Origin of the sequence: Streptomyces sp. AC555_RSS877 (genome assembly GCF_019049245.1) — a bacterium.
Taxonomy (GTDB): domain Bacteria; phylum Actinomycetota; class Actinomycetes; order Streptomycetales; family Streptomycetaceae; genus Streptomyces.
In genome coordinates, this window is sequence record NZ_JAGMUK010000030.1 from 57,672 (window position 1) to 276,093 (window position 218,422).

The window sequence follows — 218,422 nt, forward strand, 5'->3', positions numbered from 1 at the left end:
CGTCCTCGTCGACCCGCACCCGCCCCGGCAGCAGCGACATCAACAACGAGGGGTGGTCGCAGAGTTCGGCCGAGGCGTCGACGGCGACCGGCCGCGCGGCGGGTATGCCCTCCTGCCCGGCGAGAAGCGTGAGGACGGACGCCTCGCGGGTCAGCAGCCCCGGGGCGTGTCGGCGGAAGAAGGGCTTCACGAAGGTCCGCAGCACCAGCCCGGTGCCGTCGTCGAGGGTGAGACGGCGCATCTGGGCACTCCAGCCGCCGGACAGCGGACGGCTGTCGCGAACCGTCCGCCCCTCCGGGAGCTGCTTGGCCACCCACGACCGGGTCGCCGTCCACCCCGGCGCGAGGACGGCCGACACGAACGCGCGCCGGTCCTCGGGATGATCGCGGAACCACATCCCCAACTGGTGGTCGGCTGAGGGCAGTTCGAAGCGCGTGTACTGCGCGCGGGTGCAGAGCGCGTCCTGCACGGCCTCCGTGACCTCCGGCGGGATCACCGCGTCCGTACCCGGTACCGCGAGCACCGCCCGCCCCTCGTACGCCCGCAGCACGTCGAGCGCGGGTGACGTCCGCCAGCTCCCGGGTGTGCGGATGAGCGTGCTGAACCGGCCGTCGCCCGTCCCGAACGGCACGTCCCAGGCCTCGGCCGCGTACACGGCGGGCGCGCACAATCCCAGTGCCGTGACCCGGTCGCCGTAGTGCGCGGCGAGGTCGGCGACCGTCTGGCCGCTCATGCTGAACCCGACCAGGACCAGCGGCCCGTCCGCCGGGACGAACGCGTCGACGACCGACACCGCCTGCTCGAAACGGCGGCGCAGACTCAACTCCGGCAGGGTGCCCGTGCTTTCGCCGTGCCCGGAGAAGTCGAACGCGAGGCCCCGGCAGCCGTGTGCGAGGAACTCCGACAGCCACGGCAGCAGCCGCTCCTTGCCGCCGTTGCCCGCTCCGTGCAGCAGAACGACGGTGGCCCGGTCCGGACCACCGTCGTCTCCGCCGTACACACCACTGAGCCGTTCACCGGCGTAGCCGTACGTGAAGGGGGAGAGCTCGCTCATTGCCCCATTCACTCACGGCCCACCGTCCTCAGGAAAAGGAGATGCACGCAAAGTGACCGCTTCCCTACGCTGGACACGCGTCGAGAGGTTGCCCACCACCGCGTTCCGCAGGACAGGTATCACCCCGCGGACTCGGGGCTACTCTCTACGCACCGACGGACGGCCGCCCACCCCGGCGCCCCGTCGGGGCACAGATCACCGCTCGTACCAACCCACGCCCACGGAGGCCCGTCATGGGCACCATCGTCATATCCGGGACCGTCGTCCTGGTCGTTCTGGGATTCGGAAACCCCATCTACTGGCTCGCCGCCGTCGCCGTGCTCTTCCTGTACGTGCAGTACGGACGAGGCACGTCCGCGCCCTCCTCGCCGTCGTCGCCGACGGGGGGAGCCCCGGCGGGGCCCACGCCCGCGAGCTACCGCGCGTACCGCGACCGCCGTGACAAGCAGGCCAGGTGGGAGCGCCGTTACCGCCGCGAGCGCCCCTTCGAGTCCCGCCGTCAGGAGCGCGGGAAGAGCACGTGAGACCAGTGGGACCGCTGGTGATCCCGGTGGCCCCCGGCCGTCGTCACAGACCGGGGGCGCCCCACACCGGGAACCAGCGGCTCAGGTCGGGCTCGATCCGCAGGTCGTCCGCCAGCGCCGCCTTCGCCCGCAGCTCCGTCGGGTTGTCGCGCCGCTGCCCCTCGCCGGGCAGCGGCGCGAACGGGTAGAAGGTGCCGCGCTTGTAGAGGTAGACCATCGCCAGCGACCGGCCCTCCGGATTGCGGAACCCGGCGAGCGAGCAGAGCAGTTGCGGCCCGAAGCCGTTGACCTCCATCGAACTGTTCACCGCGTGCAGGTCGTTGACCAGGAGCGGCAGCTGGTCGGGAGCGCGCTCCGACACCAGCCACGAGTACCCGTAGCCGTCCCGCCGCAGCTCCACCGGCGGTCCGTCGCGGTCGGTGTCCGCGTCGAGCAGGGCCTGCACCTCCCGGTGCGTCTGCTCGAAGGCCGCGCCCTCCACCGTGGCGAAGCACACCGCACCCCGCCCGGTCGGCGTGAAGGAGGCGGCCGCCTCCAGCGACACCGCCGCCGACGGCAGCGCGAAGAGCTGGTCGAGATCGGGTGCGACCGGCTTCGTGCGGCCGAGCAGGATGTCCAGCAGCCCCATCCTCAGTTCGCCCTCCCCGGAGTCGTCGCCTCGCCCAGCTCGACGGAGATCCGCCCCAGCTGCTCCAGCCGCTGCTCCAGGCTCGGGTGGGTGGAGAAGAGCCGGGCCGCACCCGGCTCGGCGCCCAGCGCGGGGGTGAAGTGGAAGGCGTTGAAGGCCTGGGCCGTGCGCAGGTCCTTGGAGGGGATCCGGGCGATGTCACCGGTGACCTTGGTGAGCGCGGACGCCAGCGCCGAGGGCCGGCCGGTGAGCTGTGCCGCCGCCCGGTCCGCCGCCAGCTCCCGGTACCGGGACAACGCCCTGATCAGCAGGAAGCTGACCGCGTACACGGCTGCCGACACGCCCATCACGGCGGCGAGGACGACGGCGGTGTTCTGGTCCCGGCGCCCGCCGCCGAACAGCTGCGAGTAGAAGGCGAACCGCACGATCAGGCCCGCGATCACCCCGAGGAAGGACGCGATGGTGATCACGGCGACGTCCTTGTGCGCCACGTGTGACAACTCGTGCGCGAGGACGCCCTCCAGCTCCGCCGGCTCCAGCCGGCGCAGCAGCCCGGTGGTCACGCAGACGACGGCGTTGTCGGGGTTCCGCCCGGTCGCGAACGCGTTCGGCATGTCCATCCGCGACACGGCGACCACCGGCTTGGGCATGTCCGCGAGGGCACACAGCCGGTCGACAACGGCGTGCAGCTCGGGATACTCCTCCCGCTCCACGACCCGCCCGCGCATCGCGAACAGCGCGATCTTGTCGGAGAACCAGTACTGCGCCCCGAGCATCCCCGCCGCGACCACCACGACCAGGACCCACGACTTCAGCAGCACGACCAGCGCTGCGACGAAGGCCACGTACAGCAGCCCGAGGAGAAACATCGTGACCGTCATCCGTACGGTCAACCGCCGGTCGTTTGGGAAGCGGCTCTGCATCACGCATCACACTCCGCAGTCAGGCACTCGCCCCGCAGCCCAGTGTGCACCGGCCCGGCCCACGAGGCGGTCGTGATCAGCCCTAGGACCAGCAAAGGTTCAGCCCTCGATGCCGGCCGCCCACTTCCGTCTCTTCAGCACGTACTCGCTGAACAGATGCCGCCCCCGGTCGAGCAGTTCGCCCACCTCCGCCGACCCGGGCGGCACGTCCGCCGTCACACGCCAGCTCTGCACCGACTGCCCGGCCCAGCGCCGCAGCCTGGCATCCGGGTCGTCGAGCACCGCGACCGCCGCCCGCAGCCGCACCAGGCCGCCGCACGCGTCCAGCAGCCGGAACGCGGCCACCCGCACATGCCGGGGCCGCCCCGCCGTCAGCCGCTCCGTCAGCCACCCGTCGTCCAGCGACCGGGCCGAGGGCAGCAGCGCCAGCGTCGCCTCCCGCACGACCCCGGGCTCCGGGTCGTCGAGCAACGCCCGCAGCCGCCGTACGTCCGTCACGTCCAGCGCCCGCAACCCGGCGACCGCCCGCGCCCGCACCCCCGGCGCCAGATGGCCGAGCAGCGGCCACAGCGACTCGGCGTCGGCCCGCTCCCCGCACTCCGCCAGTCCGGCGACCGCCCCGGGCGGCAGCGCGGGGTCGCCCGCGTCGGCACACCGGCGCCGGTACCAGACCAGCGGATCGCGCCCCGCCTGCCGTACGACATAGCGCGCGCAGGCCCGCACGAGTCCCGACCGGTCGGCGAGAAACGCCTCCGCCCGATCGGGCCGCCCGGCCCGCCGCAGCGCGGTCACCCCGGCGGACCGCACCCGCGGCCCGCGCGCGGTGAGCAGCGGTTCGAGCACGTCGTCGGACAGACCGTCCTCCGGTACGGCGGCCAGGGCGGCCTCTGCGCACAGGTCCTGGACGACCGGGTCGGTGTCGCGGGCGGCGGCCCGGGCCAGCTCGGCGGGGGAGAGGTGCCCCTCGTCGACGGCGAGGCGGTACGCGAAGCGGCGTACGGCTCGGTCGGCGTGGGTGAACAGGGGCGCGAGGTGTTCACGGGGCGCCCGGCGCAGGACCTCGTCCAGCAGGCCGACGCCGAAGGCCCCCCGGCCGCGCCGGCCGACGAGCAGGATCAGCGGCGCGAGCGGGAGGGCGGTGTCCGGATCGAGGGCGGCGCGCAGCACCTCCTGGGCCCGCTCGCGCACAGGGGCGGCCCAGTCGGCGGTGCGGACGACGACCAGCGGCAACAGGCCGGGGCAGCGCGCCGCCGGACCGAGAGCCGCCTCGCGCACCCGGCCGTCACGGTGGCACAGGGCCAGTGCGAGCCGGGGCTCGGCGAGCGCGTCGGGGCGGCGGAGTGCGGCGAGCCACCCGCGTCGGCCCTCGACCTCCGCCCGCGTCGGCAGCAGCCGGGGCGGCAGCCACGCGCGCGTCCCTGCGTCCAGCGCGAGCCACGCCGTCGGCTCGGCGGGAGCGAGCACGTCCCGCAGCGAGGCCCCCTCCGCGAGCCGGCGTGCCGCCTCTCCGCCGCCCCGGATGTCATCGCGCATGGCTAGTACGGCGACCGGAAGTTCGCGTAGCCCAACAGCAGGATGATCGCCGCCACGCTCCCGAGCACGACGACCGTCGACACCCACGACGAACGGCGCGGCCCCGCCGGATCGGGGTCAGCGCGGAACGGCTGCGGCTCGGGCGGGTTCTCCCGCCAGCGCGCGGCCAGCATCCGGGCCCGCGCGGAGGGCTCCTTGTGCTCGGCGTCGTCGGCCCACCTGAGGTCGAACTCCCGCTCCGCGTCGTCCTGTTCGGGCATCCCCGTAACCCCCGTCGTCTCCGTATCGAACAATTGTGCCGGACACCATACGACGACGCCCCCGCCCTGAGAAATCCAGGAGCGGGGGCGCGGTCGAAGGACCTACGGGCCGGTCACACGTCGAAGTAGAGCTCGAACTCGTGCGGGTGCGGACGCAGCTGCAGCGGCGCGATCTCGTTGGCGCGCTTGAAGTCGATCCACGTCTCGATCAGGTCCGGCGTGAAGACGTCGCCCTGGAGGAGGAACTCGTGGTCGGCCTCGAGGCGGTCGAGGACGGCCGGGAGGGAGGTCGGGACCTGCGCCACGCTCGCGTGCTCCTCGGGAGCCAGCTCGTACAGGTCCTTGTCGATCGGCTCGGCCGGCTCGATCTTGTTCTTGATGCCGTCCAGGCCCGCGAGGAGCAGGGCCGAGAAGGCCAGGTACGGGTTGCCGGAGGAGTCGGGCGCGCGGAACTCGACGCGCTTGGCCTTCGGGTTGGAACCCGTGATCGGGATACGCATCGCGGCGGAGCGGTTGCGCTGCGAGTACACCAGGTTGATCGGCGCCTCGAAGCCCGGCACCAGACGGTGGTACGAGTTCACCGTCGGGTTGGTGAAGGCGAGCAGCGAGGGGGCGTGCTTGAGGATGCCGCCGATGTAGAAGCGGGCGGTGTCCGACAGGCCCGCGTAACCGGCCTCGTCGTAGAAGAGCGGGGAACCGTTGGTCCACAGCGACTGGTGGACGTGCATGCCCGAGCCGTTGTCGCCGAAGATCGGCTTCGGCATGAAGGTCGCGGTCTTGCCGTTGCGCCAGGCCACGTTCTTCACGATGTACTTGAAGAGCTGGAGGTCGTCGGCCGCGGCGAGCAGCGTGTTGAACTTGTAGTTGATCTCGGCCTGGCCGGCGGTGCCCACCTCGTGGTGCTGGCGCTCGACCTGGAGGCCGGAAGCGGCCAGCTCCAGCGAGATCTCCGCACGCAGGTCGGCGAAGTGGTCGACCGGCGGGGTCGGGAAGTAACCGCCCTTGTAGCGGACCTTGTAACCACGGTTGTCCTCGAGGGCGCCGGTGTTCCAGGCGCCCGCCTCGGAGTCGATGTGGTAGAAGGACTCGTTCGCGCTGGTCGCGAAGCGCACGGAATCGAAGACGTAGAACTCGGCCTCGGGACCGAAGTACGCGGTGTCCGCGATACCGGTCGACGCCAGGTAGGCCTCGGCCTTCTTCGCCACGTTGCGCGGGTCACGGCTGTACTGCTCGCCGGTGATCGGGTCGTGGATGAAGAAGTTGATGTTCAGCGTCTTGTCGCGGCGGAAGGGGTCGAGCCGGGCGGTCGACAGGTCCGCGCGCAGCGCCATGTCGGACTCGTGAATGGCCTGGAAGCCACGGATCGACGAGCCGTCGAAGGCAAGCTCCTCGTCCGGGTCGAACGCCTCGACGGGCAGCGTGAAGTGCTGCATCACGCCCGGCAGGTCGCAGAAGCGGACGTCGACGAACTTGACGCCCTCGTCCGCGATGAACTTCTTGGCCTCGTCGGCGTTCTGGAACATCCAGCTCCTCCTACTCCCGACGGTCGAGCCGGGGTGGTAGTTCGTTCGTGCGGCCAGTGCGGTGGCACACGCTGTCGTCGACCCTAGGGACGGGTGATTTCTCAGGCGTGACCCATTTGTTTCGCACAAGTTAACCGGACATCGCGGCGCCCACCCCACCTGTCCGTATCGCGAAACGGGCACAGTACCGTGGACGGGTGGACAACAGGCATGCAATCGGATCGTGGCTTTCCGGACCGCGCGCGGCCGCGGAAGAAGCCGGTGTCGACTTCGGATACCGCGGCGAGCAGCTCGGTCTGCCGGAGGAGGGGCCGGGCTCGATCGCCCGCCCCGGCCGGCGCCTCGGTGCCATCGCCGTGGACTGGGGACTGTGCCTCTTGATCGCATACGGTCTCATCACGCAGGGCTACGACCAGGCCACCAGCAACTGGGCGCTCCTCCTCTTCTTCCTGCTCGGCGCCCTGACCGTCGGCACCGTCGGCTTCACTCCGGGTAAGCGCCTCTTCGGCCTGCGGGTGGTCGCCGCCGACACCGGCCGCGTCAGCCCCGTCCGCGCCCTGCTCCGCACGGCCCTGCTGTGCCTCGCCATCCCGGCCCTGATCTGGGACCGCGACGGCCGTGGCCTGCACGACCGGCTGGCCCGCACCGTGGAAGTGCGCATCTAGCGTCCGCGTCCGTGTGAGGAGTCCGTACGACGAAGGGGGCGCCCGGAGTGATCCGGGCGCCCCCTTCGTCGTACGGGGGAGTCAGCGGGCCTTCGGCCCGCCCTTCGGGAGCTTCATGCCCTTCGGCATCGGCCCCTTGGGCAGTGGCATGTTGCTCATCAGGTCGCCCATGGCCCGCAGCCGGTCGTTGGTGGCCGTCACCTGCGGACCGGTCAGCACGCGCGGCAGCTTCAGCATGGTCGTGCGCAGCTTCTTCAGCGGGACCTGGCCCTCGCCCGTGCCCACCATCAGGTCGTGCACCGGCACGTCCGCGACGATGCGGTTCATCTTCCGCTTCTCGGCGGCCAGCAGGCTCTTGACCCGATTCGGGTTGCCCTCGGCGACCAGGACGATGCCGGCCTTGCCGACCGCCCGGTGCACCACGTCCTGGCTGCGGTTCATCGCCACCGCCGGGGTGGTCGTCCAGCCCCGGCCGACATTGTCGAGTACCGCCGCTGCCGCGCCCGGCTGGCCCTCCATCTGCCCGAAGGCCGCTCGCTCGGCCCGGCGCCCGAACACGATCGCCGACGCGAGGAAGGCGAACAGGAGGCCGAGAATGCCGAGATAGATGGGATGACCGATCAAGAAACCGATCGCGAGGAAGACACCGATGGTGACGATTCCGACAGCCGCGAGTACAAGACCGATCTTCTTGTCGGCCTTGCGAGTCATCTTGTAGGTCAGGGCGATCTGCTTGAGTCGCCCGGGATTCGCAGCGTCCGCTGCCGTGTCCTTCCTCGCCATGGCACGAAGTCTACGTGCCCCGGCAAGCGCCGACGACGGCAGTGCCCGCGGGAGGGGCGGAGGTGCGTCAGGGACGCAAGGTGAACGTCTGCTCCAGGACGCGCTGCGCCTCGACCCGGTCCTTGGCGCGGCGGCGGTCCTCCAGGACGGACGTCCAGGCGTTGCGGCGGGCGGTGCGCTGGCCACTGCTCATGAGCAGGGACTCGACGGCGCGGAGTGCGTTGGTGACGGTCGGAATGGCGGTGGCGCGGACGGGCGCGGCCTGCATGATGGAGGTCCCCCCTCGATACCCGTGCGGGTATGGGTGTACGTGGTGTAAGTCCAGGGTCACTGATTGGTGTTACCAGGGCATGACCGACCGGTCAAACACCCATGAAGCCCTGATGTTGAGCTCCCGAACGCCGACACGGCCCTGACATACGCCCTCATCAGCGAGGACGGTCAGGACCGCGTCATATCGGTCACTACCGGCGGGTAGTTACTTGTGCGTGAATTCACACGCTTGCCTCGGTCTGTACGGGGCAAGGCGGGTGACGGCCTGTCAGGCGGGCGGCTGCTCAGACGGCCTGCGAGGCGACGTAGGAGCCCCGCTTCTCGATCGCCATCTGGTACAGCCGGCCGGCGCGGTACGAGGAACGCACCAGCGGACCGGACATCACTCCGGAGAAGCCGATCTGCTCGGCCTCGTCCTTCAGCTCCACGAACTCGTGCGGCTTCACCCAGCGCTCCACGGGGTGGTGGCGCACGGACGGGCGCAGGTACTGCGTGATGGTCACCAGCTCGCAGCCCGCCTCGTGCAGCTGCCGCAGCGCCTCGCTGACCTCCTCGCGGGTCTCGCCCATGCCGAGGATGAGGTTCGACTTGGTGACCAGGCCGTAGTCGCGGGCGTCGGTGATGACCTTCAGTGAGCGCTCGTAGCGGAAGCCGGGGCGGATGCGCTTGAAGATGCGCGGAACCGTCTCGACGTTGTGCGCGAAGACCTCGGGGCGGGAGGCGAAGACCTCCTCCAGCAGCTCCGGTACGGCGTTGAAGTCCGGGGCGAGGAGCTCCACCTTGGTGCGGCCGGCCTCGCGGGAGGCGGTCTGCTCGTGGATCTGGCGGACCGTCTCGGCGTACAGCCAGGCACCGCCGTCCTCCAGGTCGTCGCGGGCGACGCCGGTGATCGTGGCGTAGTTCAGGTCCATGGTGACCACGGACTCGCCCACGCGCCGGGGCTCGTCCCGGTCCAGCGCCTCGGGCTTGCCGGTGTCGATCTGGCAGAAGTCGCAGCGCCGCGTGCACTGGTCGCCGCCGATGAGGAAGGTGGCCTCACGGTCTTCCCAGCACTCGTAGATGTTGGGGCAGCCGGCTTCCTGGCAGACGGTGTGCAGGCCCTCGCTCTTCACGAGGTTCTGCATCTTGGTGTATTCGGGACCCATTTTCGCCCGGGTCTTGATCCACTCGGGCTTGCGCTCGATGGGGGTCTGGCTGTTGCGGACCTCCAGGCGCAGCATCTTGCGTCCGTCGGGTGCGACTGCGGACACGTCGGCTCCCTGCTGATTGCTTTGGGTAATCTTCGATTCTTCGGCGCACACCAGGGTACGCCCGTGTTTGTTGGGCCCATCCGTGGAGGGCAACCTCATGGCCCCGGGGTCAATTCCCACCTGGGGGCGCGGGGAACTGCGCGACCGGCACCCACCGGCCGGCAGGTGCATGATCGCGCTTCCGGCGGAGCGTCACGCGGTCGCCCGCTCGATCTCCCGCGGCTTGAGGTCCGCGTGCTCGAGCACGTCCTTCAGGTGCCGCTCCACGATCGGCAGCACCTCGTCGATCGTGACGTCCCGGCCCAGTTCGCCGGCGAGCGAGGCGACTCCCGCGTCCCGGATCCCGCACGGGATGATCCGGTCGAACCACCGGTTGTCCGGGTTCACGTTCAGTGCGAAGCCGTGCATCGTGACGCCCTTGGCCACGCGGATGCCGATCGCGGCGATCTTGCGGTCCTCGCGGCGCTGGCCGGCGTTGGAGGGGGCGTACTCCGGACCGTTCATGCGCGGGTCGAACTCCTCGTCGTGCAGACGGGGGTCGAAGTCAAGGGACAGCCCGCCGAGCGAGGGGCGCTGGTCGACCGGGTCGCCGAGCACCCACACCCCGCTGCGGCCCTCGACCCGGCTGGTCTCGAGGCCGAACTCCGCGCAGGTGCGGATCAGGGCCTCTTCCAGCCGCCGTACGTGCGCCACGACGTCCACCGGACGCGGAAGCTTCTGGATCGGGTAGCCGACCAGCTGGCCCGGGCCGTGCCAGGTGATCTTGCCGCCGCGGTCGACGTCCACGACGGGGGTGCCGTCGAGCGGTCGTTCGCTGTCCGCCGTGCGCCGGCCGGCCGTGTAGACCGGCGGATGCTCCAGGAGCAGCACGGTGTCGGGGACCTCGTCGGCGAACCGGGCCGCGTGCACCCGGCGCTGCTCGTCCCACGCCTCCCGGTACTCGACGGCGTCCGCACCGAATCCCATCCGGACGAACCGCAACTCACTCACGGCAAGCGCCTCCCTTGAAGCCCTGGCGGGGTCGTAAGGCACGAAGCGTGCCCACGCCACTGTACGACCGAGCGTCGCGCGTCAGCCGTGCGGCCAATCCTCACACGATCGGATGAACGAGCGTCGAAGTGTGCGATCACCTGCTCACTCTCCGCTACATTCACGCCGTTCGCAGAGGCCATAAGGGCTGCTCACAGGCAATCCGGGCACCACGCGGCCGATGAGGCCGCGCGACGGCCCGAAGGCAGGAGACCGCACCGCAGATGACGGAACGACCCGCGCAGCGCACTCCCAACCGACAGCTCGCCGCGCTCATCGCAGAAGCGGGGTTCTCCAACGCGGGTCTCGCCCGTCGCGTGGACCAGCTCGGACTCGAACACGGGCTGGACCTGAGATACGACAAGACCTCCGTGACCCGGTGGCTGCGCGGGCAGCAGCCCCGCGGCACCACCCCCGCCCTGATCGCCGAGGTCTTCACCCGCCGCCTCGGCCGTCGGCTCACCGCCCAGGACCTCGGACTCGACGCCTGCGCCCCGGTCTACGCCGGCCTCGAGTTCGCCGCCGGCCCCGAAGAGGCCGTCGACATCGTCAGCGGGCTGTGGCGCAAGGACTCCGGCAGCCACGCCGAACTCCGCAAGATCGCCTTCACCCCGGCCGGCCTGGTCGTTCCCAGCCGGGACTGGCTGATCGGCCGCCCCGACGACAAGGTGGCCCGCGGCGAACCGCCCCTGCGGGTCCCGGTCCAGGGCCGCCCGGCCGTGCCCCGGCAGCGCGGCACGGCCGAACGCGGCCCCGGCCAGAAGGTCACCGGCGGCGACATCGCCGCCCTCCGCTCGGTCGGCGAGCTGTTCCGCTCCCTCGACGACATGTACGGCGGCGGCCACGCCCGCCAGGCCCTCGTGCGTTACCTGGAGCACGAGTGCGAGCCGATGCTGCGCGGCACCTACGGCGAGCAGACCGGCCGCCGCCTGTTCGCAGCCGCCGCCGACCTCACCAGGCTCGCGGGCTGGACATCGTACGACATCGCGGCGCACGGCCTCGCCCAGCGCTACTTCGTGCAGGCCCTCAGGCTGGCGCAGGCGGCCGGGGACCGGGCGTACGGCTCCTACGTGCTGGTCACCATGAGCCGGCAGGCCGTCTACCTCGGGCACGGGCGCGAGGCCGTGCAGCTCGCGCGGGTGGCGCAGCAGGGGGTGGGGACCAACGCCCCGCCGGTCGTGCAGGCGCTGCTGCACGCGGTCGAGGCACGCGGGCACGGGGTGCTGGGCGAGGTGCGCCTGTGCACCGGTTCGCTGGTACGGGCCGAGCGCGCCCTGGAGGCGGCCCGGCCCGGTGACGAAGTCCCGTACTGGGCGCGGTTCTTCGACGAGGCGCAGCTCGCCGACGAGTTCGGCCACTGCCACCGGGACCTCCAGCAGTTCCGCTCGGCCGCCCAGCACGCCGAACGCTCCCTGCAACTGCGCGCCCCCTCCTACGCCCGCAGCCGCCTCTTCTGCCGTGTCGTTCTCGCCTCCGCCCGCCTCGGCCTCGGCGAACTCGACCAGGCCTGCGCGCTGGGCGCCGAGGCGGCCGGTCAGGCGGCGGAGATGCGGTCGGTACGGGCCGTCGAGTACGTACGGGACTTCGAGCGGAGGCTGGAGCCGTACAAGGACGCGACACCGGTGCGGGGGTATCGCGACAAGGTCGCGGCACTGGGATGAGGTGATCGCCGTAACTCCGAGGGTGATGGGGTCTGCGCGCCCGCGTCGTGGCTGGTCGCGCAGTTCCCCGCGCCCCAGGGCGTTTCAGGCGGCCCGCGGTGTGGACATCGGTTCCGCACGGTGTATCGACCCGGTCGCGCCCAGGTCCGCCAACAGGGCCGACGCAGCCCGGTGAGCCGAGTGCAACGCCCCCTGCACCGTGCTCGTGTCCCGGTGGTCGCCGCACACGTACAGGCCTGCCAGCAGCCGTACCGGGCGGCGCAGGTCGTGCGGCGGGCGCATCGCCGGGACCGCCTCGGCGGTGTGGTGGACGGCGAGGGTTTCCCAGCGGCGGGTGGAGGTGCCGTACAGGCGGGACAGGTGCATGCTGACGGCGGCCTCCAGGTCGGACGGCGGCGGGCCGAGGACCGTCGAGGAGACGAGGGTGCGGCCCGCGGGCGCGCGGGCCGGGTCGACGCGGCTGGTCACCGCCGTGTGCGCGACCGGGCCGCTGCGGTCCGCGTCGAGCAGCAGGGCCGCGCCCGTCGCCGGCGGCTCGTCCGTCGTGTGGTGGACGACCGTCACCGGATGGAAGTCCGGTACCCGCAGCCCGGGCAGCAGCTCGGCGGCGGCCCGGGCGTCGGTCGCGACGAGCACGGCCCGGCAGCGGATCTCGCCGTGCTCGGCGGTCGTCACCGAGGTCGTCGAGATCGAGGTGACCCGGACGCCGGTGTGCACGGTGCCCGGCGGCAGCGTCCGCGCGAGCAACTCGGGCAGGACCTCGGCCCCGCCCTCCGGCACGCACAGCCGCCCGCCCGCGAACGCCCGCAACGCGAGGTCCGCGCACCGGCTGGACGTGGTCAGCTCCGGGTCGCACAGCAGGGCGGCGAGCAGCGGACGCAGGAAGCCGTCGATCGTGCGGGCCGGCACACCGCGGGCGGCGAGGGCCTGCCCGGCGGGCAGTTCGGGGCGGGCCAGCAGGCGCCCGACGGGAGCGTTCGCGATCCGGGACAGCGAGGCACCGAGCCGCGCCTGGTCGACGGCGGTGCCCAGCGGGACGGTCGCCCCGGCCCTCGGCACGGATGTCGGCCGGGGGGCCGTCCGCCCCTTGGCGGGGGCGCTTGCCAGGGCGCGCACCGCGTGGAGTGCGCCCCGTGCGCCCCCCACGCTCAGGGGCGGGGCGGCGCGGTGATGGCGGCCGTCGCTGTGCAGCAGGACGCCCGGTGCGAAGGGCCGCAGCACGAGCCCGTCCAGCCCCGGTGTCAGCCGTAGTTCGGGATAGGCCGTGGACAGCAGCTGTCCGATGCGGTCGAGCCGGAAGCCGTCGACCTTCTCGGTCGTCATCCGGCCGCCCACCCCCGGGGCGGCCTCCAGCACGGCGGTCGTCACTCCTGCGCTGTTCAGCCGATGCGCCGCGGACAGCCCGGCGATCCCGGCTCCCACGATCACGACGTCCGCCTGGTACGCGGGCTCAAGCACGTGCCCCTCCTCGAGGTTGCGCGGCCGGTGGAGACGTCATGCCCCCAACTGCCTCCGGGAATACCCGAGTTCGGGTCGAGGGTAGGGCCGTGATCGGTCGGGGGCAGTCGCGCATCGGCAGGGCACGGTCGCACGACGGTCGCATGCGATCGCAGGCGTCACCTCGCCGCCCGGATCGCCTCCTCGATCTCCGGGAACGCGAAGGTGAACCCCGACTCCAACAGCCGCATCGGCAACACCCGCTGACTGCCCAGCACGTCCCCGGCCATCTCGCCGAGCGTGGCCCGCAGCACCGGCGCGGGCACCGTGAACAGCGTCGGCCGGCGCAGCACGCGCCCCATCGCGGCGGTGATCTCCCCGTTCGTCAGCGGGTGCGGGGCAGTCACGTTGAACGGCCCCGACAGGCCGTCGGTGTCGATGAGATGGCGGATCGCGGCCACCTCGTCGTGCAGCGAGACGAACGACCAGTACTGCCGCCCGTCGCCCATCCGCCCGCCGAGCCCCGCCAGGAACAGCGGGAACAGCCGCCCCCACGCCCCGCCCTCGCGGGACACCACCAGGCCCGTCCGGGTGAACACCGTCCGCACGCCCGCCGCCTGGGCCGGCGCCGCGGCCCCTTCCCACTCCACGCACAGTTCGGGCAGGAAGCCCTTCCCGGGCGGGGCGTCCTCGTCGACGGGCCGGTCGCCGGTCTCGCCGTAGATGCCCATCGCGCTGCCGTTGACGAAGACCCGCGGCGGCCGGTCCAGGGACGCGACGGCCTCGGCGAGGGCCGCCGTGCCCAGCACCCGGCTGGAGCGGATCCGCTCCTTGTAGGCGTCGGTCCAGCGGCGCGACCCCACGTTCGCCCCGGCCAGGTTGACCACGGCGTCGCATCCCTCGAGCCCGGCCGCATCGACGTCCTTCCGCTCGGGGTCCCAGCGCACCTCGTCCCGCGTTCTGGGCGGTCGGCGCACCAGACGCACCACCTCGTGTCCGTCGGCCGTCAGGGACCGGGCCAGGGCCCCGCCGATGAGACCGGACGCGCCGGCCACCGCGATTCGCGAACGTTCCATGAGAACCATCCTTGCTCAGTGGCCGCGGAAAACCCCGAGGGGGTCTCGCGAACGCCGTCGTAGGGTGACCGGCATGCCGGTTCCGTACATACGTCACGCCAGCCCCGACGACGAGGAGGCGCTGGGCCGCCTCGACCGCGACTCCTGGTCCCCGCTGCACGCCGTCCAGCCCCGCCCGCAGCCGCCGTACGAGCCCTTCTTCAACGAGCGGTTCGGCCCGCCGGACCATCTGGTCGCCGAGCTCGGCGGCAGGATCGTCGGCTACGTCCGGCTGGCCTACCCGACCTCGCTCGCCTGCAACGCCCACGTCCGCCAGATCCAGGGTCTCGCCGTCGCCGAGGAGGCGCGCGGTGCGGGAGTCGGCCGGGCGCTGCTGCGGGCCGTACAGGACGAGTCACGCCGGCAGGGGGCGCGCCGCATCACCCTGCGGGTGCTCGGCCACAACACGCCGGCCCGCAGGCTCTACGAGTCCGAGGGCTTCGTCGTGGAGGGTGTGCTGCCCGAGGAGTTCTACCTGGACGGCCGGTACGTGGACGACGTGCTCATGGGCCGCAGTCTCTGATCTGGTCCGCAGAGGCGGTCGTGCGGCGTCTGCGCGCCACCAGATACAGCGGCACCCCCGCCAGCGCCGCCGCCGTGGCGAAACCGGCGAGCACCCAGCCCTTGCCGCCGGAGTCCGGCGCCGGAGCGGCGGCAGTGAGGGCGAGCACGGGTCCCGGGGCGAGGGTGGCGAGGGTGGCGAGAGCGCGTGACATGGCTCAGGGTTACGCCCGGGACCGCTCCGGCACGGCGGATTGAGCCGTACGAGGGCGGCGCGAGCGGTGTCCCGCCCGCCTGGGGAGCGGGCCTACCCCGTGGGCCCGCTCACGACGTCACCAGCGCGCCCGTGTCCACCGGAGCCGTCGCGTCCGCCGCCCGTTCGGCGTCGGGGGCGACCTCGTCCGCCGTCAGGACGTATCCCGTCTCGGCGTCGGAGGTGGAGCGGGCGAAGACGACGCCGTAGACCTTGCCGTCGGTGGTGAGGAGGGGGCCGCCGGAGTTGCCGGGGCGGACCGTGGAGCGGATCGAGTAGATCTCGCGGGTGACGGTCGCGTCGTTGTAGATGTTCTGCCCGTTCGCGTTCACCCGGTTCGCGACGGTGGCCGCCTGCAGGTTGAGGTCGCCGTCCTGCGGATAGCCCGCGACCACGGCCGAGTCGCCGCGCGCGGCGCTGTCGTCGAAGCGCAGCACGGGGGCGTTCAGATCGGGCACGTACAGCACGGCCACGTCCTTGTCCGGGTCGAAGAGCACCACCCGTGCCTCGTACGACCGCCCGACCCCGCCGATCCGCACGCTCGGCTCGTCGATGCCGGCCACCACGTGGGCGTTGGTCATCACATGCTGCCGCGCGTACACGAACCCGCTGCCCTCGCGGCCCTGGGTGCCCGAGACGCCCTCGATCTTGACCGTGCTGAGTTTGGCGGCGTTGGTGGCGCTGGCGGTGACGCTGTCACCGGTGGGCTTGGCGACCTCGGCCGTCGACTCGTTCTCGAACGGGTTGAAGACCTGCGGGAAGCCCGCCTCGGTGAGCGCGGACGTGGCCCGCGAGAACCAGGCGGGGGTCGCGTCCGGCATGGTGTTCTGCACGGTGCCGAGCAGGGCCGAGTTCCGGATCGCGGTCGTGACCAGAGACGAGGAGGACGCGCCGAGCACGCTCGCGGCCACCCAGGCCACGATCAGCACCGCCACCGAGTTGGCCGCGGCCCCGCCGATCCCGTCGGCCACGCGCAGCGGCCCCTGGTCCAGTTCCCGGCGCAGCCGCAGGGCCAGCCGCCCCGCCAGCTCGTGTCCCACCACCGCCGGGACGAGCACCGTCAGCACCGCGGTCACTGTCGCCGCGGTCGTGCCCGGCGTGGCCAGGTCCATCACCCACGGCAGGATCCACACGCCGACGGCCGCACCGCCCACGAAGCCGGCGAGCGAGACGCACCCGGCGACCAGTCCGCGCCGGTAGCCGGATGCCGCGTAGGCGAGGATCACCAGCAACAACAGGATGTCGAGCAGGTCCACTGAGCCGCCTTTCTCCAGGACCCCTTAGTACGCACGGGATGCGCCCAGTGATCAGCCACGCGCGCGTGGCGTCCGGAACCCGCCACGCGTGCGTGTACCCCGGAAAACGTCGCGGACCAGCACGATGGTTCCACCGGGTGGCACAGCACACATCGCGGGCGGACCGGATCGGCCCGACAGTGGGAAGCATGCGTGTCCGAAGACCGACGGGCTCCCGGAGAACACGCGCGGTGCGGATACCGAAGGCCGCACTCGTGCTGCTGGGCTGTCTGCCCGGCCTCGCCGCCGTCGTCGCACTGGTGCTGTGCGCGCACGGGATCGGAAGCACCGGGTCCGCCGATGGTTCCCGGTCGGTCGGGGGCCGCCCCGCGGCGGCCCACACCGTGACCAGACCGCACATCGTGCCGAGGTCGGTCTGGGCGGCGCGGGACAACGCCCGCACCCGGCCGCCGCCGCGGTACGACGACAAGGTCGTGGCGGTGTTCATCCACCACACCGACTCGCCCAACGCCTACGACTGCGCCGAGGCCCCCCGCATCATCCGCTACCTCGCCCAGGGCATGACCGAAGCCCGCGACTGGGACGACATCGGCTACAACTTCCTCGTCGACCGCTGCGGCACCATCTACGAGGGCCGTGCGGGCGGTACCGACCGCCCCGTCACCGGCGCTCACACGCAGGGCTTCAACCACCGCACCACGGGCATCGCCGCCCTCGGCACGTTCACCGCCGGAGTGCCGGTCCCGAAGGTGATGACCGACGCGATCGCCCACCTCGCCGCCTGGAAGCTGGGCCTCGCCGACATCGACCCGCGCGGGACGGTCCGCCTGGTCTCCAGCAACGGCCGCAGCCGCTACGCCGACGGCACCACCGCCGCCCTGCCGGTCCTGGCCGGCCACAAGGACGGCTACCGGACGAGCTGTCCGGGCGCGGCCCTGAGCGCCCGCCTCCCGGAGATCAGGGACCTGGCGGCCCGCCTGCAGGGCAGGACGTAGCGGTGCGCGGTTCACAGGTTTCTCCCAGCCGGTTCACGAATCCGCCCAAGGCAGCCGCCATACCGTCAGGGACACGCACTGACCGGAGGTGGGGATCATGAACAGCAGTCACATCGACGCCGACACCAGGAACACCACGCGCGACGCGGGCCGTTGGGCCAGGGCCGCCCGCGGCCCCTGGGCGGTGGTCTGCGCGGTCGCGGCCGTCATCCTGGGCCCGGCCGCCGTCACCGCGTCCGCCCTGGAACAGGCCAACGCGGCACCCCTGCACCACGCCGTGCGGGCGGACCAGACGCACGCCTACCTGCCGACGGACACGACCCGCCGCCGCGCCACCGCGTAAGCACCGGCCCCGCAGACAGCGTCAGCGCCGCAGACAGCGTCGCCCTGAACACGCCCTTCAGCCCCGGAACCGCTCCCACAGCTTGGGATACCGCTCGGCCAGCACCGACTCGTCCTCGAAGTCGACCGGCCTGCCCTGTGGCTCCGACGGAGCGGGCGCGATGCCCAGGTCGGGGGCGACGGTCCCGGTGAGCTGCTCGTACGCCTCGTCCGCCGCGTAGCCGAGTTCCTCGCCGTCGCCGTCCATCTCCTCGTCGAAGTCGTCCAGGAGGTCGGCGAGCGAGTCGGGATCGTGCACCGCGCCCTCGTACACCTCGCGGCCCTGGCCGATCAGCCAGCACCGGAAGAAGTCGAACGCGTCGTCGCTCGCGCCGTCCAGCAGGACCCAGGCGGCGCCCCACAGGTCCCAGGTGTAGGCGCGGTTGTAGCGGGCCTCGAAGTGACGGGCGAAGTCGAGGACCATGTCCGGGTCCAGCCGCAGAAGCCGGTCCACGAGCAGGTCGGCCTGCTCCTCGGGGTCGCCCTCGGCGGCCTCGCGGGTGGCGTCCACCAGCTCCCAGAACTCCGTCTCGTCCATCACGGGTCCAGCATCGGCCCTGAAAGGGTGGGGCGCACGTGGAGTGCGGCGGATTGTTATGTCCCGTACAGCTCGGCCAGTCTGGCCGCGTCCTTGACGAAACGCGCCCGCAGACTCTCCGGCGCCAGCACCTCCACCTCCGGCCCGAGCGCCGCGAGCTGCGTGTGCGCGACCTCCTCAGACTCCACCGGCAGGGTCACCGTCACCCGCCCGTCGCCGGCGGCGGCACCGGCCGCGTCCAGCGCCTCCCGGGCCGACACGGGATCGACGGCGTACGGCAGCCTCCGCACCCCGTCCCCGGACAGCCGCACCACCACCTCCGTCCGCAGCAGCGAGCGCGCGAACTGCTCGGCCCGCTCGTCCCAGAAGCCCGGCAGATCGAACCCTTCGTCCCGTGCGAACCGCTCCTCGCCGGCCGTCACCTCGGTGAACCGGTCGATCCGGTACACCCGGTACGACGCGTGGCCGCCCGCCACCCGTGCGCACAGATACCAGACGCCCGCCTTGAGCACGAGCCCGTACGGCTCCAGCTCGCGCTCCACCTCGGCCTCCCGGCTCCGGTAGCGTGCGGTGATCCGCCGGTCGTCCCACACCGCGTCCGCGACGGCGGGCAGCAGTTCGGGGGTCTTCGGCTCCTTGAACCAGCTCGGCGCGTCCAGATGGAACCGCTGGGCAGCGGTGCGGGAGGCGTCGCTCAGGGACGGCAGCAGGGCCGCCGACACCTTCAGCCGGGCCGCCGACGCCGCGTCCTCCAGGCCCATCTCCCGCAGCGCCCCCGGCACCCCCGACAGGAACAGCGCCTCGGCCTCGCCGCGGGCCAGGCCGGTCAGCCGGGTGCGGTAGCCGCCGATCAGCCGGTAGCCGCCGGCCCGCCCCCGGTCCGCGTACACCGGCACCCCGGCCTCCGACAGCGCCTGCGCGTCCCGCGTGACGGTCCGCTCGGACACCTCCAGCTCCCGCGCCAGCTCGGCGGCGGTCATGGACGGCCGGGACTGGAGCAACAGCACCATTTTGATCAGACGGGCAGCACGCATACGGCCATGATGCCGGGCCCCACCGACAACGAAGGGGTACGGCAGCAGCCGTACCCCTTCGTCGATGTCATCGGACCTCAGGTCCTACAGGCCGTACTTCTCCCGCGCTTCCTTCACCGCGGTCGCCTTGACCTCGCCCCGCCTCGCGAGCTGGGCCAGGGCCGCGACGACGATCGACTCGGCGTCGACACCGAAGTGACGGCGGGCCGCCTCACGGGTGTCCGACAGGCCGAAGCCGTCGGCGCCCAGCGAGGAGTAGTCCTGCTCGACCCACTGCGCGATCTGGTCGGGGACCTGGCGCATGTAGTCGGAGACCGCGAGCACCGGCCCCTCGGCGCCGTGCAGCGCCTGACGGACGTACGGCACCCGCTCCTCGCCCTGCAGCAGGGCGGCGTCGGCCTCCAGCGCGTCGCGGCGCAGCTCGGTCCAGGAGGTCGCGGACCACACGTCGGCGGACACGCCCCAGTCCTCGGCGAGCAGTTTCTGCGCCTTGATCGCCCAGTGGATGGCCGTGCCGGAGCCCAGCAGCTGGATGCGCGGGGCGTTGGCGACGGGGGACAGGCCCGCCGACTCCGCCGTGCTGAACCGGTACAGGCCCTTGACGATGCCCTCGTCGATGCCGAGGCCCGACGGCTTCGCGGGCTGCGGCAGCGGCTCGTTGTAGACGGTCAGGTAGTAGAAGACGTTCGGGTCCTCACCCGGGGCCGCCTCGCCGTACATGCGGCGCAGACCGTCCTTGACGATCGCCGCGACCTCGTACGCGAACGCCGGGTCGTACGTCAGAGCCGCGGGGTTGGTCGCCGCGATCACCGGCGAGTGGCCGTCGGCGTGCTGCAGGCCCTCGCCCGTCAGGGTCGTCCGGCCTGCCGTGGCGCCGACGAGGAAGCCGCGGCCGAGCTGGTCGCCGAGCTGCCACATCTGGTCGGCCGTGCGCTGCCAGCCGAACATCGAGTAGAAGATGTAGAACGGGATCATCGCTTCGCCGTGCGTGGAGTACGCGGTGGACGCGGCGATGAAGTCGGCCATCGAACCGGCCTCGGTGATCCCCTCGTTGAGGATCTGGCCGTTCTCGGCCTCCTTGTAGTACATCAGCTGGTCGCGGTCGACCGGCTCGTACGTCTGGCCCTTGGGCGAGTAGATGCCCAGGGAGGGGAACAGGCTCTCCATGCCGAAGGTGCGCGCCTCGTCGGGGACGATCGGCACCCAGCGCTTGCCGGACTCCTTGTCGCGGACCAGGTCCTTGATGAGCCGGACGAAGGCCATCGTGGTGGCCACGTTCTGCGTGCCGGAGCCCTTGTCGAAGGAGGCGAACGCCTTCTCCGCCGGGGCCGGCAGCGGGGCCAGCGGCTGTGTGCGGCGGGCCGGGGCCGGGCCGCCGAGGGCGGCGCGGCGCTCCTGGAGGTAGCGGACCTCGGGGGAGTCGGCGCCGGGGTGGCCGTAGGGCACGACCCCGTCGACGAACTGGCTGTCCGAGATCGGCAGCTCCAGCAGGTCGCGCATCGTCTTGAACTCGTCCACCGAGAGCTTCTTCATCTGGTGGTTGGCGTTCTTCGACGCGAAGCCCTCGCCGAGGGTGTGGCCCTTGACCGTCTGGGCCAGGATGACAGTCGGAGCGCCCTTGAACTCCACGGCCGCCTTGTAGGCCGCGTACACCTTGCGCGCCTCGTGGCCACCGCGGGAGAGGTGGAAACACTCGAGGATCTTGTCGTCGCTCAGCAGCTTCGCCATCTCGGCGAGCGCCGGGTCCTTGCCGAAGAAGTCCTCGCGGATGTAGGCGGCGCCACGGGTCTGGTACGTCTGCACCTGGGCGTCGGGTACCTCGCGCAGGCGGCGTACCAGCGCGCCCGTGGTGTCGAGCTGGAACAGCTCGTCCCAGGCGGTGCCCCACAAAGTCTTGATGACGTTCCAGCCGGCCCCTCTGAACTGGGCCTCCAGCTCCTGCACGATCTTGAAGTTCGCGCGGACCGGGCCGTCGAGGCGCTGCAGGTTGCAGTTGATGACGAAGGTCAGGTTGTCCAGACCCTCGCGGGAGGCCAGCCCGAGGGCGGCCGTCGACTCCGGCTCGTCCATCTCGCCGTCGCCCAGGAAGGCCCAGACGTGGGACGAGGAGACGTCCTTGATGCCGCGGTTGGTCAGATAGCGGTTGAAGCGCGCCTGGTAGATCGCCGACAGCGGGCCGAGACCCATCGACACCGTCGGGAACTCCCACAGCCAGGGCAGACGGCGAGGGTGCGGGTATGACGGGAGGCCGCCGCCGGCGGACTCGCGGCGGAAGTTGTCGAGGTGGTCCTCGCCGATCCGGCCGTCGAGGAAGGCGCGGGCGTAGATGCCGGGGGAGGCGTGGCCCTGGATGTAGAGCTGGTCGCCGGAGCCGTCCGCCTCCTTGCCCTTGAAGAAGTGGTTGAAGCCGGTCTCGTACAGCCAGGCCGCGGAGGCGAAGGTGGCGATGTGGCCGCCGACGCCGTACTTGCTGCCCCGGCTGACCATCGCCGCCGCGTTCCAGCGGTTCCAGGCGGTGATCCGGGCTTCCATCGCCTCGTCACCGGGCGCGGACGGCTCGGCGGCGGTCGGGATGGTGTTGACGTAGTCGGTCTCGAGAAGCTTGGGCAGCGCGATGCCGGTGCCCTCGGCACGCTCCAGCGTGCGACGCATCAGGTACGCCGCGCGGTGCGGCCCGGCCGCCTTGGCGACCGCGTCCAGTGAGGCCTGCCATTCGGCCGTCTCCTCGGGGTCACGGTCCGGGAGCTGGTCGAGCGCGCTCGGCTGGATGGCTTTGGGGTCGGTCATGTCGCCGCCTTCCTCAGTCGAAGGGGGGTTCCCAATGAGGGTGTCAGGGGTGCCCTTGGTCTTTGGCAGGACAGGGCTGGGGCCTCGGTGGAAGCCCGTCGGCGACTCTAACTCCCTGATCGATGATCGATCAAAGGGTTGAGGGGCAAAACCTCTTGATCACGAGAAAATAGGCACGCGGTGCCTCCGGCGGCGGCACAGGGTGTCGTATCCGGCCGCGATTTACGCAGGTCGGGCGGCGTTTGAGCGAGGGTTCGCTCCGGTGTACGGGGTGGCTTCCGAGGGTTTCGCCCAGCGCACCCGCCCCTGTCAGGGTCGCGGCGCGCACCCCAGCACATGGGCCTTCACGATGTCGGCGATGCGCGGGTCGCGGCGGCGGAACGCGGCCACCAGCTCCTCGTGCTCCTCCGCGTACGACTGCTGGACCGTCCCCAGCCAGCGGATGGACAGCGCGGTGAAGACCTCGATGCCCAGGCCCTCCCAGGTGTGCAGCAGCACCGAGTTGCCCGCCGCCCGGACCAGCTCCCGGTGGAAACCCACCGTGTGCCGAACCTGCCCCGTCCCGTCCGACTCGCGGTCGGCCTCGTACAGCGCGGCGACATGCGGCTCCAGGGCCGAGCAGTCCTCCGCCAGCCGCGCCGCCGCCAGCTCCGCCGCGATCGCCTCCAGACCGGCCCGGACCGGGTAGCTCTCCTCCAGATCGGCCGCGGTCAGGTTCCGCACCCGGACGCCCTTGTTCGGCGCCGACTCGATCAGCCGCAGCGACTCCAGCTCCCGCAGCGCCTCCCGCACCGGCGTCTGACTGACCTCCAGCTCGGTCGCGATCCGGCGCTCCACGATCCGCTCGCCCGGCTTCCAGCGCCCGCTGACGATCCCCTCCACGATGTGCTCGCGGATCTGCTCGCGCAGCGAGTGGACGACGGGCGCGGTCATGAGGGCTCCTTAAGGAGGGGCCGCCCATCGGCCCCGGGGGCGTTTGACGTTTAGACAATAAGGCCGCGGGCCCTTCGGGTAGGGGCGCACGGGGGAGCTTTCGCGCAGGTGAGACGAGGCTTACACGCTCGCAGTTCGGCGCCTTCTGTCAAGACACGGAACCCCGCGGGATCGTTCGGTGCCGCGCTCCGAAGGGCGTCCCCGACCGGGGCGCCCACGGCACGGCGGGGGACGGCATGGACACCGGGGGACGGCGGGGACCGCTGTACCGGACGGTCGCGGCAGCCGTGATCGGGCGCGCTGGTGGGCGGGACGGACGGTGGCCAGACACCCACCCGGACGGGGCTTCCTCGTGGGCTTCGGCCCGAGGACCGGGAAGCTCGACCTCCCGGGACGGCCTCGACGCCACGTACGACACGCTGAAGGCCTACGGCCTCCCGAGAGCCGACAAGTCGGTGAGACGCCGGTGCCCCCGTCCGGAAAGGTCCGGACGGGGGCACCGTACAAGCGGGAAACCGGGTTACAGGCCGAGCTCGACCTCGAACTCGCCCGCCTCCAGGATCGCCTTGACCGCGGTCAGGTAACGGGCCGCGTCGGCGCCGTCCACCAGACGGTGGTCGTAGGACAGGGTCAGGTACGTCATGTCGCGGATGCCGATGACCGTGCCCTCCTCCGTCTCGATGACGGCCGGACGCTTGACCGTGGCACCGATACCGAGGATCGCGACCTGGCCCGGCGGCACGATGATCGTGTCGAAGAGCGCGCCGCGCGACCCGGTGTTGCTGATGGTGAAGGTCGCGCCGGACAGCTCGTCCGGGGTGATCTTGTTGGCGCGGACCTTGCCCGCGAGCTCCGCCGTGGCCTTGGCGATACCGGCGAGGTTGAGGTCACCGGCGTGCTTGATGACCGGGGTCATCAGACCCTTCTCGGAGTCCACCGCGATACCGATGCTCTCGGTGTCGAAGTAGGTGATCGTGCCCTCGGCCTCGTTGATCTTGGCGTTGACGGGCGCGTGGGCCTTCAGCGCCTGGGCAGCCGCCTTGACGAAGAACGGCATCGGGGAGAGCTTGACGCCCTCACGGGCCGCGAACGCGTCCTTGGCCCGGGCGCGCAGCTTCATCAGGCGGGTGACGTCGACCTCGACGACCGAGGACAGCTGGGCCTGCTCGTGCAGGGCCTTGACCATGTTGTCGCCGATGACCTTGCGGATGCGCGGCATCTTGACGGTCTGGCCACGCAGCGGGGAGGCCTCCAGGACGGGGGCCTTCTTCGCGGCGGCCGGAGCTGCGGCGGCAGGAGCCGCGGCCGGAGCTGCGGCGGCGGCCTTCGCGGCCTCGGCGGCGGCGGTGACGTCCTGCTTGCGGATACGACCGCCCACGCCGGTGCCCTTGACGGAGGCCAGGTCGACGCCGTTCTCGGCGGCGAGCTTGCGCACCAGCGGGGTCACGTAGGCGCCGTCGTCACCGGAGGTGGCGGCGGGCGCGGCGGCCGGGGTGACCGGAGCCGGGGCGGGCGCCGGAGCGGCCGGGGCCGGCTCGGGAGCCGGGGTGGTCTGCTGCTGCGGGGCCGGAGCCGTGGGCGCCTGCGGAGCCGGAGCCGGAGCCGGAGCCGGAGCGGCCGGAGCCGCGGGGGCGGGCGCCGGAGCAGGAGCCGGGGCCTCGGCGGCCGGGGCCGGGGCGGCGGGGGCCGGAGCAGCGGCCGGAGCCGCGCCCGGGGCGCCGATGACGGCCAGCTTGGCGCCGACCTCGGCGGTCTCGTCCTCGCCGACCGTGATCTCGAGCAGCACACCGGAGGTGGGCGCCGGGATCTCGGTGTCGACCTTGTCCGTGGAGACCTCGAGCAGCGGCTCGTCGGCCTCGACGGAGTCGCCGACCGACTTCAGCCAGCGGGTGACGGTGCCCTCGGTGACGGACTCGCCGAGCGCGGGCAGGACGACGTCCGTGCCCTCGGCGCTGCCGCCGCCGGAGGCGGCCTCGGCGGTCGGAGCAGGGGCCGGGGCGGCCTGCTCGGTGGACGGGGTGGCCTGCGGGGCCGGTTCGGGAGCGGGCTCGGGAGCCGGCTCCGCGGCCGGGGCCGGGGCGGCAGCGGGCGCGCCCGTGCCGTCGTCGATGACGGCCAGCTCGGCGCCGACCTCAACGGTCTCGTCCTCGGCGACCTTGATGGACGCCAGGACACCGGCTGCGGGCGAGGGGATCTCGGTGTCGACCTTGTCGGTCGACACCTCGAGCAGCGGCTCGTCGGCCTCGACGCGCTCTCCCTCGGCCTTCAGCCAGCGAGTGACAGTGCCCTCGGTGACGCTCTCGCCGAGCGCCGGAAGGGTTACGGAAACCGCCATGGTTTCGGTTGCTCCTTACAAGTGCGGAAGTCTGTGTCGTCGCGTTCGTCGACCGAGGGTCAGTCGTGCGAGTGGAGGGGCTTGCCGGCCAGGGCCAGGTGGGCCTCGCCGAGCGCTTCGCTCTGCGTCGGGTGGGCGTGGATGAGCTGCGCGACCTCGGCGGGCAGCGCCTCCCAGTTGTAGATCAGCTGGGCTTCGCCGACCTGCTCGCCCATGCGGTCGCCGACCATGTGGACGCCGACCACGGCACCGTCCTTGACCTGGACGAGCTTGATCTCGCCCGCGGTGTTCAGGATCTTGCTCTTGCCGTTGCCGGCGAGGTTGTACTTCAGGGCGACGACCTTGTCCGCACCGTAGATCTCCTTGGCCTTGGCCTCGGTGATGCCCACGGAGGCGACCTCGGGGTGGCAGTACGTCACCCGGGGGACACCGTCGTAGTCGATCGGAACGGTCTTCAGACCGGCCAGACGCTCCGCCACCAGGATGCCTTCGGCGAAGCCGACGTGCGCGAGCTGGAGCGTCGGGACCAGGTCACCGACGGCGGAGATGGTCGGGACGTTGGTGCGCATGTACTCGTCGACCAGGACGTAGCCGCGGTCCATGGCGACGCCCTGCTCCTCGTAGCCGAGGCCGGCGGAGACGGGCCCGCGGCCCACCGCGACCAGCAGCAGCTCGGCCTCGAACTCCTTGCCGTCGGCGAGGGTGACCTTGACACCGTCGGCCGTGTACTCGGCCTTGGAGAAGAAGGTGCCCAGGTTGAACTTGATGCCGCGCTTGCGGAACGCGCGCTCAAGAAGCTTGGAGGAGTTCTCGTCCTCGAGGGGCGCCAGGTGCTTGAGGCCCTCGATGATCGTGATGTCCGTACCGAAGGACTTCCACGCCGAGGCGAACTCGACGCCGATGACGCCGCCGCCCAGGACGATCGCCGACTTCGGCACGCGGTCCAGGACCAGGGCGTGGTCGGAGGAGATGATGCGGTTGCCGTCGATCTCCAGGCCCGGCAGCGACTTGGGCACGGAGCCGGTCGCGAGGAGCACGTGGCGGCCCTGGATGCGCTGGCCGTTCACGTCGACGGAGGTGGGGGAGGAAAGGCGGCCCTCGCCCTCGATGTACGTCACCTTCCGGGAGGCGACAAGTCCCTGCAGGCCCTTGTACAGACCGGCGATGACGCCGTCCTTGTACTTGTGGACCCCGGCGATGTCGATGCCCTCGAAGGTGGTCTTCACACCGAACTGCTCGCTCTCGCGAGCCTGGTCGGCGATCTCGCCCGCGTGCAGCAGGGCCTTGGTGGGGATGCACCCCCGGTGCAGGCAGGTACCGCCGACCTTGTCCTTCTCGATCAGGGCGACGTCCAGGCCCAGCTGAGCCCCGCGCAGGGCCGCGGCGTAACCACCGCTACCACCGCCGAGGATCACTAGGTCGAAAACGGTGCTGGCGTCGTTCGCCACGTCACGTCCTCCATGCATGTGCGCCACGCCGGTCTGCGGTGACCGGTCGGCGGCTGGTGTCCGGCCGCTCGTTCTTCGGCCCTTCGGTGGGGCCCTGTCCTGCCGAGCCCCATCTTCGCACTTGTCGTGGCAGGAAGAGACGCCGGGCCGGTGTGTGAGACGTCGCACTCATACGAGCAGCGACGAGTCGACCGCCCCGGGGGCGCGGGGAACTGCGCGAGCAGCCCCCACGCCCCCGCGGCCGCCGGACAACCGAGGGGACCGTGCTCCTAGGCGGACACGGACGTCATCCCAGATCACCCGCGGCGGTCAGCTCCGCCAGCCGCACCAGCGTCCGCACGGCCGTCCCCGTGCCGCCCTTGGGTGTGTACCCGAAGGGCCCGCCCTCGTTGAAGGCCGGTCCGGCGATGTCCAGGTGCGCCCAGGTGATCCCCTCGCCCACGAACTCGCGCAGGAAGAGCCCGGCGACCAGGCCGCCGCCCATCCGCTCGCCCATGTTCGCGATGTCGGCCGTGGAGGAGTCCATGCCCTTGCGCAGGTGCTCCGGCAGCGGCATCGGCCATGCCGGCTCACCGACCTCCTCGGCGGCCTCGTGCAGCGCGGAGCGGAACGCGTCGTCGTTCGCCATGATCCCGAACGTCCGGTTGCCGAGCGCCAGCATCATCGCGCCGGTCAGCGTCGCCACGTCCACGATCGCGTCCGGCTTCTCCTCGGAGGCCGCCCACAGCGCGTCGGCGAGGACCAGCCGGCCCTCGGCGTCGGTGTTGAGCACCTCCACGGTCTTGCCGCTGTACATGCGCAGCACGTCACCGGGCCGGGTCGCGGAACCCGACGGCATGTTCTCGGCCAGCGCCAGCCAGCCGGTGACGTTGACCTCGAGCCCCAGACGCGCGGCGGCGACCACGGCGGCGAAGACCGCCGCCGCACCGCTCATGTCGCACTTCATCGTCTCGTTGTGGCCGGCCGGCTTGAGCGAGATGCCGCCCGAGTCGTAGGTGATGCCCTTGCCGACGAAGGCGAGGTGCTTGTCGGCCTTCGAGGAGGTGTACGACAGCTTCACCAGCCGCGGGCCCGCCGCCGACCCGGCGCCGACGCCGAGGATGCCGCCGTAGCCGCCCTTGACGAGGGCCTTCTCGTCCAGCACCTGCACCTTGATGCCGTGCTCCTTCGCCGCGGTCTGCGCGACGGCGGCGAACGCCTCGGGGTCGAGGTCGTTCGGCGGCATGTTGATCAGGTCGCGGGCACGGTTGAGCTCCTCGGCCACAGCGGTGGCACGCTCGATCGCCGCCTTGTACACGCGGTCGCGGGGCTTGCCGCCGAGCAGCGCGGCCTCGGCGAGCGGCGCCTTGCCGTTCTTGGCCTTGGGATTGCTCCGGCCGTTCTCCTTGTACGTGTCGAAGGAGTACGCCCCGAGCAGTACGCCCTCGGCGACCACGCCCGCGTCCGCGGCGTCCGCGAGCGGCAGCGCGAACGCGGCCTTCTTGGAGCCGGAGAGGGTGCGGGCGGCCACGCCGGCGGCCCGGCGCAGCGCCTCGGGGTCGAAGCCGGAGTCCTTCTCGGGCTCGGCGCCCAGGCCCACCGCCACCACGAGCGGCGCCTTGAAGCCGGCCGGTGCGGGCAGCTTCGTCACCTCGCCCTCGGCACCGGAGGCACCGAGGGTTTCCAGGACGCCGGCGAGCTTGCCGTCGTACGCCTTGTCCACGGCCTCGGCGCCCGGTGCGACGACCGGGCCCTCAGCGCCCTTGGCAACACCGATCACGATCGCGTCGACCCGCAGGCCGGGCGCCGCGGCGGTGCTGAGAGTGAGAGCAGTCACGGTGGTGAAATCTCGCTTCCATTGAAGTCTGGTGTGGCCGAACAGGGGTGGGTCGGCCGAGCCCGAAAACGACCCTAGAACCCTCGTGCGGTCTGGTCTCTACCAGGGCAGGTAAACACCCGACATGAGCCTACGCTCGGGCTCGGTGTCGATCATTCCTCCGCGCATTCACCTGTCGGTGACGTCCTGGCCACTTCTCGGTTCTCAACTCCGGTGAGCTGAGTCACACTTGCCTGGTTCCGGCGAGCGTACGCCTCGCGTGCCCCGCGTCCCGCACGCAGATACTCCTACGGCCGCGGTCCCCACCGGCTAACGCCCCAGGCTCAGCACCACGAGCGCCGCCGTGGCCGCCGTCTCCGCGAGCCCGCCGAACACGTCACCGGTCACCCCGCCGAACCGCCGGACGCAGTGCCGCAGGAGGAGTTCGGCGACGGCGAGGGCGGCGAGGACCGCGAGGGCCGTGCGGGCGGCGTCGTACGGCTCGGACATCCACCCGGCGGCAGCCGACGCCAGCGTGACCGCGACGACGGTTATCAATGCACCCCGCACCGGCACCACCCCCGCCACCGCGGCCCCCAGCCCCTCCGGCCGGGCGGCCGGCACCCCGGTGCGGGCGGCCAGGGTGAGGGCCAGGCGGGCGGCGGTCGCCGAGACGACGGCGGCGAGGGCACCCCGGGCCCACGAGTCGGCGTAGAGCTGCGCCAGCGCGGCCACCTGGGCGAACAGGACGAAGACGAGGGTGATGACGCCGAAGGGCCCGATGTCCGACTGCTTCATGATCCGCAGGGCGTCCTCGGCGGGCTTGCCGCTGCCCAGCCCGTCCGCGGTGTCCGCGAGCCCGTCCAGGTGGAGTCCGCGGGTGAGCACGGCGGGTACGGCGGCGGAGGCGACGGCGGCGAGCAGCGGACCCGCGCCCAGGACCAGCAGGAACAGGCCGAGCGCGGCCGCGCAGACGCCGACCGCCAGCCCGGCCGCGGGGGCGCACAGCATGCCGCCGCGGGCGGCCTCCCGGTCCCAGCGGGTCACCTTGACCGGGAGCACGGTGAGGGTGCCGAAGGCGAAGCGGACGCCGTCCGGCCAGGAGGGGGACGAGGAGGTCGTGGACACCGGCGCAGGTTACCCGGCGGTCGCGAGAGCACCCGGGGCACCCGTGGATAAAGTGCCCATATGGGACATTGGCTTGAGCGGAACATCATCGAACCGGGCAAGCTGCCGCTGCTCTGCGCCCTCACCGCGTTCGTGCTGACGTTCCTGATCACCCGCGTCGTCACCCGCATGATCCGGGCCGGCAAGGGGCCCTTCGGCAACGTCAGCGCCGGGGGAGTGCACGTCCACCACGTGGTCCCCGGCATCGTCCTCACCGTCCTCGGCGGCTTCGGCGCGGTCGCCAGCACCCGGCACGGCTTCGGCGCGGCCGCGTTCGCGGTCGTCTTCGGCATCGGCGCGGGCCTGGTCCTGGACGAGTTCGCGCTGATCCTGCACCTCGACGACGTCTACTGGACCGAGGCGGGACGCAAGAGCGTCGAGGTCGTGGTGCTCACGGCGGCCCTGGTCGGCCTGGTCCTGTGCGGATTCGTGCCCTTCGGGGTCAACGACCTGGACGAGGACGAACTCCAGAGCCGCGGCTCCGTCATCGTGAGCGTGACCGTGAACTTCCTCTTCTCCCTCCTCGCCCTGGCCAAGGGCAAGGCCCGCACCGCGATCTTCGGCGTGATCGTCCCCCTCATCGCCCTCGTCGGAACCATCCGGCTGGCCCGCCCCGGCTCCCCCTGGGCCAAGCGCTTCTACCGCCGGCGCCCGCGTGCCCGCGCCCGGTCCAGCCTGCGCGCCTACCGCCACGACCGCCGCTGGGCGGGCCCCCGGCGCAGGATTCAGGACCTGATCGGCGGCAAGCCCGACCCGGAGCCGGCCCGCGCCCTCGAACGCCGGTGACGCAGCGCCGACACCCCGCACAGCACCAGCACCGCCGCGATCGCCGCCAGGTGCTCCTTGCCGGCCAGGTTCTCCTTCAGCACCACCTCGACCACCATCGCCGCGATCACCGCACCCGCGGTGACGTACGCGCCGTAGCGCCATCCGACGAACACGGCGAGACCCACCACGGCCGCCGACGGCCCGGTGTCCACGACGTGCGCGTCCGAGCCGGGCAGGCCCAGCGGGCTGTCGGGGCCCAGCCAGATGCCCACGCGCGCATACAGCGTGCCGGCGAGTGTGGCCGTGTACGCGAGGGCGAGCGTCCGCCACCGGCCCAGGCAGATCTCGGCGATCCCGAACACCAGCAGGATCTGCACCAGGGCACCCCAGACGGGCAGATCCAGGGCCGGCACGAACAGGGACAGGGGGGTGCGCAGGAGGGCCGGCCAGAGCGGGTCCTGGGCGCGCACGCCCCCGACGTCCTGCACGAACCGATAGCCCCACGTCTGGCTGTGCACGAAGTGCAGGGCCGCCGTCAGGCAGACCGCCCCGAGCGCCATGGGAACCGCCCGCCACCCGCGCCGGAGCAGCGGCTCGCGCACGGAGTCGTACAGCGGCCCCCATTCGGCGCGGGCCCGGCGGGCGAGCGTGTGCATCGGGCGGTCCTCATCCCCGTGGGCTTCGGCGGCGCAGGCGCCTTGCGAGCACCACGGCCTCGGCACCGGCCCGGCGCCGAGGCGTGCACCACATCCAAAGACCGACCGGAACAGGGCGAAGTTGAGAGAGAACTGAGTGATCCCGGTCTCGCACCCCCGGCGCAGCAGGTCGACGACCATGAACAGCGCGCTTGCTTGCGCCGCCGCACGTCCTGCCCCGGGGAAACCCGCACCAGGACGCTCGCGAACGCGACGGCCGGCCGCACCTGGGCAGACGACAAACCCGGCGGCCCGTCCAGAGGCGGCGGTCGACCGTGGGACCGCCGCGAGGTGCGGGCGCTCAGCTCGCGTCGCAGTCCGGCCGCGCCGCGCCGACGCCTACACCTTCTCGGGCCCCTCGGAACCTGCCGGTCCTTCGGAACCTGCCGGTCCTTCGGAACCTGCCGGTCCTTCGGAACCTGCCGGTCCTTCGGAACCTGCCGGTCCTTCGGGGCTTGCCGGTCCTTCGGGGCTTGCCGGCCCCTCGGAGTCCGCCGACTTCTCAGAAACCAGCGGGTCCTCGGAAGCCGCCAGCTTCTCGGAAACCGCCGGTTCCTCGTGGTCCGCCGGCTTCTCAGAAAGCAGCGGTTCCTCGGAAACCGCCGGCTTCTCGGGCAGCTCGGCTGCCAGCGCCGCCGCGGCCTGCACCAGCGGCAGTGCCAGCAACGCCCCCGCCCCTTCCCCGACCGTCACTCCATGGTCGAGCAGCGGCTCCAGCGCCATCCGGTCCAGTGCCTTCGCCTGTCCCGGCTCCCCGCTGTTCTGTCCGGCGAGCCACCAGTCCGGTGCGCGGAACGCGATCCGCTGCCCCACCAGGGCACACGCGGCCACCACGACCCCGTCCAGAATCACCGGCATCTTCCGCACCGCGCTCTGCAACAGGAAGCCGGTGAGCGCGGCGAGGTCGGCCCCGCCCACCGTCGCCAGCAGCATCAACTGGTCGCCGAGCACCGGCCGGGCCCGCCTGAGCGCGTCCCGGATCGCCGCGCACTTGCGCATCCACGCGAGGTCGTCGATCGCCTGCCCGCCCCGACCGGTCACGACGGACGCGTCGGTACCGCACAGCGCGGCGATCAGCGCACCCGCCGCCGTGGTCCCGCCCACGCTCACATCGCCGAGCACGACCAGATCCGTACCGGAGTCGGCCTCCTCGTCGGCGACGGCGACCCCGGCCCGGAAGGCGGCCTCCGCCTCCTCCAGAGTCAGCGCGTCCTCGATGTCGATCCGCCCGCTGCCGCGCCGCACCCGGTGCCCTGTGACACCCGCGGGCAGCGTCTGCGGATCGCAGTCCAGCGCCATGTCGACCACCCGCACCGGCACGCCGAGCCGCCGGGCGAGCACGGACGCGGGCCGGCCGCCCTCCATGACCTCGCGCACCAAGTCGGCCGCACCGCCCGCGGGCCGTCCCGAGACGCCCAGTTCCGCGATGCCGTGGTCACCGGCGAACAGAACGACCCGCGGCCGTTCGATCGGCCGCACCGGCACGGCCGACTGTGCCGCGGCCAGCCACTCACCCAGTTCGTCCAGCCGTCCCAGCGCTCCGGGCGGCACGATCTGACGCTCCCGGCGCGCCTCGGCGTCGCGGCGCACCCCGCCGTCGGGGCGCTCGATCAGATCGGTGAAGTCGTCGAGATTAAGCGAGCTCATTCGCCGAACAGTACCGGCCCTGATCGAACACGGCGGCGCCACATCGCCACGACGACCGCGCGACGTCGTTGCACTCAAGATCGGCATCCCATACGTTCCGTTTTGCAGAGGAATGTCGTACGTCACCGGGAGCCGCCATGTCAGCATCCCCCGCGCCCTCCGTACGGCGCCTTCGCTCCACCGCCCGGGCCATGCTGCGGTTCCCCGAACCGGAGAGCTGGCTGGACGTGGGCACGGGCGAGGCCCTCTTCCCCGAGACGGCCAGGAACGTCTTCCCCTACACGTCCTTCGACGGTCTGGACGCCACGTCCCGAGTCGAGTGGGCGCGCTGGGCGGAACGCGTCGAGGAGGCCCACGTGGGCCAGTTGACGGACCCTCGGATCACCGCCCGCCTCCGCGCCCGCTACGACGTGGTCAGCCTGCTCCACCACCTGCCGCACACCCCCGACCCGCGCGCGGAACTCCGCGCCGCCCTCACCGTGCTCCGCCCCGGCGGTCACCTGCTCCTCGAACTGCCCGACCCGCACTGCGCGTTCGCGAGACTTCTGGGCAGGCGGTGGCACGCCCATCCCCGGCCAGGGGCCCCTCCCTTGACGGCCCTGGACGACCTCTGCGCACAACTGGAGGCCCATGGCTGCACGATCGTCACGACGGACCGCCGCGCCGCGCACGTCCCTCACGACCTGTCGTCCGCCCTGTCCCAGGTCCTGCCCAGGTCCCTGCCCCCGTGGGTGACCACGTCCCTGCTGGCCGCGGCCAGGGCGACGGACCACGCCCTGGCCCCCCTCCTCAGCCGCACCCGCTTCTCGAACACCTACCGCGTGATCGCCCGCAGCAACGAGCTCAGCCCCGTAGTACCAGCGCCTGTCCCGCCACCACCAGCAGAACCTGCTCGCACTCGGCCGCGAACGCCGCGTTGAGGCGTCCGAGCTCGTCCCGGTAGCGCCGTCCGGAGGCGGTGGCCGGGACGATGCCCGAGCCGACCTCGTTCGACACGGCGACGACGGTCCGGCGCGTGGTCCGCACAGCCTCCGTCACCTCCACCACGCGCGCCCGCAGCGCCCGCTCCCCGCCGTCGGCCCACTCCGCGTCGTCCCACGCCCCGACGGCATCCATGGCGTCCGTCAGCCACAGGGACAGGCAGTCGATGAGCAGCGGCGGCCCGTCGTCCTTCAGCAGGGGCACCAGGTCGCACGTCTCGGCCGTACGCCAAGAGACAGGACGCCGCTCCCGGTGCGTGGTGACCCGCGCGGCCCACTCGCCGTCCCCGTTGCGGGTCCCGCCGGTCGCGACGTACAGCACATCCGGAAAGGCCTCCAGGCGCCGTTCGGCCTCCACCGACTTCCCGGACCGCGCACCGCCCAGCACCAGCGTCCGCCGCGGCACATCCGGTACGTCCTCGTAGGCACCGACCGCCAGCGTGGTCCCGTCCGGCACCGCCCGCGCCCCGGCCGCGCCGAGCCGCCGCCCCAACTCGGCACCCGGCGGCACGTCGTGGTCGAGATGGACGGCGACGACGTCCGTCGTCGGCCCGAGCGCCCCCACGGCCCGCAGCCTGGCGAGCGCGTCCGGCCGCCCCCCGACGTCGGCGAGCACCATGTCGTACGCCTCGGCGGACCCGTTCTCCAGCCCGGCCGGCGCACCTGCGGGCGGCAGATACAGCAGCCGCTGCCCGTCAGGGCCGGTCACGGCGTATCCGGTCCCGGGCGCGTCCATCGCCACCGCCCGCACCCGATGCCCCGTCAGCAGGGTCAACTCCCGTCCGTCCGGCACTCGTGCGGGTTGCGGCAGCCCGGCCGGCACCTCGACCGCCGGCCCGTCGTGCGGATGCGACAGCAGCACCTGCCGTACGCCGCCCAGCGAATGCCCCGCCCGCGCCGCCGCGAACGCCGCCCCCGGGGTCAGGTCGAGCAGCAGCGTCCCGTCCACGAGCAGCGAGGTCGCCGCCCGCGCGTCCGCGCCGAGCGCGGTCGCGCAGGCAGCACAGGGACAGTCCGGGCGAGGGAGCCCCGCGGGGCCGCCGGTGCCGAGCAAAGTAACGTCCACAGCCCGATTCTCGCCGGTCACCGCTGGACCTGCGCGACCGGGACGTCCCTCAGGGGCGCGGGGCAGCGCGTGACCGGCCACAAAGTACGCGCACCGCGACCACGACCCGCACTCTGACAACAGCTCACCCAGCGGAGCGAATAGGCTGCGGGCAGGAGCCGGACCAAGATCCGGTTCCCGCTGTGCAATGTGCTCACATCAGGGAGGCGTACATGGCGGCATGGACGTGGCGGTTCGAGAAGTCCGACGGCAGCGAGGTACAGCCCGCGGTGGTGCCGGAGGAGTTCACCACACAGGGGGACGCCGAGTCCTGGATCGGGGAGTTCTGGAAGGAACTCCTCGAAGGCGGCGCGGACCAGGTGCACCTGTTCGAGGACGGTACGAAGATCTACGGTCCGATGAGCCTGCACGCCCAGGAGGCGTAGCCGGAAGGGGCGGCCGGATCCCGGCCGCCCCTTCTCGTCATCCGTCCGATGTGCGGGTCAGCCCCGTACCCCGCACAGGTGCAGCAGCGCCGCGACCCCCCGGTACGGGTCCGTCCGCCCGGCCCGCTCCTCGACCGTCAGCAGCGTCTCCACGTCGCCCGGCATCTCCGCCCCGTCCGCCGCGGTGTCGGTGAAGACCCGGACGCCGTACCAGGCATGCAGGGGTGCCCCGATGCCCGCGAGGGTCGCGGTCAGGGTCGCCAGGCGGTCGGCGCGTACGTCGAGGCCGAGACGGTTCGTGTACGCGGTGGTGTCGAAGGCGGCCAGCGCCCCCGCCCAGTCGCCCGCCAGCCCCGGCCGCATGGCCAGCGCGTCCGCGTTGCGCACGAGCAGCGAGAGCAACCCACCCTGGGCGAGCATCCGGGCCAGCCCCGCCAGCAGCGGATCCGGCTCCTCGACGTACATCAGGACGCCGTGACACAGCACGACGTCGAAGCTGCCCGGCAGGAAGTGCACCCCGGTGTCCCGGCCGTCGCTCTGGACGAGCCGCACCCGCTCCCTGATCCCCTCCGGCTCGGCGGCCAGCGCCTCCCGGGCGGCGGAGATCATGGTGCTGTCCTGCTCGACGCCGGTGACCTGATGCCCGGCCCGGGCCAGCCGCAGGGCCTGCGTGCCCTGGCCCATCCCCACGTCGAGCACCCGCAGGCGCTGCCCCACCGGGAACCGCCCGACTATCTGCTCGTCGAGCTGCCGGGCCACCAGCTCCTGTCGTACGACGTCCCGCAGTCCGCCCAGCTTGTCCAGCCAGGCTCCCGCGCCCCCGGTGAACGGCGTAGTGCTCAGGGCCGCTCTCCGCGCTTGACCTGCGGCTTCGGCAGCCGGAGCCGGCGCATCTGGAGGGAGCGCATCAGCGCGTAGGCGACGGCACCGCGCTTGTTGGCGTCCGGGAAGCGCTCGGCCAGCCGCTTCTTCAGGCGGACGCCGCTGAGGACCGAGTCGAGCACGATCAGCACGATCACGACCAGCCACAGCAGCAGCGCGATGCTCTGCAGCGCGCCCACCCGCACCATGCTCAGCACGAGGATGACCACGGCCATCGGCAGGAAGAACTCGGCGATGTTGAACCGCGAGTCGATGAAGTCGCGCGCGAACTTGCGCACCGGGCCCTTGTCACGCGCGGGGAGGTACCGCTCGTCACCGCCGGCGAGCGCCTGGCGCTGCTTCTCCATCTGCGCACGTCGCTCGTCGCGCTGACGCTTGGAGGCCTCCTTGCGCGACGTCGGCGTGGTGGCCACGCTGCGGCGCTGGGTCTGGGCCTCACTCCGCTTGGGAGTGGGGCGACCCTTCTTGGCCTGCGGGTCACGGGTCTGCTTGGAGTCGGTCAGCGGCGCCTTGTCGGCGGCCGGTGCCTTCTCATCCTTGGCGCGGCTACGGAACACAAAACCCAAGGGTACGGGGTGCGGGGGCATGGACCCCAGTCCGGTGGGGAACGATCCGGCAACACCGGTCGTCTCTAGGGGGACAGAAGGGGACGCGGACGCCGGGTGAACCTCTGCTCACCCTGAAGGTCACCTACTCCTTACGCCGGAGCAGCGCCTTGGTCAGTCGTCCTTGGGGATGAGCGCATCAGTCCCCGAACAGTGCGGTAATGGATGCAGGGCCCGTACTGTGGGTTCTGTCGCAGAGCTGGAGCTGGAAGTCGTCAGAAGGGGGCGCGCGAAGCCCATGAGCGGTGTCATGAAGCGTATGGGGATGATCTTCCGCGCGAAGGCGAACAAGGCCCTGGACAGGGCCGAGGACCCGCGCGAAACCCTCGATTACTCGTACCAGAAGCAGCTGGAGCTGCTGCAGAAGGTGCGCCGCGGTGTCGCCGACGTGGCGACCTCGCGCAAGCGCCTCGAACTCCAGCTGAACCAGCTGCAGTCGCAGTCCTCCAAGCTGGAGGACCAGGGCCGCAAGGCGCTCGCGCTGGGTCGTGAGGACCTCGCCCGCGAGGCGCTGTCCCGTCGCGCCGCCCTCCAGCAGCAGGTGACGGATCTGGAGACCCAGCACTCCACGCTCCAGGGCGAGGAGGAGAAACTCACCCTGGCGGCCCAGCGGCTCCAGGCCAAGGTCGACGCCTTCCGCACCAAGAAGGAGACGATCAAGGCCACGTACACCGCGGCGCAGGCCCAGACCCGCATCGGCGAGGCGTTCTCCGGCATCTCCGAGGAGATGGGCGACGTCGGACTGGCGATACAGCGTGCCGAGGACAAGACGGCCCAGCTCCAGGCGCGGGCCGGAGCCATCGACGAACTGCTCGCCTCCGGCGCTCTGGACGACCAGTCCGGCATGCACAAGGACGACATCCAGGCCGAGCTTGACCGGCTCTCCGGTGGTACGGATGTAGAGCTGGAACTGCAGCGCATGAAGGCGGAGCTGGCCGGCGGCACCTCGTCCCAGCAGGCCATCGAAGGTGGCACGAGCCAGCAGCAGTCCCAGCAGCAGCCGCAGGACACCCCGCGCTTCGACAAGCAGTAGACCCGGCCGGGGCCCACGCCTAGGAGGGCGACGTGATCGTACGGATCATGGGAGAGGGGCAGGTGAGGCTGGCCGACGGCCACCTCACCGAGCTGAACAGGCTGGACGACGAGCTCCTGACCGAGATGGAGAACGGCGACGGGTCCGGCTTCCGCCGCACCCTGCAGGCCCTGCTCTCCAAGGTCCGCGAACTGGGCGAGCCCCTGCCCGACGACTCCCTGGAACCGTCCGAACTCATCCTCCCGTCGCCGGACGCGACGCTGGAGGAGGTACGGAAGATGCTGCGCGACGACGGTCTGATCCCGGGGTGAGGTGACGGGGAACGTACAGGTGGCCCCCGTTCCGCCGCCCGCGGGCCCCCCGTACCGTGGGCAGACGTGAGCACCATCGAGCAGGCCCGGCGTCACCTCAGAGCGCACCCCTTGGCGCTGGACGCGGCCCTGGCGGCCGGCGTACTCGCGTGCATGGTGGCCGGCTCGTTCGTGGACCCGCACGGTGAGCGCGACGTCAGCTGGGGCTTCCGTACGCCCGACCCCCTCGGCCTGGTCCTCATCGCCCTCGGCGCCGCCGCGCTGGTGTTCCGCCGCCGCGCCCCCCTGACGGTCCTCGCCCTCACCGGCACCGTCTCCCTCGTCGCGGCCGTCGCCAGCGACCCCCGCGCCCCCGTCGCCATGTCCGCGGTCATCGCCCTCTACACCGTCGCCGCCTCCACCGACCGCCCCACGACCTGGCGGGTCGGCCTGCTCACCATGACCGTCCTCACCGGCGCCTCCATGCTCGCCGGCCCTCTGCCGTGGTACGCCCAGGAGAACCTCGCGATCTTCGCCTGGACCGGCATCGGCGCCACCGCGGGCGACGCCGTCCGCAGCCGCCGCGCCTTCATCCATGCCATCAGGGAGCGCGCCGAACGGGCCGAGCGCACGCGCGAGGAGGAGGCCCGCCGCCGGGTCGCCGAGGAACGCCTGCGCATCGCCCGCGACCTGCACGACGTGGTCGCCCACCACATCGCCCTGGTCAACGTCCAGGCCGGCGTCGCCGCCCATGTCATGGACAAGCGGCCCGACCAGGCCAAGGAGGCCCTGGGCCACGTACGGGAGGCAAGCCGCTCGGCGCTGAACGAACTGCGGGCCACCGTCGGTCTGCTGCGCCAGTCCGGCGACCCGGAGGCCCCGACCGAACCCGCCCCCGGCCTGGCCCGGCTCGACGAACTCGTCGGCACCTTCCGCAGCGCGGGACTGCACGTCGAGGTGGCCCGCGCGGACCAGGGCACCACCCTGCCCGCCGCCGTCGACCTGGCCGCCTACCGCGTCATCCAGGAAGCCCTCACCAACGTGCAGAAACACGCCGGAGCCGAGGTCAAGGCCGAGGTCAGCGTCGTGCGCGTCGGACCGAACGTCGAGATCACCGTCCTCGACAACGGCGCCGGCGAGGAACCGGACCCCGAGACCGGCGGCGGCCACGGCCTGCTCGGCATGCGGGAGCGCGTCACCGCCCTGCGCGGCACCCTCACCACCGGTCCCCGCTACGGAGGCGGTTTCCGCGTCCATGCGATCCTGCCGATCAAGACCCGCACAGCAGTCACCGGAAAGCCGGGGGAATCCGTATGACCATCCGTGTCCTGCTCGCCGACGACCAGGCACTGCTGCGCAGCGCCTTCCGCGTGCTCGTCGACTCCGAGCCCGACATGGAGGTCGTGGGCGAGGCGTCCGACGGCGCGGAGGCGGTGCGGCTGACCAAGGAGGAGCGGGCCGACGTCGTCCTGATGGACATCCGGATGCCGGGCACCGACGGCCTGGCGGCCACCCGCATGATCAGCGCCGACCCCTCGCTCACCCACGTCCGGGTGGTCATCCTGACGACGTTCGAGGTCGACGACTACGTCGTGCAGTCGCTGCGCGCGGGTGCGTCCGGTTTCCTCGGCAAGGGCTCCGAGCCCGAGGAACTGCTCAGTGCGATCCGGGTCGCGGCCGGCGGCGAGGCGCTGCTGTCCCCGGCCGCGACGAAGGGTCTCATCGCCCGATTCCTCGCGCAGGGCGACGCGGGGGACGAGGAGCGCGACCCCGCCCGTGCGGAGCGCCTCGCCGCGCTGACCGTGCGGGAGCGCGAGGTCCTGGTGCAGGTCGCGGGCGGCCACTCCAACGACGAGATCGCCGGGCGGCTCGAAGTCAGCCCACTCACGGTGAAGACGCACGTCAACCGGGCCATGGCCAAGCTGGGCGCCCGGGACCGGGCACAGCTCGTGGTGATCGCGTACGAGTCGGGACTGGTACGTCCAAGGGTGGAGTGACCTCAGCCCTCCGTACTGCGGCCGGAGTATGAGCCGCATAGGAAATGGACCTGGGGGCTACGGATCACCCGCGCCTGGGCGTCACCGGCGAGGGCGGGTTCATCGCCCAGCCGCTCGCGGTGGTGGTGATCGGCGGCCTGGTCACGTCGACCGCGTTGACCCTGCTGCTCGTTCCCACGCTGTACGCGATGCTGGAGCTCCGCAAGGAGCGCCGGGCGGACAAGCGTGAGGCGAAGCGGGCGAAGAAGGCCGGGCTGCCGTCCCGGCAGGCGTCCTCGGACGAGCCGGAGCACGCGTCCGTGTGACCGTCCGGGGAGGCCGGGCGGCGAGCCCCACGGTTCGCCGCCCGGACTCCGCCGTGTCCCGGTACGTATCCTGTGCCCCGAACAGCTTTACGGGGGAAGGGAATCCGGACGGTGCCACTGCACAGGGACGACCCGAAGTCGATCGGCGGGTACAAACTGGTCGACCGCCTCGGCGCCGGCGGCATGGGGGCCGTCTACCGGGGCAGATCGCGGTCGGGCCGCGAGGTCGCCGTCAAGGTGGTGCACGCCCAGTACGCCGAGGACAGCGTCTTCCGCACCCGGTTCCGGCAGGAGATCGAGGCCGTCCGCAAGGTGAGCGGCGTCTTCACCGCACCGGTCGTGGACGCCGACCCGGAGGCGGCCCGGCCCTGGATGGCGACCCAGTACGTGCCCGGGCGCTCGCTCGCCCAGCGGATCCGCGACGGGGGCGCGCTCAGAGGCGGCGAACTGCGGCGGCTGGCGCTGGGGTTGGTGGAGGCCCTGCGGGACATCCACCGGGCCGGCGTGGTGCACCGGGACCTGAAGCCGGCGAACGTGCTGATGGCCGAGGACGGCCCTCGCGTCATCGACTTCGGCATCTCCCGCGCGGTGGAGAACCACAACACGCTGACCGAGACCGGCCAGATGATCGGCACCCCGCCGTTCATGTCCCCGGAGCAGCTCACCGACGCCCGCACGGTCGGCCCGGCCTCCGACGTCTTCTCCCTCGGGGCGCTCCTGGTCTACGCGACGACCGGGCACGGGCCCTTCGACACCGACAGCCCCTATCTGACGGCCTACCGGGTGGTCCACGACGACCCCGTGCTGGACGGGGTCGGCCGGCCGCTGCGCGGGATCCTGGAGCGCTGCCTGGCCAAGGAGGCCGCGGACCGGCCCGGACTCGACGAGCTGGCCCGGGAGTTCGCCACCGCCCTGCCCGAGCCCGACGCGGGCGACCTCGCCACCGTGTCGCTGCGCCTGGGGGAGCTGCCGGCCACGCCGGACACCCGCCCCGGGACCCTCGCCGACCCGGCCGCACCCACCCGCCCCGGCCGCCGAAACCGCCGTCTTGGCCCGCTACTGGCAGCGACCGGCACGGTCGGCGCCGTCGTCCTCGGGCTCACGGCCTACCTGCTGCTCGACCCGGGCTGGGCGGACAGCGGCGACGGCGCGACCCCCAGGCCGTCCGCGACGTCGCGGTGGGCGGCACTGCCCAGCGGCTGGAAGCCGTGGGAGACGACGGTCTACGAGAGGGCCGCACGCGGTGTGAAGAAGGCGCCGGAGGCGGGCGGCGGCGGGATGCGGGGCGGGCCGGACTGCCAGATGTACGAGGGCGCCGCCTACTGCACCGGCGACGGCATCCTTCCCGTACGCCTGAACGGGCTGACCGGCGAGACCGATTGGCGGGCCGCCGCGGCGCCGTCCGGCGGCGTCGAAGGGACGTACACCTTCACGCTTCTCGGCATCCGGGACGACGCGGTGCTGGTCCAGCAGCTCTTCCAACCGGACGAAGCCGACGAGGACACGACCAGTGTCCTCGCCCTCGACGTCGAGACCGGTGACCGGCTGTGGCACCGCACGGTCAACGACGACTGGGTCGAAGTGATCGCCTCCGGCGACCTCGTCCTGACACCGGACGCCGACGGCCGCTCGGTGACCGCCCGCTCGCCGCGCACCGGTGCCGAGCGCTGGACGGCACCCCTGCCCCCCGAGCACATCTGCGGCTTCACGCAGGCCGAGGAGCGTCTGTACCTGCAGTGCGTCCTCGACTCGATGGAAACGCAGGACCTCGTGGTCACGGAACTGGACCGGGCCGACGGTTCGGCCCGCCGGCTGAAGGGAACGAGCGACGCCGCTCTCCTCGGGGTCTTCGACGGCCGGCTGCTCTTCCTGGAGTCGCCCCGGGACGGGGAGGGAAACATGCAGATCGGCGAGGACGCCCCGTACGCCCGGATCCGGTTGGTGGACCCGGACACCGGCGCGGGCAGCACCACGAAGCTGGCCGAGCAGTACGCGGGGGAAGTGACGCTGGCGGGCGGCACCCTCTGGTTCGCCACCTCCACCGGACAGGTGACCGCCGTGTCGGCCCGCACGGGCAAACCGCTGTGGCAGACCGCGACGAGCCTGGAACAACCGGGCCCGGCCTTGTACGACCCGCGGACCCGCACCCTCTACCTGGGCAGTTCCAGCGGCCGGGTGGGGGCGCTCGACGCGCGGAAGGGCACGGTGTTGTGGGAGACCCTGCCGCGGGCCGAGCGGTTCGACTCCGGCTGGACCGTCAAGGTGCGTCTCCACGAAGGGGCCCTGGTCGTCGCCACTCCCGACGGCACCGTCTTCAGCCTCGACCCCGCCCACCCCGAGCGGAAACCCGCCGCGGAGTGAACGGGGCCGGGGGCAGGGCTACGGCAGCGCCAGCATCCGCTCCAGCGCCAGCTTCGCGAACGCCTCGGTCTCCTTGTCGACCTCGATGCGGTTGACCAGGTTGCCCTCGGCGAGGGACTCCAGGGTCCACACCAGGTGGGGGAGGTCGATGCGGTTCATCGTCGAGCAGAAGCAGACCGTCTTGTCGAGGAAGACGATCTCCTTGCCCTCGGGAGCGAAACGGTTCGCCAGGCGTCGTACGAGGTTCAGCTCGGTCCCGATGGCCCACTTGGAACCCGCCGGGGCGGCCTCCAGCGCCTTGATGATGTACTCGGTCGAGCCGACGTAGTCCGCCGCCACCACGACCTCGTTCTTGCACTCGGGGTGGACGAGGACGTTGACGCCGGGGATGCGCTCGCGCACATCCCGCACCGACTCCAGGCTGAAGCGGCCGTGCACCGAGCAGTGGCCCCGCCACAGGATCATCTTCGCGTCGCGCAGCTGCTCGGCGGTCAGGCCGCCGTTCGGCTTGTGCGGGTTGTAGAGGACGCAGTCCTCCAGCGTCATGCCCATGTCCCGCACGGCGGTGTTGCGGCCGAGGTGCTGGTCGGGCAGGAAGAGGACCTTTGTTGAATTGGGCTCCCCCTGCTCGAAGGCCCACTCCAGGGCCCGCTGGGCGTTCGACGACGTGCAGATGGTGCCGCCGTGCTTGCCGGTGAACGCCTTGATGTCCGCGGAGGAGTTCATGTACGAGACGGGCACGACCTGCTCGGCTATGCCGGCCTCGGTCAGCACGTCCCAGCACTCCGCGACCTGCTCGGCCGTCGCCATGTCGGCCATCGAGCAGCCGGCGGCGAGGTCGGGCAGGACCACCTTCTGGTCGTCGGACGTCAGGATGTCGGCCGACTCCGCCATGAAGTGCACACCGCAGAACACGATGTACTCGGCCTCCGGGCGCGCGGCCGCGTCCCGGGCCAGCTTGAAGGAGTCACCCGTGACGTCGGCGAACTGGATGACCTCGTCGCGCTGGTAGTGGTGGCCGAGGACGAACACCTTGTCGCCGAGCTTCTCCTTGGCCGCGCGGGCGCGCTCGACCAGGTCGGGGTCGGAGGGCGAAGGCAGGTCGCCGGGACACTCGACGCCCCGCTCGCTCTTCGGGTCGGCCTCTCGGCCGAGCAGCAACAGGGCGAGCGGAGTCGGCTGTACGTCGAGCTCCGTGGTCTGGGCGGTGGTCACGACACGCACCCTTTCTACTTTTCGTCGAACTGACGTTATCTATCATAACCTGCTTCACGTCACTTTGACGATGGTCATAGCGTCGATGTGACATGAATCCCGCGGGCGGCCCGGCGGCCGCTGTTCGCTTCAGCGCGGGTGTGCGAGCATGAAGAGGGAAGAGACAAAACACGCCCTCGGCCCGGAATGAATCCGCGGCCCCGTCGGTTGCAACCGTCGGCAAGCAGTCTCCGTACAACCCGGGAGAGATGTAGATGTCCGTATCGGACGAGACCAGCACCGTCACCGACGGCATCATCCTGTCCGACGCCGCCGCGGCGAAGGTCAAGGCCCTGCTCGACCAGGAAGGCCGTGAGGACCTGGCCCTGCGCGTCGCCGTTCAGCCCGGCGGCTGCTCCGGCCTGCGCTACCAGCTCTTCTTCGACGAGCGTTCCCTCGACGGCGACGTGGTCAAGGACTTCGACGGCGTCAAGGTCGTCACCGACCGCATGAGCGCCCCGTACCTGGGCGGCGCGTCCATCGACTTCGTCGACACCATCGAGAAGCAGGGCTTCACGATCGACAACCCGAACGCGACGGGCTCCTGCGCCTGCGGCGACTCCTTCAGCTAAGTCCCACAGCTGGATTTCCGAGCGACGCGAAGGCGGCGGCCCCCTCCGACAGGGCCGCCGCCTTCGCGCATGTCCGAGGCCGTCCTACCGCGCCCCGGACGTCTCCGGGAGCCGTGCCCCCGCCTTCTCCAGCGGGATCTCCTTGCCGTCCGCGCCCACGACCTTGCGGTCGCCGAGCGGCTCGTCCAGGGGCACGGTCTGGTGGTACACCTTGGCGATCATGATGCAGATCTTGTCCGGCCAGGGCGTCTCGGTCACCGTGACCGTCACCTCGTCCGTGCCCTCGATCGCCGTCGCCTTGTAGTCGGCGCACACCCCGCCCGTGAAGCTCACGGTCAGTTCCGTCCCCTCGGCCGTGTAGCCCTCCACCTGGACGTCCTTGGTGGCCGGCGCGGCGGTCGGCTCGTCGCCCGGCGCGCTCGGCGGTGCTGAGGGCGCGCTCGGCCGCGCGGGGGGAGTGGCCGAGGTCAGGTACGTCGGGTCGACCGCCGGATGCGTCACCGTGTACGCGTCCCGCGCGCCCGCCGCCCGTACCTCGAACAGCCAGGACGGCACCAGCGTCTGCCGTCCCTCCACCAGGTGCGGCGCCAGCCCGAACACGGCCTTCTCGACCGTGATCGTCTCCCTCTTCCCCGCCTTCGGTACGTCGGTGGACTCCCCGCACGGAGCTTCCAGCCGGTCCTTCAGCGGTACGGGGCTCGCGCAGCCGCCGATGCCCATGCGGTGACCGGTCCCCGGCGCCGCGTTCATCAGGCCCAGCGTCTTCTCCGCGCTCAGCACGGGGTACGTGTCCCCCTTCACCGGCGCCTTCATCTGGCCGTTGGCGCCCACCACTTCGCCCTGTGCGCCGACGGTGACGCCGGTCGTCCAGCCGTAGGTGGGCATCCCGCCGACCTCGGGGTCGGCGTTCACGACCCGCTGGGCGCCCGCGACCAGGCTCGCGTCCAGCTTCGCGTCGTCCTGACCCACCGCCTTCAGGACCGGCGCGGCGGCCTTCTTCGCGGCCGCCTCGGTCACCGGGTCGGCGGACGGGTCGACCGGGTCGCTCGCACACACGGTCTCGCTCTGGCAGGCATCGGGGCCGGGCACGTACCGGTGGAACGTCCAGCTGCCCGGCGCCTGCCTGTTCACCTGCAGACTCGGCCCCGAACCGTCCTTCGCCCCGACCCGCCAGGCCTGCCCCAGGAGCGCCGGCTTCCCCTCGACGCCCAGCGCCTTCGCCAGCGCGGCCACCTGCTCCTCGGTGACGGTGCCGCCCGACCGGTACACGGGCGCGGTGCCGGGACCGTCGGGAAGCGTGCCGTCGGCGCGATAGGTGACGCCGTACGGGTTGGGCTCACCGGGCGCGATGCCGTTCGAACCGCCGCCCTCGGAGTAGCCGTCGAGGGCGAGCGGCGGGGGAGTACCGTCGCCGCCGGCCCCGGACGCCGTACGGTCCACGGAACCCCCGGAGGCGGACGTGGCGAGGTACGCCCCACCACCCCCCACCAGCAGTACGGCGGCGGCGACGGAAGCGGCGACCAGTGCGGGGCGGCGGCGGGGCCGGCTGCCACCGTCGGGGACGTCACTCGCGGACGCCTCGCCTCCAGCAGCGGGGGACACGTCGGTGTCGGGAGAGGGGGACGGGCCCGGGCCGGGGGCGGCGGCCGCGTCGGTCTCGGGGGAATCCGCCGAAGCCTCCTGCTCCGAGGCACGCTCATCGGCTTCCGGGACCTCCGGGGCCTCCGGGGCTTCCGCCTGCTCCGAGGCGGCTTCGGGCGCCTCCTCCTGCTCCGAGGCGGCCTCCGGGGCGGCCTCCGGGGCCGGCTCATCGGCTTCCGGAACATCCGTCGGCTCCGCGGCCGGCTCCCCGGCACCGGCCTCCGGGGCCTTGCTCTGCTCGGAGGCACCCTCCGCCGCAGCGGGCCCGGTGGTGTCATCGGCGTCCCGCGGCGTACCGGCCTTCTCGGCGCCGTCCTCCGGGCCGACGTCGTCGTTGTCGGGTCGCTCGCTGTTCACCGCATCGCTCCTTCGGCTGTGCTTCCGTCCCATGACCCCGACCCGACCTTGTCAAAGAGGTCGGCTCACGGGTCGTATCCCGCATCCCCTTTACGGGGGACGCCGATGGGACGCAGCGGGGGAGCGCGCGGTTCCCTGAAAGGCGCTGCCTCAGTCGCCGTACTCCGACATCGCGTCCAGCAGCCGCGCCGACGCCGGGGGCACGGTCACGCCGTGGATGAGTGACGGGGAGACCGGACGGGCGGTGATCCGGTCGGGAACCGCCCAGTGGGGAGCCATCCGGGCGCAGTCCCCGCGCAGCGACGCCAGGTCGCCGTCCAGGTCGGCCGCGACGGGAGCATGGAGCTCGATGTTCGTCATAGCCGCACCGTAGGCACGGCCGACCCTGCGAAGAAAGATCTACTATCGGGTAGTTTTGGCCGCTCCAGCGGCTCCAGCGTCTCCGCGCGCCTCGCAGAGCCCCGCGCCGACCAGATAGCGTGAACCGTCAATCTGTCTCCCCACAGGAGAGTCAACGCCGTGCGCATCGCAGTCACCGGCTCCATCGCCACCGACCACCTCATGACCTTCCCCGGCCGCTTCGCCGACCAGCTCGTCGCGGACCAACTGCACACGGTCTCGCTCTCCTTCCTGGTCGACAACCTCGACGTCCGCCGGGGCGGCGTCGGCGCCAACATCGCCTTCGGCATGGGCCAGCTGGGCACCAAGCCGATCCTGGTCGGAGCCGCGGGCTTCGACTTCGACGAGTACCGCGCCTGGCTGGACCGGCACGGCGTCGACACCGCCTCGGTGCGCATCTCCGAGACGCTGCACACCGCCCGCTTCGTGTGCACCACGGACGCCGACCACAACCAGATCGGCTCCTTCTACACCGGCGCCATGAGCGAGGCCCGCCAGATCGAGCTCAAGACGGTCGCCGACCGGGTCGACGGCCTCGACCTGGTGCTGATCGGCGCCGACGACCCGGAGGCGATGCTCCGCCACACCGAGGAGTGCCGCTCCCGGTCCATCCCCTTCGCCGCCGACTTCTCCCAGCAGATCGCCCGTATGGGGGGCGACGAGATCCGGATACTGCTGGACGGAGCGACGTACCTCTTCTCGAACGAGTACGAAAAGGGCCTCATCGAGTCCAAGACGGGCTGGACCGACGAGGAGATCCTGTCGAAGGTCGGCCACCGCGTCACCACGCTCGGCGCGCAGGGCGTCCGCATCGAGCGCGTCGGCGAGAAGCCGATCGTCGTCGGCTGCCCGGAGGAGGACCGCAAGGCCGATCCCACCGGCGTCGGCGACGCCTTCCGCGCCGGCTTCCTCTCCGGCCTCGCCTGGGGGGTGTCCCTGGAGCGCGCCGCCCAGGTCGGCTGCATGCTCGCCACGCTCGTCATCGAGACGGTCGGTACCCAGGAGTACCAGCTGCGCCGCGCCCACTTCATGGACCGCTTCACCAAGGCGTACGGCCATGAGGCTGCCGCCGAGGTCCAGGCGCACCTGGGCTGAGTCAGGAGAGCCGGCGGACCACGTAGGCCGAACCCCGGTCCGCCGGCTCCTCACCGACGTACTCCTGGCCCCGCATCTCGCACCACGCCGGAATGTCCAGCCGTGCGGCCTCGTCGTCCGAGAGCACCCGGACGACGCCGCCCAGCGGCACCTCGCCGATGACCTTCGCCAGCTCGATGACCGGGATCGGGCAGCGCTTGCCCAGGGAGTCGACGACCAGGACGTCGTCCCGCACGACCGCCTCGGCGACCGGCGCTCCCAGCTTCTCCCGTACCGCCGCCACCGCTCCCGGCAGCACGTCGAGGAACCGCTCGACGTCCTCCTCCGGCGTCCCGGGCGGCAGCGAGATCCGCACGTTTCCCTCACTCAGCACCCCCATCGCCCTCAGCACATGGCTGGGCGTCAGCGTGCTGCTCGTGCAGGAGGATCCGGACGAGACGGAGAAACCGGCACGATCCAGCTCGTGCAGCAGGGTCTCCCCGTCGACATAGAGACAGGAGAAGGTGACGACACCGGGCAGCCGCCGCTCCGGATCGCCGACCACCTCCACGTCCGGCACCAGCCGCGGCACCCGTGCCCGGATTCGCTCCGTCAGCTCCCGCAGCCGTAGCGCCTCCCGCGCCGCCTCGGCCCGCACCGCCCGCAGTGAGGCCGCCGCCGCCACGATCGCCGGAATGTTCTCGAACCCGGCCGCCCGCCCCGACTCCCGCTCGTCCACGGGCCCTTGAGGGGCATACCGCACGCCCTTCCGCACCACGAGCACGCCGACCCCCGAAGGCCCGCCCCACTTGTGTGCGCTGGCCGTCAGCAGCGACCAGTCACCCTCGACCCGCTCCCACCCCAACGACTGCGCCGCGTCCACCAGCAACGGCACCCCGGCCGCCCGGCACACCTCGGCGACCTCCGCCACCGGCTGCCCGGTCCCCACCTCGTGGTTGGCCGACTGCAGACACGCCAGCGCGGTGTCGGGCCGCAGAGCCTTCTCGTACGACTCCACGGTCACCGCCCCCGACCGCAGCACGGGCACCTCGGTCACCGATCCGCCGCCCGCCTCGAACACCCCCGCCGAATGCAGTACCGAAGAGTGTTCGACCGCCGACACGATCAGGTGGCGTCCCACGCGACGGCGCCCCGCCAGCGCCCCGGCGACCCCGGCATGCACCGCGCGCGTGCCGGAGGAGGTGAACACCAGCTCGTCCGGTCGGCACCCCACGGCCTCGGCCGTCGCCTCCCGCGCCGCGTCCAGCAGCATCCGGGCCCGCCGCCCCTCCCGGTACAGGCGCGCGGGATCCGCCCACCCCTCGTCGAGAGACGCCTGCAGCGCCTGACGGGCGACGGGATGCAAAGGAGCGGCGGAAGCGGCATCGAAGTAGGACACACCCCAACGCTAAGCGCCCTGAAGGGGCACGGGGAACTGCGCGAGAAACCACGACGCACCCGCAGCCGCCAACTGACGGAACCTCCCGAGCTACTGGGCGCCCCGCACAACCCGCGGCGCGTTGCGCCCCCCTCCCCGCGCACCCCCAAATCGCGTCGGCTAGGGTTTGGTCCGCATAAACATCCAAACCCCTGCCCGACGCAGGGCGGCGACCGACCAGCGAGAAGGCCGCAGCTCAACCGCGCGGGCGAGACTCTCGGGAAGGCGCTACGTGAGTCCCAACGGCTCCGACCGCTCGCCGCGGCGCCCGATGCGGCGGAAGCTGCTGCAGGCAATGACCGCCGGCCTGGTCCTGGCGACCGCGACCGGTTGCACATACAAGGACTTCCCACGCCTTGGTATGCCCACCCCGACCACGGAAGAGGCTCCGCGGATCCTCTCCCTGTGGCAGGGCTCCTGGGCTGCCGCGCTCGCCGTCGGCGTGCTGGTGTGGGGCCTGATCCTCTGGAGTGCGTTCTTCCATCGGCGCACCCGCACCAAGGTCGAGGTCCCTCCGCAGACCCGGTACAACATGCCCATCGAGGCGCTGTACACGGTGGTCCCGCTCATCATCGTCTCGGTCCTCTTCTACTTCACGGCCCGCGACGAGTCGAAGCTCCTCAGCCTCAAGAAGCAGCCCGACGTCACGATCAACGTCGTCGGCTTCCAGTGGAGCTGGGGCTTCAACTACGTCGTGCCCGTCGAAGGTTCCACGGGTGACGCGAAGACCGACAAGAACCTGGACGCGATTCCGGACCGGTTCAAGGAGGACTTCCCCGCCAACGCCGGCGGTGTCTACGACGTCGGCACGCCCAAGACGCGGAACCCGCAGACCGGCAACCCCGGCCCGACCCTCTGGCTCCCCAAGGGCAAGACGGTCCGCTTCGTCCTCACCTCGCGTGATGTCATCCACTCCTTCTGGGTGGTGCCGTTCCTCATGAAGCAGGACGTCATCCCGGGCCACACCAACGCCTTCGAGGTGACCCCCAACAAGGAGGGCACCTTCCTGGGCAAGTGCGCCGAGCTGTGCGGCGTCGACCACTCCCGGATGCTGTTCAACGTGAAGGTCGTCTCCCCCGAGCGCTACGAGCAGCACCTCAAGGACCTCGCCAAGAAGGGGCAGACCGGTTACATTCCCGCCGGCATCGCTCAGACGAGCCACGAGAAGAACCGGGAGACGAACAACCTGTGAGCATCCTCAACGAACCTCAGGGTGCCGCGGCAGCAGGCTCTCACTACGAGGACGAGCTGCCGGTCCGGCGCCAGCGCCGTGGCGAAGTCGTCATCAAGTGGCTCACCACCACTGACCACAAGACGATCGGCACGCTGTACCTGGTCACGTCGTTCGCGTTCTTCATGATCGGCGGCGTGATGGCGCTGTTCATGCGCGCCGAGCTGGCCCGTCCGGGCCTGCAGATCATGTCGAACGAGCAGTTCAACCAGGCGTTCACGATGCACGGCACGATCATGCTGCTGATGTTCGCGACGCCACTGTTCGCCGGTTTCACGAACTGGATCATGCCGCTGCAGATCGGCGCGCCCGACGTGGCGTTCCCGCGGCTGAACATGTTCGCCTACTGGCTGTACCTGTTCGGCTCGACGATCGCGGTCGGCGGCTTCCTCACCCCGCAGGGCGCGGCCGACTTCGGCTGGTTCGCCTACACCCCCCTGTCCGACGCGATCCGCTCGCCGGGCATCGGCGCCGACATGTGGATCATGGGTCTGGCCTTCTCCGGCTTCGGCACCATCCTCGGCGCGGTCAACTTCATCACCACCATCATCTGCATGCGCGCCCCCGGCATGACGATGTTCCGCATGCCGATCTTCACCTGGAACGTGCTGCTGACCGCCGTCCTGGTCCTGCTCGCCTTCCCCGTCCTCGCGGCCGCGCTGTTCGCGCTGGAGGCGGATCGGAAGTTCGGCGCACACATCTTCGATCCGGCCAACGGCGGCGCGTTGCTGTGGCAACACCTCTTCTGGTTCTTCGGCCATCCAGAGGTGTACATCATCGCCTTGCCGTTCTTCGGGATCATCTCTGAAGTGATCCCGGTGTTCTCCCGCAAGCCGATGTTCGGCTACATGGGCCTGATCGCGGCGACCATCTCCATCGCGGGCCTGTCCGTGACGGTGTGGGCGCACCACATGTACGTCACCGGCGGTGTGCTGCTGCCGTTCTTCTCCTTCATGACGTTCCTCATCGCCGTGCCGACGGGTGTGAAGTTCTTCAACTGGATCGGAACGATGTGGAAGGGGTCCCTGAGTTTCGAGACCCCGATGCTGTGGGCGACCGGCTTCCTGATCACCTTCACCTTCGGTGGTCTGACCGGTGTCATCCTGGCCTCGCCGCCGATGGACTTCCACGTCTCCGACTCGTACTTCGTGGTGGCGCACTTCCACTACGTCGTCTTCGGCACCGTCGTCTTCGCGATGTTCTCCGGCTTCCACTTCTGGTGGCCGAAGTTCACCGGCAAGATGCTCGACGAGCGCCTCGGCAAGATCACGTTCTGGACGCTGTTCATCGGCTTCCACGGAACCTTCCTGGTCCAGCACTGGCTGGGTGCCGAGGGCATGCCCCGTCGTTACGCGGACTACCTCGCGGCCGACGGTTTCACCGCCCTGAACACGATCTCGACGATCAGCTCCTTCCTGCTCGGCCTGTCGATCCTGCCGTTCCTCTACAACGTGTGGAAGACGGCCAAGTACGGCAAGCCGGTCGGCGTCGACGACCCGTGGGGCTACGGCCGCTCGCTGGAGTGGGCGACCTCGTGCCCGCCCCCGCGGCACAACTTCCTCACCCTGCCGCGGATCCGCAGCGAATCCCCGGCGTTCGACCTGCACCACCCCGAGGTCGCCGCTCTCGACCAGCTCGAGAACGCGCCTCACGGTGACAAGGCTCTGGCCGGCAACGGCGGCAAGGAGGCCGGCAAGTGAAGATCCAGGGCAGGATGTTCATCTGGCTGAGCGTCTTCATCCTCGCCATGGCGATCGTCTATGGCGTGTGGTCGAAGGAGCCGGCCGGCACCACGGCCCTCTTCCTGGCCTTCGGTCTGTCCATCATGATCGGCTTCTACCTGGGCTTCACGGCCCGGCGGGTCGACGCGGGCGCGCAGGACAACAAGGAAGCGGACGTCGCGGACGACGCCGGCGAGGTCGGGTTCTTCAGCCCGCACAGCTGGCAGCCGCTCTCCCTCGCGGTCGGAGGCGCCCTCGCCTTCCTGTCGGTCGCGATCGGCTGGTGGCTGCTGTACTTCTCGGCGCCGCTGATCATGATCGGTCTGTGGGGCTGGGTCTTCGAGTACTACCGCGGTGAGAACCGCACCCAGTAGCACGAGCTGAGCTCCCAGGAGCCCGGACACTCCGTCAGGAGCGTCCGGGCTCCTGCTTTTGCCGCAATGCGTGTCACTCGTACGAGTCACCCGGCGCGCCGCCCTTGACGGATCTCCCTAGCGTGAAGTCATGAGCCACGTACCCCGCACCCGTACCGTCGTCGGCTGCACCCTGCTGGTGATCGCCCTCGGCGCGGGCGTCACCGCCTGCGGCAGCGACGACAACCCGTTGTCCGCCACGCCGTACGACGCGGCGGACCTGATCTCCTTCAAGGGCCTCACCGCCAACGGCAAGAAGGTCGACCCGGACAAACCCCTGGAAGTCACCGCCGAGGACGACGACGGCCGTATCACCGACGTCACGGCCATAGACGCGGCGGGGCGGTACCTGGCCGGCGAACTCTCCGCCGACGGCGGACGCTGGCACAGCACCACCCCGCTGGCCGCCAACGCCCACTACACGGTCCGGGTGAGCACCGAGGACGAGGACGGGGCGCCCGGCCGCCGCGTCCTCAGCTTCGACACCGGCAAGCCCCACGGCAAGAAGCGCCTGAAGGTGACCTTCGGGCCCAAGGCGGGCACGTACGGCGTCGGCCAGCCCATCACCGCCGAACTGAGCATGCCCGTCAAGGACAAGGCCCAGCGGGCCGTCATCGAGAGCGCCCTCAGGGTCGACTCGATGCCCGCCGCGTCCGGGGCCTGGCACTGGGTGGACGACAAGGAGCTCCACTACCGCCCCCAGGAGTACTGGCCCGCCCACGCCACCATCCAGGTCCGCAGCAACCTGGACGGCATCAAGATCAGCGACCGGCTGTGGGGCGGCAAGGTCAAGCCGCTGAAGATCAGTACGGGCGACCGCGTCATCGCGGTGACCGACGCCTCCTCGCACTCGATGGCGGTCCACAAGAACGGCGAGGTCATCAAGCAGATCCCGGTCACCACCGGCAAGCCCGGCTTCGAGACCCGCAACGGAGTCAAGGTCGTCCTGGGCAAGGAGTACTTCGTACGCATGCGCGGCACCAGCATCGGCATCGCCGAGGGCTCCGCGGAGTCGTACGACCTCCCGGTCTACTACGCGACCCGCGTCACCTGGAGCGGCGAGTACGTGCACGCCGCCCCCTGGTCCGTCGGCTCCCAGGGCTCTGCCAACGTCAGCCACGGCTGCACCGGCATGAGCACCGACAACGCGGCCTGGTTCTTCAAGACCGTCCGCGAGGGCGACGTCGTCGAGGTCGTCAACTCACTCGGCCACACGATGGAGAGCTTCGGCAACGGCTTCGGCGACTGGAACCTCGGCTGGGACAAGTGGCGCATGGGCAGCGCCCTCGCCGCGGGCACGCCGAACGCCCCCCTTCCGGAGGAGCGGGCGCGACTGCGTCCCCAGTCGGTCTGAGCAGCCCTGTCAGGCGCTCAGGGCGCTCTGCCGCCGCAACAGCGAGGCAAGCGCCGCCGCGAACTCCACCGGGTCCACCGGCAGCGTCACAGCCGCCTCCGCACGGCTCCACGTGGCGAGCCACGCGTCCTGCGGCCGGCCGATCAGCAGCAGCACCGGCGGGCAGTTGAAGATCTCGTCCTTGATCTGACGGCACAGACCCATGCCACCCATGGGCGCGGCCTCACCGTCCAGGACGCAGACGTCGATGCCGCCCCTGTCCAGTTCCTTGATCACGGCCGCCGGGGTCGCGCACTCGATGAACTCCACCACCGGGACATCGGGAGCGGGCCTGCGCCCGGTGGCCAACCGCACCTGCTCGCGGGTGTTGGAGTCGTCGCTGTAGACCAGCACCGTGGCAGTCGGCTGCATGCTTCCTCCGGGACGTCAGCGTCGTACGGACAGGACCGATGCGGCGGATGCTACTCCCTTGACCACCTCGTCAACACCTGTAGGAACACCGCTGTCCTGGGCCATACGGGCAGTCCACGCGCTACGAACACTCCGAACGGCACCCCCGGGAGTGAGGGCGGGATAAGCGACCGACATAATGTCGGTCGTGGCGACAGCAACGACAGTAGAAACCGGGCACGCGCACCCGTCGGTCAACCGGCCGAACCTCACCAGCGTCGGAACCATCATCTGGCTGAGTTCCGAGCTGATGTTCTTCGCGGCCCTCTTCGCGATGTACTTCACCCTGCGATCGGTGACGGGTCCTGATCACTGGAAGGAGATGGCGCACAGTCTGAACTTCCCGTTCTCTGCGACCAACACCACGATCCTGGTGCTCTCCTCCCTCACCTGTCAGCTCGGCGTGTTCGCCGCCGAGCGCGGTGATGTGAAGAAGCTCCGGATGTGGTTCATCGTCACCTTCATCATGGGTGCGATCTTCATCGGCGGTCAGGTGTACGAGTACACCGAGCTGGTCAAGAAGGACGGGCTCTCGCTCTCCTCGGACCCGTACGGCTCGGTGTTCTACCTGACCACCGGCTTCCACGGCATGCACGTGACGGGCGGCCTCATCGCCTTCCTGTTCGTCCTCGGCCGCACCTACGCGGCGAAGAGGTTCACGCACGAGCAGGCGACCGCGGCCATTGTCGTGTCCTACTACTGGCACTTCGTCGATGTCGTCTGGATCGGCCTCTTCGCCACGATCTACATGATCAAGTAGTCGGGCCCGCTCCCGCACATTCCAGAAGCATCGACGCAGAAGATCCTGACACCGGAGTAATCCGTGAAAAAGCTCTCCGCACGACGACGCCATCCCTTGGCGGCGGTCGTCGTCCTACTCCTCGCGCTGGCATGCACCGGGGGGCTGTACGTCCTGCTCGCACCCACGAGCGAGGCGAAGGCAGACACAACCGCCCAGTCCCTGGCCATCGACGAGGGCAAGAAGCTCTACGCCGTCGGCTGCGCCAGCTGCCACGGCACCGGTGGTCAGGGCACCACTGACGGTCCGAGCCTCGTGGGCGTGGGCGCCGCGGCCGTCGACTTCCAGGTCGGCACCGGCCGTATGCCGGCCCAGCAGCCGGGCGCGCAGGTCCCGAAGAAGAGGAACATCTACTCGCAGGCCGAGATCGACCAGCTTGCGGCGTTCATCTCCTCGCTGGGTGCCGGTCCGAACGTCCCGACCGAGGCGCAGTACAACCCCGAGGGCGCCGACATCGCCAAGGGCGGCGAACTGTTCCGCACCAACTGCGCGCAGTGCCACAACTTCACCGGCAAGGGCGGCGCGCTGACGCACGGCAAGTTCGCACCCGACCTCGAGGGCGTCTCCCCGAAGCACATCTACGAGGCCATGCAGACCGGCCCGCAGAACATGCCCTCCTTCCCCGACACCACGCTGTCGGAGCAGAACAAGCAGGACATCATCGCGTACCTCGACGCGGTCAACGGTGACGACACCGAGAGCCCCGGCGGCCTTGAGCTGGGCGGACTCGGTCCGGTCAGCGAGGGCCTGTTCGCCTGGATCTTCGGACTCGGCGGGCTGATCGCGGTCGCCGTCTGGGTCGCCGCTCGGACCGCAAAGGCCAAGAAGTCATGAGTAGCCAAGACATTCCCGAAGAGAACCTGCCGGCTGAGCAGTCCGCAGGACACAAAGACCATGGGCACGGCGCGGTAGGCGTCGCGGACGAGAAGAACCCGTTCGCCGACCCCGGACTGCCGCCCCACGAGCACCGCATCCAGGACATCGACGAGCGGGCCGCCAAGCGGTCCGAGCGCACGGTCGCCATGATGTTCGTGCTGTCGATGCTGGCCACCGTCGGCTTCATCGTCTCGTACGTGACGATCCCGCACGACAAGTCGATCTACGTCTTCACGATCGGGCACATCAACGCGCTGAACTTCGCGCTGGGCCTGACCCTGGGCGCGGCGCTGTTCCTGATCGGCGCGGGTGCGGTCCACTGGGCCCGCACGCTGATGTCCGACGAGGAGATCGCCGACGAGCGCCACCCGATCGAGGCGGCGCCCGAAGTCAAGGCCAAGGTCATGGCCGACTTCAAGCAGGGCGCCAAGGAGTCCGCGCTCGGCCGTCGCAAGCTGATCCGCAACACGATGTTCGGCGCGCTGGCCCTGTTCCCGCTCTCCGGCGTGATGCTGCTGCGCGACCTCGGTCCGCTGCCCGGCACCAAGCTGCGCCACACCCTGTGGTCCAAGGGCAAGCTGCTCGTCAACATGAACACCAACGAGCCGCTGCGTCCCTCGGACGTCGCGGTGGGTTCGCTGACGTTCGCCAAGCCCGAGGGCCTGGAGGAGCACGACCACGAGTTCCAGACCGAGATCGCCAAGGCCGCCCTGATGATCGTCCGGATCCAGCCGGACAACATCAAGGACAAGCGCGAACTCGAGTGGTCGCACGAGGGCATCGTGGCGTACTCGAAGATCTGCACCCACGTCGGTTGCCCGATCTCCCTGTACGAGCAGCAGACGCACCACGTGCTGTGCCCCTGCCACCAGTCCACCTTCGACCTCTCCGACGGTGCCCGGGTGATCTTCGGCCCCGCCGGTCACGCCCTGCCGCAGCTGCGGATCGGCGTGAACGACGAGGGCTACCTCGAGGCGCTCGGCGACTTCGATGAGCCCGTCGGTCCTGCTTTCTGGGAGCGCGGATGAGCACTGAGACCACCACCAAGGACTCGCGCTCGCGCGAGAAGGCACCCGCCGGCGAGCGGGTCGCCGACTGGGCCGACGGCCGCCTGGGGATCTACTCCCTGGCCAAGGCCAACATGCGCAAGATCTTCCCCGACCACTGGTCGTTCATGCTGGGTGAGATCTGCCTCTACAGCTTCATCATCATCATCCTCACGGGTGTGTACCTGACGCTGTTCTTCCACCCGTCGATGAACGAGGTGGAGTACCACGGCAGCTACGTCCCGCTGCAGGGCCAGCTGATGTCCGAGGCGTTCAACTCGACCATGCACATCTCCTTCGAGGTGCGCGGTGGCCTGCTGATCCGGCAGATCCACCACTGGGCGGCGCTGATCTTCCTCGCCGGCATGTTCGTGCACATGATGCGCGTGTTCTTCACGGGTGCGTTCCGCAAGCCGCGTGAGGTCAACTGGCTGTTCGGCTTCCTGCTGTTCGTCCTGGGCATGTTCACCGGGTTCACCGGCTACTCGCTCCCGGACGACCTGCTCTCCGGCACCGGTGTCCGCTTCATGGAGGGCGCGGTCCTGTCCGTGCCGATCGTCGGCACGTACCTGTCGTTCTTCCTCTTCGGCGGGGAGTTCCCGGGCGGCGACTTCGTGGCCCGCTTCTACTCGGTCCACGTGCTGCTGCTGCCGGGCATCATGCTCGGCCTGGTGGTCGCCCACCTGATCCTGGTCTTCTACCACAAGCACACGCAGTTCGCGGGCCCCGGCAAGACGAACAAGAACGTCGTCGGCATGCCGCTGCTCCCGGTCTACATGGCCAAGGCCGGAGGCTTCTTCTTCCTGGTCTTCGGTGTCATCGCGGCCATCTCGGCGATCGCCTCGATCAACCCGATCTGGACCATGGGCCCCTACCGCCCGGACCAGGTGTCCACCGGCGCCCAGCCCGACTGGTACATGGGCTTCTCCGAGGGCCTGATCCGTGTCATGCCGGGCTGGGAGATCAACTTCTGGGGCCACACGCTCGTCCTGGGCGTGTTCATCCCGCTGGTGATCTTCCCGCTGGTCCTGGTCGCGATCGCGGTCTACCCGTTCATCGAGTCCTGGGTCACCGGCGACAAGCGCGAGCACCACATCCTGGACCGCCCGCGCAACGTGCCGACGCGCACGGCCTTCGGTGTCGCGTGGATCACCTGGTACATGGTGCTGCTGATCGGTGGTGGAAACGACCTCTGGGCGACCCACTTCCACCTGTCGATCAACGCCATCACCTGGTTCGTGCGGATCGCGTTCTTCGTCGCGCCGGTCATCGCGTTCGTCGTCACCAAGCGGATCTGCCTCGGCCTCCAGCGCCGCGACAAGGACAAGGTGCTGCACGGCCGCGAGTCGGGCATCATCAAGCGCCTGCCGCACGGTGAGTTCATCGAGGTGCACGAGCCGCTCAGCCAGGAGCAGCTGCACACGCTCACGGCGCACGAGCAGTACGTGCCGGCGCAGATCGGCCCGACGGTCGACGAGAACGGCGTCGAGCGCAAGGTGAAGGGCTCCGAGAGGCTGCGCGCCAAGCTGAGCGAGGCGTACTACGGCGAAGAGGCCCAGATCCCCAAGCCGACCGTCGAGGAGTACAAGGAGATCACGAGCGGCCACGGCCACCACTGATCGCTGCGCTCGCCACGCGCGGTAGAGCTGTAGAAGGGGCCCCGTCCGAAGACCGGACGGGGCCCTTTGCCGTGCCCCTCGGCTGGATAGGGTGGGACACCTCGAGACTCGCGTCCCGCTGTGCGGGACTGATCCAGGAGCGGCTTATGAGCGCTGTGACCCCCGCTGGAGGCGACACCGCGGCGGACCGTTCCTGGCCCGAGGTACTGAGCGCACTGCTCGGCGGGCAGGACCTGAGCGCCGCAGACACGGCGTGGGCGATGGACCGCTTCATGAGCGGCGAGGCCACGGACGCCCAGATCGCGGGCTTCATGGTGGCGCTGCGGGCCAAGGGCGAGACGGTCGAGGAGATCAACGGCCTCGTCGAGGCGATGTACGCGCACGCGCAGCCGCTGCACATCCCGGGTCCGGCCGTCGACATCGTCGGTACCGGTGGAGACCGGGCCAAGACGGTCAACATCTCGACGATGTCCGCCATCGTGATCGCGGGCACCGGGGCGAAGGTCGTCAAGCACGGCAACCGGGCGTCGTCCTCGGCGAGCGGGTCGTCCGACGTGCTGGAGAAGCTCGGCATCAACCTGGACCTGTCGCCCGAGGGGGTGGCACGCGTGGTGGAGGAGGCCGGGATCACCTTCTGCTTCGCGGCCAAGTTCCACCCCTCGATGCGGTTCGTCGGCGCGGTCCGGCGGGATCTGGGCATCCCGACCTCGTTCAACCTGCTCGGTCCGCTGACCAACCCCGCCAGGGTCACCGCCTCGGCGATCGGCTGCTTCGACACCCGGATGGCGGGGCTCATCGCCGGCGTACTGGCCGAGCGCGGCTCGTCCGCGCTGGTGTTCCGGGGTGACGACGGCCTCGACGAGCTGACGACCACGGCCACCTCCCGGGTGTGGATCGTCGGCGACGGCAAGGTCACCGAGGAGGCCTTCGACCCGCGGGACGTCGGCCTCGAACTGGTGCCGGTGCAGGCGCTGCGCGGCGCGGACTCCTCGTACAACGCGGAGGTCGCCCGACGGCTGCTGGACGGCGAGGCGGGCCCGGTGCGGGACGCGGTGCTCCTGAACTCGGCCGCGGCGCTGGTGGCCCTGGAGCCGACCGGAGCGCCGCTGGCCGTGCAGCTGCGCGCCGGGATGGACAAGGCGGCGGCGGCGATCGACTCCGGCGCGGCCAAGCGGACGCTGGAGCGCTGGGTGACGGCCAGCAACGCGTAGCACCCGATGCGGTGATGTCCCGCAATCCGGACCCGGGTTGCGGGACCACGATCGCTTCGCGTACGTTTCTGAACCAGGTCATGAGTGACAGTCATGAGGCCCCGGCCGACTGTCCGGCAACCCTCCGTCCGTGGCGGGGTGCCCCGGGTGAAGACCAGGTCGTAGGCAGCAAGGCCTGCGGCAAGCGCGGACCCCTCGTCGCTCTGCAACGAGCGCAGTACCAGGGGTCCTGGTCGTCGAGGGAGCCTTCCGTGAGCAAGCGAATGCGATAGGGCCGCAGAGCCCCACCTCCGCATCCCCCTTTCTCTCTTCACCCGCGCTTGAGCACTGTCCGCTCGCGCGGTGATGTCGCCTGCCTCTCACGGGAGTTCGCCATGTCTGTCCCCACCGCTGCCGCCGCCCGGTCCGTCTGCGCCCCGCTGCCCGTTCTCGGCCGGGATGTCACCGTCCCCCTCGTCACCGGCGGCGAGGTCACCTACGCCGCGCTCGACTACGCGGCGAGCGCGCCGGCGCTGCAGCGGGTCTGGGACGACGTGGCGGCGTACGCGCCCTACTACGGCAGCGTCCACCGCGGCGCAGGCTACCTCTCCCAGCTGTCCACCGACCTCTTCGAGAACGCCCGCGAGACGGTCGCCGAGTTCCTCGGCTGCCGTGCCGAGGACCAGGTGGTCTTCACCCGGTCCACCACCGACTCCCTGAACCTCCTGGCCGCCGCGCTCCCGGCCGACTGCCAGGTCTTCGTCTTCGAGACCGAGCACCACGCCTCGCTGCTGCCCTGGCAGGACGCCCGCGTCAGCTACCTCGACGCCCCGCGCACCCCGCGCCAGGCGGTGGCGACCCTGGAGCGCGCCCTCGCCGACCGTGACCCGGGCCCGGCCCTGGTCTGCGTGACCGGCGCCTCCAACGTCACCGGCGAACTGTGGCCGGTACGGGAGCTGGCCGCCGCCGCGCACGCGCACGGTGCCCGGATCGTCCTGGATGCCGCCCAGTTGGCCCCGCACCACCCGGTGTCGCTGCGGGACCTCGACGTCGACTGGGTCGCCTTCTCCGGGCACAAGCTGTACGCGCCCTTCGGCACCGGCGTGCTGGCCGGCCGTGCCGACTGGCTGCGCGCGGCCGAGCCGTACCTCGCGGGCGGCGGCGCCAGCCGCAAGGTCACGCGTCGCTCGGACGGGGGAGTGGACGTGGAGTGGCACGAGAGCGCCGCCCGCCACGAGGCCGGTTCCCCCAACGTCATCGGCGCCTACTCCATCGCCTCCGCCTGCAAGGCCCTCACCGAGGCCGGCTTCGACACGCTGGTCGCCCGGGAGCAGTACCTGATCGACACGGTCCGCGCGGGCCTCGCCGAGGTGCCCGAGGTCAGGGTCCTCTCCCTCTTCGGCGACGACGCCCCGCGGGTCGGCGTGATCTCCTTCGTCGTCGAGGGCTGGAACAGCTCCCACTTCGCCGCCGCGCTCTCCGCCGAGTACGGCATCGGCGTCCGCGACGGCCTGTTCTGCGCCCACCCGCTGGTCCGCACCCTCCTCGGCAGCGACCCGCAGACGCAGGGCGAGTGCGGCGCCCCCGAGGCCGCGCCCGGCGAGAAGTCCCTCAACGCGATCCGGGTGAGCTTCGGCGCGGGCACGCCCGACGAGCACGTCGAGCGGTTCGTGAACGCGGTGAAGGAACTCGTCCGGGACGGCGCGAAGTGGAACTACCGCACCGAGGACGGGCGCTGCGTCCCGGCGGTCTGAGGGACTGACGCCAAGCAGCACGTATACGCTCCCTCTCGGCAGCCGTACGACGTAGGGGGAGCACGGGGTGCAGGAGCTGCGCGAGACGGATCCGCGGGTCATCGGCCCGTACGAGGTGCTGGGCAGGCTGGGGTCCGGCGGCATGGGCGAGGTGTATCTCGCCGAGGCGCGGCGCGGGCCGCGACTGGCCGTGAAGGTGGTGCGGGCCGAACAAGCGGAGGACCGCACCTTCCGGGCACGGTTCCGGCACGAGGTGCGGGCCGCGCAGACCGTCGGCGGGGCGGGGACGTACACCGCGCGGGTCGTGGACGCGGACACCGAGGCCCCACGGCCGTGGATGGCCACCGAGTTCGTCGACGGGCCGAACCTGCGGGACGCGGTGCTCGACGGCGGCCCCCTGACGGGAGACGCGGTACGGCTGCTGGCGGCCGCGCTCGCCGAGGCGCTCGCCGCGATCCACGCCAAGGCGCTGGTGCACCGGGACCTCAAGCCGTCCAACATCCTGTTGGCTCAGGACGGCCCGCGCGTGATCGACTTCGGGATCGTCCGGGCCCTGGAAGGGACGGCACTGACCCGGACCGGGGTGGTCGTCGGTTCGGTCGGCTACGTCTCGCCCGAGCAGATCCGCAACGGTGCCCAGGTGGGGCCGGCCAGTGACGTCTTCTCGCTGGGCGCGGTGCTCGCCTACGCGTCCGGTGGTGAGGAGCCCTTCGGCGAGGGGCAGGATTCGGTCGTCCTGCTGCGGATCCTGACCGGGGACGTCGACCTGTCCGCCGTACCGAAGGACCATCTGCCGCTGGTGGAGGCGTGTCTGCGGGACGATCCGGGCGCCCGGCCGACGCCCGCGGACGTGGTCGCGGCCACGGGGCACACCGCGCGTTCGCTGCGCGAGGGCCTGCGGCCGGGGTGGTACGCGGCCGGTGCCCCCGGAGGGGCCGAGTCCGTCGGAGGCGGTGAGCGCTGGATCCCGGAGCACGGGTCGGGGGAGCGGGAGAGCCGGGTCGAGTACGTGGCGCCCGTGACGGTCAGGGACTTACCGGCGGTCGCCGAGGTCCCGCCGCGTCCGCCCTCGCGGCGATGGCTGCTGGGGGCGCTGACCGGTGGCGCGGGGGTGGTGGCGGCCGGGGGCCTCGGCGGATGGCTGCTGCTGCGGGACTCGTCGGACGGCAGGCAAGGGGCCGCGGGCGGGTCCTCCGCGACCGGAACGCCTCGGGTGGGCTGGCAGTACAAGGTCGCGGGACTGGGCGGAAGACACGGGCCCTGTGCCTCGCTGTCGCCCGACGGCAGGCGGGTGTACGTCGGCGGCTCGGACGGCTCCCTGCACGCGGTGGACCTGAACGGCCTGAGTGTCTGGCACACCGAATTGGGTGGCGAGGTCATGTCCCCGCTGGCCACTGCCCACGGCGTGTACTGCCTGCTCTTCGACGGGCAGGAGGGCGCCTCCAAGCTGTGCGCGCTCGGCAGGGACGGCAAGGTGCGCTGGACCAGGCCGGTCGCCTCGAACAGCCAGGTCCCGGTGGCCGCGGCCGGACTGGTTCTGGTTTCCTACGCCTCTTCGTCGGACGAGGGCGGGGTACGGGCGTACGCGCCCGACGGCAGCGTGCGCTGGAGCACACCGACAGGGGCCGCGCCCACCGGTGAACCCATGGTGGCGGACTCAGTGGTGTACGTCGGCACCTTCGGGGACGAGCTGCAGGCCCTGGACGCGAAGACCGGGAAGCGGCTGTGGGCGACGAGGGTGGGAGCGGACACCGGGCGACCCACGCTGGTCGGAGACACGCTGCTGGTCGGGTCGGGCGGGGAGCAGTCGCTGCACGGCGTCAGCCGGTCCGGAAAGCCCTTGTGGCACAAGGCCGACGAGATGCTGTACGGCAGCCGCTACCTCAGCTGTGTCGCCTTCGGCGGTCTCGGCGTCACCGCGACCGACTACGAACTCGTCGCGCTGGACCCGGCTGACGGGTCCAGGGCGTGGACCTTCCGGTTCACCGACGAGGGGATCCAGTACAGCGATCCGACGGTCGCGGGGGACACGCTCTACGCGCGCCAGGGCGCGACGCTCTACGGCTTCGACCGCCAGGGCAGGCGGACCTGGCGGAAGCGGGTGGAGGGGGGAGCATCCGTCGGCACCCAGAGCCCGGTCGTCCGTGACGGACGCGTCTACGCCGCGACCGCCGACGGAATCACCGTCCTCGCGCTGAAGTAGCCCTAGCTGTCCAGGCCGATCGCGAACGCCGCCTCCAGGTCGTGCTGGGAGTACGTCCGGAACGCCACGTGCGTGTCCGTTCCCTCCACGCCGGGGATCTTGCTGATCCGGCCGGGGATGACCTCCGCCAGGTCCTCGTGCCGCTTCACCCGGACCATGGCGATCAGGTCGTACGTCCCGGTCACGGAGAAGACCTCGCTGACGTTCTCCAGCGCCGCGATCGACTCGGCGATCTCGGGGATCCGGTCCACGCTGGTCTTGATCAGGACGATCGCGGTGATCACGGCTGGTTCTCTCCCTCGGGGGCCGGAGCTGGGGCGGGCTTCACTCTAGTCCCACGCCCGAATCGCACCCACGCGAAGGCGAGGCCCAGGCCGAAGCCCACCAGGTGGGCCAGGTAGGCCACGCCGGGGCCCTGGCCGGCCCGGCCCGCGGCCAGCCACTGGAGGGTCGCCCAGAAGGGGAGGACGACCCAGGAGGGGAAGCGCAGCGGGAGGAAGAAGAGGAACGGCAGGAGACTGGTGACGCGGGCTCGGGGGAACAGGTACAGGAACGCGCCGAGGACCGCCGAGATCGCCCCGGACGCGCCGACCAGGGACTGCTCGGAGTCCGCGTTCGCGGCCGCGTAGCCCAGCAGGGCCAGGTAGCCGCAGCCCAGGTAGAAGAGGGTGAACTGGACGCGGCCCATCCGTTCCTCGGTCAGCACGCCGAAGACGTAGAGGAAGAGCATGTTGCCCAGCAGGTGGACCCAGCTGCCGTGCACGAAGAGGGCGGTCGCGGGGGTGAGCGCGGCCCGCCCCGACCCCTCGAACAGTTCGGCGGGGATGACACCCCAGCGGTGGAAGTAGGTGCGCTGCGCGGCGAGCAGCGCGTCGCCCGAGCCGTACGTCGGATTGAACCCCGATGCCGGGCCGACCAGGAAGAGAAGACCGCACCCGGCGATCAGCCCGTACGTCACCGGTGCCGACGGCCACCGGATCGCCCCGACCGCTCTGCCGACCGTCCCGCTCCTGTTGCTGATCATGGACACAGAGCATGACGTAAGAGGACCGAACGACACAGACCGCCTCGCCGCCATGGACGGCGGAGCGGTGAGTACCCGCCAGGCCGTAGGGTAACGAGCCACACGCACCGGGGTGCCCGGCGCGTCACGGACACTAGAAGGAACAAGAAGGAAGGCGAACAGCCACGATGACGGTTCCCCTGCCGACTGCCTCGACGCGGTGGCGCTGCACCCTCTGCGGCAACCTCACCCGCTTCGACGTGACCCGCTCGTCGAAGGTGGTCGAGTACGTCCACCTCGACCTGGCCGGTGAGCCGAAGGTCGAGGAGCGCGACGTGGTCAGTGAGACCATCGAGTCGGTGCGCTGCCGCTGGTGCAACGCCGTGGATCAGGTGGAACTCGTGGACAGGCCGGGCGCCGGCTCCTGAGGGAGCGGGCCCCGCACAGGCGATGGGGTGAGGATGGTGGAGACCGCAGGCGGGGGGCCGGGCGACGGCGCCGCTGAGGTGCTCGACCGTCCGCTGCCCGACGGCGTGCGCCGCAGGGTCGTACAGATCGTCTCGGACGGGTTCGGCGGGCTGACCGTCGGTGAACTGCCCGCGCAGCTACGACAGTACGCCCGGTTCGCGCCGAACAGGCGGGCCAAGTTCGCCGGCAACGCCATGGCGGCCGCCCTGGAGACCGATCCACTGTTCCGGCAGCGCATCGGGGAGAAGTTCAGAGAGGCGCAGCCGGAGCTGTCCGGCGCCCTCGACTCCGGCTCCCCGCCCCCGGCCGCGGACCCGCTCGACGTGGCGGCCGCGGCCTACGTACTGCGGCCCACCGACTGGGTGAAGCTCGTGACCGCGGCCGGCGAGGAGGCCCAGCGGGCCGACGCCGAGCGCGCCGACGAGGAGAGCCGGGCCGAACTGGAGCGGCTGCGCGAGGAGCTCGACCGGGCCCGTGAGCACACGCGCACCGAGACGGAGCGGCTGCGCACCGAGCTGGACTCGGCCAAGAAGGAAGCGGAGTCCCTGCACCGCAAGCTGCGCGCCGCCCTCAGCGACGTCAAGCGCGGCGAGGCGGCCCTGCGCAAATTGAACGCCGAGATGGAGACCGTACGCACGGACGGGCACGCCCAGTTGTCCGCCGCCGAGAGCGAGTCCCGGCGGCTCAAGGCGCGGCTCGGCGAGGCGGAGGCGGCCCTGGAGGCCACCCGCAAGGCGGCCCGCGAGGGCCGCAGTGTCGAGGACATGCGGGTACGGCTGCTGCTCGACACCCTGCTCGACGCGACCCAAGGACTGCGCCGGGAGCTCGCGTTGCCGCCGGTCTCCGTGCGGCCGGCCGAGACCGTGGACGCGGTCGAACCGGGACGTATGACCCCCAAGGACATCGCGGCACGGGCGTTGTCCGAGAACGACCCCGCGATCCTCGACCAGCTCCTCGCCCTGCCGCAGGCCCATCTGGTGGTCGACGGCTACAATGTCACCAAGACCGGCTATCCCCAAATGCCCCTGGAGAAGCAGCGGTTGAGGCTCCTCGGCCAGCTCTCGCAGCTCGCCGCGCAGACCGGCGCCGAGGTGACGTGTGTCTTCGACGGGGCCGAACTGGCCGCGCCGGTGCTGCTGGCGCCGCCGCGCGGGGTGCGGGTGCTGTTCTCCAAAGCGGGCGTCACCGCCGACGAGTTGATCCGCCAGCTGGTGCGCGCCGAGCCGCCGGGCCGTCCGCTCATCGTCGCCTCGACCGACCGCGAGGTCGCCGACGGGGTGGCCCGGGCGGGGGCGCGCCCGATCGCTTCTGCGATGCTTCTCAAACGATTGTCCTGAAGGTCAACCTGCGGGCCCTATGCCCGAATTGACGGAACTGTTACGCAACGTAGCGTCAAGCAAACATCACTGCATGTGAGTAGAGTGTAAAGAATGCAGGGTGAGACGAGATTTTCCTCGTGAGGATTTGAACTGATCACAAGAAGGTCACTAGGGTCTGGCCTCGAACCTCCGAGCAGGTGATCACTCAAAAGAAGGAGTTCACCTCCGTGGCGTCCCACCGTCGACCCAAGCAGCCGAGCCGTGCACGCGTGACCGTGCTGACCACCGCAGCCGCCGCTGCCGTCGCCCTGAGCTCGCAGGCCGCGAATGCCGCGCCGAGCGAGAAGCCCAGCAAGGACGAGGTCAAGGCCAAGGTCGACAAGCTCTACGAAGAGGCCGAGCAGGCCACCGAGAAGCTCAACGGGGCCACGGAGAAGCAGGAGAAGCTCCAGAAGGAGATCTCCACCATCCAGGACAACGTCGCCCGCGGTCAGGAAGAGCTCAACGGGCTGCGCGACTCCATAGGCCTGGCGGCCGCCGCCCAGTACCGCACGGGCTCGATCGACTCCTCGGTCCAGCTGTTCCTCTCCTCGGACCCGGACGACTACCTGGACAAGGCGTCGACCATGGACCAGCTGAGCGGTCAGCAGGTCGAGGCGCTGAAGAAGATCCAGGAGAAGCAGCGCGAGCTCGCCCAGGACCGCTCCGAGGCCTCCGAGAAGCTCAAGGATCTCGCGAGCACCCGCACCGAACTGGGCAAGAAGAAGAAGGAAGTCCAGAGCAAGCTCGCCGCGGCGCAGAAGCTCCTCAACACCCTGACGGCCGCCGAGAAGGCCGCCCTGGCCGCCGAGGACGCCCGCGCCAGCCGCTCCGCCACCGAGCGCGTCGACCTCGGTGACGCCCCCGCCGGCTCCGGCCGGGCGATGGCAGCCTTCCAGGCCGCGCAGAGCCAGATCGGCAAGCCGTACGTCTACGGCGCCACCGGCACCGCCTCCTACGACTGCTCGGGCCTGACCTCCTGGGCCTACGCCCAGGCCGGCGTCGGCATCCCGCGCACCTCGCAGGCCCAGGCCAACGCCGGCACGCGCATCTACTCGCAGAGCCAGCTCAAGGTCGGCGACCTCGTCATCTTCTACGGCGACCTGCACCACGTCGGCCTCTACGCGGGCAACGGCCAGGTGCTGCACGCCCCGCGCACCGGCACCGTCGTGCGCTACGAGTCGATCAACAACATGCCGTTCCAGTTCGGCGTCCGGATCTGAGGACCGGCAGACGGATCTGATCGTCTTCGGGACGGATCCGGTCACCACCAAGATCGGGACACCGCACCGCCCGTTCGGGCGAATCACGGCAACATGAACTGACCTCGCGCCCCGCCCATGACCTGCGTCTTGGGCGGGGCGTCACTTTGTGCGCCCACGAAGGTCGTTGGTGGGACCCCCTGTCCGGGGCTACTGTCTGCCGCGTTTCCCTGTCCGCCAGCGGAAGGAGTGCGGCTTCCCGTGGGGTCCCATCGCCGCCATGCACCGTCCGGGTTCGACCGGGGCGCCAGTGCAGCGCTCTGTGTCATGTCAGCCGTCGCCGCGGCCATCGGCGTCCTGCCGGCCACGTCGGCCGTCGCCGCGCCGCACGACGACACCCGTGCGGAGGTGGACCGCCTCTACGAGGAGGCGGAGCAGGCGACCGAGGCCTACAACAAGGCCGACGAGCGCGCCGACGACCTCCGTGAGGAGGTCGGCACCGCACAGGACGGCATCGCCCGGCAGCAGGAGCGCATCAACCGCATGCGGGAGGCTTTGGGTTCGCTCGCCGGCGCCCAGTACCGCTCCGGCGGCCTCGATCCCTCCCTCGCGCTGCTGTTCTCCGACGACCCGGACGACTACCTCGACAAGGCCTCCGTCCTCGACCGGATCACCACACACCAAGCGGGCGAGCTCAAGGACCTCCAGGAGGCCATGCGCGTGCTCACCCAGGACCGCGCCGAGGCGGCGAGCAAGCTCGGCGAACTGGAGAAGAGCCGCAAGGCCGTCGCCTCCCACAAGCGGACCATCGAGAAGAAGCTCGCCAAGGCGCGCGCTCTCGTCAACGCCCTGCCGTCCGGCGAGCGCGACGCCTACGACCGGTCCTCCCGCTCCTCCCGCTCCGACATGCCCGACCTCGGCGGTGTCGTCCCGCCGTCCGCCCGTGCGGCGGCCGCGATCGCCGCCGCCCGCTCCGCGCTCGGCAAGCCGTACGTGTGGGGCGCCAACGGCCCCTCGGGCTTCGACTGTTCGGGCCTGATGCAGTGGTCGTACGGGCAGGCCGGTGTCTCCCTGCCGCGCACCTCGCAGGGCCAGCGCTACGCGGGCCGTCAGGTCCCGCTCTCCCAGGCCCAGCCGGGCGACCTGGTCACCTACCGGTCGGATGCCAGCCATGTGGCGATGTACATGGGCAACGGCCAGGTGATCCACGCGCCCTATCCCGGGGCGCCCGTGCGCTACGACCCGGTGGGCATGATCCCGGGTGCGACCGTCACCAGGGTCTGACCAAGGGCCCGCGGGTCACCGTACGATCGGGAACGTGGCTGGTCGAGGGCGGGCGTCGGGACGCGGAGTCGTCACGCTGTGTCTGTTGCTGCTCGTCGGCCTCGTGGGCTGCGGGGGGAAACCCGCCACCGACCGTGCGCAGGCCGACGTGCAGCGGGTCCTGGACCGGCGGGCGAGGGCGGTTCTGGACCGCGACCGGGCGGCGTTCGTGAGGACGGGCGCGCAGAGCTGGTTCACGAACCTCACCGCGGTGCCGCTCGCCGACTGGTCCTACCGCGTCACCGCCGTGCACCGCAGGGGCGGTTCCGCCACCGCAGACGCCGAACTGCGGTACCGCGTCCAGGGCTACGACCGGGCCCCCGTCACCGTCGGCCGCACCCTCACCCTGAGCCTGGACGCGGGCGGGCAGTGGTACGTGGACGCCGAGCAGCCCGCGAAGAAGTCCGCCCAGCAACTGTGGGACCAGGGCGAGGTCCTGGCCGTACGGGGTGAGCACAGCCTGGTCCTCGGGGTCGGGCAGTCCGGCGAGCAACTGCACTCCTACGCGGACCTGGCGGACCGCGCCGTGCCGGCCGTGTCGGACGCGTGGGGCACCGGCTGGCCCCGGCAGGTCGTCGTGCTCGTGCCGAAGTCGCTTCAGGGTATGGCGGGGCTGCTGGGCTCACCCGCCTCCTCCTACCGCGGGATCGCGGCGGTCACCACCGGCGAGACGGGCGCTCCGGCGCAGGCGCCCGCGGACCGGATCATCGTCAACCCCGACGCGTACGGCGTCCTCGGCGTCGTCGGCAAGCAGGTCGTGCTCACCCACGAGACGACCCATGTCGCCACCCGCTCCGACACCACTCCCGCTACGCCCCTGTGGCTGTCCGAGGGGTACGCCGACTGGGTCGGTTACCGCGGCAGCGGGCGGACGCCGGTCCAGGCCGCGCCCGAACTGTGGGACGCCGTGACCGAGGGCAGGCCGCCGGCCGCGCTGCCGACCGACCGGGACTTCGGCTTCAGCGGCGACGCGGCCGGGCTCGCACGGGCCTACGAGGGAGGCTGGATGGCCTGCCGGATGATCGCCGAGCGCTGGGGCGAGGCGCGGCTGAAGGAGTTCTACAAGGCCGTGGGCGGGCACGAGAAGCGGGCGGGGGCGGTCGAGGACGCGATGAAGGAAGTCCTCGACACGACACCGGGGGAGTTCACCGGGCAGTGGCGGCAGTATCTGCGGGATCAGCTGAGCTGATCGAGCTGTGCGACGGCTCCTTGAGCCAGGCAGGCTTGCCGCGCGCGTGGAGTCGTATGTCGACGGCACGCGCTCGGCCCGGCGGGTCGCCCCCGCCACCCGCAGCATGTCCACCCGGAACAGGTCGCCGGTGTCCCCGCCCGTACCGGCTTCCCGTACAGCATCGGGCGCGGGGCCGCGCTGATGCCCGGCTCGGTGCGCTGGTCGAGTCTGGGGTCAGGAGGAGGCGGACGTCTCCCTGGTGCGGGCGGTGTGATCGTCGGGGGCCTCGGCCGGGGCGGGCTTCGGCACCGTCGAGCGCCACAGCCGGCGGGCGGCGATGACGGCGGCGAGCACCAGCAGGCCGTTGCGGACGGCCAGCAGGGTGATACCGAGCGGGGTGCTCGTGACCACGTCCGCGAAGCGGTACGGGAACTCCAGGACCGTCACGAAGCACGCCACCAGCACCAGGCCGGCCGGCACGCCCATCCGGCCGGCGCGGAAGCACAGGCAGACGGCCGCGACGCCGACCAGCCACACCATGTACTGCGGGCTGATGACCCGGCTGGTCACGGTGAACATCAGCACCCCCACGAACGCCGCGTCGGCCGCCGTGTGTGCCTCGAACCGGGTCGCCACCAGCCGCCACAGCAGCAGCCAGCCGAAGGTCATGCCGGTCAGGGCCAGCGCGGCCGTGCTCACCACGTTCACCCACGGGCCGAGGAACTCGACCGAGCCGTAGTTGAGCAGCACCTGGCCGTCCCAGCCGTAGTGCCGGGCCACGTGGAAGACCAAGGCGCCCAGGGACTCGACCTCGGTGCCCCGGTCGCGCTGGAAGGTCAGGAAGGCGAAGGCGCCGGGCATCGTGACGGCGAACAGCGCGGCGAGCAGGGCGACGGCCGCCACCGCCGACGTCCAGGCGCTGCGCCCCCGGACGCCCAGGAGCAGCAGCGCCGGCCACACCTTCAGCATCGCCGCGAAGCCCGCGAGGGCGCCCATCAGCCGGGGGTGCCGGGCACCCGCGAGCAGGGCGGCGACCGCGACCGCGGTCACCATCACGTCGTAGCGGGCGTAGACGGTGGGGCCGAGCAGCGGTACGCCGATCACCCACACCCAGGCACCACGCAGCCACCGGCCCGGGCGCACGCCCGCGTACAGCAGCAGGGACAGGGCGACCAGGTCGGCGAGGAAGGCGAGGACGAAGAAGGCGGACGCGTAGTCGAGGAAGGGGAGCAGGCCGGGGGAGAGGATCGCGAGGGCCGCGGCGGGCGGGTACTGCCAGGTGACGTCGTCCAGCGGAAACGTTCCGGTGCGCAGCACCTCGAACCAGCCCTGGTAGATGACGGAGACGTCACTGGTGACGTCCGGGCCCGGGAAGACGTACACCTTGAAGACGAAGAGCAGCAGCAACAGCCTGGTCAGGCCCCAGGTCGCCAGCAGCCACGGCAGAGACCGCCTTGTGCCCGTCGTCTCCACGTGATCCCCTGCTCGTTCGATTTCCCGCCGTGAGGGGAACATGATGTCGTCCCCTCCTGTGAGCGTGCCACAAGGTGGCCGCGGACGGCTGTGAGCAGCCGGTTCGGTAGGGTCTGCGGCGATGCACAAGACCCTGATCGTCACGAACGACTTCCCGCCGCGGCTGGGCGGCATCCAGGCGTTCCTGCACAACATGGCGCTCCGGCTCGACCCCGAGCGGCTCGTCGTCTACGCCTCCACCTGGAAGCGCGGCCGGGAGGGCGCCGAGGCGAGTGCCGCCTTCGACGCCGAGCAGCCCTTCACCGTCGTACGGGACTCCACGACGATGCTGCTGCCGACGCCCGCGGCGACCCGGCGGGCCGTCGGTCTGCTGCGCGAGCACGGGTGCACCTCGGTGTGGTTCGGGGCGGCGGCGCCGCTCGCTCTGATGGCGCCGGCGCTGCGGAAGGCGGGCGCCGAGCGGCTGGTGGCCACGACCCACGGGCACGAGGCCGGGTGGGCCCAGCTGCCCGCCGCGCGGCAGCTCCTGCGCCGGATCGGGGAGTCCACGGACACCATCACCTACCTCGGCGAGTACACGCGCTCGCGGATCGCCGCCGCGCTGACGCCGGCCGCGGCCGGGCGGATGGTGCAGCTGCCGCCCGGGGTCGACGAGAAGACCTTCCACTCCGCCTCGGGCGGTGCCGAGGTCCGGGCCCGGCTCGGGCTGACCGAGCGGCCGGTGATCGTGTGCGTCTCGCGGCTCGTGCCGCGCAAGGGGCAGGACACGCTGATCCTCGCCATGCCCCGGATCCTGGCCGCCGAGCCGGACGCCGTGCTGCTGATCGTGGGCGGCGGGCCCTACGAGAAGGAGCTGCGCAGGCTCGCGCGGGAGACCCGGGTCGCCGGCTCGGTCCGCTTCACCGGCGCGGTGCCCTGGGCCGAGCTGCCCGCGCACTACGGCGCCGGTGACGTGTTCGCGATGCCGTGCCGGACCCGGCGGGGCGGACTCGACGTCGAAGGGCTCGGGATCGTCTACCTGGAGGCCTCCGCGACCGGCCTGCCCGTCGTCGCCGGTGACTCCGGCGGCGCCCCGGACGCCGTCCTCGACGGCGAGACCGGCTGGGTCGTGCGCGGCGGCTCCGCCGAGGAGGCCGCCGAGCGGATCCTCGTCCTCCTCCAGGACGCCGAGCTGCGCCGCCGGATGGGGGAACGGGGGCGGGCGTGGGTCGAGGAGAGGTGGCGGTGGGACCTGCTGGCGGAGAAGCTGAGGGCGTTGCTGTAGCGGGACTCCCGGTTGGTGGTGCGCGACGCCTAGGCGGAGGGCGATAATCCGCCGATGCTGCGCACATGACAGCAAAACTGATGCAGCGTCAGCTGACGAGACGTCAAATCTTGGGCATGGTGGCCCTGCAGACCGCCGCCGCGTCCGGTCTCACCCGCATCGGTCTCCAGACGGCCTCGGGCGCCGAGCCCGCCGCCGTCGACAACGCCCCCGCCGTCGTGGTCGGTTCGGGCTACGGCGGCGCCGTCGCCGCCCTCCGCCTCGGCCAGGCCGGCATCCGCACCCTCGTCCTCGAGATGGGCCGGGCCTGGAACACGCCCGGCGCCGACGGCAAGGTCTTCTGCTCCACCAGCGCCCCGGACCAGCGGTCCATGTGGTTCCGCACCCGCACCGAGGCACCCCTGGCCACCTTCCTGTGGCTCGACGTCGTCAACCGGGACATCGGCGCCTACCCGGGCGTCCTGGACCGGGTGCACTTCGACGCCATGTCCGTGTACGTCGGCCGGGGCGTCGGCGGCGGCTCCCTGGTCAACGGCGGGATGGCGGTGACGCCCTTGCGGGCGTACTTCGCCGAGCAGTTCCCCACCGTCGACTCCGACGAGATGTACGGCACCTACTTCCCGCGCGCCCGCTCCATGCTCGGCGTCAACTCCGTCGACCCCGCCTGGTTCGAGTCGACGGAGTGGTACCGCTTCACCCGCGTCTCCCGCGCCCACGCCCAGAAGACCGGCCTGAAGACCACCTTCGTGCCGAACGTCTACGACTTCGGGTACATGCAGCGCGAGGCGGCCGGCACGGCCACCAAGTCGGCGCTCGCCGGCGAGGTCATCTACGGCAACAACCACGGCAAGCGCAGCCTCGACAAGACGTACCTCGCCTCGGCGCTCGGCACCGGGAACGTCACCATCCACACCCTGGAGAAGGTCAGGGCCATCACCCGGGCGGCCGACGGCTCCTGGCTGCTCACCGTCGACCGCATCGACACCACGGGCACGGTCGTCGAGACCAAGCAGTACGGCTGCACGTACCTCTTCCTCGGCGGCGGCAGCCTCGGCACCACCGAACTCCTCGTCCGCGCCCGGGAGACGGGTGCGCTGCCCGGCCTGGACGCGAGTGTCGGCGGCGGCTGGGGCACCAACGGCAACGTGATGCTCGGCCGCGCCAACCACCTGTGGGACACCGTCGGGGCGAACCAGTCGACCATGCCGGTCATGGGCATCGACGACTGGGCCAACACCGCGAACCCCGTCTTCGCGGAGATCGCCCCGCTGCCGACGGGACTGGAGCACTGGGTCAGTCTGTATCTGGCGATCACCAAGAACCCGTCACGGGCGTCGTTCTCGTACGACGGGGGGACGGGTGGGGTGAAGCTCGGCTGGACCGCCGCCCACAGCGCGGTCTCCGTCGCCATGGCCAAGAAGCTGTTCGACCGGATCAACGCGGCGAACTCGACCATCTACCGCTACGACCTGTTCGGCTCGGCCGACAAGGTCTTCGCCGACGACTTCACCTACCACCCCCTGGGTGGCTGTGTGTTGGGCAGGGCGACCGACAACTACGGCCGGGTGAAGGGATATCCGAGGCTGTACGTCACCGACGGCTCGCTCGTTCCCGGGTCGATCGGGGTGAACCCGTTCGTGACGATCACCGCGCTCGCCGAACGGACGATGGCGCGGGTCCTCGCCGAGGACACCGCGCCATGACAGCCTGTCAGGGGCCTTGCTACTTCTGGTAGAGGGCCTCGATCTCGGACGCGTAGTCCTTCGCCACCACGTTGCGCTTGAGCTTCAGGGACGGCGTGAGGTGGCCCGACTCCTCCGTGAACTGGGAGGGCAGAATGCGGAACTTCCGCACCGATTCCGCCTTCGACACCGCGGCGTTGCCGTCGTCGATCGCCGACTGGATGGCGGCCAGCAGGTCCGCGTCCTCACGCAGCGACGCCGCGGTGCACGCCGCCGGTTTGCCGTGCTCGGCAGCCCAGCGGCCCAGGAACTCCTCGTCGACGGTCACCAGCGCGCCCACGAACGGCCGTCCGTCGCCGACCACCATGCACTCCGCGACCAGCGCGTGCGCGCGGATACGGTCCTCGATCACGGCCGGCGCGACGTTCTTGCCGCCCGCCGTGACGATGATCTCCTTCTTGCGGCCGGTGATCCGGAGGTAGCCGTCCTCGTCGAGGGTGCCGATGTCACCGGTGTGGAACCAGCCGTCGGCCAGCGCCTCGGCGGTCGCGCCGGGGTTGTTCCAGTACTCCTTGAACAGGTGCTCGCCGTGCAGCAGCACCTCCCCGTCGTCCGCGATCCTGACGACCGATCCGGGCAGCGGCTGGCCGACGGTGCCGATCTTCTGGCGGTCCCAGGGGTTGAACGCGGTCGCGGCACAGGACTCGGTCAGGCCGTAGCCCTCCAGGACCGTGAAGCCGATGCCGCGGAAGAAGTGCCCCAGGCGTTCGCCCAGCGGGGCGCCGCCGGAGATGGCGAACTCGCCCTTGCCGCCCAGCACCGCGCGCAGCTTGCTGTAGACGAGCTTGTCGAAGGTCCTGTGCTTGATCTTCAGACCCAGCGACGGGCCCGACGGGGTGTCCAGCGCCTTGCTGTACGCGATCGCGGTGTCCGCGGCCTTGTCGAAGATCTTGCCCTTGCCGTCCGCCTGCGCCTTGGCGCGGGCCGAGTTGTAGACCTTCTCGAAGACGCGCGGGACGCCGAGGATCAGGGTCGGCCGGAAGGACGCCAGCTCGTCGGTGAGGTTCTTGATGTCGGGCACCAGGCCCAGCTTGATCGGCGCCATCATCGGCGCGACCTGCACGAGCCGTCCGAAGACGTGCGCGAGCGGCAGGAACAGCAGGACGCTGCACTCACCGCTGCGGAAGAGAGGGCGCAGGCGCTCCACGATGTTCCCGCACTCGGCGAAGAAGCTGCGGTGCGTGAGCACACAGCCCTTGGGCCGGCCGGTCGTGCCCGACGTGTAGACGATGGTCGCCGGGTCGTCCGCCTTGGCCTGCGAACTGCGCTCCTCGACCGTCTCGTCGGAGACGTCCTGGCCCAGGCGCCCCAGCTCCTCCAGGGCACCGGCCTCGATCTGCCAGACGTGCTTGAGGGCGGGCAGGCTGTCGCGCACCGACTCGACGGCGGCCGTGTGGTTGTCGAGCTCGACGACGCAGGCGGTGGCCCCCGAGTCGCTGAGGATCCACTGGACCTGCTCGGCCGAGCTGGTCTCGTACACCGGCACGGTGACCGCGCCCGCGCACCAGATCGCGAAGTCGAGGAGGGTCCACTCGTACCGCGTGCGGGACATCAGGCCGACCCGGTCGCCGGGCTGGACGCCGGAGGCGATGAGCCCCTTGGCGGCCGCGTGCACCTCGGCGAGGAAGGCGGTGGCCGTCACGTCCTGCCAGGCACCGCCGACCTTGCGGGCGATCACGGCGGCGTCCGGATGCTGCGAGGCGTTTCTCCGGACGATGTCGGTGAGATTGCCGTCCGCAGGGACCTCGTACAAAGCCGGAAGGCTGAACTCGCGCAAGACTGCTGCTCCTCATAGGGCGCCGGCGCCACGACGTTGTGTGATGCGACGATGCGGTCCAAGGGTCGGGCAGGTGCTCACAGGTCCGTCCCGGGCCATGGGGCTCGGTGGTTGAAATCCTGAGCACGACTGGACTGCCCGGACGTTACCCGCCGGTATGGCTTCTTCGACAGGGGGTCCCGGCGAGATGTTCGCTGCGTCACACAGATTGGTTGTGTCCTTCGCGCACAGTAGTCCACCCACTAACTGACTGGCCAGTAACCCCTTGCCAGGCCGCCACTGTTCACGTATGCCGCACACCCTTACGCTTGATCGCCATGGCACCCACACCAGCCGGTAACCGGAGGACGCGCGTTCATGTGGTCAGTGACGTGCACGGCAACGCCCGTGACCTGGCCCGTGCCGGCGAGGGCGCCGACGCCCTGATCTGCCTGGGCGACCTCGTCCTCTTCCTGGACTACGCCGACCACTCGCGCGGGATCTTCCCGGACCTCTTCGGCGTCGAGAACGCCGACCGCATCGTCGAACTGCGCACCGCCCGCCGCTTCGAGGAGGCCCGCGAGCTCGGGACCCGGCTGTGGGCGGGGATCGGCGAGAGCCGCGCGGAGGTCATCGAGCGGGCCGTACGCAAGCAGTACGCCGAGATGTTCGCGGCGTTCCCGACGCCGACGTACGCGACCTACGGCAATGTCGACATGCCGACCTTGTGGTCGGAGTACGCCGGACCCGGCACCACCGTGCTCGACGGGGAGCGCGTCGAGATCGGCGGGTGGGTCTTCGGCTTCGTCGGCGGAGGACTGCGGACTCCCATGCGCACCCCCTACGAGATCAGCGACGAGGAGTACGCGGCGAAGATCGAGGCGGTGGGCGAGGTGGACGTGCTGTGCACCCACATCCCGCCCGAGGTGCCCGAGCTGGTCTACGACACGGTCGCGCGCCGCTTCGAACGGGGCAGCCGGGCGCTGCTCGACGCGATCCGCCGCACCCGGCCCCGGTACGCGCTCTTCGGTCACATCCACCAGCCGATGGTGCGACGGATGCGGATCGGCGCGACCGAGTGCGTCAACGTGGGGCACTTCGCGGGGTCCGGCAAGCCCTGGGCCCTCGAATGGTGAATGACCGCAGATGGGGGTGAAGTCGGCCGGTCGACCGCGCGGTAGCCTTCACGCTGCACACACGTGCGCAGGCTTGCGCACGGTGGACTTGCCTACCGGCCCGCATCTGGAGGAGCCACAGCGATGGCGGAACACACCAGCTCGAGCATCACGATCGAGGCGGCACCGGCCGATGTCATGGGGGTGATCGCGGACTTCGCCCGCTACCCGGACTGGACCGGAGAGGTGAAGGAGGCGGAGGTCCTGGCGACGGACGCCCAGGGTCGCGCCGAACAGGTCCGCCTGGTCATGGACGCCGGAGCGATCAAGGACGACCAGGTCCTCGGCTACACCTGGACCGGCGACCACGAGGTCTCCTGGACCCTGGTGAAGTCCCAGATGCTGCGCTCGCTCGACGGCACCTACCTCCTGAAGCCGGCGAGTGCCGGGGCGACGGAGGTGACGTACCGGCTCACCGTCGACGTCAAGATCCCGATGCTCGGCATGATCAAGCGCAAGGCGGAGAAGGTCATCATCGACCGGGCGCTGGCAGGACTGAAGAAGAGGGTGGAGTCGGGGGCGAAGTAGCCGTCCCCGTTGGGGCGGCACGCGGAGGTACCGTTCACCCCCATGCGCACCATCCTGATCACGGGCCCCGGCGGCAGCGGTCGTACGACGATCGCCGCCGCCACCGCTCTCGCCGCCGCCGGCGAGGGCACCCGCACCCTCCTGCTCAGTGCCGACCGCACCGACACCCTCGGCGCGATACTCGACACCCCGACGGGCCCCGCTCCGGTGCAGGCCGCCGCGAACCTCACCGCGTGGCGGCCCGACGCGACCTCGGGCTTCCGTGACGACCTGGCCGCCTTCCAGGACCGCGCGTCCTCCGTGCTCGACCTCCTCGGCGCCTCCCGCCTGGACCCCGAGGAGGTCACCCCCCTCCCCGGCGCCGAAGAACTCACCCTGCTGCGCGCACTGCGGGACGCGGCCCTCGCCGAGGCGCACGACCTGCTCGTGGTCGACCTGCCGCCCACCCCGCAGGCCCTGGCCCTGCTCGCCCTCCCCGAGGAACTGCGTCGCTACCTGCGCCGCCTGCTCCCGTCCGAGCGGCAGGCGGCCCGCGCCCTGCGCCCCCTCCTCGGCCGACTGGCCGGCGTGCCCATGCCCGCGGAGTGGCTGTACGAGACCGCCGCCCGCTGGGACGTCGAACTGGCCGCCGTCGAGGCGGTCGTCGCCGACCGGAACACCGTCGTACGGCTGGTCGCCGAGCCCTCCCCGGCCGGCGCCGACGCCATCCGCTCCGCCGGCCTCGGCCTCGCCCTGCGTGGGCTGCGCCCCGACCTGCTGGTGGCGAACCGTGTACTGCCGGAGGCGGCGGGAGACAGCTGGCTGGCCGGACCCGTCGCCCAGCAGCGCAAGATCCTGGCGGAATGGCAGGAGTCGTACGACCTCCGGGCGGTGGCCCATCTCGGCCGTGACCCGCGCGGCGCCGACGACCTGGCCGAGCTCGTCGTCCCCCACGTCAAGGCGGAGCCCTCCACTGTCGAGTGGCCCGTCACCGACCACCTGGCCGAGGACGGCGTCCTCGTCTGGCACCTCCCGATGCCCGGCGCGACACGAGACGACCTGGACCTGATCCGCCGCGGCGACGAACTCGTCGTCAGCGCGGGGCGGTTCCGCCGGATCGTCCCGCTGCCGTCGGCCCTGCGCCGCTGCACCGTGGGCGGCGCCGCCCTGCGGGAGGGCGAGCTGCGGATCCGGTTCGCGCCCGACCCGGACCTGTGGCCCGGGACACGGTGAACCGCATACGGCCGTTCGGGTAACGTCGTAGAGACGAACCGTAGTCAGGAGTCCGTCATGAGCGAAGAGCTCCCCCCGTCCGACTCCGCCGAGCGCGAGGCCGTCGACGAGGTGCGGGCCGGCGACGCCGACGCGTGGGCGACGGCGTGCGCCGAGGACCTCGCGTCCGAGAAAGCCCGTCGGCGTGCCGAACACGGCCCGCCCGCGGGCTCGGCCGCCGAGGAGCTGCGCAAGCTCGTCGACACCGTCGCGGAAAAGCTGTCCGGCCTCCAGTCCCCCCTGTTCGGCGCGGTCGCGGGACCCGCCGCGCAACAAGTGGTCAAGCAGGTCGTGCAGCAGGCCAAGGCGGCCGTCGAACCCGTCATCGAACGCAACCCGGACGTCTTCGACCACCTGGCCGCCGCGGGCAACGAACTGCTCGCCGCCTACCGCTCGGCCGTCCAGGCACAGGAACAGCGCTGGACGGCCGGTCATCCCGACCCGCGTGACCTGCACGAACGCCGAGGCGACGACGGCGAGGAGCCCGGCCCCGGGGAACGCATCGACTTGGACTGACGGCCCCCTCGGGTACGGTTGGCCGTAGCGGGGCTCGACCGAAACTGAGGGATTCATGGGACTCACCATCGGCGTCGATATCGGCGGCACGAAGATCGCGGCCGGCGTGGTCGATGAGGAAGGCAACATCCTCTCGACCTTCAAGGTGCCGACCCCGGGAACGTCCGAAGGCATCGTGGACGCCATCGCCTCCGCGGTGGAGGGCGCGCGCGCCGGCCACGAGATCGTCGGCGTGGGCATCGGTGCCGCCGGATACGTCGACCGTCAGCGCTCCACGGTCTACTTCGCGCCGAACATCGACTGGCGCCAGGAGCCGCTGAAGGAGAAGGTCGAGGCGCGCGTCCACCTGCCGGTCGTCGTGGAGAACGACGCCAACGCGGCCGCGTGGGGCGAGTACAAGTTCGGCGGCGGCAAGGGCCACCGCAACGTCATCTGCATCACCCTCGGCACCGGCCTCGGCGGCGGCATCATCATCGGCAACAAGCTGCGCCGCGGGCACTTCGGCGTGGCCGCCGAGTTCGGCCACATCCGCATGGTGCCGGACGGCCTGCTGTGCGGCTGCGGCTCGCAGGGCTGCTGGGAGCAGTACGCGTCGGGCCGCGCACTCGTCCGGTACGCCAAGCAGCGCGCCAACGCGACCCCCGAGAACGCGGACATCCTGCTCGGCCTCGGCGACGGCACCCCCGACGGCATCGAGGGCAAGCACATCTCCATGGCCGCCCGGCAGGGCGACCCGGTCGCCGTCGACTCCTACCGCGAGCTCGCCCGCTGGGCCGGCGCCGGCCTCGCCGACCTGGCCTCCCTCTTCGACCCCTCCGCCTTCATCGTCGGCGGCGGCCTCTCGGACGAGGGCGAGCTGGTCCTCGACCCGATCCGCAAGTCGTACAAGCGCTGGCTGGTCGGCGGCAACTGGCGTCCGGTGGCGGATGTCATCGCCGCCCGGCTGGGCAACAAGGCCGGCCTGGTGGGCGCGGCGGACCTGGCCCGCGAGCCCGACCCGATCATGTAGCGGTCACTTCTCGAGGTACGTGGGTTCCTCGCGCCCTGAGGGGCGCGGGGAACCGCACGAGCACGACGGATGCGCAGCCGAAGGCCCTCTGCGAGGCATGCTCACCACGTATCGTGACGGCATGGTGACGCCCCCACTGCTCCCCGACTCCCGCACCGAGTCCGACGGTTCCGCCGTCGTCCGCGTCCTCAGCTACAACATCCGCTCGATGCGCGACGACCCGGCCGCCCTCGCCCGCGTGATCACGGCCTGCGCCCCCGACCTGGTCCTCCTCCAGGAAGCCCCTCGCTTCTTCCGCTGGCGCAAGAAACTGGCACGACTGGCCGCGGCGTCCGGGCAGGTCGTCCTCTCCGGAGGCGGCACGGCCGCGGGCCCGGCGATCCTCTGCTCACTCCGGGCGACCGTCGAGCGCACGGAGGACGTCCTGCTCCCGCTCACCCCGGGCCGGCACCGGCGCGGCTTCGCGACCGCGGTCGTACGGTTCGGGGGCGTCCGTGTCGGCGTCCTGAGTTGCCACCTCTCGCTTCACCAGGACGAGCGGTACGAGCAGGCCGGCATGCTCCTCGACCGGCTGGCCGGAATGGGCGTGGAGCACGCCGTCGCGGGCGGCGATGTGAACGAGCGCCCCGGCGGGCGCGCCTTCGCCCGGCTCAGCGAGGGCCTCCAGGACTGCTGGGCCACCGCCCCCTGGGGCAGCGAACACACCTGGATCCGCGACGAACCACACCGCCGTATCGACGCGATCCTGGCCACCAAGGGCATCGAGGTCCTCGGCTGCGGGGTACCGCTGGGTCTGCCCGGCGTGACCGAGGCCGATCTCCGGACGGCGACGGACCACCTGCCCGTACTGGCCGCACTTCGCGTGCCCGCGGCCTGAACCACCTCCGCCGGACGGAGTCCGGCGCAGTCACTCGACGCCTGCCCCGAGGGCGGCCACGGACCACCGTCCGGCGCCGGGCCGCCTCCCGATTCTGCAAGCTAGTGCCCCAACAGACAACGTTCGCCCCGTCGCGACGCCCGGCACGCACTCTCGCCGCACCGGCCGAAAGCCCAAGTACGTCCGGTCCATCGACGGGGCCTTCCGGCCGGCACTCCCCCAGAGGGGGGACCCCCAGAGCACGCACCGGACGCCGCTCCTTGGCGGGCAAACGTTGCCTGCCGGGGCACTAGACGACGGCTCCCCGGCCAGGGTCGTCGTTGTCCTCGTCGTCCGGCTGCATGCGCATCACCAGGGTGGCGAAGCCGCCCAGGAAGCCGCCGATGGCGAGCGTGGCGAGCCACCAGGTCATGTCCCAGCCGAGCAGCACGGCCAGCAGGAGCAGGACCGGCCCGCCGAGCACCCCCAGCCAGGCGAACTTCGCGGTGGCGTCGGCGGCGGGCAGCGGCGGCGGCTCCGGCGGTACGAAGTGGCCCTCGTCGTCCTCGCCGGCGTCCTCTTCCTCGGAGGCCGGCTCCGGCATGCTGTAGTCCCGGGGGCCGGCACCGGGGCCGACACCCGGGGCGAAGGCGACGGAGCCGCCCAGCGGCTTCGCGGGCTTGTCCTCCCCGGGCTGCTTGGTCTCCGTGGCCTCCTTGGTGTCCGTGGTCCCTCTGGCCTCTTTGGCCTCTGCGGGGCCGCCGCCGTCGTCGGTCTCGTTCGTCTCGGACTCGAGCAGCGCCAGGTCCTCGACCGATTTGAAGGGCTTGGAGCCCGGCGGGTCCGTCGGCTCGTCGCCGTACCCGGCGACGATGGCCGCCCAGGCGGCCTCCTCGTCGAACGGGACGTGCTGCTCTTCCGGCTCGCGGTCCTCGCGCTCCTCACGGTCCTCGCGATCGGAGTCGTGCTCAGCCACGTGCGGCCGTCCCTTCCTTGCCGATGCTGGATGCCAGGCGGCCGATGAACGCGTAGCTCTCTTCGAAGATCCGGTCCGCCTCGTGGTCCAACGTCGCGACGTGGTAGCTCTGTTCCAGCACGATCTCAGTTACGTCCGTGGACGAGATCCGGCTCAGGACGCGCGCGGAGTCAGCGGCCGGCACCACATGGTCCTGGGCGCTGCGCAGGAGCAACAGCGGCTGGGTGACCTGCGGCAGCTCGCCGTCGACCAGCCGGAAGAAGGTCCGCAGGGAGTGCGCGGCGCGCAGCGGAACCCGGTGGTACCCGAGCTCGACGCTGTTCTCCTTGGCGATGTCGCTGGCGATCCCCTTGGACGTGGGAACGAAGTGGCGGATCACCGGAAGGGCGTGCGCGGCCAGGCCGTGCACCTTGTTGGCAGGGTTGACGGCCACCACACCGCTGACCGCGTCCCCGTGCTTCGCCGCCAGGCGCAGCGCGAGCGCGGCGCCCATGGAGAGGCCGCCGACGAAGACCTGCCCGCACCGCTCACGCAGGGCGCGCAGCTCCCGGTCCACCTCGGCGTACCAGTCCTGCCAGCCGGTGAGCTGCATGTCCTCCCAGCGTGTGCCGTGGCCGGGCAGCAGCGGCAGGGAGACGGTCAGACCGCGCTCGGCGAGATACTCGGCCCAGGGGCGCAGCGACTGGGGCGAACCGGTGAAGCCGTGACAGAGGAGGACCCCCGTTTCTCCGCCCTCGTGGCGGAACGGCTCGGCTCCAGGGAGGACCGGCACCTTCGGTCTCCTGTTCATGAGAAGGGCGTGAACGAGTCCAGGTGAGGTTCACCGTACGCGACCGCACTGACACCGACCAGGGCCGTCGGGCTCATTGACAGTGCTCCGGGTTAAGGTCTGACCGACGGACTCAGGAGGCACTCGGTTGTTGTACGGCACGATGAAGGTCGCCATCGGCGGGCCGCTGAAGGTCGCCTTCAGGCCCTGGGTGGACGGCCTCGAGAACATTCCGGCCGAGGGTCCCGCCATCCTGGCGAGCAACCACCTGTCCTTCTCCGACTCGTTCTTCCTGCCCGCGGTCCTCGACCGCAAGGTCACCTTCATCGCGAAGGCCGAGTACTTCACCACGCCCGGTGTGAAGGGCCGGCTGACGGCCGCCTTCTTCAAGGGCGTCGGCCAGCTCCCCGTGGACCGCTCCGGCGGACGCGGCGCCGGCGAGGCCGCCGTCAAGAGCGGCATCGACGTCCTGGAGCGCGGTGAGCTGTTCGGGATCTACCCCGAGGGCACCCGGTCGCCCGACGGCCGCCTCTACCGGGGCAAGCCCGGCGGCCTCGCGCGCGTGGCGCTCGCCACCGGCGCGCCCGTCATCCCCGTCGCCATGATCGACACCGAGAAGATCCAGCCGCCCGGCAAGGTCGTGCCGAAGCTGATGCGGCCGGGCATCCGCATCGGCAAGCCGCTCGACTTCAGCCGCTACCAGGGCATGGAGCACGACCGTTTCGTGCTCCGCGCGCTGACCGACGAGGTCATGTACGAGATCATGAGGCTCTCCGGCCAGGAGTACGTCGACATGTACGCGACCGCTGCCAAGCGGCAGATCGCGGACGCCGCGAAGGCCCAGAAGGAAGCGGAGAAGGCGGCCAGGGCCGCACTCGCGCAGGCGGTGAAGGAACAGGCCGAGAGGGACAAGGCCGCGCAGGACGACACGGACCAGGAGAAGCCCGAGTCCTAGACGGCGGTCTGGGGGATCGGACGGGGGGTGGGGGAATGGCCAGGCGCGAGAGAGTCATGCGGATGTCGGTCGAGCAGCCGCTGTGGCGTGCGCTCGCCGGCTATCGGGTGCTCACCATGCTGTACGCGGTCGGGTTCTTCGCCACCGCCTACGACGGGTTCGACCGCCCCTGGGTCGCCGTCGCCTACTACTGCGTCCTGTTCGTCTGGACGGTGGCCACCCTGCCCAAGGTCGCGAACGCGGCCAGCTGCACCAAGCGCTTCCTCGCCGCCGACCTGACCATCGCGCTCACCGGCATCCTGCTCACGCCCTTCGCCGACGCCCATGAACGCATCCAGTCGGGCGGTCCGACGCTGCCGTCGATATGGACCGCGGGTTCCGTGCTGGCCTTCGCCATCAAGGGCGGCTGGCGCTGGGCGGCCGCCGCCTCCACCGCGGTCGCCGTCGCCAACCTGATCGAGCGCGGCAGCCCGGCCCGCGATACCGTCCACAACGTGGTCCTGGTCTGGGTCGCCTCCATCGCCATCGGCTACGTCGTCGAGGTCGCCCGCGCCTCCGAGCGCACCCTCGCCCGGGCCCTGGAGATCGAGGCGGCGACGAGGGAACGGGAGCGGCTCGCCCGGGACATCCACGACAGCGTGCTCCAGGTGCTGGCGATGGTGCAGCGGCGCGGCGCCGTCCTCGGCGGCGAGGCGGCCGCGCTGGGCCGGATGGCGGGCGAGCAGGAGGTCGCGCTGCGCACGCTGGTCTCCGGCGGGCTGGTGCCCGTCTCCCGCGTGTCGGAGGACGCGGCCGAGGGGGCGGTCGTACGGGCCGTCGAGGAGCCGGACGACTCCACCGGCCCCGTCGACCTGCGCGCGCTGCTCGCCCCGTTCGCCTCCGCGAGGGTTAACCTCGCCGATCCCGGCGCCGCCGTGCCACTGCCTCCCGCCGCGGCGCGGGAGCTGGCGGCGGCCGTCGGCGCCGCCCTGGACAACGTCCGTGAGCACGTGGGCGAGGACGCGCGCGCGTGGATCCTCGTCGAGGACGAGCCGGACGAGGTCATCGTGACCGTACGGGACGACGGCCCCGGCATCCCCGAAGGCCGGCTGGCGCAGGCCGAGGGGGAGGGGCGGCTCGGTGTGGCCCTGTCGATCCGGGGCCGGCTGCGCGACCTCGGCGGCAGCGCCGAACTGATCTCGGTGCCCGGCCAGGGCACGGAGGTCGAACTGAAGGTACCGAAGGAGAGCAAGTCCTCACGGGGGAAGGCGGACAGACGATGACGGACACCAGCGAGGTGCGGCAGGACCCGATCAGGGTCATGGTGGTCGACGACCATCCGATGTGGCGCGACGCGGTCGCCCGCGACCTGGGCGAGTCGGGCTTCGACGTGGTCGCCACCGCGGGCGACGGCGAACAGGCCGTGCGCCGCGCCAAGGCCGCCGCGCCCGACGTCCTGGTGCTGGACCTGAACCTGCCCGCCAAACCCGGTGTCCAGGTCTGCAAGGAACTCGTGGGCGCCAACCCGGCGTTGCGGGTCCTGGTGCTGTCCGCGAGCGGTGAGCACGCCGACGTCCTGGAGGCGGTGAAGTCCGGCGCCACCGGCTATCTGCTGAAGTCGGCCTCGACGGAGGAACTGCTGGACGCGGTCCGCCGTACGGCCGTCGGCGACCCGGTGTTCACCCCCGGCCTGGCCGGGCTGGTGCTCGGCGAGTACCGGCGCCTGGCCGCCGAACCCGAGCCCGCCCCGGACACCGGCCGGCCGGGGGCACCGCAGCTCACCGACCGCGAGACCGAGGTGCTGCGCCTCGTCGCCAAGGGTCTGAGCTACAAGCAGATCGCCGAACGCCTCGTCATCTCGCACCGCACGGTCCAGAACCACGTCCAGAACACCCTCGGCAAGCTCCAACTGCACAACAGGGTCGAACTGGTGAGGTACGCGATAGAACGCGGACTCGACGACGAGTAGATCAAGCGGCCCGACCGGATCAGTGGTCCCTCAACTCCTGCGCGTCTCGACGGAATTGTCGTTCCCGCCCATCCCCGTGTGACCTGGATCACTACTAGCGTGATCCCCTCAGGCAACCGCGGCGAAGGGAACACTTCCATGCGCGTCGGAGTACTGACCGGAGGCGGCGACTGCCCCGGGCTCAACGCCGTCATCCGGGGCATCGTCCGCAAGGGCGTGCAGGAGTACGGCTACGACTTCGTCGGCTTCCGGGACGGCTGGCGAGGACCCCTCGAGAACCGCACCGTGCGGCTGGACATCCCCGCGGTGCGCGGCATCCTGCCCCGCGGCGGCACCATCCTCGGCTCCTCACGCACCAACCCCCTGAAGCAGGAGGACGGCATCCGCCGCATCAAGGAGAACCTCGCCGAGCAGGAGGTCGGGGCGCTCGTCGTGATCGGCGGCGAGGACACCCTCGGAGTCGCCGCCCGGCTGTCCGACGAGTACGGCGTGCCGTGCGTGGGCGTGCCGAAGACGATCGACAACGACCTGTCCGCCACCGACTACACCTTCGGATTCGACACCGCGGTCGGCATCGCCACGGAGGCGATCGACCGGCTGCACACCACCGCCGAGTCTCACATGCGCGTGCTGGTCTGCGAGGTGATGGGCCGGCACGCGGGCTGGATCGCCCTCCACTCGGGCCTGGCCGGCGGGGCGAACGTCATCCTCATCCCCGAGCAGCGCTTCGACGTCGATCAGGTGTGCGCCTGGGTGACCTCCCGCTTCAAGGCGTCGTACGCCCCGATCGTGGTCGTCGCCGAGGGCGCGATGCCCAAGGACGGCGACATGGTCCTCAAGGACGGATCGCTGGACTCCTTCGGGCATGTGAGGCTGTCCGGCGTCGGCGAGTGGCTGGCGAAGGAGATCGAGCGGCGCACCGGCAAGGAGGCCCGCACCACGGTCCTCGGGCATGTCCAGCGCGGTGGCACGCCCAGCGCCTTCGACCGCTGGCTCGCCACCCGCTTCGGTCTGCACGCCATCGAGGCCGTCCGTGACGGCGACTTCGGCACGATGGTCGCCCTGCGCGGCACCGACATCGTGCGCGTCCCGATCGCGGAGGCGACGGCCCGGCTGAAGACGGTGGACCCCAAGCTGTACGAGGAGGTCGGGGTGTTCTTCGGCTGAGCCCGTCCGGCACCGCAGGCCTGTGGACCGTATATTCGGCCCACAGGCCTTCAGGACGGGAGAAGTCGGACGTGGAGATTCTCGCCTTCGGCGTTCAAGCAGACGAAAGGCCCCTGATCGAGGAAGCCTTCGCGGACCACCACGAGGTCCGCTGCCTGGACGTCTTCGTCAACGAGGACACCGCCCCCATCGCGGCCGGCTACGAGGTGATCTCCACCAGCGTCAACGCCGACCTCGGCCCGCGCGTCCTGGAAGCCCTCGCGGCCGGCGGCACACGGATGATCGCCCAGCGTTCCACCGGCTTCAACAACATCGACCTCAAGGTCGCCGAACGGCTCGGCATGACGGTCGCCCGGGTCTCGTCCTACTCGCCGTACTCGGTCGCCGAGTTCGCCTGGACCCTCGCCATGGCCGTCAACCGCCGTGTCGTCCGCGCCTCCACCCGCACCCGCGACTTCGACTTCCGCCTCGACGGCCTGATGGGCCGCGACATGCACGGCCGCACCGCGGGCGTCCTCGGCACCGGCAGGATCGGCGAGGCGTTCGCCCGGATCGCCCACGGTTTCGGCATGCGGCTGCTGGGGTGGGACATCGCCGAGAACCCCGCCTGCAGGCAACTCGGGATGACCTACGTCTCCAAGGAACGCCTTCTCGCCGAGTCCGACCTGGTCAGCCTGCACGTCCCGCTGACGCCGAAGACCCTCCGTCTCATCGACGGGACCGCCCTGAAGTCGATGAAGGACGACGCGGTCCTGGTGAACTCCAGCCGCGGCGGCCTGGTCGACACCGCTGCCCTCGTCACCGAACTGCGCGCGGGCCGGTTCGCGGGCGTCGGCCTCGACGTCTACGAGGCCGAGGCGGGCCTGTTCTTCCTCGACAAGTCCCTGCACGCCGTCGAGGACGACACCCTGGCCCGCCTCGTCACCTTCCCGAACGTCCTGGTCACGTCCCACCAGGCGTACTACACCGAGGAGGCCGTCGGCCAGATCGTCGACGCCACGGTGCGAAACGTCCTCGACTACCGGGCCGGCCGCCGCTCCGAGAACGTGCTCGTGCCGCGAAGCTGACCCACCAGCTCCCGGACGACCGCCGCCCCGTTCAGCGTGAGCACCGACTCCGGGTGGAACTGCACGCCGGCGAACCCCGGCCCGCGCAGCGCGTGCACCTCGCCGGTGTCGCTTCGGCTCACCTCCACGTCGTGCGCGGACAGTTCGGCGGCGGCCTCGTCGTCGCAGCGCGCCACGAAGCTGTTGTAGAAGCCGACGGTCTCGCGCCGCCCGAACAGGTCGATCTCCGTCTGCGCCCCCTGGTACGGCACTTCCTTGCGGACGATCCCCAGCCCCAGCTCGGCCGCGATCAGCTCGTGCCCGAGGCAGACGCCGAGCACGCCGTGCCGGTTCTCCCGGATCACCTCGGCGGTCAGCGCGCGCAGGAACCGCATCTTGGGGTCGGCGGTGTCGGAGGGGTCGCCCGGGCCGGGGCCCAGGATGACCGGCCCCTCGTGCGCGCGGACCGCCTCCGAAAGGCCGGGCTCGTCATAGCGCCGGACGGTGATCGTCAGACCCGACGAGCGCAGCACATGCGCGAGCATCGCCGTGAAGGTGTCCTCCCCGTCGACGACCAGGGCGTGCCCGGCCAGGTCCTCCGCCCGCTCCTGCATCCGCAGCCAGAACGGCGCCAGCGAGGCCCGGCGCCCGTCCAGCGCGGCCCGCACACGGGGGTCGTCGGCCAGCCGGGGGCGCGTGTTCTCCGCCCGCGGCCTTCCCGGCCGTACGCCGAGCGCCGTCAGCACCCCAGCCGCCTTCGCGTGCGTCTCCGCGACCTCGCCCGCGGGGTCCGAGCCACGCACCAGCGTGGCACCGACCGGCACCCGCAGCCGCCCGGCCGCGTCGATGTCGGCGGTGCGGATGAGGATGGGGGAGTCGAGCGTCTGGGCGCCACCGGAGTCCCGCCCGATCAGCGCCAGCGCGCCCGCGTAGTAGCCCCGCCCGCCGACCTCGTGCCGCTCGATGACCCGGCAGGCGTTCTGCACCGGCGAGCCGGTGACGGTCGCCGCGAACATGGTCTCCTTCAGCACCTCCCGCACGTCCAGCGAGGACTTGCCGCGCAACTCGTACTCGGTGTGCGCGAGGTGCGCCATCTCCTTCAGCCGGGGCCCGATCACCACCCCGCCCATGTCGCCGACCGTGCACATCATCTTGAGTTCCTCGTCGACGACCATCGACAGCTCCTCGATCTCCTTGCCGTCGGCGAGGAAGCCGAGCAGGTGCTCGGGAGTGGGGCCTTCGGCCGGATAGCGGTACGTTCCGCTGATCGGGTTCATGACGACGGTCCCGCCGGACATCCGCACGTGCACCTCGGGACTGGCGCCGACGAGTGTGCGTTCGCCGGTGTGCACGAGGAACGTCCAGTACGCGCCCCGCTCACCCACCAGCAGCCGCCGGAACAGTGCCAGCGCGTCGGCCCTCGTGAACCCAGGGATCGAGCCCTCGTACGTCCGCCGGATCACGAAATTCGCGCCCTCACCGGCGCCGATCTCCTCGCGCAGCACCCGCCCGACGATCTCCGCGTACTCCTCGTCGGCCACGTCGAAGCCGCCGTCCTCGACCCGCACCTCGTGGGTGGGGAGCTGCGCGAGGGCGTCGGCGAGCGGGATCGCGTACGTCTTTTCGGGTGTCAGCACAGACAGGGGCGTCCCGTCGTCGCGGACGTCGAAGCCGCGCTCGCGGATCTGCCGGAAGGGGACGAGCGCCAGGCCCTCTTCGGGGAGGTCGGCGAGACGGTCGTGCGTGGTGACCGGGCCGAGCAGGACCTCGACCGTGTCGTGGTTGTGGCCCGGCGTGCGGCGGCGCAGCAGGGCGAAGGGACGGGGATCGTCCAGGAGGTCAGGCAGGTTCACCGGTCGTGTTCCTTCTCGGAAGGAGAGACGACCTCAGCGCCGGAAAACACCGAAGGCCGCCTCTCGGGCGGCCTTCGCGAAGTCTTGCGTACGCGCAGTCAGTGGGCCGCCGGATGAGCGGTCCACCACCAGGTCTGGGTCGAATGCGCGAACATGCGACGCACCCTACCCCACGCGCACCTGAGCGGGAGCGTGTCTCACCTGTCGAGCCGCACGAAAATCAGTCGACACGACCCCGTAATGTTGAGGGCGTGACCGTGAACGCTAAGACCAGCGCCAGCGCTGGCAACACCTGGCGAGACCTGCCCGCGGCGCAGCAGCCCGAGTACCCCGACACCGAGGCTCTGCGCGCAGTGATCGCGGACCTCGAGTCGTATCCGCCGCTCGTCTTCGCGGGCGAGTGTGACCAGCTGCGCGCCCGGTTGGCGGCCGTCGCCAAGGGAGAGGCGTTCCTCCTCCAGGGCGGCGACTGCGCCGAGGCCTTCGACGCGGTGTCCGCCGACCACATCCGCAACAAGCTCAAGACCCTGCTCCAGATGGGCGCCGTGCTGACGTACGCCGCCTCGGTGCCCGTGGTGAAGGTCGGCCGGATCGCCGGCCAGTACTCCAAGCCGCGCTCCAAGGGCACCGAGACCCGCGACGGCGTGACCCTGCCGACGTACCGCGGCGATTCGGTCAACGGCTTCGACTTCAACGAGGCCGCCCGCATCCCGGACCCCGAGCGCCTGAAGCGGATGTACAACGCCTCCGCCTCGACGCTCAACCTGGTGCGCGCCTTCACCACCGGCGGCTACGCCGACCTGCGCCAGGTGCACGCCTGGAACCAGGACTTCGTGAAGTCGTCCCCGTCCGGTCAGCGCTACGAGCAGCTGGCCCGCGAGATCGACCAGGCGCTGAACTTCATGCACGCCTGCGGGGCCGACCCGGAGGAGTTCAAGACCGTCGAGTTCTACTCCTCGCACGAGGCGCTGCTGCTCGACTACGAGTCGGCGCTCACCCGCGTCGACTCGCGCACCGGACAGCTGTACGACGTCTCGGCGCACATGGTGTGGGTCGGTGAGCGCACCCGGCAGCTGGACCACGCGCACATCGAGTTCGCCTCGCGGATCCGCAACCCGATCGGCATCAAGCTCGGCCCGACGACCACGGCCGAGGAGGCGCTGCAGTACATCGAGCGCCTGGACCCGGACCGCGAGCCGGGCCGGCTGACCTTCATCGTCCGCATGGGCGCCGACAAGGTCCGCGACAAGCTGCCCGAGCTGGTCGAGAAGGTCACCGCCTCCGGCGCGACGGTGGCCTGGATCACCGACCCGATGCACGGCAACACCTACGAGGCGGCCTCCGGCCACAAGACCCGCCGCTTCGACGACGTGCTCGACGAGGTCAAGGGCTTCTTCGAGGTCCACAAGGGCCTGGGCACCCACCCGGGCGGCATCCACGTGGAGCTCACCGGTGACGACGTCACCGAGTGCGTGGGCGGCGGCGACGAGATCTTCGTCGACGACCTGCACCAGCGCTACGAGACGGCCTGCGACCCGCGTCTGAACCGCAGCCAGTCGCTCGACCTGGCGTTCCTCGTCGCGGAGATGTACCGGGACCAGTAGCAGATCATCAGCTGACGCGCCTGTTACAGGTGCACGGAGTGGGGCGTGGATCACATACGATCCGCGCCCCACTCCACTTTTGCGGTCCCCGAGTGACGGGTAAGGTTAGGTTAGCCTTATTGATCTCGGCGGGAGGTGAACCGCGTGTTCGTGTGCAACTGCTTCGGAGTGACCGAAGCGCAGGTCCAGCAGCACGCGGACAACGGCGCCTGCACACCGCGCCAGATAGCATCCGCCTGCAAGGCCGGCACGGACTGCGGATCCTGCGTCCGTCGGATCCAGGCAATCCTCGGCCGCGGCGCGTACCAACGGCGTCAGCCGGCCGACCAGGGCGCGTCGACCCTGACCGGACTCGAAGAGCTCGAAGAGGCGGCCTAGCTCTCCGGCTGCTCGATCAGCTGGGCCAGGTAGAGCGCCTCGCCGAGCTTCTCCAGCAGTTCCAGCTGGGTGTCCAGGTAGTCGATGTGGTGCTCCTCGTCCTCGAGGATCGACTCGAAGATGTTCGCGGACGTGATGTCGCCCTTGTTCCGCATCACCTCGACACCGCGCCTGAGCCGGTCGATCGCCTCGACCTCGATCTGCCGGTCGGCCTCGAACATCTCCTTGACCGTCTGTCCCACGCGGACGTGGAAGAGGCGCTGGTAGTTCGGCAGTCCGTCCAGGAACAGGATCCGGTCGGTGAGCACCTCGGCGTGCTTCATCTCGTCGAACGACTCGGCCCGCGTGTACTTCGCGAGCTTGGTCCAGCCGAAGTTCTCCTGCATCTTCGCGTGCAGGAAGTACTGGTTGATCGCGGTGAGCTCGGCGGTCAGCTGCTCGTTGAGGAATTCGATGACCTCGGGGTCGCCCTGCATTGCAGAGGCTCCTTCCAACCGGGGGGAACTGGCAGGTTGCGCCGCATGATTCCACTGGTGGCGAAGATCGTCCAGTAAGTCTTCACTTAGTAAGTAAGGGCAGGCTTAGTTCGTAATGCCTGATTTGGGTAGGGGTTGGTCATGTGCACTGCCCGGGGTCTGTCAGGATGGAGTCATGGGTCAGCCGGTGGAACGCGAGTCGGGAGAAGCGGCACACTCCGAGCTTCCGCCGGGGCAGCGAATGCAACGCGGCTGGCCGGTCACGCACTACGGTCCGGTCCCCAAGTTCCGGTCCGAGCGCTGGGAGTTCCGGGTCTTCGGCGCCACCGCGGACGGCGAGAAGCACTGCTGGAACCATGAGGAGTTCACGGCCCTGCCGTACACCAGCGTCGTGGGCGATCTGCACTGCGTCACGAAGTTCAGCATGCTCGGTGCCGAGTGGGGCGGCATCCCCGCCCGGACCATCCTGGACATCGCCCCGCCCGCCCCGGCCGTCACCCATGTGATGGTGTGGGCGGAGTACGGGTTCAGCTCGAACCTGCGCCTGTCCGACTTCGCGTCCGAACACGCGATCTTCGCCACCCACAAGGACGGCGAACTGCTGACCGCGGAGCACGGCTTCCCGCTCCGTCTGGTCGTCCCCCATCTGTACGCGTGGAAGGGCCCCAAGTGGGTCCGGGGCGTGGAGTACATGACCGCCGACCGCCGCGGGTTCTGGGAGGAGCGCGGCTACCACAACGTCGGCGACCCCTGGAAGGAACAGCGCTACTCCTACCAGGAGGGACCGGGAGACGGGCCCGAGCTCTGACCCCGGGCCACGGTTTCAGCCGTCCCGCAGTTTCTTCAGGCGCTCCACGTCCGCCGCGTGCCCCTCCTTGCCGCCGGGCGTCTCGATGATCAGCGGTACGCCCTCGGTCGCCGGGTGGGTCATCAGCGCGCGGAACGGGTCCTCGCCGATGTGACCTGCCCCGATGTTCTCGTGCCGGTCCTTGTGCGCGCCAACCACGTCCTTGGAGTCGTTGGCGTGGATCAGCTTCAGCCGGCCCTCGCCGACCGTGTCCACCAGCAGGTCGAGCGTCTGGTGCATGCCGGCCGGCCCGGTCAGGTCGTGCCCGGCCGCGAAGATGTGGCAGGTGTCCAGGCACACGCCCAGTTTCGGATGGGCGTCCAGCGCCTCGAAGTACGGCCCGAAGTCCCAGGTCCGCGAGCACAGCGAGGCACCCTGCCCGGCCGTCGACTCCAGCAACAGGAACGGGTCGTCGTCGTGGGTGAGCTCGTCGAGCAGCGGCAGCAGGTACTCCCGCACCTGCTTCAGCGCCACGGACCGGTCCCGGCCGCCCGTCGCGCTGCCGGTGTGCACGACCACGCCCAGCGCCCCGATGTCCCGCCCGCGCCGCAGTGAGTGCCGCAACGACTCGACGGACCTCTCCGCGGTCGCCTCGGTGTGCGAACCGAAGTTGATCAGGTACGGGGCATGCACGTACGCCGGGATCGACTCGGCCGCGCACGCCTCCCGGAACGCCTCGTCCTGCCGCGGACTGCCGACGGGCGTCGCCCAGCCGCGCGGGTTGGCGACGAAGACCTGCACGGTCTCGGCCTTCAGATCATGGGCGTAGGACAGGCCCACGGAGTGCAGACCGCCGGCCACGGGGACGTGGCCGCCGACGGGGTTGCGCAGCGCGCCGGAGGCGGTGCCGGACTGTTGACTCTTCACACAACAAGGGTGTCATGCGGCCCGGGCCGGACAGTCAGCGGATCGTGATGGTGATCGTCGATCCCTTGGGAGCCGTCTCCCCGCCCGTCACCGACTGGCTCTTCACCGTGTCGCCGAAGAGCCCGAGCAGCCCGCGGTCCTCGTCGACCTCGAATCCGGCCTCCTGCAGCTGCGCCGTGGCGTCCGCCACGCTGTCGCCGACCACGTCCGGGACCTCGATCATCTCCGGGCCCTTGGACAGCGTCAGCGTCACCGTGTCGCCCTCGGCCGCGGTGCTGCCGTTCTGCGGGGTCTGCCGGGCGACCTGGCCCTTGTCGTACTCGGAGGAGTTGATCTCCTTCGCGGAGATCTTCACCTTCAGGCCCGCTTCCTCCAGCTCCGCCTGCGCGTCCGCCAGCGACTCGCCCGTGACGTCCGGTACGTCGATCGGGCTGCCCTTGCTGACGGTGAGCGCGATCGCCGAGCCCGCGCGCCGCTCGGTGCCCTTCTCCGGTTCGGTGGAGATCACGGAGCCCCTGGGGACGTCCTGGCTGAACGCCCGGGAGACCATACCTGGTTCCAGCCCGCTGTCCTTCAGCAGGGACCTCGCCTTGTCCAGCCGGTAGCCCTCCACGTCGGGCACCCGCACCGTCTCGGGGCCGTCGGAGATCCTGAGCGTCACCGAGTCGTTGTCCCGGATCCGGGAGCCCGGCTTCGGGTCGGTACTGATGACGGTGCCGCGCTTCACGCTGTCGCTGTAGGCGTGCTCGACCTTGCCGACGTCCAGACCGGCCTGCTCCAGCCGGTCCCGGGCCTGCGCCTCGGTCTTCGCCAGCAGCGGCGGGACCTGGGTGAACTGGCCGGAGTTGATGTACCAGACGCCCGCACCGACGCCGAGCGTCAGCAGTACGGCGGCCACGATCGCCACGAGCCGGCGCCGCGAGCTGTCACGCCGGCGCGGGGGAAGGGGCGGCGGGCTCTCCAGCCGGCTGGTGCGGTGGAACCCGGCCTCGCCCTCGTCCTCGTTCACCGGCAGCGGGCGCGGCACGGTCAGCGAGCGCGGGATCACGGTCGTACGGTCGGCGGAGACGTCGCGGTGCTCCCGCTCCGACGACAGGGCCTGCGGCGGCACCGCGTCCAGCTGGTCGTCGCTGAGCCCGGCCCGCGCCTCGCGCGCCTGGGCGAGCAGCGCGACCGCGTCGTACGGCCGGATGCCGGGGGTGCGGGCGGTCGCCGACGCGACCAGCTCGTCGAGCTCGTACGGCAGGCCCGGGACGAGGGCCGAGGGCGGCGGGACGTCCTCGTGGAGGTGCTTGTAGAGCACCACGGCGGGAGAGTCCCCGTCGTGCGGCTTCTCGCCGGTCAGCATCTCGTAGAGGACGACACCGCACGCGTACACGTCGACGCGGGGGTCGGCGGCGCCCGGCTGCTCGATCTGCTCGGGGGCGAGGTAGGAGACGGTGCCGAGAACGGCTCCGGTGGTGCTGGTGACGGTGTTCACGGACCGGACGAGCCCGAAGTCGGCGACCTTGACCCGGCCGTCGTCCCCGATCAGCACGTTCTCCGGCTTCATGTCCCGGTGCACGAACCCGGCCCGGTGCGCGGCGCCGAGCGCGGCGAGCACCGGCTCCAGGATGTCCAGGGCGGCGCGCGGCTGCAGCGCCCCGCGGTCGCGTACGACGTCACGCAGGGTGCAGCCGGCGACGTACTCCATGGCGAGGTAGACGTACGACCCGTCGGTGCCCTGGTCGAAGACCTGCACGACGTTCGGGTGCGCGAGCCGGGCGACCGACTTCGCCTCCCGGATGAACCGCTCGACGAAGGTCCCGTCGGCCGCGAGCGCCGGGTGCATCACCTTGAGCGCGAGCACGCGGTCCAGGCGGGTGTCCAGGGCCCGGTAGACCGTGGCCATCCCGCCGACCGCGATCCGCGCGTCCACGCGGTAGCGTCCGTCGAGCACCTGCCCGACCAGCGGGTCCTGAAGGGTCGTATCCACGCAGGTGAGTGTACGAGCCGCGACCGACAGCGCCGCGGGTTCGGCCACGATCGGGGCGGGACTGAAGCGGACCTGTGACGGAGGTCGCACCGGCTTCCGCTCCGGGCGGGCTCCAGGCGAGCCCTGATCGAACCTGTGTTCAGAACGCGGGTCGTTCAGGATCCAGCCGGGCCAGCCCCTGCGCGGGAGACGACGCCTCGGCGAAGTGACGCCGAGGTATCCGGCCCGCCAGCCGGGCCAGCCTCCCCGCTTCGACCGCGTACCTCATGGCGGCGGCCATCAGCTGCGGCTCCTGCGCCCGCGTCACCGCCGAGGCGAGCATCACACCCGCGCACCCCAGCTCCATCGCCAGCGCCGCGTCCGACGCAGTCCCGGCCCCCGCGTCCAGGATCACCGGCACGCGTGCGTGCTCGACGATCAGCTGGAAGTTGTGCGGGTTGCGAATGCCCAGTCCCGATCCGATCGGCGACCCGAGGGGCATGATCGCGGCGCAGCCGACGTCCTCCAGCTTCCGGGCCAGCACCGGATCGTCGTTCGTGTACGGCAGCACCGTGAACCCGTCGTCCACCAGCGTCTCCGCCGCGTCCAGCAACTCGATCGGATCCGGCAGCAGGGTCCGCTCGTCGGCGATGACCTCCAGCTTGATCAGGTCGGTGCCGAGCGCCTCGCGTGCGAGACGGGCGGTGAGGACGGCCTCGCCGGCCGTGTAGCAGCCCGCGGTGTTCGGCAGGACCCGGATGCCCAGCTTCTCCAGCACCGACAGCACCGAGCCGTGCACGTCCGGATTGACCCGCCGCATCGCGACCGTCGTCAGCTCCGTGCCGGAGGTGACCAGGGCCCGCTCCAGCACGTCCAGGCTGGGTGCCCCGCCGGTGCCCATGATCAGGCGGGACGTGAAGGACGTGTCGCCGAGGACAAAGGGATCGTCGGCCATGGGTCAGCCTCCTTGGACGGCGGTGAGGACTTCGACGCGGTCTCCCTCGGAGAGGGACGTGGCGGACCACTGCGCGCGCGGGACGACGGTTTCGTTGAGCGCGGCGGCCACTCCGGAGGGCGCCGCGGTGAGGGACCTGACGAGGACGTCGAGGGCGGTGCCGGGAGCGACCCGCTGTCGCTCGCCGTTGACCGAGATGTTCATGCCGGCTGCTCCGTGAGGACGGTGCTGAAGCGCTTGGGGGTGAAGGGGCGGGCCTCTTCCGGGAGTTCACCGGTGGTCAGGACGTGTGCCATGGCGTCGCCGGTGACCGGCGTGAGCAGCACGCCGTTGCGGTAGTGCCCGGTGGCCAGCAGCAGCCCGTCGAGGCCGGTCGGGCCGAGCAGCGGCGCGTTGTCGGGGGATCCGGGGCGAAGACCGGCCCGCGTCTCCGTCAACGGCAGTTCCGTGATCCCGGGCACCAGCTCGTGCGCGTCGCGCAGCAGCTCGTACACGCCGCCCGCGGTCACCGTCGTGTCCCAGCCCAGCTCCTCGCTGGTCGCGCCGACGACCAGCTCGCCGTTCTCGCGCGGCACCAGGTAGACGTGGCTGCCCCGCACCACGGCCCGCACGGTGCGGCTCAGGAACGGCGCGTACCGCTCGGGCACGGTCAGCCGCAGTACCTGCCCCTTCACGGGCCGTACCGGAGGGAGCAGGTCGTCCGGCACGCCCGCCAGCCGCCCGCTGAGGCTGCCGGCCGCCAGCACCACCTGCCCGGCGCCCAAGGCCACCCCCTCGCGCGTGACGACGCCCGCCGCCCGCTCCCGTACGACCGACAGCCGCTCGGCCCAGGTGCGGTGGAAGACGACCCCGGCCCGCTCGCAGGCCGCCAGCAGTGCCGCCGCGAGCCGCCGCGGGTCGATCTGGTGGTCCCCGTCGACCCGCAGCCCGCCGCGCACGCCCGGCGCGAGCATGGGCTCGAGACGTCGGCACTCCCGCCCGGACAGCCACTCGGAGTCCAGCCCCGACTGCCGCTGCAGCGTGTGCAGTTCCCGCAGGTGGGCGCGGTCGTCGGCGTCCAGTGCGACGGCGAGCGTGCCGCACCGGCGGTAGCCGAGGTCCTGCCCGGTGAGGCCGGTGAGCTCGTCCGTGAAGTCCGGATAACGGCGGGCCGATTCCAGATTGAGGCCGAGCAGGGTCTGCTCGCCGTAGTGCAGTTCCGTGACGGCGGCCAGCATGCCGGCCGCCACCCGGGCGGCCCCGCCGCCCGGTTCGGGGTCCACGACGGCCACGGCGAGACCGCGTTGCGCGGCCCGCCAGGCCGTGACCAGGCCGATGATCCCGCCCCCGACGACCAGGACGTCTGAGGTGTGTGATGAGTCGGACGTACGCGACATGGGCGTCCAGCCCCTCCCTTCGCCGGCATGACCCGGATCAGGTTCGTACGGTCGGAGGCCGCCAGCCTCCCTCTCAGCCCGGTGCGTCCGGGCTCCCGCGTGTGCTTTCGTTGGCCACCCTAGCCAATGCCGTATGTCTCAGTAAGGGAGCCTCCTCCTGTGGCCCGTTCGCTCGACGGCCTCGTCCTCGCCCCTGTCGCCGACCAGGCCCCAGGTCAGGTGGGTATCCGCACCCGGTTCGCGTACCACGAGAAGGACGGTGAGATCTGGGCCGAGTACGCGGGCGGGGACGTCGTACGCGGGTACCTGGTGGGGACACGGGAGGGCGATCTCCTGGACTTCCGGTACGTACAGCTCAAGGAGGACGGGACGACGTCCTCGGGGCACTGCGTGTCCACGGTCGCCGAGCTGTCCGACGGCCGGGTACGGCTGGAGGAGACCTGGGAGTGGGAGTCGCAGCCGGGCAGCGGGACGAGCGTTGTGGAGCAGCTCACTGAGCACGCCCCCTGACTGACGCACAGTCAGCTGACTATGGTGATCAGGTGAGCGAGCAGACGCAGGACCGGGGAACGTCCACGCCACGGCAGGTCGTCGTGGTCGGCGCGGGCATGGCCGGAGTGCAGACGGCGGTCGCCCTGCGGGAGCAGGGCTTCACCGGCACCGTCACGCTGATCGGCGCCGAACCCCACCAGCCGTACGACCGGCCGCCGCTGTCGAAGGCCGTCCTGCTCGGCAAGGCCGAGGACTCCGCCTTCGACGTCGACTTCGAGGCGCTCGGCATCGAACTGCGCCTCGGCCGCGAGGTCCTGGGGGTCCGCCCCGACGCGCACCGCCTGGACACCGCCGAAGGGCCGGTGCCCTACGACGTCCTGGTTCTGGCCACCGGTGCCGAACCGATCCGGCTGCCCGGCGCGGAAGGCGTGCCCGGCGTGCATCTGCTGCGCACCCTGGACGACGCCGAACGGCTGCGCCCGGTCCTCGCCCGGCAGCACGACATCGTGGTCGTCGGCGCGGGCTGGATCGGCGCCGAGTTCGTTACGGCGGCCCGCGAGGCGGGCTGCGCGGTGACGGTCGTGGAGGCGGCCGACCTGCCGCTCGCGGGCGCGCTGCCCGCAGAGGTGGCCGCGCCGATGGCCGCCTGGTACGCCGACGCCGGTGCCACGTTGCGCACCCACGCGCGCGTGCGGAGCGTCGAAGCCGGCGCGGTCCTGCTGGACGACGGCTCCCGGCTGCCCGCGGACGCGGTGGTCGTCGGCATCGGTGCCCGCCCCGCCACGGCCTGGCTGGCCGGCTCCGGCATCGCGCTCGGCACCCACGGCGAGGTCGTCGCCGACGACGGCCTGCGCACCTCGGCGCCGGACGTCTACGCGGTCGGCGACTGCGCCTCCTTCCCTTCGGGGCGCTATGGCGAGCGCCTGCTGGTCCACCACTGGGACAACGCCCTTCAGGGCCCGCGCACGGTCGCCGCGAACATCCTCGGCAAGCCCACCGGCGAGCCGGCGGCCGTCTACGACCCGGTTCCCTACTTCTGGTCCGAGCAGTTCGGGCGCTTCGTCCAGTACGCAGGCCACCACGGGTCCGCCGACACCACCCTGTGGCGCGGCGACCCGTCCGGCCCGGCCTGGACGGTGTGCTGGCTGCGGGAGGGCCGCCTGGTCGCCCTGCTGGCCGTGGGCCGTCCACGGGATTTGGCGCAGGGGCGGAAGCTGATCGAGGCGGGCACGCCCATGGACGCCACGGTGCTGACCGACCCGGCGAGGCCTTTGAAGGCGGCCGCGGCGTAACGCGAAACCCCTGGTCGGGCGGTCCTGGCTTCCGACTGTCAGTGCGGGATGGCAGGCTTGTCCCGTGACCGAGATTGACGCAAAGATCGATGCTCTCGTCCCCGCCTGGCTCACCCTCCCCGACATCGCGGAAATGCTCGATGTCGAGGTGACGCGTGTGCGGCAGCTGGTCAAGGAGGGCCAGCTCATCGCCGTACGCCGTGGTGAGAACCGTGCGCTGCACGTCCCCGCCGCCTTCATCGACGGGGCCGAGCAGAAGGTCGTCAAGGGCCTGACGGGCACCCTGACGCTCCTGCGGGACGACGGCTTCACCGACGAAGAGATGCTCGAGTGGCTCTTCACCCCCGACCCGAGCCTGCCCGGCACCCCCGCGCAGGCCCTCAGTGAGAATCGCGGCACGGAGGTGAAGCGCCGGGCCCAGGCGCTTGCCGTCTGATCCGAGCACGCTGATCCGAACACCGCCCGACGTACGGGCCGTGGCGCGCGAGAGCCACGGTCGTGGTTGACTGCGGCCCGCCATGGCCACAGGCGCGGCCCACCACGGCCCGCGAAGGCCACGGCCGTGGTTCACCACGGCCCGCGGCGGCCCACCGCTTCGGCCTGCGGCCCGTACGCCATCCACCACGGGGGGACCTACGCATGTCCGACACCACCGCCCGCGCCCAGCTCGCCGACGCCCGGCTCTACCTCTGCACGGACGCCCGCAAGCGGCAGGGAGACCTCGCCGAGTTCCTGGACGCCGTCCTGGCCGGCGGGGTCGACATCGTGCAGCTGCGGGACAAGGGCATGGAGGCGGCGGAGGAGCTGGAGCACCTCCAGGTGTTCGCCGAGGCCTGCGCCCGGCACGGCAAGCTCCTCGCGGTCAACGACCGTGCGGACGTGGCCCACGCCGCCGGGGCCGCCGTCCTGCACCTGGGCCAGGGCGATCTGCCGGTACCCGCCGCCCGCGCGATCCTGGGCGATGACGTCCTCGTGGGGCGCTCCACGCACGCCGAGGCCGAGGCCGCCGCGGCCGCCGTCCAGGAGGGCGTGGACTACTTCTGCACCGGTCCGTGCTGGCCGACCCCGACCAAGCCCGGCCGCCATGCCCCCGGCCTCGACCTGGTCCGGTACACCGCCTCCCTCGGCACCGACCGCCCCTGGTTCGCCATCGGCGGCATCGACCTCGGCAACCTCGACGAGGTGCTGGCGGCGGGCGCCCGCCGGGTCGTGGTCGTGCGTGCCGTCACGCAGGCTGACGACCCGGGCGCGGCTGCGGCGGAGTTCGCCAAGCGAGTGCGGCAGGAGTGACGCCCGTCACTGTCCGGAGTGTCCGAAGGGTGGACAACAAATCGACAAAACGGGCAAATTTCCGGGATCTGGTTGGGGGACCGCCTCCCCCTGACTAACCTGCCGGTATGGCCCTCGGCACCGCATCCACCAGGTCGGACCACGCCCGCACCGTGCGTGACATGCTCGCGACCGGCAAAACGACGTACTCGTTCGAGTTCTACGCCCCGAAGACTCCGAAGGGCGAGCGGAACCTGTGGAACGCGCTGCGCCGGGTCGAGGCCGTGGCGCCCGACTTCGTCTCCGTGACCTACGGCGCGGGCGGTTCCACCCGCGCCGGCACGGTCAAGGCGACCGAGGCGATCGCCTCCAACACCACGCTCACCCCGATCGCCCATCTCACCGCGGTCGACCACTCGGTGGCCGACCTGCGCAACATCATCGGGCAGTACGCCGACGCCGGGATCCGCAACATGCTGGCGCTGCGCGGCGACCCGCCCGGCGACCCGATGGGCGACTGGGTGCCGCACCCCCGGGGCCTGGCCTACGCCGCCGAACTCGTCGAACTGATCAAGGCGTCCGGCGACTTCTGTGTGGGCGTCGCGGCCTTCCCCGCGATGCACCCGCGCTCGGCCGACTGGGACGCCGACGTCCGGCACTTCGTCGACAAGTGCCGCGCGGGCGCGGACTACGCGATCACGCAGATGTTCTTCCACCCGGAGGACTATCTGCGGCTGCGGGACAAGGTCGCGGCCGCCGGCTGCGAGACGCCGATCATCCCCGAGGTCATGCCGATCGCGAGTGTGAAGTCCTTGGACCGAGTGCCGTCCCTCACCAACGCTGCCTTCCCGCCCGCCCTGAAAGAGCGAATCCTCACAGCAAAAGACGATCCGGCCGCTGTACGCTCCATTGGCATCGACTACGCCACGGAGTTCTGCGCCCGGCTGCTGGCCGAGGGAGTGCCCGGTCTGCACTTCATCACGCTCAACAACTCCACGGCGACGCTGGAAATCTACGAAAACCTGGGCCTGCACCACCCACCGAAGGCCTAGACCGGTCGCACCGGTTTACGACACACTGCGTAGCGGCCACTGGGAGAGGGGCGTACATGGGCTGGACGGTCCTCTACATCGCGTTCGGCGTCGTCGCGTTGTGGCTGCTGGGCGAGGTGCTACTGCAGTACAAGGCGCGCCTGCGCTGGCGGTTGCTCGCCTTCGGCGGCTTCCTCGGCGTCGTGCTCGGCGTCCTGATTCCCTCCGTCGTCGTCATCGGCCTGGGCGCCGTCGCCTTCGCGGTCGGCCAGACGTACGTCACCCTCTCGTTCCGCCGCGGCTTCGCGTCCGGCTGGGCGGTCAGCCGCCCGGGTGCCGACGGCAGCAAGCGACGCCGCGGCAAGGCCGAACACCAGGACCCGACGCTGGAGGTCACCGACCTCGAGGCGGCCGAGGCCGGCTTCGGCGGCGGCGCCAAGTACGGCCAGGACACGGGCGCCTACGGCCACGACGACTACGACCGCGACGACGTGTTCTCGCCCGCGCGCCCCGTCAACCCCACGGCCGCCGAGAGCACCGCCGTGTACGAGCCGCAGCCGCTGCCCGACGACACCGGCTCGTACGGCATATACGGCAACTCCGGGTACGCGGCCCCCGCCGACCCCTCGTACGCCACCGGGGACCAGACCCAGGACCAGTACGCGGCAACCGCCCAGGCCTACGGGTACGAGGGCTACTCCGGCTACGACCAGCAGCAGTACGGCTACGACGCGGCCGGACAGCAGCAGTACGCGGCCTACTCCGACCCCTACATCGGCACGCAGACGTACGGCGGCGGCTCGTACGACGCCTCCTACGGCGGTCAGCAGCAGTACGACCAGCAGGGCTACGGCCAGGACCAGTACGGCAACGGCACGTACGCCGGTGAGACGCCGGCCGGCGGGGTGTGGGTGCCGCAGCAGCGCAGCACCGACGACCCCTACGGCGGCGACCTCCCGCCCGAGCAGCCGTATCCCAACCAGGGCAACGGCCAGGCGCAGGGCAACGGCTACGACGAGCACTACCGGTTCTGAACCGCCGCTCGGCCAGGTTGCCGGGTGTTCATCGAGAACCCCGGAACTCCGGCCCCTCCACGACCAGTCCGGCGACCAGCGCGCCCGACATACCGGCGTGCGGAAGACCGCCGCCCGGATGCGACCAGCCACCGACGGCGAACAGGCCCGGTATCGCCGTGCTGTTGGACGGGTGCAGCAGAGTCCCCGCGGCCGAGGCCAGGGCAGGCGCGGGCACGCCACCGCCCTCGGCACCCGTCTCCTCGCGTGTGTGCACGGGCGTCCGCACCTCGCGCCACAGCATCCGCTCGCGCAGCCCCGGGATCGCCCGCTCCGCGGCTGCGACCATACGGTCGGCGAAGGCGTCGGCGGCACCGGCCGCGGTCCAGTCGTAGCGCGTCAGTGACGGCACCGTCGACGTGAGCACCACGGACTCGTGCGCGTCATCGGGGCGCAGGGCCGGATCGTCCGGGCGGTCGATGCGGACGGTCGGCTGCTCGGGCGGCACGCCGTGCGCGAGGAACTCCAGTTCACTCTCCGAGTCCGGGCTGTGCACGACGGTGCGGTGCGCGGCATCCGTGGGCCGGGCGCCGCGCAGCGCCAGGCAGACGACGACCCGGCCGGCGGCCATGCCCTCGGGGTGGGGCTCGACGGCCTGCGCGTCGTACAGCGCACGGCCCCGCACCAGACCGGCCAGCCGCCAGGGCCCGGTGCCGACGACGGTGTCCGCCTCCGCGACCGTGCCGTCAGCGAGTTCCACGCCCGCCGCCCGGCCGTCCTTGTCCAGCACCCCGGTGATCTCGGCGCCGAAGACGAACTCGACCCTCCTGGCCACGCACCGCTCGTACAATGCGCGCGCCAACTCCCGCATCCCGCCGCGGACATACCAGGTGCCGAAGGCGTGCTCCATGTACGGCAGCACGGAGGCGCCGGCCGGAGCGTCGTTCGGGTCCAGGCCGTAGGTGAGGGCGTAGTGGTCCAGGAGGGCGGCGAGCCGGGCGTCGCGCAGCTCCCAGGCGCCGATCTCGGCGAGTGTGCCGGCCCGGCGGGTGCGCAGCAGCCGCTTGTGCGGAACCGCCGGATAGGGCTCGCGCTCGGCCAGCACCGACCAGTTCGGCCACAGCGGCTCCTCCAGGAGCGGCCTGCGTGTCCGGTCCCAGGCCTCGCGTGCCCGGACCAGGAAGTCGCCCCAGCGTTGTCCGGCGCCCGACCCGAGCGCCTCGTCCAGCGCCGCGACGACGCCCGCGCGCGAGGCGTTGGGCAGCGACACCCGGGTGCCGTCCGCGAAGAGGTGGTGCGAGGACGGGTCGACCTGGACCAGTTCGACGCAGGACTCCAGCGGCTCCTTGCCGGTCTTGACGAACAGGTCGCGGTAGACCGCGGGCAGGGGGAGGAGCCCCGGGCCCGTGTCGAAGGAGAAGCCGTCGCGCTCGAAGCGGCGCACCGCTCCGCCGTACGTCTCCGTACGCTCGTACACCGTCACCCGGTGGCCCGCGACGGCCAGCCGGGCAGCGGCCGCCATCGCGCCCATCCCGGCGCCGATCACCGCAATCCGTGCCATGCCTGCGACTTTATCGGCCGCCACCGACAACCCGGTCACGGCCACCGGCCCTCAGGGCGGGGGCCGTCCCGTCCGTGAGGCCAGCCGTCTCTCCTCACGTCGCTGGGCCCTGCGCCGCAGGAACCGGCGGATGCGTGAGACCAGGAGGAAGAGCACGCCGAGACCTGCGACCAGCAGCACGCCCGCGATGATCGCCGCCGCCTCCGGATGGAACATCGCGAAGGTGACGATCCCGGCGACCCCGAGATCCTCGGCCAGGCTCACGATCACGTTGCTGAAGGGCTCCGGCGAGGTGTTGACCGCCATCCGCGTCCCGGCCTTGACCGCGTGGCTGGCCAGCGCCGTCGAACCGCCGACCAGACCCGCCGTCACATCGGAGAGCGAACCGCTCTGTCCGGCCAGCAGCGCCCCGACCCAGGCACCGGCGACCGGCCGGATCACGGTGTGTGCCGCGTCCCAGGCCGAGTCGACGTACGGAATCTTGTCGGCGACCGCCTCGCACAGGAACAGGACGCCGGCCGCGATGAGGATCTCGGGGCGCTGAAGGCTCTCCGGGACGTCGTCGCTCAGCCCTGTCGCGCCGAACACGCCCAGCAGCAGCACCACGGCGTACGCGTTGACGCCGCTGGCCCAGCCGCTCGTGAACACCAAGGGGAGTACGGACACGGACGCGATCGTAACCAGTCGGCGACAGCGGGGCCTGAGGCTGAGTGCGCAGGGCTGAGTATCCGTACTCAGCCGGTGAGATGAGTACGCGCACGGATGGGGCGCGACCTGCGTGAACGGCAGAGTGGAGACACGGAGAAGGGGCAAGGCTCCGGCACCGGCGACACGGGGCGCCGGAACGGAGCCGCCCCCCCATCCGCTCCTTCCGCCGGCCGGTGTCGGCGGGAGCGAGACTCGGGGGAACCCGGGGGAACGACCGTACGGGGGAACGGGGGAGTACGGGGGAGCAGGAGAAGGCGCCGGTTCGAGGTGGCCCGCGGGGGACGCGGCCACATCGGACCGGCGCTTTCGTGTGTCAGCGTCGGCAGTGCGGGGCGGCCTTCGAGTTCGGCCTTGCGGGGCCGGCCGTCTTCAGCCGCGCCCGCTGACCCGCCCCTGAAGCAGCCGGGACAGCGCCGAGTGCACGTCGTCCAGGGTCCGTTCCGGCTGGAAGGACTGCCAGTCCAGGGCGGCCACCAGGACCATGCCGACCAGCGCGGCCGCGGTCAGCTGCACGTCGATCTCGTCGCTGAACTCGCCGTTGTCCACGCCCTCGCGCAGCACGCCCTCCACGACCGCGACGGCCTCCTGCCGGACCACCATCAACGTGGACTGCCAGGCCCGGTTGGTCCGCCACAGCTCCGCCACGTACAGCTGCGTAAAGGACGGGTAGGTCTGGATGAAGACGAGCCCCGCGCGGATCATCGCGTCCAGGGCGTCGACCTTGCTGCCGCCCTGTCGTGCCGTCTGCTCGGCCGCCTCGCGCAGGGAGGCACTGAGGAGCTGTACGCCGTGCCGCAGCAGCTCCTCGAAGAGGACGGACTTGCTCGCGAAGTTGTAGTAGACCGTGCCCTTCGCGACCCCTGCCCGCTCGGCGATCTCGTCCACCGTGGTGGCGGAGAAACCCTGCTCGGCGATGAGCGTGACGGCCGCTTCGTAGAGCTTCTGCCGAGTGGCCTCGCGGCGCGTGCTGACACTCGACGTGGTGCTGCTGCTTTCCATGGTCCTGATTGTCACAGGAGCCGTCCCCCCGGGAAGCACTGGAGGAGTGGCCGGGGGAGTCACCGCCGGGCTCACAGGGTCAGCTCCGGGTGCAGCCGGTCGAGCGTCCACACCTGGCGGCGGCGGGCCGACACGGCGGTCAGCGCGAGGGCCCCCGCGGTGAAGGCCGCCAGCACGGCACACGCCTGCCACACCGGGCCGAGGCCGCCGCCGGTGATGAGCCTCCTGAGGGCGTCGACGACGTAACTCATCGGCAGGAAGGGATGCAGCGCGTTGAAGAACCCGGGACTGGTCTGCACGGGGTACGTGCCGCCCGCGGAGGTCAACTGGAGCATCAGCAGGGCCAGGACGAGGATCCTGCCCGCCGCCCCGAAGCGTGCGTTCAGCCACTGCACGATCGCCGCGAAGCACGCCGTCACGAGGAACAGGAAGACCACCGTCCCGGCCGCCCGCGTCATCTCCAGGCCGACCGCCCAGTGCAGCACCGACATCAGGGCGATCGTCTGCAGCAGGCCGATCGCCACCACGGGCAGCCAGCCCGCCAGCGCGATCCGCCAGGCCGAGGCGCCTGCGGCGAGCGCACGCCGGTTCATCGGTGCGATCAGCATGTAGGCCACCATCGCGCCCACCCACAGGGACAGCGGGATGAAGTACGGGGCGAACCCGGTGCCGTAGTTGGGCGCCTTGTGCATGTCCTCGGAGACGAGCTGGACCGGATCCGCCATCACCTCGGTGCGCTCGTCGCGGTCCTTCTTGTCGTAGTCGGGGATCTGCTCGGCACCGTCGTGCAGCCCGTCGGAGAGCCGGCCCGAGCCGTCGACAAGCTTGTACATGCCGCCGTTGAGGTCCTCGGCGCCCGTCTTGAGGTCGCCGACGCCCTCGTCCAGGTCGGTGGCACCCGTCTCGGCCGTGCCGAGGCCGGTGTGCAGCTGCTTGGCGCCCGCGGCCACCTTCCCGGCGCCGGAGTTCAGCTCGTTGACCTTCGACACGGCGTCGTCGAGGTCCTCGGACAGGTGCGGGGCGCGGACGGAGAGCGCCTGGGCCTGCTTCTGGAGGGTGCCGAGGTGGTGGTCGAGCGTCTTCAGGTCGCCGTTCTGGTCGGCGATCAGTGTGTTGACGTCGTCGGCGATCTCCGCCACGTCGGCGGCGGCCTGCCTGGCCTTCTCCAGGTCGGCGCAGGCGGCGTCCGGCAGTACGGGGTCCTCGCAGCGCGCCCGGTGGACGGCGTCCAGCGTGTCGGAGGCCGCGTGGGCCCCCTTGGCGGCCGACGGGGCCGTTTTCACCAGCGTGCCGAGGTTGTGGCGGATCGCCGCCGCCGAGTCGGCGACGAGCCCGGCCGTGTCGCCGATGGTCTTCTCGTTGTCCTCGAGGAAGGGCCCCACCGTGTCCGCGACCCCGTTGACCCTGTCGGCGAGAGCCTGCGTGCCCTCGGCGACCTGCTTCGAACCCTTCGCCAGGTCGTCCGCGCCGCTGCCGAGCTTCGTCAGCCCGTCGGACAGCTTCCCGCTGCCCTTCTTGGCGTCCTTCAGACCGGCGGCGAGGTCCTCGGACCCCTTCTCCGCCTTACCAATGCCCCCTTCGAGGTCGTCGGCGCCCTTGGCGGCCTTCACCGTCTCACCGTGGATGTCCGAGAACGAGACGAAGATCCGGTCCAGGAAGGACCGTGACGCCTTGGTGGACGCGGCCGTGCGCACCTCGCTGAACACCGTGCGCGAGATCTGCCCGACGATGTAGTTGTTCGCGTCGTTCGTACGGACCTGGAGCGCGCCCGTCTCGGGGGAGTCGCCCGCACTGGAGGCGATCCGCCTGCTGAAGTCGGCCGGCATGGTCAGCGACAGGTAGTACCTGCCGTCCTCCACGCCCGCGCGTGCCTCGGCGGAGCTCACCTCGTGCCAGTCGAAGACCTCGCTCTCGCGCAGACCCTTGGTGATGTCGTCGCCCGCCGCGAGCTTCTTCCCGTCGGCGGTCGTCCCCCGGTCTTCGTTCACGAGCGCCACGGGAATGCGGTCGAGGCGGCCGTACGGGTCCCAGAACGACCACAGGTACAGGGCGCCGTACAGCAGCGGCAGCACCAGCAGCGCGACCATGGCGGCGCGCGGCAGCTTCCCCCTCCCGAAGCGGCGCAGTTCAAGCGCGGCCAGTTTCGGCGAGCGCATCGGCCTTCTCCTCCCCTTCGATCTGCTCCTGGACCTGCCCTTGGGTCTTTTGCGACTGCCGGGTGCAGACCTTCACCGTGTCGTCGGGTGCTTGACCGCACACCGCCACGACCGTCGTTCCGGCCTCGGTGAGAGACCTCAGGAGCGCCCAGGCCTCGGCCCGTTCGGCCTCGGACAGCTTCAGGTCGGCGTCGTCGACCCCCAGCAGGCCGGGACGCCCGATCAGGGCCAGGGCGACGGACAGCCGCAACGCTTCCAGACGTTCCAGATCGCGTACGGCGGTCCGCGAGCCCTTGGGCAGGGCGTCCCGGTCGAGACCGGCGGCCGCCAGCGCGGTGTCGATCCGCAGCCTTGCCTCGGTCGCGCGCTCGGACCGCGGCCGCAGCAGGGCACGCGGCGAACCCCCGAACCGCCGCTGCAGCAGCGCCCGTTCCCGCAGGTGCTCCCCCACGGTCAGGGCCTGGTCGAGGTCGGTGACACCCGCGACGTTGGCGACAGCACTGACGCGGCGCACGGCCGTCAACTGTTTCGGCAGCCGGGCGCCGCCCACGGTCGCCGACCCCGCGGTCGCCTTCATCCGCCCCGTGAGCGCGAGCAGCAGGCACGTACGCCCGGACCCGGACGGCCCCTCGACGGCGATCAGCGAACCGGGCTCCGCGTCGACGCCGACCCCGCGGAACGCCCAGCCGCGTGGGCCCTCGAGCCCGAACCCCTCGGCTGTGACACCGACTGCTTCCACAGCTCCCCCTGTTTTTGCACTGACTGGTCAGTGCAAAAAGTAGCCCGAACTCTCGATCGAGGCAAAAGCCCAGGTCAGAACGGATTGTCAGTGGCATACCTCACGATGGGCACATACGGCACTCCGTATCAGGGCGTGCCGTCACACAGACGACAGGAGGTTCGTCATGGCCACCTACCACGCAGCCGCCGCCCACCGGCGCCGCGCCCCCGGCCCTGCCCCCTCACTGAACGGCCCGGCGAGCGACGTCCACCCCGTCCTCCGCCGGACGACCGCCCCACCGGCCGCCCTCGACCTGCTCGCCCAGGCCCGCGCCGGTCTCGACGAGGCCGCCACGCTGGAGACGTCGAACGAGCGCTATGCGACGGCCCATCTCGCCGCGCTGCGCACGGCAGCCGCCGTGCTCGCCGCCCGCGGACGCCCGGAGCCCACACCCCGACGCAGGGCCCGCATCCGCAGCGCGTGGGAAGTCCTCCCCGAGATAGCGCCCGAACTCGCCGAGTGGAGCGCGCTCTTCGCCGCCGGGGCCCGGCGCCGTGCCCGGGCGGAGGCGGGCATCCAGGGCGCGGCCAGCCGCCGGGACGCCGACGACCTGATACGCGACGTGGCGATGTTCCTCCGCCTGGTCGAACGCATGCTGGTGCTCCAGCCGGTCCTGCCCCAGCCACGCCAGGACGCGGACCACCCGGAGGACCACGACACCGGTGACCGCGACTTCCCGGACGCGAGCTGACGGGCCCGCCGACAGCGCCCGGGTTCGCCGTGCCGGGCGACCCAGGGGCCCCACACCGCGGTGACCGGCGAGAGCGCCTTAGGCAATAGGGTGGGGGGCGCCTGAAGCCTTCCCTCTTCCGCAGCCGGGGCGGGGAGGCGCCCCGTTCGCGCCGCCCGTGCCAGAGGCGGTGCCGCGCCGAGGAGTCAACTGCCGTGTCGGACCCGATGCGCCCCCGCGCCTCTCTCCGTACCGCCGTGGTCTGGGAGGTCCTCCAGGACGCCCTGGACCGCCGGGTCAAGGCCACGGGTCGCCAGGCGCTGGACGTCCTCGACACCGGAGGAGGCAGCGGCAACTTCGCGGTGCCCGTCGCCCGCCTCGGCCACCGGGTCACTGTCGTCGATCCCAGCCCGAACGCGCTGTTCGCCCTGGAGCGTCGCGCCGCCGAGGCCGATGTCGCCGACCGGGTGCAGGGCGTCCAGGGCGATGCCCACGGCCTCTTCGACGTGGTCGAGCGCGGCGGTTACGACGTGGTGCTGTGCCACGGCGTCCTGGAGTACGTGGACGACCCCGCCGAGGGCGTCCGCAACGTGGTGGCCGCACTGCGGGCCGAGGGCGTCCTGAGCCTGCTCGCCGCCGGGCTGGGCGGCGCCGTGCTCGCGCGGGCCCTCGCGGGCCACTTCAAGGAGGCCAAGCAGGCCCTCGACGACCCGGACGGCCGCTGGGGCGCCGGCGACCCCGTGCCTCACCGCTTTACCGCCGACCAGCTCACCCGGCTGGTCGAAGGCGCCGGTCTCACGGTCGGTGCCGTGCACGGCGTGCGGGTCTTCGCCGACCTCGTCCCCGGCGTGCTGGTCGACACCGAGCCCGGCGCGGTGGAGGCGCTGCTGAAGCTGGAGGCGGCGGCGGCAGAGCTGCCCGCCTTCCACTCCGTGGCCACCCAGCTTCACGTGCTCGGCGAGACGCCGGGGGCCGTCGACGGCTGAGCCGCGCGCGTGCCGTGCTGCTGATCAGGAACTTGCGTGCGCATGGAGTACGCCACAGGCCCCCCGATCCGGCGCGGTGCGCCGTATGATCGAGGGAGACCGCCCGGCATGACGGGTCGGCTCCTGGGGAATGGAAGCCTCAGTAGGCCGGGACGCTCATGGCGGATTCCGGTTGCCAATTGGCGTAGAGGGGCGGGTTTCACGGGGGCGATTCCCTGCCTATCCTGAAGGGACCCCCCGGGTCGCCCCGGCGACTGCACGATGAGGAGGACTCCGTGCCGCTCTCGGAGCACGAGCAGCGAATGCTCGAGCAAATGGAGCGAGCGCTGTACGCCGAAGATCCCAAGTTCGCGTCGGCGCTCGAGGGAAGCGGGCTGCGTACGTACACCCGGCGGCGGGTCTACCAGGCGGTCGCGGGCTTCCTCGTAGGTATCGCGCTCCTCATGGCAGGTATGGTCGCCAAGCAGGTGTGGCTCAGCGTGGTGGGCTTCCTCGTGATGCTGGGCTGTGCGGTGCTCGCGGTGACCGGCTGGCGCAAGGCCCCCAAGCCGGGCGAACAGCCTGCCGGTGGCCAGCAGCCCCGCAGTCAGGGCCGGCAGCGGCGCTCCATGATGGACCGGATCGAGCAGCGCTGGCAGCGGCGCCGCGACGAGCAACAGGGCCAATAGCCCGCCGACAGTGCTCGCCTTCGCGTGAGGGGGTGACCACCCGAGTGGTGGTCACCCCCTCACGCACGCCCTCGTCCGGACACGGACGACTGAACAGCCGGCTGCCGACAGGAGTGACCACCGGCTGACGGCACACAGCCGTAGAGCGCAGAAGCACGGCGGGCACAGCCGCAGAGCCCCGCGGGCGCAGAGCACACAGCACGGCGGGCACAGAGCACTGCGGGCCCCGGGTCGTTAGGCGACCCGCGGCCCGCAGTGCTCTGTCGAACCGGCCTCAGCCCTGCTGACCCGACGGCCTGCGCAGGCTCGGCCGGGCCGCCGCCGCGCGGGCCGTGACGCCCGTCCACCACTCCGACAGCGCCCACACCACTCGTGCGGTGGAACGCGGGGCGATCACCGCGCGCAGCTTCGTGCCCCGGCCGACCGTGCTCCGCAGCCCGCCGAGCACTTGGCGGACGTCGTCCGCGAGCCCCGCCGTCGGGCGCGGTCGCGGCGCGTAGAGGACCTGCTCCACGGCGTCCGCCACCCGGTGCACCGCGGCCGCCGCCGACGGGTCCAGATGCCCGAGCCTGACCATCCTGGCGGCCGCCTTGCGCGGGGTCTGCGACTCGTCCGGCGGGATCCCGTGGTCCCACGCCGTGTCGGTCAGCTCCTGCCAGACCGCCAGGGTGCGCGCCGCCGCGCCCGCCTCCGAGCGGCCGTGTGCGCCCAGCCGTACGGCCCGGGTGCGCAGGCGCCACAGCATCGGCGCCGCGGGAATCGCCAGGACGGCGAGGCCGCCCAGGGCCCACAGCAGCGCGACCCACCACTTCGGGCCGCCTCCGCCACCGCCCGGCACGGCCGCCGGGGCCTCGCTCTCGCACGCCTCCAGCTTCTTCTGCTCCGCCGTGCAGCTCTCGCTGGCAGAGGGTGACGCGGAGGGCGCCGTGGACGCCTCCTGGGACGGCAGAGTCACGTCCGGGAGCGAGCTGCCGGACGCGTCCGGCACGGTGTACGAGGGCACCGAACCACGGTTCGGGGTCGGCTCGAAGCGGGTCCAGCCCACGCCCTCGAAGTACAGCTCGGGCCAGGCGTGGGCGTCCTTCAGCCCCACCGACACCGAACCGTCCGCCTGCGGCGACCCCGGCGCGAAGCCCACCGCGACCCTGGCCGGTATGTCCAGGGACCGGGCCATCGCGGCCATCGCGAAGGAGAAGTGGACGCAGAAGCCCTGCTTGTCCCTGAGGAAGCGGGCGATCGCCTGCGAGCCGCTGCCGACCTGCACCGAGGTGTCGTACTCGAAGCCGCCGGTCAGGGCGAAGTAGTCCTGGAGGGCGACCGCCTGCTCGTAGGGGTTCTTGGCGCCCGAGGTGACCTCACGGGCGGTCCTGGCCACCACGTCCGGGAGGGAGTCCGGCAGCTTGGTGTACTCGCGTTCCAGTGCCGCGGACGGCGGCGGTGCCGCGGCCAGCTGCTCCGCCGTCGGCCGTACCTCCAGGCTCTTCACCTCGTACGTCGCACCGCGCGTGGTCTGGCCGTGGTCGCCGACCAGCGTCATGCCCTCGGGTTCGTAGCGCCAGTTGCCGCTGATCTTCACGCCGCTGGGCGGGTACGGCATCGGCAGCCAGTTCTGCGCGTAGGTGCCGGACGCCGAGACGGTGGTCTCGATCTCCGCGCGCTTGACGTCCGCGCCGAGACCGATGGGGGTCGGGAACGCGCCGTCCGGTACGGCCCTGATGGACCGCTTGGACGGCTTCCAGGTGGTGCCGTCGAAGTCGTCCAGGGACACGATCCGCAGGTAGAGACTCGAGACGTCCGTGTTGTCGTCGGTCTGCAGGGACAGGACCTGGCGGTCCTCGTCCACGTTCAGGTTGTCCCGCAGGGCCACCAGCGGGTTCACCGCGGAGATCGTGCCGCCGCCACCGCTGCCGGAGCCCACACCCGTCCCGGCGGCATCCAGCAGGCCGCCGTTCATCGCCGGCAGGGCGAGCGGGACCACGAGAGCCACACCCAGGGCGGCCATGCCGATGCGGCGGCCGGTGCGGACCGGGGCCACCGGCCCGGTGGACTCCCCACCCCCGGTGCGCGGTGCCCCGCCGAAGACACGGCCCCACTGCGAGAGCCGCTCCCGCCCCTCGGCCAGGAGCAGCAGCAGATAGCCGGCCGCCGCGACCAGGAACCACAGCCAGTCGGCGCCGCCGTCGGACAGACCGGCGGCGACGGAGTACAGCGCGAGCAGCGGCAGGCCGGCCGGGGCCGCGCTGCGGAAGGTCACCGCGAGGGTGTCCACCGCGAGACCGATCACCAGCACACCGCCGATGATCATCAGCCGGATGCCGTCGGACGACAGCGGGGCCGGGATCGCGAACCGCGCGATGTCGTCGGTGCCCTGCTGCAGCAGGTCGGCGAAGTACACGAAGGCGTCCGGCCCCGGGAACAGCCCGAGGAAGGCCTGCTCGCGGGCGAAGACGACGGTCAGCAGCACCAGCGTGACCAGGGCCTGCGCCGCCACGGTCAGCGGCCGGGCCAGCGGCACCCGCCGGGTCGCCGCCCCCACGCCCGTCTGGACCGCGAGCAGGAACGCGGCCTGCAGGATCCAGGTGGCCGGCTCGACCAGCGGCAGCAGGGCGCACGCCACCATCAACGTGGCCGCCCAGGCGCACAGCGCCAGTCGTGCCCGCCCGCTCATGCCGACCCCTCCCCGCCGCCGACCGCTCCGACGCCTGTGCGGTCCCGGTCCGCCTGACGCCACAGCTCGTCCACGGAAGCGCCGCGCGGCACGCTCAGCGCCGTCCAGCCCGCCTCACGCAGCATCCGCAGCCGCTCCCCGTTCCTGTCCAACGGGCCGGGCACATCGCTCGGTTCCCGCACCCATGTGTCGCTGTCCAGCAGGAAGGCGACCGCGCCGCCACTGCGTTGCCGCATCTTGGCGGCCACAGTGGCCTGTTCCTCGTCGAGGTCGCCGAAGAAGGCCACCAGCAACCCCTCGTTCCCGCCGCGCAGCACGTCGTACGCCCTGGACAGGCCCGTGCCGTCCGAGTGGTCGATCACCGCGAGGGTGTCCATCATCAGCCCGGCCGCGTCCGCCGACTCCTGGCTCGCGCCCGCGAACCCGTCGGCACTCTCACCGGGCACGGAGTTGCCGGTGTCCGTCAGCAGCCGTACCGAAAAGCCCCGCTCAAGCATGTGGACCAGGGCGGAGGCGGCGCCCGCCACCGCCCACTCGAAGGCCGATTCGGGGCCGGCGCCCTGGAAGGCGAGGCCCCGGGTGTCGAGGAGCACCGTGCAGCGGGAGCGCTGGGGCTGTTCCTCGCGGCGCACCATCAGCTCGCCGTAGCGCGCGGTGGAGCGCCAGTGCACGCGGCGCAGGTCGTCGCCGTAGCGGTACCCGCGCGGGATGATGTCGTCCTCGCCGGCCAGGGCGAGCGAGCGCTGCCGCCCGTCGCCGTACCCCTTCGCCTCGCCGGTCAGCCGCACCGGCGGCAGCGGCTCCACGCGGGGGATCACCGTCAGGGTGTCGTACGTCGAGAAGGACCGGGTCAGTTCGCACATGCCGAACGGGTCGGTCAGGCGCAGCTGCAACGGGCCCAGGGGATAGCGGCCGCGCAGGTCGGAGCGGACGCGGTAGGACACCTCGCGGCGGCCGCCCGGCTCCACCCGGTCGAGCACGAAACGGGGGCGGGGGCCGAGGACGTACGGGACCCGGTCCTGGAGCATCAGCAGGCCGGTGGGCAGCCGGGAGACGTTGTCCATCCGCAGATGGACGCGGGCCTCGCTGCCGGCGGGCACGCGCGCGGGGGAGAGCCGACGGCTGCCGGCGACCCGGTAGCGGGTGCGGTAGAGCACGGTGGCGCAGATCAGGGGCAGCACGGCCAGCAGCAGTCCGACGCGCAGCAGGTCGCTCTGCCCGAGGACGTACGCGCAGATGGCCGCGGCGATTCCGGCCGCGAAGAAGGAGCGGCCCCGGGTGGTCAGACCGGCCAGGGCCGTGCGCACACCGCCCTTGTCGCCCCGGTCGGCCTCCGCGAGACCGGTCCCGCCGGTACTCATCACAGCCTCCGCGGCGGCTGCTGGCCGTACGCCGGTGTGGAGCGGCCCGGACCGAGGCCGACACCCGGCTGGGGAGCCGCCGCGGGTACCGGGGTGTGCTGCAGGATCTCCTGCACGACCTGCTCGGCCGATCGCCGGTTCAGCTGGGCCTGGGCGGTCGGCAGCAGCCGGTGGGCCAGGACCGCGACCGCGAGTGCCTGCACGTCGTCCGGCAGCGCGTACTCACGGCCGCTGAGGGCGGCGGACGCCTTCGCCGCGCGCAGCAGGTGCAGCGTCGCACGCGGGGAGGCGCCCAGTCTGAGGTCGGGGTGGGTGCGGGTGGCGGCGACCAGGTCCACCGCGTACCGCCGGACCGTGTCGGCGACGTGGACGCCGCGGACGGCGTCGATCAGCTTCACCATGTCGTGCGCGTGCGCCACCGGCTGCAGGTCGTCCAGGGGGCTCGCCCCGCCGTGGATGTCGAGCATCTGCAGCTCGGCCTCCGCGCTCGGGTAGCCGATGGAGACGCGCGCCATGAAGCGGTCGCGCTGGGCCTCGGGCAGCGGGTAGGTGCCCTCCATCTCGACCGGGTTCTGGGTCGCCACCACCATGAAGGGGCTGGGCAGCTCGTAGGTCTGCCCGTCGATGGTGACCTGCCGCTCCTCCATGGACTCCAGGAGCGCGGACTGGGTCTTCGGCGAGGCGCGGTTGATCTCGTCGCCGATCACGATCTGAGCGAAGATCGCGCCCGGCTTGAACTCGAAGTCCCGGCGCTGCTGGTCCCAGATGGACACACCCGTGATGTCCGAGGGCAGCAGGTCGGGCGTGAACTGGATGCGCCGCACCGAACAGTCGATGGAGCGCGCCAACGCCTTGGCGAGCATGGTCTTGCCCACGCCGGGGACGTCTTCGATCAGAAGATGTCCCTCGGCGAGCAGTACGGTCAGCGAAAGCCGTACGACCTCGGGCTTGCCCTCGATCACACCCTCCACGGAACTGCGGACACGCTCCACAGTGGCGGTCAGATCAGTGAGGCTCGCTCGATCGTCATAGGTCGTCACCCGGCCCTCCTCGGCCCGTTCTTTCCGGGCCGACGCGCTCGATGCGTGACCGGCCCACCCCGAAACACGGACACCACGCGTGAATCGTTCCGCGTGACGCCACAACCGCATTCTTGCTGCCGTTACCGTTTCGTGTCACTCGCCTGTGGACAACTGCCCGCACTATGTCGGGGCTTACGATGATTTGGGCACCCCAGGGCCGGAAATCAACAGCGAAACGACAGCTTCGGCGGGTGGTTACGCGGCGTCTAGGCGGGGTCGATCTCGCGCAGCAGGCCGGTCTTCACGTCGAAGACGAAGCCGCGGATGTCGTCGGTGTGCAGCAGGAACGGCGAGGTGCGCACCCGCTGCATGGACTGCCGTACGTCCTGGTCGACGTCCCGGAATGCCTCCACCGCCCAGGCGGGACGCTGGCCGACCTCCATCTCCAGGTCGGTGCGGAAGTCCTCGGTGATCGCCTCCAGGCCGCAGCCGGTGTGGTGGATGAGGACGACGCTGCGTGTACCGAGCTTGCGCTGGCTGATGGTGAGCGAGCGGATCACGTCGTCGGTGACGACGCCGCCGGCGTTGCGGATGGTGTGACAGTCGCCGAGCTCGAGGCCGAGTGCGTCGTGCAGGTCGAGGCGGGCGTCCATGCAGGCCACCACGGCGACGCGCAGCACGGGACGGGCGTCCATGCCGGGGTCGGCGAAGGCGGCGGCGTAGCGCCCGTTCGCCTCGACAAGGCGGTCGGTGACGGTGCCGCCGGTGACTATGGCGGCTTCGGGACCTGCGGGAACCGATGCGGAAGTCGACATACCCATGACGGTACTGGTCACCTGCGATCCGAGCCCGCTGTGAGAGAGGACAAAGAACGTCAATGAGCCTTGTTGTGAGCTAACCCACACAGGTGGTGTGAGGGCCGCGCGCGGGTGGTTCTGCCGTATTCGTCGCTTCGTCCGCACCCGGCTCGCGACGCGCAGGCCGGTTGATTGACCGCGCGACACCGTGGACTAAAGTGACGCGGGCGGGAGGCCAGCCCTCCCTGCGGACTGTTCTTCCCCGGAGACCCCGGTGATTTTCCGGAGATCTCCCCACGTGCGCGGCGCGTACGTACGGCTCGGCCTCCTCCCGCTCCCGGCCGGCTGACGCTTTCGGCGCCGGCAGGCCTCCCCTTCACGAGCGGGCGGGGACCCGGCGGTGCGTACGGTGCCGCGCGCCGGACCTGAGAGGGCCACTTGAGCCAGAGTCGACACGTCCCGGTGATGCTCCAGCGGTGCCTGGACCTGTTGGCCCCCGCCCTTCAGGAGCGGCCCGGAGCGGTGGTCGTGGACTGCACCCTCGGTCTCGGCGGCCACAGCGAGGCGCTGCTCGCGCGGTTCCCCGAGGCCCGGCTCGTCGCCCTCGACCGCGACAAGGAGGCCCTGCGCCTGTCCGGCGAGCGGCTCGCCCCGTACGGGGAGCGCGCCACCCTCGTGCACGCCGTGTACGACGAGCTGCCCGAGGTCCTGGACCGGCTCGGCATCGCGCGCGTGCAGGGCGTCCTCTTCGACCTCGGTGTCTCCTCCATGCAGCTCGACGAGGCCGACCGCGGCTTCGCCTACGCCCAGGACGCCCCGCTCGACATGCGCATGGACCAGACGACCGGCATGAGCGCCGCCGAGGTCCTCAACACCTACCCGCCCGGCGAGCTCGTCCGGATCCTCAGGGCCTACGGCGAGGAGAAGCAGGCCAAGCGGATCGTGTCCGCGATCGTGCGCGAGCGGGAGAAGGAGCCGTTCAGCAACAGCGCCCGGCTCGTGGAGCTGATCCGGGACAGCCTGCCGCAGGCCGCCAAGCGCACCGGCGGCAACCCGGCCAAGCGCACCTTCCAGGCCCTGCGCATCGAGGTCAACGGCGAGCTCTCCGTCCTGGAGCAGGCGATCCCGGCCGCCGTGAAGAGCCTCGACGTCGGCGGACGCATCGCCGTCCTGTCGTACCACTCCCTGGAGGACCGGCTGGTCAAGCAGGTGTTCGCGGCCGGTGCCGCCACCACCGCGCCGCCCGGGCTGCCGGTGGTGCCCGAGCGCTACCAGCCCCGGCTCAAGCTGCTCACGCGCGGTGCCGAACTTCCCACCGAGGAAGAGGTCGCCGAGAACCGGCGAGCGGCACCGGCGCGACTGCGCGGCGCCGAGCGCATCAGGGAGTCCATCGAGTGAGGGGCGTACGGGGCGTGAGCTTGTCGGGGAACCAGAATCCGGGGGAGGGCGCGTGGGCAGGAAGCCCCAGCTGAAGGGCCGAGCCGCCCGTCTCGCGCGGCTCATCCCCGGAACGGCGGGCTCCGGACAGGCGGCCCGTACCCCCTTCGTCCTCCTCGTCGTCCTGCTCCTCGGCGGCGGTCTCATCGGGCTGCTGGTGCTGAACTCGGCGCTCAGCGAAGGATCCTTCAAGCTCGACGACCTCCAGAAGGAGACCAAGAGCCTCACCGACCAGGAACAGGCGCTCCAGCGGGACATCGACGCCTACTCGGCGCCCGAAGCCCTGCAGCGCCGGGCCCGCGAGCTGGGCATGGTGCCCGGCGGCGATCCGGCCTTCCTGGACCCCGACGGCACCGTCAAGGGCGTACCCAGCCCCGCTCCGGGGGTCGAGCCGGCCGGCGCTTTCACCCCGCTCGTCCTCGCCCCCGAGGCGATCGCCGACGCCACCGTCCCGCCCCCGGCCCCCGCGCCGTCCGCCGGTGAACCGACGCCGGCGACCGCTCCCTCGGCCCCACCGCCCGCCCAGTTCCCCCCGCCCTCGACCTCCGGCAGGTGACGGAAGTGTCCGACAGGGAACCGCCGCGCCGCCGCGTGCCCGGACCCGCACGCCCCGCCCGCCCCGCCGGCCGCCGGCGTCCGGGCCCAGGCGCCCGCCCGCCGCGCCGCCCGGCGGCGTCCCGCGCCGCGGCCCCCGGTGTCATCCGGCTGGGCAGCCCCCGGCCCCGGCTGCGCATGGTCGGACTGGCGCTGACCCTCGTCCTGATCGCCTTCGTCGTACGACTGCTCCAGGTGCAGGCCGTCGACGCGAGCACGTACGCCGCCAAGGCCGAACAGAACCGGTACGTCGGCTACACCCTGGCCGCCGAGCGCGGCGGGATCACCGACCGCGACGGCGTGGCCCTGGCGACCAGCGAGGACGCGTACAACATCACCGCGGACCCCACGCTGTTCAACCGCAAGCAGCTGAAGATCGACGACGGGCCCGAGCAGGCGGCCGCGCTGCTCGCCCCGATCCTCGGCCAGGAGCAGGACGCGATCGTCAAGAAGCTCAGGCCCGCGGACGAGAACCTCCGCTACGTCGTCCTCGCCAACCGGCAGACCCCGCAGGTCTGGAAGCAGATCAAGGACCTGAAGACCGCGCTGTCCACCAAGGCCGAGACCGACCCGAGCACGGTCAACGTCCTCGGGGGCGTCCTGGCCGTACCCACCAGCAAGCGCGTGTACCCGAACGGCGACCTCGCCGCCGGGATACTGGGCTGGGTCAACGCCGAGGGCAAGGGCGGCGGCGGTGTCGAGCAACAGCTGAACGGCCTGCTGGCCGGCAAGGACGGCAAGATCCGCTACGCCCAGTCCGGGGGCCGTCAGGTGCCGACCGTGGGCTCCACCGAGACACCCGCCGTGCCCGGCAGCGACGTCGAACTCACCATCGACCGCGACATCCAGTGGGCCGCGCAGAACGCCATCACCGAGCAGGTCGAGAAGTCCAAGGCGGACCGCGGATACGTGATCGTGCAGGACACGCAGACCGGCCAGGTCCTCGCCATGGCCAACGCGCCCGGCTTCGACCCGAACGACCTGTCCAAGGCGAGCGGGCTCAACATGGGCAACGCGGCGCTCCAGGACGCGTACGAGCCCGGCTCCACCGCGAAGGTCATGTCGATGGCCGCCGTACTGGAGGAGAAGGCCGCCACGCCCGACACGCATGTCGTCGTGCCCAACCGGCTGCACCGCGGCGACCGGCTCTTCAAGGACGACATCGACCACCCGACCTGGTACCTCACGCTCAACGGCGTGCTCGCCAAGTCCAGCAACATCGGCACGATCCTGGCCACCGGGCAGCTCGGCAAGACGCAGGCGGAGGCCAACCAGGTCCTCTACTCGTACCTGCGCAAGTTCGGCCTGGGCAGCTACAGCGGGCTCGGCTTCCCGGGCGAGACGCCGGGCATCCTCGCCGGCCCCGACAAGTGGTCGACCTCGCAGCAGTACACGATTCCTTTCGGCCAGGGCGTGTCCCTCAACGCGATGCAGGCGGCGTCGGTCTACTCGACCATCGCCAACGGCGGTGTCCGCGTCGATCCCACGCTCGTCCGCGGCACGAAGGGACCCGACGGAGGCTTCACCCCGGCCGCTCAGCCCAAGAAGACAAGGGTCGTCAGCGCCGAGACGGCCAAGACTCTCGCCCGGATGCTGGAGTCCGTGGTGGACGACGCGGAGGGCACTGGTACGAAGGCGCGCATCCCCGGCTACCGGGTCGCGGGCAAGACGGGCACGGCCAACCGTGTGGATCCGGCCACCGGCAAGTACAAGGGCTACACCTCGTCCTTCGCCGGATTCGCCCCCGCGGACAAGCCTCGCGTCACCGTCTACTGCGCGATCCAGAACGCCACCGAGGGCAGCTACTTCGGCGGCCAGATCTGCGGCCCCGTCTACAAGCAGGTGATGGAGTTCGCCCTGAAGACCCTCCAGGTACCGCCCACCGGAGCCAAGGCCGCGAAGCTTCCGGTCGCCTTCACACCCTGACCAGCTCTGTTCAGCACGGAACCCCCAGGAACCAGCTCGTGACAACGATCACCCCCGATTCCGGCAACCAGGGCACCCCCGGGCCCTCGCTTCGCTCCGAAGCGGGTGCGCCCGGTACGCTCACCGCCGTGCCACACGCCGATCAGTCCCAAACCACCCAGAAGGGCGCACCCGTGACATATCCGGGGCCGCCCAGGCCGGTCCGGATCTCCGCCACACCCCTCGCGGAGCTCGCCGATCAGCTGGGTGCCGTGCAGCCGAAGACCCCGGGCGGCACGGCCGGAGTCTCGGGCATCACCCACGACTCCCGCGCCGTCCGCCCCGGCGACCTGTACGCCGCCCTCCCGGGCGCCCGCCTGCACGGCGCCGACTTCGTCACCCAGGCCGCGGGCCTCGGCGCGGTCGCCGTGCTGACCGACCCGGCGGGCGCCGAGCGGGCCGCCGCCACCGGGCTCCCGGTGCTGGTCGTCGACGACCCGCGGGCGGAGATGGGCGAACTGGCGGCCACGATCTACGGCCACCCGGGCCCCGATCTGCTCCAGATCGGCATCACCGGCACCTCCGGCAAGACCACCACCGCCTACCTCGTCGAGGGCGGCCTGAAGACGGCCAAGTCCACCGGCCTGATCGGCACGGTGGAGATGCGCATCGGCGACGAGCGCATCAAGTCCGAGCGCACCACTCCGGAAGCCACCGACCTCCAGGCCCTGTTCGCGGTCATGCGCGAGCGCGGGGTCGAAGCGGTCGCCATGGAGGTCTCCAGCCACGCCCTGGTGCTCGGCCGGGTCGACGCCTGCGTCTTCGACATCGCCGTCTTCACCAACCTGAGCCCGGAACACATGGAGTTCCACTCCGACATGGAGGACTACTTCCAGGCCAAGGCCCAGCTGTTCACGCAAAAACGCAGCAGGCTCGGCGTCGTCAACCTCGACGACGAGTACGGGCGCAGGCTGGCCAAGGAGGCCACCGTCCCGGTCGTCACCTTCTCCGCCGAGGGCCACCCGGACGCCGACTGGCGCGCCGAGGACGTCCAAGTCGGTCCCACCGACTCGACGTTCACCGTGATCGGCCCGGAGCGGGAGCGGATCACGGCCAGGTCGCCGCTGGCCGGAACCTTCAACGTGGCGAACACCCTCGCCGCGATCGTCGCCCTTGCCGCCGCCGGCCTCGACCCGCAGGCCGCGGCCGACGGGATCGCCGCCGTGCCCGGCGTGCCGGGCCGACTGGAGCGCGTGGACGCCGGACAGCCGTACCTCGCGGTCGTCGACTACGCCCACAAGACGGACGCCGTCGAATCGGTGCTGCGCGCGCTGCGCAAGGTCACCGAGGGCCGGCTGCACATCGTGCTCGGCTGCGGCGGCGACCGGGACAAGACCAAGCGGATGCCGATGGGCGCCGCCGCCGCCCGGCTCGCCGACACCGCCGTACTGACCTCCGACAATCCCCGTTCCGAGGACCCCCTCGCGATCCTCGCGACCATGCTCCAGGGCGCGGCGTCCGTACCGGCACACGAGCGCGGCGAGGTCCAGGTCTTCGAGGACCGGGCCGCCGCGATCTCCGCCGCCGTGTCCCGGGCACGGCCCGGCGACACGGTGCTGGTCGCGGGCAAGGGCCACGAACAGGGCCAGGACATCGCCGGGGTGGTCCGTCCCTTCGACGACCGCCAGGTGCTTCGCGAAGCTATCCAGAAGACCCAGGGATGAACTTGTGATCGCCCTTTCTCTCGCCGAGATCGCCTCAGTCGTCGGCGGGCAGACGCACGACATACCGGATCCGTCCGTGCAGGTCACCGGACCGGTCGTCCGGGACTCCCGCGAGGCCGGGCCCGGCACCCTCTTCGTCGCCTTCGTCGGCGAGCGGGTGGACGGCCACGACTTCGCACAGGCGGTCGTCGAAGCGGGCGCGGTGGCCGTACTGGCGTCGCGCCCCGTCGGCGTGCCCGCGATCGTCGTGGAGGACGTCCAGACGGCTCTCGGCGCCCTCGCGCGTCATGTCGTACGACGGCTCGGCGCGACCCTCGTCGCCCTCACCGGCTCCGCCGGCAAGACCAGCACCAAGGACCTGATCGCCCAGGTGCTCCGGCACAAGGCGCCGACGGTGTTCACGCCCGGCTCGCTCAACAACGAGATCGGGCTGCCGCTGACCGCGCTCACCGCCACCGAGGAGACGAAGTTCCTCGTGCTGGAGATGGGCGCCCGCGGCATCGGCCACATCCGCTACCTCGCCGACCTGACGCCGCCGAGGATCGGCCTCGTCCTCAACGTCGGGACCGCCCACATCGGCGAGTTCGGCGGCCGGGAGCAGATCGCGCAGGCCAAGGGCGAACTCGTGGAGGCCCTTCCGGAAGACGGTACGGCGGTCCTCAACGCCGACGATCCCCTGGTACGGGCCATGGCGTCCCGTACCAAGGCGAAGGTGATCCTTTTCGGAGAGTCCGGCGAAGCGGACGTACGCGCCGAGAACGTGAGACTCACGGACAGCGGACAGCCCGCCTTCCTGCTTCACACACCCTCCGGTGCAAGTGAAGTGACCATGCGCCTGTACGGTGAGCACCACGTGTCGAACGCGCTCGCCGCGGCCGCCGTCGCCCACGAACTGGGCATGTCCGCGGAAGAGATCGCCACCGCACTCTCCGAGGCGGGCTCCCTCTCCCGCTGGCGTATGGAGGTCACCGAGCGCCCGGACGGCGTGACGGTCGTCAACGACGCCTACAACGCGAACCCCGAGTCCATGCGAGCCGCTTTGCGCGCGCTCGCGGCCATGGGCCGGGGGCGGCGGACCTGGGCGGTGCTCGGCAAGATGGCCGAGCTCGGGGACGAGGCGCTCGCCGAGCACGACGCGGTCGGACGGCTCGCCGTCCGGCTCAATGTCGGCAAGCTCGTCGCGGTCGGGGGCAGGGAAGCGTCCTGGCTGCAACTGGGCGCATATAACGAGGGTTCGTGGGGTGAGGAGTCGGTGCACGTGTCCGACGCACAGGCGGCGGTCGACCTGTTGCGCAGCGAGTTGCGCCCGGGAGACGTCGTACTCGTGAAGGCGTCCCGGTCGGTCGGGCTCGAGAGCGTGGCACAGGCGCTGCTCGCGACCGGCGCCGAGGGTGAGGTCGCCGCCCGATGATGAATCAGATCCTGTTCGCGGGCGTCATCGGCCTGTTCCTGACGCTGGTGGGCACGCCGCTGCTGATCAAGCTGCTGGCCCGCAAGGGCTACGGCCAGTACATCCGCGACGACGGCCCGCGCACGCACGGCAGCAAGCGCGGTACGCCCACCATGGGCGGTATCGCCTTCATCCTGGCGACGGTCGCCGCGTACTTCCTGTCCAAGGTGATCACGGGCAAGCCGCCCACGTACTCCGGCCTGCTGGTGCTGGGCCTGATGTGCGGCATGGGTCTGGTCGGCTTCCTCGATGACTACATCAAGATCGTCAAGCGGCGTTCGCTCGGTCTGCGTGCCAAGGCGAAGATGGCAGGCCAGCTGATCGTCGGCATCACCTTCGCGGTGCTCTCGCTGCAGTTCTCCGACTCGCGCGGCAACACCCCGGCCTCGACGAAGCTGTCGTTCATCACGGACTTCGGCTGGACGATCGGCCCGGTGCTGTTCGTCGTCTGGGCGCTGTTCATGATCCTCGCGATGTCGAACGGCGTGAACCTGACGGACGGTCTGGACGGCCTCGCCACCGGCGCCTCCGTCCTCGTCTTCGGCGCCTACACGTTCATCGGCGTCTGGCAGTTCCAGGAGTCCTGCGCCAACGGCGAGACGCTGACCAACCCCAGCGCCTGTTACGAGGTGCGCGATCCGTTGGACCTCGCGGTCATCGCCTCCGCGCTGATGGGCGCCTGCCTCGGCTTCCTGTGGTGGAACACCTCGCCGGCCAAGATCTTCATGGGCGACACCGGCTCCCTGGCGCTCGGCGGCGTGCTCGCGGGTCTGGCGATCTGCTCCCGCACCGAGCTGCTGATCGCTCTCCTCGGCGGCCTGTTCGTCCTGATCACCATGTCGGTGGTCATCCAGGTCGGCTCCTTCAAGCTCACCGGCAAGCGCGTCTTCCGCATGGCGCCACTCCAGCACCACTTCGAACTCAAGGGGTGGTCCGAAGTCCTTGTGGTGGTCCGCTTCTGGATCATCCAGGGCATCTGTGTGATCGTCGGCCTGGGCCTGTTCTACGCGGGATGGGCGGCGGACAAGTGACCGACTGGCAGGGCAAGCGCGTCACCGTCGCCGGGCTCGGTGTCTCCGGCATCCCGGCCGCCAAGGTGCTGCACGAACGCGGTGCTCTCGTCACCGTCGTCAACGACGGCGACGACGAGCGGGCCCGTGCCCAGGCGGCCGAACTGGAGGCGCTCGGCATCACCGTGCGCCTCGGCGACGGCGCGACCCTGCCCGACGGCACCGAGCTCATCGTCACGGCCCCCGGCTGGAAGCCGGACAAGCCGCTGTTCGCGGCGGCACGCGCGGCCGGCGTGCCGGTCTGGGGCGACGTCGAACTCGCCTGGCGGCTGCGCGGACCCGACGCCGCGCCCTGGCTCGCCGTCACCGGCACCAACGGCAAGACCACGACCGTCCAGATGCTCGCCTCCATCCTGAAGGCGGCGGGCCTGCGCACGGCAGCGGTCGGCAACATCGGCGTCTCGCTGCTGGACGCGGTCCTCGGCGAGGAACGGTACGACGTCCTCGCGGTGGAGCTGTCGAGCTACCAGCTCCACTGGGCGCCCTCGCTGCGGGCCCACTCGGCCGTCGTCCTCAACCTCGCCCCGGACCATCTCGACTGGCACGGCTCCATGGAGGCGTACGCCGCCGACAAGGGCCGCATCTACGAGGGCAACCGCGTCGCCTGCGTCTACAACCTCGCCGACAAGGCCACCGAGGACCTCGTGCGCGAGGCGGACGTCGAGGAGGGGTGCCGGGCGATCGGCTTCACCCTCGGCGCGCCCGCACCCTCCCAACTCGGCGTGGTGGACGGCATCCTGGTCGACCGTGCCTTCGTGGCGGACCGGCAGAAGAACGCCCAGGAGCTGGCGGAGGTCTCCGACGTCAACCCGCCCGCCCCGCACAACATCGCCAACGCCCTTGCGGCGGCCGCCCTGGCGCGTGCCTTCGGGGTGCCCGCGACGGCCGTACGGGACGGCCTGAGGGCCTTCACGCCGGACGCCCACCGCATCGCGCACGTGGCCGACATCGAATCGGTCGCCTACGTGGACGACTCCAAGGCAACCAACACCCACGCCGCGGAAGCCTCGTTGGCGGCCTACGAGTCGATCGTGTGGATCGCTGGCGGCCTCGCGAAGGGCGCCACCTTCGACGAGCTGGTGACGGGGGCGGCGAAGCGGCTGCGCGGCGTCGTCCTCATCGGCGCGGACCGCGCCCTGATCCGCGAAGCCCTGGCGCGACACGCCCCGGAAGTACCCGTCGTGGAGCTGGACCGGACCGACACTGGGGCGATGCTCCAGGCAGTCCAGGAAGCGAAGCGGCTCGCCGCCGCGGGCGACACGGTCCTGCTGGCCCCGGCCTGTGCCTCCATGGACATGTTCACCAACTACAACCAGCGCGGTGACGCGTTCGCGGAGGCGGTTCGCGAACTCGGCGCCTGACCCGGCCGCCTGCCGGGCGGACCTTGGGAGGGACGCGTGGGACCGTCGACGTACAGTGAGGTCTGCGATGCCCGGTAGCCGTACCGGGCGGCCGCCCGTGCAGCGGCCGGTCAGACGTCCCGCCACCCCCCGGGCACCGCGCGAGAACCCGGTCCTCGGCCTGTACCTGCGCGCCCGCCGCGCCTGGGACCGGCCGCTGACCGCGTACTACCTGATCCTCGGCGGCAGTCTGCTGATCACCGTGCTCGGGCTGGTGATGGTCTACTCGGCCTCCCAGATCACCGCCCTGCAGATGTCCCTGCCGGGCTCGTACTTCTTCCGCAAGCAGCTCCTCGCGGCCGCCATCGGCGGGGTGCTGCTGCTGGTCGCCTCCCGGATGCCGGTGAAGCTGCACCGGGCGCTCGCCTATCCGATCCTCGCGGGCGCGGTCTTCCTGATGGCCCTGGTGCAGATCCCGGGGATAGGGCTGTCGGTCAACGGCAACCAGAACTGGATCTCCCTCGGCGGCTCGTTCCAGATCCAGCCCAGTGAGTTCGGCAAGCTCGCCCTCGTGCTGTGGGGTGCCGACCTGCTCGCCCGCAAGCAGGACAAGAAGCTGCTGACCCAGTGGAAGCACATGCTCGTGCCGCTCGTGCCGGTCGCCTTCATGCTGCTCGGGCTGATCATGCTCGGCGGCGACATGGGTACGGCGATCATCCTCACCGCGATCCTGTTCGGCCTGCTGTGGCTGGCGGGCGCGCCGACCCGGCTGTTCGTCGGGGTGCTGTCGATCGCCGCCACGCTCGGTGTGATCCTCATCAAGACCAGCCCCAACCGCATGGCCCGGCTGCAGTGCATCGGCGCCACCGAGCCAAAGTCCGGAGTGGCCGACTGCTGGCAGGCCGTGCACGGCATCTACGCCCTCGCATCCGGCGGACTCTTCGGTTCCGGGCTGGGGGCGAGTGTGGAAAAATGGGGCCAACTCCCGGAGGCGCACACGGACTTCATCTTCGCCGTCACCGGTGAGGAACTGGGCCTGGCGGGGACGCTGTCGGTACTCGCCCTCTTCGCGGCCCTAGGCTATGCGGGTATCCGCGTGGCCGGACGCACGGAGGACCCCTTCGTGAGGTATGCCGCGGGAGGTGTGACCACCTGGATCACCGCACAGGCGGTGATCAACATGGGTGCGGTGCTCGGTCTGCTGCCCATCGCCGGTGTCCCCCTTCCGCTGTTCTCCTACGGAGGGTCCGCCCTGCTGCCGACCATGTTCGCCATCGGGTTGCTGATCGCCTTCGCGCGTGAGGATCCCGCTGCGCGGATGGCGCTTTCGATGCGGCAACCCCGCTTTGGTAGAAAGCGGGCGGGAGGCCCTGTGCGGGGGCCTCGGAGATGGAACACGATGAGACGGCGTGCCAAGGCGGCGCGTTCGTCCGGAGAGCGGTGAATTTCGGTGCATGTCGTACTCGCCGGTGGGGGGACCGCCGGCCACATCGAGCCCGCGCTCGCCCTCGCGGACGCCCTGCGCAGGCAGGACCCGACCGTGGGAATCACGGCCCTGGGCACGGAGCGCGGCCTGGAGACCCGGCTCGTACCGGAGCGGGGCTATGACCTCGCGCTGATCCCCGCGGTGCCCCTGCCACGCAAGCCGACCCCCGAGCTGATCACCGTCCCGGGCCGGCTGCGCGGCACGATCAAGGCCGCCGAGCAGATCCTGGAGCGCACCAAGGCGGACGCCGTCGTCGGCTTCGGCGGGTACGTGGCCCTGCCCGGCTACCTCGCCGCCAAGAGGCTCGGGGTGCCGATCATCATCCACGAGGCCAACGCCCGCCCCGGCCTCGCCAACAAGATCGGCTCGCGCTACGCCGCCAAGGTCGCCGTCTCCACCCCGGACAGCAAGCTGCGCGACGCCCGCTACATCGGCATCCCGCTGCGCCGCACCATCGCCACCCTCGACCGGGCGGCCATGCGCCCCGAGGCCCGCGCGGCCTTCGGACTCGACCCGAACCTGCCGACGCTGCTGGTCTCCGGGGGCTCACAGGGCGCCCGCCGGCTCAACGAGGTGGTCCAGCAGGTCGCGCCGTACCTCCAGCAGGCCGGGATCCAGATCCTGCACGCGGTCGGCCCGAAGAACGAACTGCCGCAGGTGCACCAGATGCCGGGGATGCCCCCGTACATCCCGGTACCGTACGTGGACCGGATGGACCTCGCGTACGCCGCGGCCGACATGATGCTCTGCCGCGCGGGCGCGATGACCGTCGCCGAACTCTCCGCCGTCGGGCTCCCGGCCGCCTACGTCCCGCTGCCCATCGGCAACGGCGAACAGCGGCTGAACGCCCAGCCGGTGGTCAAGGCCGGCGGCGGACTCCTGGTCGACGACGCGGACCTGACGCCCGAGTGGGTGCAGCAGAACGTGCTGCCCGTGCTCGCCGATCCGCACCGGCTGTACCAGATGTCCCGTTCCGCCAGTGAGTTCGGCCGCCGGGACGCCGACGACCTGCTCGTCGCCATGGTGTACGAGGCGATCGCCGCCAGCCGTGCACGCCGATAGGGCCGTACTGAGGCCCGTATGACCGGAAGGCAGGGAGCGTGGCCGGATCGACGACCGCCGAGCGCGGTGAACGCCAGCAGGAGTCGTCCGGCCCGCCGCCTGTCCGGAGGATCGCAACCCCCCGCCTTCGTACGATCATCATTCTCGCCGTCGCGCTGGTGCTCGTCGGCACCGGATCCCTGTGGGTCCTGTACGGCTCGAACTGGCTGCGCGTGGAGCGGGTATCGATCTCCGGGACCAGGGTTCTGACGCCCGCACAGGTCCGCGAGGCCGCCGATGTGCCGGTCGGATCGCCGCTGATTTCCATCGACACCGATGCGATTGAGGCACGACTGCGCCGGAAATTGCCCCGAATTGACGTGGTTGACGTGGCGCGTTCCTGGCCCCACGGAATCGGGCTGAAAGTGACTGAGCGTACTCCGGTTCTGCTTGTCCAAAAGGGCGGAAACTTTGTCGAAGTGGACGATGAAGGTGTCCGGTTCGCGACGGTTTCCGAGGCCCCGAAAGGCGTACCCACACTGGAATTGACGCTGTCCCAGCCGGGCTCGCGCGCCGCGAGCCTGCGCCGGTTCGGCGAGGGCCGATTGGTGCGGGAGGCGGTCCGCGTCGCCCGTGCCGTTCCGGCCGCCGTCGCCCACCGGACCCAGGCGGTCAAGGTGCGTTCGTACGACGACATCTCACTGGAGTTGAGCGACGGGCGGACCGTCGCCTGGGGGAGCAGCGAGAAGGGGGCCGCGAAGGCCCGCACGCTCACGGCTCTCATGAAAGCCTCTCCTGACGCGCGGTACTTCGACGTCAGCGTTCCCACGGCGCCCGCGTCATCGGGGAGTTGACGCACATCCGCGCAGGCCAGCACCCTGGTTGGGCAGCGCTATGGCTGATCACATAGGGTGAAAAGAAAAACGGGAGGTTCGGCGTGTTCGTTGAACGTGCGCCACTTGTCGACTTAGTGTCCTGTTCAGAAGACTCCAGGGAACGGACACACTGGTAACCCTAAACTTCAACGTTAGGGTTCGGGTCGGCGATACGGACCGTCCCAATCGGCATCAGTCGTCGGACCGCGGCAACGCCGCGAGGCGGCGACACGTAACTCGAGGCGAGAGGCCTTCGACGTGGCAGCACCGCAGAACTACCTCGCAGTCATCAAAGTCATCGGTGTCGGCGGCGGTGGTGTCAATGCCATCAACCGGATGATCGAGGTCGGTCTCAAGGGCGTCGAGTTCATCGCCATCAACACCGACGCGCAGGCGCTGTTGATGAGCGACGCCGACGTCAAACTCGACGTCGGCCGCGAACTCACCCGCGGACTCGGCGCCGGAGCCAACCCGGCTGTCGGCCGCAAGGCGGCCGAGGACCACCGCGAGGAGATCGAGGAGGTCCTCAAGGGGGCCGACATGGTCTTCGTGACGGCCGGTGAAGGCGGCGGCACCGGCACCGGCGGCGCACCCGTCGTGGCCAACATCGCACGCACGCTCGGCGCCCTCACCATCGGCGTGGTCACGCGCCCGTTCACCTTCGAGGGACGGCGCCGCGCCAACCAGGCGGAGGACGGCATCGCCGAACTCCGCGAAGAGGTCGACACCCTCATCGTCATCCCGAACGACCGGCTGCTGTCCATCTCGGACCGCCAGGTCTCGGTCCTCGACGCCTTCAAGTCGGCGGACCAGGTCCTGCTCTCCGGTGTTCAGGGCATCACCGACCTCATCACCACGCCCGGCCTGATCAACCTCGACTTCGCCGACGTGAAGTCGGTCATGTCCGAGGCCGGCTCGGCCCTCATGGGCATCGGCTCGGCCCGCGGCGACGACCGCGCGGTGGCCGCGGCCGAGATGGCGATCTCCTCGCCGCTGCTGGAGGCGTCCATCGACGGCGCCCGGGGCGTACTCCTGTCCATCTCCGGCGGTTCCGACCTCGGTCTCTTCGAGATCAACGAGGCCGCCCAGCTGGTGAGCGAGGCCGCTCACCCCGAGGCCAACATCATCTTCGGCGCGGTCATCGACGACGCCCTCGGCGACGAGGTCCGGGTCACCGTGATCGCGGCCGGCTTCGACGGCGGCCAGCCGCCGGCCCGCCGGGACAACGTCCTCGGTTCGGCCTCGTCGTCCTCGTCGTCGGGCCGCCGTGAGGAGCCCACTCCGGTACGGCAGACCGAGAGCCGCCCGTCCTTCGGCTCGCTCGGCAGCGTCACGCCGAAGGAGGAGTCGGAGCAGGCGCCCGAGCCGGTGGCCGACCTTCCGGTCTCCCCGCCGGTCCCGCCGTCGCGCTCCTACTCGGACAGCGCGGCCGAGGAACTGGACGTGCCGGACTTCCTGAAGTGATAGATCAGCGCTCCGGAACGAGCACTGTGAACGGCGCGCACTTCGCCTTCACCGACAGGTGGGGCGGGGTGAGCGCCGTTCCGTACGAGGAGCTCAACCTCGGCGGAGCGGTCGGCGACGACCCGGGTGCCGTACGGACCAACCGTGAACTGGCCGCCAAGTCCCTGGGGCTCGACGCCGCTCAGGTGGTCTGGATGAACCAGGTGCACGGGGCCGACGTGGCGGTGGTGGACCGGCCCTGGGACTCCGCTTCGCGGATCCCCTCGGTCGACGCGGTCGTCACCGCCCGGCGCGGACTCGCCCTCGCCGTCCTCACCGCCGACTGCACCCCCGTCCTGCTCGCCGACCCGGTCGCCAAGGTCGCCGCCGCGGCCCATGCGGGCCGGCCCGGCATGATCGCCGGGGTCGTCCCCGCCGCCGTACGGGCCATGACGGAACTCGGTGCCGAACCGTCCCGGATCGTCGCCCGCACCGGGCCCGCGGTCTGCGGCCGGTGCTACGAAGTGCCGGCCGCCATGCGCGCCGAGGTGGCCGCCGTCGAACCGGCGGCGCACGCCGAGACGAGCTGGGGCACGCCGGCGGTCGACGTGACCGCCGGAGTGCACGCGCAGCTGGAGCGGCTGGGGGTGCACGACCGGGAGCAGTCGCCGGTGTGCACGCTGGAGTCGGGGGACCACTTCTCGTACCGCCGCGATCGCACCACGGGGCGACTCGCGGGATATGTGTGGTTGGACTGAGGGGCATGACGGACCGTAAGGACGAACTCGCCGGAAACCTGGCGAAGGTGGAGGAGCGCATCGAGGCCGCGTGTGCGGCCGCCGGGCGGGGGCGTGAGGAAGTCACGCTGATCGTGGTCACCAAGACCCATCCCGCGAGCGATGTGCGGATGCTGGCGGAACTCGGTGTGCGGCACGTCGCCGAGAACCGCGACCAGGACGCGGCGCCGAAGGCGGCGGAATGCGCGGACCTGCCGCTTGGCTGGCACTTCGTCGGCCAGTTGCAGACCAACAAAGTACGATCCGTGGTCGGTTACGCGGATTTCGTGCAGTCCGTCGATCGTTCCAAGCTGGTGACGGCCCTGTCGAAGGAGGCCGTGCGGGCCGGGCGCGAGGTGGGCTGTCTGATCCAGGTGGCGCTCGACGCGGGAGTGAGCGGGAGAGGGGAGCGGGGTGGCGTAGGACCTGGCGGCATCGACGAGTTGGCCGGCCGCGTCGCCGACGCTCCGGGCCTGCGGCTCGACGGGCTGATGACCGTCGCTCCGCTCACCGGGGAGTACGCGGGGCGCGAACAGGCGGCGTTCGAGCGGTTGATGGATTTGTCGACCGACCTGCGCCGAGCGCATCCGGCTGCGAACATGGTCTCCGCAGGGATGAGTGCGGACCTCGAACAGGCCGTGGCGGCCGGAGCGACACATGTACGCGTCGGTACCGCGGTACTCGGAGTACGCCCCAGGCTCGGGTAACGTCGCCAGGAAGTCGGACCACAGCAGAAAATATGGTCATTACCGCAGCACAGCGGGCATAACGACCTCGTGGATCGCGGGCACTTGGCAGTCGTCAGCCGATCCACCACAGAGCGGAGGACTCAGGAAATGGCCGGCGCGATGCGCAAGATGGCGGTCTACCTCGGCCTCGTGGAGGACGATGGGTACGACGGCCGCGGTTTTGATCCCGACGACGACTTCGAACCCGAGCTGGATCCGGAGCCCGAGCGGGACCGGCGACGGCATGAGCTGTCGCATCAGTCGCACGGCTCGCACCAGTCCCGCCAGGCACATCAGCCTGAAAGGGACGAACCGGTACGAGTGGTGCAACCTCCGGTGTCACGTGACCCGCTGCCCCGATCCGCTTCGCTAGGCGCGGAATCCGGGCGTCCGGCGCGCATCGCGCCCGTGGCATCCATCACACAAGAACGCGCAAGCCTGGAGAAGAACGCACCGGTGATCATGCCCAAGGTCGTGTCGGAACGAGAGCCTTACCGGATCACCACACTTCACCCCCGGACCTACAACGAGGCCCGTACCATCGGGGAACACTTCCGTGAGGGCACCCCGGTGATCATGAATCTGACTGAGATGGATGACACAGACGCGAAGCGACTTGTCGACTTTGCGGCCGGTTTGGTGTTTGGTCTTCACGGCAGCATCGAGCGGGTGACGCAGAAGGTGTTCCTGTTGTCGCCTGCTAACGTCGATGTCACGGCGGAGGACAAGGCCCGGATCGCAGAGGGCGGGTTCTTCAACCAGAGCTGAGACGCAGGACCGGAAACGGCAGTACAAGTAGGACCCAGCAGTACGGATCAGGGGAGAGGGAAGCACAGGCAATGAGCGTGGTTCTGGATGTCGTCTACATCGCGCTGATGTGCTTCCTCATCGTGCTGATCTTCCGGTTGGTCATGGACTACGTCTTCCAGTTCGCCCGCTCGTGGCAACCCGGCAAGGCGATGGTGGTCGTTCTGGAGGCCACCTACACTGTCACTGATCCACCGCTCAAGCTTCTGCGGCGGTTCATTCCGCCGCTGCGTCTCGGGGGCGTGGCGCTCGACCTGTCCTTCTTCGTACTGATGATCATCGTCTACATCCTGATCTCCGTCGTGAGCCGGCTGTGAACGATACGGTCTTGCCGAATGCCGACGACTACGTTGAGGTGAAGAGATGCCGTTGACCCCCGAGGACGTGCGGAACAAGCAGTTCACGACCGTCCGCCTCCGAGAAGGCTATGACGAGGACGAGGTCGATGCCTTCCTCGATGAGGTCGAAGCCGAACTGACGCGACTGCTCCGCGAGAACGAGGACCTGCGCGCCAAGCTGGCGGCGGCCACGCGCGCTGCTGCCCAGAATCAGCAGAACATGCGCAAGCCCCCGGAGCAGCAACAGGACCAGCAGCAGGGAGGCATGCCCCAGCAGGGGATGCCTCAGCAGGGTATGCCGCAGCAAGGCATGCCTCAGCAGGGTATGCCGCAGCAGGGCATGCGAGGTCCCGGCTCTCCGGTGCCGGCCGGCATATCTGGCCCGCCGCAGCAGCAGATGGGTGGCCCCATGGGTGGCCCGCCCCAGCTGCCGAGCGGTGCACCGCAGCTGCCTGCCGGCCCCAATGGCGGCCAGGGCGGCCCGCAGGGTCCCGGTCAGATGGGCCAAGGCCAGATGGGCCAGGGTCAGATGGGTCAGGGCCAGATGGGCCAGGGTCCGATGGGCCAGGGTCCGATGGGCGGCCAGTCCCCCATGCAGCAGCAGATGGGCGGCCCGATGGGTGGCCCCATGGGCCACTCGATGGGCGGCCCCGGTCAGGGCCCCGGTGGCGACAGCGCCGCGCGTGTCCTCTCGCTGGCCCAGCAGACCGCCGACCAGGCGATCGCCGAGGCCCGTTCCGAGGCCAACAAGATCGTCGGCGAGGCGCGTTCGCGTGCCGAGGGTCTTGAGCGTGACGCCCGTGCCAAGGCCGACGCCCTGGAGCGGGACGCGCAGGAGAAGCACCGTGTCGCGATGGGCTCCCTGGAGTCCGCCCGCGCCACGCTGGAGCGCAAGGTCGAGGACCTGCGCGGCTTCGAGCGCGAGTACCGCACCCGCCTGAAGTCCTACCTGGAGTCGCAGCTGCGTCAGCTGGAGACCCAGGCGGACGACTCGCTGGCCCCGCCGCGCACTCCGGCGACCGCGTCGCTGCCGCCGTCCCCGGCGCCTTCCATGGCTCCGGCCGGTGCCAGCGCCCCGTCGTACGGCGGCGGCAACCAGGGCATGGGCGGCGGCCCGTCTCCTGCCGGTCCGTCCTACGGCGGCCAGCAGCAGATGTCCCCGGCGATGACCCAGCCGATGGCGCCGGTACGGCCGCAGGGCCCGTCGCCGATGGGCCAGGCTCCCTCGCCGATGCGCGGCTTCCTCATCGACGAGGACGACAACTGACGGTTATGAGTACGCCGTAGGCGTCGGCAGCGTTCAGGGCGGGGCCCCGGATTTTTGATCCGGGGCCCCGCCCTTTTGCCGTGCGTGTTCGGGTGCCGGTGCAGTTGTCCTGCGTACGCAACGCCGAAGGCCCGGGTGCACCAAGATCTTCTGGTGCACCCGGGCCTTCGTGGCCTCGGTTACGCCTTGCGCAGGCGGAACGTCAGGGACAGGCCCTCGTCCGTGAACGGGGATCCATAGGTGTCGTCCGCCTCGCCCTGGGCGAAGTCACTCGCGAGGACCTCGTCGGCGATGAGGGCGGCGTGCTCGGACAGGGCCGCGACGACGGCCGGGTCCGTGGACGTCCAGCGCAGCGCGATGCGGTCGGCCACGTCGAGGCCGCTGTTCTTGCGGGCCTCCTGGATCAGGCGGATCGCGTCACGGGCCAGGCCGGCCTGACGCAGCTCCTCCGTGAGCTCCAGGTCGAGGGCGACCGTCGCGCCCGAGTCGGACGCCACCGACCAGCCCTCGCGCGGGGTCTCGGTGATGATGACCTCGTCCGGGGCGAGCGTGACCGTCTCGCCGTCGACCTCCACCGATGCCGTGCCCTCGCGCAGGGCCAGGGACAGCGCGGCGGCGTCCGCGTTCGCGACGGCCTTCGCCACGTCCTGCACCCGCTTGCCGAACCGCTTGCCCAGCGCACGGAAGTTGGCCTTCGCCGTCGTGTCGACCAGCGAACCGCCCACCTCGGACAGCGACGCCAGTGACTCGACGTTCAGCTCCTCCGTGATCTGCGCGTGCAGCTCGGCGTTGAGGGAGCCGAAGCCCGTCGCCGCGATCAGCGCGCGTCGCAGCGGCTGACGTGTCTTCACGCCCGACTCCGCGCGCGTGGCACGGCCCAGCTCCACCAGGCGTCGTACCAGGACCATCTGCTTCGACAGATCCGGGTCGATGGCGGACAGGTCCGCCTGCGGCCAGGACGCCAGGTGCACCGACTCGGGGGCGTCGGGGCTGACGGGCACCACCAGGTCCTGCCAGACCCGCTCGGTGATGAACGGGGTCAGCGGGGCCAGCAGCTTGGTGACCGTCTCGACGACCTCGTGCAGGGTGCGCAGCGCCGCCTTGTCGCCCTGCCAGAAGCGGCGACGGGAGCGGCGTACGTACCAGTTGGACAGGTCGTCGACGAACGCCGAAAGCAGTTTTCCGGCGCGCTGGGTGTCGTACGACTCCAGAGCCTCGGTCACCTGGTCGGTGAGCGCGTGGAGTTCGGACAGGAGCCAGCGGTCCAGGACCGGCCGGTCCGCCGGGGCCGGGTCGGCCTCGCTGGGCGCCCAGTTCGACGTGCGGGCGTAGAGGGCCTGGAAGGCGACCGTGTTCCAGTACGTGAGGAGCGTCTTGCGGACGACCTCCTGGATGGTGCCGTGACCGACGCGGCGGGCCGCCCACGGGGAGCCGCCGGCCGCCATGAACCAGCGGACCGCGTCCGCACCGTGCTGTTCCATCAGCGGGATCGGCTGCAGGATGTTGCCCAGGTGCTTGGACATCTTGCGGCCGTCCTCGGCGAGGATGTGACCGAGGCAGACGACGTTCTCGTACGAGGACTTGTCGAAGACGAGCGTGCCGACGGCCATGAGGGTGTAGAACCACCCGCGTGTCTGGTCGATGGCCTCCGAGATGAACTGCGCCGGGTAGCGGCTCTCGAAGAGCTCCTTGTTCTTGTGCGGGTAACCCCACTGCGCGAACGGCATCGAACCCGAGTCGTACCAGGCGTCGATGACCTCCGGCACGCGCGTGGCCGTCTTCCGGCACGTCGGGCAGGCGAAGGTGACGTCGTCGATGAACGGGCGGTGCGGGTCGAGCTCCGACTGGTCGGTGCCGGTCAGCTCGGTCAGCTCGGCGCGGGAGCCGACGCAGGTGAGGTGGCCGTCCTCGCAGTGCCAGATGGGCAGCGGCGTGCCCCAGTAGCGGCTGCGGGAGAGCGCCCAGTCGATGTTGTTGTTCAGCCAGTCGCCGAAACGGCCGTGCTTGACGGAGTCCGGGAACCAGTTGGTCTTCTCGTTCTCCTGGAGGAGGCGGTCCTTGACGGCCGTGGTGCGGATGTACCAGGACGGCTGCGCGTAGTAGAGGAGCGCGGTGTGGCAGCGCCAGCAGTGCGGGTAGCTGTGCTCGTACGGGATGTGCTTGAAGAGCAGACCGCGGTTCTGGAGGTCCTCGGTGAGCTTTTCGTCCGCCTTCTTGAAGAAGACGCCGCCCACGAGGGGGACGTCCTCCTCGAAGGTGCCGTCCCGGCGGACCGGGTTCACCACGGGAAGGCCGTAGGCGCGGCAGACCTTGAGGTCGTCCTCACCGAAGGCGGGGGACTGGTGGACCAGACCCGTACCGTCCTCGGTCGTCACGTACTCGGCGTTGACCACGTAGTGGGCCGGTTCCGGGAACTCGACGAGCTCGAACGGACGTTGGTAGGTCCAGCGCTCCATCTCGGCACCGGTGAAGGTCTCGCCGGTGACCTCCCAGCCCTCGCCGAGGGCCTTCTCGACGAGCGGCTTCGCGACAACGAGCTTCTCCTCGCCGTTGGTCGCGACGACATAGGTGACGTCGGGGTGCGCGGCCACGGCGGTGTTGGAGACCAGCGTCCAGGGGGTCGTCGTCCACACAAGGAGCGCCGCCCGGCCGGCGAGCGGACCGGAGGTGAGCGGGAAACGGACGTACACGGACGGGTCCACGATCGTCTCGTAGCCCTGCGCCAGCTCGTGGTCCGACAGACCCGTCTCGTCGCGCGGGCACCAGGGGGCGACGCGGTAGTCCTGGACCAGCAGGCCCTTGTTGAAGATCTCCTTCAGTGACCACCAGACGGAGTCCACGTACTCGGGGTCCATCGTGCGGTACGCGTCGTCCAGGTCGACCCAGTAGCCCATGCGGTTCGTGAGCTCGGTGAAGGCGTCGGTGTGGCGGGTCACGGACTCGCGGCACTTGGCGTTGAACTCGGCGATGCCGTACGCCTCGATGTCCTTCTTGCCGTCGAAGCCGAGTTCCTTCTCCACGGCGATCTCGACCGGGAGGCCGTGGCAGTCCCAGCCGGCCTTGCGGGCCACGTGGTAGCCGCGCATGGTGCGGAAGCGGGGGAAGACGTCCTTGAAGACGCGCGCCTCGATGTGGTGGGCCCCCGGCATGCCGTTGGCCGTGGGCGGGCCCTCGTAGAACACCCACTCGGGGCGCCCCTCGGACTGTTCCAGGGTCTTGGCGAAGATCTTCTGCTCGCGCCAGAAGTCGAGCACGGCGTGCTCCAGCGCGGGCAGGTCGACCTGGGCGGGCACCTGGCGGTACGTCGGCGTTGTCATCAGCGAACTTCCTCCGGCGGACTTGCTGCCTTCCGTCCGGAGGGACGAGAGCTGTGTCGATCCCTGCGCCGCCTTCGGCGCGCTCCCGCGGTACCACCCTCCTTGGCTCTCCGGTGCGCCGTACGCGCCGGTGAGCCCCCTCATTGGGGTCGCGATGCCGGGTCTACTGGCCGCCTTCTTTCGGCTGCGGCTTTCTTCCGGCGGCTCTGGGGTGATCTTCACGTCGCGCTCGCCCCCGGGCTTCCACCGTCCCCGGGTCGCTCTGGGCTGCGTACGTCGCTACTCGTCCCCATCCACGCTTTTCGCTCCGCCCAGTGTACGGCGCCGTGGGGACAGCGGCCGACCGGATTTCCGGCGGCCGTCGGCGGGGGCTCGGCGGGGCCCGGGATGACCCGAATGGCGAGGGGCGCGTGTTCGAGGGCCGGGATGCCCGGCGCGGCGGATTACCCGGCGGGGAGCTGGGCACAACGCATGCAGGTTTGCCGCGCGGCGTTCGCGAGGCGGGCGAATCGGGCGGTGTGCCCCGTTGCCGTGGGACTCAAGTCGATTTATCGTCCCAGCACGATTCGCGTGCAAGATCACAATATGTGAAGGGGCCGCGGCCATGGTGGCGAAGAAGACCGCCGTACAGCAGTCGGCGTCCGGGTCCACGGGTGCCTCCGGCGGTGCGGCCAAGGACGTCGGGGGGAAGAAGAGAACGCAGGGGGGCGCGGCCGAGCAGGAGGCCAAGGCCGTGAAGACGGTGGGTTCGGCTACGAGGAAGGCGGCCGCGAAGGGCGCGGGCGCGGGTGCGGGTGCCAAGAAGGCCGTGGCGAAGAAGGCGGCATCAGTGAAGAAGGCCGCTGCCAAGAAGGCCACTGCCACCAAGGCGGCGGCTACGAAGACGGCGGGCGGGAAGAAGACCGGCGGGAAGTCAGTGGCGGCCACGAAGGCCGAAGCCACGAAGGTGGCGGGCGGGCGGGCGGCCGCCGTGAAGGAGACGGGCGGGGAGGCGGCGACCGTCGCGGAGACGCGCGGGAAGGACGCGGGCGGGAAGGCGGCGGCCACGAAGGTGGCGTTGGCGAAGGAGACCGGCGCGAAGAAGACCGCTGACAAGAAGAGCGGTGCCGCGAAGGGCGGCGCTGGGAAAAGCACCTCGAGGAAGAGCGCAGCCAAGACGACTGCGGCCAAGAAGAGCACGGTCAAGAAGGCGGGCGCGGCGCAGACCGCGGAGCAGACGGGAGCCACGACGGTGGTTGCGAAGAAGACTCCTGGCACGGCCACAGCGGCGAAGTCCGCACTGCCCAAGGCGCGGGTCGCCGCGGCGGAGCCCGGCGAGCTCGCGGTACGCCCCGGTGAGGACCCCTGGACGCCGGAAGAGGTCGCGGAGGCGCGCGCCGGGCTGTCGTCCGAGGCGACGCGGCTGCGCGACGAGATCACCTCGTCCGAACAGTCCCTGGTGGGCCTGATGCGGGACTCCGGGGACGGTGCCGGCGACGATCAGGCGGACACCGGCACCAAGAACATCACGCGCGAGCACGAGATGGCTCTCGCGGCCAACGCGCGCGAGATGCTCATCCAGACCGAGCGCGCCCTGCAACGGCTCGACGCGGGCACCTACGGTCTGTGCGAGAACTGCGGCAACCCCATCGGCAAGGCCCGCATGCAGGCCTTCCCGCGGGCCACGCTGTGCGTGGAGTGCAAGCAGAAGCAGGAACGCCGGTACTGATCACCTCGCTGCCCGGGAGCGTGTCGTACCCTCGTCCTCAGTCAGGTATCTAGGTTGAGGGACTCACGTGGCAGAGGCGGAGCGCATCATCGGTACGCCGGATTCCCCAGAGGCGGCGGGAGGCGAGCCGGAGCAGTCCGAGGAGCATGCCGCGGACGCGTCGCAGACCGCCGCCGGGGCCGAGCGGCCCCGGGGCAGGCGGCGGATCGCCGTGCTGTTCACCGTCGCGACCGTGGCGTACGCCCTCGACCTGATCAGCAAGATGATCGTGGTCGCCAAGCTGGAGCACCACGCGCCGATCGAGATCATCGGGGACTGGCTGAGGTTCGAGGCCATCCGCAACGCGGGCGCGGCCTTCGGCTTCGGCGAGGCCTTCACCGTGATCTTCACGGTGATCGCGGCCGCCGTGATCGTGGTCATCGCCCGCCTCGCCCGCAAGCTCTACAGCCTGCCCTGGGCGATCGCGCTCGGCCTGCTGCTCGGCGGCGCGCTCGGCAACCTCACCGACCGGATCTTCCGGTCGCCGGGCGTGTTCGAGGGCGCGGTCGTCGACTTCATCGCGCCCAAGCACTTCGCGGTCTTCAACCTGGCCGACTCGGCGATCGTGTGCGGCGGCATCCTGATCGTGCTGCTGTCGTTCAGGGGTCTCGACCCCGACGGCACCGTCCACAAGGACTGAGGACGCCGGACTCTCGTACGAGAGTGTCGGACCCGTCCGGCATACTCGACGGGTGAGCACCATTCCCGAGATCCGAACCCTGCCCGTGCCCGACGGCCTGGAGGGCGAGCGTGTCGACGCCGCCATCTCCCGTATGTTCGGCTTCTCCCGTACCAAGGCCGCTGAGATCGCCGCCGCGGGGAAAGTCACGGTCGACGGGTCGGTGGTGGGGAAGTCCGAGCGGGTGCATGGCGGGGCCTGGCTGGAGGTCGAGATGCCGCAGGCGCCCGCGCCGGTGCAGATCGTCGCCGAACCGGTCGAGGGCATGGAGATCGTGCACGACGACGATGACGTGGTCGTGATCGCCAAGCCGGTCGGTGTGGCCGCGCACCCGAGCCCCGGCTGGACCGGGACGACCGTGATCGGCGGGCTCGCCGCCGCCGGGTACCGGATCTCCACCTCGGGCGCCGCCGAGCGCCAGGGCATCGTGCACCGCCTGGACGTGGGCACGTCCGGCCTGATGGTCGTGGCGAAGTCCGAGTACGCGTACACCTCGCTCAAGCGCCAGTTCAAGGAGCGCACGGTCGACAAGCGGTACCACACGCTCGTCCAGGGCCACCCGGACCCGACCAGCGGCACCATCGACGCGCCCATCGGCCGGCACCCGAACCACGACTACAAGTGGGCGGTCACGGCCGAGGGCAAGCCGTCCGTCACGCACTACGACCTCATCGAGGCGTTCCGTGCGGCCTCCCTGCTCGACGTGAAGCTGGAGACCGGCCGTACCCACCAGATCCGCGTCCACATGGCCGCCCACCGGCACCCGTGCGTCGGCGACCTGACCTACGGCGCCGACCCCACGCTCGCCAAGCGGCTCGGCCTGACCCGCCAGTGGCTGCACGCCGTGCGGCTGGGCTTCGAGCATCCCGGGGACGGCCGGTGGGTGGAGTTCGAGTGTGGCTACCCGGACGACCTGCAGCAGGCCCTCGACCGGGTCCGCGAGGAGACCTACGCGTGAGCTCCGCGTACGTCGTGCGGGTCGCCGAGGACCCCGCCGACCGTGAGTCGTGCTTCGCGGTCCGCAAGGAGGTCTTCGTCGGCGAACAGGGGGTCCCCGCCGACCTGGAGTACGACGCGTACGACGCCGGCGCCGTGCATGTGCTGGCGGTCCGGGAGGACGGGACGCCGCTCGGGACCGGGCGGCTGCTGTACGGCGAGGCGGCCGCGGCCAAGACCGACGGCGATCTGTCGGTGGGTTCGCTGGGACGGCTCGCCGTGACACAGGACGCGCGGGGCCTCGGCGTCGGGGCCGCTCTCGTCCGGGCCGTCGAGGACGCGGCACGCGCGCGTGGGCTCGCGGCGGTCGACCTGCACGCCCAGACGCACGCGCTCGGGTTCTACGAGCGGCTGGGGTACGTGGCGTACGGCCCGGAGTTCCCGGACGCCGGAATGCCGCACCGGGCGATGCGGCGCGTGCTGTAGCCTGCCGTGCCTGCCGTGCCTGCCGTGCCTGCCGTGCCTGCCGTGCCTGCCGTGCCTGCCGTGCCTGCCGTGCCTGCCGTGCCTGCCGTGCCTGCCGTGGCGGCGGCGCCGAACGGCCGGTGAACACGGTGGCGTGGCAGGCTTGAGGTCTGCTGTGTGAACGCCGAGACGACCCGGAGCCTGACCGTGGATCAGTTGGCCCTGCTGTTCGTGCTGTTGCTCGGGGCCGTGCTGAGCGTGCCGATCGGGGACCGGCTGAAACTGCCGGCGCCGGTGCTGATGACGCTCCTCGGGATCGTCCTCGCGCTCCTCGACTTCGTGCCGAACGTCAGCATCCCGCCGGAACTCATCCTGCCCCTGCTGTTGCCGCCGTTGCTGTACGCGGCCGTACGGCGCACGTCCTGGCGGCAGTTCACGGCCAACATCAGGCCGATCTTCCTGCTGGCCGTGGCGCTGGTGTTCGTCACCACGGTGTGTGTGGCCGCCGTCGCCAACGCGATCGTGCCGGGGCTGCCGGTGGCCGCCGCCGTGGCGCTCGGCGCGCTGGTCGCGCCGCCCGACCCGGTCGCGGCGACCGCCGTCGCGGGCCAACTCGGGCTGCCGCGGCGGCTGGTGTCCATCCTGGAGGGCGAAGGGCTCTTCAACGACGTGACGGCCATCGTGCTCTACCACGTGGCGATCACCGCAGCGGTGAGCGGGACCTTCTCGCCGTGGCGGGCGGGTCTGGACCTGGTGCTGTCCGCCGTGGTGGCGTTGGCCGTCGGGATCGTGCTGGGGTGGGGCGCCAACAAGCTGATGGACCTGCTCGGGGACCCGACCCTGCAGATCGGGATGACCCTGCTGGTGCCGTTCGCCTCGTACGTGCTGGCCGAGGAGTTCCGCGGGTCCGGGGTGCTGGCCGTGCTCACCACCGCGCTGTTCCTCGCCGAGTACGCCACCGATCCCGACGACGTGCTGACACGGCTCGCCGGGCACACCTTCTGGGACATCGTGGACACGCTGGTCACCGGGGTCGCCTTCGGGCTGATCGGCCTCGAGCTGCACAACGCGATCCGGACCGCGTCCGGGCGGTGGGGGGAGATGCTCGGCTGGGCGGGGGCGATCGTGGGTGTGGTCGTCCTCGTACGGCTGTTGTGGCTGTTGCCGGCCACCTGGCTCACCAAGCGGCTGCATGCGCGGCGGGACCACGACGAGGACATCCCGATGAGCCTGCGGGAGACCGTCGTCATGTGGTGGTCCGGGATGCGGGGAGTGGCGTCGGTGGCGCTGGCGTTGGCGATTCCCCTGAAGACCGACGACGGTTCGGCCTTTCCCGACCGGGACGAGATCGTGTTCATCGCGTTCGGGGTGATCATGGCGACGCTGGTGCTTCAGGGGCTGACCCTGCCGTGGCTGGTGCGACGGCTCGGGGTGCAGGCCGACACGGACCGCGAGAAGGAGTTCGAGAAGGCGCTGGCCGTGCGGGCGGCGAAGGCGGCGAAGCGGCGGCTCAGGGAGATCGAGGCCACGGAGGAGCTGCCGGAGGAGTTGTCCGAGCAGATGCTGCGGCGGGCGCACGACATCGGGGTGCGGATCAGTCCGGACGTGGGGGAGGACGAGCGGCGGGAGGCGCATGAGCAGCGGGTGCGCAGGCTCAAGCGGGTGAGGCGGATCCAGGGGGAGATGTTGAGCGCGGCTCGGCATGAGGTGCTGGCGGCGCGGAGTGAGGCGGGGGCCGATCCGGAGGTCGTGGACCGGGTGCTGCGGCATCTTGATGTGCGCAGTTTGCGGTGATGTGTCGAGTGTGCGCGGGTGGGGTTGCTGTGTTTGTTCCCACCCGCGCCTCACCCTTTCCCGTTGGTCGAGGAGTCGGGGCCCTCCTGTGGCGGTCGATCGTCGTTGGCGGCGGCCCGTAGGTGCTGCGCCGGATCAGCCGCCCGCGCGCGGTGACTCGTATCCGCGACTCGCGGCCGCCCCGTCGCGCGCCACGTCGTCCCGGCGGGGGCGGCCGTTCGTGCGGTGGGGGGGCAGATACGCGTCCGCCGTGTTGACCCGGGGGAGGGCGTACGGGTGTTCCGTGGCCAGCCAGCGGACCATCTGCTCGCGGACCGTGACACGTATCGTCCAGATGTCGTCGGCGTCCTTGGCGGTCATCAGGGCCCGCACCTGCATGGTGTTCGGGGTGGTGTCCGTCACGTCCAGGCCGTAGGCGCGGCCGTCCCAGGCGGGGCACTCGCGCAGGATGTCGCGGAGCTTGTCGCGCATCATGTCCACCGGCGCGGTGTGGTCGACGTGCCAGAAGACGATGCCGGTCATCTGGGGGGTGCCACGCGACCAGTTCTCGAACGGCTTGGACGTGAAGTACGAGACGGGCATGGTGATCCGGCGCTCGTCCCAGGTCCGAACGGTCAGGAAGGTCAGCGTGATCTCCTCGACCGTGCCCCACTCGCCGTCCACCACGACGGTGTCGCCGATGCGCACCATGTCGCCGAAGGCGATCTGGAACCCCGCGAACATGTTGCTGAGCGTCGACTGGGCGGCGACACCGGCGACGATGCCGAGGATTCCGGCCGAGGCCAGCAGCGAGGCGCCCGCCGCGCGGAACGCCGGGAACGTCAGCAGCATCGTGGCCACGGCCACCACGCCGACGGTCGCGGAGACCACACGCATGATCAGCGACACCTGGGTACGGACGCGCCGGACCCGGGCCGGGTCGCGGTGGGCGCGCGCGTAGCGGGTGTACGTCGTCTCCACTATCGCGGCGGCGATCCGGATCACCAGCCACGCCGTCGCCCCGATCAGCACCAGGGTGAGGGTGCGGCCGATGCCGACCCTGTGCTGCTCCAGGAGCTGCGCCTCGTCGTACGCCCCTCTCAGCATGGCGGCGCAGAGCACCAGTTGGTAGGGGATGCGGCCACGGCGCAGCAGACCCCACAGGGGGGTCTCGTGGTGCCGTGAGTCAGCCTTGCGCAGCAACAGGTCGGTCGCCCAGCCGATGACCAGCGTGAGCGCGACCGACCCGCCGACCACGATCAGTGGGCGGAGTAGATTCTCCATGCCCACGAACGTAACCGGCCCCGGGCACACATGAACATGTGACTTCGCGCTCAAGGTGGGTACGGCCGCGGCACCGGGCCAAGGCCACCGCCGTGACCTGCGTTGTCGTACCCGGCTGGCACCATGGCTTCATGAACATCGTGCTCTTTCACTCGACCTTCGGTCTCAGGCCCGCGGTGCGCTCCGCGGCGGACCGGCTGCGCACGGCCGGACACGAGGTGTGGACGCCGGACCTCTTCGAGGGGCGTACGTTCGAGACGGTCGAGGAGGGCATGGCCTTCAACGACGGGATCGGCAAGGACGAGTTGCTCAAGCGGGCCGTCCTGGCCGCCGCGCCCTACTCGGAACGCGGGCTGGTCTACGCCGGGTTCTCGCTCGGCGCGTCCGTCGCACAGACCCTCGCGCTCGGTGACGACAAGGCGCGTGGCCTGCTGCTCCTGCACGGCACGTCGGACATCGCGGCGAACGCGACCGTGGACGAGCTGCCCGTCCAGTTGCACGTCGCCGAGCCGGACCCCTTCGAGACCGACGACTGGCTGAGCGCCTGGTATCTCCAGATGGGCAGAGCCGGCGCGGACGTGGAGGTGTACCGGTACGCCGGGGCCGGTCACCTGTACACCGACCCCGACCTGCCCGACTACGACGAGGAGGCCGCCGAGGCCACCTGGCGGGTGGCGCTCGGCTTCCTCGACAGCCTGTAGGTCCTGTCACCCGTGGCTACACGGGGTCGTACGTCCGCTCCACCTTCTGCGTGCCGCTGCGCGTGCGGTACGAGCGGGCCCACGACGAGGTCGCGTCCGGCTTGGTGCGGTCGGACAGGACGTAGTAGTCCATCTGCGCGCGGGTGGCCGTGATGTCCAGGACGCCGTAGCCGTGGCGGTCGGTGTCGACCCAGTGGACGTGCCGGTTGGCCGCCTTGATGATCGGCGCGGCGACCGCGGAGATCGTGCCCTCGGGGGCCTTCACGATGTCGTCGAGGTTGTCGGAGGTGACCGAGGTGACGACGAACTCCGTGGCCGCCGAGGCGGACAGCGGGTACGTACCGGCGTCCACCGGCACGTCGTTGGCCCACGCCATGTGGATGTCGCCGGTCAGGAAGACGGTGTTGCGGATGGCGTTCGAGCGCAGGTGGGCCAGCAGCTCGCGGCGGTCGTCGGTGTAGCCGTCCCACTGGTCGGTGTTGAGGGCGAGGCCCTCCTTCGGCAGGCCGAGCAGTTCGGCGAGCGGCCTGAGCAGGTCGGCGGCGAGGGAGCCGATCGCGAACGGCGAGATCATCACGGAGTTGCCGATCAGCCGCCAGGTGGTGTCGGACGCCTTCAGCCCGGCCTTCAGCCAGTCGAGCTGGGCGCGGCCGGTGAGCGTGCGGTCCGGGTCGTCGACCGAGCCGTTGCCGACGGCGGCCTGCTGCGAACGGAAGGAGCGCAGGTCCAGGAGCGAGAGGTCGGCGAGCCTGCCGAAGCGCAGCCGCCGGTAGGTGGTGCCGGTGATCGCCGTGCGCACCGGCATCCACTCGAAGTAGGCCTGCTTGGCGGCGGCCTGACGCGCGGACCAGGCGCCCTCGGCCCCCTCGGTGTGGTTCTCGGCCCCGCCCGACCAGGCGTCGTTGGCGAACTCGTGGTCGTCCCAGATGGCGATGACCGGAGCGACGGCGTGCAGGGCCTGGAGGTCGGCGTCGGTCTTGTAACGCCCGTGCCGCGTGCGGTAGTCGGCCAGGGTGAGGATCTCGTGCGTGGGCGCGTGCGGCCGTATGACGGTGTCGCGCGTCCCGTACTCGCCGGTGCCGTACTCGTAGATGTAGTCGCCCAGGTGCAGCCAGGCGTCCAGGTCGCCGCGGGCCGCGAGATGGCGGTACGACGAGAAGTAGCCGGCCTCCCAGTTGGCGCAGGAGGCCACGCCGAAGCGGAGGTTCGGCACGGCCGCGTCGGCGGCGGGGGCGGTGCGGGTGCGGGCGACGGGGGAGTCGGTGCCCCCGGCGGAGAAGCGGAACCAGTAGTCGGTGGCGGGGTCGAGGCCGCGTACGTCCGCCTTGACGGTGTGGTCGGAGGCGGCGGTCGCGGTGACCGTGCCCTTGGCGACGATGTTCGTCAGCGCCTTGTCCCGGGCCACGACCCAGTCGACCGAGGTGTCCGGGCCGAGCCCGGAGCCGGGTGTCGCCTCGGCGGTGGGCGTCACCCGGGTCCACAGCAGGATGCCGTCGGGCAGCGGGTCGCCGGAGGCGACGCCGTGCAGGAAGGCGGGGGAGTCCGTGGCCGCCCGGGCGGGCAGGGCGGCGGCCAGCGGGCCGGCCAGGACGGCGGTGGCGGCCGCGGCCTTGACGACCGTACGGCGGCGCGGGGAAAGAGAGTTGAGTTGCTCGGATGCTCTGTGTCGTCTGGTCACGGCCGATCAGGTTACTGATCGGTATGCACGAGAGCGGGCGAACTCGCGAAAGTTCGCCCGCTCTTTGTCCGACGGTCGCTCTTCGAGCGGCGATCGGGATCAGGCCTTGAGGGCCGCCTCGATCGCCGTGTTGAAGTCGGCGACCGTCATCGGCGCGTTCTTGCTGTTCGGGGCGGTCAGCGTCTTGCCGTCCATCTGCAGGGTCGGGGTACCGGTCACGCCGCTGTCGTCGAACTTCGCCGACATCTCCAGCGCCCACTTGTCGAAGGTGCCGTTCTTCACGGCGTTCTGGAACTTCGCGTTGCCCTTGAGGGCGGGGACCGTGTCGGCCACCTCGATCAGGTACGAGTCGTCCTTGAACTTGTCGTCGGACTCCTCCGGGTGCCACTTCGCCGAGTACATCGCGGCCTTGTACTCGAGGAAGGCCTCGGGGCTGACGTTCAGCGCGGCGCCCAGGGCGCTGAGCGCGTTCTTGGAGCCCTCGCCGCCCAGGCCGTTGTCGAGGAAGGTGGCACCGACGTACTCGACCTTGTACTTGCCGTCCTCGACGCCCTTGTCCACCGTCGCGCCGACGGTCTGCTCGAACTGGGCGCAGACCGGGCAGCGCGGGTCCTCGTACATGACCAGGGTCTTCTTGGCGCTGCTCTTGCCGATGACGACGGTCGTGCCGTTCGTGCCCGTGGTGTTGGCAGGCTTGACGAGCTTGTCGTCCTTCGCGGCGTCCCAGTAACCGGGCTTGTTGCCCTGGACGACCGCGTAGCCGATGCCGCCGGCTATCGCCAGGACGGCGACTATGGAGCCGGCCACGATGGCCTGCCGCTTGACCTTGTCGCGCTTGGCCTGGCGCTCGCGCTCCTGGCGCAGGCGCTCGCGGGCGGCGGTCTTCGCGGCCTGACTGTTCCGCTTTGCCATGGGTGATCTCCGTAAGGGGACGCGCACACGTCGTGTGCGGAATACGTATGGGGGACTGGTGGTGCTCAGGCGGAAGCGACCGAGCACGGCGGTCCACGCCGTCCCAGGGAGTGCACGAGGATCCGCTCGCGCGCGGTGGTCGTACGGCGGCCGGGGCGCTGCGGGCGGCACACGGAGGGCGAGGGCCCCGCGGTCACGGTCACCGCGGTGACCGCCAGCAGCAGCGGCCGGAAGGTGGTCGCGGTCATCGCCCGCAGCAGCTGGGCCAGCGCGCGCTCGCCGCGGCGCAGCCAGGCGGCGGCCAGCAGGCCGACGCCGACGTGTGCGCCGAGCAGCAGCCAGGCGGTCGCCGGGTCGGCGTGGGCGAGCAGACCGCCGAGGCGGTCGGGGCCGGCGCCCGTCGCCCGGGCCAGCGGGGCGCCGACACTGGTGCCGTCGCCGCACAGCAGGTCGAGGCCGACGGAGCGCAGCGGGCCGGCGACCGGGCCGCCGGCGGCGCCGTAGCAGACGTGCTGGCCGGTGGTGAAGACGGTGTCGGCGGCCAGCTCCAGCGGGATCAGCAGGGCGGCGATCCGGCCGAAGCCGCGCTCGCCGCCGGCCAGCGCGTAGGCGAGGGCGAACACGGCGGCGGCGATCACGACCACCGTGTTCAGCGGCAGCGGGGCCCGGGACAGCAGGACGTGCGACGCGGTGCTGAGCGTCACGACGAGTGCCGTGAACAGCGCCGCGCGAACGGCTCTGAGCTGGGTCCCGGATATGTCCATAGCGGAGGAGAGTCTGTCACGCGGGCCTGTAAGGGACCCCTAAAGGGTTCCTGTGCGCGGCCGTTCCGTCACAGACCTGGAATCCGGCCGTTGCGGAACAGGTCCACGAAGATCTGGTGGTCGGTACGCGCGCGTGCGCCGTAGCCGTGCGCGAAGTCGACCAGGAGATCCGCCAGGCCGGCGCCGTCGTCGGAGTCCGCCGCGAGGGCCGCGTCGATGGCCCGCTCGGTGGAGAAGGGCACCAGGGACTCGCCGGACTGGTCGTCCGCCGCCGAGTGCATGGTGGCGGTCGCCCGGCCCAGGTCGGCGACGACCGCGGCGATCTCCTCCGGGTCGTCGATGTCGCCCCAGTCGAGGTCCACGGCGTACGGCGAGACCTCGGCGACCAGCTGGCCCGTGCCGCTCAGCTCGGTCCAGCCCAGCCACGGGTCGGCGTGTGCCTGGAGGGCACGCTGCGAGATCACCGTGCGGTGGCCCTCGTGCTGGAAGTAGTCCCGGATCGCCGGGTCCGTGATGTGACGGGAGACCGCCGGGGTCTGGGCCTGCTTGATGTAGATCACGACGTCGTTCTCCAGGGCGTCGCTGTGGCCCTCCAGGAGGATGTTGTACGACGGCAGCCCGGCCGAGCCGATGCCGATGCCGCGGCGGCCGACGACGTCCTTCACGCGGTACGAGTCCGGGCGGGCCAGGGACGAGTCCGGCAGCGTCTCCAGGTAGCCGTCGAAGGCGGCGAGGACCTTGTAGCGGGTGGCCGCGTCCAGCTCGATGGAGCCGCCGCCCGGGGCGAACCGGCGTTCGAAATCACGGATATCGGTCATCGAGTCGAGCAGGCCGAAGCGGGTCAGCGAGCGGGCGTCGCGCAGCGCGTCCAGGAGCGGGCCCTGGGCGGTGTCCAGCGTGAAGGGCGGCACCTCGTCGCTCTTGGCGCCGGTGGCCAGGGCGTGGATCCGCTCGCGGTACGCGCCCGCGTAAACCTGCACCAGCTCGGTGATCTGGTCGTCGCCGAGCGCCTTCGCGTACCCGATCAGGGCGATGGAGGCGGAGAAGCGCTTGAGGTCCCACGTGAAGGGGCCGACGTACGCCTCGTCGAAGTCGTTGACGTTGAAGATCAGCCGGCCCTGGGCGTCCATGTACGTGCCGAAGTTCTCCGCGTGCAGGTCGCCGTGGATCCACACGCGGGAGGTGCGCTCGTCCAGGTAGGGGCCGCCCCGCTTCTCGGCGTCGAGATCGTGGTAGAAGAGGCACGCCGTGCCCCGGTAGAACGCGAACGCCGAAGCCGCCATCTTGCGGAACTTCACGCGGAACGCCGCCGGGTCGGCGGCCAGGAGCTGGCCGAAGGCGGTGTCGAAGACGGCAAGGATCTCCTCGCCGCGGTGCTCGTCGTTGAGCTGCGGGACCGACATCGCTGAGTGCCTCCTGGTGCAGGTGGTGCGTGATATGGGGGGCGGATCGCCCGTCTTCTTGCAACGTGTGACGGTACGCGGGAGTGCCCGCGACTCCTCCCCGAAGGTACGGGGGAGACGCCTCCTGGTGTCAGTGCCGAGGCATAGACTTCGACGCTGTCCCCCCAGACTGTCCGCAGCCTGTCGCCGAGCGTTTTCCATGGAGGCCACGCCGTGTCAAAGCCGCCGTTCACGCACCTGCACGTCCACACCCAGTACTCGCTGCTGGACGGTGCCGCGCGGCTCAAGGACATGTTCAACGCGTGCAACGAGATGGGCATGACCCACATCGCGATGTCCGACCACGGCAACCTGCACGGGGCGTACGACTTCTTCCACACCGCGAAGAAGGCGGGGGTCACCCCGATCATCGGCATCGAGGCGTATGTCGCGCCCGAGTCCCGGCGCAACAAGCGCAAGATCCAGTGGGGCCAGCCGCACCAGAAGCGGGACGACGTCTCCGGTTCGGGTGGTTACACCCACAAGACGATCTGGGCGGCCAACGCCAAGGGCCTGCACAACCTCTTCAAGCTCTCCTCGGACGCGTACGCCGAGGGCTGGCTGCAGAAGTGGCCCCGGATGGACAAGGAGACCATCTCCCAGTGGTCCGAGGGGCTCATCGCCTCCACCGGCTGCCCCTCCGGCGAGCTCCAGACCCGGCTGCGGCTCGGCCAGTTCGACGAGGCGCTGAAGGCGGCCTCCGAGTACCAGGACATCTTCGGCAAGGACCGGTACTTCCTGGAGCTGATGGACCACGGCATCGAGATCGAGCACCGGGTCCGCGACGGCCTGCTGGAGATCGGCAAGAAGCTCGGCATCCCGCCGCTGGTCACCAACGACTCGCACTACACGTACGCGCACGAGTCGGTCGCGCATGACGCGCTGCTGTGCATCCAGACCGGCAAGAACCTCTCCGACCCGGACCGCTTCCGCTTCGACGGCACCGGCTACTACCTGAAGTCCACGGACGAGATGTACGCCATCGACTCCTCGGACGCCTGGCAGGAGGGCTGCGCCAACACCCTCCTGGTGGCCGAGCAGATCGACACGGCCGGCATGTTCGAGGCGAAGAACCTCATGCCGAAGTTCGACATCCCCGAGGGCTTCACCGAGGTCACCTGGTTCAAGGAGGAGGTCCGCCGGGGGATGGAGCGCCGCTTCCCGGGCGGCGTCCCCGAGGACCGGCAGAAGCAGGTCGAGTACGAGATGGACGTCATCATCCAGATGGGGTTCCCGGGCTACTTCCTCGTCGTCGCCGACTTCATCATGTGGGCCAAGAACCAGGGCATCGCGGTCGGCCCCGGCCGAGGCTCCGCGGCCGGCTCGATCGTCGCGTACGCCATGGGCATCACCGACCTCGACCCGATCCCGCACGGCCTGATCTTCGAGCGGTTCCTCAACCCCGAGCGCGTCTCCATGCCCGATGTCGACATCGACTTCGACGAGCGTCGGCGCGTCGAGGTGATCCGGTACGTGACCGAGAAGTACGGCGCCGACAAGGTCGCCATGATCGGCACCTACGGCAAGATCAAGGCGAAGAACGCCATCAAGGACTCCGCGCGCGTGCTGGGCTACCCGTACGCGATGGGGGACCGCCTCACCAAGGCGATGCCGGCCGACGTCCTGGGCAAGGGCATCGACCTGAACGGCATCACCGACCCCTCGCACCCCCGCTACAGCGAGGCGGGCGAGATCCGGGCGATGTACGAGAACGAGCCGGACGTGAAGAAGGTCATCGACACCGCCAAGGGCGTCGAGGGCCTGGTCCGGCAGATGGGTGTGCACGCGGCCGGCGTGATCATGTCCAGCGAACCCATCGTCGACCACGCCCCCATCTGGGTGCGGCACACCGACGGCGTGACCATCACCCAGTGGGACTACCCCCAGTGCGAGTCGCTGGGCCTGCTGAAGATGGACTTCCTGGGCCTGCGCAACCTCACGATCATGGACGACGCCATCAAGATGGTGAAGGCCAACAAGGGCGTCGACCTGGAGATGCTCGCCCTCCCGCTGGACGACCCCAAGACCTTCGAACTGCTCTGCCGCGGTGACACCCTCGGCGTCTTCCAGTTCGACGGCGGCCCGATGCGCTCGCTGCTCCGCCAGATGCAGCCCGACAACTTCGAGGACATCTCCGCCGTCTCGGCCCTGTACCGGCCGGGCCCGATGGGCATGAACTCGCACATCAACTACGCGGAGCGCAAGAACGGCCGCCAGGAGATCACGCCGATCCACAAGGAGCTGGAGGAGCCCCTGGAAGAGGTCCTGGCCGTCACCTACGGCCTGATCGTCTACCAGGAGCAGGTCCAGAAGGCCGCCCAGATCATCGCCGGGTACTCGCTCGGCGAGGCCGACATCCTCCGCCGGGTGATGGGCAAGAAGAAGCCCGACGAGCTGGCGAAGAACTTCGTCCTCTTCCAGGAGGGCGCCAAGAAGAAGGGGTACAGCGACGAGGCCATCCAGGCCCTGTGGGACGTGCTGGTCCCCTTCGCCGGATACGCGTTCAACAAGGCCCACTCGGCCGCGTACGGACTGGTCTCGTACTGGACGGCGTACCTGAAGGCGAACTACCCCGCCGAGTACATGGCCGCGCTGCTCACCTCGGTCAAGGACGACAAGGACAAGTCGGCCGTCTACCTCAACGAGTGTCGGCGCATGGGCATCAAGGTGCTTCCGCCGAACGTCAACGAGTCGATGTCCAACTTCGCCGCGCAGGGCGACGACGTGATCCTCTTCGGCCTCTCCGCGGTGCGCAACGTCGGTACGAACGTGGTCGAGTCGATCATCAAGAGCCGCAATGCCAAGGGCAAGTACGCGTCCTTCCCCGACTACCTCGACAAGGTCGAGGCGGTCGTCTGCAACAAGCGCACCACCGAATCGCTGATCAAGGCGGGTGCCTTCGACAGCATGGGGCACACCCGCAAGGGCCTCACCGCGCACTTCGAGCCGATGATCGACAACGTGGTGGCGGTCAAGCGCAAGGAGGCCGAGGGCCAGTTCGACCTCTTCGGCGGCATGGGCGAGGAGGAGACGAGCGAGCCCGGCTTCGGGCTCGACGTGGAGTTCACGACCGACGAGTGGGACAAGGCCTATCTGCTCGCCCAGGAGCGGGAGATGCTCGGCCTGTACGTCTCCGACCACCCGCTCTTCGGCCTGGAGCACGTGCTGTCCGACAAGGCCGACGCGGGCATCGCCCAGCTCACCGGAGGTGAGCACTCCGACGGCGCGGTCGTCACCATCGGCGGCATCATCTCCGGCCTCCAGCGCAAGATGACCAAGCAGGGCAACGCCTGGGCCATCGCCACGGTCGAGGACCTGGCCGGCTCCATCGAGTGCATGTTCTTCCCGGCGACCTACCAGCTCGTGTCCACGCAACTCGTCGAGGACGCCGTGGTGTTCGTCAAGGGACGCCTGGACAAGCGGGAGGACGTGCCCCGGCTCGTCGCGATGGAGCTCCAGGTGCCGGACCTGTCGAACGCGGGCACCAACGCGCCCGTGATCCTCACCATCCCGGCCACCCGGGTCACCCCGCCGATGGTCAGCCGGCTCGGCGAGATCCTCAGCCACCACAAGGGCGACAGCGAGGTCCGGATCAAGCTCCAGGGCCCGCGCAAGACGACCGTGCTGCGCCTGGACCGGCACCGCGTGAAGCCGGATCCGGCACTCTTCGGCGACCTGAAGGTGCTGCTCGGTCCGTCCTGCCTGGCCGGTTGAGCGGCTGACCGGCCGGGCAACTGACGTACGCGAGGGGCGCGCCCATGATCGGGTGCGCCCCTCGGTGTGTGCCCGGGCTGCAACAGCCCGTGACATGAAGGTCAGTTGTGACCGAAGCGCTTCTCGCGGCTCTTGCGGGCCATGTCGCCGGGTGTCACCTGCGTGGCAGGTGACGGGCTCTGCGGCTCCACCGTGGGCTGCTGGACCGTCTGGTGACCACGCTCGGACGGCGACTGCTTACGTTCACGGTTCTTGTTCTTGGCCATGGTGCTGCCTCCTGTGGGGGATCTAGGGGCCAGGGCCGGGACCAGATTCACATAGGCTGACAAGGAGCGCATGTCGGATAATTACCGTCTGTGACAGGGCTCGTCGGGGAGCGATACCTCGAAACGCCACGCCGAAGATCGAGTTCGGGCCGTTAACCCCCGCACGGTCGGGCAGACTCGAAGGAAGCCCGAAGCAAACCTCCCGGAAAGAGGGTGGATCGCGTGGACCGCTGCATCGTCCTGGTGGACGCCGGGTATCTGCTGGGGGCCGCCGCCAGTCTCCTCGCCGGGGAGCCCTCGCGGTCCCGCATCACCGTCGACCACGCCGCCCTCATCCAGGGCCTGCGAGAACGCGCCGAGTCCGACACGGAACGGCCCCTGCTGCGCATCTACTGGTTCGACGGCGCCCCCGACCGCGTCCCGCAGCCCGAGCACCGCAGGCTGCGCGTGATGCCCCGGGTCACCGTCCGGCTCGGCGCCCTGACCCGCAGCGACGGACGCTGGGCCCAGAAGGGCGTGGACGCCGCGATGCACGCCGAGCTGACCGAACTGGCCCGTAACCGTGCCTGCTCCGACGTCGTCCTGGTGACCGGCGACGGGGATCTGTTGCCGGGCATGATGGCCGCCAAGGAGCACGGGGTCGCCGTACACCTGTGGGCCGTGCAGGCCGCCGACGGGGACTACAACCAGTCCGAGGACCTGGTCGCCGAGGCCGACGAGAGGCGTGTGCTGGACCGTACGTGGATCACCAAGGCCGTACGCGCCAAGGACATCGGCGGGATCTGCGCGCCGGCGCCTGTGCCGCGGCCCGAGATCGCCGCGATCCTCTCCGCGCCGCTGCCCGAGTCCGGGCACGCCGCGCAGGCCGAGCGGCCCGTCGAGGAGGAGCACGCCCCGGCGGCCACCGTCTCGGAGAACGGGACGCAGGAGCGGGCCCCCGCGGCCAAGGGCGTGCCCACGCCGAAGGACCTGGCCGCGCTGCGCGCGCCCGGCCTGCAGCCCGCCCAGCCGCCGCCGACCGCGACCCTGCGCTGGTCCTCCGACAAAGGGTGGGTCGACCGGCCCGGCGGCGCGGCCGAGCCTCCCGAGGTCGCCTCGATGCCGACGCTCGCCCAGGTGACCACGGCGGAGCAGCGGTGGGCCGACCGGGAGGAGGACATCACGACCGTCGGCGGAGACCCGTTCGAGGTCGGGCAGGTGTTCGCGCGGCGCTGGATGGAGCGGCTCGGGGACCAGGTCCACCTGCAGAAACTGTCCGGGATGTACCCGCGGATCCCGCACCGGATCGACGGGGAGCTGCTGCGGTACGCGGCGCGCTTCGGGCTGCTCGCGCACAAGGACGACCAGATCGACGAGCACGACCGTTATGCGATCCGGGCCGGGTTCTGGCGGGAGATCGACGTGCGGACGGCCGCCGAGCACGCGCCCGCGGGGGAGTGAGATCTTTACCGCGGTATGTGCCGTAAGGGGCCGACCCGGGAGCGGACCGGCGTCGCGGACCCCGTAGTCTCGTCCCTTGTGAGTACGCGCGCGGCACAGGCACTTCGGCACGGTGACGATGTCGTGTGCGCCGTGCGCGGGCTGACGAAGACCTATCCGGCGGCCCGGGGCCGGCGGGGCGTTCCGGCAACGCCCGAAGTGAGGGCCACCGACGACGTACGGCTGGAGATCAGGCGCGGCGAGATCTTCGGGCTCCTCGGGCCGAACGGCGCCGGGAAGACCACCCTCGTCCGGCAGCTGACCGGGCTGATGCGGCCCGACCGCGGCAGCGTCGAGATCCTCGGCCACGACATCGTGCGCCATCCCGAGCGGGCCTCGCGGATCCTCGCCTACCTCGGGCAGGAGTCCACCGCCCTCGACGACCTGACCGTCTCGCTCGCCGCCGAGACCACCGGACGGCTGCGCGGGCTGGAGACGGCACAGGCGCGGGCCGAGCGGGACGCCGTACTCGAGGAGCTGGGGCTCACCCCGCTCGCCGGGCGGCCGCTCAGGAAACTCTCCGGCGGGCAGCGCCGGCTCGCCTGCTTCGCCGCGACGCTGGTCGGGGCGCGGCCGCTGCTCGTCCTCGACGAGCCCACCAGCGGCATGGACCCCGTGGCGCGGCGCGCGGTGTGGTCCGCCGTCGACCGGCGCCGGGCCGAGCACGGCACGACCGTGCTGCTGGTCACGCACAACGTCATCGAGGCCGAGACGGTCCTCGACCGGGTCGCCGTCCTCGACCGGGGACGGGTGATCGCCTGTGACACCCCCACCGGTCTCAAGGAGCAGGTCGCCGGCGAGGTGCGGGTCGACCTGGTGTGGCGCGAGTCCGCCCCGCTGCACGTCCCGGAGGTGGCCGCGCTGCGGGACCGGGCCGTGGAGTCCGGACGCCGCTGGACGCTGCGGCTCGCCCCCGAGGAGGCCCGTACGGTCGTCGCCACGGTCACCGGCGGGGCCGCGTTCGCCGCACTGGACGACTTCACGCTGACCACGCCGAGCCTGGAGGACGTGTACCTGGCGCTGGGCGGCGCCGCACGGCAGGGGCTGGTGAAGGTGTGAGCACGTTGAGTACACGAACCGCCGTATCCGTACCGGACGGGACGACTGCCGGAGTGAAACCGAGTAAGGGGAGCCGCGCGACGTGAGTGTCGTACCCGCCGAGGTTCTGCCGGGCAGCGTCCTGGCCGTGGAGGAGACGGTCCGGGAGGCGGCCGAGCTCGGACCGCGCGCACGGCTGTGGCCGGCGCTCGCGGCCGTGTACCGGGCACAGCTGTCCCGAGCGCGGGTGGCGCGGATCCCGCTGCTGTTCGTCGCGACCTTCCAGTCGATCGGGATCATGATCCTGATGCGGGGGGTCGTGGACGGCGGGGGCGAGGCACAGGCCGTGGTCGCCGGGTCGTCGGTGCTCGTCGTCGCCTTCGTCGCGCTCAACCTGCTCGCCCAGTACTTCGGCCAGCTGCGCGCCAGCGGCGGCCTCGACCACTACGCGACGCTCCCCGTGCCGCCGGCGGCGGTGGTGCTCGGGGCGGCGGGCGCGTACGCGTCCTTCACTGTGCCGGGGACCGTGGCCACCGCGGTCTTCGGATGCGTGCTGTTCGGACTGCCGCTCGCGAACCTGTGGGTGCTGCTGGCCGTCATCCCGCTCGCGGGCGCCGCGCTCGCCGGGCTCGGGGCCGCGCTCGGACTGCTCGCGCCGCGTCCGGAACTGGCCACACTGCTCGGACAGCTGGGCATGTCCGCGGCGCTGCTGCTCGGCGTCCTGCCCGCGGAACGGATGCCGGAGGCCGTGCGGTTCACGCGGGACCTGCTGCCGTCGACGTACGGCGTCGAGGCCTTCGCCCGGACCTTCGAGCCGAACCCCGACTGGGCGTTCGTGCTCGGTGATCTCGCGGTGTGCGCCGGGGTCGGCGTGGTCTCGCTGGCCGTCGCCACCTGGGCCTACCGCCGGGCGGCCGTCCGATGACGCACCGCACAGGCGGGCCTGGCACGATGTCAGAGTGACCGCACCGTTGACTCCTCCTCCGCCGCCCCACGAACACTCCTCGCACAGCGCGTGGCAGTCCGCGCCTCCCGGGTACGCGGCCCCCGCGCCGGACGCCCCGTACGGCGCGCACGGTTCGTACGGACAGGACGGTCCCGGGATGAAGACCGAGGTGCGGGAGGCCGCCGTCATCACGGTGGCGGTGGCGCTCGGCGGGGTCCTGTTCGGGGTGCTGTGGTGGTGGCTGGCGCCGCACGTGCCGCTGGTCGGCGGTCTGGACGAGCAGGGGAACTGGGTCGTCTTCCTCAAGGACACCGAGGGCGAACAGGCGATCGGTGTCGATGGAACGTTCACTCTGCTGGCGTCGGCCTTCGGCGCGGTGAGTGCGCTGGCCGTGTTCCTCGTGCGCAGGCGCGGTGGAGTGCCCTTGGTCGTGGCGCTCACCGTCGGCGGGCTGCTCGCGTCGCTGCTGGCCTGGCGGCTCGGGGTGTGGCTGGGGCCGACCCAGGACGTCATCGCGCACGCCAAGGACGCGGGCAAGGGCGTCACGTTCTCGGCGCCGCTGGAGCTGGGGGCGAAGGGGGCCTTGATGGCCTGGTCGCTGGCCGCACTGGTGGTGCATCTGGGGCTGACGGCACTGTTCGGGCCCCGGGACCCGGATCCGTACGTCCACCAGCAGGGCCCGGTTCCGAAGGACGGCTACGGGACCCCGCAGGCGTGACCGTCGACCAGGCGAACCGCCTCCCGTGATGCGAGCGACCCCTCTTGGTGCGCCACTCGCGTTTGCGCGTGGGCTTCGACATGCCCCTCGTACTCAACCGAGCAACCGGCCCACGTCGAGGGCTCACGCCCGCCGAGGGTGTCTGGTCACGCGCGCCCGAGGGGCGAGGGGGCAGGCGTGCCCGCCCTCGGTTGACGGGGTGGCACGCCCGCCCTCGGGTTGAGGGTGGATGCAAGCCCTCGGGTCGAGGGGCCAGGCGCGCCCTCGGTTGACGGGGTGGCGCGCCGCAGGTCGAGGGGCCAGGCGCGCCCTCGGTTGACGGGGTGGCGCGCCGCAGGTCGAGGGGCCAGGCGCGCTCTCGGGTTGACGGGGTGGCGCGCCGCAGGTCGAGGGGCCAGGCGCGCTCTCGGGTTGACGGGGTGGCGCGCCGCAGGTCGAGGGGCCAGGCGCGCCCTCGGGTTGAGGGTGGATGCAAGCCCTCGGGTTGAGGGGCGAGGCGCGCTCTCGGGTTGAGGGGGTGGCACGCCCGCAGGTCGAGGGGCCAGGCGCGCCCTCGGGTTGAGGGGGCACGCCCGCCCGCAGGTCGAGGGGTCACGCACGCCCGATGGGGGCCGTCACCGCTTCGGTGAGTTTGGTCAGGTCGTCGGGGGAGAGTTCGACCTCCAGGCCGCGGCGGCCTGCCGAGACGCAGATCGTCGGGTGGGCGGAGGCCGACTCGTCCAGGACCGTGGCGAGCTTCTTGCGCTGGCCGAGCGGGGAGATGCCGCCGCGGACATAGCCGGTGGTGCGTTCCGCGAGTGCCGGGTCGGCCATCGTGGCGCGCTTGCCGCCGACCGCCGCCGCCAGTGCCTTGAGGTCCAGCTGGCCGGCCACCGGAACGACGGCGACGGTCAGGGTGCCGTCGACGTCCGCGACCAGGGTCTTGAAGACCCGCTCCGGGGAGACGCCCATCGCCTCGGCCGCCTCCTCGCCGTAGGACGGGTGGGCGGGGTCGTGGTCGTAGGAGTGGACCGTGTACGGCACTCCCGCGGCCGTCAGGGCCACCGTCGCGGGCGTGCCGCCCGCCTGCTGCTGCTTCTTCGACTTCTTCGCCATCGCGGCCTGATTCCGCCTGTTCCCCAGAGGTCGTACGTCAGTTGAGACTCGTCGGGCCGCGCGTCAGTTCCGCCGCGGGCAACGACGGCAGATTACGGATGATCGCCGTCTCCGCGCGCAGGAGTCTCAGTTCGTCGCGCAGCCGGGACGCGGTGTCCGGGGCCTGGAGCAGGCGCTGCTTGGTCGGGACGTCCAGCATCATCGCGGCGGCCACCAGGTAGGAGACCACCGACGGTTCGTCCGGCAGGTCGGCGCCGGTGGACAGGGAGCGCTCGCGCGCGCCGGCCAGGCGCTTCTGGTACTGGCGGAAGGCCCGCAGCACGCCCTCCGCCAGCGCCCCCGCCTCCTCGCCCGGGTCCTCGGGCAGCTCCTCCAGCTCCGCCGTGAGGAACGGGCCCGACGCGTCGACCGACAGCAGCCGCACCCGGGTGGTGCCCGTCGCCAGTACCTCGAAGGTGCCGTCGGCCCCCTCCCGGATGGTCGCGGCGTCCGCGATGCAGCCGAACCCGTGGAACGCCTTGACCGGGTCGTCGCCGAAGCCGGCCCCGGCACCGTGCTCGGTCACGGCCGTCCGGTCCGGCATGCCGGGTGCGGTCGCTGCCACCTCGTGGCCGTCGCGGATCGCCACCACGGCGAACCGGCGGGGTTCGTCCTCGGGCGTCTTCACCAACTCGCGCATCATGGCGCGATAGCGCTCCTCGAAAATGTTCAGTGGCAGCACGAGCCCCGGGAACAGCACGGAGTTCAGGGGGAAGAGCGGAAGCCGGACGGTGGTCACGACGCAAAAGCCTAATGGTCGCCGGAGTGGGCGCGTCCGCCGTGCTCACTCCGTGGATGGCGGGCAGCCGTGTTCCGGCGGACCTCGTCGCGGACCTCCAGGAACCGGCCGAGCGGATCGTCCGAGAACCGGCTCCAGGGGAAGGACGTGGCGTACGGGCCGATCAGGCGCAGCTGCTCCTCGGCGTCCGCCCAGCGTTCCAGCCGTACCAGCACGTACATCAGCTTGTTCCGTACCTCCGCCGGCCAGGGGTCGGCGGCCGGGAACCCGGCGGAGAGCGCGATCGCCCGGTCGGCCGCCGCGTCCAGCCGCTCGATGGGCACCTCGGGTCCGCAGCCGTCGGTCAGGTAGGAGAAGGCCGCCCGGGCCGGCAGTGCCTGGACGAGGAAGCCGGCGGGAGCGTCCTGCGCGGCCAGATCGGCGAAGTCGAAGCACGCGTGGTGGGAGCCGTGCCACGAGGCGGCGAGGTAGCGCAGGGCGGCCACATGGCAGCCGTAGTGGTGCGGGGCACGGCGGACGGCCGCCTCCCACAACTGCTCGAAGTACTTGTGCCCGGCGTTCGCGCCACGCGCGTGGTCCAGCGCGATCCGCCACGGCACCGGATCCCGGTCGTCGCCGTGCGCGGCGGCCGTGATCAGGGGGCTGGCCTGACGCAGCAGTTCCGCCCGCGCCGGTGACTGCCAGGCGTGATCCAGCACGAGCTGGGCGCCGATCAGCAGTGCGTCGGGATCGTAGGGCGTGGCCCTGCGCCAGTCCTCGTACCACTCGCCGCGCGAGCGGGCGAAGCCCGCGAGTCTTCGCGCGTAGCGGTCGCGGTTCTCCCAGTCGGCGTCGGTGCGGGTGGCGGCGAGCAGGTGCGCGGCGGGCTCGTACTCGCCCCGCGCGGCGGCCACGAGTGCCGGGCCGAGCCGGTCGTCGGGCGCGTCGAGGAGGACCTCGTCGTCGGCGGGCAGCGGGCCGGCGCGGCGCGAGGGCTCCCGGGGAGTCCGGGACGAGCGGATGAAGGGGGGCAGCAGAGCCATGGTGCCGACCATTGAAGGTCCGCTGGTCAACGGAGCGCCAGCACGATCGGGCAACTCGTGGAAAGTTGTACGCGCCACGGTCAAGGACAGGTAAAAAGGTGACCGTTCAACAACTCCAGCCACACCAGCCCCACCACCCCCGCTAGCTGCGCCGAAGCAGCCGCGAGGCCCCCGCCGCCACCGTCGTCGCCAGAATCCAGCCCACCAGGATGAGCGCGGCGGCCAGCCACTGCCAGCCGCCCCGCAGCTGCCAGAATCCGGCCTGGCCCAGATCGATCACCGGCAGCAGCAGGTCGAGGGCGAACAGGGCCGGGTTCCACGGGGGGTGCTCGCCGCGCCTGAGCGGTGGATGACTGGCGTGCGCGAAGGCCACCGAGCTCGCCGCCCACAGCACCGCCATCCACACGGCGGCCCGGCCCGGCCGGTACCCGTAAGCCACCGTCCAGTCCTGGACGTACCCCCACAGCTTGGCGGCGAGCGGCAGGCTCTCGCGGCGGCGGCGCTGCTTGGCCAGCAGTACCTCCCGGGCGTCCTCGTCCTCGCCGCCGGTCCGCAGCACGGCGGCGAGACGTTCGTACGGCTCCGGGTTGTACTCGGCCGTCGCCGCCGCCAGCCACTCCAGGCGTTCGTTCAGCGGGAACGGGCCGCGCGGCACCAGGTTCTCGTAGCTGAAGCCGCCCATGTGCAGGCGGCCCGGGCCCGGCCACGCGTCGGCCCGGTCCATCAGGTTGACGACCCGCGCCCCCGACAGCACGACCATGCCCCGCGTCGGCCGCTCCCCGAGGAAGCGCAGCTCGGGCGTCTGCACGCGGCGCAGCGACAGCTCCTGCTCGTCGGTGAAGGTGAACCGGGCCCGCTCCAGGTCGACCGCGTCCCCGAACCGCCCGTCGTCCAGGCGCAGCCCGCCCTGGCATTCGAACCGCTGGATGCGCGTCCCGCGCGCGGGCGTCGTGCCGCTGAGCAGGACGCTGCCGACGCCCGCCGGCGTCAGGTACAGCGAGCGCTCCACGGTCAGCTGGGGGGCGTTCAGGGCGAGCCGCGAGTAGGGGTTGACCAGCCGGGCGCCGCGCAGGCTCAGCGAGACGCCGATCTTCGCGCTGCGCAGGCTCAGCTCGCCGTGCGACTCCAGCATCTCGGCCTGGAGGTCCTGGCCGACGGTCAGGCCGTCCGCGGCGATGGAGCGTCCGCTGCGGTCGCGGTGGACGATCGACTGGTTGAGCAGCAGATCCGTGCCGATCTGCGCGTCGGTGAGGCGGATGCCGTTGTGGAAACGGCAGCGCGGCAGATGCAGGTCGCCCTCGGTGTGCACCCGGGCCGCCTCCAGGCGCGGCACCGAACAGTCCACCATCCGCACCGTCGTGAAGTGGGCCTCCGGGAGCAGGACGTCCCGCTCGAACCGGCAGCCGCGCAACTCGACGTACGGCACCACCGTGCCGCCCGCGAGGTCCAGGCTGTCGCTGATCTGCACCCCGACGAGCTTCAGGGACGACACGCGGCCCGCGAGCGCGGGCGGCCCGTCCAGGAGCAGCCAGCACACGATCCGCGCCCGTACGGTCCGCTCGGGCCCCCAGGGATGCCCGCCGTGCGGATCGTCGACGACCGTGTCGCCGCTGCTCAGGTCGTACACACTGCCGTTGCGGAACGCCTGCCACATCCCGGCCTCGGCGGCGGTCAGATCGTCCGGCAGGTCTCCGTCGTGGACCCCGTCCCGGATGCCGGCCCCCTCGGTCACCAGGCTTCCTTCCTCCCCAGTAGCTCTTCGTGGTTTCGTACAACTGTTCATGCCCGCTGAGTGACGCCCGGAACACCAGACGTGAAGGGGATCGTCCGGGTTCCGCCCGCGTTCTGTATCAGCCATTGATACGCGCGAACGACGCCCGATCGCGGTCTGAGAGAATTGACGACGTGATCTCCCGAATCGATCTGCGCGGCGACGCCCTTCCCGAGGGCCCCGCCCTGCGCGACCTGCTGCCCCGAGCCGACTTCGACGTCTCGGCCGCCCTGGAGAAGGTGCGTCCGATCTGCGAGGCCGTGCATCATCGGGGCGACGCGGCGCTGATCGACTTCGCCGAGAAGTTCGACGGAGTGCGCCTGCAGTCCGTACGGGTTCCGGCCGAGGCGCTGACCCGTGCCCTCGCGGAGCTGGACCCGGCCGTGCGCGCGGCCCTGGAGGAGTCCATCCGCCGCGCCCGTCTCGTCCACCGCGAGCAGCGCCGTACGACCCACACGACCCAGGTCGTGCCCGGCGGTTCGGTGACCGAGAAGTGGTTGCCGGTCGACCGCGTCGGTCTCTACGCGCCCGGCGGGCGGTCCGTCTACCCCTCCTCCGTGATCATGAACGTGGTGCCCGCGCAGGAGGCCGGCGTCGAGTCGATCGCCCTCGCCTCCCCGGCGCAGGCCGAGTTCGACGGCCTGCCGCACCCGACGATCCTCGCCGCCTGCGCACTGCTCGGCGTCGACGAGGTGTACGCGGCCGGCGGTGCGACCGCCGTCGCGATGTTCGCGTACGGCACCGAGTCCTGCCCGCCCGCCAACATGGTCACCGGCCCCGGCAACATCTGGGTCGCCGCCGCCAAGCGCTACTTCACCGGCAAGATCGGCATCGACGCCGAGGCCGGCCCGACCGAGATCGCGATCCTCGCGGACGACACCGCCGACCCGGTGCACGTCGCCTCCGACCTCATCAGCCAGGCCGAGCACGACCCGCTGGCCGCCGCCGTGCTGGTCACCGACTCCGTGGAACTCGCGGACGCCGTGGCGAAGGAGCTGGAACCGCAGGTCGCGGCCAGCAAGCACATCGAGGACCGGATCGTGCCGGCCCTCAAGGGCAGGCAGTCCGCGATCGTCCTCGTCGACGGCGTCGACGAGGGACTCAGGGTGGTCGACGCGTACGGCGCCGAGCACCTGGAGATCCAGACGGCCGACGCGGCCGCGGTCGCCGACCGCGTGCGCAACGCCGGCGCGATCTTCATCGGCCCCTGGGCGCCGGTCTCGCTCGGCGACTACGCGGCCGGGTCCAACCACGTCCTGCCCACCGGCGGCTGCGCCTGCCACTCCTCGGGCCTGTCCGTCCAGTCCTTCCTACGCGGCATCCACATCGTCGACTACACGAAGGATGCGCTGGCCGACGTGGCGCATCACGTGGTGACGCTCGCGGAGGCGGAGGACCTGCCCGCGCACGGCGCGGCGATCAAGGCGCGGTTCGGATGGAAGGTACCGGCGAGCAAGTGAGCTTCGGAATCGACGATCTCCCCGTACGGGACGAGCTGCGCGGCAAGTCGCCCTATGGCGCGCCCCAGTTGGACGTGCCCGTACGGCTGAACACCAACGAGAACCCCTATCCGCTGCCCGAGCCGCTGGTCGAGCGGATCGCCGAGCGGGTGCGCGAGGCGGCCCGGAACCTCAACCGCTACCCGGACCGGGACGCGGTCGAGCTGCGCACGCGGCTCGCCAAGTACCTCACCGACACCTCCGGCCACGAGGTCGGCCTGGCCAACGTCTGGGCCGCCAACGGCTCCAACGAGGTCATCCAGCAGCTGCTGCAGACCTTCGGCGGACCGGGCCGTACGGCGATCGGCTTCGAGCCGTCGTACTCGATGCACGGACTCATCGCGCGCGGCACCGGCACGGGCTGGATCTCCGGCCCCCGCAACGGCGACTTCACGATCGACCTCGCCGCCGCCCAGAAGGCGATCGCCGAGCACCGGCCGGACGTCGTCTTCGTCACCACCCCCAACAACCCCACCGGCACCGCGGTCCCGCCGGAGACCGTCCTCGCGCTGTACGAGGCCGCGCAGGCCGCGGGGCCCTCGATGGTCGTGGTCGACGAGGCGTACATCGAGTTCAGCCACGGCGCCTCGCTGCTGCCGCTGATCAAGGGCCGGCCGAACCTGGTCGTCTCGCGGACGATGTCGAAGGCGTTCGGCGCGGCGGGCCTGCGCCTCGGCTACCTCGCCGCGCACCCGGCGGTCGTGGACGCCGTCCAGCTCGTACGGCTGCCGTACCACCTGTCCGCGATCACGCAGGCGACCGCCCTGGCCGCCCTGGAACACACCGGGACACTGCTCGGATACGTCGAGCAGCTGAAGACCGAGCGGGACCGGCTGGTCGCCGAACTGCTGGCGATCGGCTACGAGGTGACGGCGTCGGACGCCAACTTCGTGCAGTTCGGGCGGTTCGACGACGCCCATGTGATGTGGCAGCAGATCCTCGACCGGGGCGTCCTGGTCCGGGACAACGGCGTGCCCGGCTGGCTGCGGGTGACCGCCGGAACCCCCGAAGAGAACGACGCGTTCCTCGACGCGGTCCGTGAGTTGAAGAAGGAGCAGAGCGCATGAGCCGCGTTGGACGTGTGGAACGGGTGACGAAGGAGACCTCGGTCCTCGTCGAGATCGATCTCGACGGGTCCGGCAAGGTCGATGTGTCGACAGGGGTCGGTTTCTACGACCACATGCTCGACCAGCTCGGCCGGCACGGTCTGTTCGACCTGACCGTGAAGACCGAGGGCGACCTGCACATCGACTCGCACCACACCATCGAGGACTCCGCCCTCGCGCTGGGCGCCGCCTTCAAGCAGGCGCTCGGCGACAAGGTGGGCATCTACCGCTTCGGCAACTGCACGGTTCCGCTGGACGAGTCCCTCGCCCAGGTCACCGTCGACCTGTCCGGCCGCCCCTACCTCGTGCACACCGAGCCCGAGAAGATGGCGCCGATGATCGGCGAGTACGACACCACGATGACCCGGCACATCCTGGAGTCCTTCGTCGCCCAGGCGCAGATCGCCCTGCACGTGCACGTGCCCTACGGGCGCAACGCCCACCACATCGTGGAGTGCCAGTTCAAGGCGCTGGCCCGGGCGCTGCGGTACGCGTCCGAGCGGGACCCGCGCGCGGCCGGCATCCTCCCGTCCACGAAGGGCGCCCTGTGACCGGCCTGTCGACCCTCCTGATCGTCGTCGGCCTCTTCCTGGCCGGCGGGATCTACTCCTTCGTCAAGCAGCAGATGCCGAAGAGCCTCATCGTGCTGCTCTCGATCGGCGCCGCGATGTGTCTCGTCGCCGGCGTCATGAGGCTGGAGGTGTGGAGTTGAGCACCGGATCGAAGAAAGTGGTCGTCTTCGACTACGGCTTCGGCAACGTCCGTTCCGCCGAGCGTGCCCTGGCGCGCGCGGGAGCCGACGTCGAGATAACGCGCGACTACGACAGGGCCATGAACGCCGACGGCCTGCTGGTGCCGGGCGTCGGCGCCTTCGCCGCCTGCATGAAGGGCCTCAAGGGAGCACGCGGCGACTGGATCGTCGACCGCCGGCTGTCCGGCGGGCGCCCCGTGATGGGCATCTGCGTCGGCATGCAGATCCTCTTCGAGCGCGGCATCGAGCACGGCGTGGAGAGCGCGGGCCTCGACGAGTGGCCCGGCTCGGTCGAGCCGCTGCAGGCCGAGATCGTGCCCCACATGGGCTGGAACACCGTCGACGCGCCGGCCGACTCGCAGCTCTTCGCCGGGCTGGACGCGGACGCGCGCTTCTACTTCGTGCACTCCTACGCCGTCCACGACTGGAGCCTGGAGACGCGCAACGCGGCGATCCGCGCCCCCAAGGTCACCTGGTCGACCCATGGCAAGCCCTTCGTGGCCGCCGTGGAGAACGGCGCCCTGTGGGCCACGCAGTTCCACCCCGAGAAGTCCGGCGACGCCGGAGCGCAGCTGCTGAACAACTGGATCGGAACCCTCTGATGTCTTCCCACCCCTCAGGACGGCTCGAACTCCTGCCCGCCGTGGACGTCCGTGACGGCCAGGCGGTCCGGCTCGTCCACGGCGAGTCCGGCTCGGAGACCTCCTACGGCTCCCCGCTGGAGGCCGCCCTCGCCTGGCAGCGCTCGGGCGCCGAGTGGCTGCACCTGGTCGACCTGGACGCGGCGTTCGGCACGGGCGACAACCGGGCTGTGATCGGCGAGGTCGCCGAGCGCATGAAGGACATGCACGTCAAGGTGGAGCTCTCCGGCGGCATCCGCGACGACGCCGCCCTCGCCGCCGCCCTGGCCACCGGCTGTACCCGGGTCAATCTCGGCACGGCCGCCCTGGAGACCCCTCAGTGGGTCGCCAAGGTCATCGCCGAGCACGGCGACAAGATCGCGGTCGGGCTCGACGTACGCGGCACGACCCTGCGCGGACGCGGCTGGACCAGCGACGGCGGCGACCTCTACGAGACGCTGGAGCGCCTCGACAAGGAGGGCTGCGCGCGGTACGTGGTGACGGACATCGCCAAGGACGGCACGCTCCAGGGCCCCAACCTGGAGCTCCTGCGCAACGTGTGCGCGGCGACCGAGCGGCCCGTCGTGGCCTCCGGTGGCGTGTCGTCGCTGGACGACCTGCGGGCCATCGCCGAGCTGGTCCCCCTCGGTGTCGAGGGCGCCATCGTCGGGAAGGCCCTGTACGCGAAGGCATTCACCCTCGAAGAGGCCCTGGAGGCGGTAGACCGGTGAGCGATCTGCGACGCGTCACGACCGGCGCGCCCTGGGAGGAGACCTTCGGGTACTCCCGTGCGGTGGAACTGCCGAACGGCCTGGTGCTGGTCTCCGGCTGCACGTCGATAGTGGACGGCCAGATCGCCGGGGGCGACCCGTACGAGCAGACGGTCAACGCCTTCAGCGTCGCGTTCACGGCGCTCGGGGAACTGGGTCTCGGCCGCGAGGACGTCGTGCGCACGCGCATGTACATCACCCACGCCCGGGACGTGGACGACATCGGACGCGCTCACAAGGAGCTGTTCGACTCCGTCCGGCCCGCCGCATCCATGATCATCGTCTCCGGCTTCGTGGACCCCAGCCTGGTGGTCGAGGTCGAGGTGGAGGCGTACCGAGGAGCAGACAAGCCATGACCCTGGCGGTCCGAGTCATCCCCTGCCTGGACGTGGACAACGGCCGGGTCGTCAAGGGCGTCAACTTCCAGAACCTGCGCGACGCGGGCGACCCCGTCGAGATGGCCAAGGTGTACGACGCCGAGGGCGCCGACGAGCTGACGTTCCTGGACATCACCGCCTCGTCGGGCAACCGCGAGACGACGTACGACGTGGTGCGTCGCACCGCCGAGCAGGTGTTCATCCCGCTGACGGTCGGCGGCGGCGTCCGTGCCGCCGAGGACGTGGACAAGCTGCTGCGGGCCGGCGCCGACAAGGTGGGCGTCAACACGGCGGCCATCGCCCGTCCCGACCTGATCCGCGAGATCGCCGAGCGCTTCGGCCGACAGGTGCTGGTGCTGTCGGTGGACGCGCGCCGGACCGAGTCCGGGTCCTTCGAGGTCACCACGCACGGCGGGCGCAAGGGCACCGGCATCGACGCCGTCGAGTGGGCGCACCGGGCCGCCGAGCTGGGCGCGGGCGAGATCCTGCTCAACTCGATGGACGCGGACGGCACGAAGGACGGGTACGACCTGGAGATGATCGCCGCCGTCCGGGGGCACGTGACGGTTCCGGTGATCGCCTCCGGCGGCGCGGGCAAGCTGGCCGACTTCGCACCGGCCGTCGCCGCCGGCGCGGACGCGGTCCTCGCGGCGTCCGTCTTCCACTTCGGCGATCTGCGGATCGGCCAGGTCAAGGACGCGCTGCGGGAGTCGGGGCACCCGGTGAGGTGACGCCCGGCGCGAGCCCCGGCTGCCTTTCGAGGCGACCGGGGCTCGCCCACCCGCTGCGCGCGAAGCTCCACCGACTGTCCGAAAGGCCCCCGTGAGCGCCGCCCTCACCCAGGCGACCGTCACCGGCAGACCGGCCCACCGCGACGGCAACGTCCTGCGCTGGCTCGCCGCCTACACCTGCGCGATGCTCGGCGACAGCGTGTACTACATCGCCTTGTCCTGGGCGGCCGTACAGGCCGGGACGCCCTCGCAGGCCGGGGTGGTCATGGCGGTGAGCGCGGTGCCGCGGGCCCTGCTGATGCTGGGCGGGGGCGTGATCGCCGACCGGTTCGGGCCGCGCAGGGTCGTCATCGGCAGCGACGTGGTGCGCTGCGCGGCCGGGCTCGCGGTGGCCGCGCTGCTGTTCGTCACCAGCGCCGGGCTGTGGCCGCTGGCCCTGCTCGCCCTGGTCTTCGGCACTGTCGACGCCGTGTTCATGCCCGCCGTGGGCGCCCTCCCCGCGCGCGTGACGAGCCGCGACCAGCTCGCGCGCGTGCAGGGCATGCGAGGCCTCGCCATCCTCCCCCATAGCCTTAAAGGCATGGGGGGACCCCCATCGCGAGCATCGTCGGCGCCCCGCTGGGCGGTCTCGCGGTGGCGGTCGGCGGCGCGGCGGCGGCCTTCGGGCTGGCGGGCCTGCTGATCGCGGTGTCGGTGCCGCTGCTGGTCTCCGTACGACTGCGGGACCTGCCCCCGGACGACAGAACGGCCGCCCTCGCCGACACCGCCTGGCGCGACCTGGTGGCCGGACTGCGATGCATCCGCCGGCACCGCGTGCTCGCCCCGCTGATGGTGGCCATCGCCCTCGGCGACCTCGGCTTCGTCGGCCCGCTGAACGTGGGCCTGGCCCTGCTCGCCGACGAGCGCGGCTGGGGCGCCTCCGGCATGGGCTGGGTGCTCGCCGGCTTCGGCACCGGCGCGGGCCCCGCCTCCCTGCTGCTGACCGTGCGCGGGCGCCTGCCGTACGCCGGGCAGGTCGCGGCGTACGCCATCCTCGCGGGCTCGGTCGCGATCGGTGCCCTCGCCTTCGTCCCGGGAGTCCTCGCGGCCGTCGGGGTGGCCCTGCTCATCGGGCTGCTCGCCGGGCTCAGCGGCGCCATGTGCGGCGCCCTGCTGCAGACCCAGGCCGACCCCGCCTACCTGGGCCGCGTCACCGCCGTGTCCGGCCTGGTGAGCCTCGGCTTCGCCCCGCTGAGCATGCCGCTGTCCGCCGCGGCCATCGGCGCCTGGGGGACCGGCCCGGTCTTCGTCGTCAGCGCCGTGGTCTGCGGGCTGGGCGGGGTCGTCGGCCTCGGCGTACGGGACCTGCGGCGCGCGGAACTGCCCCGCTGAGGCCCCGTCCGCCCGGTCTCAGATACCGAGCTGCTTCGACCCGTGCAGCTTGTCGATCGCCTCCTTGTCGCCGTCCAGCTCCACCTTGGCCGCGTTCTGGCGGCCGTAGAGGAACAGCAGCAGCTCCGACGGCTCGCCGGTCACCGTCACGACCGGCGTGCCGCGGTGGGCGACGGCGGTCTGGCCGTCGGGACGGCGCAGCACCAGGCCCGTCGGAACGCTGCGGCCCATCAGGCGGGCGGTGCGCTCCAGCCGGGACCACAGGGCGTCCTGGAAGACCTTGTCGAGTTCGCGCGGTGACCAGTCGGGCTGGGCGCGGCGGACGTCCTCGGTGTGGACGTAGAACTCGATGGTGTTGGACGCCTCGTCGATCTGCTTGAGAGAGAAGGGTGAGAACCGGGGCGGGCCGGTCCGGATCAGCTGGACCAGTTCCTCGTACGGCTTGGCCGTGAACTCGTCCATCGCCTTCTCCAGGCGTGGCCCGAGCTGCTTGATCAGCATCCCGCCGGCCGCGTCGGGGCGGCGCTCGCGCACCACCACGTGCGCAGCCAGATCACGGGTGAGCCAGCCCTCGCACAGGGTCGGGGCCTCCGGGCCCGCGGCCTCCAACAGGTCGGCGAGGAGAAGTCGTTCACGCTTGGCGAAAGTCGACATGACGTCAGCCTACGGCCGTCTTCCCGGTCCGCACAGTGGACACCCCACGGTGACTGTCAGTGGCGGGCGGCACAATGGCACCATGACCAGCAGCACGCCCCGCCAGCCCAGCCGGCTCGACCCCGAGATCGCCGCGCGTCTCAAGCGCAGCGCCGACGGGCTCCTGCCCGCCATCGCCCAGCAGTACGACACGGGGGAGGTGCTGATGCTCGGCTGGATGGACGACGAGGCGCTGCACCGCACGCTCACCACAGGCCGCTGCACCTACTGGTCGCGCAGCCGCCGCGAGTACTGGGTCAAGGGCGACACCTCCGGCCACTTCCAGTGGGTCAGGTCCGTGGCCCTGGACTGCGACGCGGACACCGTGCTGGTCAAGGTCGACCAGGTCGGCGCCGCCTGCCACACCGGCGCCCGCACCTGCTTCGACGCCGACGTGCTGGTCAAGGACGCCGATTCCGGCGTACCGGCCGCGGATCAGTAGGGTCAGCCGCCATGGACCTCGAGACGTTCCGCAAGCTGGCCACCGATCGCCGCGTCATCCCCGTCACCCGCAAGCTCCTCGCCGACGGCGACACCCCGGTCGCGCTCTACCGCAAGCTCGCCGCCGAGCGCCCCGGCACCTTCCTCCTGGAATCCGCGGAGAACGGCCGCTCGTGGTCCCGTTACTCGTTCGTCGGCGTCCGGTCCGCGGCGACCCTCACCGCGCACGACGGGCAGGCCCGCTGGGTCGGCACCCCGCCCGTCGGCGTCCCCGTCGACGGCGACCCGCTCGTCGCCCTGCGCGCCACCATCGAGGCCCTGCACACCCCCCACCAGGAGGGCCTGCCGCCCTTCACCGGCGGCATGGTCGGCTACCTCGGCTACGACATCGTGCGCCGCCTGGAGAAGATCGGCCCCGGCGAGCGCGACGACCTCAAGCTGCCCGAACTGACCATGCTCCTCACCAGCGACCTCGCCGTGATGGACCACTGGGAGGGCTCGGTCCTGCTGATCGCCAACGCGATCAACCACAACGACCTCGACACCGGCGTCGACGAGGCCCACGCGGACGCGGTGGCCCGCCTGGACGCCATGGAGGCCGACCTGTCGCGGGCGGTCGCCCAGCCCCCGGCCGTCCTGCCCCCCTCCGAACTCCCCGAGTACACGGCCCTGTGGGGCGGCCCCGACTTCCAGGAGGCCGTCGAGGACGTCAAGGAGCGCATCCGCGCGGGCGAGGCCTTCCAGGTCGTACCGTCGCAGCGCTTCGAAACACCCTGCACGGCCAGCGCGTTGGACGTGTACCGGGTGCTGCGCGCGACGAACCCGTCCCCGTACATGTACCTGTTCCGCTTCGACGGCTTCGACGTCGTCGGCTCCTCCCCCGAGGCACTGGTCAAGGTCGAGGACGGGCAGGCCATGGTCCACCCCATCGCCGGCACCCGGCACCGCGGGGCCACCCCGCAGGAGGACCAGGCCCTCGCCGACGAACTGCTCGCCGACCCGAAGGAGCGCGCCGAGCACCTCATGCTGGTCGACCTGGGTCGCAACGACCTCGGACGGGTCTGCGAGCCGGGCTCGGTCGAGGTCGTCGACTTCATGTCCGTCGAGCGGTACTCGCACGTCATGCACATCGTCTCGACGGTCACCGGCAAGGTCGCCGCGGGCCGTACGGCCTTCGACGTCCTGACGGCCTGCTTCCCGGCGGGCACCCTCTCCGGGGCGCCCAAGCCCCGCGCCATGCAGATCATCGACGAACTGGAACCGTCCCGGCGCGGCCTGTACGGCGGCTGCGTGGGCTATCTGGACTTCGCCGGCGACTCCGACACCGCCATCGCCATCCGCACGGCCCTGCTGCGGGGCGGCACGGCCTACGTCCAGGCGGGCGCCGGCATCGTCGCGGACTCCGACCCGGTCGCCGAGGACCAGGAGTGCCGCAACAAGGCGGCGGCGGTCCTGCGCGCGGTCCACACGGCCAACCGGCTCGGCAAATAGGGCGCTTATCACTGAACCCCGGGTGACGGTTCGCCCGTGGTTCAGGCGATAGTGGAGTACGTGACTCCCGTACCTCACCCCCGTTCCGAAGCCGCAGGACCCGCCCGGGCCGGCCGCCGGAGTCTTGCCGTCGCCCTGCTCAGCGGGGCGCTCGGCGCGGCCGTGGCGTTGCTGGCAACCCGCCAGGAGTGGTCGCAGGGCACCGCGACGGTGGCCGGCGGCAGCTTCCCGCTGACCGCCACGGGCAGCGACGTGACGGGCGTGCCCGCGTCCCTGGCCATAGTGGGCCTCGCCGCGCTCGTCGCCGTCTTCGCCGTCCGCCGGGCCGGCCGTTTCGTGGTCGCCGCCCTGCTCGCGCTCTCCGGCGCCGGCACCATCGCGGCGGCCCTCCTCGGCGTCGGTGACAGCTCCGCGCTCGACGAGCAGGCCGCGAAGGCCTCCGGCGACACCTCGGCCACCGTCGACGCCCTCTCCCACACCGCCTGGCCCTACGTCGCGGTCGCCGGCGGTGCCCTGCTCCTCCTGGCCGGTCTGCTCGCCCTGCGCTACGGACGCCAGTGGCCCGCGATGTCCGGGCGCTACGAGCGCTCCGGCGCACCCCGTCCGCGCCGCCAGGCGCCCGCCGCCGACCCCGACCGCCCCGAGGACATCTGGAAGGCCCTCGACCGGGGCGAGGACCCGACCAGCGCGTAGGCCTCCGGCGGTCGCGCGGTCCAGGCGGCTACGGGGTTGGGGGGCAGTGATGTGCCGGGTGCTGGTGTGTGTGGGGGCTGGTCGCGCAGTTCCTCGCGCCCCTGGGGGTGCTGGTGTGTGTGGGGGCTGGTCGCGCAGTTCCTCGCGCCCCTGGGGGTGCTGGTGTGTGGGGGCTGGTCGCGCAGTTCCCCGCGCCCCTGGAGGTGCCCCCGACGCGCGAGGGCCGACCCCCGGACACCCGGCACGCGCGCGTGCGGAACAATGAGGCATGAGCGTCCGGCTCAGACACGTACACAGCAACGAGGAGCAAGTCATGGCGGGCAGCAGCCACGGTCACACCCCGGCCGCCTGGACCGGTGTCATCATCGCCTTCATCGGTTTCACCGTCGCCGGCGCCTTCATGGTGCTGGCCGAGCCGGCGGGCTTCTGGGGCGGCATGGTGATCGTGGTCCTCGGTGGCGTGGTCGGCTGGATCATGCGGAAGATGGGACTGGGGCAGCCGAAGAGCAACCACCCGGTGCACGAGGTCGCGGGCGAGCGCGAGCCCGCGCGCGTCGAGGGCTGATCGCGCAGCACTTCGTGAAGGGGCGGCCCGGTGCGACGCCGGGGCCGCCCCTCACGCGCGTCCAGGGGCCCGCACAGGGCACAATGCGGGCGTGGACGCCGACAGCCGGAGCACCCGGACGACATCGCCTTCCGACGCTCCCGACAAGGGCGTGCCGGGCCGGCTGGCCGTGCCGGCGGGAGTCCTCGCGGCGGTCGTCGGGGCCTTCGCGTACGTGGGCACCGTGGACCCCAACCAGCCCGGCCATTACCCCGTCTGCCCGCTGCTGCGCCTCACCGGCATCTACTGCCCGGGCTGCGGCGGGCTGCGCAGCGCGCACGCCTTCGTCCACGGGGACTTCGTCGCGGCGCTCGGCGACAACGCCCTGGCCGTCGTCGGCTACTTCGCCTTCGCGGTGGTGTGGACCGTCTGGGTGGTCCGTGCGGTGCGCGGACGGCCGGCCAGGATCGTTCTCGGGCCGGTGCAGCTGTGGAGTCTCGGCACGTTGGTGCTGGTCTTCACGGTTGTCCGGAACCTGCCGTTCGGTGGCTGGCTACACCCTTGATCAATTAACGAAGGTCCAGGTAGTGGGACCGGCGTCAACCGGATGCGAGGCCTACGCCCTCCTGCGGATACCATCGAGGTGACCACCCGTTTCGTCTGATGAGGCGGTCCGGTCGACAGAAGCTTTACCGCTTGAACAGTCAACCGTCTGGAAGGGGGCCGCTCGCGTGAGTGTGCTCGACGAGATCATCGACGGAGTCCGTGCCGACCTCGCGGAACGGCAGGCGCGCGTCAGCCTCGACGAGCTCAAGGAGCGCGCGGCGAAGGCTCCCGCGGCCAAGGACGGGCTCGCCGCACTGCGGGGCGACGGCGTCAAGGTCATCTGCGAGGTCAAGCGCTCCAGCCCGTCCAAGGGCGCGCTGGCCGCGATCGCCGACCCGGCCGGCCTCGCCGCGGACTACGAGGCGGGCGGCGCCGCCGTCATCTCCGTACTGACCGAGGAGCGCCGCTTCGGCGGCTCGCTGGCCGACCTCGAAGCGGTCCGCGCGCGCGTGGACATCCCCCTGCTGCGCAAGGACTTCATCGTCACCTCGTATCAGCTGTGGGAGGCCCGGGCCTACGGCGCCGACCTCGCGCTGCTCATCGTGGCCGCCCTGGACCAGCCGGCGCTCGAGTCCCTCATCGAGCGCGCCGAGTCCATCGGGCTCACCCCGCTCGTCGAGGTGCACGACGAGGACGAGGTGGAGCGCGCGGTGGACGCGGGCGCCAAGGTGATCGGCGTCAACGCGCGCAACCTGAAGACGCTGGAGGTCGACCGCACGACCTTCGAGCGGCTGGCGCCGGAGATCCCGGACCACCTCGTCAAGATCGCCGAGTCCGGCATCCGCGGCCCGCACGACCTGATCGCGTACGCCAACGCCGGTGCCGACGCGGTCCTGGTGGGCGAGTCCCTGGTGACCGGCAAGGACCCCAAGACGGCGGTCGCCGACCTGGTGGCGGCGGGCGAGCACCCCGCACTCCGGCACGGCCGGGGCTGACGGCTCGCTAAACTGACCGCGATGACACTCACGATCACCCTGACGACCCCGGACCGGTACGCCCGCCTGGCGCGCGGCTGCCGGCCCCGCGGCTGCCGTGCGCCCGCACGCAGGGTGCACGGGCGTCGGGTGCGGTACGTCATCGGTGACGAGCCGGGCCAGGTGAACGGCATGCGATGGCAGCGCCCCGCGAGGGGCGCGGGGCAGTTCTGACCATGCGGCTCCGCCGCGTGCGCGCGACAAGCCACAGCCGGCCCACGGCCGACTGACGAACCCCGCCCCCACGGCGACAAGTGTCTGTCCACCACACTCACCGTGAGGCTCAAGCATGCCCAGCGAGTTCTTCATTCCCGACCCCGAGGGCCGGATCCCCAGCGCCGAAGGCTACTTCGGCGCGTTCGGCGGCAAGTTCATCCCGGAGGCGCTCGTCGCCGCCGTGGACGAGGTCGCCGTCGAGTACGAGAAGGCGAAGGGGGACCCCGAGTTCGCGCGCGAACTCGACGACCTCCTCGTCCACTACACCGGCCGGCCCAGCTCCCTCACCGAGGTGCGGCGGTTCGCCGAACACGCCGGTGGCGCCCGGGTGTTCCTCAAGCGCGAGGACCTCAACCACACCGGCTCGCACAAGATCAACAACGTGCTGGGCCAGGCGCTGCTCACCAAGCGCATGGGCAAGACCCGCGTCATCGCCGAGACCGGCGCCGGTCAGCACGGTGTCGCGACCGCCACCGCCTGCGCGCTGTTCGGGCTCGAGTGCACCATCTACATGGGTGAGATCGACACCCAGCGCCAGGCCCTCAACGTGGCCCGGATGCGGATGCTCGGCGCCGAGGTCGTCGCCGTGAAGTCCGGCAGCCGCACGCTGAAGGACGCGATCAACGAGGCGTTCCGTGACTGGGTCGCCAACGTCGACCGCACCCACTACCTGTTCGGGACCGTGGCCGGACCGCACCCCTTCCCGGCCATGGTGCGCGACTTCCACCGGGTGATCGGCGTCGAGGCCCGACGCCAGATCCTGGAGCGCGCCGGACGGCTGCCCGACGCCGCCATCGCCTGCGTCGGCGGCGGCTCCAACGCCATCGGCCTCTTCCACGCCTTCATCCCGGACGCGGACGTACGCCTCATCGGCTGCGAGCCCGCCGGGCACGGCGTGGAGACGGGCGAGCACGCGGCGACCCTGACGGCCGGCGAGCCCGGCATCCTGCACGGGTCGCGGTCGTACGTCCTCCAGGACGAGGAGGGCCAGATCACCGAGCCGTACTCGATCTCGGCCGGTCTGGACTACCCGGGCATCGGCCCGGAGCACGCCTACCTCAAGGACAGCGGCCGCGGCGAGTACCGCGCGGTCACCGACGACGCGGCCATGCAGGCCCTGCGCCTGCTGTCGCGGACCGAGGGCATCATCCCGGCCATCGAGAGCGCACACGCGCTGGCCGGTGCGCTGGAGGTCGGCAGGGAGCTCGGCAAGGACGGGCTGATCGTGGTCAACCTGTCCGGCCGCGGCGACAAGGACATGGACACGGCCGCCCGCTATTTCGACCTGTACGACACCGACGCCCAGGTCGCCGCCGACCAGGACGCCGACACCGCCGAGATCGAGGGGGACGCCAAGTGAGCGGGAACATCCAACTGCTGGCCGACACCCTCGCCGCCGCCAAGGCGGAAGGGCGTTCCGCGCTCATCGCCTACCTCCCGGCCGGGTTCCCGACCGTGGACGGCGGCATCGAGGCGATCAAGGCCGTTTTCGACGGCGGCGCGGACATCGTCGAGGTCGGTCTGCCGCACAGCGACCCGGTCCTCGACGGCCCGGTCATCCAGACCGCCGACGACATCGCCCTGCGCGGCGGCGTCAAGATCGCGGACGTCATGCGGACGGTCCGCGAGGCCCACGAGGCGACCGGGAAGCCGGTGCTCGTGATGACGTACTGGAACCCGATCGACCGCTACGGCGTCGAGCGTTTCACCGCCGAACTCGCCGGGGCGGGCGGCGCCGGGTGCATCCTGCCCGACCTGCCCGTACAGGAGTCGGCGCTGTGGAGGGAGCACGCGCAGAAGCACGGGCTCGCGACGGTCTTCGTGGTGGCGCCCAGCAGCAAGGACGAGCGGCTCGCCAAGATCACCGCGGCGGGCAGCGGCTTCGTCTACGCCGCCTCGCTGATGGGCGTCACCGGCACCCGCGCGTCGGTCGGCGAGCAGGCCCAGGACCTGGTGCAGCGCACCCGGGCCACCGGCACCGACCTGCCGGTCTGCGTCGGGCTCGGCGTCTCCGACGCAGGGCAGGCCGCCGAGGTCGCCGGCTTCGCCGACGGCGTGATCGTCGGTTCGGCCTTCGTCAAGCGGATGCTGGACGCGCCGGACGACGCCGCCGGGGTCGAGGCGGTCCGTGCGCTCGCCGGTGAGCTCGCCAAGGGCGTGCGCGGGAAGGCGTAGCAAGGCGGGACATTTCGTAAGGGTCGCTCGAACGGGTGGACCTGGGACCGGGGAGGCGCGGTGCGCCTCCCCGGTTCGTTCTGCGGGATGTGAACGAGAAGAAGCGAGAGGGAAAGCGCACCGCCCGGGAGCGGCTGGCGGAAGAGCGCGAGAAACAGAGGTCCGCGGAGAAGCGGCGCCGGGCGCTGATCGTGGGCGCGAGCGTGGTCTGTGTCCTGGGTCTCGCGGCGGTGATCGGCGTGGTCGCGGCGAACGTGGGCCAGGACGACGGCAGTGACTCCGCGGGCCCGGTCGTGGTGCCCTCGGGGGCCAAGGGCAAGGACAGCCTCGCGATCCCGGCCGGCAAGGAGAGCGCCAAGTCGACGCTCGCCATCTGGGAGGACTTCCGCTGCCCGGCCTGCAAGGCCTTCGAGATCGCGTACCGGCCGGTGATCCACGAGCTGACCGCCTCCGGGCAGCTGAAGGTGGAGTACCACCTGGCGACGATCATCGACGGCAACATGGGCGGCACCGGCTCCCGCACGGCGGCCAACGCCGCCGCCTGCGCACAGGACGCCGGAAAGTTCACGGCCTACCACGACGTGCTGTTCGACAACCAGCCCCCGGAGACCGACGACGCCTTCGCCCAGACCGGCAAGCTCATCGAGCTGGCGGCCAAGGTCGACGGCCTCGACACGACCGCGTTCCGTACGTGTGTCGAGAAGGGCACCCACAACAGCTGGGTCGAGAAGTCCGCCGCGGCCTTCCGCAACGGCGGCTTCAGCGGCACGCCGACGGTGATTCTCAACGGCAAGAACATCTACCAGGACCAGACCATGACGCCGGCGAAACTGAAGCAGCTGGTGCAGGAGGCCGACACGGCGTGACCGGCGGTTGAGGAGCTTTCACACCCGCCCGTTATGGACCCGTAGCCGGGCTGCCCGCCGTGGGCCCGGTCCGGCACGGTAGCGTCGACCTTGCCATGGAACTTGCCTACATTCCCAGCCCGTCGCGCGGGGTGCTGTACATCGGCCCCATTCCGCTGCGCGGCTACGCGTTCTGCATCATCATCGGCGTCTTCGTAGCCGTCTGGCTCGGCAACAAGCGCTGGCTCGCCCGGGGAGGGCGGGCCGGCACGGTGGCCGACATCGCGGTCTGGGCCGTGCCGTTCGGTCTGGTCGGCGGCCGGCTCTACCACGTGATCACGGACTACGAGCTGTACTTCAGCGAGGGCCGTGACTGGGTGGACGCCTTCAAGATCTGGGAAGGCGGTCTCGGCATCTGGGGCGCGATCGCGCTCGGTGCGGTGGGCGCCTGGATCGGCTGCCGCCGCCGGGGCATCCCGCTGCCCGCCTGGGCCGACGCCCTCGCCCCAGGCATCGCCCTCGCCCAGGCGATCGGCCGCTGGGGCAACTGGTTCAACCAGGAGCTGTACGGCAAGGAGACGGACCTCCCCTGGGCCCTGCACATCACCTCGTCCGCGGACGGCCGGGTGCCCGGCTACTACCACCCGACGTTCCTGTACGAGTCGCTGTGGTGCATCGGGGTCGCCCTCCTCGTCATCTGGGCCGACCGCCGCTTCAAGCTGGGCCATGGCCGGGCGTTCGCGCTGTACGTCGCCTCGTACTGCGCGGGCCGGTTCTGGATCGAGTACATGCGCGTCGACGACGCCCACCACATCCTGGGCCTGCGCCTGAACAACTGGACCGCGATGGTCGTGTTCGTGCTCGCGGTCGTCTACCTCGTGCTGTCGGCGAAGAAGCGGCCGGGCCGGGAGACGGTGGTCGAGCCGGGCGCCGAGCCCACCGACGGTGACAGTGCCTCCGGCGGCGAGCCCGAGGACGGCACCGAGGCCGACGAGAAGGCCGGGGCCGAGGGCAAGTCGGAAGCCGAGGCAGAGGCCGATACCGATACCGAGGTCAAGGACGAGGCCGGGTCGGGCAAGAAGACCTGACGGCCGGTCGCACGTCGATGAGGGCGCCCTGGGATCTCCGGGCGCCCTCAGTCATGTGTGGTTCCGGCGGGCCAGTGACAGCGTGCGTCGCGCTGCCGCCACCACCGCCGCGTCGACGAATCTTCCGTCCGGCAACGCCTGGGCGCCCTGGTCCGTCGTCGCCGCCTTGACGATCGTCTCCGCTTCCTCGATCTCCTGCTCCGTGGGCAGGTAGGCCTGTTCGATGACCGGGAGCTGCCGGGGATGGATGGCGGCGCGGCCGAGGAAGCCGAGGGCGCGGCCGCGGACGCAGGACGCGGCGAGGGCGTCCAGGTCACGGATGTCGGGGTGGACCGACTGGGGTGGCGGGGCGAGGCCCGCCGCCCGCGCGGCGACCACCACGCGGGAGCGGCACCAGTCGAGGCCCGCGTCGTCCCGCACGCCCAGGTCGGCGCGGAGGTCCGCCTCGCCGACGGCGATGCCGCGCAGGGCCGGGTGTGCACAGGCGATGGCATAGGCGCGTTCGATGCCGAGGGCCGATTCCAGGAGAGCGTGGAGCGGGGGTGCGCCCCCGTCGGCGGGGGCCGTGTCCTCGGCGACGCGGATGATCTGCGCGGGGCAGGTCACCTTCGGCAGGCGCAGACCACGGACGCCCGGGAGGGCCGCCACCGCCGCCAGATCCGCCGCCGCGAGCGGTCCGTCCAGGGCGTTCACGCGGACGTGGACCGGTACCGGCTGCGGCTCGGAGAGGAGTTCGGCGGTGGCCTCGCGGGCGTACTCCTTGCGGTCGGGGGCGACCGCGTCCTCCAGGTCGATCACGACGACGTCGGCGCCGCAGGCGAGGGCCTTGGTGACCACGCGCGGGCGGTCGCCGGGGACGTACAGCCAGGTGAGCGGGGATGCCGTCATACGGTGCCCTCCTCCCGCAGGGCGTCGAGGTCCGCCGGTGTCAGGCCCAGTTCGGTCAGGACCTCCGCGGTGTCGGCGCCGTGCGGGCGGCCCGTCCAGCGGATCGCGCCCGGGGTGGCGGAGAGGCGGAACAGGACGTTCTGCATGCGGAGGGGGCCCAGTTCGGGGTCGTCGACCGTGGTGACGGTGTCGAGGGCCTGGTACTGCGGGTCGGCCATCACGTCCCGGACGTCCTGGATCGGGGCGACGGCCGCCTCCGCCTTCTCGAACGCCGCGAGGACCTCGGTGCGGGTGCGCTCGGCGATCCAGGACCCGACCGCCTCGTCGAGGATGTCGGAGTGCGCGGCCCGCTCGGCGCCCGTGGCGAACCACGGCTCGTCGATCAGTTCCGGGCGTCCGACCAGGCACATCACGCGCTCGGCGATCGACTGGGCGGAGGTGGAGACGGCGACCCACGTGCCGTCCGCCGTGCGGTAGGTGTTGCGCGGGGCGTTGTTCTGGGAGCGGTTGCCGGTGCGCGGCTGGACGTGGCCGAGCTGGTCGTACCAGAGGGGCTGCGGGCCCAGGGCCATCAGGATCGGTTCGATCAGCGCCATGTCGACGACCTGGCCCTCGCCGGTACGGTCGCGGGCGGCGAGCGCCGTCATCACCGCGTACGCCGTGGCGAGGCCCGCGATCGAGTCGGCGAGGCCGAACGGCGGGAGCGTCGGGGGAGCGTCCGGTTCGCCGGTGATCGCCGCGAAGCCGCTCATCGCCTCGGCGAGGGTGCCGAAGCCGGGGCGGTGCGCGTACGGGCCGAACTGGCCGAAGCCGGTGACGCGGGTGAGGACCAGGCGGGGGTTGGCGGCCGACAGTTCCTCCCAGCCGAGGTCCCACTTCTCCAGGGTGCCGGGGCGGAAGTTCTCGATCACGACGTCCGCGGTCGCGGCGAGGCGGAGGAGGGTGCTGCGGCCGGCCGGCTTCGAGAGGTTCAGCGTGATCGTGCGCTTGTTGCGGCCGAGCAGCTTCCACCACAGACCCACGCCGTTCTTCGAGGGGCCGTGCCCCCGGGAGGGGTCGGGGTTGGCCGGGTGCTCGACCTTGATGACCTCCGCGCCGAAGTCGCCGAGCATCGTGGCGGCGAGGGGACCGGCGAAGAGGGTGGCGAGGTCGAGGACGCGCAGGCCGGTGAGGGGGGCGGGGGCCGTGGGCCGGTCTGCGCTCGTGGGCTGGTCCGCCGTCGTGGGCTGGTCCGGTGTCATGCGGTGCACCCCGCTTCGATCTCGGAGCGGTACGGCATCGAGGCGGAGGCGCCCGGCCGCTGTACGGAGAGCGCGGCGGCCGTGGCCGCCCACTCCAGTGCCTCGCGCTTCGGGCGGCCCTCGCCGAGGGCCACGGCGAGGGCGCCGACGAAGGTGTCGCCCGCGCCGGTCGAGTCCACGGCGGTGACCCGCGGTGCGGGGACAGTGAACGGCTCGGCTCCGCGGGCCGCGTAGCGGCTGCCGGCCGCGCCCAGGGTGACGACCACCTCCGGGACCCGCTCCAGCAGGGCGGCGGCCGCGCTGTGCGGGTCGGTGAGGCCGGTGAGGGCGGCGGCCTCGTGTTCGTTGGGCACCAACAGGTCTGTGGCGGCGAGGAGTTCGGGGGGCAGTGGCTGGGCGGGCGCGGGGGTGAGGACCGTACGCACTCCGTGGTCGCGGGCCGCCCGGGCGCCCGCGAGGACCGCGGCCAGGGGGATCTCCAGTTGGAGGAGCAGGGCGTAGGCGGAGGCGATCAGGCCCTCGTCGCCGGGGGCGAGGTGGTCGACGGTGCCGTTGGCGCCGGGGATCACGACGATCGCGTTGCCGCCCTCGTCGTCGACGACGATGTGCGCGGTGCCGGAGGGACCCTCGGTGGTGCGCAGGTGGTCGGTGTTCACGCCGGAGTGCTCCAGGGTGGAGCGCAGGCGGGCGCCGAACGCGTCGTTGCCGACCGCGCCGATCATCGAGACGGTGGCGCCCGCGCGGGCCGCGGCGATCGCCTGGTTGGCGCCCTTGCCGCCGGGGATCGTGCGGTACTCCCGGCCCGTCACGGTCTCTCCGCGCTGCGGGGCCTTCTCGACGTAGGCGACGAGGTCCATGTTCGTGCTGCCGAGCACGACGATGTGGGTCATGGGCGGGGTGCCTCCAGGTGGGTGAGCTCGTGGGTGAGGCGGGCCGGTGTGTCGAACCCGGTGCCGTCGAAGTCGCCGACGGAGGTGGACAGACGGTTCTTGAGAGGGGCCGTCCAGCGGTCGGGGAGGGCGGCGGGGGTACCGGCGAGGAGGGCGGCGATGCTGCCGGCGGTGGCGCCGTTGGAGTCGGTGTCCCAGCCTCCCGAAACGGCACGGCAGATGGAGCCGGTGAAGTCGCCGTCCGCGTGGGTGAGGGCGGCGGCGATCAGGGCGGTGTTGGGGATGGCGTGGACCCAGTGGTGGGTCGGCGCGTGGGTGGCGTGGAGCGCGTCGACGACCGTGTCGAAGTCGTCCTGTTCTCGGGCCAGTTGCATGGCGTGGGTGACGGCCTGTGCCAGGCGGGAGGCCGGCGGGATGACGGTGAGGCCCGTGCGCAGACAGGTGTGGATGTCGTGGGTGCCGGTGGCTGCCTGGGCGATGGTGGCCGCGACGAACATCGCCGCGTAGACGCCGTTGGCGGTGTGGGTGAGGGTGGCGTCCCGGTGGGTCTGTTCCGCGGCGGCCGCGGGGTCGCCGGGGTTGGTCCAGCCGTGGACGTCGGCGCGGATCAGGGCGCCGATCCATTCGCGGAAGGGGTTGCGGTGGCGGGCCGTGCGCGGGGGTTCCAGGCCGGTGAGGAGGTTGCGGTAGGCGATGCGTTCGGCGGTGAACGTGCGGCCGGCGGGGAGTTCGTCCAGCCAGAGGGATGCCACGTCCTTGGTGGTGAAGGACTTGCCGTGGCGTTGGAGCAGGAGGAGGTTGAGGAGGGGGTAGTTGAGGTCGTCGTCCTCCGGCATGCCGTCGATGTTCTCGGCGAGGGAGGTGGGCGCCGAGCGGCGGTTCCAGGGGTGCTCCGTCAGGAGTTCGGTGGGGACTCCTCGGGCGGTGAAGTACGTGTTCAGGGGCCAGTTGCCGGTGGCTCGGGCGAGTTGGCGGATGGCCTCCAGGGGGAGCTTCTCGACGGGTTTGCCGAGGAGGCAGCCGACCGCTCTGCCCAGCCAGGCGGCTTCCAGGCGGGCCTGGCCGCCTGCGAGGTCCATCCGGGCCGCCCCCGCACGACTGCCCGCGGTCTGTGTGGGCCAGGCCGGGCAGCCGGCCTTGATTCTCGCGAGGTCCGTGGGCTCCCGGTCCGCCAACCTGCTCGGCAGGTCCGCCAGTTCGTCCAGCAGGTCCTCGGCGAGCTGCCGTAGGTATCTCGACACCGGTTCCGGCGACGCGCCCGCTCGCAGGGGGGCTTCCTTGCCGCCCGCCGCTCTCCATCTCGCCGCGATCGCCGACGGCTCGCGGCCGTCCTGGGCCGCCTGGTGGAGTTCGTGGCCGATCAGGTCCTCGGGCTGGACCCAGGTGAGGCGGAGCATCTCAGGCTCCGAGTTCGGTGAGGGCCGCCTCGTGGGACCGGCGGCGGGTCACGTCCCGTCGGAAGATCTCGCGGGTGACGGTCGTGAGGGTGGTCGCCGGTTCCCAGAGGTCCATGCGGCTGGCTTCGGAGACCCGCTTCGCCCAGTCCTGCGGCACCGGGCAGCCCAGGGCGCCTGCCATCGCGCCCGCCATCGTGGCGATGGAGTCGCAGTCGCGGCCGTAGTTCACCGCTCCCAGGACCGCGTGGCGGTAGTCGCCGCGGGAGAGAACCAGCATGCCCAGGGCGATCGGCAGTTCCTCGATCGTGTGCAGACGGGAGGGGCGGCGGGCGCCGAGGGAGGGCTGCCGGTAGTCGGGGCCGACCGTGTCGTACGGGGCCACCGCCTTGCGCAGCGGGACCAGCGCGGACTCGAAGTCCGTGTGCTGCGAGGCCGTTTCGCAGACCTGCTCGATCGCCGCCCGGGTGCCGTCCTTCGCCAGCAGGAGGCAGGCGGAGACGACCGAGTCCGGCGTCGCACCGGGCGTGCTCGCCGCCGCCACGGCCGCCGCGAAGACGGCCGCCGCCTCACGGCCGTACGACGACTGGTGGGCGCCCGCGATGTCCAGCGCCTCGGCGTACGCGCCCGCCGGGTTGGCCGCGTTGACCAGGCCGACCGGGGCCATGTACATCGCCGCGCCGCAGTTGACGATGTTGCCGACGCCTGCCTCGCGGGGGTCGACGTGGCCGTAGTGGAGGCGGGCCACCAGCCACTTCTCCGCCAGGAAGACGCGGTGCAGCGGCAGCGCCTCCGCCTCCAGCTCCGGGATCCAGCGCGGGTTCGTCATCAGGTCCGGCACCAGGTGATCCGCGATCGCGTACGCGTCCAGGTGGTCGCGGACCCGCGCGTACACCCGTACCAGCGCGTGGGTCATCAAGGTGTCGTCGGTGACGTGGCCGTCGCCCTTGTGGTACGGCGCGATGGGGCGGGCCGTGCGCCAGGCGTCACCGTTCCAGGGGCCGACGATGCCGTGGACGCGGCCGGCGTGGCGTTCGACGATCTGCTCGGGGGAGTAGCCCTCGACGGGGCCGCCCAGCGCGTCGCCGACGGCCGCGCCGACGAGGGCGCCGGTGATGCGTTCGTCCAGACCCGACGCGCGAGTTTCTTCCTCTTTGGGTGTCATGCCCCGAATCATCCCCCTGGCGGGGCCGGTTGTGCGGCTTCCAGGAGTTCGGCGAGTTCCACCAGGTCCGTGCCGGTGAGGCGGGGGAGTACGCAGCCGGAGAGGGTACGGCAGCTGTCGCGCCAGGAAGCGGGGATCGACCTGCCGCCGCCCAGGGCGCCGGTGAGGGCGCCCGCGAGGGCAGGGGCCGAGTCGGCGACCCGGGACAGGCAGGCCGCTGCCGGTACCGCCTCCGCGATCCGGCCCTTCGCGGCGCAGGCCAGGGCCAGGGCGACCGGGACCGTCTCGGCGGCGGCGATGCCGTAGCTGTAGACGTGGTCGACGATCTGGTGTTCCAGGAGAGGGACGAGGGCGAAGGCGCTCTCGGTGTCCTGGGCGAGCTTGAGGGCGTGGCGGGCGTTGCGGCCGATCTCGGTGGACTCGGGCAGTTCCGCGAGGGCGGCGGTGACGCAGGCCCGTACGTCGGCTCCCGCCAGGGCGAGGGCGAGTGCCGCGGCCATCGCGCGGGCGCCGTGCACGCCGTCGCCGTCCTGGGTGTAGCGGGCGTCGAACTCGGCGAGTTCCGCCGCGAGTCGGGGGTCGCCGGGGTGGGCGACGGCCAGGACGCAGGCCCGTACGCAGGCGGCGTCGTCGAAGTAGTGCGGGTTGTCGTGGCCGGTGGCGGGCGGGCGCAGGCCGGTGGCGAGGTTGCCGAGGCCGGCGCGGACGGAGATGCGGGCGCGCAGGGGGATCACCGCGGACTCGATCTCGGGGGCGCGGTCGGCCGCCGCGGCGACCTCGCCGGCCAGGGCGCTCCAGGTGAGGTCGATGGCGGCGCGGGTGCGGCGTTCTCGGCTGAGGTCGGGAAGGAGGGTGTCGTCGCCCGCGCGCAGGACTGCTTCCGCCACGAAGACCGCCCACTCGGCGTCGTCGGAGGGGCCGAGCCGCAGGGGTTCGGGGGGTTGGTTCAGGGCGATGGGGACGGGGAGGGTCGTCGTCGCGTTCTGTTCGGCGAAGGTGTCGAGTTCGCGGGTCAGACGGCGGGTCCAGTCGGGCATGCGGGCGGCGCGGTGGCGGGCGGCGGGCCAGCCGGCGGCGTCGCCTGCGGCTAGGCCGAGCAGGAGGCCTTCGATTCGGCGTGGGGTGCGGTGGTGGGTTGGCGGGGCCTCGGCTTCGCCTTCGGCCTTTGTGTTCCCACCCGCACCACCCGTGCGGCTTTCCTCGGCGGGTGCGGGTGGCCCTTGTGGGGGTTCCTCGCCTTCGGCGGCCGCGGGTGCGAGCAGCGGGGTCATGAGAGGGCCTCCGTCTTGTTCAGGATCTCGTTCACGCTCTCGACCGGGATCTCGTTCGGTACGAAGCCCCCCGCGCCCCATCTCCCGTCCTCGCCCGGCGTCAGCAGCTCCGCCACGTCCAGGACGTGGTGGCCCGCCATGGACGGCAGGCAGCTGCCGCGTGCCGGGCCGATCGCCGCGGCCCAGTCGGCCGGGATCGCCGAGGCGCCGTGGGTGGCGCCGGCCAGGGCGCCCGCCACCGCCGCGGTGGTGTCGGCGTCGCGGCCCATGTTGACGGCGGTGAGTACCGCCTGGACGAAGTCGCCGTCGGCGGCCGCGTAGGCGCCGAAGGCGAGGGCGACCGCCTCGGGGGCCAGGTCGGTCCAGGGGTAGCCGCCGACGACGACCGCCGAGCGGACCGCGCGTTCGCCGCGGTGGGCCACCGCCACGGCGCGGCGCAGCGAGCGGGCCGTCCACGAGTCGTCGGGCACGACCGCCAGGGCCGAGGCGACCACGGCGATCGTCGGTGCTCCCGCCATCGCCGCCGCGACACCCGCCGCCACCGCCTGACCGCCGTAGATGCCCTCGCCCTCGTGGCTCACCGAGCCGTCGATCGCCACCAGGCGGGCCGCCTCGGCGGGGCGGCCGGAGGCGAAGACGCCGAAGGGGGCCGCGCGCATGGCCAGGCCGTCGCTCCAGGCGTGGCGGTGCTGGGCGGAGATGGGGGCCGCGAGGCCGCGGCGCAGGTTCTCCAGCGTGCCGCGTTCGCTGAAGCCCGCGCCCCGGAAGGGGCCTTCGTCGCGGTCCGCGATCCATTCGTGCCAGGCCGCCTCGACGTGGGCCGGGGTGAGGGCCGAGCCGTGCCGGGCCAGCAGGAGGCCGGAGAAGATCGCGTACTCGGTGTCGTCCGTGCCGGACGGGTTGTCCGCGACGTAGCCGGTGACACGGCCCCAGCGGGCGCGGATCTCGGAGGGCTTCATGTTCTCCGCCGGGGCGCCGAGGGCGTCTCCCACGGCCAGGCCGAGCAGGGCGCCGCGGGCCCGCTCACGGAGTGCGGCGGCGTTGCCGGGCGCCGGGACCGGGGGAATGCAGGCGATCGATGCCATACGCGGCCTCTCCTCCGAGGGCTTCCCGCAGGGGGCGGAGCCCTTTGCGGATGTGTCCCACCGGAGCGGTTCGCCAGAGCCTCCGGGGCCTCAGCATCACCCGGTCGACATTTGTGCACCCTCTCGATCGAATGAGCGTCCGAAGGTAAAACCGCAGGTTAGCCGAGCCTTTCCTTGCTGGCGGACCGGAATTCAGGGGCGTAGTCTCTTTGTTGTCGAAAACTAGAAGAAGTCCAAACAGGCACGAGCAGTCGAACAAGAAGCCGAACAAGAAGTCCGAACAAGCTCCCTGGGGGACCGTATGGCCATCATCGAGACCGAGGCGCCACTGCACGAGGCGCACCGCGACAACCACACGCACCGGGATGTGAACGGTGGCTGGCTCAGGCCCGCCGTCTTCGGTGCGATGGACGGCCTGGTCTCCAACCTCGCCCTGATGACCGGTGTCGCGGGCGGTTCGGTGGGTCAGCAGACCATTGTCATCACCGGGCTCGCGGGGCTCGCCGCCGGCGCCTTTTCCATGGCCGCCGGCGAGTACACCTCGGTCGCCTCGCAGCGCGAGCTCGTCGAGGCCGAGCTGGACGTGGAGCGCGGGGAGCTGAGGAAGCACCCGAAGGACGAAGAGGCCGAACTCGCGGCCCTGTACGAAGGGCGGGGGGTCGAGCCGGAGCTGGCCCGGGAGGTGGCCCGGCAGCTGTCCCGCGACCCCGAGCAGGCGCTGGAGATACACGCCCGCGAGGAACTGGGCATCGACCCCGGTGACCTGCCGTCGCCGCTGGTCGCCGCCGTGTCCTCGTTCGGGGCGTTCGCGCTGGGCGCCCTGCTTCCCGTACTGCCGTATCTGCTCGGTGCCGGCGACCTGTGGCCCGCCGTGCTGCTCGCGCTCTTCGGGCTCTTCGCGTGTGGCGCGGTCGTGGCCAAGGTGACGGCACGGACCTGGTGGTTCAGCGGGCTGCGGCAGCTCGCTCTGGGGGGTGCCGCGGCCGGTGTGACGTACGCCCTGGGCAGCTTGTTCGGAACGGTCGTAGGATAGGTCGGCTGCAACTTATGCGATGGGCCGCATAACTAGCCGTTACTCGCTGGTTTCGAATGCTTAACCACCGGGCATGAGCCGTAAGCGCTGTGGGCAATGAGGCCCGCGGCGCACCCGCGGGGTGGGCGACGACGCTCTCTCCGCCCCCTCGGGTCGACGGACATCGATCTGTCCGCTTCGATCCCCCTATACCTTGCGCCGCCGAGCGCGGTACCCCCGCCGCGACCCTGCGGCGTCCGCATGTTGGAACGGAGTATCCGGTTCCCGAGAACCGCTCCATCATGTAACCTGCACGAAATTTTGCACTCACGCAGAGGGCCAACGTCGTCCCTCGGCAATCTGCATATGCCACATGACGACGACGGGAGAGCCGATGCGTACGCCGCGCCAGCCGTCCCAGCACTCCACGAATGGCCAGAACCGGTCGTTCATGGATGCTCGCCCTGCTGCGCAGGGTATGTACGACCCCCGCAACGAGCACGACGCCTGTGGCGTCGGCTTTGTGGCCACCCTCACCGGCGAGGCGAGCCACGCGCTGGTCGAGCAGGCGCTGACTGTCCTGCGCAACCTGGAACACCGCGGTGCCACCGGCTCCGAGCCCGACTCGGGTGACGGGGCGGGCATCCTGTCCCAGGTGCCGGACGCCTTCTTCCGCGAGGTGGCCGCATTCGAGCTGCCCGCGGCCGGTGCGTACGCGGTCGGTATCGCCTTCCTGCCGGAGAACGGCGCCGAAGACGCCGTCTCACGCATTGAGACGATCGCCGCGGAGGAGGGCCTGACGGTCCTCGGCTGGCGCGACGTGCCGGTCGCCCCCGAACTGCTCGGCGCCACCGCCCGTTCCACGATGCCCGCCTTCCGGCAGATCTTCGTCGCGGACGGTTCCTCGACGGACATCACCCTCGACCGCAAGGCGTTCGTGCTGCGCAAGCGCGCCGAGCGCGAGGTCGACGTGTACTTCCCGTCGCTGTCCGCGCGGACGATCGTCTACAAGGGCATGCTGACCACCGGCCAGCTGGAGCCCTTCTTCCCGGACCTGTCCGACCGCCGCTTCGCGTCGGCCATCGCGCTGGTCCACTCGCGCTTCTCGACGAACACGTTCCCGAGCTGGCCGCTCGCGCACCCGTACCGCTTCGTCGCGCACAACGGTGAGATCAACACCGTCAAGGGCAACCGCAACTGGATGGCCGCCCGCGAGTCCCAGATCGTCTCCGACCTGTTCGGAGGCCAGGACACGATCGACCGGGTCTTCCCGATCTGCACGCCGGACGCCTCCGACTCCGCGTCCTTCGACGAGGTCCTGGAACTCCTGCACCTGGGCGGCCGTTCACTGCCGCACTCCGTGCTGATGATGATCCCGGAGGCGTGGGAGAACCACGACTCCATGGACCCGGCCCGGCGGGCCTTCTACCAGTTCCACGCCACGATGATGGAGCCCTGGGACGGGCCGGCCTGCGTCACCTTCACCGACGGCAAGCAGGTCGGCGCGGTCCTCGACCGCAACGGTCTGCGCCCCGGCCGCTACTGGGTCACCGACGACGGCCTCGTCGTCCTCGGCTCCGAGGTCGGCGTCCTCGACATCGACCCGGCCAGGGTCGTCCGCAAGGGCCGTCTGCAGCCCGGCCGGATGTTCCTCGTCGACACCGTCGAGCACCGCATCATCGAGGACGACGAGATCAAGGCCGAGCTCGCCGCCGAGAAGCCGTACGCGGAGTGGCTGGAAGCCGGCGAGATCGAGCTGTCCGACCTGCCCGAGCGCGAGCACATCGTGCACACGCACGCCTCGGTCACCCGTCGTCAGCAGACCTTCGGCTACACCGAGGAGGAGCTGCGCGTCATCCTCGCGCCGATGGCCAAGGCCGGTGCCGAGCCGATCGGTTCGATGGGCACCGACTCGCCGATCGCCGCGCTGAGCGAGCGTCCGCGACTGCTCTTCGACTACTTCACCCAGCTGTTCGCGCAGGTCACCAACCCGCCGCTGGACGCCATCCGGGAAGAACTGGTCACGAGCCTGCGCTCGTCGCTCGGCCCGCAGGGCAACCTGCTGGAGCCGACCGCCGCGTCCTGTCGCAGCGTCCTGCTGCCCTTCCCGGTCATCGACAACGACGAGCTCGCCAAGCTCATCCACATCAACGCCGACGGCGACATGCCCGGCATGAAGGCCGCGACCCTGTCCGGCCTGTACCGGGTCTCCGGCGGCGGCGAAGCCCTCGCCGCACGCCTGGACGACATCTGCGCCGAGACCGACGCCGCCATCGACAACGGCGCCCGCCTCATCGTCCTGTCGGACCGTCACTCCGACGCCGAGCACGCGCCGATCCCGTCGCTGCTGCTCACCGCGGCCGTCCACCACCACCTCATCCGCACCAAGCAGCGCACCCAGGTGGGTCTGCTGGTCGAGGCCGGTGACGTCCGCGAGGTCCACCACGTCGCCCTGCTGATCGGCTTCGGCGCCGCGGCCGTGAACCCGTACCTGGCCATGGAGTCCGTCGAGGACCTGGTCCGCGCTGGCACCTTCCTGTCGGACATCGAGGCCGAGCAGGCCATCCGCAACCTGATCTACGCCCTCGGCAAGGGCGTCCTGAAGGTCATGTCCAAGATGGGCATCTCGACCGTCGCGTCCTACCGCGGCGCCCAGGTCTTCGAAGCGGTCGGCCTGGACGCCGAGTTCGTCACCAAGTACTTCAGCGGCACGGCCACCAAGATCGGCGGCGTCGGCATCGACGTCATCGCCAAGGAGGTCGCCGCCCGCCACGCCAAGGCGTACCCGGCCAGCGGCATCGCGCCGGCCCACCGCGCCCTGGAGATAGGCGGCGAGTACCAGTGGCGCCGCGAGGGCGAGCCGCACCTGTTCGACCCGGAGACCGTCTTCCGCCTCCAGCACTCCACGCGCAGCGGCCGGTACGACATCTTCAAGAAGTACACCGAGCGCGTGAACGAGCAGTCCGAGCGCCTGATGACGCTGCGCGGCCTGTTCGGCTTCACCTCCGGCCGGCAGCCGATCTCCATCGACGAGGTCGAACCGGTCAGCGAGATCGTCAAGCGCTTCTCGACGGGCGCCATGTCGTACGGCTCCATCTCCAAGGAAGCCCACGAGACGCTCGCCATCGCCATGAACCAGCTGGGCGGCAAGTCCAACACCGGTGAGGGCGGCGAGGACGCGGACCGTCTGTACGACCCGGCCCGCCGCTCGTCGATCAAGCAGGTCGCCTCCGGCCGCTTCGGCGTGACCTCCGAGTACCTGGTCAACGCGGACGACATCCAGATCAAGATGGCCCAGGGCGCCAAGCCCGGCGAGGGCGGCCAGCTGCCCGGCCACAAGGTCTACCCGTGGGTCGCCAAGACCCGTCACTCCACCCCGGGTGTCGGTCTGATCTCCCCGCCGCCGCACCACGACATCTACTCGATCGAGGACCTGGCCCAGCTGATCCACGACCTGAAGAACGCGAACCCGCAGGCGCGGATTCACGTGAAGCTGGTCTCCGAGGTCGGCGTCGGCACGGTCGCGGCCGGTGTGTCCAAGGCGCACGCGGACGTGGTGCTCATCTCCGGCCACGACGGCGGTACCGGCGCCTCGCCCCTCACCTCGCTGAAGCACGCGGGCGGTCCCTGGGAGCTCGGTCTCGCCGAGACCCAGCAGACACTGCTGCTCAACGGCCTGCGCGACCGCATCGTCGTGCAGACCGACGGCCAGCTCAAGACCGGCCGTGACGTCGTCATCGCCGCGCTGCTCGGCGCCGAGGAGTTCGGTTTCGCGACCGCGCCGCTCGTCGTCTCCGGCTGCGTCATGATGCGCGTCTGCCACCTGGACACCTGCCCGGTCGGCATCGCCACCCAGAACCCGGTCCTGCGCGACCGGTTCACCGGCAAGGCCGAGTACGTGGTGAACTTCTTCCAGTTCATCGCCGAGGAGGTCCGTGAAATCCTCGCCGAGCTGGGCTTCCGCTCCATCGAGGAGGCCGTCGGCCACGCCGAGACCCTCGACGTGACCCGCGCGGTCGACCACTGGAAGGCCCAGGGCCTGGACCTGTCCCCGCTCTTCTACGTGCCCGAGCTGCCCGAGGGTGCCCCGCTGCACCAGGTCATCCAGCAGGACCACGGCCTGGAGAAGGCGCTCGACAACGAGCTGATCAGGCTCGCCGGCGACGCCCTGGCCGCGGACTCCGCGACCGACGCCCAGCCGGTGCGCGCCCAGGTCGCGATCCGCAACATCAACCGCACGGTCGGCACCATGCTCGGCCACGAGGTGACGAAGAAGTTCGGTGGCGCGGGCCTGCCCGACGACACCATCGACATCACCTTCACGGGCTCCGCCGGCCAGTCCTTCGGCGCCTTCCTGCCGCGCGGCGTCACGCTGCGCCTGGAGGGCGACGCCAACGACTACGTGGGCAAGGGCCTGTCCGGCGGCCGGGTGATCGTCCGTCCCGACCGGGGCGCCGACCACCTCGCCGAGTTCTCGACGATCGCGGGCAACACCATCGCGTACGGCGCGACCGGCGGCGAGCTGTTCCTGCGCGGCCGCACCGGCGAGCGGTTCTGCGTCCGCAACTCCGGCGCGACCGTGGTCTCCGAGGGCGTGGGCGACCACGGCTGCGAGTACATGACCGGCGGTCACGCGGTGGTGCTGGGCGAGACGGGCCGCAACTTCGCGGCCGGCATGTCCGGCGGTGTCGCGTACGTCATCGACCTGAACCGCGACAACGTCAACGTCGGCAACGTGGACGCGATCGAGGCGCTGGACGACACCGACAAGAAGTGGCTGCACGACGTGGTGCGCCGCCACGCCGAGGAGACCGCCTCGACGGTCGCCGAGAAGCTGCTCGCCAACTGGGACGTCTCCGTGGAGCGCTTCAGCAAGATCATCCCCAGCACGTACAAGGCAGTGCTCGCCGCCAAGGACGCCGCCGAGCGAGCGGGTCTCACCGAGACCGAGATCACCGAGAAGATGATGGAGGCGGCGATCAATGGCTGACCCGAAGGGCTTTCTGAACCACGGGCGCGAGGTCGCCAGGTCCCGCCCCGTCGACGTACGTCTGAAGGACTGGAACGAGGTCTACGTTCCCGGCTCCCTGCTGCCGATCATCAGCAAGCAGGCCAGCCGGTGCATGGACTGCGGCATCCCGTTCTGTCACAACGGCTGTCCGCTGGGGAACCTGATCCCGGAGTGGAACGACTACGCCTACCGCGAGGACTGGGCGAACGCCTCCGAGCGCCTGCACGCCACGAACAACTTCCCGGAGTTCACGGGTCGCCTGTGCCCCGCTCCCTGCGAGTCGGCGTGTGTGCTCGGCATCAACCAGCCGCCGGTGACCATCAAGAACGTCGAGGTCTCGATCATCGACAAGGCGTGGGAGACCGGTGACGTCGCCCCACAGGCGCCCGAGCGCCTGTCGGGCAAGACCGTCGCGGTCATCGGCTCGGGCCCGGCGGGCCTGGCCGCCGCCCAGCAGCTGACCCGGGCCGGCCACACCGTCGCCGTCTACGAGCGCGCGGACCGCATCGGAGGCCTCCTCCGGTACGGCATCCCCGAGTTCAAGATGGAGAAGCGGCACATCAATCGCCGTATCGAGCAGATGCGCGCGGAGGGCACCCGCTTCCGTACCGGCATCGAGATCGGCCGCGACCTCAAGGCGACCGACCTGAAGAAGCGGTACGACGCGATCGTCATCGCCGCCGGTGCCACGACCGCGCGTGACCTTCCGGTCCCCGGCCGCGAGCTCAAGGGCATCCACCAGGCCATGGAGTACCTGCCCCTGGCCAACAAGGTGCAGGAGGGCGACTTCGTGGCGCCCCCGATCTCGGCCGAGGGCAAGCACGTCGTCGTGATCGGCGGCGGCGACACCGGTGCCGACTGCGTGGGCACCGCCCACCGTCAGGGCGCGGCCTCCGTCACGCAGCTGGAGATCATGCCCCGCCCGAACGAGGACCGGAACCCGGTCTCCCAGCCGTGGCCGACCTTCCCGATGCTCTACAAGGTCACCTCCGCGCACGAGGAGGGCGGCGAGCGGGTCTACTCCGTCTCCACCACCCACTTCGAGGGCGACGAGGACGGCAACGTCCAGTGGCTGCACCTCAGCGAGGTCGAGTTCATCGAGGGCAAGCTGACTCCTAAGCCGGGCACGGAGCGCAAGATCCCCGCCCAGCTGGTCACCCTCGCCATGGGCTTCACCGGCACCGACCGCGAGAACGGCCTGGTCGAGCAGTTCGGCCTGGAGCTCGACGAGCGCGGCAACATCGCCCGCGACGCCGACTTCCAGACCAACGTGCCGGGCGTGTACGTCGCCGGTGACGCCGGCCGCGGACAGTCGCTCATCGTCTGGGCGATCGCGGAGGGCCGCTCCGCCGCGCGTGGCGTGGACCGGTTCCTGACCGGTACCAGTGAGCTGCACGCCCCGATCCGTCCGACGGACCGCTCGCTGATGGTCTGACGCCACAGCGAAAGAACGTCCCGTACAACGGCGTACGGAACACGAGACGGCGCCTGCCCCAGTCCCCGACCGGACATGGGCAGGCGCCGCCGCATGTGCGGGTGACGTTCCCCGCTCACTCGTCCGCTCGCACCGTTGGCCCAGGGATGACCGTCGTGTCAATCTGGATGGGATCCGACGGGGAGGCGACGACGTATGGACGGCGTACCACCGGTGGACGAGACGAGGGGCTTTGCCCGCTCCCGCAGGGAGCCCCCCGCCAAGGGCGAGAAGCTCGCCGACTGGGCGGACGGGCGGCTCGGGCTCTACGCGCTGGCCAAGGCCAACATGCGCAAGGTCTTTCCGGACCACTGGTCGTTCATGCTGGGCGAGGTCTGCCTCTACAGCTTCCTCGTCCTGATCCTCACCGGTGTCTACCTCACCCTGTTCTTCGATCCGAGTACCAGCGAGGTCGTCTACAACGGCTCCTACGAACCGCTCAACGGCGTCCTGATGACCCGGGCCTACGAGTCCACGCTCGACATCAGCTTCGACGTGCGCGGCGGGCTGCTCATCCGGCAGATCCACCACTGGGCCGCGCTGGTCTTCGTCACCGGCATGATGGTGCACATGATGCGGGTGTTCTTCACCGGCGCCTTCCGCAAGCCCCGCGAGCTCAACTGGGTGTTCGGCTGGACCCTGCTGTTCCTCGGCATCCTCACCGGCCTGACCGGCTACTCGCTCCCCGACGACCTGCTGTCCGGCACCGGGCTGCGCTTCGCACACGGTGCGATCCTGTCCGTGCCGGTCGTGGGAACGTACCTGGCGTTCTTCCTCTTCGGCGGGGAGTTCCCCGGGGAGGACTTCATCGCGCGGCTGTACCCGGTCCACATCCTGCTGCTGCCCGGGATCATGCTCGGCCTGGTGGTCGCCCATCTGATCCTGGTCTTCTACCACAAGCACACGCAGTACCCGGGGCCCGGCCGCGACAACAAGTCCGTCGTCGGCATGCCCTTCCTGCCGGTCTACATGGCGAAGGCGGGCGGCTTCTTCTTCCTGGTCTTCGGCATGCTGGCGATCCTGGGCGGCCTCGCGCAGATCAACCCCGTATGGGCTTTCGGGCCGTACCGCCCGGACCTGGTGACCACCGGCGCCCAGCCCGACTGGTACCTGGGCTTCTCCGAGGGGCTGATCCGGGTGATGCCGGGATGGGAGATCAACTTCTGGGGTCACACCCTGGAGCTGGGCGTCTTCATCCCCTTCTCCCTCTTCCCGCTGATCATGATCGCCATCGGCGTGTATCCGTTCATCGAGGCGTGGATCACCGGCGACAAACGCGAGCACCACATCCTGGACCGGCCGCGCAACGCACCCGTGCGCACCGGTCTCGGCGTCGCCTGGCTGAGTCTGTACGCGGTGCTGCTGATCGGCGGCGGCAACGACATCGTGGCCACCCATCTGCATCTGTCCATCAACGCGATCACCTGGTTCGTGCGCGTCGCCGTCTTCGTGGTGCCGGTCCTCGCCTTCATGGTGACGAAACGGATCTGTCTCGGACTCCAGCGCCGCGACCGGGACAAGGTGCTGCACGGCAGGGAGTCCGGCACCGTCAAACGGCTCCCGCACGGCGAGTTCGTCGAGGTCCACGAACCCCTCTCGCAGGCACAGCTGTACACGCTCACCCAGCACGAGCAGGAGCCGCCGTACGAGATCGGGCCGCTCGTCGACGCGGGCGGTGTACGGCGGCGGGTCAAGGCCTCCCAGCGGATGCGGGCGCGGCTGGCCAGGGCGATGTTCGGGCCCGACAAGCGGATCGCGAAACCCACGGTCGAGGAGTACCGGGAGCTCACGAGCGGCGATCACCACCACTGAGGAGCACGGTTGCCCGGCACTCGTCGGGGCTGCCCCAGGCGGTGCGCAGCGCACGGGCCTTGGTGAGCCAGAGAGACAGGTCGTACTCCGCCGTGTAGCCGATCGCGCCGTGCAGTTGGAGGGCCGTGCGAGCGGTGGTGTACGCCGCCTCGCAGGCCGTGACCTTGGCTGCGGCGACGTCCTGCTCGGTCATCGTCAGGGCGGCGCCGAAGAGCAGCGGGCGCGCGAACTCAAGACCGGTCTTCGCGTCCGCCAGCTGGTGCTTGACGGCCTGGAACGAGCCGACGGGGACACCGAACTGGACGCGCTGCCTGACGTACGCGACGGTCCTGTCGAGGAGGGCGAGGCCGACGCCGAGGGCCTGGGCGGCGGTGGCGAGGCGGGCCCAGATGAGAGCCAGGGCGGTCGCCGTGGTGACCTGCGGGCCGGTGGCGAGGAGTTCTCCTCCGGGCGGTGCGGGAAAGAGCCGACGGGCGGGGTCGAGGGAGGGCCGCGGGGCACCGGGCGCAGGGGCCAGGCGCAGCTCGCCCGCCCCCGACACCGCCAGCCGAACGTCGGCCATGTCTGCGTCCAGCGCGTACGGCCCCACGGCCAGGGTCGCCGTCGACTCGCCCGAGGCCAGGGCGGGCAGCAGGCGCTTGGCCGGACCCGTGTCGTCCAGGGCGGTGAGGAGCGCGGCTGCCGCCACCGTCTCCACCAAGGGGCCCGGCACCGCGTGCCGCCCCAACTCCACGAAGGCGACGGCGAGTTCCACGGGACGGGGGCCCAGCCCGTCGTACACCTCCGGTACCGCCAGCGCGAACACGCCCGCCTCCGCGATGCGGCGCCACAGCGCACGGCCGCTCATGTGCTCGCCCCGGCTCCGGTCCCGTACCACCGAAGGGGTGTCCGCGGCTGTCAGCATCGCGTCCAGCGCGTCGGCGAACGCGCGCTGGTCGCTGTCCAGCAGGAAGCGCATCAGCGGCGTCCTTTCGGCAGGCCCAGCAGGCGTTCGGCGATGATGTCGCGCTGGATCTCGTTGGTGCCCGCGTAGATGGGGCCGGCGAGGGAGAAGACGTAGCCCTCGGACCAGTCGGTGTCGGCCGGCTCGCCCTCCGGACCGAGGAGATCGAGGGCCGTCTCGTGCAGGGCGATGTCGTACTCGGACCAGAAGACCTTGTTCAGGCTGGACTCGGGGCCGATCGACTCGCCGTCGAGAAACCGGGAGGCGGCGGCGTAGGTGAAGAGCTGGTAGGCGCGGGCACCGATGAGGGCGTCGGCCACGCGATGGCCGGCGTCCGGCGGGCGGCCCTGTGCCTGCCAGAGCTCGCAGAGCCGGGCGGCGCTCGCGAGGAAGCGGCCTGGGGAGCGCAGGGTCAGCCCGCGTTCGTTGCCGGCTGTCGACATGGCGACCCGCCAGCCCTGCCCGGGCTCGCCGATCACGTCCCCGTCGGGCACGAACACCTCGTCCAGGAAGAGCTCCGCGAAGGCCGGCTTTCCGTCCAGGCGCCCGATCGGGCGGACCGTGACTCCCGGGGCGCGCAGGTCGAACATCAGGTAGGTGAGGCCCTGGTGGGGCCTGGGGGTGTCGGGCTCGCTGCGGAACAGGCCGAACGCGCGGTCCGCGAAGGCCGCACGCGAGGACCAGGTCTTCTGCCCGCTCAGCAGCCAGCCGCCGTCCGTACGGACCGCCCTCGAGCGCAGGGACGCCAGGTCCGACCCCGCCTCCGGCTCCGACCATGCCTGCGCCCAGACCACCTCGCCCGAGGCCATGGGCGGGAGCACGCGCGCGCGTTGCTCCTCGGTGCCGTGGTCGAAGAGGGTCGGGGCGAGGAGGTTGACGCCGTTCTGGCCGACCCTTCCCGGTGCGCCCGCCGCGTAGTACTCCTCCTCGAAGAGCAGCCACCGGATCAGGCCCGCGTCCCGGCCGCCGTACGCCGTCGGCCAGTTCGCCACCGACCAGCGGTCGGCGGCGAGTTCGGCCTCCCACGCGCGGTGCGCCGCGAAGCCCTCCTCGGTCTCCAGGGAGGGGAGGGGATCGGACGGCACGTGCGCGTGCAGCCAGGCCCGGGCCTCGGCGCGGAACGCCTCGTCGGCGGGGGAGTGGGCCAGGTCCACGGTCACCCTCCTTCCCTAACAAGTGTTTGGTAGGTTAGCGTGCTGTCATGACGAACGTCGAGGCTCCCGCGTACGTTCCCGGGCACGGGCTGCTCGGCGGGCGCGCGGCCGTCATCACCGCGGCAGCCGGCGCGGGGATCGGCGGGGCCACCGCGCGCCGCTTCCTGGAGGAGGGAGCGCGCGTGCTGATCAGCGACGCGCACGCGCGGCGACTGAAGGAGCACGAGGCCGAGCTGAGCCGGGACTTCCCCGGGGCGGTGGCGGCCCTCCCGTGTGATGTCACCGACGAGGCACAGGTGCGGGCCCTGTTCGACGCCGCCGTGCGGGAACACGGACGGCTGGACGTCGTCGTCAACAACGCGGGTCTCGGCGGCACTTCGCATCTCGTCGACATGACCGACGAGCAGTGGTCGACCGTGCTGGACGTGACGTTGAACGGCACGTTCCGGTGCATGAGGGCAGCCCTTCGCCTGATGAGAGGCACCGGCGGCGTGATCGTCAACAACGCCTCCGTCGTCGGCTGGCGCGCCCAGGCCGGGCAGGCGCACTACGCCGCCGCGAAGGCGGGCGTGATGGCGCTGACCCGGTGCGCGGCGATGGAGGCGGCCGAGTACGGGGTGCGGGTCAACGCCGTGTCGCCGAGCCTTGCCATGCATCCGCATCTGGTGAAGGTGACCTCGGCGGAACTGCTGGAGGAGCTGACCTCGCGCGAGGCCTTCGGGCGGTACGCCGAGCCGTGGGAGGTGGCCAACGTCATCGTGTTCCTGGCGTCGGGCTACTCCTCGTACCTGACGGGCGAGGTCGTCTCCGTCAGCAGCCAGCACGCCTAGGACGAGAATGGATCCGTGCCTCCTACGAAGAAAAGCCCCCAGGTGACCGCCACAGAGCCGCCCGCGGCCGCCTCCGCTCGCGACCGCCGTCGCGAACTCCTCGGCACCGCCGCCGAGGTCTTCGCCGAGCAGGGCTACAACGCCACCACCGTCCGCAAGATCGCGGACCACGCGGGCATGCTCGCGGGCAGCCTCTACTACCACTTCGACTCCAAGGAATCGATGCTGGAGGAGATCCTGCGGACCTTCCTCGACGAGCTGTGGGACGGCTACGACACCGTCCTCGGCGGTGAGCTCGGGCCGCGCGAGACCCTCGAAGCTCTGGTCACCGAGTCGTTCCGGGAGATCGACCGGCACCGCGCCGCCGTCGCGATCTACCAGAAGGAGAGCAGGCAACTCGTCGCGCAGGAGCGGTTCGCGTTCCTCGCCGAGTCGCAGCGCAGGTTCGAGAAGGCGTGGCTGTCCACGCTGGAACGCGGGGTCGCCGCCGAGGTGTTCCGGGCCGACCTCGACGTCCGGCTCACCTACCGGTTCGTGCGCGACACGGTGTGGGTCGCCGCGTCCTGGTACCGGCCCGGCGGACAGCACAGCCCGGAGGAGATCGCCCGGCAGTACCTGTCGATGGTGCTGGACGGGATCGCCGTACGCGAATAGCCCCCATCTGTGAGGGAGTTGCCATGGCCGAGGCCTACATCGTCGAAGCGGTCCGTACGCCCGTCGGGCGGCGCGGGGGAGGACTGAGCGCGGTCCACCCGGCCGACCTCGGCGCGCACGTGCTCAAGGAGCTGGTCGCGCGGGCCGGGGTCGACCCGGCCGCCGTCGAGGACGTCGTCTTCGGCTGCCTCGACGCCGTGGGACCGCAGGCCGGGGACATCGCACGGACCTGCTGGCTGGCCGCCGGCCTGCCCGAGGAGGTGCCGGGCGTCACGGTGGACCGGCAGTGCGGCTCCTCCCAGCAGGCCGTGCACTTCGCCGCGCAGGCCGTCCTGTCCGGCACGCAGGACCTGGTCGTCGCCGGCGGTGTGCAGAACATGTCGCAGATCCCGATCGCCTTCGCGACCCGGCAGGCCGCCGAGCCCCTGGGCTTCACCGAGGGCCCCTTCGCGGGCAGCGAGGGGTGGCGGGCACGGTACGGGGACCGGGCGGTGAACCAGTTCGCCGGCGCCGAGATGATCGCCGCCAAGTGGGGGATCAGCAGGCAGGACCAGGAGGAGTTCGCGCTGCGGTCGCACCGGCGGGCCCTGCGGGCCATCGACGAGGGGCGCTTCGAGCGGGAGATCGTGGCGTACGCCCAGACCGCCGTCGACGAGGGCCCGCGCCGGGACACCTCCCTGGAGAAGATGGCCGCGCTGAAGCCCGTCATCGACGGCGGCACGGTCACCGCGGCCTGCTCCTCGCAGGTCTCCGACGGGGCGGCCGCCATGCTGCTCGCGTCGGAGCGGGCGGTGCACGAGCACGGGCTGCGTCCCCGCGCACGCGTGCACCATCTCTCCGTGCGCGGCGAGGACCCCATCCGGATGCTGACCGCGCCCATACCGGCCACCGCGCACGCCCTGAAGAAGACCGGCCTGTCCCTCGACGACATCGACCTCGTCGAGATCAACGAGGCCTTCGCCCCGGTCGTCCTGGCCTGGCTGAAGGAGACCGGCGCCGACCCCGACAGGGTCAACGTCAACGGCGGCGCGATCGCCCTCGGCCATCCGCTGGGCGCGACGGGCGTCAAGCTCATGACGACCCTGCTGCACGAACTGGAGCGCACAGGCGGCCGGTTCGGCCTGCAGACGATGTGCGAGGGCGGCGGCCAGGCGAATGTCACGATCATCGAGCGGCTATGAGGCGAGCGGCGAGGGCGGCGGTCGGGGCCTGCGTGACGCCCACCGAGCGGCCGTGACGCTCACGGGGACGCGCTCAGCCGCTCTCGCACCTCCTCCGCCTCCTTCATGAGGCGAGCGGCGAGGGCGGCGGTCGGGGCCTGCGTGACGCCCACCGAGCGGCCGTGACGCTCACGGGGACGCGCTCAGCCGCTCTCGCACCTCCTCCGCCTCCTTCATGATCCGCTCCACCAGCTCCGCGCACGACGGCAGGTCGTCGATCACCCCGGCGACCTGCCCCGCGGCCATGACCCCGAGATCCGTACGGCCGTCCACCATCGCCGCCCTCAGCAGCATCGGCGTGTTGGCGGCGAGCAGGACCTGGCTCCACGTCAGGTCCTTGCCGTGTTTCATCGCGAGCCCGTCGCGGACCAGCTGCCGCCAGGTAAGCCCCGACAGCTCGCGGAAGCCCGCCGCTCTTCGCACGGCCTGGAGCAGGGCCCTCGTGCGGCCGGCGTGCTCCAGGGCCTCGACCAGTTCCGTGCGGAGCATGCGGTGCGGAAGGCCGTCGACCGCCCGGGTCACCGCCACGTCCCGGACCGTCGCCGCCAGATACCGGGCCTTCACCGCGTCCGGCACCGTCGAGTCCGAGGTGAGCAGGAACCGCGTGCCCATGGCGACGCCCGCCGCGCCGTAGGCCAGCGCCGCGACCAGGCCCCGCCCGTCGTGGAAGCCGCCCGCCGCCACGACCGGTATCCGCACGGCGTCCACCACCTGCGGCAACAGCACGGTCGTCGCCACCTCGCCGGTGTGCCCGCCGCCCTCCCCGCCCTGCACGATCACCGCGTCCGCGCCCCATGCGGCGACCTTCTCGGCATGCCGCCGGGCGCCCACGGAGGGGATGACCACGACGCCCGCCGCCTTGAGCTCGGCGATCAGCTCGGGCGAGGGCGCGAGGGCGAAGGAGGCGACCCGCACGCCCTCGTCGATGAGGATCCGCACCCGGTCGCCCGCGTCCTGCGCGTCCGCGCGCAGATTCACCCCGAACGGCTGGTCCGTACGGGACTTGACCTCCCGTACGGCGTCCCGCAGCCGGTCGAGGGTCATCGTCGCGGAGGCCAGGATGCCGAGCGCGCCCGCGTCGGCCGACGCGGAGACCAGACGGGGGCCCGACACCCAGCCCATGCCGGTCTGCACGAGCGGATGCCGGACGCCGACCAGCCGGGTGAGCGCGGTCTCCATCAGCCGGCCTCCCGGTCCGGCACCTCACGGGTGCGGGCGCTCTCCGGATCGATCACCTCGCGGATCAGCTCCAGCTCGTGGGGCGTCGGTTCACGGGTGTACGGCACCTCGTCCGGCACGGTCAGTTCGAAGCCGGTGGCCTCCCTGACCTGGTCCACGGTGACGCCCGGGTGCAGCGAGGCCAGCCGCATCGAGTGGTCGGGGGTGGCGAAGTCGAAGACGCCGAGGTCGGAGACGACCCGGGGGATGCGGTGGAAGCGGGCCGTTTCCGGATGCTCGGCGGCACGGTCGTACCCCACCCCGCACACCATGTCGACGCGCCCGACGAAGACCCGCCGGGAGTGCCGGGGGATCCAGTAACTGGTCGGGTTGTTCAGGGTGTTCACCGGTGCTCCCCGCACACCGAGCAGCTGCCGCTTCGGCCTCGCCCAGTCGCCGATGCAGGAGATGTTCTGGTTGCCGTACCGGTCGATCTGGCTCGCGCCCATCATCACGTGGCGCCGGCCGCCGGTGACCAGAGTGAGGTGCTGGCGGTAGGGCAGCCAGCCCTCGACGGTGCCGTCCGGGCCGACGAGCAGGGCCTCGCCGTCGGTCAGCAGCAGGTCCGGTGCGAAGGTGCGGCGGGCCAGGCGGGCGCCGACGGACGGGATCACACCCATGGGGCTCGCCAGGATCTCGCCCGCGTCCCGCCAGGCCTCGGCGCAGGCGATCACGCAGTACTCGGCGCGGCTGACGGCGCTCATGTCCCCTCCCTGACTTCCCTGACCGCCCTCTGGTAGGCCTGCTCGTCCCCGTCGAGGAACCGCGCCGAGAACTCCGCCCACGGCGTGCCGGCGTACCGCTTCTGGAACGCCTCGTCCCGGCCGTAGTCGGGGGCGCAGGACGTGAAGTGGGCGCCGTTCGGCGCCTCGACGACCCCCGTGACCGTGTGGCGTTTGATCAGCAGGGTCTGCGGGGCGGCCTCCTTGGTCAGCTCGGCCGTGTCCACGATCCGCTCGCAGGACAGGTACGCGGTGTCGGCCGCCTCGCAGAACAGGTCGTCGAAGTACGGGTCCGGGCCGAGGTACTGGCCGTTGCCCAGCCGGTCCGCGCGGTTCATGTGCACGAAGGCCGCGTCCAGGCGCAGCGCGGGCATCGCCACGAACGTCTCGGAGTCCTCGTACGGCGACGTGACCGTCCGCAGACCGGGGCCGGCCCGCATCACGTCCGAGCCGATGCCCGCCCGCACCGGCAGGAACGGCAGGCGGTTGGCGGCCGCGTGCAGCCCCCACATGAACATCGCCTCGTCGACCTCCATCAGTTCGAAGCCGCCACGCTCGCGTGCCGCCCGGTAGTGCGGTTCCAGGGGGATCGAGTCGAGGGTCACGAAGGCGGTGACGAGCTTGCGGATCCGGCCGACGGCGGCGAGCAGGCCGACGTCCGGGCCGCCGTACGAGACGACGGTGAGGTCGCTGATCCGGGTGCGGAGCAGGGCTCGTACCAGTGCCATCGGCTTGCGGCGCGAGCCCCAGCCGCCGATGCCGAGCGTCATCCCGCTCTCCAGGCGGCCGACGGCCTCCTGGGCCGACATGGTCTTGTCACTCACTGGGTGGCCTCCTTGCCGAAGGAGTCGCGGACCCGGTCGGCGACCCCGTCGAGGTTGGCTTCGAAGGTGAAGCCCTGCTCGAAGCGGTAGCTGCGGTGTACGTCGACGGGGTCGATGCCGTTGATGGCGGCCTTGGCCAGCCGGATGAGCCGGCCGTCCTTGGCGGCGATCTCGCGGGCCAGGCCGAGGGCGGCTTCGCGCAGTTCCGCGCGCGGGACGACCCGCCACACCGAGCCGTGCGCGTGCAGCTCGGCCGCGGTCGCGGTGCGCGAGGTGTAGTACAGGGCGCGCATCAGGTGCTGCGGGACCAGGCGGGACAGATGGGTGGCCGCGCCGAGCGCACCGCGGTCCAGCTCGGGCAGGCCGAAGGCCGCGTCCTCGCTCGCCACGATCGCGTCCGCGTTGCCCACCAGGCCGATCCCGCCGCCCAGACAGAAGCCCTGCACGGCCGCGACGACGGGCACCTCGCACTCGTACACCGCCGCGAAGGCATCGAAGCAGCCGCGGTTCGCGCCGACCAGCGCCTGCTGCCCCCGCGCCTGAATCTCCTTGATGTCCACGCCCGCGTTGAACCCCCGCCCCTCGGCGGCCAGCACCACACACCGGACCCCGGTGTCCCGGCCGGCCGCGCGCACGGCGTCGGCCAGCGCGAACCAGCCGTGCACCGGCAGGGCGTTCACCGGCGGGAAGTCGACCGTGACGACGGCGATGCCGTCTTCTCCGGGCCCCTTTTCCGGGGACGAGGTGGAGACACCCATGGGCGCATCAGCTACCTTTCCACCAAACGTTTGTTAGGTGGAGGGTAGCGGTGAATGGAGCTGAACGGGAAGGTCGCGGTCGTCACCGGCGGTACCCGCGGCGTCGGCGCCGGGATCGCGAGGGCCTTGGTGGAGGCGGGTGCAAAGGTCGTGGTCTGTGCGCGCCGGCCGCCAGAAGTCCCGCTGCCGAAGACCGAGTTCGTGCCGCTGGACGTACGGGACAGTGAGTGCGTACGGCGGTTCTTCGCCGAGCTGCCCCGCCTGGACGTCCTGGTCAACAACGCGGGCGGCGCCCCGTACCGTCCGCTCGCGCGGGCCGAGGCCGAACGGCACCTCCGCGTCCTGGAGTTGAATCTCCTCGCACCGCTGACCGTGTCCCTCGCCGCGTACGACCACCTCAAGCGGGCCCAGGGCTCGATCGTGATGATCGGCAGTGTCAGCGGCAGCCGACCCTCACCCGGTACGGCGGCGTACGGAGCGGCCAAGGCCGGCCTGGAACACCTGGCCCGCTCGATGGCCGCCGAATGGGCGCCGGAGGTCCGCGTCAACACCCTCGTCGTCGGCATGGTCCGCACCGAGCTGTCCCACCTCCACTACGGCGGCCCCAACGGCATCGCCGCGGTCGCCCGCACGGTCCCCCTCGGGCGGCTGGCCGAGCCGTCCGACGTCGGCGCCGCCACGGTCTTCCTCGCCTCGGACGCCGCCGCGTACATCAGCGGGGCCTCGCTGCTCGTCCACGGTGGCGGGGAGCGGCCCGCTTTCCTCGATGCCTCGACCGCCGACAAGGAGACCTGAGATGAGTGCACCGCCGCTGTGCGAGGGACGCGTCGTGATCGTCACAGGGGCAGGCCGCGGGCTCGGCCGCGCGCACGCCCTCGCGTACGCCGCCGAGGGCGCCCGGGTCGTCGTCAACGACCTCGGCGTCGGCCTGGACGGCACACCGGGCCCCGACAGCCCGGCCCGACGGGTCGCCGACGAGATCCGGGCGGCCGGCGGCGACGCGGTGGCCCACGGCGGCGACATCGCCACGACCGAGGGCGCCGCGTCGCTCGTACGCACCGCCCTGGAGACGTACGGCCGCCTCGACACCCTCGTCAACAACGCCGGTTTCCTGCGCGACCGCATGCTGGTCAACCTCGACGAGGACGACTGGGACGCGGTCGTCCGCGTCCATCTGAAGGGCCACTTCCTGCCGCTCAGGCACGCGGCGGCGCACTGGCGCGCGGAGGCGAAGGCGGGGCGGACGCCGGCGGCACGGGTCGTCAACACCAGTAGCGGGGCGGGCCTGTCGGGTTCGGTCGGGCAGGGGAACTACAGCGCCGCGAAGGCCGGGATCGTCGGGCTGACGCTGGTCGCGGCGGCGGAGCTGGGGCGCTACGGCGTGCAGGTCAACGCGATCGCCCCGGCCGCCCGGACCCGGATGACCGAGGAGACCTTCGCGCGGACGATGGCCGCGCCCACGGACGGCTTCGACGCGATGGCCCCCGAGAACGTGTCGCCGCTGGTGGTGTGGCTCGGCTCGAGCGCGAGCGCGGGCGTCACCGGGCGGGTCTTCGAGGCCGAGGGCGGCCGGATCACCGTCATGGAGGGCTGGCGACCGGGCCCGAGCACCGACGGGGGGGCGCGGTGGTCGCCGGCGGAGGCGGGGGACGCGACGCGGAAGCTGCTGGCGGATGCGGAGGTTCCGAGGGCCGTGTACGGGGCGTGACAGGCGGCCGACGCACGGGGCCGGGCAAGATCGTCAGCCGCCCCCCGCCGGATCCCCCGGCGCGACCAGCCCCGTCTCGTACGCGAGGACCACCGCCTGGACGCGGTCGCGGAGGTCCAGTTTCGACAGGATGCGGCCGATGTGGGTCTTGACCGTGGTGGGGCTGAGGAACAGCCGGCCCGCGAGTTCGGCGTTGCTCAGGCCCGTCGCGAGGAGCCGCAGCACCTCCAGTTCGCGGGGGGTGAGGCCGGACAGGTCGCGGGGGAGGGCGGCCGGCCGGGCCTCCTCGCGGTGGGCGAAGCGCTCGATCAGGCGACGCGTGATGGCCGGCGCGAGCAGGGCGTCGCCGGACTGCACGAGGCGTACGGCGGCCACCAGGTGTTCGGGGGTGACGTCCTTGAGCAGGAAGCCGCTGGCCCCGGCGGTGAGCGCGGCGTAGACGTAGTGGTCGAGGTCATAGGTGGTCAGGATGATGACGCGCGGGCCGTCCGGGTCACTGTCGGCGAGGATCCTTCGGGTGGCCTCGATGCCGTCCATGCGGGGCATCCGGACGTCCATGAGGACCACGTCGGGCCGGGTGCGCCGGACCGCGGCGACCGCCTCCGCCCCGTCGGCCGCCTCGGCCGTCACCTCGATGCCGTCCGCGGCCAGGATCATCCCGAAGCCGGTCCGTACGAGGGCCTGGTCGTCGGCGATGACCGCGCGCAGCGCCGGCGGCCGGTTCACGCCGCCCGCCAGGGGATACGGGCCCTGATCCGGTAGCCGCCGGCGAGGGTGGGACCCGCCGTCAGCTCACCGCCGTAGACCGCGAGGCGTTCGCGCAGCCCGATCAGACCGCGGCCGTTGCCGTTGCCGTCCGCGGGCGAGGAGTCGCGGACGGCACCGGTGTCGGTGACCTCGATCTCCAGACAGTCGCCCGTGTAGCCGATCGTCACGCCGGCGTCGGCGCCGGGCGCGTGCTTGATCGTGTTGGTCAGCGCCTCCTGCACCACGCGGTACGCCGTCAGATCCGCCCCGGCCGGCAGCGGCTCGGGCGGCAGCGACACGGCGACGCCCACCGGGGTCCCGGCGGCCCGCACCCTTTCGATCAGCGCGTCGAGCTGTCCGAGGCCCGGCTGCGGCTCCAGACCGTCGGCGGGACTGTCGGCGCCGCCGAGGTCCGGGGCCGCCAACAGGCCCATCACATGGCGCAGTTCGGCCATCGCGGCCCGGCCTCCGGCCTCCACCGCCAGCAAGGCCTCCTTCGACCGCTCCGGTGCCGCGTCCATCACCTTGCGGGCCGCCCCCGCCTGGATGACCATCACGCTCACATTGTGGGTCACGACGTCGTGCAACTCGGCGGCGATCCGACCCCGTTCCTCCTCGACCGCCCGGCGCATGTCCTCCTCCTGCGCCCGCTGCAACTCCGCGAACCGGTCCCGGCCGGCCGCCAGGCGCCGCTGCCAGAACCGGACCGTCCCCGCCACCACCCCGGCGGCCAGCAGCACCACCACGGGACTCGACCACCCCGGCAGGATCGGATCCGTCTGCCGGAACGCCAGGCCGGCCGGCACGGCGGCGACGACCAGACAGGCCGGCGCCAGTGTCCGGTACCGACTGTGCTTCACCGCGCTGTAGGCGCCGATGACACAGGTCAGCACGGTGATCCAGGTGGCACGGTCCCCGATGCCCAGCGCCGCGGCCAGCACCACCGCGAACGCGCCCAGCGGATACCGGCGCCGGGCCGCGAGCGGCAGCGCCGACAGCAGCACCAGGGGCCAGGGCGGCCCCGAGATCGCGTCCTCCACGATCAGCGCACCCGGCGCCGGAGGCCGGGGCGGGACGGGCACCCCGTACGCGTCCCTCGGCACGACGAACGCCGGCCCGTCACCGGGATACCGCGCCGCCACCACCAGCGCCACCACGGTCAGGACGACCGCCAGCACCACATCGGCGCTCATCGCCCGCCGTGACAGCGGCCCGCCCTTCGCCTCCGGCCGCAGCACGTCCCGCAGTTGCCGACGCCACCCGAGCCGCTCCTCCGTCTCCATCGGCTCATTGTGTGGCCGACGCGCCCCGGCCGCGTCCGCCTGGACGACCAGACCGGCCAACAGGCCGCCCGGCAGGCGTACTTCGCAGGGATGACCCCGCGGCCGGGTCCTCCGCGGGGAGGGCCGCAAGTCGGTGCCGCGGCCGACGCGCCCGACCAGGCCCCGCCCCTAGGTTCACCGGGACCCGACCGGGCACGAGCGACCGTAAGGACGGACGACTCCCATGACCTCCCTGGCCCCGACGACTCCCCTGGCCCAAACGACTCACGCGATCGAACTGGCGGGCGTGGCCAAGCGCTACGACAGCGCCCCAGCGCCCGCCCTCGGACCGCTCGACCTCGCCGTCGCGCAGGGCGAGGCCCTTGCCATCACAGGCCCCTCCGGCAGCGGCAAGTCCACGCTGCTGAACCTCGTCGCCGGCCTCGACCGGCCCACCGAGGGCACGGTGACCGTCGCCGGGCAGCGCATCGACCGGCTGAGCGAGCACGCACTGGCCCGGTTCCGCCGTGAACGGATCGGCATGGTCTTCCAGTTCTTCAACCTGCTCGACGACCTCACCGTCGCCGACAACATCCAGCTCCCCGCCCAGCTGACCGGCACCGCGCGCCGCCGGACAGCGGCCCGCGCCGGCGAGCTCATGGAGGTGCTCGGCATCCAGAAGCACGCCCGCGCCTACCCGGGACGGCTCTCCGGCGGCGAACGCCAGCGGGTCGCCGTCGCCCGCGCCCTGGTCAACCGGCCCGCTCTGCTGCTCGCCGACGAGCCGACCGGAGCCCTCGACACCGCCTCCGGGCAGGACGTACGGGAGCTGCTGGTCGATCTGCACCGCGGCGGGCAGACCATCGTGCTGGTCACCCACGACCTCGCGCTGGCCCAGGCCTGCGCGAGCCGCACGATCCACCTGGTGGACGGTCATCTCGCCCTCGACACCACGGTGGAGGCCGTCCGATGAGCGGCTTCGGTGGCGGGGCGCTCGCCCGGGTCGTCCGCTCCGGGGTGGGCCGACGGCGGGTGCAGACCGTGGTGATCGCCGTGGCCGTGATGATGGCCGTGGCCTCGGCCGTGGTCGCCGGATCACTGATGGTCGCCGCGGACGCGCCCTTCGACAAAGCCTTCGCCCGGCAGAACGGTGCCCACCTCACCGCGCAGTACGACCCTGCGAGGACGAGCACGGCACAGCTCGACGCCACCGGCCGCCTGGACGGCGTCACGGCGAGCGCGGGACCGTACCCCGTCACGACGATCCGCGCGGTCGACGAACACGGCGGCCACCTGCAACCACCCCTCACCCTGGCCGGACGGTCCGCCCCGCACGCCGACGTGGACGACCTGGACCTGTCCTTGGGCCGCTGGGCGACGCAGCCGGGCGAGATCGTGCTCACCTCTCAGTTCGCCGGCCCCGCCTTCGAACTCGGCACCACACTGCGGACTTCGGACGCCGCCGACGCACCCACCCTGACCGTCGTCGGCATCGCCGTCTCCGCCGCCCGGACCGCGGACGCCTGGGCAACCCCCGCCCAGGTCACGGCACTCGCCTCGAAGGACACCCCGGTCACCAGCCAGATGCTCTACCGCTTCGACTCCGCGGACACCAGCGGCCAGATCACCGCCGCCCGCAAACAGCTCACCGCCGCCGTACCGGAAGGAGCACTCCTCGGCACCCAGTCCTACCTGGACACCAAGCGCGCCGCCGACGCGGGCGCGGCGCCCACCATCCCCTTCCTCATCGCGTTCGGCGTGCTCGGCATCGCGATGTCGCTGATCATCGTCGGCAGTGTGGTCAGCGGCGCGGTCGGCACCAGCCTGCGCAGGATCGGCATCCTCAAGGCCATCGGCTTCACCCCGCGCGAGGTCGTGCGGGCCTACGTCGCCCAGGCACTCATCCCGGCGGGCGCCGGCATCGCCCTGGGAGTCGTCCTCGGAAACCTCCTGGCCGTACCGCTGCTCGACGACACCGGGCAGGTGTACGGCACCCCCTCGCTCACGGTGGCCTGGTGGGTGGACGTCGTCGTACCGGCCGCCGCGCTGCTGGTCGTCGGCATCGCGGCACTGATCCCGGCGCTGCGGGCCGGGCGGCTGCGCACGGTCGAGGCCATCGCGGTCGGCCGCGCCCCCCGCACCGGACGCGGCCAGTGGGCGCACCGGGCGGCGGGCCGGCTGCCGCTGCCCCGCGCGGTCACCTACGGCCTCGCCGCACCCTTCGCCCACCCGGTCCGCACCGCCGCCATGCTGCTCGCGGTGGCCTTCGGCACGGTCGCGGCGACCTTCGCGGTGGGCCTGACCTCGTCCCTGAACGCGGTCGGCGAGGCACAGGATCCCGAGAACCGCGCGGCGGTCACCGTCTTCACCGGCGCCGCCGGACCGACCACCCCCCGCGGACCCGCCCCCGCGGCGGGCACCGGCGAACCCCCGGCCGCCGCCGACCCGGCACGCGTGCGTGCCGCCATCGAGGCGCAGCCCGGCACGGCCTCGTACTACGCCAAGACCCAGGCGGACGTCACCGTCGGCGGGGTCTCCGGCATCGTCCGGGCCAGCCTCTACCAGGGCGACTCCCGCTCCGGCGCCTACGACATGATCTCCGGCCACTGGATCACCGGCCGGGGGCAGGTCGTCGTGCCCTCGGGCTTCCTGGAGAAGACCGGCACCGAGATCGGCGACACCGTACGGGTCACCCACCAGGGACGCGCCCAGACCCTGCGCATCGTCGGCGAGGCCTTCGACACCTCCGACGACAACCTGGAGGTCCACGCGAACCTCGCCGACTTCCCGGCGGCCGAACCCGGCGTGTTCCTCGTCGACGTGGAGCCGGACGTCTCCGCCGCCGCGTACGCCCGGGACCTCGCGGCGACGGTCCGGCCCCTGGGCGCCGACGCCAGCGCCAACTCCCCCTCGGGGCAGGACAACATGGTCCTCATCCTGAACGCGATGGCCGCGCTGCTCACGCTCATGCTGGTCTCCGTCGCCGGACTCGGCGTGCTCAACTCCGTCGTCCTCGACACCCGCGAACGCGTCCACGACCTGGGCGTGTGCAAGGCCCTCGGCATGTCGCCCCGCCAGACCGTGGGCCTCGTCCTCGCCTCGGTGGCCGGGATCGGCGTACTCGGCGGACTGCTCGGCGTACCGGCCGGATTCGCCCTGCACGGCTACGTACTGCCGGTCATGGGGCACGCGGCCGGCACCGACCTGCCACCGTCGGTCCTCGACGTGTACGACACCCCGCGGCTGGTGCTGCTCGGGCTGGCCGGTGTCACCATCGCCCTGCTGGGCGCGCTGCTCCCGGCGGGCTGGGCGGCCAGGACCCGTACGGCGACGGCTCTGCGTACCGAGTAGGAGAACCGTTCCCCGGCGCACCGGCCCGGCTAGGGCCTGTCCGGCGGATCATGCCGCAGACGCGGGGCCTGGCACGCCGATCTGCGGCGTTGTCGTCGGTTGCCGACTCCCCCACTCTCGACCTCGCTCGAGCGGGCGGACCCCCATCGCGTCGACGCCCTCCTCCGCCTCGCAGCTCGACGCACCGGGCCCCGCTCACCTGCGTCGACGAGGCGCCGCGCATTCCTGCGACTTGACCCGCCGGACAGGCCCTAGGTGTCGCACTCCAGCACCGACCTGCACAACGCACACCGTGCCCGCACCCGCCCCCTGACCGGCACCCTGATCCGCTGGTGGCAGGTCGGGCAGGGGAAGGAGACCCGCAGGTGCCCGCCGCTGTCCGGGCTGAAGGTGTAGGGGACGCCCGGCTGGGGGCCGGGCGCGTGCCGCCGGTCGCGGGCGTAGCGGCGGCGCCCCGCCCAGCCGGCGGCCGTGAGCGGGGGCTGCTGCTCGTCCTGGCGGGCCCGGGCCATGCCCTTGACGTACGCCGTGTAGGCCTGCGGGCTGGTGAACCACACCGCCGGGTCCTCACCGAAGACCAGGGCGCGCTTGGCGAGGACGTAACCGAACTCCTCCGGGGTGAGGTAGCCCAGCTTCTGGGAGGACGAGGCGTCCTCCCGGTACGCGTCGAGGAGCAGCCAGCCGGCACCCAGGTAGGCCGTCGCCGTGTCGGTGAGGATCTCGTTGTCCCGGGTGCCGGGGAAGGACAGGTCCAGGCGGTGCAGATAGACGTGCATCACCTCGTGGGCGAGAGCCGCGCCGATGTCCCGGCGATGGGTGCGGAAACGGTCGTTCAGCTCGACGAAGTACTCCGGACCGGCGGTCAGTTCGACGTTCGCCGCATGCGACATCTCCCGGAAACTGACGACCATCCGGGCATCCGGCAGCCGATAGTGCCGCACCAGCTCGCGGGCCACCCGCTGCGCCCCCAGATACAGGTCGTCGGTGTCGCAGAACGCCACGTCGGCGGGGGGCACGCTGGCCCCGAACGTCTGAATGGTGTCGTACGACAGCCGCCTGTACAGCGCGGTGACCGCGGCCCGCACCGTCTCCAGATGCGGATAGCCGTGCTCGACCGGTCCGTCGTTCGCCACGCCCGTACCCCCAAGAGGCCGTGAACCCGGTTCCACTCTACGAGGCCGCGGGCGGAATTTCCCTGGTCGGATCCCGCCCCTGGCATACTCCCGACGGTGAGCACCGAACAAGGATCCGAGACCGCCGTCCTGCTGAGCGTGGGCGGCAAGGACGAAACCCTCGAACAGCGCCTCGACGACGAGCTCACCGCCTTCAACGCCGCAGCGACCGGAGCCGGCACCCCACAGCCGCTCACCGTCCGCCTGGACGACACCGGCGGCGAACTCGCCGGGGGACTCACCGCCTGGATCTGGGGCAGTTGCTGCGCCGTCGACATGCTGTGGGTGCGCGCGGACCAGCGGCACGCCGGCCGGGGGAGCCGGCTCATGCGGGCGGCCGAGGAGGAAGCGGTGCGGCGGGGCTGCACCGAGATGATCGTCTCCTCCTTCACCTTCCAGGCACCGGACTTCTACCGGCGGCTCGGGTTCCGCGAGACGGGCCGCAGCGAAGGCATCCCCGGCGGACACCAGGACGTGCACCTCCACAAGGTCATCGGCTCCTGAGCAGCGGCCCCGGCCCTGCCGACGCCCCCTCGAACCCCACCGCGGATGCACCACACCTGGATGCGGTCCCTCACCCCCGGCCCCGCCCACCACCGGCTCGGCCCCGCCCACCACCGGCTCGGCGCCGCCCACCACCGGCTCGGCGCCGCCCACCACCGGCTCGGCGCCGTCCGCCTCGGCGTCGGCTCGCACCCGACCCCGGCACCGGCTGGGACGAGGGCTTCGTCGCCTTCTCCGGCCCCGCCACCACCACCTACACCGAACTCGGCCACATCGAACCCGGCCGCCCCGTCGTCCCCCTGGCCGACACCACCGGCCCACCCGCCGTCGTCACCCGCATCGCCCGCGACGCGTGCCTGCCCCTGACGGTCGCCGACCACGCCACCCGGTACGGCATGACCACCGCCGAACTGCGCACCGCCGTCCGCCGCGGCGCCGACTGCACCCCCAAGGACCACCTCCTCGGCATCCGCCTCGGCCGCGCCAAGGAACTCCTCGCCGCCACCGAACTGCCCGTCGCCGCCGTCGCCCGCCGCGTCGGACACGACGATCCGCCCTACTTCTCCCGCCTGTTCACCCGCCGCGCCGGCACGGCCCCCGTCCGCTTCCGCGCCCAGCAGAGCCGCACCGTCCCCGGCGGCTGGAGCACCCAGGTCCCGACCCCGACGATCCACCCATGATCGAGCGCCCCCACGCCACGTAGGCTGGTCGGTCATGACCACCCGCAACACCTCCGCCCCGGACGTCGACCCCGCCGTCCGCGAGGAACTCGCCCGGCTGCGCGACAGCATCGACAACATCGACGCGGCCGTCGTCCACATGCTCGCCGAACGCTTCAAATGCACCCAGCAGGTCGGCCACCTCAAGGCCAGACACCAGCTGCCGCCCGCCGACGCGGCCCGCGAGGCCCGGCAGATCGAGCGGCTGCGCACCCTCGCCGAGAACGCCAAACTCGACCCGGCCTTCGCCGAGAAGTTCCTGAACTTCATCATCGCTGAGGTCATTCGACACCATGAACGGATCGCCGACCAGGCTGTGACCAGCAATGG

Annotated in this window: 200 protein-coding genes, 2 pseudogenes and 2 riboswitches (1 of these 204 running past the window's edge); of the genes and pseudogenes, 119 read left to right on the forward strand and 83 right to left on the reverse strand. The window is 71.3% G+C overall.

The window, feature by feature from the left end; all coding sequences use genetic code 11:
* Nucleotides 1-1,054 carry the 5' portion of an alpha/beta fold hydrolase gene (locus KUM49_RS13955; protein ID WP_217237132.1) on the reverse strand. Its footprint begins 581 nt before the window's first position, so 1,054 of the gene's 1,635 nt are visible here — the first part of the coding sequence; the start codon lies at nt 1,052-1,054; its stop codon lies off the left edge, out of view.
* A gap of 233 nt (nt 1,055-1,287) precedes the next feature.
* Here KUM49_RS13955 and KUM49_RS13960 point away from each other — a divergent pair, with 233 nt between their 5' ends.
* Nucleotides 1,288-1,578, forward strand: coding sequence for a hypothetical protein (locus tag KUM49_RS13960; RefSeq protein WP_217237133.1), 291 nt, complete (start codon nt 1,288-1,290; stop codon nt 1,576-1,578).
* 43 nt (nt 1,579-1,621) lie between these two features.
* Here the strand turns inward: KUM49_RS13960 and KUM49_RS13965 are convergent, their stop codons facing one another.
* From KUM49_RS13965 to glnA, 5 genes are all read right to left on the reverse strand, one after another.
* Nucleotides 1,622-2,206 carry a hypothetical protein gene (locus tag KUM49_RS13965; RefSeq protein WP_217237134.1) on the reverse strand — a complete coding sequence of 195 codons (585 nt, stop codon included), beginning with the start codon at nt 2,204-2,206 and terminating at the stop codon, nt 1,622-1,624.
* Between the two features lie 2 nt (nt 2,207-2,208).
* On the reverse strand, nt 2,209-3,129 hold the full coding sequence (htpX, locus tag KUM49_RS13970) for a zinc metalloprotease HtpX (protein WP_217237135.1): 921 nt from the start codon (nt 3,127-3,129) through the stop codon (nt 2,209-2,211).
* A 99-nt stretch (nt 3,130-3,228) separates the two neighbouring features.
* The gene (locus KUM49_RS13975; protein WP_217237136.1) at nt 3,229-4,662 is read right to left on the reverse strand and encodes a hypothetical protein; all 1,434 of its coding nucleotides are present in this window, start codon (nt 4,660-4,662) and stop codon (nt 3,229-3,231) included.
* Between the two features lie 2 nt (nt 4,663-4,664).
* On the reverse strand, nt 4,665-4,922 hold the full coding sequence (locus KUM49_RS13980; protein WP_217237137.1) for a hypothetical protein: 258 nt from the start codon (nt 4,920-4,922) through the stop codon (nt 4,665-4,667).
* A gap of 113 nt (nt 4,923-5,035) precedes the next feature.
* Nucleotides 5,036-6,445, reverse strand: coding sequence for a type I glutamate--ammonia ligase (glnA, locus tag KUM49_RS13985; RefSeq protein ID WP_217237138.1), 1,410 nt, complete (start codon nt 6,443-6,445; stop codon nt 5,036-5,038).
* Between the two features lie 197 nt (nt 6,446-6,642).
* Between glnA and KUM49_RS13990 the strand changes: the two genes are divergently transcribed.
* Entirely contained in the window at nt 6,643-7,110 is a 468-nt protein-coding gene (locus KUM49_RS13990) for an RDD family protein (protein WP_217237139.1), read from the forward strand.
* Between the two features lie 81 nt (nt 7,111-7,191).
* On the opposite strand, the gene KUM49_RS13995 is transcribed toward KUM49_RS13990, so the two are convergent.
* The 4 genes from KUM49_RS13995 to lipB form a co-directional block, all read right to left on the reverse strand.
* Entirely contained in the window at nt 7,192-7,893 is a 702-nt protein-coding gene (locus KUM49_RS13995; protein ID WP_217237140.1) for a DUF4191 domain-containing protein, read from the reverse strand.
* A gap of 67 nt (nt 7,894-7,960) precedes the next feature.
* On the reverse strand, nt 7,961-8,161 hold the full coding sequence (locus KUM49_RS14000) for a hypothetical protein (RefSeq protein WP_217237141.1): 201 nt from the start codon (nt 8,159-8,161) through the stop codon (nt 7,961-7,963).
* Between the two features lie 289 nt (nt 8,162-8,450).
* Entirely contained in the window at nt 8,451-9,416 is a 966-nt protein-coding gene (gene lipA / locus KUM49_RS14005; RefSeq protein ID WP_217237142.1) for a lipoyl synthase, read from the reverse strand.
* Nucleotides 9,417-9,608: 192 nt separating this feature from the next.
* Entirely contained in the window at nt 9,609-10,448 is an 840-nt protein-coding gene (gene lipB, locus KUM49_RS14010; RefSeq protein ID WP_308406623.1) for a lipoyl(octanoyl) transferase LipB, read from the reverse strand.
* A 221-nt stretch (nt 10,449-10,669) separates the two neighbouring features.
* Here lipB and KUM49_RS14015 point away from each other — a divergent pair, with 221 nt between their 5' ends.
* The gene (locus KUM49_RS14015) at nt 10,670-12,106 is read left to right on the forward strand and encodes a regulator (RefSeq protein WP_217237144.1); all 1,437 of its coding nucleotides are present in this window, start codon (nt 10,670-10,672) and stop codon (nt 12,104-12,106) included.
* Between the two features lie 84 nt (nt 12,107-12,190).
* Here KUM49_RS14015 and KUM49_RS14020 read toward each other — a convergent pair whose 3' ends face one another.
* Nucleotides 12,191-13,564 (reverse strand): NAD(P)/FAD-dependent oxidoreductase, encoded by a 1,374-nt coding sequence (locus tag KUM49_RS14020; RefSeq protein WP_217237145.1) that lies wholly within the window; start codon nt 13,562-13,564, stop codon nt 12,191-12,193.
* A gap of 158 nt (nt 13,565-13,722) precedes the next feature.
* Nucleotides 13,723-14,619 (reverse strand): TIGR01777 family oxidoreductase, encoded by an 897-nt coding sequence (locus KUM49_RS14025; protein WP_217237146.1) that lies wholly within the window; start codon nt 14,617-14,619, stop codon nt 13,723-13,725.
* A gap of 73 nt (nt 14,620-14,692) precedes the next feature.
* Here KUM49_RS14025 and KUM49_RS14030 point away from each other — a divergent pair, with 73 nt between their 5' ends.
* On the forward strand, nt 14,693-15,181 hold the full coding sequence (locus KUM49_RS14030; RefSeq protein ID WP_217237147.1) for a GNAT family N-acetyltransferase: 489 nt from the start codon (nt 14,693-14,695) through the stop codon (nt 15,179-15,181).
* On the opposite strand, the gene KUM49_RS48280 is transcribed toward KUM49_RS14030, so the two are convergent.
* Both KUM49_RS48280 and KUM49_RS14040 read right to left on the reverse strand, forming a co-directional pair.
* A complete protein-coding gene (locus KUM49_RS48280; RefSeq protein WP_254401207.1) occupies nt 15,162-15,374 on the reverse strand; it encodes a hypothetical protein in 213 nt (70 codons plus the stop codon). The genes KUM49_RS14030 and KUM49_RS48280 overlap by 20 nt on opposite strands.
* Before the next feature lie 109 nt (nt 15,375-15,483).
* Complete coding sequence (locus tag KUM49_RS14040; protein WP_217237148.1) at nt 15,484-16,668, reverse strand: MarP family serine protease; 1,185 nt, start codon at nt 16,666-16,668, stop codon at nt 15,484-15,486.
* A gap of 188 nt (nt 16,669-16,856) precedes the next feature.
* Here KUM49_RS14040 and KUM49_RS14045 point away from each other — a divergent pair, with 188 nt between their 5' ends.
* Entirely contained in the window at nt 16,857-17,663 is an 807-nt protein-coding gene (locus KUM49_RS14045) for a peptidoglycan recognition protein (RefSeq protein WP_217237149.1), read from the forward strand.
* Between the two features lie 97 nt (nt 17,664-17,760).
* Nucleotides 17,761-18,006: a hypothetical protein gene (locus tag KUM49_RS14050; protein ID WP_217237150.1), complete on the forward strand. Its 246-nt coding sequence runs from the start codon at nt 17,761-17,763 to the stop codon at nt 18,004-18,006.
* Between the two features lie 57 nt (nt 18,007-18,063).
* Here the strand turns inward: KUM49_RS14050 and KUM49_RS14055 are convergent, their stop codons facing one another.
* The 8 genes from KUM49_RS14055 to KUM49_RS14090 all read right to left on the reverse strand — a co-directional run bounded on the left by KUM49_RS14055 (nt 18,064) and on the right by KUM49_RS14090 (nt 30,042).
* A complete protein-coding gene (locus tag KUM49_RS14055; RefSeq protein ID WP_217237315.1) occupies nt 18,064-18,582 on the reverse strand; it encodes a DUF4240 domain-containing protein in 519 nt (172 codons plus the stop codon).
* 56 nt (nt 18,583-18,638) lie between these two features.
* Nucleotides 18,639-19,616, reverse strand: a complete 978-nt coding sequence (locus tag KUM49_RS14060; protein WP_217237151.1) for a YafY family protein — start codon at nt 19,614-19,616, stop codon at nt 18,639-18,641.
* Between the two features lie 84 nt (nt 19,617-19,700).
* Nucleotides 19,701-22,403 (reverse strand): pyruvate dehydrogenase (acetyl-transferring), homodimeric type, encoded by a 2,703-nt coding sequence (aceE, locus tag KUM49_RS14065; protein WP_217237152.1) that lies wholly within the window; start codon nt 22,401-22,403, stop codon nt 19,701-19,703.
* A 309-nt stretch (nt 22,404-22,712) separates the two neighbouring features.
* Nucleotides 22,713-23,336: a GntR family transcriptional regulator gene (locus KUM49_RS14070; protein WP_217237153.1), complete on the reverse strand. Its 624-nt coding sequence runs from the start codon at nt 23,334-23,336 to the stop codon at nt 22,713-22,715.
* Between the two features lie 520 nt (nt 23,337-23,856).
* Nucleotides 23,857-25,671, reverse strand: a complete 1,815-nt coding sequence (gene sucB, locus KUM49_RS14075; protein ID WP_217237154.1) for a 2-oxoglutarate dehydrogenase, E2 component, dihydrolipoamide succinyltransferase — start codon at nt 25,669-25,671, stop codon at nt 23,857-23,859.
* 59 nt (nt 25,672-25,730) lie between these two features.
* Nucleotides 25,731-27,119, reverse strand: a complete 1,389-nt coding sequence (lpdA, locus tag KUM49_RS14080) for a dihydrolipoyl dehydrogenase (protein ID WP_217237155.1) — start codon at nt 27,117-27,119, stop codon at nt 25,731-25,733.
* A 286-nt stretch (nt 27,120-27,405) separates the two neighbouring features.
* A complete protein-coding gene (locus KUM49_RS14085) occupies nt 27,406-28,935 on the reverse strand; it encodes a leucyl aminopeptidase (RefSeq protein WP_217237156.1) in 1,530 nt (509 codons plus the stop codon).
* Between the two features lie 309 nt (nt 28,936-29,244).
* On the reverse strand, nt 29,245-30,042 hold the full coding sequence (locus KUM49_RS14090; protein WP_217237157.1) for an adenosylcobinamide-GDP ribazoletransferase: 798 nt from the start codon (nt 30,040-30,042) through the stop codon (nt 29,245-29,247).
* 60 nt (nt 30,043-30,102) lie between these two features.
* Here KUM49_RS14090 and KUM49_RS14095 point away from each other — a divergent pair, with 60 nt between their 5' ends.
* Complete coding sequence (locus KUM49_RS14095) at nt 30,103-30,867, forward strand: hypothetical protein (RefSeq protein ID WP_217237158.1); 765 nt, start codon at nt 30,103-30,105, stop codon at nt 30,865-30,867.
* On the opposite strand, the gene KUM49_RS14100 is transcribed toward KUM49_RS14095, so the two are convergent.
* Both KUM49_RS14100 and cobT read right to left on the reverse strand, forming a co-directional pair.
* Nucleotides 30,807-31,505 carry a hypothetical protein gene (locus KUM49_RS14100; protein ID WP_217237159.1) on the reverse strand — a complete coding sequence of 233 codons (699 nt, stop codon included), beginning with the start codon at nt 31,503-31,505 and terminating at the stop codon, nt 30,807-30,809. The genes KUM49_RS14095 and KUM49_RS14100 overlap by 61 nt on opposite strands.
* A gap of 378 nt (nt 31,506-31,883) precedes the next feature.
* Nucleotides 31,884-33,191: a nicotinate-nucleotide--dimethylbenzimidazole phosphoribosyltransferase gene (gene cobT / locus KUM49_RS14105; protein ID WP_254401209.1), complete on the reverse strand. Its 1,308-nt coding sequence runs from the start codon at nt 33,189-33,191 to the stop codon at nt 31,884-31,886.
* A 137-nt stretch (nt 33,192-33,328) separates the two neighbouring features.
* Between cobT and KUM49_RS14110 the strand changes: the two genes are divergently transcribed.
* On the forward strand, nt 33,329-34,111 hold the full coding sequence (locus KUM49_RS14110; RefSeq protein ID WP_217237160.1) for a class I SAM-dependent methyltransferase: 783 nt from the start codon (nt 33,329-33,331) through the stop codon (nt 34,109-34,111).
* On the opposite strand, the gene KUM49_RS14115 is transcribed toward KUM49_RS14110, so the two are convergent.
* Nucleotides 34,035-35,237 carry a bifunctional adenosylcobinamide kinase/adenosylcobinamide-phosphate guanylyltransferase gene (locus tag KUM49_RS14115; protein ID WP_217237161.1) on the reverse strand — a complete coding sequence of 401 codons (1,203 nt, stop codon included), beginning with the start codon at nt 35,235-35,237 and terminating at the stop codon, nt 34,035-34,037. The two genes, KUM49_RS14110 and KUM49_RS14115, sit on opposite strands and share 77 nt — an antisense overlap.
* 212 nt (nt 35,238-35,449) lie before the next feature.
* Between KUM49_RS14115 and KUM49_RS14120 the strand changes: the two genes are divergently transcribed.
* Nucleotides 35,450-35,662 (forward strand): hypothetical protein, encoded by a 213-nt coding sequence (locus KUM49_RS14120; RefSeq protein WP_217237162.1) that lies wholly within the window; start codon nt 35,450-35,452, stop codon nt 35,660-35,662.
* Nucleotides 35,663-35,719: 57 nt separating this feature from the next.
* On the opposite strand, the gene KUM49_RS14125 is transcribed toward KUM49_RS14120, so the two are convergent.
* Nucleotides 35,720-36,421, reverse strand: coding sequence for a methyltransferase domain-containing protein (locus tag KUM49_RS14125; RefSeq protein ID WP_217237163.1), 702 nt, complete (start codon nt 36,419-36,421; stop codon nt 35,720-35,722).
* Nucleotides 36,422-36,501: 80 nt separating this feature from the next.
* Nucleotides 36,502-37,131 (reverse strand): DUF3043 domain-containing protein, encoded by a 630-nt coding sequence (locus tag KUM49_RS14130; protein WP_217237164.1) that lies wholly within the window; start codon nt 37,129-37,131, stop codon nt 36,502-36,504.
* Nucleotides 37,132-37,387: 256 nt separating this feature from the next.
* Between KUM49_RS14130 and KUM49_RS14135 the strand changes: the two genes are divergently transcribed.
* The 6 genes and pseudogenes from KUM49_RS14135 (at nt 37,388) to KUM49_RS14160 (ending at nt 43,135) form a co-directional block, all read left to right on the forward strand.
* On the forward strand, nt 37,388-38,182 hold the full coding sequence (locus KUM49_RS14135) for a PspA/IM30 family protein (RefSeq protein WP_217237165.1): 795 nt from the start codon (nt 37,388-37,390) through the stop codon (nt 38,180-38,182).
* 32 nt (nt 38,183-38,214) lie between these two features.
* Nucleotides 38,215-38,493, forward strand: a complete 279-nt coding sequence (locus KUM49_RS14140) for a hypothetical protein (protein WP_217237166.1) — start codon at nt 38,215-38,217, stop codon at nt 38,491-38,493.
* A gap of 66 nt (nt 38,494-38,559) precedes the next feature.
* Nucleotides 38,560-39,789 (forward strand): sensor histidine kinase, encoded by a 1,230-nt coding sequence (locus tag KUM49_RS14145; RefSeq protein ID WP_217237167.1) that lies wholly within the window; start codon nt 38,560-38,562, stop codon nt 39,787-39,789.
* Nucleotides 39,786-40,469, forward strand: a complete 684-nt coding sequence (locus KUM49_RS14150) for a response regulator transcription factor (protein ID WP_217237168.1) — start codon at nt 39,786-39,788, stop codon at nt 40,467-40,469. The genes KUM49_RS14145 and KUM49_RS14150 overlap by 4 nt, the downstream gene beginning before the upstream one ends.
* Nucleotides 40,470-40,543: 74 nt before the next feature.
* Nucleotides 40,544-40,774: pseudogene (locus tag KUM49_RS14155) on the forward strand (efflux RND transporter permease subunit); the annotation flags it as partial.
* A 111-nt stretch (nt 40,775-40,885) separates the two neighbouring features.
* The gene (locus KUM49_RS14160; RefSeq protein WP_217237169.1) at nt 40,886-43,135 is read left to right on the forward strand and encodes a protein kinase; all 2,250 of its coding nucleotides are present in this window, start codon (nt 40,886-40,888) and stop codon (nt 43,133-43,135) included.
* Between the two features lie 18 nt (nt 43,136-43,153).
* Here KUM49_RS14160 and nadA read toward each other — a convergent pair whose 3' ends face one another.
* Nucleotides 43,154-44,350 carry a quinolinate synthase NadA gene (gene nadA / locus KUM49_RS14165; protein ID WP_217237170.1) on the reverse strand — a complete coding sequence of 399 codons (1,197 nt, stop codon included), beginning with the start codon at nt 44,348-44,350 and terminating at the stop codon, nt 43,154-43,156.
* Nucleotides 44,351-44,604: 254 nt separating this feature from the next.
* Here nadA and erpA point away from each other — a divergent pair, with 254 nt between their 5' ends.
* Nucleotides 44,605-44,961 carry an iron-sulfur cluster insertion protein ErpA gene (gene erpA / locus KUM49_RS14170; RefSeq protein ID WP_030039301.1) on the forward strand — a complete coding sequence of 119 codons (357 nt, stop codon included), beginning with the start codon at nt 44,605-44,607 and terminating at the stop codon, nt 44,959-44,961.
* Nucleotides 44,962-45,045: 84 nt separating this feature from the next.
* On the opposite strand, the gene KUM49_RS14175 is transcribed toward erpA, so the two are convergent.
* Nucleotides 45,046-46,959 carry a hypothetical protein gene (locus KUM49_RS14175; protein WP_217237171.1) on the reverse strand — a complete coding sequence of 638 codons (1,914 nt, stop codon included), beginning with the start codon at nt 46,957-46,959 and terminating at the stop codon, nt 45,046-45,048.
* Between the two features lie 150 nt (nt 46,960-47,109).
* Nucleotides 47,110-47,319 (reverse strand): hypothetical protein, encoded by a 210-nt coding sequence (locus tag KUM49_RS14180; RefSeq protein WP_217237172.1) that lies wholly within the window; start codon nt 47,317-47,319, stop codon nt 47,110-47,112.
* Nucleotides 47,320-47,478: 159 nt separating this feature from the next.
* Between KUM49_RS14180 and KUM49_RS14185 the strand changes: the two genes are divergently transcribed.
* Nucleotides 47,479-48,453: a carbohydrate kinase family protein gene (locus KUM49_RS14185; RefSeq protein ID WP_217237173.1), complete on the forward strand. Its 975-nt coding sequence runs from the start codon at nt 47,479-47,481 to the stop codon at nt 48,451-48,453.
* Between the two features lies 1 nt (nt 48,454).
* Here the strand turns inward: KUM49_RS14185 and KUM49_RS14190 are convergent, their stop codons facing one another.
* The gene (locus tag KUM49_RS14190; protein ID WP_217237174.1) at nt 48,455-49,831 is read right to left on the reverse strand and encodes a cysteine desulfurase/sulfurtransferase TusA family protein; all 1,377 of its coding nucleotides are present in this window, start codon (nt 49,829-49,831) and stop codon (nt 48,455-48,457) included.
* 271 nt (nt 49,832-50,102) lie between these two features.
* On the opposite strand from KUM49_RS14190, the gene coxB reads away from it, so the two are divergent.
* The 4 genes from coxB to KUM49_RS14210 all read left to right on the forward strand — a co-directional run bounded on the left by coxB (nt 50,103) and on the right by KUM49_RS14210 (nt 54,589).
* Nucleotides 50,103-51,062 (forward strand): cytochrome c oxidase subunit II, encoded by a 960-nt coding sequence (gene coxB, locus KUM49_RS14195; protein ID WP_217237175.1) that lies wholly within the window; start codon nt 50,103-50,105, stop codon nt 51,060-51,062.
* On the forward strand, nt 51,059-52,801 hold the full coding sequence (ctaD, locus tag KUM49_RS14200; RefSeq protein WP_217237176.1) for a cytochrome c oxidase subunit I: 1,743 nt from the start codon (nt 51,059-51,061) through the stop codon (nt 52,799-52,801). Before coxB ends, ctaD begins: the two co-directional genes overlap by 4 nt.
* Nucleotides 52,798-53,196, forward strand: a complete 399-nt coding sequence (locus KUM49_RS14205; RefSeq protein WP_217237177.1) for a cytochrome c oxidase subunit 4 — start codon at nt 52,798-52,800, stop codon at nt 53,194-53,196. Before ctaD ends, KUM49_RS14205 begins: the two co-directional genes overlap by 4 nt.
* 130 nt (nt 53,197-53,326) lie before the next feature.
* A complete protein-coding gene (locus tag KUM49_RS14210) occupies nt 53,327-54,589 on the forward strand; it encodes an Ig-like domain-containing protein (RefSeq protein WP_217237178.1) in 1,263 nt (420 codons plus the stop codon).
* Nucleotides 54,590-54,598: 9 nt separating this feature from the next.
* Here the strand turns inward: KUM49_RS14210 and KUM49_RS14215 are convergent, their stop codons facing one another.
* On the reverse strand, nt 54,599-55,000 hold the full coding sequence (locus KUM49_RS14215) for a hypothetical protein (protein ID WP_217237179.1): 402 nt from the start codon (nt 54,998-55,000) through the stop codon (nt 54,599-54,601).
* A 178-nt stretch (nt 55,001-55,178) separates the two neighbouring features.
* Here KUM49_RS14215 and KUM49_RS14220 point away from each other — a divergent pair, with 178 nt between their 5' ends.
* The 7 genes from KUM49_RS14220 (at nt 55,179) to KUM49_RS14250 (ending at nt 64,526) form a co-directional block, all read left to right on the forward strand.
* Nucleotides 55,179-55,799: a heme-copper oxidase subunit III gene (locus KUM49_RS14220; protein WP_217237180.1), complete on the forward strand. Its 621-nt coding sequence runs from the start codon at nt 55,179-55,181 to the stop codon at nt 55,797-55,799.
* 63 nt (nt 55,800-55,862) lie between these two features.
* Entirely contained in the window at nt 55,863-56,672 is an 810-nt protein-coding gene (locus KUM49_RS14225) for a c-type cytochrome (RefSeq protein WP_217237181.1), read from the forward strand.
* On the forward strand, nt 56,669-57,742 hold the full coding sequence (locus KUM49_RS14230) for a ubiquinol-cytochrome c reductase iron-sulfur subunit (RefSeq protein WP_217237182.1): 1,074 nt from the start codon (nt 56,669-56,671) through the stop codon (nt 57,740-57,742). The genes KUM49_RS14225 and KUM49_RS14230 overlap by 4 nt, the downstream gene beginning before the upstream one ends.
* Nucleotides 57,739-59,379 (forward strand): cytochrome bc complex cytochrome b subunit, encoded by a 1,641-nt coding sequence (locus KUM49_RS14235; protein WP_217237183.1) that lies wholly within the window; start codon nt 57,739-57,741, stop codon nt 59,377-59,379. Before KUM49_RS14230 ends, KUM49_RS14235 begins: the two co-directional genes overlap by 4 nt.
* Nucleotides 59,380-59,525: 146 nt before the next feature.
* Nucleotides 59,526-60,590 (forward strand): anthranilate phosphoribosyltransferase, encoded by a 1,065-nt coding sequence (gene trpD, locus KUM49_RS14240; RefSeq protein WP_217237184.1) that lies wholly within the window; start codon nt 59,526-59,528, stop codon nt 60,588-60,590.
* 76 nt (nt 60,591-60,666) lie between these two features.
* A riboswitch (SAM riboswitch) is annotated at nt 60,667-60,783 on the forward strand.
* A 181-nt stretch (nt 60,784-60,964) separates the two neighbouring features.
* Complete coding sequence (locus KUM49_RS14245) at nt 60,965-62,323, forward strand: aminotransferase class V-fold PLP-dependent enzyme (RefSeq protein ID WP_217237185.1); 1,359 nt, start codon at nt 60,965-60,967, stop codon at nt 62,321-62,323.
* Nucleotides 62,324-62,390: 67 nt separating this feature from the next.
* Nucleotides 62,391-64,526: a PQQ-binding-like beta-propeller repeat protein gene (locus tag KUM49_RS14250; protein ID WP_217237186.1), complete on the forward strand. Its 2,136-nt coding sequence runs from the start codon at nt 62,391-62,393 to the stop codon at nt 64,524-64,526.
* A gap of 2 nt (nt 64,527-64,528) precedes the next feature.
* On the opposite strand, the gene KUM49_RS14255 is transcribed toward KUM49_RS14250, so the two are convergent.
* Nucleotides 64,529-64,810 (reverse strand): Lrp/AsnC family transcriptional regulator, encoded by a 282-nt coding sequence (locus tag KUM49_RS14255; RefSeq protein ID WP_217237187.1) that lies wholly within the window; start codon nt 64,808-64,810, stop codon nt 64,529-64,531.
* The gene (locus tag KUM49_RS14260) at nt 64,807-65,550 is read right to left on the reverse strand and encodes a rhomboid family intramembrane serine protease (RefSeq protein ID WP_217237188.1); all 744 of its coding nucleotides are present in this window, start codon (nt 65,548-65,550) and stop codon (nt 64,807-64,809) included. The genes KUM49_RS14255 and KUM49_RS14260 overlap by 4 nt, the downstream gene beginning before the upstream one ends.
* A gap of 167 nt (nt 65,551-65,717) precedes the next feature.
* Here KUM49_RS14260 and KUM49_RS14265 point away from each other — a divergent pair, with 167 nt between their 5' ends.
* From KUM49_RS14265 to KUM49_RS14285, 5 genes are all read left to right on the forward strand, one after another.
* Complete coding sequence (locus KUM49_RS14265; protein WP_030039328.1) at nt 65,718-65,957, forward strand: hypothetical protein; 240 nt, start codon at nt 65,718-65,720, stop codon at nt 65,955-65,957.
* Nucleotides 65,958-65,990: 33 nt separating this feature from the next.
* Nucleotides 65,991-67,334, forward strand: coding sequence for an NYN domain-containing protein (locus tag KUM49_RS14270; protein ID WP_217237189.1), 1,344 nt, complete (start codon nt 65,991-65,993; stop codon nt 67,332-67,334).
* A gap of 209 nt (nt 67,335-67,543) precedes the next feature.
* A complete protein-coding gene (locus KUM49_RS14275) occupies nt 67,544-68,578 on the forward strand; it encodes a C40 family peptidase (protein WP_217237190.1) in 1,035 nt (344 codons plus the stop codon).
* Nucleotides 68,579-68,818: 240 nt separating this feature from the next.
* On the forward strand, nt 68,819-69,841 hold the full coding sequence (locus KUM49_RS14280) for an NlpC/P60 family protein (RefSeq protein WP_217237191.1): 1,023 nt from the start codon (nt 68,819-68,821) through the stop codon (nt 69,839-69,841).
* A gap of 34 nt (nt 69,842-69,875) precedes the next feature.
* On the forward strand, nt 69,876-71,069 hold the full coding sequence (locus tag KUM49_RS14285) for a basic secretory family protein (RefSeq protein WP_217237192.1): 1,194 nt from the start codon (nt 69,876-69,878) through the stop codon (nt 71,067-71,069).
* A 216-nt stretch (nt 71,070-71,285) separates the two neighbouring features.
* Here the strand turns inward: KUM49_RS14285 and KUM49_RS14290 are convergent, their stop codons facing one another.
* Nucleotides 71,286-72,524, reverse strand: a complete 1,239-nt coding sequence (locus KUM49_RS14290) for a glycosyltransferase family 87 protein (RefSeq protein ID WP_217237193.1) — start codon at nt 72,522-72,524, stop codon at nt 71,286-71,288.
* Nucleotides 72,525-72,645: 121 nt separating this feature from the next.
* Here KUM49_RS14290 and KUM49_RS14295 point away from each other — a divergent pair, with 121 nt between their 5' ends.
* Together KUM49_RS14295 and KUM49_RS14300 are read left to right on the forward strand one after the other, a co-directional pair.
* Nucleotides 72,646-73,788, forward strand: coding sequence for a glycosyltransferase family 4 protein (locus tag KUM49_RS14295; RefSeq protein ID WP_217237194.1), 1,143 nt, complete (start codon nt 72,646-72,648; stop codon nt 73,786-73,788).
* 116 nt (nt 73,789-73,904) lie between these two features.
* Nucleotides 73,905-75,491 carry a GMC oxidoreductase gene (locus tag KUM49_RS14300; protein ID WP_217237195.1) on the forward strand — a complete coding sequence of 529 codons (1,587 nt, stop codon included), beginning with the start codon at nt 73,905-73,907 and terminating at the stop codon, nt 75,489-75,491.
* 19 nt (nt 75,492-75,510) lie between these two features.
* On the opposite strand, the gene KUM49_RS14305 is transcribed toward KUM49_RS14300, so the two are convergent.
* Nucleotides 75,511-77,307 (reverse strand): long-chain fatty acid--CoA ligase, encoded by a 1,797-nt coding sequence (locus tag KUM49_RS14305; RefSeq protein WP_217237196.1) that lies wholly within the window; start codon nt 77,305-77,307, stop codon nt 75,511-75,513.
* A 317-nt stretch (nt 77,308-77,624) separates the two neighbouring features.
* Here KUM49_RS14305 and KUM49_RS14310 point away from each other — a divergent pair, with 317 nt between their 5' ends.
* The 6 genes from KUM49_RS14310 (at nt 77,625) to KUM49_RS14335 (ending at nt 82,642) form a co-directional block, all read left to right on the forward strand.
* On the forward strand, nt 77,625-78,422 hold the full coding sequence (locus tag KUM49_RS14310) for a metallophosphoesterase (protein ID WP_217237197.1): 798 nt from the start codon (nt 77,625-77,627) through the stop codon (nt 78,420-78,422).
* 123 nt (nt 78,423-78,545) lie between these two features.
* Nucleotides 78,546-78,989 carry an SRPBCC family protein gene (locus KUM49_RS14315; protein ID WP_217237198.1) on the forward strand — a complete coding sequence of 148 codons (444 nt, stop codon included), beginning with the start codon at nt 78,546-78,548 and terminating at the stop codon, nt 78,987-78,989.
* Nucleotides 78,990-79,031: 42 nt separating this feature from the next.
* The gene (locus tag KUM49_RS14320) at nt 79,032-80,201 is read left to right on the forward strand and encodes an ArsA family ATPase (RefSeq protein WP_217237199.1); all 1,170 of its coding nucleotides are present in this window, start codon (nt 79,032-79,034) and stop codon (nt 80,199-80,201) included.
* A gap of 57 nt (nt 80,202-80,258) precedes the next feature.
* On the forward strand, nt 80,259-80,756 hold the full coding sequence (locus KUM49_RS14325; RefSeq protein WP_217237200.1) for a DUF5304 domain-containing protein: 498 nt from the start codon (nt 80,259-80,261) through the stop codon (nt 80,754-80,756).
* A 55-nt stretch (nt 80,757-80,811) separates the two neighbouring features.
* Complete coding sequence (locus tag KUM49_RS14330; RefSeq protein ID WP_217237201.1) at nt 80,812-81,765, forward strand: ROK family glucokinase; 954 nt, start codon at nt 80,812-80,814, stop codon at nt 81,763-81,765.
* 121 nt (nt 81,766-81,886) lie between these two features.
* Complete coding sequence (locus tag KUM49_RS14335; RefSeq protein WP_217237202.1) at nt 81,887-82,642, forward strand: endonuclease/exonuclease/phosphatase family protein; 756 nt, start codon at nt 81,887-81,889, stop codon at nt 82,640-82,642.
* A gap of 289 nt (nt 82,643-82,931) precedes the next feature.
* Here KUM49_RS14335 and KUM49_RS14340 read toward each other — a convergent pair whose 3' ends face one another.
* Together KUM49_RS14340 and KUM49_RS14345 are read right to left on the reverse strand one after the other, a co-directional pair.
* Nucleotides 82,932-83,597, reverse strand: a complete 666-nt coding sequence (locus KUM49_RS14340; protein ID WP_217237203.1) for a hypothetical protein — start codon at nt 83,595-83,597, stop codon at nt 82,932-82,934.
* On the reverse strand, nt 83,590-84,369 hold the full coding sequence (locus KUM49_RS14345; protein WP_217237316.1) for a carboxylesterase: 780 nt from the start codon (nt 84,367-84,369) through the stop codon (nt 83,590-83,592). The genes KUM49_RS14340 and KUM49_RS14345 overlap by 8 nt, the downstream gene beginning before the upstream one ends.
* Before the next feature lie 160 nt (nt 84,370-84,529).
* On the opposite strand from KUM49_RS14345, the gene KUM49_RS14350 reads away from it, so the two are divergent.
* The 5 genes from KUM49_RS14350 to KUM49_RS14370 all read left to right on the forward strand — a co-directional run bounded on the left by KUM49_RS14350 (nt 84,530) and on the right by KUM49_RS14370 (nt 89,503).
* Nucleotides 84,530-85,321, forward strand: coding sequence for a 1-acyl-sn-glycerol-3-phosphate acyltransferase (locus tag KUM49_RS14350; protein WP_217237317.1), 792 nt, complete (start codon nt 84,530-84,532; stop codon nt 85,319-85,321).
* Between the two features lie 35 nt (nt 85,322-85,356).
* Nucleotides 85,357-86,583: a MacS family sensor histidine kinase gene (gene macS, locus KUM49_RS14355; RefSeq protein WP_217237204.1), complete on the forward strand. Its 1,227-nt coding sequence runs from the start codon at nt 85,357-85,359 to the stop codon at nt 86,581-86,583.
* Complete coding sequence (locus tag KUM49_RS14360) at nt 86,580-87,269, forward strand: response regulator transcription factor (protein WP_217237205.1); 690 nt, start codon at nt 86,580-86,582, stop codon at nt 87,267-87,269. The genes macS and KUM49_RS14360 overlap by 4 nt, the downstream gene beginning before the upstream one ends.
* Nucleotides 87,270-87,407: 138 nt before the next feature.
* Nucleotides 87,408-88,436: a 6-phosphofructokinase gene (locus KUM49_RS14365; protein ID WP_217237206.1), complete on the forward strand. Its 1,029-nt coding sequence runs from the start codon at nt 87,408-87,410 to the stop codon at nt 88,434-88,436.
* Nucleotides 88,437-88,507: 71 nt separating this feature from the next.
* Entirely contained in the window at nt 88,508-89,503 is a 996-nt protein-coding gene (locus KUM49_RS14370) for a 2-hydroxyacid dehydrogenase (protein ID WP_217237207.1), read from the forward strand.
* On the opposite strand, the gene KUM49_RS14375 is transcribed toward KUM49_RS14370, so the two are convergent.
* Nucleotides 89,455-91,335 carry an anthranilate synthase family protein gene (locus KUM49_RS14375; protein ID WP_217237208.1) on the reverse strand — a complete coding sequence of 627 codons (1,881 nt, stop codon included), beginning with the start codon at nt 91,333-91,335 and terminating at the stop codon, nt 89,455-89,457. The two genes, KUM49_RS14370 and KUM49_RS14375, sit on opposite strands and share 49 nt — an antisense overlap.
* A 98-nt stretch (nt 91,336-91,433) precedes the next feature.
* Complete coding sequence (locus KUM49_RS50680) at nt 91,434-91,490, reverse strand: trp operon leader peptide (protein WP_073723848.1); 57 nt, start codon at nt 91,488-91,490, stop codon at nt 91,434-91,436.
* Between the two features lie 96 nt (nt 91,491-91,586).
* On the opposite strand from KUM49_RS50680, the gene KUM49_RS14385 reads away from it, so the two are divergent.
* The gene (locus tag KUM49_RS14385) at nt 91,587-92,939 is read left to right on the forward strand and encodes a class II 3-deoxy-7-phosphoheptulonate synthase (RefSeq protein ID WP_217237209.1); all 1,353 of its coding nucleotides are present in this window, start codon (nt 91,587-91,589) and stop codon (nt 92,937-92,939) included.
* 135 nt (nt 92,940-93,074) lie between these two features.
* Entirely contained in the window at nt 93,075-93,317 is a 243-nt protein-coding gene (locus KUM49_RS14390; protein WP_374200151.1) for a bacterioferritin-associated ferredoxin, read from the forward strand.
* Here the strand turns inward: KUM49_RS14390 and bfr are convergent.
* Nucleotides 93,314-93,793, reverse strand: a complete 480-nt coding sequence (gene bfr, locus KUM49_RS14395) for a bacterioferritin (RefSeq protein WP_217237211.1) — start codon at nt 93,791-93,793, stop codon at nt 93,314-93,316. The two genes, KUM49_RS14390 and bfr, sit on opposite strands and share 4 nt — an antisense overlap.
* 175 nt (nt 93,794-93,968) lie before the next feature.
* Here bfr and KUM49_RS14400 point away from each other — a divergent pair, with 175 nt between their 5' ends.
* Nucleotides 93,969-94,601, forward strand: coding sequence for a sulfite oxidase-like oxidoreductase (locus KUM49_RS14400; protein WP_217237212.1), 633 nt, complete (start codon nt 93,969-93,971; stop codon nt 94,599-94,601).
* A gap of 15 nt (nt 94,602-94,616) precedes the next feature.
* Here the strand turns inward: KUM49_RS14400 and KUM49_RS14405 are convergent, their stop codons facing one another.
* From KUM49_RS14405 to thiO, 5 genes are all read right to left on the reverse strand, one after another.
* Nucleotides 94,617-95,507: a deoxyribonuclease IV gene (locus KUM49_RS14405; RefSeq protein ID WP_217237213.1), complete on the reverse strand. Its 891-nt coding sequence runs from the start codon at nt 95,505-95,507 to the stop codon at nt 94,617-94,619.
* Nucleotides 95,508-95,541: 34 nt separating this feature from the next.
* On the reverse strand, nt 95,542-97,482 hold the full coding sequence (gene pknB / locus KUM49_RS14410; protein WP_217237214.1) for a Stk1 family PASTA domain-containing Ser/Thr kinase: 1,941 nt from the start codon (nt 97,480-97,482) through the stop codon (nt 95,542-95,544).
* Between the two features lie 139 nt (nt 97,483-97,621).
* Nucleotides 97,622-98,416, reverse strand: coding sequence for a thiazole synthase (locus tag KUM49_RS14415; protein ID WP_217237215.1), 795 nt, complete (start codon nt 98,414-98,416; stop codon nt 97,622-97,624).
* A 3-nt stretch (nt 98,417-98,419) separates the two neighbouring features.
* Complete coding sequence (gene thiS / locus KUM49_RS14420; RefSeq protein ID WP_217237216.1) at nt 98,420-98,620, reverse strand: sulfur carrier protein ThiS; 201 nt, start codon at nt 98,618-98,620, stop codon at nt 98,420-98,422.
* A complete protein-coding gene (gene thiO, locus KUM49_RS14425) occupies nt 98,617-99,792 on the reverse strand; it encodes a glycine oxidase ThiO (RefSeq protein ID WP_217237217.1) in 1,176 nt (391 codons plus the stop codon). Before thiO ends, thiS begins: the two co-directional genes overlap by 4 nt.
* A riboswitch (TPP riboswitch) is annotated at nt 99,790-99,901 on the reverse strand. (Overlaps the previous gene by 3 nt.)
* 50 nt (nt 99,902-99,951) lie before the next feature.
* On the opposite strand from thiO, the gene KUM49_RS14430 reads away from it, so the two are divergent.
* The 6 genes from KUM49_RS14430 to KUM49_RS14455 all read left to right on the forward strand — a co-directional run bounded on the left by KUM49_RS14430 (nt 99,952) and on the right by KUM49_RS14455 (nt 104,910).
* Nucleotides 99,952-100,302, forward strand: coding sequence for a hypothetical protein (locus KUM49_RS14430; RefSeq protein ID WP_217237218.1), 351 nt, complete (start codon nt 99,952-99,954; stop codon nt 100,300-100,302).
* A 32-nt stretch (nt 100,303-100,334) separates the two neighbouring features.
* Nucleotides 100,335-101,576, forward strand: a complete 1,242-nt coding sequence (locus tag KUM49_RS14435) for an NAD(P)/FAD-dependent oxidoreductase (RefSeq protein ID WP_217237219.1) — start codon at nt 100,335-100,337, stop codon at nt 101,574-101,576.
* Between the two features lie 64 nt (nt 101,577-101,640).
* Nucleotides 101,641-102,012, forward strand: a complete 372-nt coding sequence (locus tag KUM49_RS14440) for an Rv2175c family DNA-binding protein (RefSeq protein ID WP_030051296.1) — start codon at nt 101,641-101,643, stop codon at nt 102,010-102,012.
* A gap of 203 nt (nt 102,013-102,215) precedes the next feature.
* A complete protein-coding gene (thiE, locus tag KUM49_RS14445) occupies nt 102,216-102,866 on the forward strand; it encodes a thiamine phosphate synthase (RefSeq protein ID WP_217237220.1) in 651 nt (216 codons plus the stop codon).
* A gap of 107 nt (nt 102,867-102,973) precedes the next feature.
* Nucleotides 102,974-103,897, forward strand: a complete 924-nt coding sequence (gene metF, locus KUM49_RS14450) for a methylenetetrahydrofolate reductase [NAD(P)H] (protein WP_217237221.1) — start codon at nt 102,974-102,976, stop codon at nt 103,895-103,897.
* 56 nt (nt 103,898-103,953) lie between these two features.
* Nucleotides 103,954-104,910, forward strand: a complete 957-nt coding sequence (locus tag KUM49_RS14455) for a hypothetical protein (RefSeq protein WP_217237222.1) — start codon at nt 103,954-103,956, stop codon at nt 104,908-104,910.
* Between the two features lie 28 nt (nt 104,911-104,938).
* Here the strand turns inward: KUM49_RS14455 and KUM49_RS14460 are convergent, their stop codons facing one another.
* From KUM49_RS14460 to KUM49_RS14480, 5 genes are all read right to left on the reverse strand, one after another.
* Nucleotides 104,939-106,450 carry an NAD(P)/FAD-dependent oxidoreductase gene (locus KUM49_RS14460; RefSeq protein WP_217237223.1) on the reverse strand — a complete coding sequence of 504 codons (1,512 nt, stop codon included), beginning with the start codon at nt 106,448-106,450 and terminating at the stop codon, nt 104,939-104,941.
* Between the two features lie 51 nt (nt 106,451-106,501).
* The gene (locus KUM49_RS14465; RefSeq protein ID WP_217237224.1) at nt 106,502-107,116 is read right to left on the reverse strand and encodes a DUF4126 domain-containing protein; all 615 of its coding nucleotides are present in this window, start codon (nt 107,114-107,116) and stop codon (nt 106,502-106,504) included.
* Between the two features lie 411 nt (nt 107,117-107,527).
* Nucleotides 107,528-108,157, reverse strand: a complete 630-nt coding sequence (locus tag KUM49_RS14470; RefSeq protein WP_217237225.1) for a TetR/AcrR family transcriptional regulator — start codon at nt 108,155-108,157, stop codon at nt 107,528-107,530.
* 71 nt (nt 108,158-108,228) lie between these two features.
* The gene (locus tag KUM49_RS14475) at nt 108,229-110,313 is read right to left on the reverse strand and encodes a YhgE/Pip family protein (RefSeq protein ID WP_217237226.1); all 2,085 of its coding nucleotides are present in this window, start codon (nt 110,311-110,313) and stop codon (nt 108,229-108,231) included.
* Nucleotides 110,285-111,052, reverse strand: coding sequence for an ATP-binding cassette domain-containing protein (locus KUM49_RS14480; protein WP_217237227.1), 768 nt, complete (start codon nt 111,050-111,052; stop codon nt 110,285-110,287). Before KUM49_RS14480 ends, KUM49_RS14475 begins: the two co-directional genes overlap by 29 nt.
* Before the next feature lie 166 nt (nt 111,053-111,218).
* Between KUM49_RS14480 and KUM49_RS14485 the strand changes: the two genes are divergently transcribed.
* From KUM49_RS14485 to KUM49_RS14495, 3 genes are all read left to right on the forward strand, one after another.
* Entirely contained in the window at nt 111,219-111,785 is a 567-nt protein-coding gene (locus KUM49_RS14485) for an SAV_6107 family HEPN domain-containing protein (RefSeq protein ID WP_217237228.1), read from the forward strand.
* A 194-nt stretch (nt 111,786-111,979) separates the two neighbouring features.
* Nucleotides 111,980-112,750, forward strand: coding sequence for a methyltransferase (locus tag KUM49_RS14490; RefSeq protein ID WP_217237229.1), 771 nt, complete (start codon nt 111,980-111,982; stop codon nt 112,748-112,750).
* A 275-nt stretch (nt 112,751-113,025) separates the two neighbouring features.
* Nucleotides 113,026-113,418: a DUF3040 domain-containing protein gene (locus KUM49_RS14495; RefSeq protein ID WP_217237230.1), complete on the forward strand. Its 393-nt coding sequence runs from the start codon at nt 113,026-113,028 to the stop codon at nt 113,416-113,418.
* Nucleotides 113,419-113,692: 274 nt separating this feature from the next.
* Here the strand turns inward: KUM49_RS14495 and KUM49_RS14500 are convergent, their stop codons facing one another.
* The 4 genes from KUM49_RS14500 to KUM49_RS14515 form a co-directional block, all read right to left on the reverse strand.
* Nucleotides 113,693-116,086, reverse strand: a complete 2,394-nt coding sequence (locus KUM49_RS14500; RefSeq protein WP_217237231.1) for a DUF3488 and transglutaminase-like domain-containing protein — start codon at nt 116,084-116,086, stop codon at nt 113,693-113,695.
* Nucleotides 116,083-117,447, reverse strand: a complete 1,365-nt coding sequence (locus KUM49_RS14505) for a DUF58 domain-containing protein (RefSeq protein ID WP_217237232.1) — start codon at nt 117,445-117,447, stop codon at nt 116,083-116,085. The genes KUM49_RS14500 and KUM49_RS14505 overlap by 4 nt, the downstream gene beginning before the upstream one ends.
* The gene (locus KUM49_RS14510) at nt 117,447-118,487 is read right to left on the reverse strand and encodes a MoxR family ATPase (protein WP_217237233.1); all 1,041 of its coding nucleotides are present in this window, start codon (nt 118,485-118,487) and stop codon (nt 117,447-117,449) included. Before KUM49_RS14510 ends, KUM49_RS14505 begins: the two co-directional genes overlap by 1 nt.
* A 248-nt stretch (nt 118,488-118,735) precedes the next feature.
* The gene (locus KUM49_RS14515; RefSeq protein ID WP_254401214.1) at nt 118,736-119,284 is read right to left on the reverse strand and encodes a carbonic anhydrase; all 549 of its coding nucleotides are present in this window, start codon (nt 119,282-119,284) and stop codon (nt 118,736-118,738) included.
* A gap of 420 nt (nt 119,285-119,704) precedes the next feature.
* On the opposite strand from KUM49_RS14515, the gene rsmH reads away from it, so the two are divergent.
* From rsmH to KUM49_RS14595, 16 genes are all read left to right on the forward strand, one after another.
* Nucleotides 119,705-120,664, forward strand: a complete 960-nt coding sequence (rsmH, locus tag KUM49_RS14520; RefSeq protein ID WP_217237235.1) for a 16S rRNA (cytosine(1402)-N(4))-methyltransferase RsmH — start codon at nt 119,705-119,707, stop codon at nt 120,662-120,664.
* 52 nt (nt 120,665-120,716) lie between these two features.
* Entirely contained in the window at nt 120,717-121,259 is a 543-nt protein-coding gene (locus KUM49_RS14525; protein ID WP_217237236.1) for a septum formation initiator family protein, read from the forward strand.
* Nucleotides 121,260-121,264: 5 nt separating this feature from the next.
* The gene (locus KUM49_RS14530) at nt 121,265-123,223 is read left to right on the forward strand and encodes a peptidoglycan D,D-transpeptidase FtsI family protein (RefSeq protein ID WP_374200152.1); all 1,959 of its coding nucleotides are present in this window, start codon (nt 121,265-121,267) and stop codon (nt 123,221-123,223) included.
* Nucleotides 123,224-123,396: 173 nt separating this feature from the next.
* The gene (locus KUM49_RS14535; RefSeq protein WP_217237318.1) at nt 123,397-124,926 is read left to right on the forward strand and encodes a UDP-N-acetylmuramoyl-L-alanyl-D-glutamate--2,6-diaminopimelate ligase; all 1,530 of its coding nucleotides are present in this window, start codon (nt 123,397-123,399) and stop codon (nt 124,924-124,926) included.
* Between the two features lie 4 nt (nt 124,927-124,930).
* Nucleotides 124,931-126,337 carry a UDP-N-acetylmuramoyl-tripeptide--D-alanyl-D-alanine ligase gene (gene murF, locus KUM49_RS14540; protein WP_217237238.1) on the forward strand — a complete coding sequence of 469 codons (1,407 nt, stop codon included), beginning with the start codon at nt 124,931-124,933 and terminating at the stop codon, nt 126,335-126,337.
* On the forward strand, nt 126,334-127,407 hold the full coding sequence (mraY, locus tag KUM49_RS14545) for a phospho-N-acetylmuramoyl-pentapeptide-transferase (RefSeq protein ID WP_217237239.1): 1,074 nt from the start codon (nt 126,334-126,336) through the stop codon (nt 127,405-127,407). The genes murF and mraY overlap by 4 nt, the downstream gene beginning before the upstream one ends.
* The gene (murD, locus tag KUM49_RS14550; RefSeq protein ID WP_217237240.1) at nt 127,389-128,807 is read left to right on the forward strand and encodes a UDP-N-acetylmuramoyl-L-alanine--D-glutamate ligase; all 1,419 of its coding nucleotides are present in this window, start codon (nt 127,389-127,391) and stop codon (nt 128,805-128,807) included. Before mraY ends, murD begins: the two co-directional genes overlap by 19 nt.
* Nucleotides 128,808-128,874: 67 nt before the next feature.
* A complete protein-coding gene (ftsW, locus tag KUM49_RS14555; RefSeq protein ID WP_217237241.1) occupies nt 128,875-130,230 on the forward strand; it encodes a putative lipid II flippase FtsW in 1,356 nt (451 codons plus the stop codon).
* 6 nt (nt 130,231-130,236) lie between these two features.
* Nucleotides 130,237-131,334, forward strand: a complete 1,098-nt coding sequence (gene murG / locus KUM49_RS14560; protein ID WP_217237242.1) for an undecaprenyldiphospho-muramoylpentapeptide beta-N-acetylglucosaminyltransferase — start codon at nt 130,237-130,239, stop codon at nt 131,332-131,334.
* A 38-nt stretch (nt 131,335-131,372) separates the two neighbouring features.
* Entirely contained in the window at nt 131,373-132,167 is a 795-nt protein-coding gene (locus KUM49_RS14565; RefSeq protein WP_217237243.1) for an FtsQ-type POTRA domain-containing protein, read from the forward strand.
* Between the two features lie 279 nt (nt 132,168-132,446).
* Nucleotides 132,447-133,652 carry a cell division protein FtsZ gene (gene ftsZ, locus KUM49_RS14570; RefSeq protein ID WP_217237244.1) on the forward strand — a complete coding sequence of 402 codons (1,206 nt, stop codon included), beginning with the start codon at nt 132,447-132,449 and terminating at the stop codon, nt 133,650-133,652.
* Nucleotides 133,653-133,678: 26 nt separating this feature from the next.
* On the forward strand, nt 133,679-134,389 hold the full coding sequence (gene pgeF, locus KUM49_RS14575; RefSeq protein ID WP_217237245.1) for a peptidoglycan editing factor PgeF: 711 nt from the start codon (nt 133,679-133,681) through the stop codon (nt 134,387-134,389).
* A gap of 5 nt (nt 134,390-134,394) precedes the next feature.
* On the forward strand, nt 134,395-135,114 hold the full coding sequence (locus KUM49_RS14580) for a YggS family pyridoxal phosphate-dependent enzyme (RefSeq protein WP_217237246.1): 720 nt from the start codon (nt 134,395-134,397) through the stop codon (nt 135,112-135,114).
* A 129-nt stretch (nt 135,115-135,243) separates the two neighbouring features.
* On the forward strand, nt 135,244-135,903 hold the full coding sequence (locus KUM49_RS14585; RefSeq protein ID WP_217237247.1) for a cell division protein SepF: 660 nt from the start codon (nt 135,244-135,246) through the stop codon (nt 135,901-135,903).
* A gap of 71 nt (nt 135,904-135,974) precedes the next feature.
* Nucleotides 135,975-136,259: a YggT family protein gene (locus tag KUM49_RS14590; protein WP_033318070.1), complete on the forward strand. Its 285-nt coding sequence runs from the start codon at nt 135,975-135,977 to the stop codon at nt 136,257-136,259.
* A 46-nt stretch (nt 136,260-136,305) separates the two neighbouring features.
* On the forward strand, nt 136,306-137,547 hold the full coding sequence (locus tag KUM49_RS14595; RefSeq protein WP_217237248.1) for a DivIVA domain-containing protein: 1,242 nt from the start codon (nt 136,306-136,308) through the stop codon (nt 137,545-137,547).
* A 179-nt stretch (nt 137,548-137,726) separates the two neighbouring features.
* Here the strand turns inward: KUM49_RS14595 and ileS are convergent, their stop codons facing one another.
* A complete protein-coding gene (ileS, locus tag KUM49_RS14600; protein ID WP_217237249.1) occupies nt 137,727-140,864 on the reverse strand; it encodes an isoleucine--tRNA ligase in 3,138 nt (1,045 codons plus the stop codon).
* A gap of 604 nt (nt 140,865-141,468) precedes the next feature.
* Between ileS and KUM49_RS14605 the strand changes: the two genes are divergently transcribed.
* The 5 genes from KUM49_RS14605 to KUM49_RS14625 all read left to right on the forward strand — a co-directional run bounded on the left by KUM49_RS14605 (nt 141,469) and on the right by KUM49_RS14625 (nt 146,485).
* Nucleotides 141,469-142,572: a TraR/DksA C4-type zinc finger protein gene (locus KUM49_RS14605; RefSeq protein WP_217237250.1), complete on the forward strand. Its 1,104-nt coding sequence runs from the start codon at nt 141,469-141,471 to the stop codon at nt 142,570-142,572.
* A gap of 67 nt (nt 142,573-142,639) precedes the next feature.
* Nucleotides 142,640-143,251, forward strand: coding sequence for a signal peptidase II (gene lspA, locus KUM49_RS14610; RefSeq protein WP_217237251.1), 612 nt, complete (start codon nt 142,640-142,642; stop codon nt 143,249-143,251).
* A gap of 52 nt (nt 143,252-143,303) precedes the next feature.
* Nucleotides 143,304-144,248, forward strand: coding sequence for an RluA family pseudouridine synthase (locus KUM49_RS14615; protein ID WP_217237252.1), 945 nt, complete (start codon nt 143,304-143,306; stop codon nt 144,246-144,248).
* On the forward strand, nt 144,245-144,712 hold the full coding sequence (locus KUM49_RS14620) for a GNAT family N-acetyltransferase (protein WP_217237253.1): 468 nt from the start codon (nt 144,245-144,247) through the stop codon (nt 144,710-144,712). The genes KUM49_RS14615 and KUM49_RS14620 overlap by 4 nt, the downstream gene beginning before the upstream one ends.
* Nucleotides 144,713-144,898: 186 nt before the next feature.
* Nucleotides 144,899-146,485, forward strand: a complete 1,587-nt coding sequence (locus KUM49_RS14625) for a Na+/H+ antiporter (RefSeq protein ID WP_217237319.1) — start codon at nt 144,899-144,901, stop codon at nt 146,483-146,485.
* Between the two features lie 135 nt (nt 146,486-146,620).
* On the opposite strand, the gene KUM49_RS14630 is transcribed toward KUM49_RS14625, so the two are convergent.
* Nucleotides 146,621-147,748 carry a mechanosensitive ion channel family protein gene (locus KUM49_RS14630; protein WP_217237254.1) on the reverse strand — a complete coding sequence of 376 codons (1,128 nt, stop codon included), beginning with the start codon at nt 147,746-147,748 and terminating at the stop codon, nt 146,621-146,623.
* 131 nt (nt 147,749-147,879) lie between these two features.
* Here KUM49_RS14630 and KUM49_RS14635 point away from each other — a divergent pair, with 131 nt between their 5' ends.
* The gene (locus KUM49_RS14635; RefSeq protein ID WP_217237255.1) at nt 147,880-148,449 is read left to right on the forward strand and encodes a dienelactone hydrolase family protein; all 570 of its coding nucleotides are present in this window, start codon (nt 147,880-147,882) and stop codon (nt 148,447-148,449) included.
* A 16-nt stretch (nt 148,450-148,465) separates the two neighbouring features.
* On the opposite strand, the gene KUM49_RS14640 is transcribed toward KUM49_RS14635, so the two are convergent.
* From KUM49_RS14640 to KUM49_RS14655, 4 genes are all read right to left on the reverse strand, one after another.
* Entirely contained in the window at nt 148,466-150,127 is a 1,662-nt protein-coding gene (locus tag KUM49_RS14640; RefSeq protein ID WP_217237256.1) for an alkaline phosphatase, read from the reverse strand.
* Nucleotides 150,128-150,226: 99 nt separating this feature from the next.
* The gene (locus KUM49_RS14645) at nt 150,227-151,039 is read right to left on the reverse strand and encodes a thioredoxin domain-containing protein (RefSeq protein WP_217237257.1); all 813 of its coding nucleotides are present in this window, start codon (nt 151,037-151,039) and stop codon (nt 150,227-150,229) included.
* A 65-nt stretch (nt 151,040-151,104) separates the two neighbouring features.
* Nucleotides 151,105-151,803, reverse strand: coding sequence for a hypothetical protein (locus tag KUM49_RS14650; RefSeq protein ID WP_217237258.1), 699 nt, complete (start codon nt 151,801-151,803; stop codon nt 151,105-151,107).
* A 68-nt stretch (nt 151,804-151,871) separates the two neighbouring features.
* Entirely contained in the window at nt 151,872-153,206 is a 1,335-nt protein-coding gene (locus KUM49_RS14655; protein ID WP_217237259.1) for a DUF2252 domain-containing protein, read from the reverse strand.
* 213 nt (nt 153,207-153,419) lie between these two features.
* On the opposite strand from KUM49_RS14655, the gene dnaE reads away from it, so the two are divergent.
* The gene (gene dnaE / locus KUM49_RS14660) at nt 153,420-156,959 is read left to right on the forward strand and encodes a DNA polymerase III subunit alpha (RefSeq protein ID WP_217237260.1); all 3,540 of its coding nucleotides are present in this window, start codon (nt 153,420-153,422) and stop codon (nt 156,957-156,959) included.
* A gap of 101 nt (nt 156,960-157,060) precedes the next feature.
* On the opposite strand, the gene KUM49_RS14665 is transcribed toward dnaE, so the two are convergent.
* The gene (locus tag KUM49_RS14665; RefSeq protein ID WP_217237261.1) at nt 157,061-157,225 is read right to left on the reverse strand and encodes a hypothetical protein; all 165 of its coding nucleotides are present in this window, start codon (nt 157,223-157,225) and stop codon (nt 157,061-157,063) included.
* A gap of 222 nt (nt 157,226-157,447) precedes the next feature.
* On the opposite strand from KUM49_RS14665, the gene KUM49_RS14670 reads away from it, so the two are divergent.
* From KUM49_RS14670 to KUM49_RS14685, 4 genes are all read left to right on the forward strand, one after another.
* Nucleotides 157,448-158,665 carry an NYN domain-containing protein gene (locus KUM49_RS14670; protein ID WP_217237262.1) on the forward strand — a complete coding sequence of 406 codons (1,218 nt, stop codon included), beginning with the start codon at nt 157,448-157,450 and terminating at the stop codon, nt 158,663-158,665.
* A 123-nt stretch (nt 158,666-158,788) separates the two neighbouring features.
* On the forward strand, nt 158,789-159,763 hold the full coding sequence (locus KUM49_RS14675) for an ABC transporter ATP-binding protein (RefSeq protein WP_217237320.1): 975 nt from the start codon (nt 158,789-158,791) through the stop codon (nt 159,761-159,763).
* Between the two features lie 82 nt (nt 159,764-159,845).
* Complete coding sequence (locus KUM49_RS14680) at nt 159,846-160,667, forward strand: ABC transporter permease (RefSeq protein ID WP_217237263.1); 822 nt, start codon at nt 159,846-159,848, stop codon at nt 160,665-160,667.
* A 34-nt stretch (nt 160,668-160,701) separates the two neighbouring features.
* The gene (locus tag KUM49_RS14685) at nt 160,702-161,406 is read left to right on the forward strand and encodes a DUF2567 domain-containing protein (RefSeq protein WP_217237264.1); all 705 of its coding nucleotides are present in this window, start codon (nt 160,702-160,704) and stop codon (nt 161,404-161,406) included.
* 591 nt (nt 161,407-161,997) lie between these two features.
* Here KUM49_RS14685 and ybaK read toward each other — a convergent pair.
* From ybaK to KUM49_RS14705, 4 genes are all read right to left on the reverse strand, one after another.
* The gene (gene ybaK, locus KUM49_RS14690; protein WP_217237265.1) at nt 161,998-162,501 is read right to left on the reverse strand and encodes a Cys-tRNA(Pro) deacylase; all 504 of its coding nucleotides are present in this window, start codon (nt 162,499-162,501) and stop codon (nt 161,998-162,000) included.
* A gap of 37 nt (nt 162,502-162,538) precedes the next feature.
* Nucleotides 162,539-163,279: an LON peptidase substrate-binding domain-containing protein gene (locus tag KUM49_RS14695; RefSeq protein ID WP_217237266.1), complete on the reverse strand. Its 741-nt coding sequence runs from the start codon at nt 163,277-163,279 to the stop codon at nt 162,539-162,541.
* Between the two features lie 11 nt (nt 163,280-163,290).
* The gene (locus KUM49_RS14700; RefSeq protein WP_217237267.1) at nt 163,291-164,313 is read right to left on the reverse strand and encodes a hypothetical protein; all 1,023 of its coding nucleotides are present in this window, start codon (nt 164,311-164,313) and stop codon (nt 163,291-163,293) included.
* A gap of 130 nt (nt 164,314-164,443) precedes the next feature.
* On the reverse strand, nt 164,444-166,033 hold the full coding sequence (locus KUM49_RS14705; RefSeq protein ID WP_217237268.1) for an oxidoreductase: 1,590 nt from the start codon (nt 166,031-166,033) through the stop codon (nt 164,444-164,446).
* 173 nt (nt 166,034-166,206) lie between these two features.
* Here KUM49_RS14705 and hisD point away from each other — a divergent pair, with 173 nt between their 5' ends.
* The 9 genes and pseudogenes from hisD (at nt 166,207) to KUM49_RS14750 (ending at nt 173,297) form a co-directional block, all read left to right on the forward strand.
* Nucleotides 166,207-167,532 (forward strand): histidinol dehydrogenase, encoded by a 1,326-nt coding sequence (gene hisD / locus KUM49_RS14710; protein ID WP_217237269.1) that lies wholly within the window; start codon nt 166,207-166,209, stop codon nt 167,530-167,532.
* Nucleotides 167,529-168,638 carry a histidinol-phosphate transaminase gene (locus KUM49_RS14715; RefSeq protein WP_217237270.1) on the forward strand — a complete coding sequence of 370 codons (1,110 nt, stop codon included), beginning with the start codon at nt 167,529-167,531 and terminating at the stop codon, nt 168,636-168,638. The genes hisD and KUM49_RS14715 overlap by 4 nt, the downstream gene beginning before the upstream one ends.
* Complete coding sequence (gene hisB, locus KUM49_RS14720; protein WP_046261880.1) at nt 168,635-169,228, forward strand: imidazoleglycerol-phosphate dehydratase HisB; 594 nt, start codon at nt 168,635-168,637, stop codon at nt 169,226-169,228. The genes KUM49_RS14715 and hisB overlap by 4 nt, the downstream gene beginning before the upstream one ends.
* A complete protein-coding gene (locus tag KUM49_RS14725) occupies nt 169,225-169,389 on the forward strand; it encodes a hypothetical protein (RefSeq protein ID WP_217237271.1) in 165 nt (54 codons plus the stop codon). Before hisB ends, KUM49_RS14725 begins: the two co-directional genes overlap by 4 nt.
* On the forward strand, nt 169,380-170,030 hold the full coding sequence (gene hisH / locus KUM49_RS14730) for an imidazole glycerol phosphate synthase subunit HisH (RefSeq protein WP_217237272.1): 651 nt from the start codon (nt 169,380-169,382) through the stop codon (nt 170,028-170,030). Before KUM49_RS14725 ends, hisH begins: the two co-directional genes overlap by 10 nt.
* The gene (priA, locus tag KUM49_RS14735) at nt 170,030-170,779 is read left to right on the forward strand and encodes a bifunctional 1-(5-phosphoribosyl)-5-((5-phosphoribosylamino)methylideneamino)imidazole-4-carboxamide isomerase/phosphoribosylanthranilate isomerase PriA (protein WP_217237273.1); all 750 of its coding nucleotides are present in this window, start codon (nt 170,030-170,032) and stop codon (nt 170,777-170,779) included. Before hisH ends, priA begins: the two co-directional genes overlap by 1 nt.
* A complete protein-coding gene (locus KUM49_RS14740; protein WP_217237274.1) occupies nt 170,776-171,174 on the forward strand; it encodes a RidA family protein in 399 nt (132 codons plus the stop codon). Before priA ends, KUM49_RS14740 begins: the two co-directional genes overlap by 4 nt.
* Nucleotides 171,171-171,926, forward strand: coding sequence for an imidazole glycerol phosphate synthase subunit HisF (hisF, locus tag KUM49_RS14745; RefSeq protein ID WP_217237275.1), 756 nt, complete (start codon nt 171,171-171,173; stop codon nt 171,924-171,926). The genes KUM49_RS14740 and hisF overlap by 4 nt, the downstream gene beginning before the upstream one ends.
* 184 nt (nt 171,927-172,110) lie before the next feature.
* Nucleotides 172,111-173,297, forward strand: a pseudogene (locus tag KUM49_RS14750) (MFS transporter).
* 18 nt (nt 173,298-173,315) lie between these two features.
* Here KUM49_RS14750 and KUM49_RS14755 read toward each other — a convergent pair.
* Nucleotides 173,316-173,951: a TIGR03085 family metal-binding protein gene (locus KUM49_RS14755; protein ID WP_217237276.1), complete on the reverse strand. Its 636-nt coding sequence runs from the start codon at nt 173,949-173,951 to the stop codon at nt 173,316-173,318.
* 82 nt (nt 173,952-174,033) lie between these two features.
* Here KUM49_RS14755 and hisI point away from each other — a divergent pair, with 82 nt between their 5' ends.
* The 11 genes from hisI (at nt 174,034) to lgt (ending at nt 183,063) form a co-directional block, all read left to right on the forward strand.
* Nucleotides 174,034-174,432 (forward strand): phosphoribosyl-AMP cyclohydrolase, encoded by a 399-nt coding sequence (gene hisI, locus KUM49_RS14760; RefSeq protein WP_217237277.1) that lies wholly within the window; start codon nt 174,034-174,036, stop codon nt 174,430-174,432.
* A gap of 11 nt (nt 174,433-174,443) precedes the next feature.
* Nucleotides 174,444-175,922 carry an anthranilate synthase component I gene (locus KUM49_RS14765; RefSeq protein WP_217237278.1) on the forward strand — a complete coding sequence of 493 codons (1,479 nt, stop codon included), beginning with the start codon at nt 174,444-174,446 and terminating at the stop codon, nt 175,920-175,922.
* 51 nt (nt 175,923-175,973) lie between these two features.
* Nucleotides 175,974-176,615 (forward strand): TIGR02234 family membrane protein, encoded by a 642-nt coding sequence (locus KUM49_RS14770; protein ID WP_217237321.1) that lies wholly within the window; start codon nt 175,974-175,976, stop codon nt 176,613-176,615.
* Between the two features lie 313 nt (nt 176,616-176,928).
* On the forward strand, nt 176,929-177,180 hold the full coding sequence (locus KUM49_RS14775) for an HGxxPAAW family protein (RefSeq protein WP_217237279.1): 252 nt from the start codon (nt 176,929-176,931) through the stop codon (nt 177,178-177,180).
* Nucleotides 177,181-177,271: 91 nt separating this feature from the next.
* On the forward strand, nt 177,272-177,724 hold the full coding sequence (locus KUM49_RS14780) for a DUF2752 domain-containing protein (protein WP_217237280.1): 453 nt from the start codon (nt 177,272-177,274) through the stop codon (nt 177,722-177,724).
* A 166-nt stretch (nt 177,725-177,890) separates the two neighbouring features.
* Complete coding sequence (gene trpC / locus KUM49_RS14785; protein ID WP_217237281.1) at nt 177,891-178,700, forward strand: indole-3-glycerol phosphate synthase TrpC; 810 nt, start codon at nt 177,891-177,893, stop codon at nt 178,698-178,700.
* Between the two features lie 21 nt (nt 178,701-178,721).
* A complete protein-coding gene (gene trpM, locus KUM49_RS14790; protein ID WP_217237282.1) occupies nt 178,722-178,913 on the forward strand; it encodes a tryptophan biosynthesis modulator TrpM in 192 nt (63 codons plus the stop codon).
* A 115-nt stretch (nt 178,914-179,028) separates the two neighbouring features.
* The gene (trpB, locus tag KUM49_RS14795; RefSeq protein WP_217237283.1) at nt 179,029-180,315 is read left to right on the forward strand and encodes a tryptophan synthase subunit beta; all 1,287 of its coding nucleotides are present in this window, start codon (nt 179,029-179,031) and stop codon (nt 180,313-180,315) included.
* Nucleotides 180,312-181,130, forward strand: coding sequence for a tryptophan synthase subunit alpha (gene trpA / locus KUM49_RS14800; RefSeq protein WP_217237284.1), 819 nt, complete (start codon nt 180,312-180,314; stop codon nt 181,128-181,130). The genes trpB and trpA overlap by 4 nt, the downstream gene beginning before the upstream one ends.
* Before the next feature lie 89 nt (nt 181,131-181,219).
* Nucleotides 181,220-181,996 (forward strand): thioredoxin domain-containing protein, encoded by a 777-nt coding sequence (locus KUM49_RS14805; RefSeq protein WP_217237285.1) that lies wholly within the window; start codon nt 181,220-181,222, stop codon nt 181,994-181,996.
* A gap of 95 nt (nt 181,997-182,091) precedes the next feature.
* Nucleotides 182,092-183,063 (forward strand): prolipoprotein diacylglyceryl transferase, encoded by a 972-nt coding sequence (gene lgt, locus KUM49_RS14810; protein ID WP_217237286.1) that lies wholly within the window; start codon nt 182,092-182,094, stop codon nt 183,061-183,063.
* A gap of 51 nt (nt 183,064-183,114) precedes the next feature.
* On the opposite strand, the gene KUM49_RS14815 is transcribed toward lgt, so the two are convergent.
* From KUM49_RS14815 to KUM49_RS14845, 7 genes are read right to left on the reverse strand one after another with little or no spacing between them, the layout of a single operon-like run.
* Complete coding sequence (locus KUM49_RS14815; protein WP_217237287.1) at nt 183,115-183,951, reverse strand: CoA ester lyase; 837 nt, start codon at nt 183,949-183,951, stop codon at nt 183,115-183,117.
* Complete coding sequence (locus KUM49_RS14820; protein ID WP_254401219.1) at nt 183,948-185,192, reverse strand: CaiB/BaiF CoA-transferase family protein; 1,245 nt, start codon at nt 185,190-185,192, stop codon at nt 183,948-183,950. The genes KUM49_RS14815 and KUM49_RS14820 overlap by 4 nt, the downstream gene beginning before the upstream one ends.
* The gene (gene rbsK / locus KUM49_RS14825; protein WP_217237288.1) at nt 185,189-186,082 is read right to left on the reverse strand and encodes a ribokinase; all 894 of its coding nucleotides are present in this window, start codon (nt 186,080-186,082) and stop codon (nt 185,189-185,191) included. Before rbsK ends, KUM49_RS14820 begins: the two co-directional genes overlap by 4 nt.
* Nucleotides 186,079-187,479 carry an ADP-ribosylglycohydrolase family protein gene (locus KUM49_RS14830; protein ID WP_217237289.1) on the reverse strand — a complete coding sequence of 467 codons (1,401 nt, stop codon included), beginning with the start codon at nt 187,477-187,479 and terminating at the stop codon, nt 186,079-186,081. Before KUM49_RS14830 ends, rbsK begins: the two co-directional genes overlap by 4 nt.
* A 1-nt stretch (nt 187,480) precedes the next feature.
* Nucleotides 187,481-188,641, reverse strand: a complete 1,161-nt coding sequence (locus tag KUM49_RS14835) for an ADP-ribosylglycohydrolase family protein (RefSeq protein ID WP_217237290.1) — start codon at nt 188,639-188,641, stop codon at nt 187,481-187,483.
* An 8-nt stretch (nt 188,642-188,649) separates the two neighbouring features.
* On the reverse strand, nt 188,650-189,912 hold the full coding sequence (locus tag KUM49_RS14840; protein ID WP_217237291.1) for an ADP-ribosylglycohydrolase family protein: 1,263 nt from the start codon (nt 189,910-189,912) through the stop codon (nt 188,650-188,652).
* Nucleotides 189,909-190,997 carry an ADP-ribosylglycohydrolase family protein gene (locus KUM49_RS14845; RefSeq protein WP_217237292.1) on the reverse strand — a complete coding sequence of 363 codons (1,089 nt, stop codon included), beginning with the start codon at nt 190,995-190,997 and terminating at the stop codon, nt 189,909-189,911. The genes KUM49_RS14840 and KUM49_RS14845 overlap by 4 nt, the downstream gene beginning before the upstream one ends.
* A gap of 301 nt (nt 190,998-191,298) precedes the next feature.
* Between KUM49_RS14845 and KUM49_RS14850 the strand changes: the two genes are divergently transcribed.
* From KUM49_RS14850 to KUM49_RS14865, 4 genes are all read left to right on the forward strand, one after another.
* Nucleotides 191,299-192,030 (forward strand): VIT1/CCC1 transporter family protein, encoded by a 732-nt coding sequence (locus tag KUM49_RS14850; protein WP_217237293.1) that lies wholly within the window; start codon nt 191,299-191,301, stop codon nt 192,028-192,030.
* Nucleotides 192,031-192,403: 373 nt separating this feature from the next.
* Nucleotides 192,404-196,999, forward strand: a complete 4,596-nt coding sequence (gltB, locus tag KUM49_RS14855) for a glutamate synthase large subunit (protein WP_217237323.1) — start codon at nt 192,404-192,406, stop codon at nt 196,997-196,999.
* Complete coding sequence (locus KUM49_RS14860) at nt 196,992-198,455, forward strand: glutamate synthase subunit beta (RefSeq protein ID WP_217237294.1); 1,464 nt, start codon at nt 196,992-196,994, stop codon at nt 198,453-198,455. The genes gltB and KUM49_RS14860 overlap by 8 nt, the downstream gene beginning before the upstream one ends.
* Nucleotides 198,456-198,650: 195 nt before the next feature.
* Nucleotides 198,651-200,306, forward strand: coding sequence for a ubiquinol-cytochrome c reductase cytochrome b subunit (locus tag KUM49_RS14865; RefSeq protein ID WP_217237295.1), 1,656 nt, complete (start codon nt 198,651-198,653; stop codon nt 200,304-200,306).
* On the opposite strand, the gene KUM49_RS14870 is transcribed toward KUM49_RS14865, so the two are convergent.
* Together KUM49_RS14870 and KUM49_RS14875 are read right to left on the reverse strand one after the other, a co-directional pair.
* Entirely contained in the window at nt 200,281-201,264 is a 984-nt protein-coding gene (locus KUM49_RS14870; protein ID WP_217237296.1) for an acyl-CoA dehydrogenase family protein, read from the reverse strand. The genes KUM49_RS14865 and KUM49_RS14870 overlap by 26 nt on opposite strands.
* Nucleotides 201,264-202,403 (reverse strand): acyl-CoA dehydrogenase family protein, encoded by a 1,140-nt coding sequence (locus tag KUM49_RS14875; protein ID WP_217237297.1) that lies wholly within the window; start codon nt 202,401-202,403, stop codon nt 201,264-201,266. Before KUM49_RS14875 ends, KUM49_RS14870 begins: the two co-directional genes overlap by 1 nt.
* 47 nt (nt 202,404-202,450) lie before the next feature.
* Between KUM49_RS14875 and KUM49_RS14880 the strand changes: the two genes are divergently transcribed.
* From KUM49_RS14880 to KUM49_RS14890, 3 genes are read left to right on the forward strand one after another with little or no spacing between them, the layout of a single operon-like run.
* On the forward strand, nt 202,451-203,233 hold the full coding sequence (locus KUM49_RS14880) for an SDR family oxidoreductase (protein WP_217237298.1): 783 nt from the start codon (nt 202,451-202,453) through the stop codon (nt 203,231-203,233).
* Nucleotides 203,234-203,248: 15 nt separating this feature from the next.
* Complete coding sequence (locus tag KUM49_RS14885) at nt 203,249-203,887, forward strand: TetR/AcrR family transcriptional regulator (RefSeq protein ID WP_374200153.1); 639 nt, start codon at nt 203,249-203,251, stop codon at nt 203,885-203,887.
* A gap of 23 nt (nt 203,888-203,910) precedes the next feature.
* Nucleotides 203,911-205,068, forward strand: a complete 1,158-nt coding sequence (locus KUM49_RS14890) for an acetyl-CoA C-acetyltransferase (RefSeq protein WP_217237300.1) — start codon at nt 203,911-203,913, stop codon at nt 205,066-205,068.
* 168 nt (nt 205,069-205,236) lie between these two features.
* Here KUM49_RS14890 and KUM49_RS14895 read toward each other — a convergent pair whose 3' ends face one another.
* Genes KUM49_RS14895 through KUM49_RS14910 form a run of 4 tightly spaced genes read right to left on the reverse strand, consistent with a single transcriptional unit; the run spans nt 205,237 to nt 208,629 of the window.
* A complete protein-coding gene (locus tag KUM49_RS14895) occupies nt 205,237-206,286 on the reverse strand; it encodes a nitronate monooxygenase family protein (RefSeq protein WP_217237301.1) in 1,050 nt (349 codons plus the stop codon).
* Nucleotides 206,286-207,029, reverse strand: a complete 744-nt coding sequence (locus KUM49_RS14900; RefSeq protein WP_217237302.1) for a CoA-transferase subunit beta — start codon at nt 207,027-207,029, stop codon at nt 206,286-206,288. The genes KUM49_RS14895 and KUM49_RS14900 overlap by 1 nt, the downstream gene beginning before the upstream one ends.
* Nucleotides 207,026-207,871: a CoA transferase subunit A gene (locus tag KUM49_RS14905; protein WP_217237303.1), complete on the reverse strand. Its 846-nt coding sequence runs from the start codon at nt 207,869-207,871 to the stop codon at nt 207,026-207,028. The genes KUM49_RS14900 and KUM49_RS14905 overlap by 4 nt, the downstream gene beginning before the upstream one ends.
* Nucleotides 207,868-208,629: an enoyl-CoA hydratase family protein gene (locus KUM49_RS14910; RefSeq protein ID WP_217237304.1), complete on the reverse strand. Its 762-nt coding sequence runs from the start codon at nt 208,627-208,629 to the stop codon at nt 207,868-207,870. Before KUM49_RS14910 ends, KUM49_RS14905 begins: the two co-directional genes overlap by 4 nt.
* Before the next feature lie 54 nt (nt 208,630-208,683).
* Here KUM49_RS14910 and KUM49_RS14915 point away from each other — a divergent pair, with 54 nt between their 5' ends.
* Together KUM49_RS14915 and KUM49_RS14920 are read left to right on the forward strand one after the other, a co-directional pair.
* On the forward strand, nt 208,684-209,424 hold the full coding sequence (locus KUM49_RS14915; RefSeq protein WP_217237305.1) for an SDR family oxidoreductase: 741 nt from the start codon (nt 208,684-208,686) through the stop codon (nt 209,422-209,424).
* Nucleotide 209,425: 1 nt separating this feature from the next.
* A complete protein-coding gene (locus tag KUM49_RS14920; RefSeq protein WP_217237306.1) occupies nt 209,426-210,337 on the forward strand; it encodes an SDR family oxidoreductase in 912 nt (303 codons plus the stop codon).
* 33 nt (nt 210,338-210,370) lie between these two features.
* Here KUM49_RS14920 and KUM49_RS14925 read toward each other — a convergent pair whose 3' ends face one another.
* On the reverse strand, nt 210,371-211,075 hold the full coding sequence (locus tag KUM49_RS14925; protein ID WP_217237324.1) for a response regulator transcription factor: 705 nt from the start codon (nt 211,073-211,075) through the stop codon (nt 210,371-210,373).
* Nucleotides 211,060-212,367, reverse strand: coding sequence for a sensor histidine kinase (locus KUM49_RS14930; protein WP_217237307.1), 1,308 nt, complete (start codon nt 212,365-212,367; stop codon nt 211,060-211,062). The genes KUM49_RS14925 and KUM49_RS14930 overlap by 16 nt, the downstream gene beginning before the upstream one ends.
* Nucleotides 212,368-212,590: 223 nt before the next feature.
* Between KUM49_RS14930 and KUM49_RS14935 the strand changes: the two genes are divergently transcribed.
* Both KUM49_RS14935 and KUM49_RS14940 read left to right on the forward strand, forming a co-directional pair.
* Nucleotides 212,591-213,319, forward strand: a complete 729-nt coding sequence (locus tag KUM49_RS14935; RefSeq protein WP_217237308.1) for an ABC transporter ATP-binding protein — start codon at nt 212,591-212,593, stop codon at nt 213,317-213,319.
* Complete coding sequence (locus tag KUM49_RS14940) at nt 213,316-215,697, forward strand: ABC transporter permease (protein WP_217237309.1); 2,382 nt, start codon at nt 213,316-213,318, stop codon at nt 215,695-215,697. The genes KUM49_RS14935 and KUM49_RS14940 overlap by 4 nt, the downstream gene beginning before the upstream one ends.
* A 251-nt stretch (nt 215,698-215,948) precedes the next feature.
* On the opposite strand, the gene KUM49_RS14945 is transcribed toward KUM49_RS14940, so the two are convergent.
* Nucleotides 215,949-216,830 carry a hypothetical protein gene (locus tag KUM49_RS14945; protein WP_217237310.1) on the reverse strand — a complete coding sequence of 294 codons (882 nt, stop codon included), beginning with the start codon at nt 216,828-216,830 and terminating at the stop codon, nt 215,949-215,951.
* 96 nt (nt 216,831-216,926) lie between these two features.
* Here KUM49_RS14945 and KUM49_RS14950 point away from each other — a divergent pair, with 96 nt between their 5' ends.
* From KUM49_RS14950 to KUM49_RS14960, 3 genes are all read left to right on the forward strand, one after another.
* Nucleotides 216,927-217,373 carry a GNAT family N-acetyltransferase gene (locus KUM49_RS14950; RefSeq protein WP_308406624.1) on the forward strand — a complete coding sequence of 149 codons (447 nt, stop codon included), beginning with the start codon at nt 216,927-216,929 and terminating at the stop codon, nt 217,371-217,373.
* 395 nt (nt 217,374-217,768) lie between these two features.
* A complete protein-coding gene (locus KUM49_RS48285; protein WP_254401275.1) occupies nt 217,769-218,053 on the forward strand; it encodes a helix-turn-helix domain-containing protein in 285 nt (94 codons plus the stop codon).
* A gap of 34 nt (nt 218,054-218,087) precedes the next feature.
* Nucleotides 218,088-218,422 (forward strand): chorismate mutase (locus KUM49_RS14960; RefSeq protein ID WP_217237311.1); only part of this gene is annotated, 335 nt, incomplete at its 3' end.

Coding starts and splice junctions, on each gene's coding strand:
- KUM49_RS13960 (WP_217237133.1), top strand. CDS start 1,288: ATGGGCACCATCGTCATATCCGGGACCGTCGTCCTGGTCGTTCTGGGA.
- KUM49_RS13965 (WP_217237134.1), bottom strand. CDS start 2,206: ATGGGGCTGCTGGACATCCTGCTCGGCCGCACGAAGCCGGTCGCACCC.
- htpX (WP_217237135.1), bottom strand. CDS start 3,129: ATGCAGAGCCGCTTCCCAAACGACCGGCGGTTGACCGTACGGATGACG.
- KUM49_RS13975 (WP_217237136.1), bottom strand. CDS start 4,662: ATGCGCGATGACATCCGGGGCGGCGGAGAGGCGGCACGCCGGCTCGCG.
- KUM49_RS13980 (WP_217237137.1), bottom strand. CDS start 4,922: ATGCCCGAACAGGACGACGCGGAGCGGGAGTTCGACCTCAGGTGGGCC.
- glnA (WP_217237138.1), bottom strand. CDS start 6,445: ATGTTCCAGAACGCCGACGAGGCCAAGAAGTTCATCGCGGACGAGGGC.
- KUM49_RS13995 (WP_217237140.1), bottom strand. CDS start 7,893: ATGGCGAGGAAGGACACGGCAGCGGACGCTGCGAATCCCGGGCGACTC.
- KUM49_RS14000 (WP_217237141.1), bottom strand. CDS start 8,161: ATGCAGGCCGCGCCCGTCCGCGCCACCGCCATTCCGACCGTCACCAAC.
- KUM49_RS14015 (WP_217237144.1), top strand. CDS start 10,670: ATGACGGAACGACCCGCGCAGCGCACTCCCAACCGACAGCTCGCCGCG.
- KUM49_RS14025 (WP_217237146.1), bottom strand. CDS start 14,619: ATGGAACGTTCGCGAATCGCGGTGGCCGGCGCGTCCGGTCTCATCGGC.
- KUM49_RS14030 (WP_217237147.1), top strand. CDS start 14,693: ATGCCGGTTCCGTACATACGTCACGCCAGCCCCGACGACGAGGAGGCG.
- KUM49_RS48280 (WP_254401207.1), bottom strand. CDS start 15,374: ATGTCACGCGCTCTCGCCACCCTCGCCACCCTCGCCCCGGGACCCGTG.
- KUM49_RS14045 (WP_217237149.1), top strand. CDS start 16,857: ATGCGTGTCCGAAGACCGACGGGCTCCCGGAGAACACGCGCGGTGCGG.
- KUM49_RS14050 (WP_217237150.1), top strand. CDS start 17,761: ATGAACAGCAGTCACATCGACGCCGACACCAGGAACACCACGCGCGAC.
- KUM49_RS14055 (WP_217237315.1), bottom strand. CDS start 18,582: ATGGACGAGACGGAGTTCTGGGAGCTGGTGGACGCCACCCGCGAGGCC.
- KUM49_RS14060 (WP_217237151.1), bottom strand. CDS start 19,616: ATGCGTGCTGCCCGTCTGATCAAAATGGTGCTGTTGCTCCAGTCCCGG.
- aceE (WP_217237152.1), bottom strand. CDS start 22,403: ATGACCGACCCCAAAGCCATCCAGCCGAGCGCGCTCGACCAGCTCCCG.
- KUM49_RS14070 (WP_217237153.1), bottom strand. CDS start 23,336: ATGACCGCGCCCGTCGTCCACTCGCTGCGCGAGCAGATCCGCGAGCAC.
- sucB (WP_217237154.1), bottom strand. CDS start 25,671: ATGGCGGTTTCCGTAACCCTTCCGGCGCTCGGCGAGAGCGTCACCGAG.
- KUM49_RS14095 (WP_217237158.1), top strand. CDS start 30,103: ATGGGACATTGGCTTGAGCGGAACATCATCGAACCGGGCAAGCTGCCG.
- KUM49_RS14100 (WP_217237159.1), bottom strand. CDS start 31,505: ATGCACACGCTCGCCCGCCGGGCCCGCGCCGAATGGGGGCCGCTGTAC.
- cobT (WP_254401209.1), bottom strand. CDS start 33,191: ATGAGCTCGCTTAATCTCGACGACTTCACCGATCTGATCGAGCGCCCC.
- KUM49_RS14110 (WP_217237160.1), top strand. CDS start 33,329: ATGTCAGCATCCCCCGCGCCCTCCGTACGGCGCCTTCGCTCCACCGCC.
- KUM49_RS14120 (WP_217237162.1), top strand. CDS start 35,450: ATGGCGGCATGGACGTGGCGGTTCGAGAAGTCCGACGGCAGCGAGGTA.
- KUM49_RS14130 (WP_217237164.1), bottom strand. CDS start 37,131: ATGCCCCCGCACCCCGTACCCTTGGGTTTTGTGTTCCGTAGCCGCGCC.
- KUM49_RS14135 (WP_217237165.1), top strand. CDS start 37,388: ATGAGCGGTGTCATGAAGCGTATGGGGATGATCTTCCGCGCGAAGGCG.
- KUM49_RS14150 (WP_217237168.1), top strand. CDS start 39,786: ATGACCATCCGTGTCCTGCTCGCCGACGACCAGGCACTGCTGCGCAGC.
- erpA (WP_030039301.1), top strand. CDS start 44,605: ATGTCCGTATCGGACGAGACCAGCACCGTCACCGACGGCATCATCCTG.
- KUM49_RS14180 (WP_217237172.1), bottom strand. CDS start 47,319: ATGACGAACATCGAGCTCCATGCTCCCGTCGCGGCCGACCTGGACGGC.
- KUM49_RS14210 (WP_217237178.1), top strand. CDS start 53,327: ATGAGCCACGTACCCCGCACCCGTACCGTCGTCGGCTGCACCCTGCTG.
- KUM49_RS14215 (WP_217237179.1), bottom strand. CDS start 55,000: ATGCAGCCGACTGCCACGGTGCTGGTCTACAGCGACGACTCCAACACC.
- KUM49_RS14220 (WP_217237180.1), top strand. CDS start 55,179: ATGTCGGTCGTGGCGACAGCAACGACAGTAGAAACCGGGCACGCGCAC.
- KUM49_RS14230 (WP_217237182.1), top strand. CDS start 56,669: ATGAGTAGCCAAGACATTCCCGAAGAGAACCTGCCGGCTGAGCAGTCC.
- KUM49_RS14235 (WP_217237183.1), top strand. CDS start 57,739: ATGAGCACTGAGACCACCACCAAGGACTCGCGCTCGCGCGAGAAGGCA.
- trpD (WP_217237184.1), top strand. CDS start 59,526: ATGAGCGCTGTGACCCCCGCTGGAGGCGACACCGCGGCGGACCGTTCC.
- KUM49_RS14245 (WP_217237185.1), top strand. CDS start 60,965: ATGTCTGTCCCCACCGCTGCCGCCGCCCGGTCCGTCTGCGCCCCGCTG.
- KUM49_RS14260 (WP_217237188.1), bottom strand. CDS start 65,550: ATGATCAGCAACAGGAGCGGGACGGTCGGCAGAGCGGTCGGGGCGATC.
- KUM49_RS14265 (WP_030039328.1), top strand. CDS start 65,718: ATGACGGTTCCCCTGCCGACTGCCTCGACGCGGTGGCGCTGCACCCTC.
- KUM49_RS14270 (WP_217237189.1), top strand. CDS start 65,991: ATGGTGGAGACCGCAGGCGGGGGGCCGGGCGACGGCGCCGCTGAGGTG.
- KUM49_RS14295 (WP_217237194.1), top strand. CDS start 72,646: ATGCACAAGACCCTGATCGTCACGAACGACTTCCCGCCGCGGCTGGGC.
- KUM49_RS14300 (WP_217237195.1), top strand. CDS start 73,905: ATGGTGGCCCTGCAGACCGCCGCCGCGTCCGGTCTCACCCGCATCGGT.
- KUM49_RS14310 (WP_217237197.1), top strand. CDS start 77,625: ATGGCACCCACACCAGCCGGTAACCGGAGGACGCGCGTTCATGTGGTC.
- KUM49_RS14315 (WP_217237198.1), top strand. CDS start 78,546: ATGGCGGAACACACCAGCTCGAGCATCACGATCGAGGCGGCACCGGCC.
- KUM49_RS14320 (WP_217237199.1), top strand. CDS start 79,032: ATGCGCACCATCCTGATCACGGGCCCCGGCGGCAGCGGTCGTACGACG.
- KUM49_RS14325 (WP_217237200.1), top strand. CDS start 80,259: ATGAGCGAAGAGCTCCCCCCGTCCGACTCCGCCGAGCGCGAGGCCGTC.
- KUM49_RS14330 (WP_217237201.1), top strand. CDS start 80,812: ATGGGACTCACCATCGGCGTCGATATCGGCGGCACGAAGATCGCGGCC.
- KUM49_RS14335 (WP_217237202.1), top strand. CDS start 81,887: ATGGTGACGCCCCCACTGCTCCCCGACTCCCGCACCGAGTCCGACGGT.
- KUM49_RS14350 (WP_217237317.1), top strand. CDS start 84,530: ATGAAGGTCGCCATCGGCGGGCCGCTGAAGGTCGCCTTCAGGCCCTGG.
- macS (WP_217237204.1), top strand. CDS start 85,357: ATGGCCAGGCGCGAGAGAGTCATGCGGATGTCGGTCGAGCAGCCGCTG.
- KUM49_RS14360 (WP_217237205.1), top strand. CDS start 86,580: ATGACGGACACCAGCGAGGTGCGGCAGGACCCGATCAGGGTCATGGTG.
- KUM49_RS14365 (WP_217237206.1), top strand. CDS start 87,408: ATGCGCGTCGGAGTACTGACCGGAGGCGGCGACTGCCCCGGGCTCAAC.
- bfr (WP_217237211.1), bottom strand. CDS start 93,793: ATGCAGGGCGACCCCGAGGTCATCGAATTCCTCAACGAGCAGCTGACC.
- KUM49_RS14400 (WP_217237212.1), top strand. CDS start 93,969: ATGGGTCAGCCGGTGGAACGCGAGTCGGGAGAAGCGGCACACTCCGAG.
- KUM49_RS14415 (WP_217237215.1), bottom strand. CDS start 98,416: ATGGCCGACGATCCCTTTGTCCTCGGCGACACGTCCTTCACGTCCCGC.
- thiS (WP_217237216.1), bottom strand. CDS start 98,620: ATGAACATCTCGGTCAACGGCGAGCGACAGCGGGTCGCTCCCGGCACC.
- thiO (WP_217237217.1), bottom strand. CDS start 99,792: ATGTCGCGTACGTCCGACTCATCACACACCTCAGACGTCCTGGTCGTC.
- thiE (WP_217237220.1), top strand. CDS start 102,216: ATGTCCGACACCACCGCCCGCGCCCAGCTCGCCGACGCCCGGCTCTAC.
- metF (WP_217237221.1), top strand. CDS start 102,974: ATGGCCCTCGGCACCGCATCCACCAGGTCGGACCACGCCCGCACCGTG.
- KUM49_RS14455 (WP_217237222.1), top strand. CDS start 103,954: ATGGGCTGGACGGTCCTCTACATCGCGTTCGGCGTCGTCGCGTTGTGG.
- KUM49_RS14460 (WP_217237223.1), bottom strand. CDS start 106,450: ATGGCACGGATTGCGGTGATCGGCGCCGGGATGGGCGCGATGGCGGCC.
- KUM49_RS14470 (WP_217237225.1), bottom strand. CDS start 108,157: ATGGAAAGCAGCAGCACCACGTCGAGTGTCAGCACGCGCCGCGAGGCC.
- KUM49_RS14475 (WP_217237226.1), bottom strand. CDS start 110,313: ATGCGCTCGCCGAAACTGGCCGCGCTTGAACTGCGCCGCTTCGGGAGG.
- KUM49_RS14485 (WP_217237228.1), top strand. CDS start 111,219: ATGGCCACCTACCACGCAGCCGCCGCCCACCGGCGCCGCGCCCCCGGC.
- KUM49_RS14500 (WP_217237231.1), bottom strand. CDS start 116,086: ATGAGCGGGCGGGCACGACTGGCGCTGTGCGCCTGGGCGGCCACGTTG.
- KUM49_RS14505 (WP_217237232.1), bottom strand. CDS start 117,447: ATGAGTACCGGCGGGACCGGTCTCGCGGAGGCCGACCGGGGCGACAAG.
- KUM49_RS14515 (WP_254401214.1), bottom strand. CDS start 119,284: ATGTCGACTTCCGCATCGGTTCCCGCAGGTCCCGAAGCCGCCATAGTC.
- mraY (WP_217237239.1), top strand. CDS start 126,334: ATGATGAATCAGATCCTGTTCGCGGGCGTCATCGGCCTGTTCCTGACG.
- murD (WP_217237240.1), top strand. CDS start 127,389: ATGGGCGGCGGACAAGTGACCGACTGGCAGGGCAAGCGCGTCACCGTC.
- ftsW (WP_217237241.1), top strand. CDS start 128,875: ATGCCCGGTAGCCGTACCGGGCGGCCGCCCGTGCAGCGGCCGGTCAGA.
- KUM49_RS14580 (WP_217237246.1), top strand. CDS start 134,395: ATGACGGACCGTAAGGACGAACTCGCCGGAAACCTGGCGAAGGTGGAG.
- KUM49_RS14585 (WP_217237247.1), top strand. CDS start 135,244: ATGGCCGGCGCGATGCGCAAGATGGCGGTCTACCTCGGCCTCGTGGAG.
- KUM49_RS14590 (WP_033318070.1), top strand. CDS start 135,975: ATGAGCGTGGTTCTGGATGTCGTCTACATCGCGCTGATGTGCTTCCTC.
- KUM49_RS14595 (WP_217237248.1), top strand. CDS start 136,306: ATGCCGTTGACCCCCGAGGACGTGCGGAACAAGCAGTTCACGACCGTC.
- ileS (WP_217237249.1), bottom strand. CDS start 140,864: ATGACAACGCCGACGTACCGCCAGGTGCCCGCCCAGGTCGACCTGCCC.
- KUM49_RS14605 (WP_217237250.1), top strand. CDS start 141,469: ATGGTGGCGAAGAAGACCGCCGTACAGCAGTCGGCGTCCGGGTCCACG.
- KUM49_RS14630 (WP_217237254.1), bottom strand. CDS start 147,748: ATGGAGAATCTACTCCGCCCACTGATCGTGGTCGGCGGGTCGGTCGCG.
- KUM49_RS14635 (WP_217237255.1), top strand. CDS start 147,880: ATGAACATCGTGCTCTTTCACTCGACCTTCGGTCTCAGGCCCGCGGTG.
- KUM49_RS14645 (WP_217237257.1), bottom strand. CDS start 151,039: ATGGCAAAGCGGAACAGTCAGGCCGCGAAGACCGCCGCCCGCGAGCGC.
- KUM49_RS14650 (WP_217237258.1), bottom strand. CDS start 151,803: ATGGACATATCCGGGACCCAGCTCAGAGCCGTTCGCGCGGCGCTGTTC.
- KUM49_RS14655 (WP_217237259.1), bottom strand. CDS start 153,206: ATGTCGGTCCCGCAGCTCAACGACGAGCACCGCGGCGAGGAGATCCTT.
- KUM49_RS14665 (WP_217237261.1), bottom strand. CDS start 157,225: ATGGCCAAGAACAAGAACCGTGAACGTAAGCAGTCGCCGTCCGAGCGT.
- ybaK (WP_217237265.1), bottom strand. CDS start 162,501: ATGGCGAAGAAGTCGAAGAAGCAGCAGCAGGCGGGCGGCACGCCCGCG.
- KUM49_RS14700 (WP_217237267.1), bottom strand. CDS start 164,313: ATGGTCGGCACCATGGCTCTGCTGCCCCCCTTCATCCGCTCGTCCCGG.
- hisB (WP_046261880.1), top strand. CDS start 168,635: ATGAGCCGCGTTGGACGTGTGGAACGGGTGACGAAGGAGACCTCGGTC.
- priA (WP_217237273.1), top strand. CDS start 170,030: ATGTCTTCCCACCCCTCAGGACGGCTCGAACTCCTGCCCGCCGTGGAC.
- hisF (WP_217237275.1), top strand. CDS start 171,171: ATGACCCTGGCGGTCCGAGTCATCCCCTGCCTGGACGTGGACAACGGC.
- KUM49_RS14755 (WP_217237276.1), bottom strand. CDS start 173,951: ATGTCGACTTTCGCCAAGCGTGAACGACTTCTCCTCGCCGACCTGTTG.
- hisI (WP_217237277.1), top strand. CDS start 174,034: ATGACCAGCAGCACGCCCCGCCAGCCCAGCCGGCTCGACCCCGAGATC.
- KUM49_RS14765 (WP_217237278.1), top strand. CDS start 174,444: ATGGACCTCGAGACGTTCCGCAAGCTGGCCACCGATCGCCGCGTCATC.
- KUM49_RS14775 (WP_217237279.1), top strand. CDS start 176,929: ATGGCGGGCAGCAGCCACGGTCACACCCCGGCCGCCTGGACCGGTGTC.
- trpM (WP_217237282.1), top strand. CDS start 178,722: ATGACACTCACGATCACCCTGACGACCCCGGACCGGTACGCCCGCCTG.
- trpB (WP_217237283.1), top strand. CDS start 179,029: ATGCCCAGCGAGTTCTTCATTCCCGACCCCGAGGGCCGGATCCCCAGC.
- lgt (WP_217237286.1), top strand. CDS start 182,092: ATGGAACTTGCCTACATTCCCAGCCCGTCGCGCGGGGTGCTGTACATC.
- KUM49_RS14815 (WP_217237287.1), bottom strand. CDS start 183,951: ATGACGGCATCCCCGCTCACCTGGCTGTACGTCCCCGGCGACCGCCCG.
- KUM49_RS14820 (WP_254401219.1), bottom strand. CDS start 185,192: ATGACACCGGACCAGCCCACGACGGCGGACCAGCCCACGAGCGCAGAC.
- rbsK (WP_217237288.1), bottom strand. CDS start 186,082: ATGACCCACATCGTCGTGCTCGGCAGCACGAACATGGACCTCGTCGCC.
- KUM49_RS14830 (WP_217237289.1), bottom strand. CDS start 187,479: ATGCTCCGCCTCACCTGGGTCCAGCCCGAGGACCTGATCGGCCACGAA.
- KUM49_RS14835 (WP_217237290.1), bottom strand. CDS start 188,641: ATGACACCCAAAGAGGAAGAAACTCGCGCGTCGGGTCTGGACGAACGC.
- KUM49_RS14840 (WP_217237291.1), bottom strand. CDS start 189,912: ATGACCCCGCTGCTCGCACCCGCGGCCGCCGAAGGCGAGGAACCCCCA.
- KUM49_RS14845 (WP_217237292.1), bottom strand. CDS start 190,997: ATGGCATCGATCGCCTGCATTCCCCCGGTCCCGGCGCCCGGCAACGCC.
- KUM49_RS14850 (WP_217237293.1), top strand. CDS start 191,299: ATGGCCATCATCGAGACCGAGGCGCCACTGCACGAGGCGCACCGCGAC.
- gltB (WP_217237323.1), top strand. CDS start 192,404: ATGCGTACGCCGCGCCAGCCGTCCCAGCACTCCACGAATGGCCAGAAC.
- KUM49_RS14860 (WP_217237294.1), top strand. CDS start 196,992: ATGGCTGACCCGAAGGGCTTTCTGAACCACGGGCGCGAGGTCGCCAGG.
- KUM49_RS14865 (WP_217237295.1), top strand. CDS start 198,651: ATGGACGGCGTACCACCGGTGGACGAGACGAGGGGCTTTGCCCGCTCC.
- KUM49_RS14870 (WP_217237296.1), bottom strand. CDS start 201,264: ATGCGCTTCCTGCTGGACAGCGACCAGCGCGCGTTCGCCGACGCGCTG.
- KUM49_RS14880 (WP_217237298.1), top strand. CDS start 202,451: ATGACGAACGTCGAGGCTCCCGCGTACGTTCCCGGGCACGGGCTGCTC.
- KUM49_RS14890 (WP_217237300.1), top strand. CDS start 203,911: ATGGCCGAGGCCTACATCGTCGAAGCGGTCCGTACGCCCGTCGGGCGG.
- KUM49_RS14895 (WP_217237301.1), bottom strand. CDS start 206,286: ATGGAGACCGCGCTCACCCGGCTGGTCGGCGTCCGGCATCCGCTCGTG.
- KUM49_RS14900 (WP_217237302.1), bottom strand. CDS start 207,029: ATGAGCGCCGTCAGCCGCGCCGAGTACTGCGTGATCGCCTGCGCCGAG.
- KUM49_RS14910 (WP_217237304.1), bottom strand. CDS start 208,629: ATGGGTGTCTCCACCTCGTCCCCGGAAAAGGGGCCCGGAGAAGACGGC.
- KUM49_RS14915 (WP_217237305.1), top strand. CDS start 208,684: ATGGAGCTGAACGGGAAGGTCGCGGTCGTCACCGGCGGTACCCGCGGC.
- KUM49_RS14920 (WP_217237306.1), top strand. CDS start 209,426: ATGAGTGCACCGCCGCTGTGCGAGGGACGCGTCGTGATCGTCACAGGG.
- KUM49_RS14930 (WP_217237307.1), bottom strand. CDS start 212,367: ATGGAGACGGAGGAGCGGCTCGGGTGGCGTCGGCAACTGCGGGACGTG.
- KUM49_RS14935 (WP_217237308.1), top strand. CDS start 212,591: ATGACCTCCCTGGCCCCGACGACTCCCCTGGCCCAAACGACTCACGCG.
- KUM49_RS14940 (WP_217237309.1), top strand. CDS start 213,316: ATGAGCGGCTTCGGTGGCGGGGCGCTCGCCCGGGTCGTCCGCTCCGGG.
- KUM49_RS48285 (WP_254401275.1), top strand. CDS start 217,769: ATGACCACCGCCGAACTGCGCACCGCCGTCCGCCGCGGCGCCGACTGC.